This window comes from Aeromonas sp. FDAARGOS 1419, assembly GCF_019047045.1.
In the GTDB taxonomy this organism is placed as follows: Bacteria; Pseudomonadota; Gammaproteobacteria; order Enterobacterales; family Aeromonadaceae; genus Aeromonas; species Aeromonas veronii.
Genome location: NZ_CP077209.1, coordinates 864,518 through 1,095,203, shown reverse-complemented (window position 1 = coordinate 1,095,203; position 230,686 = coordinate 864,518). Strand labels below are relative to the sequence as shown.

Annotated in this window: 192 protein-coding genes, 1 tRNA gene, 1 other RNA gene and 4 pseudogenes (1 of these 198 only partly in view); 91 read left to right on the top strand and 107 right to left on the bottom strand. The window is 58.6% G+C overall.

All coding sequences use genetic code 11. The features are described 5' to 3' along the window. The 7 genes from I6L49_RS04745 to I6L49_RS04715 form a co-directional block, all read left to right on the top strand. Window positions 1-342, top strand: partial view of a MoxR family ATPase gene (locus I6L49_RS04745; protein ID WP_216950739.1) — the final stretch only. Its footprint begins 636 nt before the window's first position; 342 of the gene's 978 nt are visible here — the last part of the coding sequence; the start codon falls outside the window, past its left edge; it ends in the stop codon at window positions 340-342. Window positions 343-350: 8 nt separating this feature from the next. Next, window positions 351-1,334, top strand: a complete 984-nt coding sequence (locus tag I6L49_RS04740) for a DUF58 domain-containing protein (protein WP_216950738.1) — start codon at window positions 351-353, stop codon at window positions 1,332-1,334. Next, window positions 1,334-1,855, top strand: a complete 522-nt coding sequence (locus tag I6L49_RS04735; protein ID WP_216950737.1) for a DUF4381 domain-containing protein — start codon at window positions 1,334-1,336, stop codon at window positions 1,853-1,855. The genes I6L49_RS04740 and I6L49_RS04735 overlap by 1 nt, the downstream gene beginning before the upstream one ends. Further along, window positions 1,848-2,891: a VWA domain-containing protein gene (locus I6L49_RS04730; protein WP_216950736.1), complete on the top strand. Its 1,044-nt coding sequence runs from the start codon at window positions 1,848-1,850 to the stop codon at window positions 2,889-2,891. Before I6L49_RS04735 ends, I6L49_RS04730 begins: the two co-directional genes overlap by 8 nt. Further along, window positions 2,888-4,618, top strand: coding sequence for a VWA domain-containing protein (locus tag I6L49_RS04725; RefSeq protein ID WP_216950735.1), 1,731 nt, complete (start codon window positions 2,888-2,890; stop codon window positions 4,616-4,618). Before I6L49_RS04730 ends, I6L49_RS04725 begins: the two co-directional genes overlap by 4 nt. Window positions 4,619-4,643: 25 nt before the next feature. Then, window positions 4,644-5,981 (top strand): BatD family protein, encoded by a 1,338-nt coding sequence (locus I6L49_RS04720; RefSeq protein WP_254127542.1) that lies wholly within the window; start codon window positions 4,644-4,646, stop codon window positions 5,979-5,981. Window positions 5,982-6,168: 187 nt separating this feature from the next. Next, the gene (locus tag I6L49_RS04715; protein ID WP_216950733.1) at window positions 6,169-7,104 is read left to right on the top strand and encodes a LysR family transcriptional regulator; all 936 of its coding nucleotides are present in this window, start codon (window positions 6,169-6,171) and stop codon (window positions 7,102-7,104) included. Here the strand turns inward: I6L49_RS04715 and I6L49_RS04710 are convergent. The 3 genes from I6L49_RS04710 to I6L49_RS04700 are packed head-to-tail and all read right to left on the bottom strand — an operon-like array spanning window position 7,101 to window position 10,368. After that, window positions 7,101-7,901: an SUMF1/EgtB/PvdO family nonheme iron enzyme gene (locus I6L49_RS04710; protein ID WP_216950732.1), complete on the bottom strand. Its 801-nt coding sequence runs from the start codon at window positions 7,899-7,901 to the stop codon at window positions 7,101-7,103. The two genes, I6L49_RS04715 and I6L49_RS04710, sit on opposite strands and share 4 nt — an antisense overlap. Window positions 7,902-7,935: 34 nt before the next feature. Further along, the gene (locus tag I6L49_RS04705) at window positions 7,936-9,051 is read right to left on the bottom strand and encodes a tetratricopeptide repeat protein (RefSeq protein ID WP_216950731.1); all 1,116 of its coding nucleotides are present in this window, start codon (window positions 9,049-9,051) and stop codon (window positions 7,936-7,938) included. Between the two features lie 3 nt (window positions 9,052-9,054). Continuing rightward, the gene (locus I6L49_RS04700) at window positions 9,055-10,368 is read right to left on the bottom strand and encodes an anaerobic sulfatase maturase (RefSeq protein ID WP_216950730.1); all 1,314 of its coding nucleotides are present in this window, start codon (window positions 10,366-10,368) and stop codon (window positions 9,055-9,057) included. Window positions 10,369-10,708: 340 nt separating this feature from the next. Between I6L49_RS04700 and sbcB the strand changes: the two genes are divergently transcribed. Further along, complete coding sequence (sbcB, locus tag I6L49_RS04695) at window positions 10,709-12,136, top strand: exodeoxyribonuclease I (RefSeq protein WP_216950729.1); 1,428 nt, start codon at window positions 10,709-10,711, stop codon at window positions 12,134-12,136. A 155-nt stretch (window positions 12,137-12,291) separates the two neighbouring features. Beyond that, window positions 12,292-12,792, top strand: a complete 501-nt coding sequence (locus I6L49_RS04690; RefSeq protein ID WP_005360277.1) for a hypothetical protein — start codon at window positions 12,292-12,294, stop codon at window positions 12,790-12,792. A 65-nt stretch (window positions 12,793-12,857) separates the two neighbouring features. Here I6L49_RS04690 and I6L49_RS04685 read toward each other — a convergent pair whose 3' ends face one another. Beyond that, window positions 12,858-14,567 (bottom strand): glycoside hydrolase family 36 protein, encoded by a 1,710-nt coding sequence (locus tag I6L49_RS04685; protein ID WP_216950728.1) that lies wholly within the window; start codon window positions 14,565-14,567, stop codon window positions 12,858-12,860. Window positions 14,568-14,731: 164 nt separating this feature from the next. Here I6L49_RS04685 and I6L49_RS04680 point away from each other — a divergent pair, with 164 nt between their 5' ends. From I6L49_RS04680 to cdd, 3 genes are all read left to right on the top strand, one after another. After that, window positions 14,732-15,088 (top strand): CidA/LrgA family protein, encoded by a 357-nt coding sequence (locus I6L49_RS04680; protein ID WP_216950727.1) that lies wholly within the window; start codon window positions 14,732-14,734, stop codon window positions 15,086-15,088. Further along, window positions 15,085-15,771, top strand: coding sequence for an LrgB family protein (locus tag I6L49_RS04675; RefSeq protein WP_043850903.1), 687 nt, complete (start codon window positions 15,085-15,087; stop codon window positions 15,769-15,771). The genes I6L49_RS04680 and I6L49_RS04675 overlap by 4 nt, the downstream gene beginning before the upstream one ends. Window positions 15,772-15,956: 185 nt before the next feature. After that, on the top strand, window positions 15,957-16,841 hold the full coding sequence (gene cdd, locus I6L49_RS04670) for a cytidine deaminase (protein WP_005345271.1): 885 nt from the start codon (window positions 15,957-15,959) through the stop codon (window positions 16,839-16,841). A gap of 134 nt (window positions 16,842-16,975) precedes the next feature. Here the strand turns inward: cdd and I6L49_RS04665 are convergent, their stop codons facing one another. Then, window positions 16,976-18,361 (bottom strand): tryptophanase, encoded by a 1,386-nt coding sequence (locus I6L49_RS04665; protein ID WP_216950726.1) that lies wholly within the window; start codon window positions 18,359-18,361, stop codon window positions 16,976-16,978. Window positions 18,362-18,827: 466 nt separating this feature from the next. Between I6L49_RS04665 and I6L49_RS04660 the strand changes: the two genes are divergently transcribed. From I6L49_RS04660 to asd, 4 genes are all read left to right on the top strand, one after another. Beyond that, entirely contained in the window at window positions 18,828-18,992 is a 165-nt protein-coding gene (locus I6L49_RS04660; protein ID WP_005351594.1) for a DUF2256 domain-containing protein, read from the top strand. Then, window positions 18,992-20,512 (top strand): cryptochrome/photolyase family protein, encoded by a 1,521-nt coding sequence (locus I6L49_RS04655; RefSeq protein ID WP_216950725.1) that lies wholly within the window; start codon window positions 18,992-18,994, stop codon window positions 20,510-20,512. The genes I6L49_RS04660 and I6L49_RS04655 overlap by 1 nt, the downstream gene beginning before the upstream one ends. A 223-nt stretch (window positions 20,513-20,735) precedes the next feature. Then, complete coding sequence (locus I6L49_RS04650) at window positions 20,736-22,001, top strand: D-amino acid dehydrogenase (protein WP_216950724.1); 1,266 nt, start codon at window positions 20,736-20,738, stop codon at window positions 21,999-22,001. 352 nt (window positions 22,002-22,353) lie between these two features. Beyond that, a complete protein-coding gene (gene asd / locus I6L49_RS04645; RefSeq protein WP_040065702.1) occupies window positions 22,354-23,466 on the top strand; it encodes an aspartate-semialdehyde dehydrogenase in 1,113 nt (370 codons plus the stop codon). A gap of 105 nt (window positions 23,467-23,571) precedes the next feature. Here the strand turns inward: asd and fdhD are convergent, their stop codons facing one another. The 5 genes from fdhD to I6L49_RS04620 all read right to left on the bottom strand — a co-directional run bounded on the left by fdhD (window position 23,572) and on the right by I6L49_RS04620 (window position 30,269). Then, entirely contained in the window at window positions 23,572-24,438 is an 867-nt protein-coding gene (fdhD, locus tag I6L49_RS04640) for a formate dehydrogenase accessory sulfurtransferase FdhD (protein ID WP_254127540.1), read from the bottom strand. Beyond that, complete coding sequence (locus I6L49_RS04635) at window positions 24,435-26,567, bottom strand: sigma 54-interacting transcriptional regulator (RefSeq protein ID WP_216950723.1); 2,133 nt, start codon at window positions 26,565-26,567, stop codon at window positions 24,435-24,437. The genes fdhD and I6L49_RS04635 overlap by 4 nt, the downstream gene beginning before the upstream one ends. Window positions 26,568-26,983: 416 nt before the next feature. Next, entirely contained in the window at window positions 26,984-27,382 is a 399-nt protein-coding gene (locus tag I6L49_RS04630; protein ID WP_005351584.1) for a hypothetical protein, read from the bottom strand. Window positions 27,383-27,478: 96 nt separating this feature from the next. Continuing rightward, window positions 27,479-29,623, bottom strand: a complete 2,145-nt coding sequence (gene fdhF, locus I6L49_RS04625) for a formate dehydrogenase subunit alpha (protein WP_184233535.1) — start codon at window positions 29,621-29,623, stop codon at window positions 27,479-27,481. Window positions 29,624-29,669: 46 nt separating this feature from the next. Then, on the bottom strand, window positions 29,670-30,269 hold the full coding sequence (locus I6L49_RS04620; protein WP_043850912.1) for a 4Fe-4S dicluster domain-containing protein: 600 nt from the start codon (window positions 30,267-30,269) through the stop codon (window positions 29,670-29,672). 534 nt (window positions 30,270-30,803) lie between these two features. Between I6L49_RS04620 and I6L49_RS04615 the strand changes: the two genes are divergently transcribed. The 3 genes from I6L49_RS04615 to I6L49_RS04605 all read left to right on the top strand — a co-directional run bounded on the left by I6L49_RS04615 (window position 30,804) and on the right by I6L49_RS04605 (window position 33,442). Next, a complete protein-coding gene (locus tag I6L49_RS04615) occupies window positions 30,804-31,349 on the top strand; it encodes a toll/interleukin-1 receptor domain-containing protein (protein ID WP_216950722.1) in 546 nt (181 codons plus the stop codon). Between the two features lie 76 nt (window positions 31,350-31,425). After that, complete coding sequence (locus I6L49_RS04610) at window positions 31,426-32,868, top strand: SIR2 family protein (RefSeq protein ID WP_216950721.1); 1,443 nt, start codon at window positions 31,426-31,428, stop codon at window positions 32,866-32,868. A gap of 79 nt (window positions 32,869-32,947) precedes the next feature. Continuing rightward, on the top strand, window positions 32,948-33,442 hold the full coding sequence (locus tag I6L49_RS04605) for a TIR domain-containing protein (RefSeq protein ID WP_216950720.1): 495 nt from the start codon (window positions 32,948-32,950) through the stop codon (window positions 33,440-33,442). A gap of 68 nt (window positions 33,443-33,510) precedes the next feature. Here the strand turns inward: I6L49_RS04605 and I6L49_RS04600 are convergent, their stop codons facing one another. Further along, the gene (locus tag I6L49_RS04600) at window positions 33,511-34,182 is read right to left on the bottom strand and encodes a GIY-YIG nuclease family protein (RefSeq protein ID WP_216950719.1); all 672 of its coding nucleotides are present in this window, start codon (window positions 34,180-34,182) and stop codon (window positions 33,511-33,513) included. 607 nt (window positions 34,183-34,789) lie between these two features. Here I6L49_RS04600 and kup point away from each other — a divergent pair. The 17 genes from kup (at window position 34,790) to hypA (ending at window position 54,019) form a co-directional block, all read left to right on the top strand. Beyond that, the gene (gene kup, locus I6L49_RS04595; RefSeq protein WP_024944982.1) at window positions 34,790-36,658 is read left to right on the top strand and encodes a low affinity potassium transporter Kup; all 1,869 of its coding nucleotides are present in this window, start codon (window positions 34,790-34,792) and stop codon (window positions 36,656-36,658) included. 610 nt (window positions 36,659-37,268) lie between these two features. Continuing rightward, window positions 37,269-37,934, top strand: a complete 666-nt coding sequence (locus tag I6L49_RS04590; protein WP_108588287.1) for a 4Fe-4S dicluster domain-containing protein — start codon at window positions 37,269-37,271, stop codon at window positions 37,932-37,934. Continuing rightward, the gene (hyfB, locus tag I6L49_RS04585) at window positions 37,934-39,805 is read left to right on the top strand and encodes a hydrogenase 4 subunit B (protein ID WP_216950718.1); all 1,872 of its coding nucleotides are present in this window, start codon (window positions 37,934-37,936) and stop codon (window positions 39,803-39,805) included. The genes I6L49_RS04590 and hyfB overlap by 1 nt, the downstream gene beginning before the upstream one ends. 1 nt (window position 39,806) lies before the next feature. Next, window positions 39,807-40,760 carry a respiratory chain complex I subunit 1 family protein gene (locus tag I6L49_RS04580; protein ID WP_216950717.1) on the top strand — a complete coding sequence of 318 codons (954 nt, stop codon included), beginning with the start codon at window positions 39,807-39,809 and terminating at the stop codon, window positions 40,758-40,760. An 80-nt stretch (window positions 40,761-40,840) separates the two neighbouring features. Continuing rightward, the gene (locus tag I6L49_RS04575; protein WP_040065714.1) at window positions 40,841-42,559 is read left to right on the top strand and encodes an NADH-quinone oxidoreductase subunit C; all 1,719 of its coding nucleotides are present in this window, start codon (window positions 40,841-40,843) and stop codon (window positions 42,557-42,559) included. Between the two features lie 9 nt (window positions 42,560-42,568). Next, the gene (locus I6L49_RS04570; RefSeq protein ID WP_042053810.1) at window positions 42,569-43,126 is read left to right on the top strand and encodes a formate hydrogenlyase complex iron-sulfur subunit; all 558 of its coding nucleotides are present in this window, start codon (window positions 42,569-42,571) and stop codon (window positions 43,124-43,126) included. Continuing rightward, complete coding sequence (locus tag I6L49_RS04565) at window positions 43,126-43,941, top strand: NADH-quinone oxidoreductase subunit B family protein (protein ID WP_005333324.1); 816 nt, start codon at window positions 43,126-43,128, stop codon at window positions 43,939-43,941. Before I6L49_RS04570 ends, I6L49_RS04565 begins: the two co-directional genes overlap by 1 nt. Then, entirely contained in the window at window positions 43,934-44,347 is a 414-nt protein-coding gene (locus I6L49_RS04560) for a formate hydrogenlyase maturation HycH family protein (RefSeq protein WP_216950716.1), read from the top strand. Before I6L49_RS04565 ends, I6L49_RS04560 begins: the two co-directional genes overlap by 8 nt. Continuing rightward, a complete protein-coding gene (gene hycI / locus I6L49_RS04555) occupies window positions 44,347-44,838 on the top strand; it encodes a hydrogenase maturation peptidase HycI (protein WP_216950715.1) in 492 nt (163 codons plus the stop codon). Before I6L49_RS04560 ends, hycI begins: the two co-directional genes overlap by 1 nt. A gap of 213 nt (window positions 44,839-45,051) precedes the next feature. Further along, window positions 45,052-45,143: transfer RNA gene (locus I6L49_RS04550), tRNA-Sec, on the top strand. Between the two features lie 314 nt (window positions 45,144-45,457). Then, window positions 45,458-46,921: an L-seryl-tRNA(Sec) selenium transferase gene (gene selA, locus I6L49_RS04545; RefSeq protein ID WP_216950714.1), complete on the top strand. Its 1,464-nt coding sequence runs from the start codon at window positions 45,458-45,460 to the stop codon at window positions 46,919-46,921. A gap of 4 nt (window positions 46,922-46,925) precedes the next feature. Continuing rightward, window positions 46,926-48,809, top strand: coding sequence for a selenocysteine-specific translation elongation factor (gene selB / locus I6L49_RS04540; RefSeq protein ID WP_216950713.1), 1,884 nt, complete (start codon window positions 46,926-46,928; stop codon window positions 48,807-48,809). Further along, the gene (hypF, locus tag I6L49_RS04535; protein WP_216950712.1) at window positions 48,806-51,244 is read left to right on the top strand and encodes a carbamoyltransferase HypF; all 2,439 of its coding nucleotides are present in this window, start codon (window positions 48,806-48,808) and stop codon (window positions 51,242-51,244) included. The genes selB and hypF overlap by 4 nt, the downstream gene beginning before the upstream one ends. A 5-nt stretch (window positions 51,245-51,249) precedes the next feature. Beyond that, window positions 51,250-51,501, top strand: a complete 252-nt coding sequence (locus I6L49_RS04530) for a HypC/HybG/HupF family hydrogenase formation chaperone (protein ID WP_005333341.1) — start codon at window positions 51,250-51,252, stop codon at window positions 51,499-51,501. Then, entirely contained in the window at window positions 51,495-52,607 is a 1,113-nt protein-coding gene (hypD, locus tag I6L49_RS04525) for a hydrogenase formation protein HypD (RefSeq protein ID WP_216950711.1), read from the top strand. Before I6L49_RS04530 ends, hypD begins: the two co-directional genes overlap by 7 nt. Then, a complete protein-coding gene (hypE, locus tag I6L49_RS04520) occupies window positions 52,604-53,608 on the top strand; it encodes a hydrogenase expression/formation protein HypE (protein WP_216950710.1) in 1,005 nt (334 codons plus the stop codon). Before hypD ends, hypE begins: the two co-directional genes overlap by 4 nt. Before the next feature lie 69 nt (window positions 53,609-53,677). Further along, entirely contained in the window at window positions 53,678-54,019 is a 342-nt protein-coding gene (gene hypA / locus I6L49_RS04515) for a hydrogenase maturation nickel metallochaperone HypA (protein WP_216950709.1), read from the top strand. On the opposite strand, the gene I6L49_RS21015 is transcribed toward hypA, so the two are convergent. Further along, on the bottom strand, window positions 53,997-54,341 hold the full coding sequence (locus I6L49_RS21015) for a hypothetical protein (protein ID WP_254127538.1): 345 nt from the start codon (window positions 54,339-54,341) through the stop codon (window positions 53,997-53,999). The genes hypA and I6L49_RS21015 overlap by 23 nt on opposite strands. On the opposite strand from I6L49_RS21015, the gene hypB reads away from it, so the two are divergent. Beyond that, entirely contained in the window at window positions 54,222-55,076 is an 855-nt protein-coding gene (gene hypB / locus I6L49_RS04510; protein WP_216951581.1) for a hydrogenase nickel incorporation protein HypB, read from the top strand. The two genes, I6L49_RS21015 and hypB, sit on opposite strands and share 120 nt — an antisense overlap. A 411-nt stretch (window positions 55,077-55,487) precedes the next feature. On the opposite strand, the gene I6L49_RS04505 is transcribed toward hypB, so the two are convergent. From I6L49_RS04505 to I6L49_RS04445, 13 genes are all read right to left on the bottom strand, one after another. Continuing rightward, window positions 55,488-56,129: an ATP-binding cassette domain-containing protein gene (locus I6L49_RS04505; protein ID WP_216950708.1), complete on the bottom strand. Its 642-nt coding sequence runs from the start codon at window positions 56,127-56,129 to the stop codon at window positions 55,488-55,490. Beyond that, window positions 56,129-56,917, bottom strand: coding sequence for an ATP-binding cassette domain-containing protein (locus tag I6L49_RS04500; protein ID WP_216950707.1), 789 nt, complete (start codon window positions 56,915-56,917; stop codon window positions 56,129-56,131). The genes I6L49_RS04505 and I6L49_RS04500 overlap by 1 nt, the downstream gene beginning before the upstream one ends. Next, entirely contained in the window at window positions 56,911-57,726 is an 816-nt protein-coding gene (locus tag I6L49_RS04495) for an ABC transporter permease (protein ID WP_216950706.1), read from the bottom strand. Before I6L49_RS04495 ends, I6L49_RS04500 begins: the two co-directional genes overlap by 7 nt. After that, on the bottom strand, window positions 57,716-58,726 hold the full coding sequence (locus I6L49_RS04490) for an ABC transporter permease (RefSeq protein WP_216950705.1): 1,011 nt from the start codon (window positions 58,724-58,726) through the stop codon (window positions 57,716-57,718). The genes I6L49_RS04495 and I6L49_RS04490 overlap by 11 nt, the downstream gene beginning before the upstream one ends. Next, complete coding sequence (locus I6L49_RS04485) at window positions 58,711-60,321, bottom strand: ABC transporter substrate-binding protein (protein WP_216950704.1); 1,611 nt, start codon at window positions 60,319-60,321, stop codon at window positions 58,711-58,713. Before I6L49_RS04485 ends, I6L49_RS04490 begins: the two co-directional genes overlap by 16 nt. 131 nt (window positions 60,322-60,452) lie before the next feature. Then, window positions 60,453-60,992: a hydrogenase-2 assembly chaperone gene (hybE, locus tag I6L49_RS04480; RefSeq protein ID WP_216950703.1), complete on the bottom strand. Its 540-nt coding sequence runs from the start codon at window positions 60,990-60,992 to the stop codon at window positions 60,453-60,455. Beyond that, on the bottom strand, window positions 60,974-61,504 hold the full coding sequence (locus I6L49_RS04475; RefSeq protein WP_216950702.1) for a HyaD/HybD family hydrogenase maturation endopeptidase: 531 nt from the start codon (window positions 61,502-61,504) through the stop codon (window positions 60,974-60,976). The genes hybE and I6L49_RS04475 overlap by 19 nt, the downstream gene beginning before the upstream one ends. Continuing rightward, window positions 61,504-63,207: a hydrogenase 2 large subunit gene (gene hybC, locus I6L49_RS04470; protein ID WP_216950701.1), complete on the bottom strand. Its 1,704-nt coding sequence runs from the start codon at window positions 63,205-63,207 to the stop codon at window positions 61,504-61,506. Before hybC ends, I6L49_RS04475 begins: the two co-directional genes overlap by 1 nt. Continuing rightward, a complete protein-coding gene (gene hybB, locus I6L49_RS04465; protein WP_021230238.1) occupies window positions 63,204-64,391 on the bottom strand; it encodes a Ni/Fe-hydrogenase cytochrome b subunit in 1,188 nt (395 codons plus the stop codon). Before hybB ends, hybC begins: the two co-directional genes overlap by 4 nt. Beyond that, window positions 64,384-65,430, bottom strand: coding sequence for a hydrogenase 2 operon protein HybA (hybA, locus tag I6L49_RS04460; RefSeq protein ID WP_216950700.1), 1,047 nt, complete (start codon window positions 65,428-65,430; stop codon window positions 64,384-64,386). The genes hybB and hybA overlap by 8 nt, the downstream gene beginning before the upstream one ends. A 2-nt stretch (window positions 65,431-65,432) precedes the next feature. Beyond that, window positions 65,433-66,566 carry a hydrogenase 2 small subunit gene (gene hybO / locus I6L49_RS04455; protein WP_216950699.1) on the bottom strand — a complete coding sequence of 378 codons (1,134 nt, stop codon included), beginning with the start codon at window positions 66,564-66,566 and terminating at the stop codon, window positions 65,433-65,435. Window positions 66,567-67,521: 955 nt separating this feature from the next. Next, complete coding sequence (locus I6L49_RS04450; RefSeq protein WP_216950698.1) at window positions 67,522-71,538, bottom strand: ATP-binding protein; 4,017 nt, start codon at window positions 71,536-71,538, stop codon at window positions 67,522-67,524. Further along, window positions 71,535-71,711: a hypothetical protein gene (locus tag I6L49_RS04445; RefSeq protein ID WP_158113075.1), complete on the bottom strand. Its 177-nt coding sequence runs from the start codon at window positions 71,709-71,711 to the stop codon at window positions 71,535-71,537. The genes I6L49_RS04450 and I6L49_RS04445 overlap by 4 nt, the downstream gene beginning before the upstream one ends. Before the next feature lie 374 nt (window positions 71,712-72,085). On the opposite strand from I6L49_RS04445, the gene I6L49_RS04440 reads away from it, so the two are divergent. The 3 genes from I6L49_RS04440 to I6L49_RS04430 all read left to right on the top strand — a co-directional run bounded on the left by I6L49_RS04440 (window position 72,086) and on the right by I6L49_RS04430 (window position 78,203). Further along, entirely contained in the window at window positions 72,086-73,702 is a 1,617-nt protein-coding gene (locus I6L49_RS04440) for a response regulator (protein ID WP_216950697.1), read from the top strand. 239 nt (window positions 73,703-73,941) lie between these two features. Beyond that, window positions 73,942-76,854: an HD domain-containing phosphohydrolase gene (locus I6L49_RS04435; RefSeq protein WP_216950696.1), complete on the top strand. Its 2,913-nt coding sequence runs from the start codon at window positions 73,942-73,944 to the stop codon at window positions 76,852-76,854. Between the two features lie 302 nt (window positions 76,855-77,156). After that, window positions 77,157-78,203 carry a diguanylate cyclase gene (locus I6L49_RS04430; protein WP_216950695.1) on the top strand — a complete coding sequence of 349 codons (1,047 nt, stop codon included), beginning with the start codon at window positions 77,157-77,159 and terminating at the stop codon, window positions 78,201-78,203. Between the two features lie 44 nt (window positions 78,204-78,247). Here I6L49_RS04430 and I6L49_RS04425 read toward each other — a convergent pair whose 3' ends face one another. From I6L49_RS04425 to I6L49_RS04410, 4 genes are read right to left on the bottom strand one after another with little or no spacing between them, the layout of a single operon-like run. After that, window positions 78,248-79,384 carry a glycosyltransferase family 4 protein gene (locus I6L49_RS04425; protein WP_216950694.1) on the bottom strand — a complete coding sequence of 379 codons (1,137 nt, stop codon included), beginning with the start codon at window positions 79,382-79,384 and terminating at the stop codon, window positions 78,248-78,250. 12 nt (window positions 79,385-79,396) lie between these two features. Then, complete coding sequence (locus I6L49_RS04420; RefSeq protein ID WP_216950693.1) at window positions 79,397-80,668, bottom strand: glycosyltransferase family 4 protein; 1,272 nt, start codon at window positions 80,666-80,668, stop codon at window positions 79,397-79,399. Beyond that, complete coding sequence (locus tag I6L49_RS04415) at window positions 80,665-82,071, bottom strand: O-antigen ligase family protein (protein WP_216950692.1); 1,407 nt, start codon at window positions 82,069-82,071, stop codon at window positions 80,665-80,667. Before I6L49_RS04415 ends, I6L49_RS04420 begins: the two co-directional genes overlap by 4 nt. Continuing rightward, window positions 82,059-83,378, bottom strand: a complete 1,320-nt coding sequence (locus tag I6L49_RS04410) for a lipopolysaccharide biosynthesis protein (protein WP_216950691.1) — start codon at window positions 83,376-83,378, stop codon at window positions 82,059-82,061. Before I6L49_RS04410 ends, I6L49_RS04415 begins: the two co-directional genes overlap by 13 nt. Window positions 83,379-83,677: 299 nt before the next feature. On the opposite strand from I6L49_RS04410, the gene I6L49_RS04405 reads away from it, so the two are divergent. Genes I6L49_RS04405 through I6L49_RS04390 form a run of 4 tightly spaced genes read left to right on the top strand, consistent with a single transcriptional unit; the run spans window position 83,678 to window position 88,654 of the window. Continuing rightward, window positions 83,678-84,433 carry an acyltransferase gene (locus I6L49_RS04405; RefSeq protein WP_216950690.1) on the top strand — a complete coding sequence of 252 codons (756 nt, stop codon included), beginning with the start codon at window positions 83,678-83,680 and terminating at the stop codon, window positions 84,431-84,433. Beyond that, on the top strand, window positions 84,430-85,629 hold the full coding sequence (locus tag I6L49_RS04400; protein ID WP_157160896.1) for a glycosyltransferase: 1,200 nt from the start codon (window positions 84,430-84,432) through the stop codon (window positions 85,627-85,629). The genes I6L49_RS04405 and I6L49_RS04400 overlap by 4 nt, the downstream gene beginning before the upstream one ends. After that, window positions 85,626-88,166: a hypothetical protein gene (locus I6L49_RS04395; protein WP_216950689.1), complete on the top strand. Its 2,541-nt coding sequence runs from the start codon at window positions 85,626-85,628 to the stop codon at window positions 88,164-88,166. The genes I6L49_RS04400 and I6L49_RS04395 overlap by 4 nt, the downstream gene beginning before the upstream one ends. An 11-nt stretch (window positions 88,167-88,177) precedes the next feature. Continuing rightward, on the top strand, window positions 88,178-88,654 hold the full coding sequence (locus tag I6L49_RS04390) for a hypothetical protein (protein ID WP_216950688.1): 477 nt from the start codon (window positions 88,178-88,180) through the stop codon (window positions 88,652-88,654). Here the strand turns inward: I6L49_RS04390 and I6L49_RS04385 are convergent. Further along, the gene (locus I6L49_RS04385) at window positions 88,632-89,078 is read right to left on the bottom strand and encodes a hypothetical protein (protein WP_088869109.1); all 447 of its coding nucleotides are present in this window, start codon (window positions 89,076-89,078) and stop codon (window positions 88,632-88,634) included. The genes I6L49_RS04390 and I6L49_RS04385 overlap by 23 nt on opposite strands. Beyond that, window positions 89,065-89,832, bottom strand: a complete 768-nt coding sequence (locus I6L49_RS04380; protein ID WP_088869110.1) for a hypothetical protein — start codon at window positions 89,830-89,832, stop codon at window positions 89,065-89,067. Before I6L49_RS04380 ends, I6L49_RS04385 begins: the two co-directional genes overlap by 14 nt. A gap of 168 nt (window positions 89,833-90,000) precedes the next feature. On the opposite strand from I6L49_RS04380, the gene I6L49_RS04375 reads away from it, so the two are divergent. Next, window positions 90,001-90,846: a DUF1194 domain-containing protein gene (locus I6L49_RS04375; RefSeq protein ID WP_216950687.1), complete on the top strand. Its 846-nt coding sequence runs from the start codon at window positions 90,001-90,003 to the stop codon at window positions 90,844-90,846. Between the two features lie 458 nt (window positions 90,847-91,304). Here the strand turns inward: I6L49_RS04375 and I6L49_RS04370 are convergent, their stop codons facing one another. The 4 genes from I6L49_RS04370 to I6L49_RS04355 all read right to left on the bottom strand — a co-directional run bounded on the left by I6L49_RS04370 (window position 91,305) and on the right by I6L49_RS04355 (window position 95,654). Beyond that, on the bottom strand, window positions 91,305-92,153 hold the full coding sequence (locus I6L49_RS04370) for a hypothetical protein (RefSeq protein WP_216950686.1): 849 nt from the start codon (window positions 92,151-92,153) through the stop codon (window positions 91,305-91,307). 153 nt (window positions 92,154-92,306) lie between these two features. Next, window positions 92,307-93,035: a hypothetical protein gene (locus I6L49_RS04365; protein WP_216950685.1), complete on the bottom strand. Its 729-nt coding sequence runs from the start codon at window positions 93,033-93,035 to the stop codon at window positions 92,307-92,309. 61 nt (window positions 93,036-93,096) lie between these two features. Beyond that, window positions 93,097-93,899 (bottom strand): IS5 family transposase gene (locus I6L49_RS04360; RefSeq protein ID WP_216949514.1). Its coding sequence is split into 2 segments (ribosomal slippage): window positions 93,097-93,572 and window positions 93,572-93,899, totalling 804 coding nucleotides; the frame shifts between segments, so codons are not numbered across the junction. A 339-nt stretch (window positions 93,900-94,238) separates the two neighbouring features. Beyond that, a complete protein-coding gene (locus tag I6L49_RS04355) occupies window positions 94,239-95,654 on the bottom strand; it encodes a GNVR domain-containing protein (protein WP_021230256.1) in 1,416 nt (471 codons plus the stop codon). Between the two features lie 157 nt (window positions 95,655-95,811). Between I6L49_RS04355 and I6L49_RS04350 the strand changes: the two genes are divergently transcribed. Genes I6L49_RS04350 through I6L49_RS04340 form a run of 3 tightly spaced genes read left to right on the top strand, consistent with a single transcriptional unit; the run spans window position 95,812 to window position 98,784 of the window. After that, the gene (locus tag I6L49_RS04350; RefSeq protein WP_088869115.1) at window positions 95,812-96,927 is read left to right on the top strand and encodes a glycosyltransferase; all 1,116 of its coding nucleotides are present in this window, start codon (window positions 95,812-95,814) and stop codon (window positions 96,925-96,927) included. Between the two features lie 31 nt (window positions 96,928-96,958). After that, window positions 96,959-98,152: a glycosyltransferase family 2 protein gene (locus I6L49_RS04345; RefSeq protein ID WP_088869116.1), complete on the top strand. Its 1,194-nt coding sequence runs from the start codon at window positions 96,959-96,961 to the stop codon at window positions 98,150-98,152. Then, window positions 98,149-98,784, top strand: a complete 636-nt coding sequence (locus I6L49_RS04340; RefSeq protein ID WP_088869117.1) for a sugar transferase — start codon at window positions 98,149-98,151, stop codon at window positions 98,782-98,784. Before I6L49_RS04345 ends, I6L49_RS04340 begins: the two co-directional genes overlap by 4 nt. Window positions 98,785-99,079: 295 nt before the next feature. Here the strand turns inward: I6L49_RS04340 and I6L49_RS04335 are convergent, their stop codons facing one another. The 6 genes from I6L49_RS04335 to I6L49_RS04310 all read right to left on the bottom strand — a co-directional run bounded on the left by I6L49_RS04335 (window position 99,080) and on the right by I6L49_RS04310 (window position 105,233). Further along, complete coding sequence (locus tag I6L49_RS04335; protein WP_216950684.1) at window positions 99,080-100,081, bottom strand: glycosyltransferase family 4 protein; 1,002 nt, start codon at window positions 100,079-100,081, stop codon at window positions 99,080-99,082. 80 nt (window positions 100,082-100,161) lie between these two features. Continuing rightward, entirely contained in the window at window positions 100,162-101,652 is a 1,491-nt protein-coding gene (locus tag I6L49_RS04330) for a SpoIIE family protein phosphatase (protein WP_216950683.1), read from the bottom strand. A gap of 23 nt (window positions 101,653-101,675) precedes the next feature. Then, a complete protein-coding gene (locus tag I6L49_RS04325; RefSeq protein WP_005360129.1) occupies window positions 101,676-102,344 on the bottom strand; it encodes a tyrosine-protein kinase family protein in 669 nt (222 codons plus the stop codon). A 1-nt stretch (window position 102,345) separates the two neighbouring features. Continuing rightward, complete coding sequence (locus tag I6L49_RS04320; protein ID WP_005360128.1) at window positions 102,346-104,451, bottom strand: SLBB domain-containing protein; 2,106 nt, start codon at window positions 104,449-104,451, stop codon at window positions 102,346-102,348. Window positions 104,452-104,469: 18 nt separating this feature from the next. Then, the gene (locus tag I6L49_RS04315) at window positions 104,470-104,886 is read right to left on the bottom strand and encodes a hypothetical protein (protein WP_019445317.1); all 417 of its coding nucleotides are present in this window, start codon (window positions 104,884-104,886) and stop codon (window positions 104,470-104,472) included. Beyond that, window positions 104,883-105,233, bottom strand: a complete 351-nt coding sequence (locus I6L49_RS04310; protein WP_005333409.1) for an STAS domain-containing protein — start codon at window positions 105,231-105,233, stop codon at window positions 104,883-104,885. The genes I6L49_RS04315 and I6L49_RS04310 overlap by 4 nt, the downstream gene beginning before the upstream one ends. A gap of 338 nt (window positions 105,234-105,571) precedes the next feature. Here I6L49_RS04310 and I6L49_RS04305 point away from each other — a divergent pair, with 338 nt between their 5' ends. Together I6L49_RS04305 and I6L49_RS04300 are read left to right on the top strand one after the other, a co-directional pair. Beyond that, entirely contained in the window at window positions 105,572-106,063 is a 492-nt protein-coding gene (locus I6L49_RS04305; protein ID WP_005351410.1) for a molybdopterin-dependent oxidoreductase, read from the top strand. Between the two features lie 8 nt (window positions 106,064-106,071). Then, window positions 106,072-107,898, top strand: coding sequence for an ATP-binding protein (locus I6L49_RS04300; protein ID WP_216950682.1), 1,827 nt, complete (start codon window positions 106,072-106,074; stop codon window positions 107,896-107,898). A 322-nt stretch (window positions 107,899-108,220) separates the two neighbouring features. Here the strand turns inward: I6L49_RS04300 and ffs are convergent. The 8 genes from ffs to I6L49_RS04260 all read right to left on the bottom strand — a co-directional run bounded on the left by ffs (window position 108,221) and on the right by I6L49_RS04260 (window position 116,139). Next, an RNA gene (gene ffs, locus I6L49_RS04295) (signal recognition particle sRNA small type) lies at window positions 108,221-108,317 on the bottom strand. 102 nt (window positions 108,318-108,419) lie between these two features. Further along, window positions 108,420-109,208, bottom strand: coding sequence for a sulfite exporter TauE/SafE family protein (locus I6L49_RS04290; RefSeq protein ID WP_216950681.1), 789 nt, complete (start codon window positions 109,206-109,208; stop codon window positions 108,420-108,422). A 105-nt stretch (window positions 109,209-109,313) separates the two neighbouring features. Then, entirely contained in the window at window positions 109,314-110,750 is a 1,437-nt protein-coding gene (gene arcD / locus I6L49_RS04285) for an arginine-ornithine antiporter (protein ID WP_005336921.1), read from the bottom strand. A gap of 358 nt (window positions 110,751-111,108) precedes the next feature. After that, window positions 111,109-111,888: an SDR family oxidoreductase gene (locus I6L49_RS04280; protein ID WP_216950680.1), complete on the bottom strand. Its 780-nt coding sequence runs from the start codon at window positions 111,886-111,888 to the stop codon at window positions 111,109-111,111. A 52-nt stretch (window positions 111,889-111,940) separates the two neighbouring features. After that, complete coding sequence (mmsB, locus tag I6L49_RS04275) at window positions 111,941-112,861, bottom strand: 3-hydroxyisobutyrate dehydrogenase (protein ID WP_216950679.1); 921 nt, start codon at window positions 112,859-112,861, stop codon at window positions 111,941-111,943. A gap of 51 nt (window positions 112,862-112,912) precedes the next feature. Beyond that, entirely contained in the window at window positions 112,913-114,025 is a 1,113-nt protein-coding gene (locus tag I6L49_RS04270) for an enoyl-CoA hydratase/isomerase family protein (RefSeq protein WP_216950678.1), read from the bottom strand. Between the two features lie 18 nt (window positions 114,026-114,043). Then, window positions 114,044-114,826 (bottom strand): enoyl-CoA hydratase, encoded by a 783-nt coding sequence (locus I6L49_RS04265; protein WP_005336930.1) that lies wholly within the window; start codon window positions 114,824-114,826, stop codon window positions 114,044-114,046. Window positions 114,827-114,981: 155 nt separating this feature from the next. Beyond that, the gene (locus I6L49_RS04260) at window positions 114,982-116,139 is read right to left on the bottom strand and encodes an acyl-CoA dehydrogenase family protein (RefSeq protein WP_216950677.1); all 1,158 of its coding nucleotides are present in this window, start codon (window positions 116,137-116,139) and stop codon (window positions 114,982-114,984) included. Window positions 116,140-116,444: 305 nt separating this feature from the next. Here I6L49_RS04260 and I6L49_RS04255 point away from each other — a divergent pair, with 305 nt between their 5' ends. The 9 genes from I6L49_RS04255 (at window position 116,445) to I6L49_RS04215 (ending at window position 128,070) form a co-directional block, all read left to right on the top strand. Further along, on the top strand, window positions 116,445-117,587 hold the full coding sequence (locus tag I6L49_RS04255) for an isovaleryl-CoA dehydrogenase (protein WP_216950676.1): 1,143 nt from the start codon (window positions 116,445-116,447) through the stop codon (window positions 117,585-117,587). After that, on the top strand, window positions 117,584-119,185 hold the full coding sequence (locus I6L49_RS04250; protein ID WP_216950675.1) for a carboxyl transferase domain-containing protein: 1,602 nt from the start codon (window positions 117,584-117,586) through the stop codon (window positions 119,183-119,185). The genes I6L49_RS04255 and I6L49_RS04250 overlap by 4 nt, the downstream gene beginning before the upstream one ends. An 11-nt stretch (window positions 119,186-119,196) precedes the next feature. Beyond that, a complete protein-coding gene (locus I6L49_RS04245) occupies window positions 119,197-120,051 on the top strand; it encodes an enoyl-CoA hydratase-related protein (protein ID WP_216950674.1) in 855 nt (284 codons plus the stop codon). Further along, entirely contained in the window at window positions 120,048-122,018 is a 1,971-nt protein-coding gene (locus I6L49_RS04240) for a biotin carboxylase N-terminal domain-containing protein (protein ID WP_216950673.1), read from the top strand. The genes I6L49_RS04245 and I6L49_RS04240 overlap by 4 nt, the downstream gene beginning before the upstream one ends. After that, window positions 122,015-122,983 carry a hydroxymethylglutaryl-CoA lyase gene (locus I6L49_RS04235; RefSeq protein ID WP_216950672.1) on the top strand — a complete coding sequence of 323 codons (969 nt, stop codon included), beginning with the start codon at window positions 122,015-122,017 and terminating at the stop codon, window positions 122,981-122,983. The genes I6L49_RS04240 and I6L49_RS04235 overlap by 4 nt, the downstream gene beginning before the upstream one ends. A gap of 2 nt (window positions 122,984-122,985) precedes the next feature. Then, window positions 122,986-123,396: a MerR family DNA-binding transcriptional regulator gene (locus I6L49_RS04230; RefSeq protein WP_005351385.1), complete on the top strand. Its 411-nt coding sequence runs from the start codon at window positions 122,986-122,988 to the stop codon at window positions 123,394-123,396. A gap of 36 nt (window positions 123,397-123,432) precedes the next feature. Then, the gene (locus I6L49_RS04225; protein ID WP_216950671.1) at window positions 123,433-124,194 is read left to right on the top strand and encodes an ABC transporter substrate-binding protein; all 762 of its coding nucleotides are present in this window, start codon (window positions 123,433-123,435) and stop codon (window positions 124,192-124,194) included. A gap of 52 nt (window positions 124,195-124,246) precedes the next feature. After that, on the top strand, window positions 124,247-127,249 hold the full coding sequence (locus I6L49_RS04220; RefSeq protein WP_216950670.1) for a DUF748 domain-containing protein: 3,003 nt from the start codon (window positions 124,247-124,249) through the stop codon (window positions 127,247-127,249). 224 nt (window positions 127,250-127,473) lie between these two features. Further along, entirely contained in the window at window positions 127,474-128,070 is a 597-nt protein-coding gene (locus tag I6L49_RS04215; protein WP_206877713.1) for an acetate uptake transporter, read from the top strand. Between the two features lie 335 nt (window positions 128,071-128,405). Here the strand turns inward: I6L49_RS04215 and I6L49_RS04210 are convergent, their stop codons facing one another. From I6L49_RS04210 to sdhC, 9 genes are all read right to left on the bottom strand, one after another. Next, window positions 128,406-129,854 carry an autotransporter outer membrane beta-barrel domain-containing protein gene (locus tag I6L49_RS04210; protein ID WP_216950669.1) on the bottom strand — a complete coding sequence of 483 codons (1,449 nt, stop codon included), beginning with the start codon at window positions 129,852-129,854 and terminating at the stop codon, window positions 128,406-128,408. 277 nt (window positions 129,855-130,131) lie between these two features. Next, complete coding sequence (sucD, locus tag I6L49_RS04205) at window positions 130,132-131,004, bottom strand: succinate--CoA ligase subunit alpha (protein ID WP_005333542.1); 873 nt, start codon at window positions 131,002-131,004, stop codon at window positions 130,132-130,134. Further along, complete coding sequence (sucC, locus tag I6L49_RS04200) at window positions 131,004-132,170, bottom strand: ADP-forming succinate--CoA ligase subunit beta (RefSeq protein ID WP_005361097.1); 1,167 nt, start codon at window positions 132,168-132,170, stop codon at window positions 131,004-131,006. Before sucC ends, sucD begins: the two co-directional genes overlap by 1 nt. Before the next feature lie 171 nt (window positions 132,171-132,341). Beyond that, window positions 132,342-133,532: a 2-oxoglutarate dehydrogenase complex dihydrolipoyllysine-residue succinyltransferase gene (odhB, locus tag I6L49_RS04195; protein WP_005333546.1), complete on the bottom strand. Its 1,191-nt coding sequence runs from the start codon at window positions 133,530-133,532 to the stop codon at window positions 132,342-132,344. A 35-nt stretch (window positions 133,533-133,567) separates the two neighbouring features. Then, on the bottom strand, window positions 133,568-136,375 hold the full coding sequence (gene sucA, locus I6L49_RS04190) for a 2-oxoglutarate dehydrogenase E1 component (RefSeq protein ID WP_216950668.1): 2,808 nt from the start codon (window positions 136,373-136,375) through the stop codon (window positions 133,568-133,570). A 115-nt stretch (window positions 136,376-136,490) separates the two neighbouring features. Further along, window positions 136,491-137,207 (bottom strand): succinate dehydrogenase iron-sulfur subunit, encoded by a 717-nt coding sequence (locus I6L49_RS04185; protein ID WP_005333549.1) that lies wholly within the window; start codon window positions 137,205-137,207, stop codon window positions 136,491-136,493. 16 nt (window positions 137,208-137,223) lie between these two features. Next, a complete protein-coding gene (sdhA, locus tag I6L49_RS04180; protein ID WP_040066317.1) occupies window positions 137,224-138,990 on the bottom strand; it encodes a succinate dehydrogenase flavoprotein subunit in 1,767 nt (588 codons plus the stop codon). Window position 138,991: 1 nt separating this feature from the next. Next, on the bottom strand, window positions 138,992-139,336 hold the full coding sequence (sdhD, locus tag I6L49_RS04175; RefSeq protein ID WP_005333558.1) for a succinate dehydrogenase, hydrophobic membrane anchor protein: 345 nt from the start codon (window positions 139,334-139,336) through the stop codon (window positions 138,992-138,994). Beyond that, window positions 139,330-139,707 carry a succinate dehydrogenase cytochrome b556 subunit gene (sdhC, locus tag I6L49_RS04170; protein ID WP_021231296.1) on the bottom strand — a complete coding sequence of 126 codons (378 nt, stop codon included), beginning with the start codon at window positions 139,705-139,707 and terminating at the stop codon, window positions 139,330-139,332. The genes sdhD and sdhC overlap by 7 nt, the downstream gene beginning before the upstream one ends. A 442-nt stretch (window positions 139,708-140,149) precedes the next feature. On the opposite strand from sdhC, the gene I6L49_RS04165 reads away from it, so the two are divergent. Beyond that, window positions 140,150-141,436: a citrate synthase gene (locus tag I6L49_RS04165; RefSeq protein WP_005333572.1), complete on the top strand. Its 1,287-nt coding sequence runs from the start codon at window positions 140,150-140,152 to the stop codon at window positions 141,434-141,436. Between the two features lie 92 nt (window positions 141,437-141,528). Beyond that, window positions 141,529-141,849 carry a DUF4377 domain-containing protein gene (locus I6L49_RS04160; protein WP_019446103.1) on the top strand — a complete coding sequence of 107 codons (321 nt, stop codon included), beginning with the start codon at window positions 141,529-141,531 and terminating at the stop codon, window positions 141,847-141,849. Window positions 141,850-141,927: 78 nt separating this feature from the next. Here the strand turns inward: I6L49_RS04160 and I6L49_RS04155 are convergent, their stop codons facing one another. Continuing rightward, entirely contained in the window at window positions 141,928-142,368 is a 441-nt protein-coding gene (locus tag I6L49_RS04155; RefSeq protein WP_216950667.1) for an acetyltransferase, read from the bottom strand. 58 nt (window positions 142,369-142,426) lie between these two features. Further along, on the bottom strand, window positions 142,427-143,272 hold the full coding sequence (locus I6L49_RS04150) for a DUF5718 family protein (RefSeq protein WP_216950666.1): 846 nt from the start codon (window positions 143,270-143,272) through the stop codon (window positions 142,427-142,429). Window positions 143,273-143,571: 299 nt separating this feature from the next. Here I6L49_RS04150 and I6L49_RS04145 point away from each other — a divergent pair, with 299 nt between their 5' ends. From I6L49_RS04145 to I6L49_RS04130, 4 genes are all read left to right on the top strand, one after another. Then, on the top strand, window positions 143,572-144,159 hold the full coding sequence (locus tag I6L49_RS04145; RefSeq protein ID WP_216950665.1) for a class IV adenylate cyclase: 588 nt from the start codon (window positions 143,572-143,574) through the stop codon (window positions 144,157-144,159). Continuing rightward, on the top strand, window positions 144,156-144,548 hold the full coding sequence (locus I6L49_RS04140; protein WP_216950664.1) for an NUDIX domain-containing protein: 393 nt from the start codon (window positions 144,156-144,158) through the stop codon (window positions 144,546-144,548). Before I6L49_RS04145 ends, I6L49_RS04140 begins: the two co-directional genes overlap by 4 nt. Before the next feature lie 91 nt (window positions 144,549-144,639). Then, the gene (locus tag I6L49_RS04135; RefSeq protein WP_201953273.1) at window positions 144,640-145,146 is read left to right on the top strand and encodes a GNAT family N-acetyltransferase; all 507 of its coding nucleotides are present in this window, start codon (window positions 144,640-144,642) and stop codon (window positions 145,144-145,146) included. A 296-nt stretch (window positions 145,147-145,442) separates the two neighbouring features. Further along, window positions 145,443-146,561: a glycerol dehydrogenase gene (locus I6L49_RS04130; RefSeq protein WP_216950663.1), complete on the top strand. Its 1,119-nt coding sequence runs from the start codon at window positions 145,443-145,445 to the stop codon at window positions 146,559-146,561. 102 nt (window positions 146,562-146,663) lie between these two features. Here I6L49_RS04130 and pdxY read toward each other — a convergent pair whose 3' ends face one another. From pdxY to I6L49_RS04115, 3 genes are all read right to left on the bottom strand, one after another. Beyond that, window positions 146,664-147,527 (bottom strand): pyridoxal kinase PdxY, encoded by an 864-nt coding sequence (gene pdxY / locus I6L49_RS04125; RefSeq protein WP_043824274.1) that lies wholly within the window; start codon window positions 147,525-147,527, stop codon window positions 146,664-146,666. Between the two features lie 174 nt (window positions 147,528-147,701). Next, on the bottom strand, window positions 147,702-148,478 hold the full coding sequence (locus I6L49_RS04120; RefSeq protein WP_216950662.1) for a DUF429 domain-containing protein: 777 nt from the start codon (window positions 148,476-148,478) through the stop codon (window positions 147,702-147,704). An 83-nt stretch (window positions 148,479-148,561) separates the two neighbouring features. Further along, a complete protein-coding gene (locus tag I6L49_RS04115) occupies window positions 148,562-149,125 on the bottom strand; it encodes a phaC PHA synthase (protein WP_201953264.1) in 564 nt (187 codons plus the stop codon). A gap of 260 nt (window positions 149,126-149,385) precedes the next feature. Here I6L49_RS04115 and ybcJ point away from each other — a divergent pair, with 260 nt between their 5' ends. Continuing rightward, a complete protein-coding gene (gene ybcJ, locus I6L49_RS04110; protein ID WP_005361116.1) occupies window positions 149,386-149,619 on the top strand; it encodes a ribosome-associated protein YbcJ in 234 nt (77 codons plus the stop codon). A gap of 33 nt (window positions 149,620-149,652) precedes the next feature. Here the strand turns inward: ybcJ and I6L49_RS04105 are convergent, their stop codons facing one another. The 4 genes from I6L49_RS04105 to I6L49_RS04090 form a co-directional block, all read right to left on the bottom strand. Beyond that, the gene (locus I6L49_RS04105) at window positions 149,653-150,126 is read right to left on the bottom strand and encodes a DUF4442 domain-containing protein (protein ID WP_005333599.1); all 474 of its coding nucleotides are present in this window, start codon (window positions 150,124-150,126) and stop codon (window positions 149,653-149,655) included. 165 nt (window positions 150,127-150,291) lie between these two features. Then, window positions 150,292-152,043 (bottom strand): ABC transporter transmembrane domain-containing protein, encoded by a 1,752-nt coding sequence (locus I6L49_RS04100; RefSeq protein WP_216950661.1) that lies wholly within the window; start codon window positions 152,041-152,043, stop codon window positions 150,292-150,294. Further along, a complete protein-coding gene (locus tag I6L49_RS04095) occupies window positions 152,040-153,776 on the bottom strand; it encodes an ABC transporter transmembrane domain-containing protein (protein ID WP_216950660.1) in 1,737 nt (578 codons plus the stop codon). The genes I6L49_RS04100 and I6L49_RS04095 overlap by 4 nt, the downstream gene beginning before the upstream one ends. Before the next feature lie 166 nt (window positions 153,777-153,942). Next, entirely contained in the window at window positions 153,943-156,747 is a 2,805-nt protein-coding gene (locus I6L49_RS04090) for a response regulator (protein ID WP_216950659.1), read from the bottom strand. 187 nt (window positions 156,748-156,934) lie between these two features. Between I6L49_RS04090 and trxC the strand changes: the two genes are divergently transcribed. Both trxC and I6L49_RS04080 read left to right on the top strand, forming a co-directional pair. Further along, complete coding sequence (gene trxC, locus I6L49_RS04085; protein ID WP_005352560.1) at window positions 156,935-157,369, top strand: thioredoxin TrxC; 435 nt, start codon at window positions 156,935-156,937, stop codon at window positions 157,367-157,369. 161 nt (window positions 157,370-157,530) lie between these two features. Next, the gene (locus tag I6L49_RS04080) at window positions 157,531-158,913 is read left to right on the top strand and encodes a DASS family sodium-coupled anion symporter (RefSeq protein ID WP_005333606.1); all 1,383 of its coding nucleotides are present in this window, start codon (window positions 157,531-157,533) and stop codon (window positions 158,911-158,913) included. A gap of 63 nt (window positions 158,914-158,976) precedes the next feature. Here I6L49_RS04080 and I6L49_RS04075 read toward each other — a convergent pair whose 3' ends face one another. Together I6L49_RS04075 and I6L49_RS04070 are read right to left on the bottom strand one after the other, a co-directional pair. Continuing rightward, the gene (locus tag I6L49_RS04075) at window positions 158,977-161,451 is read right to left on the bottom strand and encodes a glycogen/starch/alpha-glucan phosphorylase (protein ID WP_216950658.1); all 2,475 of its coding nucleotides are present in this window, start codon (window positions 161,449-161,451) and stop codon (window positions 158,977-158,979) included. Window positions 161,452-161,826: 375 nt separating this feature from the next. Beyond that, window positions 161,827-162,024: a DUF4250 domain-containing protein gene (locus I6L49_RS04070; protein ID WP_005333612.1), complete on the bottom strand. Its 198-nt coding sequence runs from the start codon at window positions 162,022-162,024 to the stop codon at window positions 161,827-161,829. A 230-nt stretch (window positions 162,025-162,254) separates the two neighbouring features. Here I6L49_RS04070 and I6L49_RS04065 point away from each other — a divergent pair, with 230 nt between their 5' ends. Together I6L49_RS04065 and I6L49_RS04060 are read left to right on the top strand one after the other, a co-directional pair. Continuing rightward, on the top strand, window positions 162,255-162,740 hold the full coding sequence (locus I6L49_RS04065; protein ID WP_058058737.1) for a hypothetical protein: 486 nt from the start codon (window positions 162,255-162,257) through the stop codon (window positions 162,738-162,740). Window positions 162,741-163,150: 410 nt separating this feature from the next. Then, on the top strand, window positions 163,151-163,585 hold the full coding sequence (locus tag I6L49_RS04060) for a YcgN family cysteine cluster protein (protein ID WP_005352569.1): 435 nt from the start codon (window positions 163,151-163,153) through the stop codon (window positions 163,583-163,585). 623 nt (window positions 163,586-164,208) lie between these two features. Here I6L49_RS04060 and pflB read toward each other — a convergent pair. The 4 genes from pflB to I6L49_RS04040 form a co-directional block, all read right to left on the bottom strand. Then, window positions 164,209-166,491, bottom strand: a complete 2,283-nt coding sequence (gene pflB / locus I6L49_RS04055) for a formate C-acetyltransferase (RefSeq protein WP_005352571.1) — start codon at window positions 166,489-166,491, stop codon at window positions 164,209-164,211. Window positions 166,492-166,537: 46 nt separating this feature from the next. Beyond that, entirely contained in the window at window positions 166,538-167,386 is an 849-nt protein-coding gene (focA, locus tag I6L49_RS04050; protein ID WP_005333620.1) for a formate transporter FocA, read from the bottom strand. Between the two features lie 381 nt (window positions 167,387-167,767). Continuing rightward, window positions 167,768-169,528 carry a 30S ribosomal protein S12 methylthiotransferase accessory factor YcaO gene (ycaO, locus tag I6L49_RS04045; protein ID WP_064335887.1) on the bottom strand — a complete coding sequence of 587 codons (1,761 nt, stop codon included), beginning with the start codon at window positions 169,526-169,528 and terminating at the stop codon, window positions 167,768-167,770. A gap of 193 nt (window positions 169,529-169,721) precedes the next feature. Further along, complete coding sequence (locus tag I6L49_RS04040; protein WP_021231363.1) at window positions 169,722-171,155, bottom strand: glycoside hydrolase family 1 protein; 1,434 nt, start codon at window positions 171,153-171,155, stop codon at window positions 169,722-169,724. 166 nt (window positions 171,156-171,321) lie between these two features. On the opposite strand from I6L49_RS04040, the gene I6L49_RS04035 reads away from it, so the two are divergent. Continuing rightward, entirely contained in the window at window positions 171,322-172,185 is an 864-nt protein-coding gene (locus tag I6L49_RS04035; protein ID WP_216950657.1) for a LysR family transcriptional regulator, read from the top strand. Between the two features lie 36 nt (window positions 172,186-172,221). Here I6L49_RS04035 and I6L49_RS04030 read toward each other — a convergent pair whose 3' ends face one another. Then, on the bottom strand, window positions 172,222-172,971 hold the full coding sequence (locus I6L49_RS04030) for an ABC transporter substrate-binding protein (protein WP_216950656.1): 750 nt from the start codon (window positions 172,969-172,971) through the stop codon (window positions 172,222-172,224). A 176-nt stretch (window positions 172,972-173,147) separates the two neighbouring features. Next, window positions 173,148-175,412 carry a 5-methyltetrahydropteroyltriglutamate--homocysteine S-methyltransferase gene (gene metE / locus I6L49_RS04025; protein WP_216950655.1) on the bottom strand — a complete coding sequence of 755 codons (2,265 nt, stop codon included), beginning with the start codon at window positions 175,410-175,412 and terminating at the stop codon, window positions 173,148-173,150. A 277-nt stretch (window positions 175,413-175,689) separates the two neighbouring features. Between metE and I6L49_RS04020 the strand changes: the two genes are divergently transcribed. Beyond that, window positions 175,690-176,598, top strand: coding sequence for a LysR substrate-binding domain-containing protein (locus I6L49_RS04020; RefSeq protein WP_216950654.1), 909 nt, complete (start codon window positions 175,690-175,692; stop codon window positions 176,596-176,598). Window positions 176,599-176,604: 6 nt separating this feature from the next. Here I6L49_RS04020 and I6L49_RS04015 read toward each other — a convergent pair whose 3' ends face one another. Then, complete coding sequence (locus I6L49_RS04015; protein WP_216950653.1) at window positions 176,605-177,540, bottom strand: LysR substrate-binding domain-containing protein; 936 nt, start codon at window positions 177,538-177,540, stop codon at window positions 176,605-176,607. A 192-nt stretch (window positions 177,541-177,732) separates the two neighbouring features. Here I6L49_RS04015 and I6L49_RS04010 point away from each other — a divergent pair, with 192 nt between their 5' ends. From I6L49_RS04010 to I6L49_RS03995, 4 genes are all read left to right on the top strand, one after another. Further along, window positions 177,733-178,470 (top strand): isochorismatase family protein, encoded by a 738-nt coding sequence (locus tag I6L49_RS04010; RefSeq protein ID WP_216950652.1) that lies wholly within the window; start codon window positions 177,733-177,735, stop codon window positions 178,468-178,470. A gap of 59 nt (window positions 178,471-178,529) precedes the next feature. Continuing rightward, window positions 178,530-179,429: a pirin family protein gene (locus tag I6L49_RS04005; RefSeq protein ID WP_216950651.1), complete on the top strand. Its 900-nt coding sequence runs from the start codon at window positions 178,530-178,532 to the stop codon at window positions 179,427-179,429. Further along, the gene (locus I6L49_RS04000; RefSeq protein WP_216950650.1) at window positions 179,426-180,685 is read left to right on the top strand and encodes a CynX/NimT family MFS transporter; all 1,260 of its coding nucleotides are present in this window, start codon (window positions 179,426-179,428) and stop codon (window positions 180,683-180,685) included. The genes I6L49_RS04005 and I6L49_RS04000 overlap by 4 nt, the downstream gene beginning before the upstream one ends. A 100-nt stretch (window positions 180,686-180,785) precedes the next feature. Further along, complete coding sequence (locus I6L49_RS03995) at window positions 180,786-181,688, top strand: LysR family transcriptional regulator (protein ID WP_216950649.1); 903 nt, start codon at window positions 180,786-180,788, stop codon at window positions 181,686-181,688. Window positions 181,689-181,812: 124 nt separating this feature from the next. Here I6L49_RS03995 and I6L49_RS03990 read toward each other — a convergent pair whose 3' ends face one another. Then, entirely contained in the window at window positions 181,813-182,703 is an 891-nt protein-coding gene (locus I6L49_RS03990) for a LysR family transcriptional regulator (protein ID WP_216950648.1), read from the bottom strand. Window positions 182,704-182,804: 101 nt separating this feature from the next. Between I6L49_RS03990 and I6L49_RS03985 the strand changes: the two genes are divergently transcribed. The 3 genes from I6L49_RS03985 to I6L49_RS03975 all read left to right on the top strand — a co-directional run bounded on the left by I6L49_RS03985 (window position 182,805) and on the right by I6L49_RS03975 (window position 186,214). Next, window positions 182,805-183,443 (top strand): NAD(P)-dependent oxidoreductase, encoded by a 639-nt coding sequence (locus tag I6L49_RS03985; RefSeq protein ID WP_216950647.1) that lies wholly within the window; start codon window positions 182,805-182,807, stop codon window positions 183,441-183,443. A gap of 430 nt (window positions 183,444-183,873) precedes the next feature. Then, a complete protein-coding gene (locus I6L49_RS03980; RefSeq protein WP_216950646.1) occupies window positions 183,874-184,917 on the top strand; it encodes an isopenicillin N synthase family oxygenase in 1,044 nt (347 codons plus the stop codon). Between the two features lie 133 nt (window positions 184,918-185,050). After that, the gene (locus tag I6L49_RS03975; RefSeq protein ID WP_042052882.1) at window positions 185,051-186,214 is read left to right on the top strand and encodes a PLP-dependent aspartate aminotransferase family protein; all 1,164 of its coding nucleotides are present in this window, start codon (window positions 185,051-185,053) and stop codon (window positions 186,212-186,214) included. A gap of 109 nt (window positions 186,215-186,323) precedes the next feature. Here I6L49_RS03975 and I6L49_RS03970 read toward each other — a convergent pair whose 3' ends face one another. The 3 genes from I6L49_RS03970 to I6L49_RS03960 all read right to left on the bottom strand — a co-directional run bounded on the left by I6L49_RS03970 (window position 186,324) and on the right by I6L49_RS03960 (window position 189,580). Then, window positions 186,324-187,988, bottom strand: coding sequence for an AMP-binding protein (locus I6L49_RS03970; protein ID WP_216950645.1), 1,665 nt, complete (start codon window positions 187,986-187,988; stop codon window positions 186,324-186,326). A gap of 98 nt (window positions 187,989-188,086) precedes the next feature. Further along, window positions 188,087-188,365 carry a YfcL family protein gene (locus I6L49_RS03965; RefSeq protein WP_005333639.1) on the bottom strand — a complete coding sequence of 93 codons (279 nt, stop codon included), beginning with the start codon at window positions 188,363-188,365 and terminating at the stop codon, window positions 188,087-188,089. Window positions 188,366-188,464: 99 nt separating this feature from the next. Next, window positions 188,465-189,580: an ATP-NAD kinase family protein gene (locus tag I6L49_RS03960; RefSeq protein WP_216950644.1), complete on the bottom strand. Its 1,116-nt coding sequence runs from the start codon at window positions 189,578-189,580 to the stop codon at window positions 188,465-188,467. Between the two features lie 120 nt (window positions 189,581-189,700). Between I6L49_RS03960 and I6L49_RS03955 the strand changes: the two genes are divergently transcribed. Continuing rightward, window positions 189,701-190,438 carry a TerC family protein gene (locus I6L49_RS03955; protein WP_127006498.1) on the top strand — a complete coding sequence of 246 codons (738 nt, stop codon included), beginning with the start codon at window positions 189,701-189,703 and terminating at the stop codon, window positions 190,436-190,438. A 95-nt stretch (window positions 190,439-190,533) separates the two neighbouring features. Here I6L49_RS03955 and I6L49_RS03950 read toward each other — a convergent pair whose 3' ends face one another. The 18 genes and pseudogenes from I6L49_RS03950 to pspA all read right to left on the bottom strand — a co-directional run bounded on the left by I6L49_RS03950 (window position 190,534) and on the right by pspA (window position 207,072). Beyond that, window positions 190,534-191,022, bottom strand: a complete 489-nt coding sequence (locus I6L49_RS03950; RefSeq protein ID WP_005333642.1) for an OmpA family protein — start codon at window positions 191,020-191,022, stop codon at window positions 190,534-190,536. Between the two features lie 35 nt (window positions 191,023-191,057). Then, window positions 191,058-192,287 carry a diguanylate cyclase gene (locus I6L49_RS03945; RefSeq protein WP_216950643.1) on the bottom strand — a complete coding sequence of 410 codons (1,230 nt, stop codon included), beginning with the start codon at window positions 192,285-192,287 and terminating at the stop codon, window positions 191,058-191,060. Continuing rightward, window positions 192,284-192,841 (bottom strand): YfiR family protein, encoded by a 558-nt coding sequence (locus I6L49_RS03940; protein ID WP_005333646.1) that lies wholly within the window; start codon window positions 192,839-192,841, stop codon window positions 192,284-192,286. The genes I6L49_RS03945 and I6L49_RS03940 overlap by 4 nt, the downstream gene beginning before the upstream one ends. A gap of 189 nt (window positions 192,842-193,030) precedes the next feature. Further along, a complete protein-coding gene (gene tyrR, locus I6L49_RS03935) occupies window positions 193,031-194,578 on the bottom strand; it encodes a transcriptional regulator TyrR (protein WP_005333656.1) in 1,548 nt (515 codons plus the stop codon). 148 nt (window positions 194,579-194,726) lie between these two features. Then, window positions 194,727-194,816, bottom strand: a pseudogene (locus I6L49_RS03930) (4a-hydroxytetrahydrobiopterin dehydratase); the annotation flags it as partial. Window positions 194,817-194,845: 29 nt separating this feature from the next. Beyond that, window positions 194,846-195,184, bottom strand: coding sequence for a 4a-hydroxytetrahydrobiopterin dehydratase (locus I6L49_RS03925; RefSeq protein WP_019444917.1), 339 nt, complete (start codon window positions 195,182-195,184; stop codon window positions 194,846-194,848). Window positions 195,185-195,247: 63 nt separating this feature from the next. Beyond that, window positions 195,248-196,042 (bottom strand): phenylalanine 4-monooxygenase, encoded by a 795-nt coding sequence (gene phhA, locus I6L49_RS03920; protein ID WP_216950642.1) that lies wholly within the window; start codon window positions 196,040-196,042, stop codon window positions 195,248-195,250. Window positions 196,043-196,194: 152 nt separating this feature from the next. Then, window positions 196,195-197,625, bottom strand: coding sequence for a gamma-aminobutyraldehyde dehydrogenase (locus tag I6L49_RS03915; RefSeq protein WP_216950641.1), 1,431 nt, complete (start codon window positions 197,623-197,625; stop codon window positions 196,195-196,197). 29 nt (window positions 197,626-197,654) lie between these two features. Next, complete coding sequence (locus I6L49_RS03910; protein ID WP_005352644.1) at window positions 197,655-198,482, bottom strand: ABC transporter permease; 828 nt, start codon at window positions 198,480-198,482, stop codon at window positions 197,655-197,657. Window positions 198,483-198,517: 35 nt separating this feature from the next. After that, on the bottom strand, window positions 198,518-199,486 hold the full coding sequence (locus I6L49_RS03905) for an ABC transporter permease (protein WP_216950640.1): 969 nt from the start codon (window positions 199,484-199,486) through the stop codon (window positions 198,518-198,520). Beyond that, window positions 199,483-200,496: an ABC transporter ATP-binding protein gene (locus I6L49_RS03900; RefSeq protein ID WP_139407866.1), complete on the bottom strand. Its 1,014-nt coding sequence runs from the start codon at window positions 200,494-200,496 to the stop codon at window positions 199,483-199,485. Before I6L49_RS03900 ends, I6L49_RS03905 begins: the two co-directional genes overlap by 4 nt. Before the next feature lie 143 nt (window positions 200,497-200,639). Beyond that, a complete protein-coding gene (locus I6L49_RS03895; RefSeq protein WP_216951579.1) occupies window positions 200,640-201,785 on the bottom strand; it encodes an ABC transporter substrate-binding protein in 1,146 nt (381 codons plus the stop codon). A gap of 197 nt (window positions 201,786-201,982) precedes the next feature. Beyond that, a complete protein-coding gene (locus I6L49_RS03890; protein ID WP_005346246.1) occupies window positions 201,983-202,906 on the bottom strand; it encodes a LysR family transcriptional regulator in 924 nt (307 codons plus the stop codon). 189 nt (window positions 202,907-203,095) lie between these two features. Beyond that, complete coding sequence (locus I6L49_RS03885) at window positions 203,096-204,127, bottom strand: YcjF family protein (protein WP_139740384.1); 1,032 nt, start codon at window positions 204,125-204,127, stop codon at window positions 203,096-203,098. Between the two features lie 65 nt (window positions 204,128-204,192). Beyond that, window positions 204,193-205,599: a YcjX family protein gene (locus I6L49_RS03880; protein WP_216950639.1), complete on the bottom strand. Its 1,407-nt coding sequence runs from the start codon at window positions 205,597-205,599 to the stop codon at window positions 204,193-204,195. A 145-nt stretch (window positions 205,600-205,744) separates the two neighbouring features. Further along, window positions 205,745-206,149 (bottom strand): envelope stress response membrane protein PspC, encoded by a 405-nt coding sequence (pspC, locus tag I6L49_RS03875; protein WP_005333670.1) that lies wholly within the window; start codon window positions 206,147-206,149, stop codon window positions 205,745-205,747. After that, on the bottom strand, window positions 206,146-206,382 hold the full coding sequence (pspB, locus tag I6L49_RS03870) for an envelope stress response membrane protein PspB (RefSeq protein WP_216950638.1): 237 nt from the start codon (window positions 206,380-206,382) through the stop codon (window positions 206,146-206,148). The genes pspC and pspB overlap by 4 nt, the downstream gene beginning before the upstream one ends. A gap of 3 nt (window positions 206,383-206,385) precedes the next feature. After that, window positions 206,386-207,072 (bottom strand): phage shock protein PspA, encoded by a 687-nt coding sequence (pspA, locus tag I6L49_RS03865; RefSeq protein WP_005361184.1) that lies wholly within the window; start codon window positions 207,070-207,072, stop codon window positions 206,386-206,388. Between the two features lie 196 nt (window positions 207,073-207,268). Between pspA and pspF the strand changes: the two genes are divergently transcribed. From pspF to I6L49_RS03835, 6 genes are all read left to right on the top strand, one after another. Then, the gene (gene pspF, locus I6L49_RS03860; RefSeq protein WP_216950637.1) at window positions 207,269-208,297 is read left to right on the top strand and encodes a phage shock protein operon transcriptional activator; all 1,029 of its coding nucleotides are present in this window, start codon (window positions 207,269-207,271) and stop codon (window positions 208,295-208,297) included. 108 nt (window positions 208,298-208,405) lie between these two features. Continuing rightward, window positions 208,406-210,001, top strand: coding sequence for an ABC transporter substrate-binding protein SapA (gene sapA / locus I6L49_RS03855; RefSeq protein WP_041202111.1), 1,596 nt, complete (start codon window positions 208,406-208,408; stop codon window positions 209,999-210,001). Window positions 210,002-210,003: 2 nt separating this feature from the next. Continuing rightward, window positions 210,004-210,963 carry an ABC transporter permease subunit gene (locus I6L49_RS03850; RefSeq protein ID WP_005333676.1) on the top strand — a complete coding sequence of 320 codons (960 nt, stop codon included), beginning with the start codon at window positions 210,004-210,006 and terminating at the stop codon, window positions 210,961-210,963. Between the two features lie 35 nt (window positions 210,964-210,998). Then, complete coding sequence (locus tag I6L49_RS03845; protein WP_005333677.1) at window positions 210,999-211,892, top strand: ABC transporter permease subunit; 894 nt, start codon at window positions 210,999-211,001, stop codon at window positions 211,890-211,892. Further along, window positions 211,892-212,890 carry an oligopeptide/dipeptide ABC transporter ATP-binding protein gene (locus tag I6L49_RS03840; RefSeq protein WP_005333679.1) on the top strand — a complete coding sequence of 333 codons (999 nt, stop codon included), beginning with the start codon at window positions 211,892-211,894 and terminating at the stop codon, window positions 212,888-212,890. Before I6L49_RS03845 ends, I6L49_RS03840 begins: the two co-directional genes overlap by 1 nt. Window positions 212,891-212,924: 34 nt before the next feature. Further along, entirely contained in the window at window positions 212,925-213,710 is a 786-nt protein-coding gene (locus I6L49_RS03835) for an ABC transporter ATP-binding protein (protein WP_005333681.1), read from the top strand. A 105-nt stretch (window positions 213,711-213,815) separates the two neighbouring features. Here the strand turns inward: I6L49_RS03835 and htpG are convergent, their stop codons facing one another. Together htpG and recR are read right to left on the bottom strand one after the other, a co-directional pair. Beyond that, a complete protein-coding gene (gene htpG / locus I6L49_RS03830) occupies window positions 213,816-215,729 on the bottom strand; it encodes a molecular chaperone HtpG (protein ID WP_216950636.1) in 1,914 nt (637 codons plus the stop codon). A 165-nt stretch (window positions 215,730-215,894) separates the two neighbouring features. Then, window positions 215,895-216,497 carry a recombination mediator RecR gene (gene recR / locus I6L49_RS03825; RefSeq protein WP_005346280.1) on the bottom strand — a complete coding sequence of 201 codons (603 nt, stop codon included), beginning with the start codon at window positions 216,495-216,497 and terminating at the stop codon, window positions 215,895-215,897. A 492-nt stretch (window positions 216,498-216,989) separates the two neighbouring features. Between recR and I6L49_RS21135 the strand changes: the two are divergent. Further along, window positions 216,990-217,085 (top strand): annotated as a pseudogene (locus I6L49_RS21135) (hypothetical protein); the annotation flags it as partial. Between the two features lie 6 nt (window positions 217,086-217,091). Further along, window positions 217,092-217,364: a hypothetical protein gene (locus tag I6L49_RS03820; RefSeq protein ID WP_254127537.1), complete on the top strand. Its 273-nt coding sequence runs from the start codon at window positions 217,092-217,094 to the stop codon at window positions 217,362-217,364. On the opposite strand, the gene I6L49_RS03815 is transcribed toward I6L49_RS03820, so the two are convergent. Continuing rightward, window positions 217,338-218,140, bottom strand: a protein-coding gene (locus I6L49_RS03815) for an IS5 family transposase (protein WP_216949514.1) whose coding sequence is annotated in 2 segments (ribosomal slippage) — window positions 217,338-217,813 and window positions 217,813-218,140 — 804 coding nt in all. Because the reading frame shifts where the segments join, the coding sequence is not laid out codon by codon here. The two genes, I6L49_RS03820 and I6L49_RS03815, sit on opposite strands and share 27 nt — an antisense overlap. A gap of 240 nt (window positions 218,141-218,380) precedes the next feature. Between I6L49_RS03815 and I6L49_RS03810 the strand changes: the two genes are divergently transcribed. Further along, on the top strand, window positions 218,381-218,887 hold the full coding sequence (locus I6L49_RS03810; protein WP_254127536.1) for a tyrosine-type recombinase/integrase: 507 nt from the start codon (window positions 218,381-218,383) through the stop codon (window positions 218,885-218,887). A gap of 169 nt (window positions 218,888-219,056) precedes the next feature. On the opposite strand, the pseudogene I6L49_RS03805 reads toward I6L49_RS03810, so the two are convergent. Continuing rightward, window positions 219,057-219,317, bottom strand: a pseudogene (locus I6L49_RS03805) (transposase); the annotation flags it as partial. A 68-nt stretch (window positions 219,318-219,385) separates the two neighbouring features. Here I6L49_RS03805 and I6L49_RS03800 point away from each other — a divergent pair. Beyond that, window positions 219,386-219,683: pseudogene (locus I6L49_RS03800) on the top strand (IS630 family transposase); the annotation flags it as partial. 15 nt (window positions 219,684-219,698) lie between these two features. On the opposite strand, the gene I6L49_RS03795 reads toward I6L49_RS03800, so the two are convergent. After that, window positions 219,699-221,048, bottom strand: coding sequence for an ATP-binding protein (locus I6L49_RS03795; RefSeq protein WP_216950635.1), 1,350 nt, complete (start codon window positions 221,046-221,048; stop codon window positions 219,699-219,701). Continuing rightward, window positions 221,039-221,731, bottom strand: coding sequence for a winged helix-turn-helix domain-containing protein (locus tag I6L49_RS03790; RefSeq protein WP_216950634.1), 693 nt, complete (start codon window positions 221,729-221,731; stop codon window positions 221,039-221,041). Before I6L49_RS03790 ends, I6L49_RS03795 begins: the two co-directional genes overlap by 10 nt. Window positions 221,732-221,930: 199 nt before the next feature. On the opposite strand from I6L49_RS03790, the gene I6L49_RS03785 reads away from it, so the two are divergent. Continuing rightward, complete coding sequence (locus tag I6L49_RS03785; RefSeq protein WP_216950633.1) at window positions 221,931-222,971, top strand: IS481 family transposase; 1,041 nt, start codon at window positions 221,931-221,933, stop codon at window positions 222,969-222,971. 158 nt (window positions 222,972-223,129) lie between these two features. Here I6L49_RS03785 and I6L49_RS03780 read toward each other — a convergent pair whose 3' ends face one another. From I6L49_RS03780 to I6L49_RS03770, 3 genes are all read right to left on the bottom strand, one after another. Next, window positions 223,130-225,679 (bottom strand): hypothetical protein, encoded by a 2,550-nt coding sequence (locus tag I6L49_RS03780; RefSeq protein ID WP_216950632.1) that lies wholly within the window; start codon window positions 225,677-225,679, stop codon window positions 223,130-223,132. A 522-nt stretch (window positions 225,680-226,201) separates the two neighbouring features. Next, complete coding sequence (locus I6L49_RS03775; RefSeq protein WP_216950631.1) at window positions 226,202-229,726, bottom strand: transporter substrate-binding domain-containing protein; 3,525 nt, start codon at window positions 229,724-229,726, stop codon at window positions 226,202-226,204. Further along, a complete protein-coding gene (locus tag I6L49_RS03770; RefSeq protein WP_216950630.1) occupies window positions 229,727-230,356 on the bottom strand; it encodes a response regulator transcription factor in 630 nt (209 codons plus the stop codon). Window positions 230,357-230,686 lie beyond the last annotated feature (330 nt).

Here is a 230,686-nt window from a genome sequence, read left to right as displayed (position 1 = left end):
CAGGCCAGATCAGAGCTCTCGGCCATGACGGTCTCACCGCTGGTGGAGCACTACATCATTGCGCTGGTCATGGCAACCCGACACCCCGATCGCTACCCGGCTACCGGGCTGCCACAGTGGATTGCGGTCGGCGCCAGCCCCCGCGCATCCATTGCTCTGGACAAGTGCGCCCGCGCCTATGCCTGGCTGCAAGGGCGCAACCATGTGCTGCCCGACGATGTGCGCGCCATGGTGCCCAGCGTGCTTGGCCACCGCTTTACCCTCAGCTATGACGCGCTGGCAGATGGGGTGGATCCCCAGCAGGTGGTGATGACTCTGCTCGATCACATCGTCATCGGGTAAGCGATACCATGATACCTCGCTCCTTATCCCATGACAGGCTGACACAGGGCGGGCAACCGCCCAGTGGTGACCCCCGCATCCACTGCGACTACCTGACACTGGTCCGGCTACAGGGGCTGATCGGCCAGTTTTCACTGCTACCCAGGCTAAACAGCGGCAACCTGCTGTGCGGCCGCCACCCGTCACGCTTTCGCGGCCGTGGGCTCAACTTTGAAGAACTGCGCCACTATCAGCAAGGGGATGATATTCGCACCCTGGACTGGAAAGTGACCCTGCGCACCGGCCGCCCCCATGTGCGCAGTTATAGCGAAGAGAAAGATCGTCACGTGATCCTCTGCGTTGATCAGCGCAGCGGCATGTTCTTCTCCTCGGTGGAGGTGATGAAGTCGGTGGTGGCCGCCGAAGTCGCTGCCCTGCTCGGCTGGCAAGTACTCAAAGAGAGCGATCGGGTCGGGCTCGCCATTTTGCACTGCGATGGCGTGGCGTGGCTGCGCGGCCAGCGCTCCCGTGGTCACTGGTTGGCAGGACTGCGCCAGCTCTGTGCCGCCAATCATGCTCTCTCGGCCACCAGCCGCGACAGCGAGGCGACCGGTCTGGCCCCCCTGCTGGCGATGCTGGGCCGCCTCAAGTTGAAAAATACCACCCTGACCTTTCTCAGCGACTGGGCTGGAGTAACCGAGGCTGACCTGACCCGCCTCGGTTACTTGCAGCAGCACAACGATGTGCTGGCACTGCACATCGCCGATCCCCTCGAGTCGACCCTGTCGACCACAGCCGCTGACGCCAGCTGGGTAGTCGGCGATGGCCAGTACCAGCTCAATATTGCTCCCCACCAGACCCCTGTGCTGGATCAGGGGCTAGCCCGCCAGCAGCAGCTGAAAAAAGATCAACTGCTGCGACTGATGGCCCTCAAGGGATTGCCGCTTATCACCCTCGACACCGGTGGCCACCACCTCGCCCGCCTCATTACCGCATTGGGAGGAGCTCACTGATGAACCACAAGCTGCCCGGCACCTATATGCTGCGCGAATTGCAGGACGTGACCGTACCACCCGCCATCAGCTGGCAACCGCAAACCGCAGGCTGGCTGCTGCTGGCGCTGAGCCTGGGGGCACTGGCGCTGCTCTGGCTCTATCACCGGGCACAGCGCTGGTGGCAACAGCGTTACCGCCGTGAAGCGCAGGCGGCCCTGCGCACGATCAACTGGTCTGATGCCGGGGCCAGTCTGTCGCTGTTTCACCTGATCAAGCAGGTGTTGACCCACCTAGATCCCCGGCACGGCAAGCTGTTTGGCATGGCATTGCTACAGACCCTCGACAATGCCATGGCTGATAGGCAGCCCCGTTTCGCTACCGAACTGGGTGAGCGCTGGCTGGTATCGCTGGTCTGTGATCAGGTGGTGCTAAGCGTCAGTGATCAACTCTGCCTCGTTTCCCTCTGCAACGACTGGCTTGCCCACCATCAAACTCCAATACAAACAGCCTCGTTGGCGACGGAGGCCCGTCATGCTTGATGCCGGTCTCGAGTTTGCCCACCCCCACTGTTTCTGGCTGCTGCCCCTGCCGTTGCTGGTGTTTCGCCTTATTCCGGCCTATCGCACCCGGCAGAGTGCCATCAAAGTGCCCTTCTTCGACCTGCTGATCGACCTGCTGGATGAGTCGCCGCGTGAGGGGGCAACCCAGCTGACTGCCAGCTGGTGGCAACGGATCGCCCTGATCACCGTTTGGCTACTGGCGGTGCTGGCGCTGGCCAAGCCCACCATCTATGGCCCGCCTCAGGTACGCGAGCGGTTCGGGCGGGATGTGATGATAGTGCTGGATCTCTCCGGCTCCATGGCAGAGACCGACTTCTCCCCCGACCCCGGCAAGTCCCTCAGTCGGCTCGACGCCGCCAAAGAGGTGCTTAAACAATTTGCTGCAACGCGCGAAGGAGATCGGCTCGGGCTCATCCTGTTTGGGGATGCCGCCTTTCTCCAGGCGCCGTTTACCGCCGATCTCGACACCTGGCAAACCCTGCTGCAGGAGACCGATGTCGCCATGGCAGGCCAGAGTACCCATCTGGGGGATGCCATCGGTCTGGCAATCAAAGTGTTCAACAACAGTGATCGCCACGGGCAACTAGACCAGAACAGCGCCAAGCGGGAGAAAGTCGCCATCATCCTTACCGATGGCAACGACACCGGCAGTTTTGTCAGCCCGCGGGATGCGGCCCGGGTAGCCGCGGTCAACGGTGTGCGGCTGCATACTATCGCCATGGGGGATCCGGCCACCGTCGGCGAACAGGCACTCGATCTCGATACCCTGCAACAGTTGGCGACCCTGACCGGCGGCCAGTTGTTTCAGGCTCTTGATGAGGCGCAGCTGACGCGCGCCTATCAGGTGATCGGTGAGCTGGAGCCACAACGCTATGAAAGCACCCGCTTTCAGACCCGCGAAAGCCTGCACCATTACCTCATCGCCGTCAGCGTTGGCCTCTATCTCACCCTCTTTTCCCTGTTGACCCTCAGGCGCTACCGCCTGCGCACTGCTCTCTCAGGAGACACGCCATGATGGATCCTCTCTACTGGCAACAGCTCTGGCTGAATGCCCACTTTCTGCGCCCCTGGTGGCTGCTGGCCTTGCTCCCCCTTGTCGCCATCCTGCTGCTGCGCTGGCGCATGGATGAAGCAAACCGCTGGCAACAGCGGCTGCCGCCCCATCTGCGCGAGGCGTTGACGCTGGGGGATACCGGCTGGAAAAAGAACCTGCCCCTCAAGATGCTGGGGCTGTTGATGGGGCTCGCCATCCTGATCTGCGCAGGGCCGACCTGGAGCCGTGAACCATCCCCCTTTGGCGAAGATCAGGGCGCCCTGCTGATCCTGCTCGATAACAGCGACTCCATGCTGGAAACGGATATCGCCCCCAACCGGTTGACGCGGGCCAAACAGAAGATCAGCGATCTGCTGGCGACCCGCGATGGCGGGCGCAACGGGCTGGTGGTCTTTGCCGGCTCGGCCCACACCGCCATGCCGCTGACCCGTGACAATGCCGTCTATGACCCTATCCTCGCCGCCATCCGTCCCGAGATCATGCCTAAAGCGGGCAAGCGCACCGAACAGGTGATCCCGCTGCTCACCGAGCTTCTGGCCGATGAGACCGGCAGCACCGTTTTGCTGGTGAGTGATGGCATCAGCCCCGCCGCCATCGCCCCCTTGGCTGACTATTTCCGTGGTCAATCCCGTCAGCTGCTGATCCTGGCTGCTGGCGACCCGGCCCTGAGTGGGAAACGCCCGCTGGAGCTTGCCTCACTAAGGCGACTGGCCAGTGACAGCAATGGCACCCTGCTCACCATGACGGTGGATAATGGCGACGTAGAGCGCATCAACCGGGGGATTGAACGCAACTTTTTGATCCACAACGACTCCCTGATGCCCTGGCAGGACATGGGTTACTACCTGCTCTTTCCGGTCGTCGCCCTGCTGCTGCTCTGGTTTCGCAAAGGCTGGCTGGTGCAGTGGGGTCTGGTGGCAGCCATCGGTCTCTCCCTGTTACAGACGACGCCTGCGCAGGCCACCACCTTCTCGCTGGCGCCCGCAGAGCCGACAGAGCCTGCGATCAATCACTGGGCAAAGGAGCTGAAACAGCAGTGGTTCAACCTCTGGCTCACCCCGGATCAGCAGGGGCAGTGGTACTTCCAGCAGGGGGACTATCTGGAGGCGGCTAAACACTATGAAGATCCCTTCTACAAGGGGGTGGCCTACTACTATGGCGCCGAGTTTGCACTGGCCCAGTCAGCATTCCTGCAAGCCGACTCCGAACAGGCTCTGCTCTATGCCGGCAATGCCCTCGCCAGACAGCGTGAGTATCTGGCCGCCCGCCGGCTGTTCCGGAAACTGGCTGACGAGGCCAGCGACCCGAGCGTGCGCCAATCAGCCGCCCATAACTATCAGGTGATGAGCCGGATTGTTGACGAGATCAACCGCGCCAGTCAGAGCCAGACCGGCACGCCGGATGGACCTGATCACTCCAGTGAACTGCCCGATGATGAGCCACGCAGTGCCGACGGAGCGGAAGAGACCGTGGCTTCATCCCTGATAGCGCGCGAAACCCTGACCGCAGATCAGATCCTGGCCAATCCGGCGCAGGCCGAAAAGTGGCTGCGCCGGGTGGAGTCTGATCCCGGTGACTTCCTGCAAGCCAAATTCCGCCTCCAGCTACAAGCGCAGCAAACGGGCGCAACCGCCCGTCCTCGTTCTGCCACCCACAAGGAGCCTACCCATGTGCAACCGGCACAATAAACTCCGCCACTGGCTGTGCAGATATATGGCGACCGCTACCCTGCTCGGGGCCGTGCTGATCACGGTCGATACACAGGCTGCCGAGGCCGCTGATGCGACTGACGCCACTCAGGTGACCCTCAAGAGCTGGTTGAAAGATCAGGGGGAGGAGAAGCGCCCCTATGCCGTCAACCAACAGATCACCCTCTATCTGGAGCTGGCGACCAACCGCTGGTTTACCGCGGGTACCCGCATCGGCCAGTTCGAGCTGCCGGGGGTCATGATCAAGCAGCGCAGCGAGCTGGCGACCAACTTCGCCCAGCGCCGCGATGGCGAGACCTGGTCGCATCAGCGCTGGGAGCTGACGCTCTATCCTCAGCAATCCGGCCAGTTCGAGATCCCCGCCATCGTGGTGCGGGCCACCGTGGCGCGCCCTGAAGGGGGCTCCCGGCAGATCACCCTTACCACCCACCCTCAGCGTTTTGCCGCCGCTCTGCCCGACTCAGCCCTGACGGTCGGCGGGCGTTGGCTGAGCGCCAGCAATCTCACCCTGAGCCAGCGTTGGCAGCGCTCTGCAGATGACCATGCTGACGGCGAGCTACGGGTGGGGGATGCAATCACCCGCACCGTAACCGCCAGCGGGCAGGATACTCTCTCGGTACTGATCCCGCCGCTGATCACTCCGCTTGCAAGCGGTGGGCGGGTACAGGCCTATCCGGCGCAAGCCCGACTGAACGATACCCAGGAGCGGGGGGAGTACCTCTCGACACGGGAAGATCAGACTACCTATATCGTGCAGCGCGGTGGTGAGTTGACCCTGCCCGCGCTGGAGCTTGCCTGGTGGAACAGCCAAACTGGCCAGCTGCAGACCCTGACCCTCCCTGGGCAGACCCTGCAAGTGCGCCACACTCCCGCCTCCTGGCTGGCGGCCTACTGGCATCGGTTGCTTGGAGTAGCCAGTGGTGTAGCCCTGCTGGTGCTGGCGCTCCTGGCTATGGCCCGTTACTACCGTCACCACCCTCGCCCGCTCGGCTGGCAATATGGGGCCGCCATCTGGTGCAGGCAGTGGGGGGCGGTGCGGGTACTGGCCTATCGCTATCTGCGGGCCAAGAGGGGTTGGCTGGAACTTAGCCGTGTCAGTTCCGATCCGGCTTGGCAGCAACAACAGGCTGTATTCCAGCAAGATCCCCTTGATCGGGCTGATGCGCTCAGGATGGGCTGGCGCCTGCTGGTGCGCCTGCAAAAGCAACGGGGCGCCAGTCTTGGCAACATCCGTTCACGGTTGGGCCACATCATCGGCTGGCAAGCGGCCCTGCCAGGACTGGCCCCCCTGACTGGCAAACCGACCTCAGCGGATCAATCATCCTGCAACGCCAACAGATAAATAAAGTACGCCACGCAGCAACCAACCCCTGCACTGGTTGTCCCACTTTGCCCACTTCATTACACTGCCAAAGTGGGATACCCGCTGGCTGCCACGCCACCTGACTGGCGTGGCAGGTTCTCCCCTCCGGCTACCCGGCAGTGCCAAGGCAGTGTGATTTCTCCACGAACATGTAACGAGGCCTCTCTTGTTAGACATCCGAAGTACCGAGCTGAACCTGATCCCGATCTTTGTCGCCATCTATGAAGAGCGCAGCCTCTCCCGGGCGGCGACACGCATGGAGATCAGCCAACCCGCCGTCAGCAAGGCCCTCAAGCGACTGCGGGAGATCTACGGTGATCCTCTGTTTAATCGCAAGGTCGTGGGGATGGAGCCCACCTCGTTTGCCATCGACATCTATCCGGCGATGGCGGCCGCGCTGAAAAACTTCAGCTCGACCCTCTCGACCTCGCGCACGTTCAATCCACGTACTTCCCAGCGAGTCTTCTCCATCGCCTGTGTCAGACTGATCAGCGCCCAACTGGTCCCGGCGCTGCTGTGCAAGATCCGGGCACACGCCCCAGGTATTTCGCTCGAGGTGCATCCCCTCTTTACCGAGGATATGGAGAGTGACCTGCGGATGCAGCGTTATGATCTCATCATCGACATGACCCAGAGCGGGCGCAGCATGCTCAAGAGCGAGGTGCTCTATGGCGAGCAGGTGAAGGTGGTGTGTGCCAGCAACCACCCGCGACTGGGCAGCAACTTGACGGTAGAGGCCTATTTTACCGAGGAGCATGTGGCGTTGGCCCAGTGGCAGGTCAGAGGCAGCATGATCACCGCCGAGCACCTGCCGCAAATGGCCAACCGCAATATCGTGGTACGGGTGCCGACCGCCATGGAGATGCTGCCCATCATTGCATGCAGCGAGATCATCGGGGTTTTGCCCACCTCTATCATAAATACCTTTGCCGGCATGTATGATGTGCGGGTACTCCCCTTCCCCTTCGAGGAATCAGTATTCAGCCTGTCGGCCATCTGGCACCCCAGCCGGACCACCGAGGCGGGCCACCGTTGGCTGCGCCAGCAGTTGTTCGAAGTGGTCAGCGAGCTGGGGCTGACCACCTCCATCGATCAGACCTAACGGGCATCTCGCACCAGTCGCAATCCCATGTCAGCCATCATCACCGACTGGCTGGCAAAATCACGCCGGAAATTTTCAGACAATTCAGCCTCATAGGCGTAGCTGCCGCCTCGCACCGATTTATGGGCGAGGTGGCTCTTGCTCTCCTGGGCATTGTTCGGGTTCTCTTGAGGACTGTGGCGATAGAAGGTCTCTTCATAGGCATCAGCCACAAACTCCCCCACATTGCCGGTCATGTCGTATAGCCCTAGCTCGTTGGGCTTTTTCAACCCCACCGGATAGGCGCGATTCTTGGCGTTGCCGCTGTACCAGGCCACCTCGTCAATCTGATCGGAGCCGCTGTAACGATAACCTTTACTCAGCTTGCCCCCCTTGGCTGCATACTCCCACTCAGCTTCGGTGGGCAGGCGGTAGTGAGCGCCGGTCAGCTCATTGAGCCTTGTCACAAACAGATTGGCCTGTTGCCAGCTGAGGTTGTTGACCGGTACCTCCGGCGCCTGGAAATAGCTGATGGTGGGGCCCATCACCGCCTCGAACAGGGCCTGGGTCACCTCGAATTTTGCCATGTAGAAGCTGTTGAGCGAGACCGCATGCTGCGGCCCTTCGCTCGCTTTGGCGGCAGGGTCGTTGGAGCCCATCTCAAAACGGCCCCCTTCCACCAGCACCATGTCCGCTTCAATCTTCTGTCGCAGCGTATGGAGCGGCTGGTTGCCCTGTTTGACCGAGAGGGTGCAGCCGGCCACCAGCAGGGTGGTCGCCAGCAACGGAATTGCGAATTTGAACGGTATGATCGTCATAACCTGACCTGTGCAGTAAGAGAAGTGGCAGCCATCACTGGCCAGCGGAAACCGGCGGCGTGCTCGTCTTGCTCGCGCGCTTGCTATTGAGCTCGGCCAGCACCTCGGGGGGCGCTATCTTGCCAAGTTCACTCATGCAGGCGTCGCTCTTGGGGTGATCGTGGCGAAGGTAGATATCGCACACCGCATAGAGCTGCTCCGGCGCGCCGGAGATCCGGTAGGCAAGCTCGAACGAGCCGATGGCTTTCTCGAGATCCAGCGGCTCTTGCAGCACCCCGTTGAGATACCAGAAGTAGCTGTTATTGCCAGCGAGCTCCGCTGCCTGTGCCATGGTGACTGCCGCTTCGCTCTTCTGATCGAGGCGCACCTGGGTCAGCGCCTTGGCGTAATGGAGATTGGCATTCTGCGGCAACGCAAGAATCCCCTTGTTGAGCAAGGCCAGCGCCTCGGCATCCCGTTGCTGGGCCCGCAAGTTGTCAGAGAGGCCAAGCCAGAGCTGGGGATTATCGGGCTGATTGGCAAGCAGTTGTTCGTAGCTTGCCTGCGCCTTGTCCCACTGCCGGGTCCAGCGATAGAGATCTGCCTGCAACAGCTGCTGCGCAGGGTCCTGCTGCCGGGCGAGATACTCGCTCACCTCCGCTAGCGGCTGGCCAATGGCGCTCAGTTGCCCCTCATTCATGGCGCCATAATCGCGCGCCAGATTGAGGGTAGCGGCGCGGCGAACCTCGGCACTGCTGTCAGCCAGCAGCGGTGAGAGCAGTCGCCAGCGGTGCGCAAACTGATAAGGGTCAGCAGCCACGACCGCAGCTTCTCGCACCAGCGCACTCTCGTCGCGCAGAGTTCTGGCCACCGCCACCAGACTGTTCTGGTTCGGATAAGCCGCCAGCTGGCGCAGGGCATCGGCCCGCGCCACCACTGGCAGGGAGATATCCTGCGCACTGTAGGCCCACTGCTGGATCTGGGCGGCTGAGGGCGCACTGGCCGCCACGGATGCGGTGGGTGCCCCATTCGCTGATGTGGTGACCGGCGGCTCAGGGCTGGCTACCGCCAGCGCTGCGCCAGACAGGGTCATGCCAAGGGCCAGCCACAAGGCGCCCATGGTGCCGGAGCGGGTGTGACGGAACTCGCAGCGACTCAACATGCTCTGCATCGCTTATTTCCTCTGACCATGTGTCATGACGCCGTTATTCATCCCCGCATCACGATACTTGCCATGGGCCACCGGATAACCGGCACGGCGCAGGATATAGGCCATCGACTGATCGATATGGCTGAAAAACTTGTACCAACCGGCACAGAGGTAATTCAGACCTGCCTCCCCTTCGTGGGTGCGAATAAAGCGGTTCTTCGGGCACTCCCCATAGCAGGCAAACTGGTAGTCACACTGTTGGCACTGGCGGGCCAGGCTGCGCGATTTGGCAAAGCCGAACGCTTGCTGGGCGGGCGAATACGCCAGCTCACTGAGCGGCTGATGGTGGATATTGCCGATCTTGTACTTGGGATAGACATAGTGGTCACAGGCAAACACATCGCCGCTTGGCTCCATCGCCAGCCCCTTGCCGCAGATCTCCCCCAAGGTACAGAGGGGGTTCTTGCGTCCCATCCAGGTCTCGACACTCGCCTCGAAATATTGCACGAAGACCCGTCCCAGATCCCGCTGCACCCACTCATCGAAAATGGTAATGAGAAAATCCCCCCACCCCTCGGCCGAGACGCACCAGGGCTCGACCACCGAATTTTTGTGCCAGGGATTGAGGCGTTTGTCCCCCTGCTTGAGTTGCTCCTGCGGTTGCCAGGTCTGGGGCGCGGTGGTGCGAAAACTCTTCTGCTCGACGATGGGGATAAACTGCATCTGGGGCGACTTCACCTCGTCGCGCAGGAAGCGATAGACCTCCAGCGCATTCTTGCTGGTGAGGTTGTTGACGCAAGTCAGGGTGGCAAATTTCACTTTGTATTTATGCAGCAACGCCACCGCCGCCATCACCTGATTGAAGGTACCGCGCCCGGCTCGGTTGACCCGATAGGCGTTGTGCAGCAGCTCGGGGCCATCGATGCTCAGACCGATGAGAAAGTTGTTGGCGGCCAGAAATTCACACCACTCATCGTTGAGCAGGATGCCGTTGGTCTGCAGGTCGTTGGCAATCACCACCCCTTGCGGCTGGTATTTGCGCTGCAACTCGACCACTTTGCGAAAATAGTCGAGCCCGAGCAGGGTTGGCTCGCCACCCTGCCAGGAGAAGATGATCTCGGGGGTATTCTGCCCCTCGATATATTGGCGGATATAGGTTTCAAGGGTCTGCTCATCCATCTGGGGCGAACACCCCTTCTTGTATTCCAGCAGATCCTGCTTGCTGAGGTAGTAGCAGTAGGTACAGTCGATGTTACACACGGCCCCGATAGGTTTGGCCATCACATGCATCCGCTTGGATGCCTTGCCGTTGAACTGTGGACCCTGAGTAATCACCATAACTGCACCACCTGCAAAATTGCTGTTTTGAGGCCTGCAGTCTAAAGGCTCCCGCTGTCACACGCTGGTTATACCCCTTATAACCAGCGGATATGGGACCAGGCTAACATTCTGATGTCATAAAAAATCATCGCATCCTACGAGATAAATTGGTCGTATAGTCCCGGTGAGCAAGACAGAAGTGCATAAGATATCGGGAGCAACCGCCCAATAAACCACCACCTGCACGGCTCGCCCTTCGTTCTGCCTGCGCTATGGTTTACCATGCACACAATTGTGGTGCCTGGCACCGCCCACCCAGGCGCTAGCCGCCGTCATCGGATACCTCATCTCGAGCAACATGAGCAAAACAGCACACGCGGGCAACGAGCCAACATTCTACTTCCACGACTACGAGACCTTCGGCATCAGCCCCGCCAAGGACAGGCCGTCGCAGTTTGCCGGTATTCGCACCGATGCGGATTTCAACATCATTGGCGAGCCACTGGTGATTTATTGCAAACCGCCGGCTGATTATCTGCCAGATCCGGAGGCGTGCCTCATTACCGGTATCACGCCACAAAAAGCGATGAAGGATGGGCTGTGCGAGGCGGATTTCATTCGCCAGATCCACGAGCAGTTCGCCACGCCGAATACCTGTGTGCTGGGCTACAACAGCATCCGCTTCGATGATGAAGTGACCCGCAACACCCTCTATCGCAACTTCTATGACCCCTATGCCTACAGCTGGCAGAACGGCAACTCCCGCTGGGACATCCTCGACATGCTGCGGGCCTGCTATGCCCTGCGCCCGGAGGGGATCGAGTGGGCCTTTGACGATGAGGGGAAACCGAGTTTCAGACTTGAAAAGCTGACGGTCGCCAACGGCGTCGCCCACGCCAATGCTCACGATGCACTCTCCGACGTGCTGGCAACCATCGAGATGGCCAAGCTGGTGAAAAAAGCCCAACCCAAGCTGTTTGGTTATCTCTTTGATCTGCGTAACAAAAACAAGGTGAAGGCGCTGATTGACGTGGTGACCATGAAGCCGCTGGTGCACGTCTCCGGCATGTTCTCCCCCTGGCAGGGTTGTGCAAGCTGGGTCTCGCCACTTGCCTGGCACCCCACCAACCAGAACGCGGTGATCATGGTGGATCTGACCCGTGACCCCACCCCGCTCATTGAACTCTCCAGCGAAGAGATCCGCGAGCGCCTCTACACCAAGAAAGAGGAGCTGGGGGATCTGGCAAGCATTCCGGTGAAACTGGTACACATCAACAAGTGCCCGGTGCTGGCACCGGCCGCCACCCTGACCGCGGAGCGCGCCGACGAGCTCGGCATCAATCGGGAGCAGTGCCGCAAGAGCCTGGATCTGCTGCGCGCCCACCCCGAAGTGCGGGAAAAACTGGTGGAAGTGTTCAATCAGGAGTTTGCGGGCAGCAATGACGGCGATCCCGATACCCAGCTCTACGCCGGTTTCTTCGGTCACGGCGACAAGTCCACCATGGATCTGGTGCGTGCCACCCCTGCGGATCTGCTGGGTGAGCGAGAGTTCGCCTTTACCGACTCCCGGCTGCCGGAGATGCTGTTCCGCTACCGCGCCCGCAACTGGCCACACACCTTGAGCGAAGCAGAGCAGAAACGCTGGCGCCTGCACTGCAGCGACTACTTCAGCCGCCGTCTGCCGGACTACGTGCCCCGTCTCGAGGCGCTGGCCGAGCAGAACCAGAGTAACGAACGGAACTTCGCGATTCTAAAGAGTCTCTATCACTATCTGGAAGATTTATGAGTTGTGAGTAGTTTCACAATAAATCCTCTCCGCTCATCCCCTTCTTCAGGTCATAATGACGAAGGGGATTTCCCCAAAAACCAATATCTTGCAACATCCTGAGCGGATGTCTCCCAAGCAAGAGATCTCTTTGGCCGAACGGAAGCCATTTGCTGATGCCTCGTCACCACGCACTGCTCGGATTACTGGCCCTGCTGCCACTGGCAGCCAACGCCGCATACCGGTTCGATGTGCCGGATTATCTTGCTCGCCTGCCCGAGCAGACCTATCGCATCGTAGAACAGAACTTCAACACCCTTTATCAGCAGACTGATTTCACTCCCCTGATCACCAACAGCTACTTCAACGGCTCCCATCTCTACAAGTTTGTCGGGGTACCGCTGGCCATCAGCGCCCAGTCAGGTTTCCAGCTGGAGGTGTTTGGTCAGGTCTATAACCGCGCTTCGCAAGCCTATATGCACCTGAGCGAGGACATGTCCCTCTATCGGGTGATGCGGGTCGATCTGATGGGGAACCCCAATGATCAGTTGGCCATCGGTTTTGGTCTGGGGGTGCCCATCACCCCGTTGCTGACCCTCAAGGCGATCGCCTCCGGCAGTGACATCCCGGGCTATGGCTCTGCCAAATACGCCGTCGGTTTTGAGTGGCGTTACTGATAACCGCTGATTGAAACAATTCAGGCTCCGTGATGGAGCCTGAATTGTTTATGGTGACGCTGTGATCAGGTGTAGTGGATCACCCGCCCTTCGCCCCCTTGCAGGGTGACAGCCGTACCGACAGCCTGCTCCTGCCAAAAATCGGTTCCCCCTTCCGGCAGCAGAAACTCCTGTGGTTGCCCCTCCCAGTTGAACAGGCAGAGCAGAGTGCCACCCTCGGGCAGGCTTACTTCGCCGCAGGCAAAGTCCATCGACTCGAAACGGGCAGAGGGTGCCCGGGCGGCGCAGAGCGCCAGCAACTTGCACAGTTGCGCCGCTTGCTCCTCATCGAGATCTTGCAGTCGATCACCGGCCAGCATCATGCCGCTGCTCGCCACCAGCGCAGCCAGATGGAAACTGTAATCCGCCTTGCTTGCCTGCTGGCTTGGCAGATCCCTTAGGCAGATGCAGTCGGGGTCGAGGGCCCAGAGCTTGTCATTTTGCCAGGCGCGGCAGAAGGCCTCGCGGGCGATCTGGCGATAGCGGTGGCCGTTGCGCTCCACATCATCACTCACCCGCATGCCGTGCACCAGCCCAAGACTTGGCCAGATGGGCGCATTGCAACCGAGCAGGAAAGCACCTTCACCTGCACCACGCAGGATGGCGGCCATGCCGCGCCGATAGGCCTCAACTCGGGTAGCGGCCGGATCGTGGAAACGACCACCGTGGATGGCGCCCCAGAAGTTGGCATCGAGCTTGAAGTAGTGGATGCCCCACTGCTCGCGCAGGGTGCGGAACACCTGCTCAAGGTGCGCCTGCACCTCGGGGTGGGTGCCGTCCAGCACATACCAGGGGGTGCAGCGCCAGCCGCCAAAGGTGACCCGCTCGGAGGGGAGCGGCAGGCCGTCATCCCCCTTCACAAACCAGTCGGGGTGACCCTGAAACACCTGTGAACCGGGCTCTGCAATAAAGGGAGCGACCCAGAGGGCGGGCTCGCAGCCAGCCTGTTTGATCTCCGCAGCCAATGAAGCAACACCTTGCTCGAACTTGGCCGATGGTGTGAGCCAGTCGCCCATCTTGGCCTGATAGCCGTCGTCTATCTGCACATAGTGCAGGGCCGGGAAGCGCTCGGCACGCACCAGCAGGTTCTCGCGAATATCGGCAGCGCTCACCTCGGCGTAGTAGTGATACCAGGAGCACCAGCCGCTCGGGCGCTCACTCACCTTGCCGATCAGCGAGCCATGCTCAGCCTCGATCAGCCGTGCCAGCTCGGCCAGCAGATCCTCGCGCTCCGCCCCTTCGAGGCAGATCAGCGCCTCGCTCTGCCAGTGCTCACCGGCCGCAAGTTTTCGCCCTTCGCAATTCATCAGGATCTGCAGGCGACCATCAGGATAGAGGCGAAACTCCCCGCCAAAACGGTGGCAGCTGGCAAAGGCGAGCAGCAACCACCCCTTGCCATGCTCCACCAGCAACAGGTTGTGAATGGTGTGAAAGCCATTGTCATTGGTGATGCGATAGACGCTTGCATCGGGGCAACGGCCGACATGTTGCGGTGATTGCCAGCAACCCATGGTCTGGGCCAGCATCTGGAATCCTTCGCCATAGATGGCGCTCTCCACCGGCAGGCCAAGCTTGCCGTCAAACAGCACCCAGCGCTCAACCGGAGTGGCATCAGCGCCGGTGTTGTCGAGTCGCACCCGGCACAGGGGCCCTTCCCACTGACGGGTTTGCAGCAGATGGGGTGGCAACGCATTATCGTTCGCCAGCTGGCGAACTCGGGACAAGAGGGATGTCATCACTACTCCTTGTAGTTCGAAAAGGGTTCTATCAGACGATGTTCAACAGATAATCTGCATACAAATCAGCTTCAAACGAACTGATTTCAGTTGTTATTGTTTTAATGCCGCGACCCGGCCTCTCTGGTAAACTGCGATTTTTCTTCCCAGTCGATGAGGTTCACGTGATCGCGCAACGCGCCTTGCTGTACTTTCGTGACTTTATGGTCATCGTCGCCTGCCTGCTGGCAGGCAAATCCGTGGCAGCCATCCTGCCTTTCGCCTTTCCCGGCAGCATCATCGGCATGCTGCTGCTGTTTGTGCTGCTCTCCCTGCAACTGATCAAGCTGCACTGGATCGAGCTGGGGGCAGGCTTGCTGCTGCGCCACATGGGCGTGCTGTTCGTGCCGGTCGCGGTCGGACTGGTGGCCTGGCTTGAGCCCCTGCGCCAATCCTTCGGCGTCATCATGCTCTGCATCGTGCTCGGGATCGTGCTGATCCTCGCCACCGTCGGTCGGCTCTACCAGAGGATGAACAAATGATCTTCTGGCTCGCAATTCCCCTGACCCTGGCGCTCTATTTCGCCACCCGCGCCCTCTATCGACGCCTGCCCTGGCCCATCATCAATCCGGTGCTGGTGCCGACCGCGGTGATCATTGGCCTGCTGCTCTGGTTCGATCTGCCCCTTGAGCAGTACGAGCGCGGCAGCAGCCCCATCACCATGCTGCTGGAGCCCGCCGTGGTGGCGCTGGCGCTGCCGCTCTATCAGCAAGCGCGCCAGATCCAGGCCAAGCTCAAGCCCATCCTAATCTGTACCCTCGCCTCCGTCTTGATCTCGGTGTGCACAACCCTGCTGATCGGTCATTTTATGGGCACAGATCCGGCGCTGCTCGCCTCATTGGCGACCAAATCCATCACCACCCCGCTCGCAATGAGCGTCAGCCAGTCCATCGGCGGCATTCCCGCCATCGCGGCCGCCGTGGTGGTGGTGGTGGGAATTGTCGGCGCCCTGATCGGCTACCCGCTGCTCAAACTGTTCAAAGTGACCGACCCGGAAGCGCAAGGGCTCGCCATGGGGGCCTGTGCCCACGCCATCGGCACCGCCACCTCCGCCGAGAAGGGGATCACCCAGGGGGCCTTTGCATCGCTCGCCATGGTGGTGTGCGGGATCCTCACCGCGGCCGTCGCTCCCCTCCTTTTTGCCATCTATCACTGGCTCACCTGACCGATGATTAACCACCCCGACGGCTCTGCAGCGCTGTCGGGGTGCGACCTGCCGCACAATTTGCACAAGACAAACGTTTCCATTACCATCCCCCTCCGTTTGCCCATCAGGGCGTGAGCCTGCTCACACATTTACCCGAGCTTGCTCCCTACAATGGCCGCCCAATTGGCCTTTGAGGACACACTATGCATCCCCGTTTTGCCAAGCCATTCGATACCCTCTCTGCCCCGCTCAAAGCAGCCGTGCAGCCCATGCTGGATAGTGCCGACTTCAACGCCCGCTTCACGCCGGAGCAAGTCGCCACCCTGAAAGCCGCCACAGGTCTCGATGATCGCGCCCTGCGCCTCGCCCTGTTGCCGCTGGCCGCTGCCTGCTCGGTGGCGCCCATCTCCAAATTTTACGTAGGTGCCATCGCCTGTGGCCTGAGCGGCAGCTGGTACTTCGGTGCCAACATGGAGTTTGCTGGGCAAGGTCTGTTCCACTCGGTCCACGCCGAGCAGTCCGCCATTTCCAACGCTTGGCTGGGTGGCGAGACCGGGATCAGCGAAATCACCGTCAACTACACCCCCTGTGGCCACTGCCGTCAGTTCATGAACGAGCTGAGCACCGCCAAGATCCTGAAAGTCTCTCTGCCCGATGACTTGAGCGCCCTGCAATCCTTCCTGCCCCACTCGTTTGGCCCGGCGGATCTCGACATCACAGATGCGCTGATGAGCCCGCAGGATCACGCAGAGCTTGAGCTTCAAAGCGAAGACCCGCTGTGGCAGGCCGCGCTGGCCGCCGCCCGTCAAAGCTACGCCCCCTACAGTCAGGGCTATGCCGCGGTGGCGCTGCAGTTTGCCGATGGTCGCATCTTCTCTGGCCGCTACGCCGAGAACGCCGCCTTCAACCCCAGCCTGCCGCCGATGCAGATGGCCTGCGCCCATGCGGTGCTTAACGGCGAAGATCTCGCCACCATCCGCCGCGCCGTGCTGCTGGAGAACAAAAACGGCCAGATCAGCCAGCGTGACTCCGCCCAGTCCACCCTCAAGGCGCTGGGCTCCGTCGAGCTGGAGTATCAGGCGGTCTGACCCCGGCTTTGCGTCGATAAACGAAAGCCCCCGCACCTTGGTGCGGGGGCTTTTTTACTGGGCCGTTTAACCGGGAGCGACCGGTGATCTGCACAGTTTGGCGCGGTTGATCACCCCGTCTGACCGGTTGCTGATCAGACCGGTTTTAGCCGCGAAGTGAAGTGGCGCAGCAGCGGCGGCTCGTAGGCAAAGGTGAGACCGCGAATGTCGCTGGCCCGCGCTTTCAGCGCGATCAGGCAGTCGGCCACATAGTCCATGTGATCCCGGGTGTAGACCCGGCGCGGAATAGTGAGACGCAGCAACTCAAAATCCGCCGCCTCCTGCTTGCCAGTGGCAGGATCGCGCCCCAGCAACAAGGAGCCAATCTCCACCCCGCGCACGCCCCCTTCCAGATAGAGCTCGCAGGCGAGCGCATGGGCCGGAAACTGCTCGGCCGGAATATGGGGCAGCAGCTTTTTGGCATCCACAAACACCGCATGACCGCCGGTGGGGGTCTGGATCGGGATGCCCGCCTCGGCCAGCCGCTCACCCAGATAAGCCACCTGACTGATGCGATAGGTGAGATACTCCTCATCCATCCCCTCCCGCAGGCCGATGGCAAGCGCCGCCATGTCCCGCCCCGCAAGGCCGCCATAGGTGACAAACCCCTCCATCGCCACGCAGCGCACCTGCACGGCGCGAAACAAGTCGAGATCCTCTTTAAAGCAACAGAGCCCACCGATATTGACCAACCCGTCCTTTTTGGCCGACATGGTGAAGATGTCTCCCAGCGCGAACATCTGGCGCACTATCTCCTTGATGCTGCACTTGGCATAGGCCGGATCCCGCTCCTTGATAAACCAGGCGTTCTCGGCGAAGCGTGCGGCGTCGATCACCACCGGAATCTGGTGGCGACGAGCCAGCGCCGAGACCGCCTCCATATTGGCCATGGAGACCGGCTGACCACCGGCGCTGTTGCAGGTCACCGTGATGATGATGCCGGCCACGTTGGCGGCCCCCAGGGTCTCGATGGAGTCGGTCAGACGAGGAAGATCAAAATCCCCCTTCCAGGCATAAGGGGCCGTAGTATCGAGGGCTTTCGGGGTGAGCAGGTTGATGGCCCGCGCGCCAGCCAACTCCACGTGGGCCTTGGTGGTGTCGAAGTGGTAGTTGGAGATAAAGACAGGCGCCTTGCCCTTGCAGCGCTTGACCAGCTCGGGGAAGAGGATCTGCTCGGCCCCGCGCCCCTGGTGGGTGGGCATCACATGCTGGTAACCAAAAATCTCGCGCACCGTGCGCTCCAGCTCGACGAAGTTGCGGCTGCCCGCATAGGCCTCATCCCCCATCATGATGCCAGCCCACTGACGGTCGGACATGGCACCGGTCCCACTGTCGGTCAGCAGATCGATATAGACATCCTCGGCCAGCAGCAGGAAGGGGTTCCAGCCAGCGGCCTCGAGGGCGGCACGGCGCTCGGCGCCAGTGGTCTGTTTGATGGGCTCGACCATCTTGATACGAAACGGCTCGGGTATACGACGCATAAAAGACTCCCCACCGGCGCGGGGCCAGTGTGTTTGAAATTGGAATTAGAATTGGCAAAGAGGCCGGGGCGATCAGGGTCGTCCGGCTGACAAATTCAAACGGCGGGTGCCGCCAATCAGCGGTGAGGAAAGTCGAAGGTGAGAATGGGATCCCGGGTATACCAGTGGGCGAGCAGGCAAGCTGCCCGGGGCGTAGTTGTCATGATTGGCATCACTCCCCTCCATATCGGTTGTAGACAGTTGGTGGCCAACAAGATCCATTGATGGGTGCTGCCAACGGGCAGCCTCGCCACGTTAACGGCTGGTTAATTTGCAAACAAGGGGCGCACCGACGGGCTGTGCGCCCGCTCACAAAGTGCGCATCTGCGCGGCAAACTGGCAGTGAGGTTGATCCGCACGCGCCCGCGCTTCGTTATTCTCCCTACCCACACGCCACATCCCCCATCAGCCAGGGCCGGAAGCCATCATGCATCGCAAACCCCATCTGCCCGAGAAGATCTGCCCCGTCTGCCAGCGCCCCTTCAGTTGGCGGCGCAAGTGGGCGCGCAGCTGGGAGGAGATTCGCTACTGCAGCGAGCGCTGTCGCCACGCTCGTCACAGCAGCCAGCAACCTGAGGGGGAGCGAGTCTGATGGAGCTGCGCCTGATTCTCGGCGATCAGCTGAACGCCGGTCACAGCTGGTTTCGCACCCCGGATCCGGCAATCTGCTATCTGATGGCAGAGCTACGTCAGGAGACCGACTACTGCCACCACCATCGTCAGAAGGTGTTGGCCTTCTTTGCCGCCATGCGCGCCTTCGCGGCAGCCCTCACTCAAGCGGGCCACCGCGTCTGTTACCTGACCCTCGATGAGAGCGCCCGCTGTCCCGACTTGCCCAGCCTACTGGCAGCCCAAATCGCGGCGCATCAGGCCAGCAGCTTTGCCTGGCAGAGCCCGGATGAGTGGCGCCTCGCCAGCCAGTTGAAAAGCTGGGCGGCTGGCCTTGCCATCCCTGCCTCCGAGGTGGAGAGCGAGCATTTTCTCACTCCCCGCGATGGCTGGCAGCGCTATCCCCACAGCCGGATGGAGTTCTTCTACCGCGCCCTGCGAAAGCAATACCAAGTGCTGCTCGATGAGCGCGGCCAACCCCTTGGCGGGCGCTGGAATTTTGATGACGAGAACCGCGCCAAGCTGCCGGAGCGTCAGCCGATCCCGGAACCCCTCACCTTTGCCAACGAGGTGAGCGAGATTGATGCCATACTGACCCGCCACGGGGTCAGCACCATCGGCGAGGCAGATGCCAGCGCCCTACCGTGGCCCATCACAAGGCGCCAGAGTCGCGAGCTGCTCGCCCATTTTCTCACCCACTGCCTGCCTCACTTTGGCCGCTATCAGGATGCCCTGAGCGAGCGGGGCTGGAGTCTGTTTCACAGCCGCCTGTCGTTTTCCCTCAACAGCAAGATGCTTCATCCGCTTGAGGTGATCCGCGCCGCCGAATCCCACTGGCAGGCCAATCAGGCCACCATCACGTTGGCGCAGGTCGAGGGTTTTATCCGCCAGATCCTCGGCTGGCGCGAGTTTGTCCGCGCCCTCTACTGGGAGAAGATGCCCGACTACCAGCAGACCAATTTTCTCGGGGCCAACCGGCCGCTGCCCGGTTTCTTCTGGAGTGGCGAAACCAGGATGGCCTGCGTGCGACACGCCATTCGCCAGTCTCTTGAGCACGGTTACGCCCACCATATCCAGCGGCTGATGGTGACCGGCAACTTTGCCCTGCTGGCAGGGCTTGATCCTGACGAGGTGGATCAGTGGTATCTCGGTATCTATGTGGATGCCATCGAGTGGGTCGAGCTGCCCAACACCCGCGGCATGAGCCAGTTTGCCGATGGCGGCCTGATGGGCAGCAAGCCCTACGCCAGCAGCGGCGCCTATCTCGAGCGGATGGGCCACTACTGCAAGGGGTGCCACTATCAGGTCAAAGCCCGCCACGGCGACGGAAGTTGCCCCTTCAACAGCCTCTACTGGCACTTTCTCTGGCGCAATCGGGACAAACTGGGCGGCAATCCCCGCCTCGCCCTCCCCTATGCCAACTGGGATGGCCAAGCCGCCGAACAGCAGCAGGCCATTCTGGCGACGGCGGAGCAGTACCTAATCCAGCTGGAGCAGCTGTAAGCGGGCCATGCCCCCTGACACATACCCCTGACAACAGCGCAGCGATTTACGCTGGCAATCAGGCGCGTCATCGCACCAAACACCACTCCGTAACTGGCAGGCAGACGGAGATCCCAATCCTGCGCAGAGCGGTTGAATATCCTGTGGCGGCTGATTATGGTGGTGGCCACATCAAGGTTTCCATCAACCAAACATCAGAAAAACGAGTCTAAGGAAAGACGATATGGAGATAGTGGTTCTCGGTGGCGGCGTGATTGGGGTAACCAGCGCCTGGTATCTGGCCAAAGCGGGTCACAAGGTGACCCTGCTGGAGCGACAAGGGGGCGTCGCCCTTGAAACCAGCCATGCCAACGCCGGGCAGATATCCCCGGGCTATGCAGCCCCCTGGGCAGCTCCCGGCATCCCGCTCAAGGCGGCCAAATGGATGCTGCAAAAGCATGCCCCCTTCACGGTTCGCCCTACCGCCGACCCCTTCCAGCTGCGCTGGATGCTGAAGATGCTCGCCAACTGCACTCCGACCGCCTATGCCACCAACAAGGGGCGCATGGTGCGTCTGGCCGAATACAGCCGCGACTGCATGAAGCTGCTGCGCGACGAGCTCAACATCGATTACGAAGGGCGCCAGCTCGGCACCCTGCAACTGTTTAGAAGCCAGTCCCAGCTCGATGCCAGTCAGCGCGATATCGAGGTGCTGGAGGAATACGGCGTCCCCTACCAATCCCTTGATGCCAGCGGCTGCGAAGCGGCAGAGCCTGCTCTGGCGCGGGTGCGCGGCAAAATCGTCGGCGGCTTGCGTCTGCCCGGCGACGAGACCGGCGACTGCTTCCGCTTCACCAAGGCCCTTGCCCTTGAAGCCGAGAAGCTCGGGGTCAAGTTCGTCTTCAACTGCGATATCGACGAGATTGAGCAAGCCCGTGGCCGAGCCGTGGCGGTGCGGGCAGGCGAGCAGCGCTATCGCGCCGATGCCATCGTCTGTGCGCTCGGCAGCTATGCCACCGGCTTTTTGCGGCCGCTGCTGCGCCCGCTCGGGCTGGAGCTGCCTGTCTATCCGGTCAAGGGCTACTCCCTCACCCTGCCGATGATCAACGCCGAGGCCGCACCGCGCAGTACCGTGCTCGACGAGACCTACAAGGTGGCCATCACCCGTTTTGACGAGCGGATCCGGGTCGGCGGCATGGCGGAGTTGTCGGGCTACAACCTCGCTCTCAACCCCAGACGCCACGACACCCTGGCGATGGTGGTGGGCGATCTCTTTCCCGAAGGGGGCGATATCAGCCAAGCCGAGTTCTGGACCGGTCTGCGCCCCATGACTCCGGATGGCACCCCGCTGGTGGGGCCAAGCCCCATTCCCGGCCTCTGGCTCAATACCGGCCACGGCACCCTGGGCTGGACCATGGCGGCCGGCTCGGGTCAGCTTCTGTGCGATCTCATCAGCGGCAGCGAGCCCGCCATCAGCGATGAGGGGCTCACTCTGGCCCGTTACGGCTAAGCGCCTAAGCTGTCGGGCTGTTTCACTCGCCAACTACGCCCAGCAGAGGACGTTCTCAACCGCTTTATTGACAGGCCACCGCCAAAAACGGTGGCCTTTTCGTCTGATGTTGACCTTCTCCCTCCCCGTCTGCCTGAGCGGTAGTCTGGCTGCCGGTTAATGCAGCGAACGGCACAGAATATTGCGCAATTCGACTTGCACCCGCCGTCACAATCCGTAATGTGGATAGACGCATTTTTCGCAGCGCATATTTTTTAAATGGCTTGTAAACCGCTTGTAAACAGGCGTCGCCAGACAAGGGGTTACGGGTGTCACCGCGAGTTTCTTTAGCAGCAATCCAGGGTAGGACATTATGAAAAAAGTAGGTTTGGTCGGTTGGCGTGGCATGGTGGGATCGGTTCTGATGAGCCGGATGCAGGAAGAGCAGGATTTCGCCCATATTCAACCCACATTCTTCACCACCTCCCAGGCCGGTGAGGCCGCTCCCAACTTCGGCGTCGATGCCGGTACTCTGCAAGACGCCTTCGATATCGAGGCGCTGGCCAGGCAGGATATCATCATCACCGCCCAGGGCGGCGACTACACCAAGGATGTCTATCCGCGCCTGAAAGCCGCTGGCTGGCAGGGTTACTGGATTGACGCCGCCTCCTCCCTGCGGATGGAGAAAGATGCCGTCATCATTCTCGATCCGGTCAACGGCGACGTCATCGAGCAGGCCCTGAACGATGGCATCAAGACCTTCGTTGGCGGCAACTGCACCGTCAGCCTGATGCTGCTGGCCCTCGGTGGCCTGTTCAAGGCCGATCTGGTGGAGTGGGTGAGCGTGGCGACCTATCAGGCTGCCTCCGGTGGCGGTGCCCGCCATATGCGCGAGCTGGTCACCCAGATGGGGATGCTGCGTGACGAAGTGGCGGTCGAGCTGGCGGATCCCGCCTCCGCCATTCTCGACATCGAGCGCAAGATCACCGAGAAGACCCGCTCCGGCACCCTGCCGGTAGACAATTTCGGCGTGCCGCTGGCCGGTGGCCTTATCCCCTGGATCGACACCAAGCTCGACAACGGCCAGAGCCGTGAAGAGTGGAAGGGTCAGGCCGAAACCAACAAGATTTTGGGTATCGAGAATGCTGTCATTCCGGTGGATGGTCTCTGTGTGCGGATCGGCGCCCTGCGCTGCCACAGTCAGGCCTTTACCATCAAGCTGAAAAAGGATGTGCCGCTGGCGGAGATCGAAGCCCTGCTGGCTGCCCACAACGACTGGGTAAAAGTGATCCCCAATGATCGCGATATCACAGCCCGCGAGCTGACTCCGGCGGCCGTTACCGGCACCCTCAGCATTCCGGTGGGTCGTCTGCGCAAACTCAATATGGGCCCTGAGTATCTGGCCGCCTTCACCGTGGGTGACCAGCTGCTGTGGGGCGCCGCCGAGCCGCTGCGCCGCATGCTGCGTATCCTGCTGGCGCGCTAATCCGCCACAGAAGCAGATACAACAAGGGCGGGGAGTCACACTCCCCGCCCTTTTTTATTGCCAGTTTTTATAAGCCCTTTAGCAGGCTCTCACTCTTGCAGTCACTTAAAGCAGAATACGCTGACAGCCGCTGTAGATCTCGGCCCGCCCAGGGCGGCAAAAGCCCACCAGGGTGAGCCCCGTCTGCTCGGCCCGCTCGACCGCAAGCTCGGTGGCGGCGGAGATGGCGAGCAAGATCTCCACCCCGGCGCTGGCGCACTTTTGCACCATCTCGAAGCTGGCGCGGCTGGTCACCAGAATGGCGCCATCCCGCCGACCGCTGCGTTGCAGATGACCCACCAGCTTGTCCAGCGCAATATGGCGCCCCACATCCTCGCGAATGGCGAGAATGTTGCCTTCCCCGTCCAGATGCACCGCCGCATGGGTGGCGCCGGTGCGCTGGCCCAGCAGCTGGAGCGGGCGCAGCGCGCTCAGCACCTTGTCGATATGCCCTACCGCCAGACGCTGGCTGTCGGGCAAGCTTGGTTGGGTGCGGATCACCTGCTCCAGACTCTCGCTGCCACAGATGCCGCAACCGGTGCGCCCCGCCATGGTGCGCCGCTTCTCTTTGAGGCGATGGACGCAGCGATTGGCCAACGTGATATGCAGCTCAATCCCCTGACAGCCGTCGATCTGCTCGATATCGTGGATATCGAGCAGGCTGTCGATGATCCCCTCGGATAGCGAAAACCCGATGGCGAAATCCTCCAGATCGGAGGCCGAGCACATCATCACGCTGTGGGCGATGCCGTTGTAGACCAGCGCCACCGGCGTCTCGGAGGGGAGCGCCATTTCGCTGTCGCAGGTCAGCGCATCGGCGCGGTAGTGCACCACCTCGCGATGGATGGCGCAGCGGGCCAGTTCGTTCTGTTCGCTCTGTTCTCTCTGCTCGCTAAGCTCGCTCCGCGCCTCAAGCTCTATGGCCTCTCTCATGGTGCGACCCCGTCAATGATCTCGGGATCTCGGGCTGAAATACCGAGCCGCTTCATTTTCGAAAGCAAGGTGGTGCGCTTCATACCGAGGCGGTTGGCTGCCCCCCGCTCGCCAGCGACTATGCCGTTGCAGTCGCGCAGGGCCGCGATGATCGCCTCGCGCTCATCGGTCGGCCCCTCCTCGGCAAAGAGCGGCGTGGCGGGCTCGTCATACACCAGGGTCTCAATCTTGTGATAACCCTTGAGTGGCATCAGCTCATCGGGCGAGAGGTTGAGCACATGGCCGCGGGTCATCACCACGGCGCGCTCGATGACGTTCTCCAGCTCGCGGATATTGCCGTACCATGGGAGTGACACCAGCATTTTCATGGCATCGGCGGGGATCGAGGTGATGGTGCGGCGCATCCGCTTGGCAATCTTCTTGATGAAGAAGTTGACCAGCAGCGGAATATCCTCGCGCCGCTCGCGCAGCGGCGGCAGCTCGATGGGAAAGACATTGAGGCGGTAGTAGAGATCGCTTCGAAAGCGCTTGTTCTTGACCATGGAGAGCAGATCGCAGTTGGTGGCGGCCACCAGCCGCACATCCACCGCTATTGGGTTGCTGTTGCCGACCCGCTCCAGCTCGTGCTCCTGCAATACCCGCAAGAGTTTGGGCTGCAAGTCCAGCGGCATATCCCCCACTTCGTCGAGGAACAGGGTGCCCTTGTGGGCCCGCTCGAAGCGGCCGATACGCTGGGTCAGGGCACCGGTAAAGGCCCCCTTCTCGTGGCCAAACAGATCGCTCTCGATAAGGCCGGTGGGGATGGCGGCGCAGTTCACCTTTACCATCTCGTGGTCGTGGCGGGCACTCAGGGCGTGAATGGCCTGGGCGATCAGCTCCTTGCCGGTACCGGTCTCGCCGAGGATCAGCACCGTGCTGTCGCTCTCGGCCACCAGCCGCACCTTCTCCAGCACGCTCTCCATCACCGCGCTCTGGTAGATGATGTGGGGGAACTCCCCCTGCATCTGCGGCTCGTTGATGCGAATGGTCTTCTCGCGGGCCCCCGTGGTGTTGGAGATCTCCTGCTGGGCCTGCACGTTGTTCATGGCAATGGCGGTGCGTGCCGCCACCTGCTCCAGCAGAGAGATATCGATATCGGCAAAGAAGTCGGCGTTGGGGTGCGAGAGGATCAACACCCCCAGCAGGTTGCCCCGATAGCGCAGCGGCAAAATGCAGGAGCTGTCGGCCTCGGGCGGCAGGATCTGGGAGGTAAAGCGGCAGCGATTGCTGCAACCGTGACCATGTTCGCGATAGACAAAAAACGGCTCGCTGTGGCCAAGGGCCCCCTGCAGGCACTTCTTTTCGAAACAGGAGTGATCGATGATGCCCGGCTGCTCGCTCTGGTGCTGATTGACCAGATAGCTTTTGAAGCTGTCGGAGGTGGCGTTGTACTCCGCCAGACACAAGCTGCTGATGCCGAAGTGGTGGTGCAGGATGGCAAACAGACTCTTGGGCAGCTCGGCGATGCGCACCAGTTTGATCACCGCGTTGGTCACATCCACCAGAATTTTGCAGCTGTCGCGCTCAAGGCGCAGGGAGTTGGCCTGCTCCAGGGTGCGCTCCTTGTCGAGCACGTTCTCCAGCGCAATGGCGATAATGGCCGCCAGCTGGGTCAGTTTGGCAAGGGTCTCCATGGTGAAGCTGTCGAGCTGGGTGTTGATAAACTCGACTCCACCCAAGTGGCTGCGGGCGGTGGTGATGGGGAGCTGGCAGTAGGAGCGCAGCCCCCCGTAGACCCCTTCGTCGTCCAGAGCCGGGCAGCGATTCTCAAAGCGGGCGGCAGCGAGAATGATGGCCTGTTCCGAGGTCTCTTTGGTAGGACGGGGGGAGAGGTGCAGCTCTGCCTTGGGGCAGACCAGATGCTTTGGGCCGGAATGTCCCATGAAGTAGAAAATGGCCTCCTCGTCCGCACCCATGTTGAGGATCAGGTTGACCCGGGTCACGCCGCCGAAGCTGGCATCTATCTTGTTGAGTTTGTGGATAAAATCATCGAGCGTCACGGCCGACAGGAGGGATTTGGAGAGCAGGAGGAAACCGTCGTCCCAGATGGGAGAGATCTCGTCCAGGGGGATGGCACTCACATTTAGCATTGCGGCCTCACGTTATATCGATTTAGTCACCAGTCAGGCTGTCCATGCCATCGCATCACGACAAGTACCCGTCACCAAAATAAATAGCCGCAACCCGTAAAAGCGGCTGCCAATAAGAAAAGCGGTGACGAAAATTGTCGCATGTTGCAATTCCAGAGTTGTTATTAACGAACGACAACAAAAAGTAACATCGTTATCGGGGGATATATTGGAATGGCGACTCATCATAGATGAGCTCAAATTTCATTACAATCCGATTTAATATATCTGATGGCCATATTTAACCGGTTATTTCATCAGTTCTTGATCTCAATTAAGGCGCCCGAAAAGTGGGCCGCCGTCAACTGTCAGATCTGCCTCTCCTCTTCGCTGGCTGCGGGTTTCGAGATGGCGTTTGCTGCCCATCCATCGGCAATTTACGAGGTGATGATCCGGCTGTGGCAGCACTTCAGGCCACCGAAGATAAAGAGGGCCGACAGGCTCTGGAAGGCCATCAGCAGCCAGCTGGCGTTGTCGGCAAGCTCGGCGGTGACGCTCTGGTGCGTGAGGTAGACCAGCAGGGTGATCACCCCCAACAGCAAGCCGTTGATCAAGGTGGTGGAGATAAACCCGATCAGCCAGGCACTGGAAATACTCAAGGCAGAAAATACGCTGCTCATGGCGAGCCGCGCTGCCATAAAACAGCCGAAAAAACCGAAGCCGAGCAGAAATATCATCTCGTCACGCCAAATATAGCAACCTATTCCCAGCAATATCGCCGCCAGATAGGTGCCAATATAGAAAAGTCCGAATAAGCGACCAATTTCATGTTGCATCATTTACACCCCTTTCTTTGGGTAATAAAAGGGTGCCCGACTCGATAAATCCGAGTCGGGTTCCCTTATTTGTGCAGAACCTCTTTTTTAGGGCGATCAGCCTTTGGCTGCGCTGCGCAATTTCGCCTTGAGCGCGCTGTATTCAGTCTGGACGTACACTTCCGCCTCAGGCTGATTGTCGATGCGCTCGATCTTCACCGCGCAGTACTTGTACTCCGGCGTGTGGGAGACGGGATCGACGTGCTCGATGGTGAGCTCGTTGCAGGCCCCGATCCACCACTGGTAGGTCATGTAGACCACCCCGGCGTTGACCCGGTCGTTGTAGTTGGCCCGGGTGATCACCTTGCCACGGCGCGACGAGATCCAGACCAGCGCCTGATCCTTCACCCCAAGCTTTTTGGCATCGCTCGGGTGGATCTGCACATAGCCCGGCTCATCGGCCAGGGTCTGCAGCGCCGAACAGTTGCCGGTCATGGAGCGGCAGGAGTAGTGACCCACCTCGCGCACGGTGGAGAGCACCAGCGGGTACTCGGCACAGGGCTGCTCCAGCGGCGGCCGCCACTCGGAGGCAATCAGCTGACCCTTGCCGCTCGGGGTGGTGAACACATTCCCCTCGAACAGGGTGCTGGTGCCCGGGTGATCCTCGGTCGGACAGGGCCACTGCACGCTCTTGAGATCGGCCATCTTGTCGTAGCTGACCCCGGCGTAGAGCGGACAGAGCGCACGCATCTCGTCCCAGATCTCTTCGGTGTTGTGGTACTCCATGGGATAACCCATGGCGGTCGCCATCAACGAGAAAATGGCCCAGTCCGGCTTCACGTTCTCAGGGGGCGTCACCGCCTTGTAGAAGCGCTGGAAGCCGCGATCCGCCGAGCTGTAGACCCCTTCGTGCTCGCCCCAACTGGTGGCGGGCAGAATGACGTCGGCCATCTCGGCGGTCTGGGTCATGAAGATATCCTGCACGATCACCAGCTCCATCCCCGCCAGAGTGCGGCGGAACTGACCCAAGTCAGCCTCGGTCTGGGCCGGATCTTCACCGAAGATGTAGAAGGCCTTGCACTTGCCCTCCTCCACCTTGTGGCCAAGCTCGGTCAGGCGATAGCCGGGCTTTTGGGAGAGTGACTCCACGCCCCACGCCTTGGCGAACTTGGCGCTGATGGCGGGATCGGCCACCGACTGATAACCCGGGAACTGGTGGGGCAGCATCCCCATGTCACAGGTGCCCTGCACGTTGTTCTGACCGCGCACCGGCCCGCAACCGGTGCCACGGCGACCGAAGTTGCCGGTCAGCAGCGCCAGACCCGCCAGCCCCTTGACCACGTCCACTGCCTGACCGTACTGGGTCACCCCCATGCCCCACAGGATCATGGAAGCAGGCGACTCGGCATAGGTGCGAATGGCGGCGCGGATATCGGCGGCTTTCAGGCCGGTGATCCCCTCCACATATTCCGGGGTGTACTTGGCCACCGTCGCCTTGAAGGTCTCGAACCCTTCGGTGTAGTTGGCGACAAAGGCCTTGTTGTAGAGCCCTTCATTGATCAACACGTTGGCGAAGGCGTTAACCAGCGCCATGTTGGAACCGTTTTTGAGCGGCAGCCACTGATCGGCGATGCGGGCGGTCTCCACCATACGGGGATCACACACAATCACCTTGGCCCCGTTTGCCTTCGCCTTGAGGATATGGCGGGCGACGATGGGGTGAGAGTCAGCAGCGTTGTAACCAAACACCAGCAGGCACTTGGTCTCTTGAATTTCGGGAATGGCGTTGCTCATGGCGCCGTTGCCTACAGTTGTCTCCAGACCGGAGACTGAGGGTGCGTGTCACACCCTCGCGCAGTGGTCGACGTTGTTCGTCCCAATCACTGCACGGGCAAATTTCTGCATCACATAGTTGGCTTCATTGCCCGGGCCACGGGCAGAGCCGGTGGTCATGATGGCGTCCGGGCCATATTTCGCCTTGATGGCAGCCAGACGGCTGCTGGCGAACTCGATCGCTTCATCCCAGGAGACAGCCTCGAACTTGCCACCGCGCTCGCGGCGGATCATCGGGCTCTTGAGACGGGGGGTCAGCAGGTTGGTGTCGTTCAAAAAATCCCAACCGTAATAGCCCTTGAGGCAGAGCTGCCCCTCGTTGGTCCGGCCGTTGGCGCCTTCGGCCCCCACCACCTTGTCGTTTTCAACCAGCAGGTTGATTTTGCAACCGGTGCCGCAATAGGGGCACACGGTAATGACTTTTTTCATGACTCACACTCTTGTTTGTTAACGAAAAACGGCTCGGCAAGCCCGCTCACACCCGTGCCGGCATCGCCAGCAGTGCCTCGGCACTGGCCAGCTGCTTCTGCCGGTTCAGGTTTTCAAGATGCTCCGGCGTGACCAGCCGCAGCGCCTGGGTCGGACACACCTCGACACAGGCCGGGCCCGCCTCGCGGTGACGGCAGAGATCGCACTTGAGCGCCTGCGCCTTGGTCTGCGGACGCTTGAAGAGCGAATCGGCAGTCGGGGGCACCTCTTTGAGCACCACCGCCATGGCACCGTAAGGACAGGCCACCACGCAGGACTTGCAGCCGATGCAGCGCTCCTGCAACACCTTGACGCAGCCATCCTCGCTGACGATGGCATTGTTCGGGCAGGCCATGGCGCACGGCTTGTCTTCACACTGGCGGCAGAGCACCGGCGTGGTCACCTTGCTGCCCACGATCACCTTCAGGCGCGGCTGAAAGTAACTGTCCTTGGAGACCAGATGTCCATCCTCGATGGCAAGATGCAGGCCGCCCTCCCGCTCAAGGGTCCCGCTGCAAGACCCTGACTGGTGTGAAACGGCGCAGGCCACCTCACAGGTACGACACCCAATACAGAGACTGGGATCTGCAATCACGAAGCTGTTCATAGAGAGGGATCCTAAATGGTTCGTTACACCGGGCCGCCCGCCGACAGGCAAAGAGGCGGCCAGCCCCCCACAAAGCATTTATCAGACCAAAACAGGCCAAGGGTGCGATAAAAATTCACAACCAACTGAAAATAAAGAAGTAATTAGAAAGGATAACGTGCTAATTGCCACCTCTGACGAGGGTGACGACGGGGTGGGAAGTGTGATCGACACGACAAAAGTGACGAGCTCGACACCGGCTGACAAAGGCGTATCACCCTGCCCTTTCAGCTCAAGCGAACAAACAACAACCAATCAATGACTAATTTATTGATCTCGGACAGATTATGCGCCGATTGCCCTTTTTACCCCCTACCCGATTGGATAGCATGCTTCAGTTGGCAACTAATCCGTTTGAGGCGTTTCCAATTTGATAAGCGATACGACTGCGCAGGTTAAAAGCAGTAGACAGGGAGTCTGGAAATTGGGAAAAGTAGCTTAAATTTTTAAGTAACTAATTTAAACAGAGTTAATTCGTTATAGTTAAGGAATACAATGGTTAGTTTCACAACATTTAATGACCTAAAAAAATTTAATAGCAACCTAACATTAAATGAGCAAGCGCAACTAAGGTCTCGAGTTGCATCAAAAAATAGTAAAAATACTTTTTTATCTCACTCTTCTAAGGATGCAGAATATCTACCAGGAGTAATTAAGCTTTTAGAAAATCATGGAGCTTCAGTTTATTGTGATCTAGGAGATGACAGGCTTCCAGAAAATCCAAATCCAGAAACAGCATTCATAATTAAAGATCAAATTAAACGGTCTAAGAAATTTGTGCTCTTCGTGACAACAAATAGTAAAGACTCTAAGTGGGTTCCATGGGAGCTGGGTATTGGCGACTCCAGCCTATTAACCAGTAATGTTGCTCTACTTCCTGCGGCTGTAAGTGAACACGATCAATCTTGGGCTAGACAAGAATACTTAGGTCTCTATCGACATATAGTATGGGGAAACCTACAAGGAGAACATAAACCTTTGTGGATGGTTTACGATCATAGAAATAACACAGCAACAAAGTTATCTGATTGGTTAAAGTAATTTAAATATAAAAGCACTGAGAATGTTACATATCTAAATCATCAAAATTATTTGAAATTGAGATTAAGGGTTAGCTATGACATTTGAACGAGAAACGGAAATATTTATAAGAGATTATGTAAAAGATATAAATGAGGGAAATGCTGCAGTCTTTGCGGGAGCAGGATTATCAATTCCAGCTGGCTACGTCAATTGGGCTGAACTATTAAGTGAAATTGCGTACGACTTAGGCTTAGATATAGATAAAGAATCTGATTTAGTTTCATTGGCACAATTTCATGTAAACGAAAATAGAACTAAATCAAAGGTTTGCAGAAAAATACTGGAAGAATTTGTTGAATGTACTGAAGTCACAGAAAATCATAAAATTTTATCAAGACTTCCAATATCATCTGTATGGACAACAAATTATGATGATCTTCTTGAACGATCTTTTCTCTCCGAAGGAAAAAACCCAGATATAAAACACAACATTAAACAATTACTAACCAATAAACCTAAAAGAGATGTTGTTATATACAAAATGCATGGCGATGTATCTTGTCCTACTGATGCCATAATAACTAAAGAACAATATGAAAGATATCATCAAACACATGAACCATTTATAAATGCACTGACAGGTGAACTTACTACGAAGACATTTTTATTTCTTGGATTTAGCTTTACAGACCCTAATTTAGATTATGTTCTAAGCAGACTAAACTTTAGATACTCAGAGGATAAAAAACAACACTATTGCATCACTAAAAAGCCAATACTTGGAGATGCACAAAATCAAGATCAAGCATCACTAGATTATAATACTCGGAAGCAGGAACTGATCATCAATGACCTTAAAAGATATGGTATTAAAACCTTGCTTATTAATGATTATAGTGAGATAACTGCAATTTTAAAAGAAATTGAATTTCGATTCAAAAAGAAAACTATTTTTGTATCCGGCAGCGCTGAAGTATATTCTCCATATCAAAAACAAGATGCAATAGAGTTCATTCATAAACTATCAAGAACACTGATCGAAAATGATTATAGAATAATTAATGGTTTTGGATGGGGGGTCGGCAGCTCTATTATTAATGGTGCATTAGAAGCGATATACAATAAACCTTTGAGATATTCCGAATCACAACTTGTTTTAAGACCATTCCCTCAATTTAAAACTGGAAATAAAGATCTCCAAGTTTTGTGGAGTGAATATCGGGAGAACATGATCTCACTAGCAGGAATATCAATTTTTATCTTTGGAAATAAAATTAAAGACGACGTGGTTGTTTCTGCTGACGGAATGGTTAAAGAATTTGAAATCTCCCATTCCAATGGGAATATATGTATTCCAATAGCAGCAACAGAGCATGCATCAAGATTTATATATGACAAGATTATATCTTCAATAGATAACTACTATTCCAATCCAAATGAGGCAAAAGAGTATTTAGAAAAATTGGCTGATAGTAACACAAGTATAAATAGCAAAATTAGAATATTGATCGAGTTCATCAAAAAACTTACTCAGTGAGTTTTAATACAATATTATTGAAACCTCATATCATGAGACTTTTAATAATTCATCTCGCAATCAACAAGAGGTATATTATATGTCTAGACGAGTTTTTTTTAGTTTCCACTATACTGGTGACGTTAATAGAATTGGAATAGTACGAAACTCTTGGGTAACCAAAACTACAAGGAGTGATGCAGGTTTTTGGGATGCTGCAGAATGGGAACAGGTTCAAAAAGATACCGATTTAGCCATAAAAAGATGGATCAACAAACAACTGGAATACACTTCAGTTACTGTTGTTCTAATCGGAGAGAAGACATCTCAACGGCCATGGGTAAATTATGAGATTGAAAAGAGCATTGAACGCGGAAATGGTCTTTTAGGTGTCTATATACACAATATAAATGGTCTTGGCAAAGGAACTAGTTCGAAAGGGAAAAATCCTTTTGATAATCACTCTATAAAATGTACAGATGGAAATTATTATAATGCTTCCAGAATATATAAAACATATGACTGGGTATCTGATGATGGATATAACAATTTAGGCGCTTGGATTGAAGAGGCCGCAAAAATATCCGGGAAATGAAACAAAAATAAATGCCTAGTATCTAATTGCCGCCTTTGTTAGGCGGCAATTTATTTCATAAAGAATAACTATTGAACTGGTATAAATTTATCTGTGACGGGAGCAATTAATTGATTACCTGAAACATTCAACGTTGCACGAACATACACTTTCGCCCCAAGTTCATGAAGCTCTCTCTCATTTTTCGAACAACTAACAAACAAGCCTTTATACTTCCCTTCTATGCATTGAACTCTTTTGCGCTGCGGTGTTCCAACAATTTTACAGATCAATCTTTCTCTATCATTTGCAGTGTATTTATTCATCTGCGATTTATCTTTATTCTTTTTTGCAGTAAATTCAATTGACATATGTACTGATCTATTAAATGAGTATTTTTCATCTGTAATCTTATGGGTTTCTTTTCGATGATTAAGATTGCCTTTACTGTAAAATGAAATAGCTTGAGCTTCAAGATTTTGGCATTCTTTTTTCGTTTCCGCTACGCCAATTAGATAGACCTTTGGTACATTTGCCTTAAATGCTGACTTCACATTGCAGTTACAACCTCTATCACTACTGTTATATGCACCTCGATAATGTTCATCATACCTAGTAACCAAGTCGTTAGTCATTCCGACATAGAATTTTTCTTTATCAAAGAAATATCCATAAACAAAAAACTTAGCCTGTTTTACTTGTGCTTCCGTTATATTGTTTAAGATGTGAACCTTAACAACTGTTGCATTACCACGGCACATATGAATACCCAACCATCTATTACAAATAGATAAATAATAACATAATCACCTGTACGAAAGCTGAATTCAACCATTGGTTAAAAACCTATATTCAACAATAATAGTTAGCACATTGATACTCTTTTTGACATTGACTTTGGTGCAATTCACGTCGTTCATTGCACCCTACCTTCCCCCTACCAATAAAGACTCCATTGCTACCCATCGCCATCCCATTTGCCACCCTGAGCGCAATTAATTAGTCACTATTTTATCGTCTGTTTTTCACTCACCTCGGTAAAAAATAGTGGCCAAAGTGCTTCCCCAGATAAAACAAACGGTTGCCCGCAGAGCGGGGGAATATTTCAATCAACGGCCAATTAATAACCTTACTCAAAAGGGCGTTTTGATTATTTATACCTGAGCATGAACCCGCAGAGTGTGTGTCATTATAAGCTTAACGACAGATGAACAGACTGTGTCCCATGAAACGCATCTTTATATCCGATTAGCTCCCTTCCCATCGCAATCCTTTGATTTCCCCCGATGTTGTATCCACACATACCTGATGTGTTCGGGGCGATCTGCTGTGGCAAACGTGTAAACATCAAACTGACAAGATGAACTCATGAACTGTGATAAACAACAAGCCATGTCCGGCGTTATGCTGGCGGCGATTGGCGTAGTCTATGGCGATATCGGCACCAGCCCGCTCTATACCTTGCGCGAGTGCCTGTCAGGTCAATTCGGGTTCGGCGTCGAGCCGGCTTCCATTCTCGGCTTTCTCTCGCTGATCTTCTGGCTGCTGATCCTGGTGGTGTCGGTCAAGTACCTCTCCTTTGTGATGAGGGCCGACAACGCCGGTGAGGGTGGAATTCTCACCCTGATGTCGCTGGCGACCCGCAACGCCTCCACCCGCTGGACACCGCTGCTGATCATCCTCGGCCTGATTGGTGGCAGCTTCTTCTATGGCGAGGTGGTGATCACCCCGGCGATGTCGGTGATGTCGGCCATCGAGGGTCTGAGCATTCTCACCCCCGCCCTCGACCCCTATATCGTCACCCTCTCGGTGCTGGTGCTGACCCTGCTGTTTGCCATCCAGAAACATGGCACCGCCATGGTGGGCAAGCTGTTTGCCCCCATCATGCTGATCTGGTTTATGACGCTGGCGGTGCTGGGGCTGCGCGGCATCATCCATAACCCCGAGGTGCTGGGTGCGCTTAACCCCATCTGGGCGGTGCGTTTCTTTATCCAGTACCAGACCACCTCCTTCTTTGCCCTCGGCGCCGTGGTGCTGGCCATCACCGGGGTAGAGGCGCTCTACGCGGATATGGGCCACTTTGGCAAAAATCCAATTCGCCTCGCCTGGTTTATCGTGGTGCTGCCCTCGCTGGTGCTCAACTACTTCGGTCAGGGTGCGCTGCTGCTGAGCAACCCCGCAGCCATTGCCAACCCCTTCTTCCTGCTTGCGCCGAAATGGGCGCTGGTGCCGCTGCTGCTGCTGGCCACCATGGCGACGGTGATCGCCTCGCAGGCGGTGATCTCCGGGGTCTTTTCGCTGACCCGGCAGGCGGTGCGCCTCGGTTATCTCTCCCCCATTCGCATCGTTCACACCTCCGAGCAGGAGTCCGGCCAGATCTATATTCCGGTCATCAACTGGATGCTCTATATCTCGGTGGTGATCGTCATCATGAGCTTCGAGCACTCCAGCAATCTGGCGGCGGCCTACGGCATCGCCGTGACCGGCACCATGGTGCTCACCTCCATCCTCTCCTGCTCGGTAGCCAAGAACAGCTGGCACTGGAACAAGTATCTGGTGGCCATCCTGTTTGCCGCGCTGCTCTGTATCGACGTGCCGCTCTTTGCCGCCAACCTCGCCAAGATCTTCTCCGGCGGCTGGCTGCCGCTCACTCTGGGCGCGGTGATGTTCACCGTGATGACCAGCTGGAAGAGCGAGCGTTTCCAGCTTATTCGCCGCCTGAACGAGCACGGCAACTCGCTGGAGCCGATGATCGCCTCGCTTGAAAAATCCCCGCCGACCCGGGTGGCCGGTACTGCGGTCTATATGTCGCGGGTGGTCAATGTGATCCCCCATGCGCTCTTGCACAACCTCAAGCACAACAAGGTGCTGCACGAGCGGATCATCCTGCTCACCCTGCGGGTAGAGGATGTGCCCTACGTCCACAATGTGCGCCGCGTCTGCATCGAGCAGCTCTCCCCCACCTTCTGGCGGGTGGTAGCAAGCTACGGCTGGCGCGAAACTCCGAACGTGGAGGAGATCTTCCACCGCTGCAACGCCGAGGGGCTCAGCTGCCGGATGATGGAGACCTCGTTCTTTATGGCCCACGAGTCGCTCATCATGAAAGACCGTCCCTGGTATCTCTATCTGCGCGGCAAGCTCTTTATGCTGCTGCAGCGCAACGCCCTGCGGGCGCCGGATCAGTTCGAGATCCCGCCCAACCGGGTTATCGAGCTGGGATCGCAGGTGGATATCTGATGGCGGGTTGATGGCCTCTTAAAGGCATAGAAAACGTCAGCAAATAGAGAGGGAGGCATTGGCCTCCCTCTCTATTTTCCGTTAACCCCGATTACCGCCCCCTCATCCCCAGCCCTTCTCCCGCAAGGGGAGAAGGGGGCAAACCACGGCGACCGTATGTTGCCAACGGTGCTATTCACGTCGCTCATTACCCCCTACTCCCGGCATGCTGCCGATATATTTGCGTTCTCGTGCGTCCGATTACGCTTCGCTAATCGAACCTACGGTTTCCACACAGACGGGCTCTATGCGAACAGACAGACCTCCGTAGGGTGTAACAAGCGCAGCGCCATGCACCGCACACATATGTTGGAGAGCGGTGCAATTCACTTCGTTCTTTGCACCCTACTCATGCTGTGTTTTCCAGGGTGACGAACCCTCCCGATGGCTTCGTCACAAGTGACGAACGTCACAGTTCGACAGCCATGCCAGCCCTTTCACCCAACCACGACAAGATTTTTATTCATTTAAAAACAGCCACTTAAAACCAATTTCGCTGCAAAAACCAATCTGGCCCGTATCTTGCCAACCTGCCCCTACTTTCTCCGTTCGCGACACGACAAGGTAGGCTATGAACCGCTTCGTTATCGCTGACCCCAAGCTTTGTATCGGCTGTGGCACCTGTATGGCGGCCTGCAGCGAGGTACACAAGGCGCAAGGTTTGCAGCAAGCCCCCCGTTTAACCGTTATGCGACACGAGCAGGCGACCATGCCGGTTCAGTGCCGTCACTGTGACGATGCCCCCTGCATCAAGGTGTGCCCGGTCGAGGCAATTCGCCAGACCGGCGATTGCGTGCAACTCAACGAGTCGCTCTGCATCGGCTGCAATCTCTGCGCTGTGGCCTGCCCCTTTGGCGCCATCCAGAGCGGCGGCAGCCGTCCGGTGGCCGTGGCCACCAGTTACGACACCTATATCCCCTGCTCCATCCGCTCCAGCAACCCCTCCACCTCCGCCGGCCTGCGCTGCTTTGGCGAGGATCTGCTGAGCTGGGAGCCAGGGGTGCGCAGCATCGCCGTCAAGTGCGACCTGTGCGAGTTTCGCACCGATGGCCCGGCCTGTGTCGGTGCCTGCCCCTCCCAGGCGCTGAAGCTGGTCAATGACGGCGACACCGAACGCGCCGCCCGTATCCGTCGCCAGCAAGCGGCCGACACCAACCCGCAAGGGGCCTCTGCCTTCTCGGCGCCTGCCACGGCGCTCCCTGCATCCGATTTATCTACCACAGAGGGAGTTCGCTGATGTTGTCCCCCCTTGTAATGGCCACGCTCCTGCTCTTTTTGCTGGGCGCTGCCGCCGGTTTGCTCCTGCAAAAGCTGCCCGCACTAGCCAACCGTCTCAATAGCGGCTTTGCCCTGCTGGGCTCGCTCGCGGGTCTGGTCGCCGCCATCCAGATCTTTGCTCAAGGCACCCCCGTCGACGGCCAGCTCTGGCTGCTGGGCTCGGTGCACCTCGACATGCTGGCCGCGCTGATGCTGCTGGTGATTAGTACCGTCGGCGTCGCTGTCGCCCTCTACTCCTTTGCCTATATCCGCGAATATCAGGGCAAGGGCGATGTGGCCATCGGCGCGCTGATGAACCTCTTCCTCTTTGCCATGGTGGGTATGGTACTGGCCGACAATGCGCTCGGTTTCTTGCTCTGCTACGAGCTGGTGACCCTCACCACCTACTGGCTGGTCAAGACCAACCCGGAGGCCGCCAAACAGAGCCGGCTTTACTTGGTGATGAACCATATCGGCATGGCGCTGGTGCTGATCGCCTTCTGGCTGCTCTGCCGCGAAAGCGGTTCGCTGGAGTTCGCCGCGCTGCGTGAGCACCATCTGGCGGGCGGATTGGCCTCTCTGGTGTTCCTGCTCAGCTTCTGCGGTTTTGGCCTGCGCGCCGGTTTCGTGCCGCTGCACGGCTGGCTGCCGGTGGCCGAGCCCGTTGCCCCCTCCCATATCTCGGCGCTGATGTCCGGCGTGATGGTGAAGCTGGGCCTCTTTGGCATCTTGCGGGTCAGCATCGATTTTCTCGGCGCCAGCCAGCTCTGGTGGGGCTATGTGGTACTGATCTTCGGCGCCTGCTCGGCGGTGCTCGGGGTGCTGTTTGCGCTGGCCGAGCACGATCTCAAACGGCTGCTCGCCTACCACACGGTGGAGAACATCGGCATCATCCTGATGGGGATGGGGATCGGCATGATCGGCATCGCCAACCAGCAACCGGCACTGGTGGTGCTGGGGCTGCTCGGCGCCCTCTATCACCTGCTCAACCACGCCATCTTCAAGAGCCTGCTCTTTATGGGCACCGGCTCTGTGATGTTCCGCCTGCACACCCGTGACATGGACAAGATGGGGGGCTTGGCCAAGCTGATGCCCTGGACTGCGCTGGCGTTCCTCATCGGTGCCATGGCCATCTCGGCGCTGCCGCCGCTCAACGGCTTTGTCAGCGAGTGGTTTATCTATCAATCCCTGCTCTCCATGACCAAACTCGGCACCTCTGTCGTCGCGCCGCTCGCGGTAGTGATGCTGGCGGTGACCGGCGCCATGGCGGTGATGTGTTTCGTCAAGGTGTACGGCATCTGCTTCTGCGGTGCACCGCGCAGCGAGAAAGCGAGCCACACCCGCGAAGTGCCGGGGGCCATGGTGGCAGGCACCCTGCTGCTGGCCGCGGTCTGTCTGGTGCTGGGTCTGGGCGCCCCCTGGATTGCCCCCCATATCGCCAGCTATGGCCAAGCCTTGGTTGCCAGCCAAATGAGTGTCGCCACCGGCGCCACCCTGCTGCCACTCGATAGCAGCCAGGCGATCCTCTCCCCACCCGTTATCGCCATCACCTTGCTGGGTCTGTTCCTCATTCCGCTGCTGGTACTGGCCATCTTCAAGGGGCCCAAGCTGGGTCGTCGTCACGCTGGCACCCCGTGGGCCTGTGGTTACGCCTATGAGGAGCGCATGAGCCTTACCTCCGGCGGTGTCACCCACACCTTGCGCCAACTCTGCGCGCCGCTCTATCGCAAGCAGCCGCAGCTCGATCTGGCCAGCGCCCTGCACGGGGTGAGCGATACCAGCGGGACGACCGGCTGGCTGCTGCACGGCATTGTGCTGGCGCTCTTTATCCTGATGGCTGTAGGAGTCTGATATGCCTGTTCTTGAAATGCCGAGCTGGGGCATGGTTGCCCTCGCCCTGACCCAGGCCATCGCCATGCTGGCGCTGGCGCCGCTCGCCACCGGTTTCAACCGGGTGCTGCGGGCCAAGATGCACTCCCGTCAGGGGCCGGGCCTGCTGCAGGATTACCGGGATATCGCCAAGCTCCTGCGCCGTCAGGAGGTGACTCCCGAGCCTGCCGGCATCATCTTCAACCTGATGCCTGCACTACTGATCGCGGCCCTGTTGCTGGTCGCGATGGCGCTGCCAACCCTGACTCACGAGTCCCCCTTCCCCATCGCCGGGGATCTCATCACCGACATCTATCTGTTCGCCATCTTCCGCTTCTTCTTTTCGCTGGCGGGGCTCGACAGCGGCAGCATGTTTGCAGGGATCGGCGCCCGCCGCGAGCTGACCCTCGGCATTCTGGTGGAGCCCATTCTGGTGCTCGCCTGCTTCATCATGGCGATGATGGTGGGCAGCTCGGATCTGGGCAATATCAGCAGCTATGTGGCGACCCAGCCGCTGGCCGCGCCGGTTGCCACCCTGCTGGCTGGCGCAGCCTGTGCCTTCGCGGTGTTTGTCGAGATGGGCAAGCTGCCCTTTGACTGCGCCGAAGCCGAGCAAGAGCTGCAAGAAGGGCCGCTCACCGAGTACTCCGGTGCGGGGCTGGCCTTGCTCAAGCTCTCCATCGGCCTCAAGCAGCTGGTGGTGGTGCAGCTCTTTCTGGTGATTTTCCTCCCCTTCGGCAAGGCAGCCAACTGGAGTCTGCCTGCGCTCATCGGCGCGGCGCTGATCCTCGCCTGCAAGCTGCTGGTGGCCTTTTTACTGGCTGGCATCATCGAAAACGCCATGGCCCGTACCCAGTTCGTGCGCACCCACAAGCTCACCCGCTACGGGTTGGGGCTAGCCCTGCTGGCGCTGCTCGCCTATCTGGTCGGGATCTGAATCATGCCCGCCAGCACAGCAACTTTTTCCGATTTCATCATTTGTGAATGCTCATTCCCGAACATTAAAGTGAGAACTGCATGACCATCGCCATTTCGGATCGCATCGGCTGCGACTACATCCAGCAGGTGCGAGCACAACTGCCCCACGCCATCGTCGACGAGGAGTGGCAAACCGCCGATCAGGCCACCATTACCGTCAAGCCCACCAGTCTGGTCGAGACCGCCAGCCTGATCTTCCATCAGCTGGGGGGCTGGCTTCCGCTCTCCTTTGCCAATGACGAGCGCAGCCTCAACGGTCACTTCGCCGTCTACCACGTCTTCTCCATGGAGGGCGACACCAAGTGCTGGATCACCGTCAAGGTGCTGGTGGATGCCGATACCCAGGAGTACCCCTCCATCACCCCGACCATTCCGGCGGCGGTGTGGGGCGAGCGGGAGATCCGCGACATGTACGGCCTACGCGCCATCGGTCTGCCGGATGAACGCCGTCTGGTGCTGCCGGACGACTGGCCGGAGGATATCCATCCCCTGCGCAAGGACGCCATGGATTATCGCCAGCGCCCGATGCCCACCACCGACACAGAGACCTACCCCTTCGTCAATGAGCTCGGCAGTGATGCCAACCGCATCGTGCCGGTCGGCCCGCTGCACATCACCTCGGATGAACCGGGCCACTTTCGTCTGTTCGTCGATGGGGAAGACATCATCGATGCCGACTACCGCCTCTTCTATGTCCATCGCGGCATGGAGAAGCTGGCGGAAACCCGCATGGGCTACAACGAAGTGGCCTTCCTGACCGATCGGGTCTGCGGCATCTGCGGCTTTACCCACAGCGTCGCCTACACCACCTCGGTGGAGAACGCCATGGGTATTCCGGTGCCGGAGCGGGCCAAGATGATCCGCGCCGTGCTGCTGGAGGTGGAGCGCCTGCACAGCCATATCCTCAACATCGGCCTGTCGAGCCACTTCACCGGTTTCGACACCGGCTTCATGCAGTTCTTCCGGGTACGGGAAAAATCCATGACCCTGGCCGAGCTGCTGACCGGCGCCCGCAAGACCTATGGCCTCAACCTGATTGGCGGGGTGCGCCGCGACATCTTCAAGGAAGATCGCATCAAGGGTGCCCAGCTGGTACGCGAGCTGCGTGATGAGCTCAAACCCCTGGTGGCCATGCTGCTGGATACCGCCAACATCTCCTCCCGCCTCATCGGTATCGGCAAGCTCGAGCCGCAAATTGCCCGCGATTTCAGCTGCGTCGGCCCCATGGTGCGGGCGAGCGGCTTCAAGCGCGACGTGCGTCGGGTTCACGACTTTGCCGGCTACCGCGAGCTGCCGATGGAGATCCAGACCAAGGCGGGTTGCGACGTGCAATCCCGGGTGCTGGTGCGCATCCACGAGCTCTACGACTCCCTCGACATGATTGAGTTTGGTCTTGAGCACCTGCCGGAGGGGCCGCTTTTGACCGAAGGGTTCACCTACCAGCCGGGCAAGTTTGCGCTGGGCTTTACCGAGGCGCCCCGCGGCGAGAACGTCCACTGGAGCATGACCGGGGACAACCAGAAGCTGTTCCGCTGGCGCTGCCGCGCCGCCACCTACGCCAACTGGCCTGCCCTGCGTTACATGCTGCGCGGCAATACCGTGGCGGATGCGCCGCTCATCATCGGCAGTCTGGATCCCTGCTACTCCTGTACCGACCGGGTCACCCTGGTCGACCCCAAGAAGGGCAAATCCACCGTGGTCTCCTACAAGGAGATCGAGCGCTACGGCATCGATCGCAAAAACTCTCCGCTGAAATAAGGGGTCATCATGATCAAGCTGTTCAAGACCATCCTCAAGGCTGGCACCCCGACCGCCAAGTACCCCTTCGCCCCTTACGAGGTGAACCGGGATTTTCGCGGCAAACCGAAATATCAGGCGGATCAGTGCATCGCCTGCGCCGCCTGCACCAAGGCCTGCCCGGCCAACGCGCTGGTGATGGAAGTGGACATGGAGACCGGCGAACGGCGCTGGGAGATCTCCATGGCGCGCTGCATCTTCTGCGGCCGCTGCGAGGAGGTCTGCCCGACCCGCGCCATCGCCCTCTCCCCCGAGTTCGAGCTGGCGGTGACCAACAAGGCGGATCTCTATGAGGAGGCCCGCTTCGCGCTGGCCCCCTGCACCCTGTGCGGCACCTACTTTGCCCCGAGCAAGCTGGTGGCGCTGGTGGAGGATACCCTCAAGCAGGCGGGCACGCCGCTGACCACCCCGGAGCGACTGCACCACTGCCCCGACTGCAAACGAAAACAGAGCATGCTGAGCCAGCCTGACTCGGCCCTGATCACACCGATAGCCACACCGATGGCCGCACAAAAGGAGTGGATGTGATGAGCAAGATCAAAGGCATAGAACCGGTTGTCGGCCATGCCCATACCCGCGCCGTGCCGCTGGCACAGGATCCCGAGATCACCAAACTCAAGAAGACCCTGCTCAAGGACATTCGCCGCTCGGCCTATGTCTACCGGGTCGATTGCGGCGGCTGCAACGCCTGCGAAATCGAGATCTTCGCCACCATCACCCCGCTGTTTGATGCCGAGCGTTTCGGCATCAAGGTGGTCGCCTCCCCCCGCCACGCCGACATCCTGCTCTTTACCGGCGCGGTGACCCGGGCGATGCGGGTGCCAGCCCTGCGCGCCTACGAGGCGGCGCCCGATCCCAAGATCTGCATCGCCTACGGCGCCTGCGGCTGTGACGGCGGCATCTTCCACGACCTCTACTGCGTCTGGGGCGGCACCGACAAGATCGTGCCGGTGGATGTCTATATCCCCGGCTGCCCCCCCACTCCGGCAGCCACCATCTACGGCTTTGCCGTGGCGCTCGGTCTGCTTGAGCAGAAACTCAAAGCCACCAGCCACGAGGTGCAACCGGGTGAGCGGGTCGAACTGCGCCACACCGGCATCCCCAATGAAATCCGGGTGATGATCGAGCGCGAAGCGCGCCGCATGGCCGGTTACCGGCAGGGGCGGATCATCGCCGACGAGTTCATGGCCCTGCTCGAAGGGGCAACCCAGCAGGATGTGGATCTGCGTATCCAGAGCTACCTCGATCAGCACGACGATCCGCGCCTCTCGGAGATCGTCAACAACCTCGCAAACGCCTGCCTTAACCGGGCGGCCGGCAAGGGAGAGGCGGTGCATGGCTGACGAGGTTTTTTTCTACCGCCTCTCGCGCAAGTTCGTCGACGAGCAGTTCAACGTCCCCGAGGAAGCCAAAGAGGTGATGTACTACAGCCTCGCCATCGGCCACCACCTCGGCATCGTCGATTGCCTGCGAGCAGACCTGGTCTGCTCGCTGATCGGTTATCGCGACTGGGTGGCCAAACTGCCAGAGGGGAGCGAAGCGCGCCGCAAGATGGAGGGATTTCTCACCTTTGGCGAGATCACCATCTATCGCGAGCACTGCCATATGCTGGCCTGCGCCTTCGACCGGCTGCGCAAAGCCGACAATGTGCTGGATGAGCAGGAGCTGGGCTGGACCAATACCTTTATGGATCAGCTCACCGCCCTCTTTAACGACCCCCATATGTACCTGATGGTAAGGAGCCGCTGATGGGCTGCAATCTCGTGTTGACCGTGGGCAATGCCATGATGGGGGACGACGGTGCCGGCCCCTATCTCGCCGACAAGCTGCAGGCCGCCCCCCTGCCCGGCTGGATCCATATCGACGGCGGCATCGCACCGGAAAATGTGGTCTACAAGGTGCGGGAGCTGCAACCGGATCGGGTGGTGCTGGTGGATGCCGCCGAGATCGGCGAGAAGGCGGGAACCATGCTGGTGATCCCCCCCGAGACCATCGCCGAGATGTTTATCTTCTCGACCCACAATATGCCGCTCAATTTCCTGATCGACGAGCTCAAGACCTTTGTCCCCGAGGTGATCTTTGTCGGGGTACAACCGGCCATCGTGGCGTTCTCCTTCCCGATGACCGAGATGGTGAGCGAGGCGATGGATTATCTTTATCAGCATCTTGATGCCACCAGGGACTCCGGTCTGTTAATAGATAAACTGGATCAGTGGAATATTGCCAACGCCAAGCGGTGATTATTTAGCGAGTTGTTAACGACCGTTATTGACCGACGATTCCGGCAATGTGATCGAGGCCCGATGTTAAATTAAAAACATCGGGTTAATTGTGCTGAACTTGATATAAAACAAGGTTCTTTGATTTTTTCAAAAAATCGCTAACTCTCGCTTTTTTATGACAAAAAAAGCGTTGCCAGTCACAGAAATTTGCCACAAAATGGCGACCGTTACGGAAGTTGATGGGGTCTGGTGGCCTCCTCGGTCTTCAAAACCGATGTGAGCCGAGAAGGCTTTGGCAGGTTCGATTCCTGCCTCTTCCGCCAAATTTATCTATTGAACAAATACTCTCCCGCTGAATTTTTCGGCCTGAATTTTATTTCCATTGTTTGTTCAATATGTTTGAAGTAATACCTTAAAAAAGGTGCTTGCCGCTTGCCAATATAATCCGAACTCAGGTTATCTCGCTGGCCAAAAATTAATTTATCAGCATCGATGCAGCATTAATTTATACCCGCTCATTTATGCATCCAGTTTGCACTCATCCGCAAATCGCCAGCAGTGCCATAACCCGTCAGCTCGGCCTCTCTATCGGCAAACCGGTGCGCATCCCGAACCCACGCACAGCACTGGTAATCCCATGCCGAACTCGTCTCACGCGCCAGCCATCCCCCATCGCCAGCCCGCATCAGGTACGGCTGCCGACGATTCACAGCCAGATTCTCAGCAACAAACGCGCCGTCTGCCGCAAGTGGAACAGCTGCTGCAGCAACCCTTTCTCGCCGGTTTTATCGAAGCGCTGAGCCGCCCGCTGGTGACTCAGGCGGTGCGCGACACCCTGAGCGAGCTGCGCCAGAGCGAAGATTTTCGCCAGCATGGCGTTGCCCCCGAGCAGATCGAGGCGCTGATTGCCAAGCGCTGCCGACAGCAGTTGCGCCAGCGTCAAACCCGGGTGATCAACGCCACCGGCACCCTGGTGCATACCAATCTGGGGCGCTCGCCATTAAGTCACGAGCTGTGGGACGAGGTGCGTGACCTCAACACCGGGTACAACAATCTGGAGCTGGATCTCGCCACCGGCAAGCGCGGCGGGCGCAAGGGGCTGATCGCCCCCCTGCTCCGTTGCCTCACCCAGGCCGAGGATTCGCTGGTGGTCAACAACAACGCCGCTTCGCTCTTTTTGCTGCTGCAGGAGGTGGCCAAGGGGCGCGAGGTGATCGTCTCGCGCGGCGAGCAGATCCAGATTGGTGGCGGCTTTCGCATTCCCGATATTCTGGCGCTCTCCGGTGCCAAACTGGTGGAGGTGGGCACTACCAATATCACTACCGCCAAAGATTACCTCGATGCCATCACCGATCAGACCGCGCTGGTACTGATGGTGCACAGATCCAATTTCGCCATTCGCGGCTTTACTGAATCCCCCGATATCGGCGAGGTGGCCCGCGCCCTGCCCGAACATGTAGTGCTGGCGGTGGATCAGGGGTCGGGCTTGACCACCGAAGAGTTTGCACCGGATGAAACCTCGGTGCGCCAGTACATCAAGGCGGGGGCGGATCTGGTCTGCTACTCCGGTGACAAGCTCTTGGGGGGCCCGCAATCGGGCATCATCAGCGGCCGCAGCGACCTTATCAAGCGGCTGGCAAAACACCCCATGATGCGCACCTTCCGCCCGAGCCGCATCGTCTACTCCCTGCTCGAACGGCTGCTCATCCACAAGCTCAACAAGTCCCCCATCGGTGAAGGAATTGCCCAGCGCACCCTGAGCAACCCGGCCGCCATGCAGACGAGAGCCTCCCAGCTGATGGCCGCCCTGCCCGGCTGCTTTGTGCCGGTCCCCGCCCAGCTGGTGGTGGGCGGTGGCACCTTGCCGGACGAGTTCTATCCGGCCCCTGCGCTGGAGTGCACCGACCCGCGCCCGGCCCAGCAGCTGCTCGATGATTTGCGCGAACTGCCGGTGCCGGTCATCGCCACCGTGCGCCAGCAGAAGGTGCTGCTCAATATGGCCACCCTGCTGCCGACCGAGATGGAACTGCTGATCGCCCAACTCAGGGAATTGCTGCTGCCCGCCCCGTTCAATGCAACAAATGCGACCGAGGAGCCCTGATCCCATGACCCCCTATCGCGCCGTTATCGGCCTTGCAGGCCACGTGGATCACGGCAAGACCCTGCTGATCAAGGCCCTCACCGGCATCACCACCGCCCGTGCCCACGAGCAGGCCATTGGCATGACCCAGGATCTCGGCTTTGCCCACTTCGACGACGGTCAGGGCAACACCATAGGTGTCATCGACGTGCCCGGCCACGAGCGCTATATCCGCAATATGGTGGCGGGGCTCTGGAGTCTGGATCTGGTGCTGCTGGTGATTGCCGCCGACGAGGGGTGGATGCCGATGACCGGCGATCACCTGCGCCTGCTCAAGGCGATGGGGGTACCGCGCCTCCTGGTCTGCATCAACAAGTGCGATCTGGTCTCCCCCGACGAGCTTTTGCTGTTGGAAGAGAGCCTGCTGGAGCGGGTGATGGACGAGAGCGGCATGGTGCCCGATATCGTCAGCGTCAGCGCCAAAACCGGCACCAATATGGCTGCCCTGCACGCCGCTATCGTACGTCAACTTGCCGATCTGCCAGCCTCACAAGCTGCCCACGAGCAGGGCGCACCGCGCCTCTATGTTGATCGTGTCTTTACCGCCAACGGCACCGGTACCGTGCTTACCGGCACCTTGCAGCAGGGCAGCCTCAAGGTGGGGGACAAGCTGCGCCTCTACCCCGCCGATCGGGAGGTGCAGGTGCGCTCCCTGCAAGCCTATCACCAGAGCGTCGACGAGATTGGCGCCGTCTGCCGGGTGGCGGTGGGCCTTAAAAAAGTGCCTCACAAGGAGGTGGCCCGCGGTCACTGCCTTACCAGCGCCGCTGGCCAGTGCGAGGCGGCAACCCACCTTATCGTGCGGCTCTGCGAGGTCGGCGGCAGCATCCGGGAACAGCGCAACCGCGAGGTCGAAGTGGCCCTTGGCAGCTGGCATGGCCGGGCCCGTTTCGTGCCCATCAAGGATACCCGGCTGGCGCGGCTGATCTTTACCAGCCCCATCCCCTGCTTCTTCGGCCAGCCGCTCGCCATCATTCGCCACGGCAGCAGCGAACTGCTGCACGGCGCCCGCATCGTCTGGTGCGGCGACATCCATCCCGCCAGGCGCAAGGCGCTGCACGCCCTGCTGGGTGAGCTGCCTGATGACTTGGAGCGCTACAACCCCGCAGCCTTGCAGCTGGGGCTCAATGGCTATGTGCTGGCCAGCCGCTTTGACCAGCGGCCCGAGCTGGTCACTCCCCTCGGTGAGTGGCTGCTGGATAACTGCTGGCTGGCCCAAAGCCGCGACCAGCTGCTCGCTACGCTGGCCAGCGAACCGCTGAGTGCCGCAGAGCTGGCAACCCGCTTTGGCATCGCCCTGCCGGTCATTCAGGCCCTGCTCCAGCAGCTCAAGAGCGAGCAGATTGTTCGCCTGCACCATGAGAAGTGGCAGCAGGGCAGCGGCGAGTCGGAAGATGATCTGGGGGAAGAGGCGCAGCTGGTGCTCAAGGTGGTGCGAGATCAAGGCAAGGAGGGGTACGAGCCCGGTAAACTGGGCCCCGGCGGCGTAGAGCTGGATCCCTTTATCACCCGCAAGCTGCCCGCAGCCCTGCAGCAGGGCTTACAGCAAAAAGGCGCGTTGCAAAAGCAGCTGCGCAATCTGGCACGACTCAAGTATCTGGTGCAGCTCGATGGCCCCATCTACTACGACGCCGAGCTTTACAACCAGATGGTCGCCGCCGTGCTGGCGGGCCAGCAGGTGGGAGATCTGATCGACATGGCATCCCTCAAGGAGATCACCGGCTTGTCGCGTAAATACGCCATTCCGTTCTGCCTGCGCATGGAGATGGATGGCTGGGTGCGGCGCGAGGAGAACGAGCGCCGGGTGCTGCGTTTGCCGCAGACTCAAGATGAGATGGAGCCGGCATGAGAGCTGCCACAGCCCCCTCTGGCTCTGCCAATCCTGTGGCCAACCGGCTGCGCCGCGAATTTCATATCGACGGCATCGTGCAGGGGGTCGGCTTTCGCCCCTTCGTCTATGGGCTGGCGTTGCGCCACGGCCTTGCCGGCTATGTACTGAACGATGCCAACGGCGTCACCATCGGCGCCGAAGGATCGCCCGAGCAGCTCGCCAGCTTTGCCCGCGAACTGCGGGAACTGGCGCCGCCGCTGAGCCGCATCGATCATTTCAGCGAGAGGGAACTGCCCTTCGCTCATGATCCCGACTTCGATGGCCAATTTCATGGCCAGTTTCGAATTAAAGCGAGCCTGCAGCAGAGCTCTGCAACGGTCGCCATCTCGCCGGATCAGGGGATGTGCGAGGCGTGCGCCACGGACGTGGCCAATCCCAACGATCGCCACCACCACTACCCCTTTACCAACTGCACCCACTGCGGCCCGCGCTACACCATCATCCGCCGCCTCCCCTATGACAGACCCCACACCGCCATGGCAGGCTTTGCCATGTGCCCGCGCTGTGCGGCGGCCTATGAAAACCCGCTGGACAGACGCTACCACGCCCAGCCGGTGAGCTGCCCCGAGTGCGGGCCCCATCTCAGCTGGCGAAATGGCCGTGGCGATGCCTTGGCCGAGCGCGAGGATGCCCTGCAGGCCACTGCAAGCGCCCTGCAAGCGGGGGCGCTGATTGCGGTCAAGGGGATGGGGGGCTATCACCTGATGTGTGATGCCCGCAATGAACAGAGTGTGGCTAGATTGCGAACACTTAAGCGGCGCGCGCGCAAGCCGCTGGCGGTGATGATGGGCTCCCTTGCCGAGGCCAAATTGCATGTCACCGGCAGCGAAGACGAGTGGCAACTACTCGCCTCTCAGGCCAGACCCATCACCCTGCTGCGCAAGCGCAAAAACGATGATCGGCTCTCAGAATCCCTACTTACAACCGCGCCGCTGGCCGAGGGGATCGCCCCCGGCATCCCCTACCTTGGGGTCATGCTCCCCTACACCCCGCTCCATCAGCTGCTGCTGGATGCCTGCGCCATGCCGCTGGTGGCCACCAGCGCCAATGGTCGCGGCAGCCCGACCCTGATCGACTGTGAGGCAGTAGTAAGGGAACTCGGCAGCGAGATTGACGGCATCCTGGATCACAACCGCCCTATCCTGCACCCCTGCGACGACAGTCTGGTGCAGTGGGCGGGCGGGCGGCGCCAGACGTTGCGCCTCGCCCGGGGTTATGCCCCCTGCACTCCCAGCTTGCAAGAGGCGGTCAAGGCGCCGCTCTTGGCTGTCGGGGCGCAACAGAAGAACCAGCTGGCGCTCGCCTTCGGCCGCCAGCGCATCTACAGCCCCCATATCGGCGATCTGCACAGCCTGCCGATGCAGGAACACTTCGAGCAAACTCTGGCGACCTTTCGCGATCTCTACGATCTCAATCCCGAAGTGCTGGTGTCGGATCGCCACCCGGGCTATCTCAGCCATCAGTGGGCCAAAAGCTATTGCCAGAATCAGGGTGCCACCCATCTCGAGGTGCAGCATCATCACGCCCACCTGCTGGGGGTGATGGCCGAGCACAACATCACGGGCCCGGTGCTGGGGGTTGCCTTCGATGGCACCGGCCTTGGCGATGACGGCATCCTCTGGGGTGGCGAGCTGCTGCTGGCCGATGTGAAGGGCTTCGAGCGCGTTGCCCACCTCACCCCCTTCAAGCTGATCGGCGGCGAGGCGGCCATTCGCGAGCCGGTACGTCAGTTGCTGGGGCTGCTGTTTGAATCGCATAGCCCTGAGCAGATCAGCACCCTCGATATTCCGCTGATCAACAAGTTGCCAGCTGAACGGATCAGCAACCTGCACCAGCTCTGGCAGCTGGGTCGCAACGCCCCCTACACCAGTTCCATCGGGCGGCTGTTCGATGCGGTGGCTGCGCTCTTGGGGGTGATCGACACCCCGGATTACGAGGGCGAAGCGGGACCCTTGCTAGAGGCGGCTGCCTTGCAGCTGACCCCCGATGAACAGCCCTTCCCCCTCGCCTTTGATCTCAGCCAATCAGCAGAGGGGCCACTGCATATCGAGTGGGCCGAGCTCATCAATACCCTTGTCAGCGAGCGGCGCCAAGGCACCTCCACCGCCAGCCTGGCCGCCGGTTTTATCCGCGCCATCAGCGCTCTGGTCATCGCTCTGGCCGAGCGCTTCCCCGGCTATCCGGTGGCGCTCGGGGGCGGCGTCTTTCAAAACCGGGTGCTGATGGACCAGCTGGTGCCCGCTCTCGAAGCCGCCGGCCGGCAGGTATTGACCAGCGAAACCCTGCCACTCAATGACGGTGGCATCGCCGCCGGTCAGCTCTGGTTTGCCATCCACCATCTTGCCACGCACCAGCCTGTCACCACCGGCTGTGCCACCTTGTCGGAGTCCTGAAATTCATGTGTCTATCCATCCCCTCTCAGGTGGTGCAGCTGCACCCCGAAGATAACTGCGTCACCGTCGACACCCTGGGGGTGCAGCGGCGCGTCAGCTGCATGCTGCTCGAAGAGCCTCTCAACATTGGCGACTATGTGCTGCTCCATATCGGCTTTGTGATGAGCAAGATTGACCAAGAGGAGGCGCAGGCCAGCCTCGAGAGCTTCCGCCAGATGGTGGCCCTGATGCCCAAACAGGATATCTTGCCATGCTGACCTTGAATGACCTGTTCCAGGGCTTTCGCCAGCCCGAGGTGATCCGCGCCCTCGCAACCCAGATCACCGAACTGGCCAAAGATCTGCCCGAGCCGCTGCGGGTGATGGAGGTGTGTGGCGGCCATACCCACACCATCATGAAGTACGGCCTGCACCAGCTGCTGCCCGCCAGCATCGAGTTTGTCCACGGCCCCGGCTGCCCGGTCTGCATCATGCCCAAAGAGCGCATCGATCAGGCCATCGAGCTGGCGAGTCAACCGAATGTCATTCTGGTCACCCTGGGAGACATGATCCGGGTGCCGGGCTCCAAAGGCACGCTGGCACAGCAGCGGGCCAAGGGGAGCGATATCCGCCCGGTCTATGACCCCCTAGACGCCCTGCGTATCGCCAAAGAAAATCCGGAGAAAACCGTGGTCTTCTTCGCCATCGGTTTCGAGACCTCCACCCCCATGACGGCCGCCTTGCTGGCTGCCGCTGAAGAAGAAGGGGCCCTGAACCTGCTGTTTCATATCAACCATGTGCTGGTGCCCCCCGCCATTCATGCGGTGATGGCCGACGGCGTTGCCAAGGTAAACGCCTTTATCGGCCCCTCCCACGTCAGCGTCATCACCGGCGCCGATATCTACCTGCCCATCGTCGATCGCTATCAGGTGCCGGTGGTGGTGAGCGGCTTCGAGCCGGTGGATGTGATGGAGGCGCTCTTGATGATGGTGCGCCAGAAGGTGGAAGGTCGCTACGCGCTGGAAGTGCAGTACAGCCGCGCCGTTACCGCCAGCGGCAATAAAGCCGCCCAGCGGCTGGTCGAGCGCTTTTTCGAGACCCGCGAGCACTTTCGCTGGCGAGGTCTTGGCGATATCAACGCTTCCGCCCTGCGCCTGCGCGATGCGTTTGCCAAACGCGATGCAGAACGTCACTTCGCGCTCAACCAGACTCCCATCGATGACCACAAGGCGTGCCAGTGCGCCGATATCCTGCGCGGCCTGGCCAAACCGAACCAGTGCAAAGTCTTTGGCCGGGGCTGCACCCCGACCCAGCCCATGGGCAGCTGCATGGTCAGCTCCGAAGGGGCCTGCAATGCCTACTACCGATATATGGGGATCCAATGAGAGAAATTCAGTTAAGCCATGGCGGTGGCGGTGTAGAAATGAACCAGCTGATCAACCAGCTCTTCTTTCGCCACTTTGGCAACGAGATCCTGCTGCGCGGTGAAGATGCCGCCCTGTTGCCGGTAGAGGGTCCCGTCGCCTTCACCACCGACAGCTTTACCGTCTCGCCGCTCTTCTTCGAGGGGGGCGATATCGGCAAGCTGGCCATCGCCGGTACGGTCAACGATCTCGCCATGATGGGGGCCAAGCCCGAGTATCTGAGCTGCAGCTTTATCATCGAGGAGGGCTTCCCCTACGCCGATCTGGCCCGCATCGTCGAGTCGATGGCAGCAGAGCTTGCCAACAGCGGCGCCCGCATCGTCTGCGGCGACACCAAGGTGGTGCCCAAGGGAGCGGCAGACAAGATCTTTATCAACACCAGCGGGGTCGGTACCTTCCCGCAGCCTGAGCAGAGCCGGGGCATCTCGGTTCGCAATCTCAAGGCCGGTGACGCCATTCTGGTGTCGCGGGATATCGGCAGCCACGGCGCCTGCATCCTGATGGCCCGTGACGCCCTGCAACTGGGATCTGATCTCAAGAGCGACTGCACCACCCTCTGGCCGCAGGTAGAAGGGCTGCTAAAAGCGGGGATTACCCCTCACGCCCTGCGCGACGCCACCCGCGGTGGCCTTGCCGCCGTGCTCAACGAGTGGAGCAGCGCCTCCGGCGTTGCCATCGAGCTGGAGGAGTCCGCCATTCCGGTGTGCGATCCGGTGCGCGGCCTGTGCGAGCTCTACGGTTTCGAGCCCCATGATCTCGCCAACGAGGGGACCATGGTGCTGGCCCTGCCTGCCGAACAGGCGCAGGACGCACTGGGCATCTTGCGGCAATTCAACCCAGCAGCCAGCCAGATCGGCGTGGTTCAGGCGAGCGATCGCCACAAGGTGATCCTCAACAACCCTTGGGGTAGCCGCCGTTATCTGGAGCTGCCGCAAGGGGAGCTGCTGCCGCGGATCTGTTGAGCAGCCATGCCGTTTCGTCAATTACAGGGAGGAGTCACTGCTCCTCCCCATATCGGTTAAGGAGCCACCATGCACGAAATGTCTCTGGCCATGGCCGCCATCGATCTGGCGGCTGAACAGGCCACCCAGCGGGGCTTTACCAGGGTGACCGCCCTCTGGCTCGAGGTCGGCAGCTTCTCCTGCGTCGACCCGGACACCATTGCCTTCTGTTTCGAGGCGGCCGCCAAGGGCTCCGCCGTCGAGGGGGCCCAACTGCACTTTCAACACCAGGCGGCAGAGGCCTGGTGTTATGACTGCAACCAGACGGTCACCCTCACCGAACGCGGGCAGGCCTGTCCCGAGTGTGGCGGATACAAATTACGAGTCGCGCAGGGTGATAGCCTGCGCATCACCGACATCGAGGTAAGTTGATATGTGTAGCGTATGCGGATGCGGCCAGGCGCGGATCGCCGGCCATGAGCACGATCACGAGCATGAACATCACCATAAACATGGTCATGAACATGACCACCATCATGATCACGAGCAGAGTGCGCCGCGAACCCTGATCATTCACCACCACTATCACCATCAGGGGGATGTCCATCACCACTACCACGGGGTGCGAGCCCCCATAAGCCACGAGGGTCATGATCACCACCACGACCATCATCATGATCATGCCCAATCTCATGAGCACGGCCATTCCCACACGCATCCCCATGATCACTGCCATGACCATGACCATGACCATGACCATGACCATGACCATGACCATGACCATCAGCAGGGTGATCTGCACTATGGCAAAGGGGAAGCGGGATTGTCGGTCCCCGGTATGGGGCAGCGCCAGCTGATCGCCATCGAGATGGATGTGCTGGCCAAGAACAACGCGCTGGCCGCCCACAACCGCGAACACTTCACAGCTGCCGACCAGCTGGTGCTCAACTTGGTATCTAGCCCGGGTTCAGGCAAGACCACCCTGCTGTGTGAAACCCTGCGCCAGCTGGCCGACAAGCGCCCTTGCGCGGTGATCGAAGGGGATCAGCAGACCAGTGCCGATGCGGATCGCATTCGTGCCACCGGCGTCCCTGCTGTGCAGATCAACACCGGCAAGGGCTGCCATCTGGATGCCAAAATGGTCCACGACGCCTGCCACCAGCTGCCTGCCAATCAAGGGGGAATCCTCTTTATCGAGAACGTGGGCAATCTGGTCTGCCCCGCCAGCTTCGATCTCGGCGAGAAGTACAAGGTGGCGATCCTCTCTGTCACCGAGGGGGAAGAGAAGCCGCTGAAATACCCGGACATGTTTGCCGCCGCCCAGCTGATGGTGATCAACAAGATCGATCTGCTGCCCTACGTCAGCTTTGACATGGCCCGCTGCATCGAGAACGCCAAACGGGTCAACCCCTATATCCAGGTGATCCAGGTCAGCGCCACCACAGGCGAAGGGATGGATGCCTGGCTCAACTGGCTGGCCAGTGCTTGAAATCAACCGGTTAAACGCCACTGATAACGGTAGAAAACAAGAGAGGGAGGCTGATGCCTCCCTCTCTTGTATCTGCGCGCTTTGCCAACGATTCTCTCTGTACAGAATGGCTAGCGTTTCATACTCGCGCCCCCTCACCCTGGCCCTCTCCCCAGGGAGAGGGAACCGGTTCATGGATGCCGCATTCCGTTCCCGTCTCAACATGGAAAAGGGAACCTATTCGTGGATACAGGCAATATGCTGCAACAATACGACTCCCTCAACCCCCTCAGGGAGGCCTCGAGCATAACAACCAGCCATATTTTCAAACCCCGAATTTTTCCAAACCCTAACCCCGGGCGGGTGAGATGGCACCGTCTGCCCCCTTCTCCCCTTGCGGGAGAAGGGCTGGGGATGAGGGGGAACTAACCCTCAGGCCGCATTTTCAGCCAATACACCAGTCACGGGCTGCATCTCACCAAAGCGCAGCACCCGATGGCAGATCTGGCGCAGCAGCGCCTGCTGGTGACTAAAGATAACCATGCCAAGCCCGCGCTGCTCGCACTCCATCATCAACTCCCGCCAGAGCTGGCGCTGAATCTGCGGATCCAGCTGGGCGGTCACCTCATCGGCAATCAGCAGACGAGTACGGGGATCGAGGGCGCGCAGCAGCGCGATGCGGGCCAGCTCACCGCCGGAGAGCTGACCGGGTTTACGGCCAAGCCACGCAGGCTTGACCATAAAGCGGGCCAGCATGACCTCATCGGGGCGCCATACATCCCAAAGCGCCTGCCCGGTGGTGCGATAGGGATTGAAAGTGAGTTCCGGGTGCTGGGGCACCAGCTGGATGGGGTTATAACCATTTACCTGTTCAGGCACAGGCTGCCCATCCAGCAGGATCTGCCCCCCTGCCCGAACAGGCTGCCAACTCGCCAATACCCGCCCCAGCGTGGTCTTGCCATGGCCGCTCGGGGCGGAGATGCCGAGCCGTTCGCCCGCTTTCACCGTCAGCGATAAACCCTGCCAGAGGGGACGTTCACCCTGGGCGATAGTGAGATTTCGTACTTCCAACATCAGGAAACCTCCGGCACAGAGAAGAGCGCATTGAACTCGGGCAGCGCCTGCCAGTGGGCCCGGAGCATCTCGCTCCCCTGCCCCTGTCGCAGATGGTGGCAGCTCAAGGTATCGCTCACCTGCCCCTGATGCAGCGCCACAATGCGATCGGCAAAGCGGGCCGCCAGCGCCAGATCGTGGGTCACCCAGAGGATACCGCTGCCCTGATTGGCCAATTCACGCAACTGGCCGAGCAGCTGGCAGGCCAGCCCTTCGTCGAGCCAGGCGGTGATCTCGTCTGCCAGAATGTAGCGGGCACCGCCGAGCGCCGCGGTGCAGGCCAGAATGCGCTTGGCCATGCCGCCGGAGAGCTGGCGCGGGAATCTGTCCAGGGTGGTCGCGGGCAGCTGGTAGCGCAGCAGTTGCTCGCCGAGCCGCTCGCGAGAACCGCTCTGGCCGCAGAGACGTGCCGCACGCCCCAGCTGGCGCTCCACCGTCAGCAATGGATTGAGGGCGCTTACTCCCTGTGGCACATAGCAGAGAGTGTGACCGCGCAGACGGGCGCGGCTGGCATCGCACAGAGGTGTGCCATCGAGGGAGATGCTGCCGCGCATCCGCAGATTGTCCGGCAGCAATGTCAGAGCGCTTTGCAGCAACAGGCTCTTGCCCTCGCCGCTCCCCCCCACCAGCGCCACTATCTCTCCCGGCGCCAGTTGCAGGCTGATATCGGTCAGCAAAGGCTGCCAGCTGCGCCGCCCCAGCCAGGAGTAGTGGGCCGCCTCTATGGTCACCTGATCAAAACTCAGCATGGTTCACTCCTGTGCCACAGCAGCTGTTGCAAGGCGCGGGTAGCCTGATCAAACAGCAACACCAGCAGCAGCAACATCAGCCCCGGGAAGAGAGCCAGCCACCAACCGCCACCCGCCAGATAACGCAGGGCATCGGCCAGCAGCAAACCCAGCGAGGCCTCGTGGGCCGCCAGCCCAAAGCCGAGAAAGCTCAAGGCCGCGCTGTGCAGCACCGCATGGGGAAACATCAGCAGGGTGCCGATAAACCACTGGGGCAACAGGCCCGGTAGCAGGTGGGTGCGCCAGCGACGCAGCGCCCCCATCCCCTGACAACGGGCCAGCACCACATAGTCGCTGCAGGCGATCCGCCGTGCTTCTGCGCAGAGAATGAGCGCCAACTTGGGCCAGTGGGTGAGCGCTACCGCCAGGATCACCCCGCGCATGCCCCCCCCAACGGTAAAGCAGATCAGGATCAGCAGCAGCATATGGGGCAGCGCCAGCATGGCGTCGATCACCATTCGCACCGCCGCATCACATCTGGGGTGAATGAGCGACACGCTTGCCGCCACCATGGCCAGCAGGCCACTGCAGAGCGCCGTGCTGATGCCAAGCTCCAGACTGGTGAGGGTGCCCTGAAAGGCCCGCAACCAGAGATCCCGCCCCATCTGATCGGTGCCGAACCAGTGGGTCAGCGAGGGGGCTTGCTGGCGCGCCAGCAGATCCATCGGCACATCCTGATGAGAGAGGCTCCAGCCGTAAGTGGCCAGCAGCGCCAATCCGATCAGGGCAAAACCCAGCCGCAGTATCGAGGGAAACGGATTAAACAGCATGCTCGCCCTCCCAACCCCGATTGATGCGCGCCAGCAGCAAACTGGCCACCGTGTTGCCAATAAAGACCAGCAGGGTGCAAAAGAGCACGATTCCCATCAGCAGGGGAATATCCCCCCGCAGCCCCGCATCCACGGTGGCCTGGCCGAGCCCCGGGTAGGAGAAGACCTTCTCGGCCAAGAGCGATCCGCCAATCAGTTCGCCAAGGGAGGCAAACTGCAGGCAGAGCGCTGGGGTCAGGGCATGGCGCAGCACATGAAAACGCAGCATGGGCCAGCCGCCATCGCCCTGAGCGCGGGCGTAGCGGATAAAGTCGCTATCCAGCACCTCGGCCACCCGCGCCCGGGTATGCAGGGCAATGTTGCCCACCCCGAGCAGCGCCAGGGTCGTCACCGGCAGCAACAGATGGCGCGCTCGCATAGCCCAATCTGCCTCATCGGCGGAGAGACCCGGCGTCCAGGCGCAGCAGACCGGCAGTAGTGGCCAATGCACCGCAAACAGGGCGAGCAGCAACAGGCCGACCCAGAAGGTGGGCAGGGAGGCGAGCAGGTAGGCAAAACGGCAAATCAGTCGATCGGGCCAGCGATTGAGATAGCGACCGGCGCAGAGGCCCAGCACAATGCCGAAAAAACCGGAGAGCAGCCAGGCGCCCGCCAGCAGTAGGAAGGAGGCAGCAAAGCGCTGGCCAATGACCTCACCCACCGGTGCGTTGTAGAGCATGGAGTAGCCGAGATCCCCCCGCAGCACCTGGGTAAACCAGTGCCAGTAGCGCAGCCAGAGCGGCTGATCCAGCCCCCAACGGGCGGCGATGCGGGCGTACTGCTCCGGCGGCACATGGAGCAGGTCGTTGCCGATATAGGCCTTGATGGGGTCGATGGGGGAGTAACTCAGCAGCACAAAGGTGGCGACCGAGACCAGACATAACAGCCCTGCCAGACGCAGCAGGGCTTTTAGCAACAGATAACCTGAATGACTCAAGGGCGAACTTACCGGCACGTCCACCGCCAATCCTGCAGGTTGTTGAGCAGGGACCAGCTACCGTGGATTTCCGGCGCCCCCTTGCCAAGATCGATACAACGGTTGGCGAGATAGGTGTGCTGCACATTGAGCAGCCAGGCCCAGGCAGCATCCCCCTGTACCCCGGCGCCAGTTTTGCCATCCCACTCCACCTGCTGCCAGAACGGCACGGCCGCCTGCCAGTTGGGGGCATCCAGCGCCTGCTTGAGGTGGCCATCCACCACAGGGTTGCTGTAGTAGCCCGGGTTGTAGAACTCAACACCACCGGAGCCGCTCTGGTAGTGGTGATAGAGCTCCATGGGATCCAGACTCCCCCACCCCATTAGCACCGGGTTGGCGTGCATCTCCCGCTCCACCTGCTCCCAGCTGCCGGACTTGAGGCTCACCTTAAGGCCGATGGGCCCCAGCATGGCCCGCACCGCTTCCGCCAAATCCCGGCGGGTGCTGTCGCCACTGGTGTACCAGAGGGTAAAGGCGGCACGCAGATTGCCCTTGTGGCGAATGCCATCACTGCCCATCTTCCAACCCGCCTCGTCGAGCAGGGCATTGGCGTGGGCCACATCGCCATCCTTGAAGGCGGTGGCTTTGTTCAGCCAGGGCAAGCCTTCTACCGCGCTGTAGGCGGGGATGGCATGTCCTTCCAGCAGCTGGTCGGCCAGCAGCTTGCGGTCAATGGCGTAGTTGATGGCGCGGCGCACCGCCACGTCCGAGGTCACGTCGTTGCCGATGGGATAACCCTTGGCATCCTTGCCGCCCGCAGGCGGAATGGGGAAGACGATGCCGCGGTTTTCTACACTCGGCCGCACCCAGAGCTTGAGGGAGGCAGGCACGGTGGGCGCCAGTGACGGTGCGATGCGCACCACATCAAGCTGGCTGCTCTGGGCCGCGGCATAGGCGCTCTCTTCATCGATAAAGACAAACACCAGCCGTTTGAAGTCATTGTTGCCGCCAGCGTAATAGGGGTTCGCCTCCACCACCAGTTGCTGGCCGGGCAGGAAGCTCACCAGCCGGTAGGGGCCGGCACCGACCGGCTTTTGGGCATACGCTTTTGCGTCGTAATCCTTCTTCGACACTATCCCCAAAGATCCCAGCACGTTGACGAAGGTGCTCTGGGGAGCACCCAGGGTGATGGCCACCTCGGTGGGCGAGAGCACCTTGGCCGAGACAAAGTTGCCCATGTCAATCTTGCCGCCACCCTTGGCTGCGCTGTTGTAGGTAAAGGCCACATCCTCGGCGGTGAGTGGCGCGCCGTTGGAGAATTTCAGGTCAGGCTTGAGGGTAATGAGCCACCCCTTGCCATCCTTGCTCGGGGTCACCGATTGGGTGAGCACATTCTGCCAGCTGAGGTCGGCGTTCTGCTTGAGCAGCGGGCTGTGCAGCAGCAGGTAGCTGCCGTGACTCCAGCCAAGCAGAGGGTCAAACCCTTCGGTGGGCTCACTGCCGATGGCGAGCTTGAGCTCGGCAGGCACAGGTTGGGCAGCGGCTAGCGCCGTGTGAGAGGCAGTGCCCAGCAGCAGAGTCAACAGGGCGGCAGCACTGGTGCCACAGTAATGGCGAAGGGAATTGCGCGGAACAGTCATGGGGATCCTTTTTGTTTTGTACCACTCACGGATCATCACTCAAAAAAGAGGTGGAATGCGTGTCTGAACATGGGAGTGAGGGGCCAAAATGGCCCCCTATTCTAAACTTGATTTCGCGTGAAACCTAGCGACTATGCCGGTTGAGCACGCCGGGCACCGAATAGCCGTCTGCGACCCAGATCCACGCCGCCAGCCCCTTGCTGCACCGGCAAGGAGAGCAGCATCTTGAGGGTGCTGCCCACCAGTGCTCGCCCCTCCCCAGCACCGAGATGGGGATCGAGCGGCGACATCAGGGAGCAAGCCAGCAACTGTCCCGTCTCGGGCAATTCACCCACCATAAAGGTCATGTTGCCGCAGGGGAGCTGCAGGGCGAGCCGATCGCTGCTGCTGCGCACCGGCCAGAGTTGATCCGGCCCCGGCAGCACCAATACGCTCAACATCCAGGGGGTGAGCACGCAGCCGAGCCACTGACCTTCAAACAACGTGCACTCCGCCACAATGGGCATGGTGGCGTGATAGAAGGGCAGCACCTGCATCTCTTCGCGAGCGATCCGCTCGTACTGGGCTACCAGCAAGGGTGCTGGATTGGTGGCAAAACCGGCAAACTCCTGCGCTGTCTCCGGTACTATCTCCAGCACTCTCTCAGCCTCGCTTAAATGGGACTGCGCCATAGGCCCTCCCGTGCTTGTTCAGCTTTCTCCTGCTCAGAGAGCACAATGGCGGGCGCACCAACGGCAGCCAGCAGGGTCAAAATCCGATCCGTCGCCTCACCCATGGCAGCCGCAACCACAGGGGTGAGGCCGATGCGGGGCTCGAGGGATTCGGGCTCGACCCCGATCAGAGTGAGCCGCTTTGGCGACTCCCCCGTCATGTGCAGCGCCGAGAGCACGTCCGCCAGCCCCAGCTGGTGCGGGGAGATCTTGCGGCCAAACAGGGTCGGGATCTCCTCATCTTTCAGAGTCACCACTGTGCCCGGCGGATTACCGCTGCGCACCGCATCCACCAGAATGATGTGATCGCGACTGGCCATCGCTTCGAGCAGCTCCATACCGGCAGTACCGCCATCGAGCAGCTCGATGCCAGGGGCGAAACGGTAGTTGCGCCCCAACCCCTCAACGATGCGCACGCCGACGGCCTCGTCACTCAAGAGCAGGTTGCCCACGCCCAGGATCAGGATGTTCATCACAACACCTTCACCTGAGTTGTTTCGCCATTCTGGGTATCCACCACATGCACCGCACAGGACATGCAGGGGTCGAACGAATGGACGGTGCGAACCACCTCCAGCGGTTTGGCCGGATCGGCCACCGGGGTGCCTACCAGCGATTGTTCGTAGGGGCCGGGTTCATCGTTGAAGTTGCGCGGACCCGAGTTCCAGGTGGAGGGCACCACCGCCTGATAGTTCTCGATCTTGCCGCCCTTGATGACGATCCAGTGGGAGAGCATGCCGCGCGGCGCCTCTTCAAAGCCCACCCCGCGAAACTCTTTATCCGCCGGGATCTCGGCCTTGATATAGGCAGTGGTGTCCCCCTTGCCGATGTTGTCCACCAGCGCCTTCCACTGATGGGACAGGGTGTCTTTGAGCACGCAGCAGCGCACCGCGCGGCCGATGATGCGGCCCATGGTGGAGTGCAGCTGCTCGGTCTTGATGGCCGAGCCGGTGAGCGCCTTGTAGATGCCGTTCAGCTGATCGAAGTGCGCCACCGTCTCCGGGTGTTTGGCGGCCAGTTTCACCAGCAAGTCTGCAAGCGGACCCACCTCCACCACCTTGCCGTAGAAGGTGGGAGACTTGACCCAGGAGTATTTGCCATCATCCTGCCAGCCGGTGTAATCGGGCTCGGTCTTGCCCTCCCAGGGTTTGAGAGGGGCATCATCCTTGTACCAGGCGTGCTTGTTGCTCTCGGCGATACCGTCCATCAGCCAGCCATCCTGATGGCTCTCGATGGGGCGATATCCCGCCAGATTGCCATTCTCGATGTAGCCTCCCGGCATCAGGAAGCTGCCGCCGTTAGCATCGGTGGGCAGCTCCGGCACGCTCAGGTAGTGCTTGGCCCCCTGCCCCAGGTTCAGCCACTCGGGGTAGTGCGCGGCTATGATGGCTGCATCCACCTTGTAGACCTGCTCGATAAACTCGCCGAGCCGGTCGATAAAGCTCTTCACGTAGAGCAGTCGTTCCAGGTTGAGCACGCTCGGCGCATCCAGATTGATGGGGTTGGCCACGCCGCCCACCGCCAGATTCTGGATGTGCGGGCTCTTGCCCCCCAGAATGGCGACAATGCGGTTGGCATCGCGCTGGCACTCCAGCGCCTGCAGGTAGTGTGCCACGGCGATGAGGTTTACCTCCGGGCTCAGCTTCATCGCCTTGTGACCCCAGTAACCGTTGGCAAAGATGCCAAGCTGGCCGCTCGCCACCAGCGCACGGATTGTATCCTGCACCTTGGTCAGTTCATCGGCACTGTTGAGGGACCAGGTTGATACCCCCTTGAGCATGTCCGCCGCTTTTTGCGGATTGGCCTCAAGGGCCGCGGTGATGTCCACCCAGTCCAGCGCGGAAAGCTGGTAGAAGTGGACGATGTGATCGTGGATGTTATGGGCCGCGATGATGAGGTTGCGGATGTACTGGGCATTGACCGGCACCTTGGCGCCGATGGCGTTCTCCACCGCCCGCACCGAGGCGATTGCGTGAATGGAGGTACATACCCCGCAGATGCGCTGCACTATCATCCAGGCATCGCGCGGGTCGTTGCCCTTGACGATCTCCTCCATCCCGCGCCACATGGTGCCGGACGACCAGGCTTTGGTCACTTTACCGCCTTCGATTTCGCAGTCGATACGCAGGTGCCCCTCAATGCGGGTGATGGGGTCTATGGTGATACGTTGGCTCATACGTTGGCTTTCCCTCGGGCCTGATAATCTTGGTGAACACGTTCAAGTGATGGCAGTACCGGCAAGAGCCGGATCAACAGCAAATAGGCACACACCTCGATGGCAACAAAGCCCAGGGAGATCAGCACTTCCTCCGCAGAGGGGAAGTAGTGGTAGCCATTGCCGGGGTTGAAGGCGAGCAGGGAGTAATCCAGTCGCCAGAGGGCGGCGCCCAGCAGCATGCTGAGGGCCCCCAGGAACAACATGCGCGAATCCCGGCGGCTCTTGTCCCAGTGGAACACCAGCAGCGGGAAGATCATCAGCGCAATCTCGCTCCAGAACATGATGGAGAAGCGATTGAACTCGGAGAGATACTCCGACTTGTCGTGGATGACGATCTCGGCAAAACGCAGCGCCACAAACAGGATCAGGAAGATGTCGATCACCTGGGTCAGCTTGTAGAAGAGCGACTTCTCGTTGGGGCCCCGTCCCGCCAGTCCCGCCTGCACCAAGGAGCCCTCAAATACCACGATGGAGAAGCCCATGATAAAGGCGGTCAGCAGCGAAAAGACCGGCAGCAACTCGTAGCTTTGCCAGAGCGGATGGATCTTCTCTCCCGCGACGATCATCAACGAGCCCATCGAGGATTGGTGCATGGTGGGCAGCAACGCCCCCAGCGCCAGCACGAAGAACATGATCTTGTTGAGGCGAATGAGGGACGCCTTCCAGCCGAACTTCTCCAGCAACACGGGCGCAAACTCCAGCGCCATCACCCCGATATAGATGGTCATGCAGACCGCCGTCTCGAACAGCACGGAGGAGGTGTTGAAGTGACCGGGCAGGTAGAAGTACGGCAGGTTCCAGTAACGGCCCACGTCAATGGTGATGGAGAGGCCGCCCAGCGAGTAGCCAAACAGGCTCGCCAACAGCGCCGGTCGCACCAGCGGGTGGTACTCGCCCCGGTTGAACACATAAACCGCCCAGGCCAGCGCCCAGCCGCCACAGGCGAAACCGGTACCGATCAAGAGATCGAACGAGATCCAGAGCCCCCAGGGGTAGCCGCCATTCAGGTCGGTGACCGAGCCCAGCCCGAAGACGAGGCGTTTTAAAATCAACATGCCGCACAACACGGCAAAGGGGGCCAGCACCAGCACAGGCCAGCTGACCAGCTTGCCGCCGAGGGGATACGCCTTGTGATTACTCATGATCCTTGCCTCCCTTTGTGGTGCCCTGATCCTTGATCTGCGTACTCCCCTGATCATGGCCATCATCGTGATGGTGATCGTGACCATTCTTGGTGTTGCGGCGAATGAGCACCGAAAGGCCGGTCAGCACCACCATGGGCAACACCATCCCCTTGTAGAGGGTGTGCTGGATATGCTCGGAGCGGGCACCGGAGGAGAGCTCCGGCAGATCGGGCATGTCGAGCTTGGTATAGGGCACCCCGGCCAGCACCAGCACCTGGGTGCCGCCCCCCTCCTTCTCGCCATAGACGTAAGGCTGGTAGTTGGGCACTTCGTGCAGGTAGGGATCGTTGGCGCTGAAGGTCTGGCGCGGATAGGCGTACTCGCTGCCCGGGGTCGCCAGCAGGCGACGCCTGGCTTCGGCCATCAGCTCCTCGCGGGTGCCGAAGATGACGGCGCCGGTCGGGCACACCTCGACACAGCCGGGCAATTTCCCTTGATCGATCCGCTCAAGCCCCTTCTGGTTGCAGAGCTCGCACTTGTGGATCGCCCCGAACGGGTTGTCGTAGTCATATTTGGGCACGTCGAACGGGCAGCCCACCATGCAATAACGGCAACCGGTACAGACGCTCGGGTCGTATTGAACGATGCCGGTCTTGGGATCTTTTTTAAGGGCCTGCACCGGGCAGACGGAAACACAGTTGGGATCGACGCAGTGCATGCACTGCTTCTTGATGTAGGCGTAGCCATCCACCAGCTGATCCTTGTGCTCGCCCGCGCCACTCTTCCACACCTGAATGATGTTGTTGGTGTAGGGGCTCAGCTTGTCGTTGTTGGACCAGGTCTGCTCGCCCGCCGGATTGGCCGGGTTGCCGTTAAGGCGCTGGCACTCCGCCACGCAGGCCTGACAACCGACACAGAGGGTGGAGTCGTAGAGCATGCCAAGCGCACCGGGAATGGGTGGCTTGTTTTTGGCAGCCGCCAGCGCGGTACCGGGCACGGTGGCCCCGGCTGCCAGCGCGCCGACGGAGGCAAATTTGAGGAAGTTGCGTCTGTTCACGGTCACTCCTCCCGTGACGGATGCTGCCCGGCTTCATGGCGCTTCTGCTGGCGACCGAGTTCACGCACCGTCATCAGACTCACCCCGACCAGCACCCCGAGGGCACCGCCGATCAGCGCGGTGGAAGTGGGAGAGATATGACCCCCTTCCTGAATGGCTACATCGGGCTTATTGACCCGCGGGGTCGGATTCTCAACCTTGGCGAGCTGGAAGATCCCCTTGCTGAAGCCGACCCCCTGCTCGTTGCAGCCGTAGCAGGGATGACCGATACCAACGGGCCAGATGCCACCACCGATATCACAAAACTCCAGGGTCGAGCAGTTGCCGTAGGTCTCCGGCCCCTTGCAGCCCAGATGATAGAGACACCAGCCCTGACGGTGGCCTTCGTCACCGAACTCCTTGGCAAAGCGACCTGCGTCAAAGTGCGGACGGCGCTCGCAGTTTTCGTGGATGAGCCGCTCATAGGCAAACAGCGGGCGATTCTTGGCATCAAGCGCCGGCAGCTTGCCGTAGGTGATGTAGTAGGCAAGCGTGGTGAGGAAGTTGTGGGGATTGGGCGGGCAGCCCGGGATATTGATGATCGGGGTACCGATATTGCCCAGCGCCTCTTCCAGACTGACGGCACCGGTCGGGTTGCCGCCGCTGGCAGGCACACCGCCCCAGGCGGCGCAGGAGCCGATGGCGATCACCGCAGCCGCGTCGGCGGCGGCACGGCGAATATGGTCGACGATGGGCTCACCGGCCACCATGCAGTAGACGCCACCATCTTTGAGCGGAATGGAGCCATCCACTACCAGCACATACTTGCCTTTATAGCGCTTGATGGCGTTGTGCTTGTTCTCTTCCGCCTGATGACCAAAGGCCGCCGAGAGTACCTCGTGGTACTCCAGCGAAATGGTGTTGAGGATCAGGTTCTCGATGGTGGGGTGGGTGGCGCGCAGCAGCGATTCGGTACAACCGGTGCACTCCTGCGCCCCAATCCAGATCACCGGCGGCCGTTCGGGGCTGGTGAGCGCAGTGGCCATCTTGGCGACGGCATGCTGACTTAATCCCAGGGTTGCGGCCATCCCGGCACACAATTTCATAAAATCACGGCGATTAATCCCATGAGCCGATAAAAAATTATCCTCGACCATTCTACTTATTCCCGTAGTGAGCACTTGTTTGATAAATGCTTAATAGCGGAAATGCTAAGGACTCACCCACACTGCAGTATTGATCTCTATCAATTTCGACCGGCTTACCCCTATTTTCATAGCGAGCCACATCACAAATGAAATTAATTACCCCCAAAGAGATATTTGGCAACCCCGTAAATTTTATGAACTTAATTGGATATTAAATAATTAATCACCACATATCCTCTCTTTCACCGTGAGCCAAATTAACATGATTGAAATATTGGCTATACCGCTCATTTCACAATACTGATGCCCACCCATAAATGATCCATTGAATATATCTTTACTCATTCCATTGCATATTCCATACAGTCATCCACGGGACAACCTCCTGACTTGCCTCTCCACACCAAAACGGTCTCACGGCCAGCTACCACCGGTAGCAAGCACGGCCTGCACGGCAAGATTTACCTGCTGTCGCTTGGTTTCAGTTTGCATTTTACCTGCGCTTCAGTGCGACACGTTCTACTGCGAGCCCACACAGCACAACCCCGCTTGGCCTCCCTGCCGTTTAACACCGCTTAATGAAAAGATGCCGCAGATGTATGCATATCAATACGCTCCCCCCCACTCTTTATTGTCCTGGATGCTGGTGAGTAAAATATCGCACCCACGGATATGTTTACGCATCATCGTGAATCTGCATTCAAATTAATGGTAAGAGAAAAGGCAAGGTGGAAGGCTGCCTGCAACATAGTGTACATATTTAACTCGCGATGCATTCGCTCACCTAGTTACAGATGTTACCGCACGCATTCACACTATTTACCTTCACGTCACCCTGCGTAATTAACCAGAGCGTAAATATCCATCTCCACCGATATAGATGATAATTATTCTTGTTCAATGGCAACCCCAAAAAATGAGTTTGGATGACGATGAACATGACAAACGATAAGGGTGTTAACCATCACCCAAGCAGTGGTGCCAGCAACTGCAGCGCCTTATCGAACTCGAACTCGTTGACCGCCCGGCTCACCTCTTGAAATGCAGCACGCAGCGGCAATGCACTGCCAGCCAGATCAGCCTCAATCTGCTGACAAAGCGCCAACGCCTGGGCATCGCTCTGTGCCAGCAAGGCCCCCAACTGCTGGAGTTGCGCCGCCAGCATCCCGGCATCGATGCCTTGGGAAGCGCCCATCGTCACAGGGGACACTGCCAGCGCGGCTTCCAGCCCAGACAGCAGGGGCTTCAGCTCGGCCATCAGGGATGGCAAGCGGGTTGCGACCCCTGCATCATCCCCCTCTTCACAGGCTTGCTCGAGCAGCGCCGCCTGATCCGCCACACCTGTCGCCCCTATGGTGCTGGCACTGCCCTTGAGGGTGTGAGCCAGACGCCGGGCCGTGACGTTGTCATCCGAGGCCCACGCCGAGTGGAAACTGGCTTCAAACCCCTGTTGCCCGTTACAAAAGCGCTGCAACATATTGCGGTAGAGCGCACTGTCGCCCCCCATCACGGCCATGCCCCGCTGCACGTCAAGGCCGGGCACGCCTTGCCAAGGGGTCGCATCGTCAGTCACCTGCAACTTGCTGGCGGCAGCCAGAGGTCTGGCGGGTGTGATCCAGTGCGAGAGGGTCGCCAGCAACAGCGGCATATTCAAGGGTTTGGCGATGTGGTCATTCATGCCTGCCGCCAGCGCCTTCTCTTTATCCCCGACCATGGTGCTGGCTGTCATGGCGATAATGGGGATCCGGGCCAGCGCCGGATCGGCGCGGATCAACCGGGTCGCGGTGTACCCGTCCATCACCGGCATCTGGCAATCCATCAGGATACCGTCAAACCCGCGATCTTGCGCCAGCAGGGCGAGCGCCTGTGCCCCATCGCAAGCACAGACCAGGGAGATCTGCTCCTTGCCCAGCAGGGCCAGCGCCACCTCCCGGTTCATGTCGTTATCATCCACCAACAGCAGACGAGCCCCCGCCAGCCCATGAGCGGGCAGCGCAACCTGATGATGGGGGCTTGCATCCGATACCACGGCATCACCCCCCTGCGCCTTACACAATGCCTGACACAGTGCCTGCGGGGTAAACGGATGGGCCAGCACATCACACGGCGCCAACCCCAGCGCAGCAACATAGCTGGCAAGCGGTGCGGGATCGCCCGAGGTGATCAGCAAGATCGCGGGCGGCGCTGCCAGCGTGCTAACCTCCTGCAGCACCTCTGACAACCAGCTCTCCCCCTCCAGCCAGCCCAGCACAACTCGATCACAGGGCTTGCACGCCGCGATGCCTTGATGCAGCAGTGCCAGCACTGCGGCGGGCTCGTCCGCGCAGACAAGCTCAACAGGCAGCGCCGCCAGCTGGTGGAGAATGGCCGCTCGCGAAGCAGGACACGACTCCAGCAACAGCAGACGCTGCGGCGCCAGCGGCATGGCCACACGTTGCTCTTTCTCCTTACCCTGATCCGCCAGGGTGGCGAGACAGATACGGAAGTGGAACTCGCTGCCCTGCCCCGGGGCGCTCTCCACCCGGATCTCACCGTCCATCAGTTGCACCAGATTGTGCGTGATGGCCAAACCAAGACCGGTGCCACCATATTTGCGGGTGGTCGAGCTGTCAGCCTGTTCAAAGGAGTGGAAGAGACGCTGGCACTGCTCGGCTGTCATGCCGATACCGCTATCCTGCACACTGCCCTGCAGCCAGATCTTGCCATCTCGCTCGTTACTGCGTGCCAGCCGGACAATCACCTCTCCCTGCTCGGTGAACTTGATGGCATTGCTGGTCAGGTTGAGCAGGATCTGGCCAAGCCGCAGGGGATCGCCGCACAAACGGTCAGGCAGATCAGCGGCCAGATCGAACAGCAGCGCCAGCCCCTTTTCCCGCGCCCGAAACGCCGTAAGGTCCGCCAGCCACTCGAACACCTCGTTGAGCTGGAAATCCACCTTCTCCAGTTGCAGCTTGCCCGCCTCCATCTTGGAGAAGTCAAGGATGTCGTTGAGGATCCCGAGCAGGTTGTTCGCCGCTCTGTCTATCTTGCTCACATAGTTGTGCTGCTCGGGGGAGAGGTTGGTTTGCAGCACCAGATGGGCCATGCCGATGATGGCATTCATTGGCGTGCGGATCTCATGGCTCATGTTGGCCAAAAATTCGCTCTTGGTTCGGGTGGCATCTTCGGCGATCTGCCTAGCTTCTAGCATGGCGGCCTCAGCCTGCTTACGGTCGCTGAAATCGAAGATGATTCCGTCCAGATAGATGGCCTTACCCTCGGCATCATAGGTGGCGAGTCCGATGGAGTAGACCCAGCGGAGCTGACCCCAGCGATCGAAGATGCGATACTCGTTGATGTATTGCCGATGTTCGGCAATGGCATCGATGGTGTTGCGGTTGCTCAGTTCGAGGTCATCAGGATGGATCAAGTCACCAAAATCGCGGCTGTTATCGACAAAATCGCTGGCGGGATAGCCGGTTAATTTTTCCGCCTCGTCGCTGACGAACAACATGGTCCAGGGATGATGAGGCAAGCAGCGATAGACCATACCCGGTACGTTGCGCACCATGGACTGGATCCGCTGCTCGCTCTCGTGCAGCCGCTGGCGATCTGCCGCTATCCGGTCATGAGCCTCCCGCATGGCCTGCTCGGCGGCACGGATCGGGGTGATGTCGACCAAGCTGCCGACCGCACCGCTTCGCTCGCTCTCGGCAAGCTCGATCCCCGAGAGAAAATAGAGCATGTCCAGAGGACGGCCATCCGGCGAAAACAGGCGCACCTCATGCTGCGTTCTGGCCTGGCTGCCAGCCACCCTCAACAAGGTGTTGTCCTCATCCGCCGAGTCCAACCCGGCAAGTTGGGGCAACTCCGCCAACCGCTTGCCCTCGAGCGGGCGGGCACCACCAAATGAGCTGGTAAAGGCGCGATTTACCCCCAGCAGGCGACCCTGATTATCGGTATAGAAGAGAGGATGTGGCAGGGTATCGATCAATGCCTGCTGGAAGGCAAACTGCTCGTTGCGCTCGCGGATACTGCGGCGACGCAACATCCGCCCCTGCCAGAGCAGGGCCGAGCTCAGACATATCAACAGGGCGGTGCCGAACAAGGCCACTCGCCGCCATCCTGACACGGCCTGTTCCACATTGCCCAACAGCAGCAGCGTCCACTGCCCTTTGGCATCGTGCCACTCGATAGGCATGCGGCTCACCAGATAGCTATCTTTCCCTATCCGAACTTCACTGCCATCGAGTGCAGGCAGGATCACCGGTTTGCGATCCGGGGCAAAGTAGTGTCCATATAGGCGAGAGGCAAAGAGCTGCTGTTGCCTGGCGGCAGAGTTCGGTCCCACCACCGCCATTTGCCAGTCGCTCTTGTTGCTGGCCATCACCACTCCATCTGGCGAGACCAGCAAACCGATGGTATCGCCCCACCCGGCCAGAAAGGTATCGAGCAGCGCCATCTCGTAGCGCGCTACCACCACCCCGGTAATGTCGCTTCCTTGCGCCCGATCGTGAGAGACTGGCGCCGCCACATAGATCATCCGCTTGCCGGTATTGAGGCTAACCCCGGCATCTACTGTTTCCAGCCCCTTGAGCCCTTGCCTGAAGTAGGAGCGAAACGACACATCCTGCCCGACGACATGGCGGCCAAGCGCATCCCAATCACGGACAATCACCCCTGCTTTATTGGTAACAAAGGCATGATTGGCCTTCACCCCCTGCGCCAACACCTGCAGAGCTTCGCTCGGGCTCAGCTCCCCCCGCTCGAGCAGTGACGATTGCTGGATCTCGCGGTTGAGGCGGCCAGCCAGTTGCACCGCCCCCATCCCCTTGCTTGAGAGGGTCAGTTGCTGCAGATTGTCGCCCTCGCGCTGAATGCGGGTATCCAGCGACTGGCGATACTCCTGCCGCTCCAGCTCCAGATAGAAGGCGTCGACCAGCGTGGCCAACATCAGGGAGAGCAACAGCACGGCAGCAATGTGCCAGAGACGCGATTTCATGGTTGACAGCATGCTCCATCGTTCTGCCTGGCCATCATCAGCACCGCCTCACAGGAGAAGACGTGCAATAAAAGGCACTCACCGAGCAGCGCATTCATCAACTTGTGGCAGCCACTCTTATCATCAACCAGCAGCACCATAGGATGAGCCGCGCTCGGGGCAAGATGTTCCATATCTCGTGATTCTCCCTGCCAAGATGGAGGATGGCGACCCCTGCCAACCTTTCTCACACCATAACGGATCCCCCGACAGGCAGCCATGACAACCCGGTTGAAATGTGCGCACAACCCGACAGGAGCCAGCAACTCACAAGGGATAAATCGGATACAAGAAAAAAGTGGATATGGGGTAATGGCGGTTGTACACCATCAGAAGATGGGTCAGCACCAACGGTATGATGATATCGGATTGCTCTCTTTATCACGTTGGGTGATGAGCCAGCTTGCAGATTTATATTTCCAGCGCAAGGTTGCAGAGGTATCGGTTGACCGGGGTCATGCACCCTATATTATCATGCTCAAAATGAGCTGGCAGGATACAGCGACAGATGGGCACATCAGATAGCCATATGGACATAGCAAAAATAATTTCCGGGCCCACGCTGGTACTGGAAAAAGATAATGTGCACAGCGATGCGCTATGCAATCAGTTACGAGCCATTGGCATAAGCCAGATTACGGTGGTGGAGAGTGTCGAGGCGCTGGAACGTTGCGTGGCTGATGGCCCTGCCGCCATGATCATCTGCAATATCGATCTCGATTCGGCAAACTTGCTCACGCTGCTGAAAAATATTCGCAGTAGGGCACCTCATCACACACTGCCATTTTTGACCCTGACCTCAGGGACAGATCGCCCATTGATCGAACAATTTGTCCAGGCGAAAGTCTCTGACATTATCTTGACCCCGCTCAAGCCCGATACCCTTAAAACCAGGATCACTCGGCTGCTGTTGGCAACCAGCCAGTCGCAGCCCCCACTTTCACAATTTGAATTCGGTCGTTTGCACCGTTTTTCCAACAGCGATCTGGTCGCCAGCAATCAGGATAGTCCAACCATTCTGGTGGTTGACGATGTTCCAGATAATTTGATGCTGATCACCTCGGTATTTCGCAAAGAGTTTCATCTCAAGTTGGTCAAGGATGGCGAAAAAGCGATCAGGATCTGCCAATCGGATAATCCACCCGATCTGGTGCTGCTCGATATCATGATGCCCAACCTGAACGGATTCGATGTCGCCAGAATTTTGCGTGAACATCCCCACTCTGAGCACATCCCCATCGTCTTTATGACGGCACTGGATGATATCTATTCCCGTAAACGGGCGATGAAACTGGGGGCCGTCGATTTTATCACCAAGCCGATCGACATCGAGATGCTGCGTTTTCGCATTGCCAATCTGATGCGGCTGGTGCATGCCAGAAGAGATCTGCAAAAAGAGTTCGATCAGATGCTTGAGCTCAATGCGCTCAAAGAGAGCCTCGAGTTCAATATCCGCTATGAAATTCGGGAGCCCCTGCTCAACGCGCTACACCTGCTGGAAGAGCTAGCGGCCGACTCATCGCTCAACATGCTCCAAAAAACCCAGCTATCCATCACCAGAAAATCTGTAGGCGATGCACTGGCATTGACCCGGCTGGCCAGCGAGATTTACCAGATTGAAACCGGCACCTTTGTTTTGAAAGCGGGTAAAGTCCAGCTCTTTAATATTTTCAACCGGCTTTCGGTGCAATTCAAAAATCTCTATGCCGGGAAAAAGCTCGATATCAAGCTGACCAAACCCAAAAATTACCTCTATGACGAGCTATTCATCGCAGGTGACGAATTTCTCTGTTATTCCGCGTTTCAAATATTGACACGGCTCGCTTGTGAGCATGCGACGCCCTCCTCCTGCGTGGAAATTGTATGTCTGAAATTCCCCGATAGCATTATTTTAAATATTGATAGCTCGACCTTGCTGGATATCAACAATGTCCTCTCTCTGTTCGACAGATTCCCATCCTCTAATAACAACAAAGAAGCACACAGTCACAATGGCTATCATGGCAAAATCATGCTGGAAGCTCATGGCGCCACCGTTACTGTGTCGCTGGATGAAGAAACCAAGCTGCTGAATATCTCGGCGTCCTTCCCGCAAAAAGAGGGTTTCAATCCATCTCCAGAGTGAAAAGAATCACGATCACAGAACTCTGCGGTAACATCGCCGTGGATCATTTTTGGCTACTGCGATGGGTGAATAAACAAAAGGATTTATCACCCCTTTCCATTTATCGTCATCTGGTGGTTTACGCAACGGGGTCTCTTTAATGCAAGCAGCAAGGGCGAACACCATGAAGCTACCTATTATCCTGTTGGGCTATCTCATTTATACCCCACTCAACAAACCCATCCATTTACGGAGATAACATGAATCTCATTCGCCGCGTTATCCCCTTGTATGTTCATATTGCCCATCTGTTTCTGGGTTTATTGCTGGTGTTTGCCTTGATCACTCTTAGTCACCAATATCGGCAAACCAAAACCATGCTGATGAAAGAGGCTGAAGAGAGATTCACCCTGATTGGCCAAATCACCACTCAGGCTTTAGAAGGGCTGTTCAGCACCTCAGCTTTAAGCGTCAATCTGCTCGCCCAACAGCGCCTGACCGAAGCCAAGACCCTGTCAGAGCGAATGGCCAGCCTTCCCTACATGACAACCCTGCTCAAAGGACAACCTTCTGCCAACGCGGTGTATGCCGGTTACAACAACGGCGATCTATTCTGGCTCATGCGCTGGCCTGCCGATACCGAGGTACAACACCTAACGCCGCCCGCCAATACCCGCTGGATCGTGAAGAGCATCCGGCATCAAGAGGCAACCACTCTTACGGAGACCTTCGCGCTGGCCGACAATCTCACCATCATTGAACGGCAAGAGGAATCAGGACAATTTTTTGATCCAATAGAGCATCCATGGTTTATTCAGGCCAAGCAGAGTGGACAGCTGGTGCAATCCCCTCTCTATATCTCGCACGATACTCAGGAGATGTACCTGAGTTTTGCCGAACCAATGCAAAATGGGGCTGGCGTCATAGGGATGAGCCTGAACCTCCGAGCTATCGAGCGCCTGCTCAAATCCGCCAAGATAACCCCCAATATGCGTCTAGCCATCGTCAATGAGCAGGGCGAGCTAATGACAAGTCATAAAGGTGGGATGCTGATTCATGAACATGGCGCTTATCGACTTGCAAGAGTGACCGAAGCCGACCTGCCTATGATACAACACTTGATGAATGCCAGTCAGAATCAGAACGCAGATAGTCTTTCCTTTAAATCAGAGGGCAATGATTGGCAAGGAATGCGTATCACTTTACCGGAAGCCGATGGGTCAAAATTAACCCTCTGGATTGCAGCACCTGTCGATGAGTTGCTGGCCACCGCCTTCACCATCCGCAATCAGACCTTCCTTCTGTCGGGCATCTTCCTGATCTTTGCCCTGTTCGCGGCCATCAAGCTCGCCAGAACCGCCGCCAGGCCCCTTGATGACCTGACTCAAGAAGCAGGAAAAATCGCCCACTTCGACTTCAACGATCCGATCAGAGTCAACTCCTATATTGCTGAAATCATCGATCTCTCCCAGGCCATGGGCGACATGAAATCGACCATCCAGCGCTTTTTGCAGCTTTCCACCTCCCTCTCCAGCGAGACCAGTTTCCCCCGCTTGCTGGTGCGGCTGCTCACCGAAATGCAGCAACTGACCGGTGCAACAGGCTGCATGCTCTACCTCTCCGATAGCGGCAACAAGACGCTGGATCTGGCAGGGTTGTGCTGGAATGGCGAGGTGCAGGAGCAAACGCCGATCCACAGTATCGGAACCCTCAATCAGCCAAAACATCCACTGTTCCAGAGCTTGCAAGGAGTAGAACTGGAACCCGTTGCGTTGGTCACCAGCGAATTGCAGATCCTGTTTCCCTACATCGAGGAGAGCGACACACCACTGACCTTCTGGCCGATTGCCCTGAAAAACCGTGATTGCCAACTGCTCGGCACCCTGGTGTTTCTGATCGATGAACGGAAGAAGTCACTGACCCCGCAGCGGATGGCATTTGTCAACGCGCTCTCTTCCACCGCCGCCGTGGCACTCACCACCCAGCGACTGCTGGAGGAGCAGCGCAATCTGCTGGAAGCCTTTATCCAGCTCATCGCAGGGGCCATCGATGCCAAGAGCCCCTATACCGGTGGCCACTGTCAACGAGTCCCCGAACTGACCAAGATGCTGGCAGAAGCGGCATGTGAGGCCAAGGAGGGCCCCTTCCAACACTTCTCGCTCGATGAAAAACAGTGGGAAGCAATACATATCGCGGCTTGGCTGCACGACTGCGGCAAAGTCACCACTCCGGAGTTTGTGGTCGACAAGGCCACCAAGCTGGAAACCCTGTGCGATCGCATTCACGAGGTCAGGATGCGCTTTGAAGTGCTGAAACGGGATGCCGAGATTGCCTACTGGCAGGCACGTCTCCATGGGGGTGATGAGGCCACGTTACAGGCCACGCTGCAACAGCAATGGCAACAGCTGGATGAGGAGTTTACCTTTATCGCCCATTGCAACGAAGGGGGCGAATTTATGGCCACAGAGGATATTGCAAGGCTGCAGCAGATCGCGGGCCGCACCTGGCAGCGCACGCTCTCCGATCGGATTGGGATCTCTCAGGATGAACTGGCGCGCAAACAGCGGGCCGCGGAGTCACCGCTGCCAGTCACCGAACCCTTGTTGGCCGATCGCCCGGATCACCTCTTCACCCGCAGCAACCGCGACCGCCTTGCCCCTGACAACCCTTGGGGATTTCAGGTCAACACCCCTGAATACCTCTATAACCGCGGCGAGCTCTACAACCTCGCCATCCGCCGGGGCACCCTCACAGATGAGGAGCGCTACAAGATCAACGAGCACATGATCCAGACCATCATCATGCTCGAAAAACTCCCCTTCCCCGCCAACCTGAAACAGGTGCCGGAAATCGCAGGGGGACACCATGAGAAGATGGATGGCACTGGTTATCCCAAGCGGCTGAAACGGGACGAGATGAGCATCCCTGCCCGGATGATGGCCATCGCCGATATCTTCGAGGCGCTGACCGCCGGCGATCGCCCCTACAAGAAAGCCAAATCTCTTTCGGAGGCCATCCGCATCATGGGATTCATGCAACAGGATCACCATATCGACCCCGAGCTGTTTGCGCTCTTTCTCCGCTCTGGCGTCTACCTGCGCTATGCCAAGCGTTACATGAGCCCGGAGCTCATTGACGAGGTGGATATCAGCCCCTATCTCGCCAGCCATTGATCGCCGCGAGGCACTCTGGGTTACCTGATGCCTGCAGTCTGGGGATCTGCATGCAGACCCGCCGTCTTGTCACCGGTGGTCACCCCGATGCGTAATAGAGATGAGGAGGATATGCACCGGACAGCCATGCTAATCCTCTCCATGGTACCTTGTTCTGACTGACCTTACGGACACTTGCCAATAACGGTAATCGAACAAAAAAACGAGAAAAATCAAAATAGATAGCCAATTAAAATGACATAATTGACTATAGTTCAATCGAACGTTTGAAAAACGTGACCACTTCACATGGGCCCAGCGCAATGACCACTGAACGGGAACAGTTGATCCGCTCACTGTTTGATGAGTACATCGAGATGTATTCATCACGGGATGATCGGCTCACCACGCGGTTTAGCGACAATTTCAGCGGTTTTGCCGGCAGCAGTGATGTTCTGGTTACCGATAGGGATGAGTGGATCCGGATAACCCGCCGCGATTTTGCCCAGATCCCGGGAAGGATCCGCCTGGAAATACTCGATGTGACCCTGCAAGATCTGGCCGCTGATGTGGTGGCGGTCACCGCCTTCTTTCATATCCATCTACCGAAATCAGAACCTATCCTCTCCCGCAGAACCGCCAGACTGGTATTGATTTTTCGACACGAAGCCATGGCGTGGAAAATTGCTCACAGCAGTATCTCCATCCCTTACAGTGCGGCTCGGGAAAGCGAAATTTACCCGATGACCAGTCTGGAGGAGCGCCAACATGAGCTGGAGCTCATTATCGATGTCAGAACCAAGGAGCTGGCGGAAGCGAACCGGAAACTGGAAGCGCTCAGCAATACCGACGGGCTCACCAACATCGGCAACCGTCGTCTGTTCGACAACTCATTGAACCAGGCCTGGGAGCACTGTATTCAGACAGAGATGCCGATTGCGCTCATCATGCTCGACATCGATCATTTCAAGCAGTTCAACGACCTATATGGCCACGTTGCCGGTGACGAGTGCCTTCGATTGCTGGCCCATACCCTGGCGCAATCCGGGCGCCGCTCGGGGGAGTTGGTGGCCCGCTACGGCGGAGAGGAATTTGTCATCCTGTTGCCACATGTCGAGCGTCAATCCGCCTATGAAATTGCCCAACATATCCAACGGCTGATTTTTGCACTGGCGCAGCCACACGCACAAAATGCCACCGGTCTGGTGACAGTTAGCATGGGTGTTGCCTGCCTCAGACCATCGAGTCACTGGCAGCCATCTGAACTGGTCAAACTGGCTGATGCTGCGCTCTACACCGCCAAATCATCCGGCCGTAACTGCATCAGAGTGGCGGAGTCACCCAGCCTCCCGCAACCAGTCTGCCCATAAGTCCCTCATGCGCCCCCATCCTCCCCACGGGGAACCACTGCGCGCTAACCATGCACGGCAAGGCTCAACGCATCCCATCGCAACATACCTTCCCACTGATCCAGTGTGCTTTGATAGGTATCCGCCGCGTTGTAATGGACCATGGCATGCAGGCGGGCATGATGGCCAAGTCGCTTGACCACGTCGGGCATGGCATTGAGGCTGGCCAGCACCCGCGCCAGATCGCCGGGATCGTTTGGCTGATATTTGCAGCAATTCACGTCATCGGTGAGGTGTCGATCCCACCAGGCGCCATCGGCCGGGATCACTACGCATAATCCTGCCGCCATGGCCTCCAGAATGGAGAGACCAAACGGTTCCTGATGACTGGTGGAGACAAAAATGCCGCATCGAGATCGGATCTCGTCAAGATTGGCGGGGTTGGCATACCAGTGCGTGTCTGGCAGCTGTGGCTGAGGCTGGCTGCAGGGTTGCAGCGTGCCCTTGGGCTGCAGATAGCACACCATCAGCTCGGGGCGAGCGTCAGGGATCAGTTGATGGGCGGCCAGCATGGTCTCCAGCCCCTTCCAGCGCAACAACGAAGCCGCCCACAAAATACGAGGCCCCCCCAGAGTCGCTTTGGGCCAATCAATCTCGCTCAAACCATTGGTAAATGGCTGCCAGTGTGACGGGAACTCGGTCTCGCCAAGCCTGGCCAGCAATGCCGCCAGGGAGCTGCGGGTTGATTCGAGATAAAACACAAAACTCGCCCGTTGCAAGGCCCTGGCAGAGAGGCCCGAGCACCCCACAGGGCCATGGATCAGCTGAACCACCCGGCACCGCAACCAGCGGGCAGCCCAGTAACAGCAGAGATCCACCCCCGGCCCGGACGCCGCCACCAGGCACTTCACCTGCCCCAGACGCAACACCAGCCAGAGGATCAGCAGGGTCTGCCACCCCTGTTTAAGCAGATAACCGATGCCGGACTCCCGCCCCTTCAATATGTGGGGCAACCAAAGAGGATGATGCTGACAACGGGACCAGGAGTCGGGATCCTGGGTCAACACATGGCATGTGAGCCCGGGCATCCGTTTGGCCAACTCATCGAGCAGCACTTCGGTCGCAACCTTGGAGCCACCGCGAAACGGGATAGGATCCACAACGATGACCTTTCCGAACACCGGCTCAGTTTGCATGCTCATCTTGCTGCTCCCTTACTCTGGCACCTTGCGGCGGCCAAACCCCAGTTGCACTTTTTGCGCCACTTTGGCCATCCCACTCGCCAGCATATCGCGCCCTCTGGCAAGGAGTCGTTGCCCCGCCCAATGAATGAGTGGTCGGAAGGGTGTGGGGGCCGTTGAGTGCCAACGACCAGCCCGCGCGGCGTCCCACACCGCCGTGACGCCATCGATATAGCGCGCCACCGTGAACAACTGTGCGGCACGCAACTGAGCGGCCCGCCCCATTTCACATCGGCGCTGCGGATTGCTCAATTGCCGCCAGTGATCAGCCATCTCGGCCCAATCCCCCGGGGTTGCCAGCAAGCCGGTCACCCCCTCCTCCACCACTTCGGGGATGCCGCCCACCCGATAGGCACTGACCGGGAGCCCCAACATGCCCGCCTCCGCCAACGTCAGACCAAACACCTCCTCACGGGCTCCAGAGACCAGCAGATCCACCCCGCCCCGCAAGATAGCGGCACTGTCCGGCCGCTCACCGAGAAAGTGGACACGCTCGGCCACCCCGAGCTCGACAGCCAACGCCATCAGTGCTTCCCGCTCCGGGCCGCTGCCAATGATCAGCAACTGGGCCTCCTCCCCCGATGCCATCAGGGCAGCCAGCGAGCGGATCAGCAGATCAATCCCTTTGCGTTTGATCAGGGAGCCGACGGTTGCGATGATCATATCCCCCGGGGGCAAGCCCAGCATGCCGACGACCGGCCAGTGAGCACCGCCATTCAGGCGAGCGGCATCCACCCCGTTGGGTACCCGGATCAACCGCTCGGCCGCGCAGCCATCCTGGCGCCAACCGGTCAACACCGGCTCGCTCACCCCGATCAGCACGCTGGCCTGATGGACCCGCAGGCTGAACCTGTCTCTGGGCTGGTAACGGGCATGGAGGTGGCACACCAGCGGCACCTGCAACGCCCGACAGACCCCCGCCAGCCACTGACAAGGAGCCGCGCTGTTGGCGTGCACCAGCCCAATCTGCCGCTCGGTGATGAGCTCTCTGGCTCTCCAGGAGAGGCGCCGATGGGCAGCAAGATCAAAACGGGGCGCCTGCCATCCCAGCAGCAGGCTGAAGGGCTCGACCATGGTTTCTACCCCGAGGGTGGCCGCCTCTGCCGCCAGCGTTGGGCTATTGCACCAGAGCAACGGCGTAAACCGGCTGCGATCGAGGTGGGCCAGCAGATCCAGCAGGCAGCGTTCGCTGCCGCGGATCCAGTCCTCTCCGTAGTGAACCAGCAAAACAGGGGTTGCGTTCATCCTCTTGCTCCCTTTGGTGGCACTGCCGGCAACCGGGTTGCCTCCTGATGATCCTCAGAGGTGGCCTTCACCTCAGTGGCCGCCTGCTGCACGTACTTGATGGCGGCGACGGCCAGCGCCAATTCCAGATAGATGGGCCAGGTAAAGCCCTGGGTCAGGAAGGATCCCGAAATCACAAACCCCACCATGCTGGCCATCACCCCCTGCATCGCCGTGATCACTGCAGGAGGCATGCCAGCAAGCTGGCAACGCCAGCAACTGCGCAGGGTCACCGCCACCATGCCGATAAACAGCGCCAGCCCGACAAAGCCGGTTTCAGCCAGCACCCCGAACCAGGTGGAGTGCACCGCATGATTGAGTCCATCCCAATGGGGGCTGTAGAAGAAGTAGTTGTAATAGAAATTGGACAAGCCCACCCCCACCAGCGGATGGCCCAGAGCCATGCCCCAGGCCGCTTGCCAGGCGTAGATCCGCCCCATGGCCGAAGCATCGACACCGCTCTCGGCGGCGCCGCCAGATGCCCGGTCGCTGATCCCGGCAGCGGCAAACAGCACCACCAGCGCGACCATCCCCAGCGAGATCAACAGGGTTTTCGACTTCACCCGCTGCCAGGCAAACAGGCCACCAACGGCGCAGATACCCAGCAGACCACCGCGGCTCTGGGTGGCGATAATTGCGGCGGCGGTCAGCGCAAAGCCAAGCCCCCCCAGCAAACGCCCCCCCACCCCATTGCCCTGATTGAGCAGCAAGCTCAATGAAAAGCCGGCAGGAAAGAGCAGCACCAGCGCCAGATCGTTGGGATCCCCCAGCACAGAGCCCAGCTCGCGCCCTATGGTCACCCGGGTGCCCTCCACCAGCCCGATCCCGCTCGCCTTGTTGTAGAGGGCCACCAGCGCCACCAGACAGCCCGCTACCACGAAGGTACGTACCGCCAGCGCAAAATCCCCCGGAGTGCGCACCAGCCAGGCGGTGGCCAGGGTCATCAGATAGATCTTGCTGTAGCTGCCGGTCCAGGTGGCGATCGCCTCGCCCCGGTTGCTGGCAAACAGCACACCGATGGAGACCATCACAAAGAAGGCCGTCAGCCAGCTCAGGGCTGGACTCCAGTAGGGCTTGATCCGACCGGTCAGCAAAATGTGCCAGACCAGCGCACCGATGGCGGCCAGCGAGAAGAGCAGCGGGATCTTGAGGGGATAGAGCTGGGGGAACACCTCATGCAGCCGAAAGAAGGAGAAAGTGACAAACCCCAGCACCATCAAGAAGGGCCAGCGCAGGGCAAACCAGATGGCGGGAATGGCAAGGCCGAGCACCGGCAGCAGCAAGGGATGGGGCAGCCGCCACCAGAGCAGTGCCAGCACCAGACAGATGGCGCTTGCCCAGATGGCTGGCGTTAGACGAGCCATGATCCTGCCCACCATTGGCCGAGCCAGACCATCGCCAGCGCCCCGAGGGAACTGGCCCAGAGGGTCGAGAGGCGATACGGCAGCGGCAGCAACCGCTGGCTCACCAGATAAAAGGCCAGCGCCCGCACCAGATAGACCAGCAGTAGGGTCCAGATCACCCCGGCGACCCCGAAGGGGGGGATGGCGAGCAGAAAGCCTGCTACCCCAAGGGCGCTGCAGCCCAGATTGATCACCATCTGGGCATTGCTCTTCTCGCCGCTAAAGCAGCCGACATTGAGCAAGTCCGAAACATTGCGCACCGCCATACCCAGCACCAGCAGCGGAATATAGGCGATCGCTCCATGATAGCTCTCCGGAGTCAGCCAGCGAATAAGCAAGGGGGCGGTAAGCCCGACAATCCCCGCAGTAACAAACCCCAGTACCGACCCCATCACGCTGTAGTGGGCATTGAGCCGCAGTCCATCCGGCTCGCGCAGCAGCATGAAACGGCGGGGATACCACCAGAGAGCAAAGGGTTGCAGCAACAGCCCCACCGCCAGCGCCAGCTTGCCCGCCACCGCGTAGTAGGCAAGCAGCGCCTCCCCCACCACATCGGCCAGCAGCCAGCGATCCAGTCCGCTCAGGGCAAAACCTGCCAGCCCGCTCACCACCAGGGGCAATCCATAGCGCAGCAGCGGCCGATAGTGCTGCCAGTCAAAGCGGATCCCGCTATCTCGCCACTGCCAGAGGCTCAGCAGCAGCGCCAGTGCAACGCAGGTCAGAGTGCCGGAGGCCAGCACCCCGCTCACGCCCCAGCCGAGCCAGAGCCACCAGCCGGTCAGCACCGACTGGATCACCGCCTTGCCTGCGGTCGCCACGAAAAAGAGCCGCGCCTGATTGCGCATCCGCAGCCATGCCAGTGGCACGCCGATCACCCCTTCAAACGGCAGGGCGCAAAGCACCCAGCGCACATCCGCAAGGCGGGTTTCCACCGGCAGCCAGGCTTGCACCACAGGTGCCAGCAGCCAGAGCAGCACCAGACTGGCCAGGGCGATCAGCCAGACCAGACCAAACATGCGGGCCACTACCTGCTGGCGCTCCTGCTCATCTTTCGCCAATCCGGCAAAGCGGTAGAGGGCATCCACCAGCCCGAAGCCAAGGATCAGGGAGCCCAGATTGATGAGGGTCAACAGCACCTCCAGCTGGCCGTATTCACGAGGCAGCAGCTGATGGGTCAGCACCGGCAGCATCAGCAGGGAGATCCCCTTCATCAGGAGCAAGCCGCCGGCGTAGTAGAGCACGGCAATCTGGTTCACACCAAGTTTCATAGGGCCTCCCAGCCACCCGAAGCATCTCGCTTCGGGTCAGCTACCGCTTATGCAAAGCCCACGCCACTCACTCCCGCCCAGAGACGATAGCTTCTCTGTGCGGTTTAACCGGCCTAAGCAAGCCCAGAATGAGACTGGCATTTGCGTTTTGCACAACGCTGGCTGCAAATTGCACCGACCGGCGCAATTTGCCCCTCCTCTTAGCCCCATTTGGCCCGATCACACTGGGGTCGTCCTGTTGGCCCGATCCCTGCTTTCTGCATAGCGAGCAACGGACTGCACCAGAGGGAGAGGTCGCCATGAACACCATCAACCTGCACCGGATGAAAAGCTGGGCCAAACAGGGGGAAACGCCACTGGCTCGCCGGGTATGGCGACTGGCCAAAAGTGCCCGCCACTGGTCATTCCCCGTGATCCCTCCCCTGCACCGGCTGCTTTATCGGCTCTATCTGCTCGGCAGCAACGCGCTGGCGACCCTGACCCGCACTCTTTGGTGGACCCCCTTGTTTCAATCTCGCCTGACGGCCCCCGCTCCGCGCCTCTATCTCTATGGCGGCATCCCCTATATCAGCGGTCCAGTCACCATCGAAATTGGTGCCGACTGCCGCCTCAGCGCCGCCATGACCATCAGCGGCCGCGCATCGAGCCAGACACCAAGGCTGGTCATTGGCCGCAATGTCGGGATTGGCTGGCAAACCACCCTGGCGGTGGGCAGCAAGATAGTGCTGGGGGATAACGTCCGGATTGCAGGGCGTGCCTTTCTGGCGGGCTACCCGGGGCACCCGGTCAACGCCCGCGACCGCGCTCTTGGCAAACCGGATCGCGATGAACAGGTGGGGGCCATTGTGCTGGAGCAGGATGTCTGGCTCGGCACCGGGGTGATGGTGATGGCCGGTGTCACCATAGGCGCCGGTACCATTGTCGCCGCTGGCAGCGTCGTCACCCGGGATCTGCCCGCAGGTGTGCTGGCAGCGGGTGTACCGGCCAGCGTACTGCGCACCTTGCAGCCACAGGATCACAGCGACCCCGCACACGCTTCGGAGACCTTTGCATGAAACCACACTCACTGCCGCAACTGGTGGTATTGGGAGAGGATTGGGGCCAGCACCCCTCCAGCACCCAACACCTGATCAAGCGTCTGTTGCCCGATTATCAAGTGCTCTGGGTCAACTCCATCGGCATGCGCTGTCCCCGCTTTACCCTTCATGATCTCACCCGCATCGTCCGCAAACTGGGGGCCGTGCTGCGCGGCGCGCGCCATGCTGGCGGCCAGTCGGTTGCGCCATCAGAGGTCAGCAGCCCCCGGGTGCTGCCGCCGCTCGCCTTGCCACTGCCGGGCAGTCGTCTGGCGGGCAAGATCAATGGCCACTGGTTGGCGGCGCAGATCCGGCGTCAGCTGCCCGAGCTGGATCGCCCCCTGCTCTGGATCTCCCTGCCCAGCGCCGTCGATCTGATTGGCAAGCTCGAAGAGCGGGCGGTCATCTACTACTGCGGCGATGACTTCTCGGCGCTGGCGGGGGTGGATCATCAAGCCATTGCCCACTGCGAAGCCCGACTGGTGGAAAAAGCGGATCTCATTCTGGCCGCCAGCCCCGCGCTGGCCAGCCGCTTTCCCCCTCATAAAACCCGGCTCCTCAGCCACGGCGTGGATCTCGAGCTGTTTATGCCCCCCAGAGAGCGTCCGGCGGATCTCCCCTCCGGCCGCCCCATTGCCGGATTTTACGGCAGCCTGAGCGACTGGATTGATATCCCCCTGCTGGCAGAGACGGCGGCCGCCCTGCCCCATTGGGATCTGGTGCTGATTGGCCCGGTCCAGACCGATATCTCCCCCCTCAAGGGGCTCCCCAATATCCATCTGCTGGGGCCCCGTCCCCACCACACGCTGGCAGCCTATGCCCAGCACTGGCAGGTGAGCCTGCTGCCCTTTGTCGACAACGCCCAGATCCGTGCCTGCAATCCATTGAAATTGCGCGAATATCTGGCCGCAGGGCGCCCCATCGTCAGCACCGATTTTCCGGCCCTCGATGGCTATCGGGATCAGATCCAGCTCCCCCACGATGGGGAGAGCCTGGCCCAGGCCATCAACCGGGCCGCCTTTGATCAATCCAATCCAGGATGGTTTCAGGAGAGTGGCTGGGAGGGGCTCACCCGCAGCGAAGGGCGCCACACTCGCCAGCAGCAGGTGGCCCTGCAAAGCTGGGATCACAAGGCTGCCGAGCTGAACAACTGGCTAAAGGGGCTGGCCGGATGAGCAGAGGGCTCTGGCTGGTTATCCTGCTCTGCTGCCATGCAGCAATGGCCATCACCCGGCTGGAGCGGCTGACCCCGCTGCCCATGTCAGGTAACCAGACACCCCAGCGGCTCGATCTGAGCCCCCACAGCTGGCCAATAGGCAGCGATGATGAACTGGTGATCGAGGGCCATAACCCCAGCGCCCACCCGCAAACCCTGATCCTGCGTATCGACGACGAGGCCTCGGTCAACTACCGCAGCCGGGTCAATCTGGAGCGGATTGTCGCCCCCGGCCCCTTCACCCTGCGCTTTGCCTTGAGTGAGTGGCGCACCAGCCAGCCCAGAGCGCTGGCGCTGGACAAACTCACCAAGCTCTATCTCTTTATGGCCGATAACGCCCCCTCAATGACCATTCACCGCTGGTACTGGGAACCCGGTCTGACCCTGCCTGCGGGCACCATTGCGCTGGATCTGGGGGCGGCGGCTGCGCCCCGCTTTACCGGCTTTGAGCCCCTGAGCCCGGGGGATCCCCGGCTGATTGGCCACCCCACCCCCATCTTGCGTCCCTCCGGCGATGCCCTTGTGCGCGATGGGCTGCGCAATCTCGACGGGGTGCGGCTGGACCTGGCCAAAGGACGCTACCAGCTCACCCTCTGGCTGGATGACCCAGGTGAATGGGAGTACCTGCCCCACCCCTTCGAGCGCAGCGTGCTGGTCAATGGCGAGCCCATCTGGGCCGAGCAGTGGCAACCGCAGGAGTGGCTAACGCAGCGCTATCTGGCGGGGCAATCTCGCGAGGCACTGCCAAATCCGGATCCCTGGCAGCTGTTCGGGGCACGACAGGGCGGCCCGGTTCATGTCACCCTGAACCACCCCGGCGGCCCGCTCACTATCACATTGGTGGGTCACTCACCGGATGCCAAATACCTGGCGGGGCTGCTGCTTGCCCCCTATCCGGCCAGCACCCGCAAAGAGGCTCTCCCGAATAGTGGAAAAGATCTCGCCGTATTGGCCGACGCTACCGCAAGCGTGCTGACCAAGCAGCGCCAGCTGTTTTTGGAAAAGTGGACTCTGGCCCCCTATTCCCCAACCCCAGCCCCAGCTTCGCAGCAGCTCAGCCTCACGCCGATTACGGATGCCGCCCCAACCCTGCAGATCGCCCCGGCATCTGCGGCCGATGCATTGCAGCAGGCTGCACAACCGGTGCTGGCCGCCCGTGGCAGCCAGCTGCTGCTGGAATTTGCCATCCACACCGCCACCGACGATCCGACCCCCTTGCTGGTGATCCAGCCCCCCGAGCAGGCAGGATCGCCGCTGGCGCTGACCCCCTATTACGGCAAGTGGCATCTGGTTCGCCCGCAGGCGAGCGGCACCCTGCTGGCTCCCTCGGATCAGGAGCTGGTCGAGGGGATCGCCGGGCTCACCCTGCTGGCAGACGCACCTCGGCGTCTGGTGCTGCAAATGACCGTCCCCAGAGACGCCCCGGCGGGGCGCTATCTGGGCAATATTCAGCTGCTCAGCCAACAGCAACTGGTGCAGCTGCCACTGACTATCGAGGTGCTGCCGCTGACCCTGCCCGCGGCCAGCAAGCCGGTCGGCATCTATGTCGAAGCGCCCCCCTATCTCAACTGGCTGAGCCCCAACCCCGAGGCGTTAAAAGAGCAGATCGCCGCGGCCAGTCGCTGCGACCTGCAGCGGCTCGCCAAGCTCGGGATCAGCGGCCTCTCGCCCGCCCTGCCACAAGATGAAGCGGGGATGAAGGAGATCATGGGAGAGGCGGCCGGGCTCGGCTTTGTGCCGCCCCTGCTGGCCTATACCCCGCTCAAACGCTGGGGGGGAGACCCTGCCAGCCAGCTTGAACAGTGGCAGGCGCGGCAACAGGGGCTGACCGCCAGCGGCTTGCCGCCGCTTGCATGGAGCCTGTTTGATGAGCCGGATCTTGCCACCTTGCCCGCCATCACCACCTTGGCGCGGGAGATGAAACGGCGGGATCCGGCGGTGATCCGCGCAGGCCACTTCAACCACCCGGGTCAGGTTGGTCTGCTGGCAGAGGTGGAGATTGCCCTGATCAACGCAGGTTTTGGCGCCGACAAGGCCGATGTGGCGCGGGTGCGCCAGAACAAGGTCACCCCCTGGTTTTACAATCTGGGTACTCCGAGAGCCGCCGGTTTTTATCTGTGGCAGAGCGGCGCCGAGGGCTATTTGCAGTGGCATGGCCGCATGCCCACCGCCCTGCCCTACGACCCCACCGACGGGCGGGAGAGCGACTTTATGCTGCTCGGCCCGCAAGCCTGCGAGGCGCACCGCCTCTCCCACAATCTGTTGCTGTTGCAGCAAGCCATCGAGGATCTGCGCTGGCTCGCCTGGCTGGAGCAGGAGGCCCGCTATCAGGTGGAGGCCGCCCTGCTGCTGGAGCGCCTGCGCGATCAGCTGCCGACCCGCTGGCAGGTGGCAGAGCAACTGCCCTCTGCCGCCTGGATCCAGTGGCGCCGCGAGATTGAACAACTGGCCAAGGGATTGAAAACATTGCAAACTGGTGCCAACTCATCCTCCTGAAGTGACTGCGTATGGCCAACCAGACTCCCCGCTCCACAGCCAACGACAGCGCCCTGCGCCGCCTGTTGCCCCTGATGCTGCCGCTGCTGATCCTCACCGGTTGCGCCCGTCAGGAGCCGGTCAATGAGACCCTGCCGATCCTCAACCAATTGCGGGAACAGCAGCTGGCCGAACAGCCCCAGCTGCAACTGCAGTACCAGCAAGCGGAGACACAACTGCCAGCGGATCAGGAGCAGCAGCTGCATCAGTTTTTAGGCCTCAAGGATCCGGCACGGATTGCGCTGATAAGCGGCCCAGGGCTGCAAACTGACATGCTGGAGAGTGCGCGGATGGCGAGCGTGCGGCTGACGGCCCTCACCCGCTTGCTGGGCTCTCGCGCCATTGAGCTGGAGCCCCGCTATGACCCCATGCTGGCCCCCAATACCTTGCTGATCCGCATTCTGCCAAACGGTGAATCGGGGTCTGTCACCCCAGCGGCGGCGCAATAAGGTCAATGCAAGAAGTCGGCAAAGCCACCCGATAGAGGGGATAAGGGGCCAGCCCCCACAATTTGCGCCAACCCTGGGTCAGACGGTAAGAGAGCAGCGGCGGGCTCTGGTGCAGCTCGCCTAAAAACATCACCCCCTGACTCATCCCTTCACCCGCCAGCGTCACTGACATCGCCTCGCTATCCGGCGCCACCAGCATGGCCTGCAGCAGACCATCACAGCGGGGATGGGCCAGCTGATAGCTGACATAGGTGCCGCCCAATACCGGCGTAGCCACCCGCAAGCGCCAGCCCATCTGGACCAGCTCCAGCAGCATCGGCTTGGCTCCCTCGTTAACTGCCCGGTTCTGATAACGCCAGCCCATGGCGGCAGCACTGAGCAGCGCCACCAGCAACAGCAACAGATATCCCCTAGATAGATGCATCACGGCGTCCCCGGATAAAGAGGATGGTCATCACCAACAACATGATGGCCCACTGGTAGAGCTGGGCCAGCGAGCCGGTATGCAGCCAGCCGTACCAGCGCAGATCCAGACTCATCAGCACCAACCGCAGCTGATTGGCCCCGATATAGAGCAGGCAAACCAGCAGCAACATGGGCCACTGCCGGTAGAGGGGCCGATCCGGCGCCAGCCAGCAGCAGGAGACCAGCCAGGAGAGCACCACCAGATAGAGTTGAGAAAACGAGGAGCACCCCTTGAGCACAATCAGCGCATGGCCTCCCAGCCGCTCGATGCGATTGCCATCAAGGCGAGTCTCCCAGCCCAGCAGCTGCAACCACTGGCCCACCCCCCAGGCGTCGAGGGCCAGCACAGGGCCGGAGAGCAGGGCAAACACCTGCTGCCCCCACAACACCGCCACGGTAAAGGCGAGCACAATCTGCAACACCGCACGCTCATCGCCACTTTGATGACGGTGCCATAGCGAGGCCACCAGCAGCAGACAGGCCAGCGCCTTGCAACTGGCGCTGGGGATCAGGATCAGCAGGATAAAGAGGGCGAGCGCCAGTGGATGCGGGCGCCAGCTCGGTGCAACCCGCGATGCAATTTGCCACCAGATAGCAATCAGCAACACCACCAGCAGGTTGAAGTGACCCATATTGAGCCATACCATGCCCCACTGATTGGCCAAACCAAGTAGTAGCCAGTTGGGTGCCCACTGCCAGGGACGGATCTCCATCGCAACTCCTGCCGGTTATCAGCGCTTTTGACCGCTGACGCAAGTTCTCGCAAGTTCCATGCCTGCCCGACCTCACCCGGATCAAGCCAAGTCAGAGGATTCGCCAAAGCTGGCACGCTTTATTCATTCCACCCTGCTGGCACTAGCGCCAGGGAGAAGGAGTGAGCAATGAAACTCAAACCGTTGGCAGGGCTGCTGGGGATGTTGTTGGTAACCTCCCCCGCATACGCCTTGACCGAAGTCGATACCGAACTGCAACTGCTGATGGATGTGTCGGGCAGTGTCAGTTCATCGGAATTCAATCTGCAATTACAGGGCTATGTGGACGCCTTTTACAGTCAGGATGTACAAAGCGCCATCCTCGATACCAGCGGCGGCAAGCTGGGGTCAATTGCGGTACAGATGATCATGTGGAGCGGCTCGACCCAGCAGAGCGTGATGACCGACTGGTTCCACCTCTACGACATGACCTCCATCAACAACTTCGCCGCCACCCTGGATGCCCTGGTGCGCCCCTATGCGGGGATGACGGCCCCCGGTTCGGCCATGGCCTTTGGTGCCCAGCAGTTTGATACCAACAACTACACCGCCGCCCGCCAGGTGATGGATGTGTCAGGTGACGGTATCCAGAACAACGGGCTGGATACCTCTACCGTGCGGGATCAACTGCTCGCCTCCGGCATCGATACCATCAACGGCATCACCATAGGTCAGGACTATGCCGATGGGGTGCTGCAAGAGTGGTATGTGGAGAACGTGGCGGGCGGTCAGGATGCGTTTGTGATCAATGCCACCACCTTCGCCGACTTTGGCAATGCGCTGGAGCTCAAACTGGCGGCCGAAATTGAAGGGGGCATTATTCCGGAAGGGGCACTGGCCGCCCCCATCGAGGAGATCCCGCTGGCCGCCCAGCTGCTGCTCGGTATGCCGCTACTGCTGGCCTGGCGCTATCAACGCCGTAACCAAGAACGCCTGCAGCCCGCCAACGGGCAACTGGCGCCCGCCATCGGCTGATTTATCACCCCGTGTGTCGCGATTAGGGAGCTATGGCTCCCTGATTTTTTGCCGTAACCATGGCTTTCGGCAGAGGCTGCACAACTTTTGGTTTGAATACCACCCGTATTCTGTCAGCTAACTCAGCACCGTAGGTTCGATTAGCGAAGCGTAATCGGACGTTCGCGGCCTTTCTTTTAACTCGCCAAAACGCTCATATGGCCACTTCTGCGCACCGACATTCACTCTCTAGCTGACACCGGTCGGGACGTACTTGCCACATTGGCGGGGAGTGTCACCGCGATCGTCCGATTACGCCTACCGGCTAATCGAACCTACGAGCTGCATGATGAATCCGGCATTTTTAGAGCGGGTTTTATTGGCCGGACTTGCCTGAATGGCTAATTAATGAGCACTCATGCGGATACCCTGGGTACCAATGGATCGCAGCGTAATTGGCGTCCAACTTTAGCACCGTGTTATGCATCCTCATCTTGACCATATCTTACGTCGGTCCAAGAACTAGTATCTACGCAAAGCGAATCTTCAATGCATTCGATTTCTTCTGGCGCATCAACAGGACTTGTCAGTTCACACACAAATGGGAATGACTGGCGCAGCACTACCCCATCTCCACGCCTTAGATCAGAATTTGACCCCCACTGAAGTTCACATCCAATCGAGCCATATCCCCGAAACTTGATAGACTCATAATTTATTTCATATATTTCTACCCTGTCTGTGTAAACTTCGTCGATGAAGTGGTGGGTGGCCAGCTCATCTATAGCAACGATTGTTTGTCTGAGCGTTTCATCTATTACAGCTGTATCAATATGTTCCCACAAACTGTCTATGAGCATTTTTCGGCAATCTCTAATAGTTGCCAAAAAACTATAGACTGACTCACTCGTTTCGTTTACCAAAGCATCAATATCTGCTTCAGGCAAATCAAACACTTTCGGTTCAATATGTGTAAATTTGCTCAAGCTATTGATAGCCCCTACTAAACGACTGTGAATGTCATCGACTTCAAGACCAAGAGTGTTTTCTACATATGAATTGTCAAGGCCACCTTGGACTGCGTAATATGCTCTTTGTTTTCTTGTGACTCCTTTATCTTTATTCGTTTCATTCTTATACCAAGGGCAAGAAATAACGTAATCATCAGGCGCTAGCCTATACAATACATGCCTAGTAAGTTCACGCATTGCATAAGAATAATTATTCAAGCGCAATGGATTTAATTTTTCAGTGAGGTTTTTTTGCGCCGCCAAAAATAAATTTCTCTCGAAGCCTTCACATAGTTCTTTTTCAATCTCAGTTATCATCTGTGTCCTTAAGAGCATAAAGCCGCCATTGTATGAAAAAGGTTTGGCTAAAATTAGCGATGAAGGAAGGCGTAGGTTCGATCAAAGAAGCGTGATCGTTCGATTGCGCCTACCGGCCAATCAAACCTCCTAGCTGTCTTCCGCAATGCTTTGTTATAAACCATTTTGCAACTCATTTTTTAATGCTTTAAGCAGTCCTGGAGCAGATTCCCTGACGAAAGCTATTTGAGCTTGTGAGAGGGGTTCGCCATGAACCGCATAGTTACACACTGATATAACCTCCATTACACCATGAAGAACATTCTTGGATATTTGCTCATAGTTTCTTAGTTCATTCAATAGCTTACCAACGGAGTATCTACGTCGATACTTTTCATCTACATCTGAATATTCTCGCAACAGATTTTCAAAAGACAATCTGATCTTGAACATTTCGACATGGACTGGATCAACGTCGTAATCACATACATCATCTTCTGAGGCGGCTTTAATGCCCATTTTATCCAGAGTACGTTGTATCTGTTCCGAGAGATCTGGTATCTCAGAATCTTTCGGCGGAACAGTACCAGACTGAAAATATATTTGATTACTGTTAGCATTCGATACTTCGATTGAAGACTTAATTTCAGTTTTGAGTATGGAAAGTTGATAGTTTACATCTTTCTTTAAATCATCTATTTGCTGTTTTAGTTTTATACCAAATAAATCCATTTCTTGGAATATTGGCGCAAGGCAAACCCCAATCCATATTACGAAAACGACAACGTCAAAGTAAGAAGGACTCCCCTCGATAATCTTCGAGTATCGCCCATAAAAATAGAATCCTAAGACAACAACGAGGATTCCCCACCAGACAGTTTTGAAGTTTTCAGAGTTCTTCATCTATAACCTGACATCCTTAAGTCTTATAACAATAATTAAATGGAAGGTTCTATTAGAGCCGCTAACAAAACCGTTCAACAAAGCGTAGGCAGATAACGGCGCAAGCCAGCGTCAACAAGGCGAGATGGATATCCAACCGTCGCTCGAAACGTATTCGTAGCTTCCCAAAGCCTGCTAGCCAACCATGAGTGCGTTCTACAACCCAGCGATGACAACCCAATCGCTCATTGCTATCGATGCCTCGCCGGGCAATACGAACCTTGATACCCCGTCGCCTCAGATAATCTCGACAACGGCGAAAATCATACCCTTTGTCTGCGTGTAGCTTGTCAGGTCGACATCGTGGTCGCCCTCTCTTACCTGCTAACGCCGGAAGTGCATCCAACAAGGGCTCAAACATTATCGAGTCATGGCGATTGGCGCCTGATACAAGCACTGCGAGCGGTATGCCCTGACGGTCCACCACTATGTGTCGTTTACTGCCCAGCTTGCCTCTGTCTGTCGGGTTACGTCCTGTTTCCTGGCCCCCCGGGGGCTGGCTACGCTCGCGCCATCGAGGCTTGTTCTACTCCAGTCGATGTGGCCAGCTTGATGTAGCTGGCTCAGGAGCGCCACGTGAAGTCGCTGCCAGATGCCTTGAGCTTGCCAATCACGTAGGCGACGCCAGCACGTCATTCCGCTGCCAAAACCCAAAGACTGGGGTAAGTCCTCCCACGGGATCCCGGTAGTAAGGACAAACAGAATACCGTTGAGAACGGCATAGTCATCGAGGCGTGGACGGCCACCCCGTGGCGAAGGCTGGTGAGGTGGCAGAAGTGGCTGCAAGGACTTCCATAGCTGGTTACTGATGATTTTTCGTGTCATGCCGGCTATGTGGGGACTGGTATCGTTCGAATCAACTTAGTTTTGTTAGCGGCTATTAATGTGTTAACAACACCTTTCATCTAACTTCCCCTTCAAATCGTCATCAAAACCAATAAATTATTGTAAAATCAATGCATTATCAACGCCTTGTGCCGGCTCCACTTGTACCACTGGGTAAAACTACCGTCAAGAAACGTAAGCAGAAAATGAAGCCTATATCCTCTTTTATTGGCTTGCCGCGATGTTTACTCCGCCATCCGTACAATATAAAAAAGGCCTTATCACAAGGCCTTTTCAGAAATATCCAGGTTCAGACTGGCAGCCCGCGGGTTGCGCCAATCAACCCGGCTCCGGTGACAAGGGCAACACCTGCCCATCCAGCGCATGATCACTATTGGATGGATAGTCCGGCACCGGCTCGCAGTAGGGAATGCGGCTTAGCACCGGCGCCTTGACCAGAGCGGCCAGTTGATCGGAGCGGCGCAAGCTGGCATCCGCCAGTTCGGCCACCAGTGCCAGACCGCAGCCGAGCCCCAGCCCGCCAACAATGCCCGCTAGCAGAAATAGCCAGAGCGGGTAGTTGCTCGGCTTGCTGGGGGCAAAGGGTTTGTCGATCACTTTGATCCGCTCCCCCTGCTCGAAGTTGCCCAGATCGCCGGTCACCTTGGCCTTCTCATAACGCAGCAACAAATCCTGATAGAGGGTGCGCTTGACCGCCAGATCCCGCTCCAGCTCGGCGAGCTGGCGTTCGGTATCGCCCTGGGAGTCGACCACCTTGTCCAGCCCATCCAGCTGGCTCTTCAAGCCAGCGGCGTTTTGCTCCGCCTCCGTCAGCTGCGTCTGGGCCAGCTGCCACTCGGGCCCGCGGGCCATATCCGGCTGGGATTTGAGCTGCTCAAACTCCTGCTGCAACTGGTCAATCTGATAGCGCAGACTCTGCACCTTGCTGTGCTCGTCGCTGTAGCGGGCTCGCAGCAACACCAGCTCGGTGCGCATCAGTTGCAGCTTCTCATCCAACTGGCGGGCCAGCTGGCTCTCCTGCCCCAGCGATAGCTGATCGACCCGGGCCTTGGCCTGCTGCAAGGTGATCAGGCTCTCGGCATAGCGCTCCTGCAAACCATAAAGACGGGCGACGTTGGTACTCTGCTGCTGGGGCAAGGCGCTGGCATGCTCCCGTTTGAAGTCGGCGAGCAGCTGCTCGGCCGCTTGCAGTTCGCTACGGCGGCTGTCGAGCTGGCTTTGCAGGAAACGTTCGGACGATTCCGCCGACTGGCGCCCCTTGCTGAGCAGGTTGAAGAAAAAGCGCCGCGAAATGGCTTCGAGCAAACCGGCGCTGTTGGCCGCCGAATCCGCCTTGACCTTTATCTCGATCACCTCATCGCCGATCAGCCGCAGCGAGACGGCACTCGAGAGCCAGTCCATGATGGCATCGCGCTGGGCTGGGGGGGTCTCGTCATTGACCAGACCGCGATCCCGCGCTACCCCATCCAGTACATAACGGCTGCGCAGCAGGGCTTCGAGCACCGCAAAGCGATCCTTGAGACTCTCCTGAGTGATCAGATCCTTGAGGGTCGGGGTCTGGTTGGCATCTTGCGGCACCATAAAGGTGGTGCGGCTCTCATACTCCTTGGGGGTGAGCAGACCGACCGTCACGCCCACCAGCGGCATCACCAGTACCGGGATCACCAGCAGATAGCGACGGCGCCAGGCGGCAAAGAGAATGATGTAGAGGTTGTAATAGAACTGAACAGGCATGGCATCACTCCCTGAGAAAAGCCCTCCCCCCGTACGATGCAAAGGCAGTGCCACCAGAGGAGCTGATCGCCTCTGTGGGCAGATCGCAAGAGTGGTACAAGATTCGCATTCTCCCGCTATCTGGGGTGTCACCCCTTCCCTTGCCGGAGCGCGAACCATGTTGTCATCAACCCCGTCGCACAAACCCCATCCCCGCGGGAGCGCCATCGTTCAAATAGTGCAGCACCTGCAGCCGGGCGGGCTGGAGACCATGGTGCTCAACCTCACGCAGGCGAGCCCGGCCGAGCAACCGGTGCATATCATCTCTCTCGAAGGGTGCAAAGGGGATGTGCTAAGGGCATGGCCCGCCCTGCATCCCTTCGCAGGCAATATTCACTGTCTGGAAAAGCCCGCTGGCTGGTCGCTTGCGACCCTCTGGCGGCTCACCCGACTGCTGCGCCAACTCAAGCCCATCGCGGTACATACCCACCATCTTGGGCCCATGCTCTATGGCGGGCTGGCCAGTCGCCTGGCCCAGGTGCCCACCCTGATCCACACAGAGCACGATGCCTGGTATCTCGATGATCCCCATCAGCGCACGCTGGCCCTGTGGGGGCTGCGCGCCTTCAAACCCATTCTGGTGGCCGATGCCGCGCCGGTAGCCAACCAGCTGCTGGCCAAGCTGGGCCAGCTGTCGCCAACCGTGATCCCCAACGGCATTGATGAGCGGCGCTTTGCCCCGGGCGCTGCCGCCCTCGCCCGTCAGGATATGGGGCTGCCACAAGGGGTCAGGTTGATTGGCTGCGCCGCCCGCCTTGAGTCGGTCAAGGGTCACACCTTGCTGCTGGAGGCGATCCGCACCCTGCCGGAAGAGGTGCATCTTGCGTTGGCAGGGGTCGGCAGTTTGCAAAATGCGTTGCAACAACAGTGTCAGCAGCTGGGGATCGCCCATCGGGTCCATTTTTTGGGGCTGGTCGAAAACATGCCGCGCTTCTATCAGGGGCTGGATCTCTTCTGCCTCCCCTCGCTGGCAGAGGGGATGCCGCTTTGCGTGCTGGAAGCGCAGGCCTGCGGGGTGCCGGTGGTGATGAGCGACGTGGGGGCGGCCAGAGAGATCGTCTGTCAGGCCAGCGGCCATATCCTGTCGGAGCGGGATCCCGGCCGCCTTGCCCAGCTTCTGGCACAAGGGTTGCTGCAGTGCCATAGCCTGCGTGCCGTCACCCGAGAGTTTGTGTGCCAGCAAAGCAGCTTGAGCCGGATGGCTCAGGCCTATCAGCAGCTTTACAGCCGCTGATCAAGCGACCCGATGACCAGAGGAGCATCCCATGGAGTGGATCATGATCGTGTTCTGGCTGTGCGCTGTACTGGTGGTCTACCACCATGTCGGCTATCCCCTGCTACTCAAATTCGGTGGTCGGCAGGCGTGCAAGGTAGCCAATCCACCCCGCCCTCTTGATCGAGGGTTCAAAACAGACGCCACCGATGAGGCGCTGCCGACCATCACCCTGTTGATGCCGGTCTACAACGAGGCGGCGACCATCGCGGCCAAGCTGCAAAACCTCGCCAGCCTCGATTACCCCGCCGACAAGCTGTGGGTGCATGTGCATTTCGACGGTTGCAGCGACAACAGCTACCCCATTGCGCTAAGTCAGCTCGGTGATCCCGCCCTGCAGCAGTTGCAGATCAGGCTGTTTGATCACCCCCGCAATCGCGGCAAGGTCGCCGTCCTCAACGAGGCCATGACCCGGGTACACAGCGATCTAGTGGCCCTCACCGATGTCTCGGCCCTGCTGCCCATCGACAGCCTGCTGCTGGCGGTCGCCCATTTTGCCGATCCCAAGGTAGGGGTGGTCGGGGAGGCATACCGCTTCTGGCAACCGGGCTCACAGGGCGAGGAGAGTTACTGGCACTATCAAAGCCAGATCAAGCTCTGCGAGTCGGCCCTTGGCGGCATGCTGGGGGCCCACGGGGCCTTTTACATGATGCGCCGGGAGTGCCTCACCCCGCTGGCCGCCGATACCATCAACGACGATTTCATCCTGCCGATGCAGGCCATCGCCAAGGGGTATCGCGCTGTCTATGACAATCGCTGCGCCGCACTGGAGCTGGAAGTTTCCAATGCCGCGCTGGAGGCGACACGGCGCAAGCGGATCGGGGCCGGCAACACCCAGCAGCTGCTGCGGTTGCTGCCCCTGCTGCACCCCAAGTTCGGCTGGGTTGCCTTCAACTTTGCCAGTGGCAAGGGGCTGCGGGTGTTGATGCCGCTCTGCCTGACCCTGCTGTGGCTCTGCGCCATCCCGCTGGCCACCCAATCCCTGCTATTTCAGCTGTTGCTGGGGCTGCAACTGCTGGGGTATCTGCTGGTCATCTTGATCCAGCTGACCCCTGTGCACCCCTGGCCCAATCTGTTTCGCAAAATCCACTATCTGGTACTCGGACACTGGTACAACGGCATGGGCACCCTGCGCTACTGCCTGCGCGCCCCCATACGTTTCATGTCACAGGAGAAAGCCGTATGACACACCCCATTCCAAGATTGACCCTGGTGGTCAAACGCAGCATGGATCTGCTCGGTGCCACTCTTGGCCTGCTGCTGACGCTGCCGCTGTGGCCACTGATCATGCTGGCCATCCGGCTCGATAGCCCGGGGCCTGTGTTCTTTCGTCAGCTGCGGATCGGGCGCAGCCACGCCACCCATACCGAGCTCTTTTTCATGATCAAGTTTCGCACCATGCGCGCCGACGCCGAGGCGGCCACCGGGCCGATCTGGTGTGGCAAGGGGGACAGCCGGATCACCCGCAGCGGCGACTTTCTGCGCAAAACCCGGCTCGATGAGCTGCCGCAGTTTATCAATGTGCTCAAGGGGGAGATGTCGCTGATAGGCCCCCGCCCGGAGCGACCCGGTATCGCCAACCGGCTGGAAGATGCGGTGCCGTACTTTATCGAACGCACCTATGAAGTGGCCCCCGGCATTACCGGTCTGGCACAGGTCAATCAGGGTTACGACGAGTCGCTGGATGATGTGCGCAGCAAGCTGGCGTTCGATCTGGCCTACTCGGTCGCCCTGCTCCACCCCTGGCGCTGGCTGGTGCAGGATGTGCATATCATCGGCAAGACGATCGCCATCATGGTTGGCAAAAAGGGGCGCTAATCCCGCTGTGCCAACCTCAACCACACCCCAACCCCATCAGGCCATTGCCACTGCAATGGCCTTTTTTTATGGCGCATCCTTGTGGCACATCAACGTTGATCACCGAAAAGTCAGCGATCTGATCGCCATTATCTGGCCCCATCCATCCAAAGGCCTGATGCCAGTTTGACCAACAGCAGAAACCCAAGCGTTGCGTGATCACCGAAGCAATCCGCCCCCTGCAACCCCTAACACCGGCACATAAAAAAACGAGTAGCCAGCGGCCACTCGTTTTGGCAATTTTTCCCTTGGTGATTCAGGCGCCGTAGACGGCCAGAATATCGGTCACTCTGTTGCTCACGCTGTACCCGCGGGCGATGGTGTTGCGGGCCGCCTGACTCATTTTGCTGCGCACCACCCCATCGCTGCGCAGCCAGTAGTTGACCAGCTCCGCCATATCCCGCACATGGCCGGGCTCCACCAGCCAGCCATTGGATTTATGGTCGATCAGATTGACCAGCCCCCCCACCGCAAAGGTACAGACAGGTATGCCGTGAGCCATCGCCTCCAGGGCCACCAGCGGCAACCCTTCAAAGCGGGAGGTGATGCAGAGCAGGTCGATGTTGTGCCACTCATTGGCCATGTTCTGGAAACCATGAAGCTGGACGCGATCACCATACTGCTGCAACAAGGCACTTTTCATGGGGCCATCCCCGTAGAGATGAAACGCCCCATCCGGGCAGAAGGCGGCCAGCTGGCAAAACGCCTCCGGCCCCTTTTCCGGCGAGAGGCGGCCGACAAAGGCAATCCGGTTGCCAGATACCGTAGCCGGCGTCGCAGGCATGGGGACAAAGTTGCTGATCACCGTGCTTGGCACAGGCAATTTGCGAGCGATGGGCTCGCTCACTGCAATACACTTCGCAAAACGCGCTGTAGTGCGATCCAGCCAGCTGTAAAACTTCAGCAAGCCCTCCCCGTCATCCCCGCTGTGAAAGGTCGAGACCACCGATTTTCCGCTGAACCAGGCTGTCAGCCGCCCCAGCACCCCGGCCTTGTAGCCGTGGGTATGGATCAGCACAGAAGCCGGCTGGCGGGCCAGACGGCGCATAAAATCGCGGCTGTTTTGGCACACCTCGTAGGGCAAGCCCTGTTGTTTGAGCAGGGTCGTGAAGGGGGTCATACCGTGGTTGCTCACCAGCACTATGGTGGGGCGAAATCCCCTGGCCAGCAGATCGTTGGCGAGATGGATAATGTGAACTTCAATTCCACCGACCTGACGCGCATCGATGGCCAGCCAGATCTGTTGCATGGGTAACATAGGCACCTCCTCCCGTGGCTCCATGCCACCTGAAATAAGGCGCTGCATAGAGCGGGCCAGTCAGGCAAAGAGGGACAGGATCAGGCGCCGGGACAGGCGACCAGCAAGAGGGTCATGTCATCGAGGGCGGCATCATTGATGCGCTCATCAAACCAGCGGGCAATGCGATGAGCCAGTTGCTCAAGACCGGGCCCCGAGGTCAGGCAGATCGCCTTGAGCTGCGACTCCCAGCACTGGCGCTCTGCGGCATCACGGCTATCGAGCAGGCCGTCGGTCCAGAACAGCAGGATCTCGCCGGGCTTGAGCTGACGCTCATTGGTCACGAAGTGGGGATCCGGGCGCAAACCGGGCAAGGGGCCGGTCACACCGACCTGACGGATGGTGCCGGGCCCGACCAGCCAGGGCGCCGGGTGACCCGCGCTGGCCCACTGCACCCGCCCTTCGTTGCCGAGCTCAATACAGAGGGTGGTGAGCAGGGTAGCCCCGAGGAGCGGATCACTGTGAACCGCATTGGACAAGATGGTCAGCAAACGGGCGGGGGCGCGCTCCAGATCGTGCGCCGTCAGCAAGCCACGCAGATAACCGGCATAGGCATGGGCAAAAAACTTGGCTTCCGCATCGTGGCCCATCACATCCCCGAGCCACAACACCCGACCCTTGACCAGCAGAAAGTCCCCGCCCCCCACGGTGGCCGCGCGGGTTTGCAACGCCAGCTGGTATCCCCCTATGGAGGTGGCGGGCAATAACGGGCGCAGCGCCGAGGTCATGCGCTGATCCAGCTGCTCGCCCCATTGCGACTTGAGCTGCTCCGATCGTTGCAGCACCCGCGAAACCGCCAGCAACAAATCCTGCTTGGTGATGGGTTTGACCAGAAAGTCATCGATCCCCAGCGCCCCCGCCCGACTCTGGGTCCACTGATCCTGATGACCGGTCAGGAAGATAAAGGGCACCCCCTTCATCTTGGGATCCTTCATCAACTGCTGACGCAGCCCAAAGCCATCGATCCCCTCCATCTCGATATCGGAGAGCACCAGCGCGGGGGGCTGCTTCCCGAGCGCCAGCAGGGCGGCATGGGAGTCGGCATAACTTTCAACCCGGTAGTGCTCATGGAGATAGGCGGTGAGCAGGGCACGCATCACCTTGTCATCATCGATCACCGCGATCACCGGCAGTTGGTTGACCGGGCCCTGCTGGCGAAGGGTCACGCGATTGCGCTCACCGTCGCGAGAGAAGTGCACCTCGGCAAACAGCTGGTGCACCAGCGCCAGCCCGTATCCCCCCTCCTGCAGCTCATCGGGTAACGGCGCACTGGCAAGACCGGGTTGCGGGCCGCCATCATCCTCCAGTATCAGACTCAAGCCCGTTTCATCCTCTTTCAGCGTGAGCCAGAGCCGGGTCGCGGGAGGCGCTGTGTGTTTGACGCTATTGGTGGCCAGCTCACTGAAACAGAGCAGCCAGTTGGCTTGATCCTTTGGGGAGACCTGAAACAGGGAGAGTCCCTGCGCCAGCCGGTTGCGCAGTTCGCGCACCGCCTGCAGGGTTGACGGAGCAGATCGCAACCAGTCATCCATATCGGGCCTCCATCAGCGGGCGATCAGATCCGGAAATTGAGCAAGGCACTGCGCCGACACCAGCGCTTGAGCCATTCGGTCACCCGGTTGCTGGGCAGCCGGTTGAGCTCGCGCAGGATCTCGCTGGCCAGCCCCGGGTTGAGTTTGTCGTTATAGACAGCGCCAATAAGATTGGCCTCGGCACGGGTCAGTTTATCCACCGCACTTTGTACCACGGTCGTCGGCGTCACTCCCGCCAGCACCACCAGCAGCGCCCCTTCACAGGCCCCACACACCTGATCGGCCGGAATATTGCCCCGATTGAGGGCGGTGAGCGGCGAGGTATCGAAGATCACCACATCGTAATGTTCGAGCCAGCGAACCAGCAATTGGCGCAAGGTATCCTTGTTGCGAAAAGCCATCAGATCCTTGCCCGGCGCCGGGAGCAGGGACAACGACCGGCCAGTGGCCACCGGCTCGGGCACATCATTGGGCCCCCAGGCAACCGCCGTGGCGCGGCCGGGGTGATAGAGATTGAGATCCACCAGCAGGGTGCGCAGCCCATCCGCTTCCGAGCGCCTTGCCAGCGCATCGCAGATGGAGCTCACCCCCTCTCCCCCTTCCGACGAGGTGACCGCCAGCGAGCGGATCCCCCGGGCGACCGTCGCCGCGTAGAGGGATTCGAGCTCCAGATATTGAATGGGGATGCTCATATCAAAGCGTCCCGACCAGGGCCACCACCGAGATCGTGGTCAAAATGTCGCGCATGCCATCCATGAAGATGGCCCAGTTGCTGCTTTTGCTATCAGGGATAAAGACGGTGTCCCCTGCGCGCAGCACCGGCAACTGGCTAAAGTCGGGCTCTTTGGCAAAGCCGTCGAGATCGAAGCTGCGGGCCTGATCCCCCTGACCACTGGTAGCCATGTTGATCACCACAATCTTCTTGATATAGGCGCTGCTGGTCGGGCCTCCCGCCTCTGCCAGCAGATCCAGCAGGGTCATGGAGGAGTCAAAGCGGTAGCGACCGGGACGGGCAATCGCCCCCAACACCCGAATGGTGTTCTCCTTGGGCTCGTCGAGCCAGGGGCGATTCTTCTCCGGCAGGTAGATGGAGTCGCCGGGCAGCACCTTGGGCAGCAAGGTTTCATCGCCGGTTTCAAAGTAGAGGGCAAGATCGAGCTTGCTGACCCGCGCAGTGCTGCCACTGCGATGGGCGATGCGCACATTGCGCAGATCCGCCGCCGCAGTCGGGCCATCGGCAGCCGACAGGATGTCGATAAAGCCCATCTGCTCATTGAAGGCATAGCGACCGGGGGCCCCGACCTGACCGAAGATATAGATGGAACTGTCCGGTGACTGGCGCACCCACTGGGACTTGTTGTCACTGGGATCGGTGGGCAACTCGGGGATCATGATGGTGAATCCGGCCCGGATCTTCGGCAGGCTGGCTAGCGCCCCCCCCTGATGAAGGAACTTGTCGAGATCAAACAGGGTTGGCGTGGCCTGCCCCCCTTCGGCGGTCAGGATCTGCACCTTGGCGATATCGGCCCGCTCGTTGGGCCCTCCGGCGTGGGCGATCAGATCCAGCAGCGACATTTCGTCAGACCATTCATAGCGGCCTGGGATCCGCACCGCCCCCATCACCATCACCGCCCGCCCGGGGGCCACTTTCAACCAGGACTTCTCGTTGATATCGGTCTTTTCCGGCACAAAGATGGCGTCACCGGGTTTGACTTGGGGCAACGCCTTTTGCATCCCCTCGGTATAAGCCTGCAAGTCGATGGGTTCGATCGTGCCATCGGTGCGCAGCAAACGGATCTGGCGACTCTCGGCATAGCGGGTCGGGCCGCCGGCATTGGCCAGAATATCGAGGAAGGAGTCCCCTTCCCGCCCCTCATAGGCGCCGGGTTTGAACACCTCGCCCATGATGTAGATGGTGCGCGCCCCCCGTTTTATCTGCTCTTCATCCTTGGGCACGAAGATGGTGGCGCCCGGCGCCAGATTGGGCAGCAGCTTGTTGTTGCCGGAGTCGAGATAGGCTTTGAGATCGAACAGCTCGGGGGCATCACCATTGATCACCCGGATCCGCTCCACCCCGGCAAAACGGGTCACCCCACCGGCTCGCATCAACAGATCCACGATGGAGTTGCCACTCTTGAAACTGAAGGCGCCGGGGCTGTTGACCTCGCCAAACACCTTGATCGCCTTGCCGGTATCGCCATCCCCGCCTGCCGCCAGGGTTGCCGCATCAAAATCGATCTGCACGTTGCCGATCAGCGGAGAGGCGGGTACGAACACCACATCGAGGGATTGCAATGGCGGCAACACGCTGGCATCGCCGGTATCGAGATAACGCTTGTAGTCGAAGCTAGAGACCGTACTGCCACGCCGCACCTGCATATTGTTGAGCTGGGCACCGGGCACCAGACCGCCAGCGGCATCGAGGGCCATCTGCACGTTGCCATCGGGCGCCAGATCATAACTGCCGGGTTTTTTGACATAGCCCATCACGCTGATCAGCAGCCGCTTCTCCAGCAAGGTGACGGTCAATTGAGAGAGGTTGTTGTAAACAGGTTTGAGGGCAGTGCGGATCAGCTCATCCGCCTGTTGCAGGGTCTTTCCCCCCACCACGACGTTGCCGACCTCAGGCAGTGCAATCTCCCCCTGCTTGTTGATCTGGAAAGGCTGATCAAAAGCAGGCTCACCGGGTTGCACTATGGCCAACCGATCACCGGGAGCCAACAAGGTGGAGGCCAGTAACGGGCAGGTGAACAACAGCAAGAGAACACAGATCAATCCTTCGAGAGCGCCCCGTTTCATAGACATCCTTTTCGTCTGTTACGTCTGCCCCCATTGGCGTAAGGGGAGCCCTGACCAATCAGCACGACAGCCATCCGCTGTTGTCTGTTGCAGCCGCAAACGTACTTGTTGTAGTGATTGTGCCAACACGGTCTGACGCCAGGCTACATCCGACCAGAGCCGTCCGTGCATATCCCGTTCGATATCAATACGTTGAGATTGTAGTCGTTTCAACTCGGCAGGCATACACCCCTGCAGACTCGCTTGCTTTAATTCCGTCAGTTGCAAGTCGAGTTCCTTCTGACGCTCATCATAACGAGACCAGACCCGCCGTTCATCCTCATTGACCGGAATACGGGTGGGTCTTGCCTCTGCCATGCCGCCATACCCCTGCGGCGGCCACTGCGCACAACCCGACAGCAGAATGGACGAGAGCAGGATACCAAAGCGTTTCATGATGCAGCGGCCATCATGCCACGGGAACGCATATAGGCCTTGATGCTCTCATGGCAGGGGATCACCCGGTCGATATGCAGCATCTCCAGCAGGTCATGAGGTTGACCGGGTCCGCAGACAAGGGCCATCTGATGCCCGTTCATAATCAATCTTTTATAGAGAAATACCAAGGCTCCGATCCCCGACGAGTCGATAAAATGAACATCGCTGATATCGGCCAGGATATCTCCCGGGTGGGTCGAGAGGGTTTCAAACAACGGGCGGAGCTCACTGACGGCCATCGCGTCAAACTCGTTTTCCAGTACCACTACCTGGATATCATTAAGGGTGTAAGTCATGCTTTCCATCGCTAGCTCCTTGTCGATTCTCAGACTATTTGCTGTCACGGCATTCAGCACGTTGCAAATGTTATGCCGGGCAGTGCCACGGCACTTGTTCTCCAAATGATACTCTTTGCGCCTTATTCGCCAACACCCACTCCTCGTTTTGATTGCCAAATTGCAATTAACCTCCCCCGCACGTTGCAAACTGCAATTCACCTTGGCCGAGATCGCCCGATAACAGGCTAAATGGCTGATAATTCAAGCCCATTAGACTGGGCCCGATTATTGCTTGCCTTTGGACACACTTCACAAGCCACCTTTGGCTCGGCCCCCATGCCGCCATTTTCCAGGAAGGAGAGATCATGAAAGCAGGCCTTTACATCGCACCACTGTTGGCAGCCCTTTGCGGCACCGCATACGCAGCCCCCTCCCCTGACAGCGCCGTGTTGAAGGTTGAAGGCGCCATCAGCAGCCCCACTCATCAGGCTCTGGCCCTGTGGGACAGCGCCATGCTGGATCAACTGCCGGTACACGAAATCAAAACCCATACCCCATGGTATGACGAAGCCAAGACCTTTCGCGGCCCGCTACTGCAAGATGTATTGGCCAAGGTCGGGGCAACCGGCAAACAGCTCACCATTACCGCGCTCAATGACTACTCGGTACAGGTGCCGACCAGCGATGCCGAGCAGTATCGGGTCATCCTCGCCCGCACGATCAATGGCAAGCCACTGTCGGTGCGCGACAAAGGGCCGCTGTTCCTTGTCTATCCGTTTGATCAATATCCCGAACTGCAAAACAAGCTCTATTACGGTCGGGCTATCTGGCAGATTAGTGCGATAAAAGTGGAGTAGATCCCATCATGCGTTCCATGGCGGCCAGTCAACGTTTCTTGTTTGTGGTGCTCTGCGTGCTGCTCCTAGCCTTTGCCGGTATTGGTACCATTCAGTACCGGCAATTTCAGGATCTGCAGCGCAGTACCAGCCAAGGCGAAGACAACGTGATGTGGAACTATTTCCAGCTCTATAACGAAGCGCTGCGTTTTCAAAGCTCGCTGCTCCATGAGTCGCAACCGACTTTCCAGCTCAGATACGATATTCTGGTCAGCCGCATGGATCTGGTGCTGGAGAGCAAGGATCGCAGCCTGCTTCAGCAAACAGAGATCTACCAGCAGGCAAGCAAAGCCATTCGATCCTACATCTCTCTGGCGGATATCTGGCTCGGCCCGGAAGCCACCAAGCCGCTGGACAATCTTGCCCATCAGGAGCTGCGCCAACAGCTTGCCTCCCTGCTCCCCCTGCTCCATCAGCTGACTCTGGAGGTGAACCAGCAGGCGACCCTGTTTGATGTGGCGCGTCGCGACAGCGTGAGGGAGCAGATCATCACGACGACACTCATCGCAACCCTGCAATTTGCGCTGCTCTTTGTGCTCGCCCTGCTGATCTGGCGGCAAATGAATATCTCGTTTCTGCAGCACAAACTGATGCAGCAGCTCAATGACAAACTGCTGCGGGCAAATCAGGCGGCAGAGGCCGGCACAAGAGCCAAAAGCAGCTTTTTGGCCAACATGAGCCATGAAATTCGCACCCCCATGAATGGCATTCTCGGCATGCTCTCACTGCTGGCCGACCGGGATATGGATCCGAGGGAGCGAGACTATCTGGAGACGGCGCGCGAATCGGCAAACCATCTGCTCGGTCTGCTCAACGACATTCTGGATGTATCCAAGCTGGAAGAGGGCAAGATCGAGCTGCAACTGGCCCCCCATCACTTGCCCCAGCTGCTGGAGGATATCCGGGCCCTGATGCAGAGCAACTGCGATGCAAAAGGGATCAAGCTGACCCTGACAGTTGCCTCCGATACGCCGGAGTGGTTGATGATCGACCCGCTGAGGGTGCGCCAGATCCTCTTCAATCTGGTGAGCAATGCCATCAAGTTCACCCATCAGGGGGAAGTAAAGATCCATGTTGATAGCACCCTGTTGGAGCAGGATCGCCACTCGATACGCATCTCGATCCAGGACACCGGGATCGGCATGAGCAAAAGTCAGCTAAAGAACCTGTTTCAACGTTTCGCCCAGGCGGATGTCTCGATCACCCGCCAATATGGTGGATCGGGCTTGGGACTTGAAATATCCCGTAACCTCGCACGCCTGATGGGTGGCGATATCTCGGTAGAGAGCAGCGAGGGACATGGCAGTACTTTTACCTACATCTGGCCCGCCAGAGCCACGACCCCCTCGATTGTTTGCCTGCCGTCCAAGCCGCTGGATCAGGAGAGCTATCGCATCTTGCTGGTTGATGACAATGCCACCAACCGCAAGGTGATCGGCGCCATGCTCGACTCCGTGGGCCATCAGGTCACACTGGCCGTTCAGGGAGAAGAGGCGCTGGAGAAACTGGGTCACACCGAATTTGATCTGGTGTTGATGGATGTCCAGATGCCAGTGATGGATGGCCTGGTGGCCACCACCCGGATCCGCACCTCCCAGATGCCTTGGGCAGATATCCCCATCATCGCCCTGACGGCGGATGCGATGCCGGAATCCAAGCAATACTATCTTTCCCATGGCATGAATGGATATATCACCAAGCCCATCAATAAAGAGACGCTACTGAGCGAGATAAACAGACATATTTCCCATGGTCGGCTCAAATACAACGCCGCCCTGCGTGTCACCAAGCAATAACCCCCCCCCCCTGATTCCGGGCTACTGATTGCTCATGTGGGGCAACATTGACGTCTGCAGGCAACTGAATGGGCTTGGGTCTGGAACACACGCAGGCAAGCCGCTTCGCAACCGCTGCACGGGCCGTTGGCTTGTCTCGGGTATGCAGGGATTTTTTGATCTCTTTACGGCGACCACAGGGGAGCGTGGTGACTTTCCGGTAATACCAGATGCCGTGGGGACTGAGCCAGAGATTCATCGATGAGCTCCTTGTCGTCCACACAAAGTGGATGACCAAGGGCTTTAGGAAGCTAACTTATTGAATTGCAGAAACAAGTGGTGGCCCTACCAGCCACATCCCGGCACTCGAGTCCCCCGCCTTGGCTGCTACCTTCCGGTCCTGACCAGGTCGACGGGTTATCAATGCGAGAGGACCAATAGGACCACCGGCGAGGAGAATAGGCAAACTGGGCGTTCAATGCAACGGCTTTCTATCCTCCAACAGATCGTTTGCCTTATTTTTCAACAATCTGCCGAATGAATCAGCTAAACAGCATAAATTTCGCCCCCACCAACAGCATCAGCAGGGCAAAGGCCTGCTTGAGGCGTGTGGGTGACAATCGGTGTGCCAGCTTGGCACCAAGGCGGGCAAACTGGGTACTGGTCAGCACAATGCCCAGCAGGGCGGGCAGATAGATGTAGCCCACACTCCACTCGGGCAGATCGGCATGACCCCAACCCGCATAGAGGTAGCTGAGGCTCCCCGCCAGCGCGATGGGCATGCTGCAAGCTGCAGAGGCCGCTACCGCATTGCGCATCGGCACCGAGTTCCAGCTCAGATAAGGGACGGTCAGCGAGCCACCGCCAATACCAAACAGCGCTGACATCCAGCCAATGATGGTACCGGCGATGCCTGTGCCGAGCGGCCCCGGCATATGGCGCTCCGCTTTGGGTTTAAGGTTGAGCCCCATCTGTAGCGCCATACTCCAGGCGAAACAACCGATGATGATATTGAGGGTGCTGGTGCTGAGCAGATTGGCCGTCATACCACCGAGCCAGGCACCAACCAGCATGCCCGCCCCCAATCTGCGGATCATCACCCAGTCGACGGCACCCGCTTCCTGATGTGCTCTAAGCGAGCTGAATCCGGTAAAGATCATGGTGGGCAACGAGGTGCCAAGGGCCAGATGGGTAATGATTTCAGGGTCGATACCCTGAGCGCGAAAGGTCATGACCAGCACGGGGACAATGATCAATCCACCGCCAATCCCGAACAGCCCTGCCAGCATGCCGGCAAAGGCGCCCAGCAGGAGGTAACCCATAAACAGCATAAAAATTCCTGTTTTGAACGATAAACGGCCAACACGGCCGGGCAACAGTGGATATCAGCATGAAAAAAAAGAGATGGCGCGAGGGCCATCTCTTCATTGTGCCGGTTAGTGCAGCGGAATGGTACCGTCCATCACCTTGTAGAAGGCCAGCACGGCACAGCCGAGCAGAGCCGCCGTCATCCCCTGCTCCAGCCGGTTAAGGCCGCGCAGACCGTGATGCTGACGTGCCTTCCAGTAGATGAAGATGCCCGGACTATAGAGCAGCGCCACCAGCAGCAGGTACTCCACACCAGCAGCGTAGACCAGCCAGCAGCCGTAAACCGTCGCCACCAGGGCCAGCAGCAGGTCACGCTTGCGCTGATGAGGTTGACCCTGATAGGTCTCCCCTTTCAATGCCAGCTTCAGGCCATAAGCGCCCGAAAAGACGTAAGGCACCAGCGCCGCCGAGGTGGCGATGTTGACCAGCGCCAGATAGGTGCTGCTCTGGAAGTAGATGATGATCAGGAAGATCTGCACCAGACAGGTGGAGCACCAGAGGGACACCTGTGGCGAGCCGTTCTTGTTCTCCTTGGCAAACCAGCCCGGGAAGACGCCGGTCTTGCCTGCGATGTAGGGCACTTCAGCGGCCAGCACGGTCCAGCTGAGCAGAGCACCCATCACCGACACCACAAGACCGATGTTGATAAGCCAGGCGCCCCAGGGGCCGACCACGGCTTCAAGGATCATGGCGGTCGAAGGGTTCTTGAGCGCCGCCAGTTGCGGCTGGCTCATGACACCCAGCGAGAACAGGGTCACCATCACGTAAAGCGTCAGGGCGCCGAGCAGCGCCAGCACTGTCGCACGACCCACATCCTTGCGATGACGGGCACGGGCAGAGACCACCACGGCCCCTTCAATCCCGATAAAGACCCAGAGGGTCACCTTCATGGTGGACTTGACCTGATCCATCACGGAGCCCAGCTCCATGTTGTTCTGGCCCCAGATATCCAGAGTGAAGGTATCCATGTTGAAGGCCAGCAGGATCGCAACACAAAAGACGATGAGCGGCACCATCTTGGCGATGGTGGTGACGATATTCACCAGCGCAGCAACCTGTACCCCGCGCAGCACCAGCGCATGCACCGACCAGATCAGGATGGAGGCCAGCGTGATGGCCACCGGCGTATTGCCGTCACCGAAGATGACGTTGTCCGGCGTATCGAAGAAGTAGCTCAGGGCGCTGAACACCACGATGGCGTAGGAGACGTTGGCCAGCAGTTGGCAGAGCCAGTAGCCCCAGGCGGCGTTGAAACCGATGAAATCGCCGAAACCGGCCTTGGCATAGCTGAAGATACCGCCATCGAGATCGGGGCGGCGCATGGAGAGGTTCTGATAGACCAGCGCGAGACAGATCATGCCAAGACCGGTGATGGCCCAACCCAGGGCGACCGCCCCGGCACTGGCATGCGCAGCAATGTTTTGTGGCAGACTGAAGACCCCGGCGCCGACCATGGAGCCGATCACCAGCGAAATGAGGGCGCCCAGCCCTAGTTTCTTGTCCATTTCAATCCTGTTTATTTAGGCGGCGGCAGAGCGTCCGTATTCATACTGCGCGCAATATGGGAGGGGCTGGGAATCCTGACCCCGTGAAAAAGGCGGCAACTATATTGCATGACTATTCCGACCGCAATCCCTCGTCCCGTCAATCATGCACCGCCTTGACCGCGCGCAATTTTACAGCACTGACCCATATGGCCTGTGAGCTGGCTCAAATTAACCAAGACCCATTGATATTTCTCATTTTTCTGCCAACGCAATCTGACTCGCATGGTTCCTATGCATCGCCATTCAGGCACTCTCTGTATAAATAATCTGCATAAAAAAGCCCCGGTGGAAACACCGGGGCCCATTATGTAAATCCCTATAAACGCAAACCGCCATCCAGTTCTATCATCCTTCCCGACAGATAGTCGTTGGCAAAAATAAAGCTCACCGTCTCGGCCAGCTGCTGCGCCTCGCCAAGGGTGCCGACCGGAATGGCCTGCTGCATCCGCGCCATCGCCTCCGGCTTCATCGCCGCCGTCATGTCGGTGGCAAACACCCCGGGGGCAATCCCCATGACCCGAATGCCATGGCGCGCCAGCTCCCGCCCCCAGGTCACCACCAGCGAGGCAACTCCCGCCTTGCTGGCGGCATAGTTGCTCTGGCCGATATTGCCGGCGCGGGCAATGGAAGAGATGTTGATGATAACGCCCCCCTGCCCCCCTTGCGCCATCAGCGCCGCCCCCTCGCGCCCGCAGAGGAAGGTACCGGTGAGGTTGACGTCAATCACGCTCTGCCACTGGGCCAGCGTCATCTTCTCCACCAGCTCACCCTCTTTCACCTTGATCAGCATGCCATCGCGCAAAATGCCGGCGCAGTTGATAAGACCGTGCAGCACGCCAAAACGCCCCTTGATGGCAGCAAAAACCGACTCAACCTCGGCTTCGCTCGCCACATTGCAGACAAACAGCTCGCACTGGCTATCTTGATCGCACTGATCATTCTGGCTGCGCACCAGGGCTGCGGTCGCCTCCAGATCGGCGCGATTGATGTCGAGCAGTGCCAGCGTCGCCCCCTGTGCGCCCAGGGCCAGCGCAATGGCCCGTCCCAAGCCACGTCCGGCGCCGGTAATAACGATGACCTTATCTTTGATATCCATCAATGCTCCTTGTAGCTGGTCGAAGGGAGATGCCTTGAAGAGAGGTGGCCCGTCAGGCGGGATCCTGTTTATCCAGATAGAGTTCGACGATGCTGGAGAAATCGCGGCTCCCCTGCCCCTTAGCGGCATGCAGGTTGAACAGGTTACGCGCGAGCGCCCCCATGGGCACAGCGCTGTGGCCATGCTCGGCCAGCGCCATGGCCAATCCCAAATCTTTCACCATCAAACGGGTCATAAAGCCCCCCTGATAGTTGCGGGCGGCAGGGACATTCTCCATCACCCCGGGCCAGGGGTTGTAGCGCTCCAGACTCCAGTTGTTGCCGGAGCTCTTGCCCATGATGGTGGAGAGCACGGCGGGATCCAGTCCCTCCTTCATCCCGAGGGCCAGCGCCTCGGCGGTACCCGCCATATGGATCGCAAGCAGCATGTTGTTGCACATCTTGGCGATCTGCCCGGCACCCAGCGCCCCGGCGTGAAACAGGTTCTGCCCCATGCAGGCGAGCAAGGGTTTTGCCGCCTCGAAATCTGCCGCGTCGCCGCCAACGATAAAGGTGAGCGTCCCGGCGGCCGCACCGGCGACACCGCCCGAGACAGGGGCATCGATAAAGCGCAAACCACGCGCGCGGGCCGCCTCCCCGACCTGACGGGCAGAGTCGACATCGATAGTTGAGCAGTCGATCACCAGTGCGCCAACCGGCAGGGCTGCCAGCAGATCCTGCCCGCCCCGCTCACCGGCGCTCTCGCCCAACCAAAGGGCGCGCACATGTTCCCCCGCAGGTAGCATGCTGATCACCACCTCGCAGCCGGTCACCGCCTCACGGGCATCCCCCGCGGCTATGCAGCCAGCGGCGATAGCGCGCTCAATGTTTTGGGCAACCAGATCAAACACCTGCACCCTGTGCCCGGCCCTGGCCAGATTGGCCGCCATGGGCCCCCCCATGTTGCCGAGCCCGATAAACCCTATCCTTGTCATCCCGCTTGCTCCTTGCGTTGCTGATGGCGGCTTACGCCGGTTGCCAAGATGTTATTCCTGGCAGGCCAACGGATTGCTCCCCTGCGGCCAGCGATAGAACTCATCCAGCCACTCCCCCTCCGGTGGCAACTGTTGCCAGCGGGGATCTTTATCCTTGTCGATCAGCAGTGCCCGTACCCCTTCCACAAAATCCCCCTTGAGCACGCAGTTGACCGAGAGGGTCAGCTCCTCGGCAAATACCTCTGCCAGTGAGTTGCGGCGAGCCTGCCAATATTGACGCCACAAAATGGCGCGGCTGATGGGGCTGCCGGTGCGGCAGATCTGCTGCGCCTGCTGGAGTACCGCCTCCTGTTCATCGAAATGGGCGCTGAACAGCCGCGCCAATACCCCTTGCAACGTGCGTCCCACCAGCAAGGCATCGATTTTCTGTTGATGGGGTAGCAGCACTGGCGCTGGCAAGCGGGCCACCACCTCACGGTGCAACCCCCTGAACAACTGATCGATCTGCTCACGGGGATCACCACTGCCAGTCCAGTCGAGTACGGCGAGGTGTGACAGCAGCGCACTGCGCTCGCCACTGGCGATGGCGTGATCCGCCAGCCCAAGACCGATGGCATCACTCCCGTTGAAGCGGGCGCCAGTCAGACCGAGCCAGAGCCCGAGTCGCCCCGGCATCCGGCTTAAAAACCAGCTTGCCCCCACGTCGGGGTAGAGGCCTATGGTCACCTCCGGCATAGCGAACAGGCTTCTTTCGGTCACCACCCGAAAATCGGCTCCGGCAAACAGGCCAATGCCACCCCCCATGCAGATACCGTCCGCCACGCAGATCAGGGGCTTGCGGTAAGAGTGGATGTGGTGGTCGAGCCGGTACTCCTGCTCGAAAAAGTCGCGGGCATATTCGAACAGTTCCGCCTCGCTCGCCTCCTGCTTGCGGTAATAGAAGGAGCGGATATCGCCACCGGCACAAAATGCCTTCTCACCCACCCCCTGCAACAGCACACAGACGATGGCGGGATCCTGCTCCCAACGGGTCAGCGTCTGTTGCAAGATCTGGATCATCGGCAGGCTCAATGCGTTGAGAGACGCAGGGCTGTCGAGGGTCAACACCCCGACCTGATGGCCATCTTCGGTGGGATAACAGCTAACCTTGACCGGCTCACTCATAAACGGCTCCGTATGAATTTATTCTGTTGGGCCATATTGCCAGCGCGGTAAGCGTTTCTCCAGGAAGGCGGCCACCCCTTCACGCTGATTGGCATCGCTAAAGAGATCGAGAAACAGCGACCGCTCAAGGGGCAAGGCGGCATCCCGCGGGCCACTGCGGCCCTGATTGATCAGGGTTTTACAGGCGCGCAGGGCGCTCGGGCTCTGGCGCTCCACCAGATGGGCCATCTGGTGCGCGGCCTCCCACGCCTGACCGGTTTTCACCACCTCCTCCACCAGCCCCATCTCGTAGGCCAGCGAGGCACTCACCTTCTCACCGCAGAGGATCATCCGCTTGGCCCAGCCCGGCCCCACCAGCTCGGTCAGGCGCTGGGTGCCACCGGCACAGGGAAGCAAGCCCACCGAGGCTTCCGGCAGTCCCAGCAACGCCTGCTGCTCGGCGATGCGGATATCACAGGCCAGCGCCACTTCCAAGCCACCGCCCATGGCATAACCATTGATGGCGGCGATACTGACGCCGTGAAAACGGGCCAGCGCCTCGAAGGCCTTGCCAAAGGCCTCGGCTACTTCGCGGGCCAGCTCGACATTCCCCTCGACAAACATATTGAGGTCGGCACCGGCGCAGAAAAATTTGTCGCCCGCACCACGGATCACCAGCGCCACCACATCGGGACGACTGTCGAGCTCCACCATCATCTGCAAAAAGGCCTGCAGGCTGGCGAGAGTCCAGGTGTTGGCAGGGGGATGGTCGAGGGTGATATAGGCCACGTGGCCATGATATTCGAGTCTGATCCTTGTCATAACATTGTCCTTGTCGATGAAGTTGCCGCCATGATGACAGGCTTGAATGACACCAACCTGTGGCTGGCTCACAAAGCCGAAACCGGCATGGCATGGCATGGCATGGCATGGTGCAAATCGGGTAGCAGGCAACACACCCTTGATGCGACCACCTGTTAGCCCAGCGACAAACCGGGATCGGCCAGCAGGCGGCGCGCGATGATGAGTCGCATCACCTCGTTGGTGCCCTCCAGAATGCGGTGTACCCGGGTATCGCGCAGATAGCGCTCGAGCGGATACTCGCGGATATAACCATAGCCGCCAAAGAGTTGCAGAGCCTCATCACAGATTCGATAACCCACATCGGTAGCATAACGTTTGGCCATGGCACACCAGGCACTCTTGTCGGATGCCCCACGATCCAGCTTGTCGGCGGCCTGACGCACCAGCAAACGGGCGGCAGCCAGCTCGGTCGCCATATCGGCCAGGCGAAACTGCACGCTCTGGAATTCGCTGATCGGGTGACCAAATTGCTGGCGTTGCTGCACATAGGCCAGCGCATCGTCCAGCGCCTGCTGGGCGGTGCCCACCGAACAGGTGGCAATATTGATGCGCCCCCCATCGAGGGCCTGCATGGCGAACTTGAATCCTTCCCCCTCTTCGCCCAACCGATAACAGGCAGGAATGCGAACCCCGTTGAAAACAACCTCCCGGGTCGGCTGGCTGTTCCAGCCCATCTTCTCTTCTGCCTTGCCATAGCTCACGCCGGGGGCATTAGCCGGCACCATAAAGGCAGAGATCCCCTTCGCACCTTCACCACCGGTACGGGCCATCACCACCAGCACATTGCTGCAGCCTGCTCCCGAGATAAAGACCTTGGTTCCCTCGATGAGGTAGCTGTCACCCTCACGCACCGCCCGGGTCTTGAGTGCCGCAGCATCGGAACCCGCCCCCGGCTCGGTGAGGCAATAGGAGCCCAGCAATTCGCCGCTAGCCAGTTTGGGCACCCACTCCTTGGCAACCTCGGTGGGCAACCAACTACCCAGCATCCAGCTCACCATGTTGTGAATGGTCAGATACGCAGTAGTCGAGGTACAGCCCATGGCAAGACGCTCGAAGATGAGGCTCGCATCGAGGCGCGGCAGCCCCAATCCGCCAAACTGCTCCGGAGTATAGAGACCACAAAAACCTAGCTCGGCCGCCTGCTTGATGGTCGGGATCGGAAACTCATGCTCCTTGTCCCAGCGCGCGGCATGGGGTTTGAGCGCCTCATCGGCAAAGGCGGCGGCGGCCTCCACATACGCCTGTTGATCATCGGTCAGGGTAAAATCCATCTTGTCGTTCGCTCCCTTGTTGTCCCGCGCTTATTTTCCTGAGTTAGCGCTTTATGACGCGGCGCCCACACGCTGCGTCAGTCGAATCTGCCACTGTGGCGCTGTTGTCGTGGTAGCTGATGACTCTTTCACTACCACCGCTTTATCGACACACAACAGATTAACAATTGATTTACGTTTACGCTAACGTAAACTTGTGGCAGAAGTGAAGTACAAAATGGACCGACCACTGCCAGCCGTAACGCCGAGTCAGCCGGTCAAACCAACCTTCCTACCCGACTGTCATATCCGCAAGGAGAGCATGGATGCAGATGGATGAGACCCTGAATGCCCTGACCGAACAGGTTGCGGCCTTCTGCCAGAAAGTGATCGCCCCGCGCGCCAGCGAGATCGATCAGAGCAACGCCTTTCCCCGTGATCTCTGGCCCCGGATGGGTGAACTGGGGCTGCACGGCATCACGGTGGCGGAGGAGTATGACGGGGTGAACCTCGGCTATCTGGCCCACGTGCTGGTGATGGAACAGGTAAGCCGCGCCAGCGCCTCGGTCGGCCTCTCCTACGGCGCCCACTCCAATCTCTGTATCAATCAGATCCACCGCCACGGCACGGCGGAGCAAAAAGCACGCTACCTCCCCCCGCTGGTGAGCGGCGAGCATGTGGGGGCGCTGGCCATGAGCGAGCCGGGCGCCGGGTCCGATGTGGTCAGCATGCGCCTCACCGCGAAGCGCGAGGGCGATCACTTCGTGCTGAACGGCAACAAGATGTGGATCACCAACGGACCCGATGCCGACACCTTCGTCATCTATGCCAAGACAGATACCAGTGCGGGCCCCAAAGGAATTTCTGCCTTTATCGTTGAAGCCGGCACTCCCGGTTTTTCTACCGCCCAGAAGCTCGACAAGCTGGGGATGCGCGGCTCCAGCACCTGCGAGCTGGTGTTCGACTACTGCCGAGTGCCGCAGGAAAACCTGCTGGGCACCCTGCACGGCGGGGTCAAGGTGCTGATGAGCGGGCTCGATTACGAGCGGGTGGTACTGGCTGCGGGCCCCCTTGGCATCATGCAGGCCTGCATGGATGTAGTGCTGCCCTATGTGCGTGAGCGCAAGCAGTTTGGTCAAGCCATCGGCGAGTTCCAGTTGGTGCAGGGCAAGCTCGCCGACATGTATACCCGCCTCGCCAGCAGCCGGGCGCTGGTCTACTCGGTGGCGAGCGCCTGCGATCAGGGTCGCACCAGCCGTAAAGATTGCGCCGCCGCCATCCTGTTTGCCGCCGAAAACGCCACCCAGATGGCCCTCGACGCGATCCAGCTGCTCGGCGGCAACGGCTACATCAACGAATACCCCACTGGCCGCCTGCTGCGGGACGCCAAACTCTACGAGATCGGCGCCGGCACCTCGGAGATCCGCCGCTGGCTCATCGGCCGCGAGCTGATGGGAGAAAATTCATGAGTCGTATCCACTCCCGCCTCGACACGGCGAGCCCGGAATATGCGGCCAATCGGGCCGCCATGCAGGGGCTGGTCGATGATCTCCATGCCCGCATTGCCGAGATCGCGCAAGGGGGCGGCGCGGCCAACAACGCCCGCCATCAGGCCCGTGGCAAGCTGCTGCCCCGCGAGCGCATCAATCAGCTGCTGGACCCGGGCTCCCCGTTTCTCGAACTCTCGGCGCTGGCTGGCTGGCAGGTCTATGACGAGCCGGTGCCCGCCGCCGGTATCATCACCGGCATCGGCCGGGTCTCTGGGCGCCTGTGCATGCTGGTGGTGAACGACGCTACCGTGAAGGGTGGTACCTACTACCCGCTCACGGTAAAAAAACACCTGCGCGCCCAGGTCATCGCCGAGCGGCTGCGTCTCCCCTGCCTCTATCTGGTGGATTCCGGAGGCGCCTTCTTGCCGATGCAGGACGAGGTGTTCCCCGACCGGGATCACTTTGGCCGCATCTTCTACAACCAGGCCCGCATGTCGGCCCAAAACATCCCTCAACTGGCGGTGGTGATGGGGCTCTGCACCGCTGGCGGCGCCTACGTGCCCGCCATGGCTGATGAATCCATCATGGTCAGGGAGCAGGCCACCATCTTTCTGGCGGGTCCGCCGCTGGTCAAGGCCGCCACCGGCGAGGAGATCAGCGCCGAGGCCTTGGGCGGCGCCGAGGTACACTGCGCCCACTCGGGAGTTGCTGATCATATGGCCCGTGACGATGCCCATGCGCTGGCCATCGCCCGCACGCTGGTTACTCATCTGGGTAACGAGCCGATAGAGAGCAGCCCCGGCTACGAGCCCCCCTGCTACCCCATAGAGGAGCTCTACGGTCTGGTGGGCACCAGTCTCAAACGTCCTTACGACGCCCGCGAACTGATCGCCCGACTGGTGGATGGCTCTGATTTTGACGAATTCAAGGCGCTGTTCGGCACCACCCTGGTGACCGGCTTTGCCCGTATTTGCGGCATGGAAGTGGGGATCCTCGCCAACAACGGCGTGCTGCACAGCGACAGTGCCCAGAAGGGGGCCCACTTTATCCAACTCTGTAACCGGCGTGCCATCCCGCTGCTCTTTTTGCAGAACATCACCGGCTTTATGGTGGGGAGTAGCGCAGAAAAAGAGGGGATCGCCAAGCACGGCGCCAAGCTGGTGACCGCAGTGGCCTGCAGCCGGGTGCCCAAGATCACCCTAATCGTCGGCGGCAGCTTTGGTGCCGGCAACTACGGCATGTGTGGCCGCGCTTATGAGCCCGATTTTCTCTTTAGCTGGCCCAACAGCCGTATCTCTGTCATGGGGGGCGAGCAAGCTGCCGGGGTGCTGGTGCAGGTGCGTCGGGACAAGCTGGCTACCGAGGGCAAAGACTTGAGCGAACAGGAAGCAGCCACCATCCGCGCGCCCGTGATCGAGCAGTATGAGCGCCAGGGTCACCCCTACTACGCCAGCGCCCGCCTCTGGGATGATGGCGTCATTGACCCGGCCCAGAGCCGCACCGTGCTGGCGCTGGCGCTCGCCGCCTGTCAGGGTGCCCGCATTGAACCCGAGCAGTACGGCATCTTCCGGATGTAAGGAGCAAACCCATGTCAGATCCACTTACTTCCTCAGCACTTGGCTCTTCAACACAGGGCCCGTTTCGGCTGGAGCGGCACGGCCCGCTGGCCGAGCTGGTGCTGTCGCGCCCGGCCCGCCACAACGCCTTTGATGCCGACCTGATGCTGGGGCTGCTCGACTGTCTCGATGATCTGGCCCATCTTCATGGTCATGATCTCGCCGAACGTCCTCACGCCCTGCTGCTACGTGCCGAGGGCAAACACTTTTGCGCGGGCGCCGACCTCAACTGGATGCGCAATCTGGCCCACGCCGATTTCGAGCACAATCGCGAAGACGCCCGGGTACTGGCGCGGCTGATGCAGACCCTCGACGAGCTCCCCTTCCCCACGGTAGCGCTGGTGCAGGGGGCCGCCTACGGCGGGGCGCTGGGGCTGATCTGTGCCTGCGATCTGGTGCTGGCCAGCGATGATGCCCGCTTCTGTCTCTCCGAGGTGAGCCTGGGTCTGGTGCCTGCGGTGATCAGCCCCTACGTGGTACGTGCCATGGGAATGCGTCAGGCGCGCCGCTACATGCTCAGTGCCGAGCCTTTCGATGCCATCACCGCTTGTCGGCTCAATGTGGCACATCAACTCTGCAAGCCGGATCAACTGCTGGCGGAGGGACGGGCGCAGGCCCTTCGTCTATGCCGCAACGGGCCGGAAGCGATGAAAGAGACCAAACGACTGCTGGCGGCGATAGAGGCCCATCCTTCCCACCTGCACGAAGAGAAAACCGTCGAGACCATCGCCCGGGTTCGGGTGGGACTCGAAGCCCAGGAGGGGATGCAGGCCTTCTTCGACAAACGCCCTCCCGCCTGGCGTCCCCGTTTCAAGGATGAGACATGACCCATCACACTCAGATTAAACGCCTGCTGATTGCCAATCGTGGCGAAATCGCCGTGCGCATCATCAAGACGGCGAAACGCCTCGGCATTCACACCATCGCCCTCTACTCCGATGCCGACGCCCATGCCATGCACACCCGTCTGGCCGATGAGGCCTGGCATCTGGGGCCCGCACCGGCCAGAGAGAGCTATCTCGACACCGGCAAGGTGCTGAAGATTGCCAAAGAGGCGCGCGCCGATGCCATCCATCCCGGTTACGGCTTTCTGTCGGAAAACAGCGATTTTGCCACCGCCTGCGAACAGCGCGGCCTGCGCTTTGTCGGCCCAAGCGGCGCCGCCATTCTCGCCATGGGCGACAAATCGGGCGCCAAGGCGCTGATGCAGGCTGCCGGCGTACCTGTGCTGCCCGGCTATCACGGCACGGATCAACGACCGGACTTCTTGCGCGATCAGGCGAGCCAGATTGGCTTCCCGCTACTTATCAAGGCGGCCAGTGGCGGCGGTGGCAAGGGGATGCGCCGGGTCGATCAGCTGGCCGACTTTGACGAGTCGCTGGCGGCAGTCAAACGGGAAGCCAAGGCCGCCTTTGGCGACGATCTGGTGCTGCTGGAGCGCTATCTGCCCCAGGCTCGCCATGTTGAGGTGCAGGTCTTTGCCGATAGCCTCGGCAACGCCATCTATCTGGGGGACAGGGACTGCTCCTTGCAACGACGCCATCAGAAGGTGATCGAAGAGGCGCCCGCCCCCGACATCCCTCCGGCTCTGCGCAGCGCCATGGGGGAGGCAGCCGTGGCCGCAGCCAAAGCCATCCATTATCAGGGGGCTGGCACCATCGAGTTCCTGCTCTGCAAGGATGCGTTCTTCTTTATGGAGATGAACACCCGGCTGCAGGTGGAGCATCCGGTCACCGAAGCGGTGACCGGGCAGGATCTGGTGGCCTGGCAACTGGCCGTGGCAGAAGGCAAGCCGCTACCACTCACCCAGGAGGAAGTGGTGCTGCGCGGCCATGCAGTGGAGGCGCGCCTCTACGCCGAGGATGTGGCGGCCGGTTTTCTGCCCGCCAGCGGGCCTATCCACTGGCTCCACTGGCCCGTTGGCGTGCGCATCGACACCGGCGTTACCGCTGGCGATGAGGTGAGTCCCTATTACGATCCCATGATCGCCAAGCTGATCGCCCACGGCCAGAACCGCGCCGAGGCGTTCGCCAAACTGGCAGATGCGCTGGCGGCACTGGATCTCGGCCCGCTGGTGCACAACGGCCCGCTGCTGCGGCGCCTGTGTGAAGAGCCTGATGTCTTGGCCATGCGCCACCATACCCAGTGGCCCATCCCTACCACAGCACAACCCATTCCTGAACTTGCCTGGCCGCTGGCCACACTCTGGCTGGCGAGCTGCGCTGCGGGCCCCTCCCCCTGGCAGCAAGCCTGCGGATTTCGGCTGGGGCCGGATCGCTGCTGGACAGCGGCGGTACGCATTGGTGATGAGCGCCGGGTATTGACCCTTAACGATCATGACGGCCAGTTTGAGTGGCAAGGGGAGACACGTTGCTACCAGAGAGGTGACGATCATATCCGGCTGCGACAGGGTGGCTGCTGGCAGCAGATCCCCATTCAGACGGTCCCAGGCTCGGAGGCAACCTTCATCATGACCCTGGCGGGCCAGCGCATCCGCTTCGCGGCCGATGATCGGCAGCACAGCCACCACCATGATCAGGCAAATGAGAAGGCGCAGGGCGCCATCGCCCCCATGCACGGCATCGTAGTCGCGGTGTTGGTCGAGCAGGGGCAAGCTGTCAACAAGGGGCAACCTCTGCTGGTGCTGGAAGCGATGAAGATGGAACACCAGTTGCGTGCAGAGCGGGACGGGGTAATTGAAGCCCTGCAGTGCAAACAGGGCGAGCAGGTAAGCCAAGGGACCGTGCTGGTGCGCTTTGCCGAAGAGACTGCTTCACAGGAGGAACACCCATGAACCGATCACAGGACGTCCGTGACGACAGGGTCAGTCTGGTGGAGATGGGGCCGCGAGATGGTCTGCAAAATGAAGCTGCGCCCCTCTCCCTGGTACAGCGGCTGGAGCTGATCCAGCGCCTTACCGACAGCGGCCTGCAACGCATCGAGGTGGGTGCCTTTGTCTCTGCCAAAAAAGTGCCGCAGATGGCGGACTCCGCAGCGCTGTTCGAGGCACTGCCGCGCAAGGGCTCAACCCGTTACGGCGCTCTGGTGCCCAATCTGCAAGGCTTGCAGGCAGCCATTGCCGCCCGCGCCGATGAGATTGGCCTCTTCACCGCCTGCTCCGACGGTTTTACCCGCGCCAATATCGGCATCAGCGTGGAGGAGTCGCTGGTGCGCTTCGCCCCGCTGGTGCAGGAGGCACGCCGCCTCGGCATCAAGGTGCGCGGCTACCTCTCCACCGTCATCGCCTGCCCGTTTGATGGCCCGACCCGCCCGAAACGGGTCGCTGCCATGGCCGAGCAACTGCTGGATCTCGGCTGCCACGAAATTTCGCTGGGGGACACCATAGGCGTCGGCACTCCGGGCACCGTGGCCCCCATGCTGGATGCGGTGCTGCACGAGATCCCGGCGGGTCGACTCGCGGTCCATTTTCACGACACCTACGGCCAGGGGTTGGCCAACCTGCTACCCGCACTGGAGCGCGGCATTCGCACCATCGACTGCTCGGTGGCGGGGCTTGGCGGCTGCCCCTATGCGCCGGGCGCCTCCGGCAATGTGGCGTCAGAAGAGGTGGTCTACCTGCTACACGGCCTTGGCATGACGACCGGGGTGGATCTCGACAAACTGGCGGCCACCGGCCAGTGGGTGAGCGAGCAGCTCGCTCGCCCCAACGGCTCGCGGGTCGGTCAGGCCCTGCACGCCAATGCCGAGCGGCTCCGTACCCGCCTCTGCCAGCCACACGCCCAGCAACAGGAGTCATGACCATGTCCCGTTCCCTGCCCGGCAAGGAGATCACCTACAGCATTTCGGAGCTGGCCCACGAGTTCGATGTCACGCCGCGCACCATCCGCTACTACGAGGATGAGGGGCTGCTCACCCCCCAGCGGGAGGGGCAAACCCGCATCTACAGCCATCGGGACAAGATCCGGCTCAAGTTGACCCTGCGCGGCAAACGGCTGGGGTTTAGCCTGGCCGAGATCCGCGAGCTGTTCGATATGTACGACACCGACAAATCGAGCAAAACCCAGCTCCACTCCATGATCCAGCTGATCGAGGCAAAACGCGGCGCCCTGCGCCAGCAACTGGAGGATATCCAGATGGTGATGGCCGAGCTGGAAGCCGCCGAACAACGCTGTGTTAATTCCCTTAACAGCTTGAAAACTGGCGCAGATTAACCGAATCTGGGAGCAAGCTATTGCCCTGGGGATCCCATGAGATATTGGTGCTGGTTTTTGCTCTTGTTCAGCCTCTCTGGCTGGAGCCATCCCCTCATCAAGGTTGGTGGATACCCCTATGCCCCCTTTGTGATCAAACTCCCCGATTCCCGCTATGAAGGACTGACTCTGGAGCTTATCGACCAGCTCAATGCCGTACAGAAAGAGGTGACCTTCGTCTTTGTCCCCACCTCGGCCGCCAACCGTTACAAGGCGCTCGATCTGGGCCGTTTCTCGCTGATGCTGTTTGAAGACAGCAAGTGGGGCTGGGACACAGATAAATTCAAAATGACAGCCCCCTTCCTCGGTGGTGGCGAGGTCTATGTGGCCCTGAACAAAACGGGCCGAGATCAGCGCTTTTTCGATGACCCCTCTCGGCATCATCTTATCGGGGTGACCGGCTATCACTACGGCGTCGGCCAGTTCAATGCCGATCCTCTCTACCTGCAGCGCAAGCTCAATATCACCCTGGTCAAAGACAACGTCAGCGCCCTGCAAGCACTACTCAAAGGGCGCGGCGAGGTAGCCATTCTCAACGTTTCATACCTTAACCAGTATCTGCAGGCCAATCCCGACACAGCCGACCAGCTGCTGATCTCGCAAAAATGGGATCAACAGTATCAACACCGCGCCATCCTTCACCCTGAGGCCCCCATTACCCCTGCCCAGCTGGAACAGTGGCTGGCAGCGCTGCAAAAAAAGGGTGAACTGGATCGCCTTTGGACAAAGTACGGCGTACAACAGCACGCAACCCCATGATTACTATCCAGCTTTTCTGTACCATGGCGGGAACCAAATGGGAGTGCACCAAATGAACACCACCGAGCCCGCGTCCCCCAAGCTCCGCTTGCTGCGCTACCTTGCCTACGCTTTCCTGCTGTTTCTTATCCTGATCACTCTGCTGCTGTGGCAAACCCCCCGTCTGGTCCAGCGCTATCTGCCCGGCTGGCTGGCCGAGCACTATGGCCTGCAACTGACGCTGGGGGAGATTGACGTAGGGCTGCGCAACCCTTCTCTCACTCTCGGCGCGACTGCCTTGCTCGATGCCAAGCAGCAGCCCATCATCGGTTTTGAGCAGCTCTTTATCACCCCCGACCTGCAAGCCAGCTGGCAGCAGAAAGGGGTCGTGCTTTCCACCGTCACCCTGACCAAACCCGTGGTGCTGCTGCAACGGCTGGCAGACAAAAAGGGGGATGTTCGACTCAATCTGACCGATGCACTGGCGACCCTGCTCGCCCCTGCGCCCTCCCCCGAGCCCGAACCAGCCAGTGCCCCGCTGCTGATCGACATTGCCAGCGTCAATGTCACTGACGGGCATGTGCGCTATCAGGATCAGCGCAAGGCGAGCGAACCCGGCTGGTTGCCGCCTCTCAATCTGGAGAAAGTGACCCTCAAGCTCGATAACCTGCGCACCGAGGCAAATCACCCGACCGCCTATCAGCTGAGCGCCGCCATCAATGGCAAAAGCAGCCTCGCCGCTCATGGCAAACTCGATGTGATGAGCGGCATGGGTCAGGGTAAGGTGAGCCTCAAGCAGGTCGAGCTGAAACCCTTCGCCCCGCTCTGGGCACCCTATCTCAAGCTGGATCTGGCCAAGGGCCACGCCAATGCAGAGGTGGAGTACCAGCTTAAAGAGGGCAAGCAAGGAGTGCTGTGGCAATTGTCCAAAGGCAAGCTGACCCTGGACAACTGGCAGCTTAAAAAACACAAGGGCGACGAATTTGCCCGCTTCGGCCAGCTGGCCCTGAGCGATCTGGCTGTCGATGGCCAGAAACAGTCGCTCCAGATCGGCAAGGTGACCCTGCAACAGCCCCTGCTCAAGGCCACCCTCAACCCACAGCAGGAGCTGGATCTGGCTGACTTGCTGATTGAACAGGCCCCCGCTAAGCCCGTCAAAGGGGCCCACGCCGCAAACGAGGTGGCCAGCAATGCGGCGCCCAAATCGGCACCACAAGCAAAGACAGCCGGTAACGGCAAGCAACATACGCCAGACAAACCCTGGCAGTGGCAGATCAAGCAGATCCTTATCGACAAGGGTGATCTCACCCTCACCGAATCGAGCAGCGGCAAACCGCAGGCACGTCAGCTCTCCGGCCTCAAGCTGGCGTTGGGGCCACTGGGCAGCAAGGGGGAGCAACTGAGCAAACTGACTCTGGCCACCCAGTTCAACCAGAGCAGCCCCCTCGCCTTTGATGGCCAACTGACCCTGACTCCTTTCACCTTAAGCGGCGACATCAACCAGCAGGGGCTACCCCTGACGCTGGCACAGCCCTATCTGGCCGATCTGGTACGCATCAAGGTGCAAAACGGGCTGCTGAGCAGCAAGACCAGACTTGATCTCGCCACCACCGCCCAGGGAGATCTGAGCAAGCTGACCCTGCAAGGGGGGCTCGATATCAACGGGCTCAAGGTGGTCGATCGGGCAGACAATCAGCGGCTGCTGGAGTTCAACACCCTGGCACTCACCGGTCTGACGTATGACGGCATCAGCCAGCAGATGCGGATCAAGGACATTGCTCTGAACAAGCCCTTCGCCCGCATCGAGATCAACGAAGATGGCACCACCAACCTGCAACAACTGCTGTTACCGCAGCCGGCGGCAGCCAAAAGTACTCAAGCGGCGGCCGGCAGCAAGACTCCCGACTTTCGTTTCACCATCGACCAGCTGCGCACCGAGCAGGGCAACCTTCGCTTTGCTGATCGCAGTCTGAGTCAGGATTTTGTGGCCGATATCGCCTCACTGGGCGGCCAGAGTCGCCATATCAGCAATATTCCGGGGCAACATTCCGATCTTGCCTTCAACGGCAAGGTGGATCGCTATGCGCCGGTGACTATTCGCGGCGGTACCAACCTGCTGGTCGCCAACCCGATCCTCGACATCGCGGTCGCCTTCCACAATCTGGAGCTCACCACCTTCACCCCCTACTCGGGCACCTATGCCGGTTATGCCATCGACAAGGGGCAGCTCTCCATGAAACTGCACTATAAGCTGGAGGGCAACCGGCTGGAGGGGGATAACGACATCACCATCAAGAAGCTGCAACTGGGCGAGAAGATAAAGAGCGATCAGGCCAAGGATCTGCCGCTGGGGCTGGCCATCGCCCTGCTGAGCGATGCCAACGGGGTGATACAGATGAACCTCAAGGTGAAGGGCGATCTCGATCAACCGGACTTCAGCATCGGCAATATCTTCTGGGATGTGCTGGGCAACACCCTGAGCAAGGCGATCACCTCCCCCTTCTCCCTGCTCGCCTCGCTGGCCGATGGCACCGAAGATCTCGACGAACTTCCCTTCCTGCCGGGGGATCCCGATCTCCCCCCCACCCAGCAGGAGAAACTGGTCAAGCTGGCGCAGGCCCTCAAGGATAGACCCAAGCTCAGCATGAACATTCGCGGCAAGGTCAACTTCAACGAGGAGCGCCCCATCCTGCAACGGCAAAAACTGGAGCGGGTACTGGCCAAGCTCACCGGCAATCAGGCGGATCTCGACCTGCTGGAACAGGACTCAGCCCTGCAAGAGGCGCTGGCCCGGGCCTATGAAGAGCGCTTTGGCGAAGATCTGGATGACCTGGCCGCTCGGCTCCATCTGGATGAAGAGAGCGCGGCACTGCGGGCCCAGGCGGTGATCCTGCTGCGGGATCAGCAGCTCATCACCGCCAAATCCCTGCGCAATCTCGCCATGCGCCGGGCGCAAAATACCAAGGAGTTTCTGGTCGACAGCCAGGGGATCGCCCCGGAGCGGCTGTTCGTGCTCGACAGCCAGGTCAAGGAAGAGGACAAGGAAGCCAAAGTGATCCTGACACTGGATCAGTAAGGCCGCCGCACTGCACAAAAGCGTAATAAAAATACAACCCCTCAACTATTTTGACACCTTTTGCTCACCAAACAGCCTGTCCTGGTGAGCATTTGGCCTCTGATGCAAATAATCACGTAGTTTTTTTACGATTTATCCCCCTTGCCCCCTTGCGGGCGCGCCACAGCCTGCCTAAAATCGCGCGTCTTTTGTTAACCCCCACCTCTATTTTTGGAGAACGCCACGTGAGCGAAAAATTGGCCAACCCTGCCCCTCTGGGTCTGATGGGTTTCGGTATGACCACCATCCTGCTGAACATCCATAACGCAGGTTTCTTCCCCATCAGCGCCATGATCCTGGCCATGGGCCTGTGCTACGGCGGCATCGCCCAGATCATCGCTGGCATCATGGAGTACAAGCGTGGCAACACCTTCGGTGTGACCGCATTCACCTCCTACGGCCTGTTCTGGCTAAGCCTGGTGTTCCTGCTGATCATGCCGACCATGGGTCTGGCCGAAGCCACTCCGCACGCCTACATGGGTTGGTATCTGCTGATGTGGGGCATGTTCACCCTGTTCATGCTGGTTGGCACCATCAACTACCCGCGCGCCAAGCAGTTCGTGTTCGCCTCCCTGACCGTGCTGTTCTTCCTGCTGGCCGCCCGTGACTTCACCGGCAGCACCCTGATCGGCACCATCGCCGGTTTCGAAGGCATCATCTGTGGCGCCAGCGCTATCTACCTGGCCATGGCCACCGTGATCAACGAGCAGTTCGGCCGCACCGTGATGCCGATCGGCGATCACAAGAAAGCCGCCGCAGTACAGCTGAAAACCGCTGCCTGATAGGCAAGCCACTCAGATTGTGAAAAAGGCACCCTTGGGTGCCTTTTTTCTATCTCGCAAAGCTGACGTTCCTGCGCACACATCTCCCTTTTCAGCCCTACATCCGGATATCCGTCTCTAGCTATTCGGCACTCCTGACACCCCCATTTGTGGATATATCCATCAACTAAATAAGGCTCTCACGGGCCACCACAAGGGATACAGTTTGTTATTCGGTATGAAGCCGTATGACCACTCCCTTTTGTTGGCAACTGTCAGGTGAATACCATCTCCATACATGTGATTTAAATCAAAGTGCCGACCAAGTTATCGGTACTTTTATCTCCCTATGTAAGTTAAAAATTCACAGCGGCGTTAAATCTAATATCCCAGAGGTCAAGGTCCTGACGCCCGATACTGTAATAACCGGTGATAACTTCAAAACGCTGATGACGCTGAGGGGCTACCGCCAGTGCAATCCGTGCAGATCCACTCCACGGGGTCGTACTTTCCATTGTTAGATTTTCATTCAGGATCTGACCATCATTGGGACGCTCAATATCATAACGAACCCCAAGACGCAGGGCCGGTATAATTTGAACACCATCGGTTGTGGTGAAAATACGACTGATATCCCCTGATGCTTCACTGGTGGCATATTCAAAAGAGTTTTCATTAACCCGCAATGTCACGTTATAAATCTGGTTTGCATAAGGCAATGAGCCTGTGTAATCAAACGCATCGGATTTATTGTGACTGTAAAAGAGGGCAAGCTTGGGCCGCAGCAGATATTCACCAACGTCGTAGCCGCCGGTCAGGTTGGCTGAGATCAACCCGGTCGTTGTCTTGAAACTCCCTTTAAGTACATCGAGTTCGGTATCGTTATCAGTTCGTCCCCATGCAGCCCAGCCATCCAGCAGCCAGTGCGTATCTAGCCTATAGCCGCCATATGGCCCAACAAAGAAGCTGTCCCCCTCATTTCGTACCGAACTGCCAAACGTGCCAAGAGAGGTTTTGCTATTGGCAAATGCAATACCGCCCAGCCCGTCTTTACCAAGGGATCTGTGTATACCGATCAAAAAGCTGTTGGCATGTCCGGATGTGTCTATCTCGTTACGATCATCGGAGACTCCGGTATGGCGTACATCAGTCCATACCTGCCACAACCCCTTTTGACTGGCAATATCTTCAAATTGGTCAAGCCCGACAACGACACGATCTGAAATACTGAGGGAGCCGCTCAAATAGCCCATCAAGGCATCTGCACTGATACTGGTCACAATATTGCGGATCGGGTCACTCCCACCGCCGGATCCGCCACCAGTTCCACCATTGCCGCCCCCCCCACCGCCGGTTCCGCCACCACTTCCTCCATTGCTGCCGCCACCACCTCCGGTTCCGCCACCAGTGCCACCGTTACTCTCTCCCCCATCGATCGGGGGAATATTTGGAAATACCGGATTGGTCTGGTTTCTCGAATCGAGGAAGCAGTTGAAAGAACCATCCGCATTGAGGAGATCCAGTTTGTGAGTCCCGTTAAGGTCATCAAGTACTACAGGTGAGACACTCAAGTGCAACGACGCGCGGTTTGCATTCCAACTATCGATTTCAGATACCCCGGGAGCAGAGAGGCGAAAATTCCCCCCGGAACCGGGACTTGAAAGCCATAGTGATACCGAATTGTCAGCCGAACGCCCAAGAAACTCTAGATGCTGCCCCGGTTGCCTGTTCGGGCAATCCGCCGCCCATGCTGTTGGCAAGCAGATACTGGTAAGGCAGCCAATTCCCAAAATACGTGAAATCATTATGTCCTCCTGACACTACGTTATCTCACTGACATCCTTGCATGACTTTTAGCATTCCCCACAAACAGGTCACTCGATGCAATGGGTAAAGGAACAAATCAATCTGACAAGTTCAAATCGCAGACTATTTTAGTATCCACACTGTTTCTGGTCTCCTGTAATAAAATTCGTTTAGCGCCTGAATCGCGATGATTGATTAAATCAAACCACTTTAAAACCCATAAAAAATGCCGCCCATCGGGCGGCACTTTTATTAGAGATAACGGGCTAACAGGAATTACCAGCCGGTCACTTCGCGCAGGGCCTTGCCGATATCGGCCAGGGAGCGGACGGTTTTCACGCCAGCATCTTCCAGCGCGGCAAACTTCTCGGCGGCAGTACCCTTGCCACCGGAAATGATGGCGCCAGCGTGGCCCATCCGCTTGCCGGGAGGGGCAGTAACACCCGCGATATAGGAGACCACCGGCTTGGTGACGTGGGCCTTGATATAGGCGGCAGCATCTTCCTCGGCGTTGCCGCCGATCTCGCCGATCATCACGATCGCTTCGGTCTGCGGATCGTTCTGGAACATCTCCAGAATGTCGATAAAGTTGGAGCCCGGGATGGGGTCGCCACCGATACCAACGCAGGTGGACTGGCCAAAGCCCTCGTCAGTGGTCTGCTTGACCGCTTCGTAGGTCAGGGTGCCGGAGCGGGAGACGATACCCACCTTGCCCGGCTTGTGGATGTGGCCCGGCATGATGCCGATCTTGCACTCACCCGGGGTGATCACGCCCGGGCAGTTGGGGCCGATCATCCGCACGCCGGTCTCTTGCAGCTTCACTTTGACATCCAGCATATCCAGCGTCGGGATGCCTTCGGTGATGGTGACAATCAGCTTGATGCCCGCGTCAATCGCTTCCAGGATGGCATCCTTGCAAAACGGCGCCGGAACATAGATGACGGAGGCAGTAGCGCCGGTCGCTTCGACCGCGTCACGTACGGTGTTGAACACCGGCAGGCCCAGATGGGTGGTGCCGCCCTTACCGGGGGAGACGCCGCCCACCAGCTGGGTGCCGTAGGAGAGCGCCTGCTCGGAGTGGAAAGTACCCTGACCGCCGGTAAAGCCCTGGCAGATGACTCGGGTGTCCTTGTTGATCAGTACGCTCATCAGTTGGCCTCCGCTGCTTTGACGACTTGCTGCGCGGCATCGGTCAGACTCTTGGCCGCAATGATGTTGAGGCCGCTCTCGGCCAGCTTGATACCACCCAGCTCGGCGTTGTTGCCTTCCAGACGGACCACGACGGGCACCTTGACCCCCACTTCCTTGACCGCACCGATAATGCCTTCCGCGATCATGTCGCAGCGCACGATGCCGCCAAAGATGTTGACCAGCACCGCTTTGACGTTGCTGTCGGAGAGGATGATCTTGAACGCCTCGGTTACGCGCTCCTTGGTGGCGCCGCCGCCGACGTCAAGGAAGTTGGCCGGCTTGCCGCCGTGCAGGTTGACGATGTCCATGGTGCCCATGGCCAGACCCGCGCCGTTGACCATGCAGCCGATGTTGCCATCGAGGGCCACATAGTTCAGCTCCCACTGGGCGGCGTGCGCTTCGCGGGGGTCATCTTGTGACGGGTCGTGCATCTCGCGCAGCTTGGGCTGACGATACAGTGCGTTGGCGTCGATGTTGATCTTGCCATCCAGGCAGTGCAGGTTGCCCTGCGCGGTGATCACCAGCGGGTTGATCTCCAGCAGCGCGAAATCGCAATCCAGGAACATTTGGCCCAGACCCATGAAGATCTTGGTGAACTGTTTGATCTGATCGCCGACCAGACCCAGTTTGAAGGCCAGTTCGCGGGCCTGATAAGCCTGCGGACCCACCAGCGGATCGATAGCCGCCTTGTGGATCAGATGGGGGGTTTCGTGGGCAATCTTCTCGATATCCACGCCACCTTCGGTCGAGGCCATGAAGACCACGCGGCGCGAACCACGGTCAACTACGGCGCCCAGGTAGAGCTCTTTGGCGATGTCGGTGCAAGATTCCACCAGGATCTTGGTGACCGGCTGGCCGTTGGCGTCGGTCTGGTAGGTCACCAGATTTTTGCCAAGCCAGTTTTGGGCAAAAGCACGGATCTCGTCCTTGCTCTTGGCCACTTTCACGCCGCCCGCTTTACCGCGGCCACCGGCGTGTACCTGGCATTTGACGACCCAGGTATTGCCGCCAATCTTGTCGGCCGCTTCGGCCGCTTCTTGTGGGGTAGCACAGGCATAACCTTCGGAGACCGGCAGGCCATACTCGGCAAACAGCTGTTTTGCCTGATATTCATGCAGATTCATAGATGCTCTATCCGTGTTGTAGGTATTTCCGTCCGGGGCTGGTGTTTCTCAATCCCCTGTGAATGGGGGCCTGGGCGGCCCCTCGTTATCTTTCAATCGCTCGGGTATTACTCAAACGTCCAGCAGCACATCCGGCTCGGGGCGCAAACCCCTTGCCCGGGTGCCACAGGCTTAGACGTCCAGCAACAGACGGGTCGGGTCTTCCAGCAGCTCCTTGACGGAGACCAGGAAGCCTACCGATTCGCGTCCGTCGATGAGACGGTGATCGTAGGAGAGCGCCAGATACATCATCGGCAGGATCTCGACCTTGCCGTCAACGGCCATCGGGCGATCCTGGATCTTGTGCATCCCCAGAATGGCGCTCTGGGGCGGGTTGATGATCGGGGTGGACATCAGGGAGCCGAACACGCCACCGTTGGTGATGGTGAAGTTGCCGCCAGTCAGTTCATCCACGGTCAGCTTGCCATCACGGCCCTTGCCCGCCAGATCCTTGATGGCCTTCTCGATGTCCGCCAGGCTCATGTTGTCGCAGTCGCGCAGCACCGGCGTCACCAGACCTCGGGGGGTAGAGACGGCGATGCTGACGTCAAAGTAGTTGTGATAAACCACGTCATCACCATCGAGCGCCGCGTTCACTTCCGGATAGCGCTTGAGGGACTCCACTACCGCCTTCACGTAGAAGGACATAAAGCCGAGCTTGATGCCGTGCTTCTTCTCGAAGATCTCGCCGTACTGCTTGCGCAGATCCATGATGGGCTTCATGTTGACCTCGTTGAAGGTGGTCAGCATGGCGGTGGTGTTTTTCGCTTCCAGCAGACGCTCGGCAATGCGCTTGCGCAGACGGGTCATCGGTACCCGCTTGTCGGTACGACCACCCAGCGGGGCAACCTTGGCTGCCGGGGCTGCAGTTGCGACCGGTGCGGCTGCCGCAGGCTGGCTCTTGGCCTTGATGAAGGCTTCCACATCATCCTTGGTGATGCGACCACCCTTGCCGGTACCGGTCAGCTTGGTCACGTCGATATCGTGCTCACCAATCAGGCGGCGCACCGAGGGGCTCAAGCCATCGGCACCATCATCGGCCACCGCTTCAGCGGGTTTCTCTTTGGTCTCTTCACCGGCCACCGGGGCGGCGGTGAGGATGGCAATCAGTTGACGGGACAACACGGTCGCCCCTTCCCCTTGCAGAATATCCCCCAGCACACCGGCTTGCGGTGCCGGCACTTCCAGCACCACCTTGTCGGTCTCGATGTCGACCAGCACTTCGTCACGGGCGACCAGATCGCCAGGTTTTTTGTGCCAGGTGGCGATAGTGGCATCGGCCACTGATTCCGGCAGATCCGGTACCTTGATTTCGATAGTCATCCAATCAGTTCCTTTTTACTTCTATGCCAGAGGCTTTACAGGGTAAGGGCATCTTCCACCAAGGCTTTTTGCTGCTTGGCGTGGACAGACATGTAACCGACGGCCGGTGAGGCTGACGCGGGGCGACCGGCATAACGCAGGGTAGCTCCGGCTGGCAGCACGCCATCGTAGTGGTGACGGGTGCAGTACCAGGCGCCCTGGTTCTGCGGCTCTTCCTGACACCAGACAAAGTCGGTGACGTGGCTGTAATCGGCCAGAATGGCGCGCACTTCCTCTTCCGGGAAGGGGTAGAGCTGCTCAATTCGCACCAGTGCCACATCTTGCTGCTCGGCCTTGCGACGGGCTTCGAGCAGGTCGTAATAGACTTTGCCGGAGCAGAAGACCACGCGCTTGACCGCTTTCGGATCCAGCGCATCGATCTCGCCGATGGCGTTCTGGAAGGTACCTTCCGCCAGCTCTTCGAGCTTGCTCACCGCCAGCGGATGGCGCAGCAGGGATTTGGGGGTCATCACGATGAGCGGACGGCGCATCGGGCGCACAACCTGACGACGCAGCATATGGAACACCTGCGCCGGGGTAGAGGGCACGCACACCTGCATGTTGTGCTGGGCGCACATCTGCAGATAACGCTCCAGACGGGCGGAGGAGTGCTCCGGCCCCTGCCCCTCGTAACCGTGCGGCAGCAACATGGTCAGGCCGCACATCCGCCCCCACTTCTGCTCACCGGAGGAGAGGAACTGATCCACCACTACCTGGGCACAGTTGGCGAAATCGCCGAACTGGGCTTCCCAGATGGTGAGGCCAGCCGGCTCGGCGCTGGCGTAACCATATTCAAAGGCCAGTACCGCGTTCTCGGTCAGCACAGAGTCATACACCTCGAACGGGCCCTGCTCGTCGTGCAGGTTGCACAGCGGGGTGTAGGTGCTGGCATCGGTCTGGCTGTGCAGCACGGCGTGGCGGTGGAAGAAGGTGCCACGGCCGGAATCTTCACCGGTAAAGCGGATGCGGGACCCCTTGTCCACCAGAGTGGCGTAGGCCAGGGTCTCGGCAAAGCCCCAATCCACCAGCTTCTCGCCAGCGGCCATCAGACGGCGGTCTTCGTAAATCTTCTCGACCTGACGCTGCAGCACGTGGGTGGCCGGATACTGGCTCACCCGCTCGCCGAGGCTCTTGAGGTGATCCATTGGCACGGCACTCTCATAGGCCATGTTCCAGTCGTGGCCCAGATACGGCGTCCAGTCGACGGAGTGCAGCTCCATCGGCCGCCACTCTTTGCTTACGCGCTCGCCGCGATCCAGCGCTTCGCGATACTCGTTGACCAGTTCGGTCGCCCGCTCCTGAGCGAGGCTCCCCTCGGCCACCAGCTGATCGGCGTAGATCTTGCGCGGGGTCGGGTGCTGCTTGATCTTCTGGTACATCAGCGGCTGGGTTGCACTCGGCTCATCCGCTTCGTTGTGACCGTGACGACGGTAGCAGACCAGCTCGATCACCACGTCGCGTTTGAAGGTATTGCGGTAATCCAGTGCAATCTGGGTCACCAGCACCACGGCTTCCGGATCATCCCCGTTGACGTGCAGCACCGGCGCCTGCACCGCCTTGGCGATGTCGGTGCAATATTCGGTGGAGCGCAGGTCACGGATATAGGAGGTGGTGAAACCCACCTGGTTGTTGATGACGATGCGCACCGTCCCGCCGACACCATAGGCGCGGGTCTGGGACATGTTGAAGGTCTCGGCCACCACGCCCTGACCGGCCATGGCCGAGTCACCGTGAATGGTGATGGGCAACACGCTGGAGCCATCCTTGTCACCGCGACGATCCATACGGGCACGGACCGAGCCGATGACCACAGGGTTGACGATCTCGAGGTGAGAGGGGTTGAACGCCAGCGCAAGGTGGACGTTGCCACCCGGGGTGGCGAAGTCGGAGGAGAAGCCCATATGGTACTTCACATCACCGGTGCCCCAGGATTCGCCATGCTTGCCGGCAAACTCGTCGAACAGGTCCTGCGCACGTTTACCGAGCACGTTGATCAGCACGTTGAGGCGACCGCGGTGGGCCATACCGATAACGGCCTCTTTGCAGCCCTGCTCACCGGCGCGACGGATCAGCTCCTTGAGCATGGGGATCATGGCGTCGCCACCTTCCAGCGAGAAGCGCTTGGCTCCCGGGAACTTGGCGCCCAGATATTTCTCCAGCCCTTCGGCGGCGGTCAGGCTCTCGAGGAAACGGGTCTTCTCTTCGAGGGTGTAGCTCCCCTTCCCTTCTATGGATTCGAGACGCTGTTGCAGCCAGCGCTTCTCTTCCGTGGAGGTGAGGTGCATGTAGTCGGCGCCGATGGAGCCGCAATAGGTCTTCTTCAGCGAGGCGTAGAGGTCGGAGAGCACCATGGTCTCGCGACCGATGGCGTAGGAGCCCACATTGAAGGTGGCCTCCATATCTGCGCCCTGCAGGTTGTGGAACGCGGGATCCAGTTCGGCAACGGTTTCACGCTGCCACAGGCCCAGCGGGTCCAGATTGGCATTCTGGTGACCACGGAAACGGAAGGCGTTGATCAGCTGCAATACCCGCACCTGCTTGGCATCCACTTGCGGATCGGAGACGGGGGCACTGTAGCGAGAGGGATCCTTGGCCAGACGACGGAAATAATCGCGGACCTGGGAGTGGGGTTGTTCAACCGCATGGCCATTGACCTGGGGCAGCTCGCTAAACAGGCTGCGCCACTCGTCGGACACGGAGTCAGGATTTTCCAGGAAGGATTCGTACAAATCCTCGATATAGCTTGCATTCGCACCAGCCAGGTGAGATGACTCCAACCAGGCCTTCATCACGCCGTTATGCATTTCTATCCCTTGTACTTCTTGTTACTGCTGCGCAGCTTGTAGGGGTCAAATAGCCATCCTGCCACGGGTGGGATGGCTATCCAGAGGTCGGGCCAGCACCTGGCCGGCCCTGATACTAAACAGCCCGATTGAGCAACATCGACTTGATCTGGCCAATCGCCTTGGTCGGGTTCAAGCCTTTCGGACAGACGTTCACGCAGTTCATGATGCCATGGCAGCGGAACACGCTGAATGCGTCGTCCAGATTCCCCAGTCGTTCGGTGGTCGCGGTGTCGCGGCTGTCAGCCAGCCAGCGGTAGGCGGCGAGCAGCCCGGCCGGACCGATGAACTTGTCGGGATTCCACCAGAAGGAGGGGCACGAAGTGGAGCAGCAGGCACAGAGAATGCACTCGTACAGGCCGTCAAGCTTGGCGCGCTCTTCGGGGGATTGCAGGTGCTCACGCACCGGCGGCAACTTGTCATCATTGATGAGGAAGGGTTTGACCTTCTCCCACTGGGTGTAGAACTGGGTCATGTCGATCACCAGATCACGGATCACCGGCAGGCCGGGCAAGGGGCGGATAACGACGTTATTGCCCTTCTTCAGCAGGTCGGAGAGCGGGGTGATACAGGCAAGACCGTTCTTGCCATTCATGTTGAGACCATCTGATCCACAGACCCCTTCGCGGCAAGAGCGGCGGAAGGCGAGCGTGGGATCCAGCTCTTTCAACTGGATCAGTGCATCGAGCACCATCATGTCGGAACCTTCAGGAATATCAAGACGATATTCCTTCATATGGGGGACGTTATCAACATCCGGATTGTATCTGTAGACAGAGAATGTGACGTTCATAGGGCTGGCTCCGCAATCAGTAAGTCCGGACCTTGGGCGGGAACGCCTCACGGGTCTTGGGTGACATGTTGACAGCGCGACGGGTCATGGACTCGGTGTCCGGATGATAGAGGCTGTGGCACAGCCAGTTCTCATCGTCGCGATCCGGGAAGTCGAAGCGGCAGTGAGCACCGCGACTCTCGGTACGGAAGTTGGCGGCAACCGCCGTGGCAAACGCCGTCTCCATCAGGTTGTCCAGCTCCAGGCACTCGATGCGCTGGGTGTTGAACTCTTTGGAGGTGTCATCCAGACGGGCTGACTTGAGGCGCTCGCGGATAACCTTGAGCTCGGCCAACCCTTCTGCCATCGCCGCACCTTCGCGGAATACGGAGAAGTTGTTCTGCATGCAGCGCTGCAGGTCTTTGCGGATCTGCACCGGGTCTTCCCCGTCACGGCAATTTTCCCAGCGGTTGAAGCGGGCCAGTGCGGCATCCAGATCCGACTCGGAAGCATCGCGGCCGTGATCCATCTCGCCCAGGGTGTTGACCAGATGCATGCCGGCAGCGCGGCCGAACACCACCAGATCCAGCAGGGAGTTGCCACCCAGACGGTTGGCGCCGTGTACGGAGACGCAGGCAATCTCGCCCACCGCAAACAGACCGACCACCGGTACATCGTTGCCGTTCTTGTCCTGGGTCAGGCACTGGCCATTCACGTTGGTCGGCACGCCGCCCATCATGTAGTGGCAGGTCGGGATGATCGGGATCGGCTCTTTGACCGGATCCACGTGGGCGAAGGTGCGAGAGAGCTCGCAGATCCCCGGCAGACGGGATTCCAGCACCTCTTTGCCGAGGTGATCCAGCTTGAGCTTGATGTGCGGGCCCCAGGGACCGTCGCAACCACGGCCTTCGCGGATCTCGATCATGATGGAGCGGGCCACCACGTCGCGACCGGCCAAGTCCTTGGCGTTCGGGGCGTAACGCTCCATGAAGCGCTCGCCATCTTTATTGAGCAGATAGCCGCCTTCACCACGGCAGCCTTCAGTTACCAGCACCCCTGCCCCGGCGATGCCGGTCGGGTGGAACTGCCACATCTCCATGTCCTGCACGCCGACGCCGGCACGCAGCGCCATACCGACACCGTCACCTGTATTGATGTGGGCATTGGTGGTGGACTGGTAGATACGACCGGCACCGCCAGTCGCCAGCACAGTGGCCTTGGCCTTGAAGTAGACCACTTCACCGCTCTCCATATCGATGGCGGTACAACCCACCACGTGGCCATCCTGGTTTTTCACCAGATCCAGCGCATACCACTCGGAGAAGACGGTGGTCTTGTTCTTGACGTTTTGTTGGTAAAGGGTGTGCAGCAGGGCGTGACCGGTACGGTCGGCCGCAGCGGCAGTACGGGCAGCCTGCTCGCCACCGAAATTCTTGGACTGACCACCAAACGGACGCTGGTAGACAGACCCGTTGTCGAAACGGGAGAAGGGCAGCCCCATGTTCTCCAGCTCATAGATAGCCTCGGGGCCGGTTTTGCACATGTACTCGATGGCTTCCTGATCACCGATGTAATCGGAACCTTTTACCGTGTCATACATATGCCACTGCCAGTTGTCATCGTGGGCATTGCCCAGCGCAACCGTGATCCCGCCCTGGGCGGAGACAGTGTGAGAACGGGTTGGAAAAACCTTGGACAACAGAGCGCAGCTCTTGCCGGACTGGGCAATCTGCAGCGCGGCGCGCATACCGGCACCACCGGCACCAATCACCACCGCATCAAATTCACGAGTTGGAATAGTCACCTTACACACCCCACAGCACGACGAAACCCGTCATCAGATAGACAAACAGCACCACGACCAGGGCAAATTGCAGCGCCCCGCGCAGCCCTACCGGCTTGATATAGTCAGTCAGCACCTGCCACAGACCAATCCAGGCGTGGATCAGTACGCAGAGCAGGGTCAACAGGGTGAATACTTTGGTGAATGTTTTGGCGAAGAAGCCTGCCCACACCTCGTAGGTGATGTCGTTGAACGCGACAAAGCCCACCAGATAGAGGACATAACAGGTCATGATGAGGGCGGTGGCGCGGATCAGGATGTAATCGTGAACGCCGCTGCGCCCGAAGGTTGCAGAATTGGTTACCATACAAGCACTCCCGCCAATACAGCCAGGATCGCGGTGATCACGAAGGCCACGCGGGCGCTCTGATTGCCGGATTCCAGCTCTTCCCAATAGCCCATATCCATGACCAGATGACGCAAGCCGCCCACAATGTGGTATGCCAGCGCAGTCAGGATCCCCCACAGCACGAGTTTGACCAGGAAGTTGTCCATGATGGCAACCACGGTTGCAAACCCTTCGGGAGAGGCGAGTGAAGTACCAAGCATCCACAGCAAGATGCCCAGTGCAACAAAGGTAATGACCCCTGAAACACGGTGCAGGATGGATGCAATGGCAGTGACAGGAAAGCTGATCGTCTGTAGGTCGAGGTTGACCGGTCTCTGTTTGTTTTTCACGCTTGCCCACTCAGCTCCATTGAGCACGTTAGTTATTGTTTTAACTCACACTTGAGGGCACGGAATGGTGATTGTTGGTTTTTTGTTACCAAAACACTCTGAAAAAGCCAAAACGCGAGTTTTCGGTTTCACATCAGGCTTTGCCAAAGCGTTTCAAACACCCGCAGCCATGACCCACGTGGCGCAGTATATCGGCGGCCTTAACCGAAGACAATCAATTAGCTACAAAGAAAACACAAAACCGCAAACTCGATCGCATATTTAATTTAACATTTCATTAATGCCATTAATGGGGTTCCAGCAAAATTGACATTGATAAGGAACTCTGTTTCAAATAAGGCGCTCCAGCCACTTCGGTATGGGTAACAACCTTTGCCAGCGTCATAAAAGTCGTAATAGAGTAGGACTGGAACCAAATTATAAAGAGCAAAGGAGACGTGCTATGGCTGATAAGATAGCCACCCTACACCTGCCCGGAAAAGATCCGGTCGAACTGCCGATCCTCTCCGGCACCATCGGCCCGGATGTCATCGATGTCAGAAAATTGGGATCACAGGGGTATTTCACCTTTGACCCCGGTTTTATGGCGACCGGTTCTTGCAAATCTGCCATTACCTACATTGACGGGGATCAGGGTGTCTTGCTGCACCGTGGTTACCCCATCGCCCAGTTGGCCACCCAGGCCACCTATCTGGAAGTCTGCTATATCCTGTTGTACGGCGAAGCGCCGACCAAGGCCCAATATGCCGAATTCGAACGCCTGGTCACTCGCCACACCATGGTGCACGAGCAGATAGCCTTCTTCTTCCGCGGCTTCCGTCGTGACTCCCACCCCATGGCCATCATGTGCGGTGTGGTCAGCGCCCTCTCCGCCTTCTATCACGATGCCCTCGACATCAACAACGAGCAGCATCGCGAGATCTGTGCCTTCCGTCTGCTCTCCAAGATGCCGACTCTGGCAGCCATGTGTTACAAGTACTCCATCGGCCAGCCGTTCATGCAGCCGCGTAACGCCCTCTCCTATGCCGGTAACTTCCTGCACATGATGTTTGGCGTGCCGACCGAAGAGTACAAGGTCAACCCCATCGTTGAACGTGCCATGGATCGTATCTTTACCCTCCATGCGGATCACGAGCAGAACGCCTCCACCTCCACCGTTCGTCTGGCTGGATCCTCCGGTGCCAACCCGTTCGCCTGTATCGCCGCGGGGATCGCCTCCCTGTGGGGACCGGCCCACGGTGGTGCCAACGAAGCCTGCCTGCGCATGCTGGAAGAGATCGGCTCGGTGGATCGCATCCCCGAGTACATCGCCAAGGCCAAGGACAAGAATGATCCGTTCCGCCTGATGGGCTTCGGTCACCGCGTCTACAAGAACCACGACCCTCGTGCCACTGTGATGCGCGAAACCTGCCACGAAGTACTGACCGAGCTGCAAATCAAGGATCCGCTGCTGGACGTAGCCATGGAGCTGGAGCGTATTGCGCTCTCCGACCCCTACTTCGTCGAGAAGAAACTCTACCCGAACGTGGACTTCTACTCCGGCATCATCATGAAGGCGATCGGCATCCCGATGAGCATGTTCACCGTGATCTTCGCCATCTCCCGCACTATCGGCTGGATTGCGCACTGGAACGAGTTCCACTCAGACCCGGACAGCAAGATTGGTCGCCCACGCCAGCTCTACGTGGGCCACCCGCTGCGCGAGTTCACTCCACTCGAGCAGCGCTAACCACTGCGCTGATATGGTTTGTTACAAAGGCGGTCATTGACCGCCTTTTTGTTTGCCGCTCTAATGCCCCCTTTCGCGTTAAGGAGTCCATTATGAAACCACTGTTTATCAGCGCAGCCTTGCTGCTGACCGCCTGCCAGAGCGCCCCCGCATCGTCACAGGGGGAGACCCTCTATATCAACAGCCAGTTGGTCGATTGCGTCGGAGTTGGCCCAATGCAGTGCATGCAGGTTCGCAGTGATGAGCAGCAGCCCTGGACGCTGTTCTACCAGAATATTGAAGGTTTCCAGTTCGAGCCGGGTTACCGCTACCAGCTCACTGTCAGCAAGGAGCAGCTCACCGATGTGCCGGCCGATGCCCCCTCCGTGCGCTATCAGCTGATCAAGGTAGTGAACAAGGTCGCCAGCAAGTAACAAACACGATCAAAAAAACGGGGGATGGCTGATGCCATCCCCCGTTGGTTTATGGGTACTACGCCTCATCAGGCCCGATCAGGTCGGCGCCAGCGCCATATGCAGCAGCGGATAGGGCTTGCCCTGACCATCCAGCGGCGAACGACCCGTCACTGTGAACCCCATCTTCAGATAGAAGCCCACTGCCTGTTCGTTCTGCTCGTTGACGTCAACCTGCGTCGCGCCACCCTGTTCGATGGCATGCGCCACCAGCAAACGCCCCACGCCACTACCGCGCGCCTCGGGAGCCACAAACAGCATCTCCAGCTTGCCATCGCATAGCCCGCAAAAACCGGCAATGCGCCCCTCCTCCGTCCGGGCACAGTGCAGTGTCACCGCATCGAAGTAGTGCTCCAGAATAAGCGGTTTGAGTGCGAGGATCTCGGCCTCGGGCAGGAAGTGGTGGGTCGCCCGAACAGAGGCCTCCCACAGATCGATCAGGGCCGGATAATCGGCCCGCGTTGCAGTATCAATCTTCATCAATGACTCTTTGTTGCAGCCCGCAGGATGGCTGTGGCCTCCCCGCGAGCCAACCTGATTAGCGCGCCTGCACCGCCTGCAGCAGCACCGACATATCAGCACCAAAGTGGCGGCTGCGGATCGCCTCGCGGATCTCCGCTTCGCTATAACGGCTGCCCGGGTAGACCACTACGCAGGAGGTGTCGCCCGGTTTAAGGAAGTGGGTCTCGCCAAACGGGGTATAGCGGGTGGCACCGATACTGATGAGCGCATGGGGAGGATGTCCCGCCTGCGCCAGCAGTCCCTGAATGTGCTCCGCCGGCCCTTCATCCTGCTGATGATTGAACTTGTCGATGGCCCAGTCGAGCAGCTTGCCGTGGAAGTAGCTGTAGTCGATGGCGGCGCTGTCTACCCCGTAGGCGTGCAGCTCACCGTCCCGCTCCAGATAGCAGGCGATACGATAGTCATCGAGCTCGCAACCGGCGGCAAAACCGGAAAGCGGCAGCAGGTTGGCCGCCAACCCCTTGCTCTCTTCGCCCCAGTTCTTCTTCTCGCTGATCTTCTTGGCGTTGGGACGACGGATGGAGCAGTCGTTATAGGCGCCAAAGGCACGGGGATGGATCGCCACCACCTGCTTGTCGGCATACTCAAGCTCGCACCAGAGGGCCACTTCCGGCTCGATCTGCACCTTCTCGTCACCGCTGACCGCCGCTTCCGGCAGGAAGATCACCTTGTCGCTCAACGGGAATACCCCGAGCTGATCCGGATGGCCCGGCACGAAAAAGGGAAACAGCGCCTTGGGCGCCGTGGTATCGCGCACCACGACAGCCACGAAATCCGACGCTTCACCCGCCTGCTCCAGATGACCGGCGAAATTGCCCGCGACTCCGAGTCCGATAAATTTGCTCTCTGCTGCTATCTGCATCTTGCTCACCTGCATCTTGCCCACGCAAGGTAGCAGGCTCGTCGCCCACTACCGCTAAAGTGGCAAGATTAAACCACAAGGATCCCGCCTTCGCCCAGTCCGGCCCTGTCGTGATGTGCGCCAGTCCGCTTTTTTAGGGTCGAAAAGTCTGTGGCGAACCAGCCATTGCGCACTCATTCAGCTACGCGGTCACCGCGCTGGAAACAGTGCGTTTCCGGCATCTCCCCTCTTTCTCCTTGGGACTCAACTTCATCTTTGTTAGGCTGCCTGCCACACAGGCTCACAGAGGGATCTTCTTGATGTCACAGGCGCACTTTCAGGGCCGCTTCGAAGTCGAGTTCAAATATCAGCTGACGGATCGCCCCGCCTTCCTCAAGGCACTGCTCGCCCTCAATCCGGAGATCATGCTGGAGGATAATCTGGAGCAGGATCGCTACTTCGACACCCCGGATGATGCCCTTGCCCAGGCTGGCAAAAGTCTGGCTATCCGCACCATGCAGCCCTCCGGCATCCAGCTCTGGATCGTCAAGGGGCCCGAGAAGGATCGCTGCGAGGCGGTCAATATCAGCGATGCCGACAAGGCTGCCAACATGCTCCTCACCATGAACTACCGGCAGATACTCGTGATCACCAAAAGGCGCAGCATCTACTTCATTGGCCCGTTTCACGTCACCCTGGATCATCTGGCCGAGATCGGGGATTTTGCCGAGCTCGCCATCATGACCGATGACGAGGAACGCCTCCCGGCTTTTCGCCAGCAACTGCTCGCGCTGGCAGATCAATTGGGACTTTCTCCCGATGCGCAGGAGCCTCGCTCCTACCGCACCCTGTACACCCGGTACATGCAGGCAATACACACAACACAAACAGAGGATGCAACTCAATGATCGACAAACTCGCCTGGCTCACCTTTAAAGATCAGCAGCTGCTCTGCGCCCGCTCCCACGGCAAGGACATCTATTACATCCCGGGCGGCAAGCGGGAACCGGGCGAGAGCGACGAGGCGGCGCTGATCCGCGAGATTGAGGAGGAGCTGGCTGTCACCCTGCAGCCCGATACCCTGCGCTTTGTCTGCGAGTTCAGCGCTCAGGCCGATGGCAAACCGGCAGGAGTCGAGGTGCGACTGCGCTGTTACACCGGCGAAACAAGCGGCACCCCAATCGCCTCGGCAGAAATTGCCGAGCTGCGCTGGCTCGACAGCTCTCACCTCGATGAGCTCTCCCCCGTCTCCCGCTTGCTGTTTACCTGGCTGGTTGAGCAGGAGCTGATCCGCTGACAAGCCGTACTTGCGCCGAGCATAAGTACCTACCTCATATGAACCAACAGTGGCAATCAGCCACATAACAGAGCAACGACAAGGATGTCAGATGAACATTGTGGAAGTTAAGAGCGCAGCGACCTACCAAAGCGCGCTCATCGCCATGCTGCAAGATTGTGTCGATAGCGGCGCCTCGGTCGGTTTTTTACCGCCGCTGACCACGGAGGAATCTACCTGCTACTGGCAAGGAGTTGAAGCGGATCTAGCGGCAGGTCACCAAAAGCTGTGGCTGGCCCTTGAGCAGCAACAGATAGTAGGAGCGATTCAGCTCGCGCTCTGTGGCAAGGCCAACGGTCGCCACCGGGCCGAAGTGGAAAAATTGATGGTACTGCAAACGGCGAGAGGTAAAGGTGTCGGTCGTGCGCTGATGCAGGCAATGGAACAAGGCGCCCATGCCGCGGGCCGTTCGCTGCTGGTGCTGGATACTCGCGCCGGTGATGTGGCCTCCCACCTTTATCGTCAACTCGGCTATCTGGAGGCGGGCCAGATCCCGAGCTTTGCACGCAACGCCGATGGCACCCTTGCAGCAACCGCAATCTTCTACAAACTGCTCTGACTATCTCCTATCCCTTATCCAAATACAGCAGGGCCGCACCAAGCGGTCCTGCTTGTTGCTGCGTGACTGTTTGTTGCAGCAATATGGCTTGCAACAAATTGCCACGATAGAGCAATTGCTCCTGTATGCCTCAACACCGCCAATCGCCGCCCCAAAATACAGCCAAATAAATAGAAAGATTAATTAATGATTAAAACACCTCCCTTTTCTTCTTCATCTATTGCCTCATCAGGCGTATCGTGAGAGACCCATTTGATAATCTATTTTATGTTATTCACTGCCTTGAGGAATAATGGATGCCCACTTTGCCCCGTACAGTTACCTCCCCCAAAAAGTTCATCATCGGTCAACACCTTCTCCCGCAACTCCATGAGCACGTTAAAGATTTTGGTGACTATGCGTTGCTCATCAGCGATGAGTTCATTCTGGAGCGGGTACGGGAAGAAGCTTTGGCGGGGCTCCTGCAGGCAGGCCTCAGGGGAGTGGTCGACAAGTTTCGCTACGAATGCACCGAACAGGAGATCCACCGCCTGACCCACCTTGCAGAGCAATATGGTGCGAACGTGATTGTCGGGATCGGCGGCGGCAAGACGCTGGATGTCGCCAAGGCCGTGGCCTTCTATCTGCGCCGTCCGGTTGTGCTGTTCCCGACGATTGCCTCCACGGACGCCCCCTGCACGGCACTGGCGGTGATCTACAACCAGGCGGGGGAATTTGAGCGCTATCTCTTCCTGCCGCAAAATCCGGACGTGGTGCTGGCTGACACGGCCATCATTGCCGCCGCCCCTCCCCGCTTCTTTTCCGCAGGCGTTGGTGATGCCCTGGCCACCTATTTCGAGGCGCGCGCCTGCTATCGGGCGGACGGGCTCAATCTGGTCGGCAAGCGCCCTTCACGCACTGGCCTTGGTCTGGCAAAGCTCTGTTACGAGCTGCTTGGTGAGAACATCGAGCTGGCCATGGATGCGATACGCCACCATGTCTCGACCCCGGCGCTGGAGCAGGTTATCGAGGCCACCATCTACCTCAGCGGGGTCGGCGCCGAAGCCGGTGGACTGGCCGCCGCTCATGCAGTCAACAACGGCATGTCACTGATCCCGGAGCTCCATCGCGCCCAGCATGGCGAGAAGGTAGTCTTCGGCCTGCTGACCCAACTCGTGCTTGAGCGCGCCCCGCAACATGAACTTGATGAAGTGTTTCGCATCATCGACTGTGCAGGTCTGCCCATGACGCTACCAGAGCTAGGGCTCACCCACTTTGATGAAAGCGAGTGGCGCAAGGTGGCGCAGCTGGCCTGCGATCCCCTCGATACCATGGGCAACATGCCGATGACAGTGAGTGAACAGGATGTCTACGCCGCCATGGTAGCGGCCAATGCCATGGCTGAGCGTTATCGCCTCCGCCATCCCCGCATCTGATTGCTTGCCGCACTAAATAGGCAAACAGTAAAAAGGCTTGCCCATTGGCAAGCCTTTTTCATCTGCATCCCCTTGTCGGGATAGACGAAAGTCCGCGTTGACTCAGGGGAGTTTCACCGCTCGCACTTCAACCTCTGGCAGGGCGAAGGCATCTTGCGCGGTGATGAGTTGCAGCTCGTAAGCCTGCTGGCGCCAGGTCTCCTGCAGCACCGCATCCACCGAGGCGTTGGTGCGCTCGAACGCGCTAACCGCATCGTGACCGGCCAGCAAATTGGCCAGCATCAGGGCGCTGATAAGATCGCCAACCCCCACCGGCTGGCGGGCAAAGTCATAGAGCGGACGGGCAATCAGGTAATCCCCTTGCGGGGTCGCCAGCAGCATCTCGAAGCGGCTGGAGTCCTGCGCCGCACGACCGAGATGCTTGACCAGCACCAGCTTGACGCCGCGGGCCAGCAGCTGATGGGCAGCCGCGCGGGTCTGATCCAGATCAGCCAGATGGGTATCGCAGAGGGTCTCCAGCTCCAGCAGGTTGGGGGCCATCATGTCGGCCACCGGCAGCGCCTGCTCGGTCAGGAAACGGGTGACGCCGGGAGCGACGATACACCCCTTCTCCGGGTGCCCCATCACAGGGTCGCAGAAGTAGATGGCATCGGGGTTGGCCGCCTTGACGGCGTTGACCACGGTCAGGATCTCGTCTCCCTGTTCGGCGGAGCCAAGATAACCGCTCAGCACGGCGTCACACTGGCTCAACACCTCGATATTGCCCAATCCTTTCACCAGCGCACTGATATGACCCGCCGGCATCGCCATTCCCTGCCACCCCTGGGCATATTGGGTGTGGTTGGAAAACTGCACCGTGTTGATGGGCCATACATCCATACCAAGGCGACGCATGGGGAAGACGGCCGCGCTGTTGCCGGCACAACCAAAGACCACGTGGGACTGAATAGAGAGAACGGATTTCATCGGGAATACCACAGCAAAGGATCAGCAAGGTGGGCAATATATCGGATGAAGATAACGATGCGCCACCTTGGCGCGGGATGAACAGGCAATTTCCTGACTAAAGACAGGTTTTTTGCGCCATTTGGCCCGCATCGACAGGATGAGCGGCGCCATGATGCGCCGCGTCACCGTCCATCACATGCCGTTGTGCTCAACGCCATGACGGGCAAAGTGATAGACCCAGCCCTCATCACACGGCATGTCACTGGGTGGCGAAATCAGCTCAGGCAATACCGTCACCTTGCCACCAGCGGCATATTGCAGCGCCATCAGGGCGCAGAGCGCCGCATCATAGCGATCGGTGCCGACCTGCGCATCCGCAGGCAGCTGCGCCGCCAGCTCGGGCCGTGCCGGGGAGGCCTTGCCGCCCACTTTGGCCAATGCCGGATAGACCTCCAGCACGGCGCGACTGGCCTTCGGGGCAACGGTCGGCACCAGTTGCAGATCCGAGAGTCGCGGCAGCATGGAGAGCGCTAGAGTGGCGTTGTTGCCGAGCCGGTCGAAGGTGGCCGACAGCGGCTTCTTGCCATACTGCTGATACAACCAGCGCTCGCAGTCACGATAGGCGTAGGGGTTGTCTATCTCCCGTTCGGGCACGGCGCAGCTGTGTGGCTGGCCGTTGAGCAGATCCCGCAAGGCACGGGGAAAGGCGAGCGGCGCATCGATACCGAGCGCCAGTTGCGGGCAGGCTTCTATCTGCATCAGGGTCAGCTCGTTTTGCAGGGCCGGACGCAACAGGGCGGCCAGATCCGGCGCCACCCGCGAGCTCAAGCGAAACAGCGGCGACACCCCGAGCCAGTGCAGGCTGTTGGAGTCGGCCTGCCAGCCCACCACGGCCACCGCCTGGGCACTGCCCTGCCAGCCACGCACATCCCAGCCGATCCCGATTGCACTCATCTGCCCTGCCGTCATCAATCACCTCTGTTCGCCTGTCACAAGTTACAAGAGGCACAGGGTAATCAGCAGAGGCCCTTAACGCAAAGCGAACTGCCTTGTCAGAACGATTTCTGGAAGTTCACCAGTGGCAAAATGGGAAACACGCCGTTGGTGGCGTAGTTGGCCAGCCCGATCTGCAAGCCATCGAGGTGCTTGGTCGCATTGATAAAGCCAATCTGGAAGGTGGTACGCTCGGCATAGTTGACGAAGCCAACGTTGGCCAGCGCATTGCCCTTGGCGATATTGACCGCCCCCCAGTTAAGCCCCTGCACATTGTTGGTCAGGTTGACCAGCCCCAGATTGACGCCGGTATCCTGCCCTTCGTGCCAGTTGATGGCGTTGATGGCGACCCCGCCAAACTGGTGGCGCACCCGACCAGCACCCAAGAATACCCCGAGCTGCAGGCCGCTGAACTGATCCACATCTGAGAGGGCGAAGATCGGCAGATCAATGCCCTTCACCTGACCGGTCCGGCCATAGAGCAGCGAGGCGCGCGCCCCTTCCACCTGATGGGACGCGGGCAAATTGACCCCGGGCAGCGAGACCTGCACCGGAGTACTGGCCTGCGCGACACCGCACAGAGTCAGGGCGCTGCATGCCAGCAGCAGGCGGGAGAGTGTCATGGAAAGTTCCTTGGGCCATTGAGAGTGGCCCGATCCTAACAGTCAGGGGCGAGTGTGGGCACACCAGCAGGGACGAGGTGCGTCACGATACGTCACGGGTGGCCCTCTCTCCTCTCCATCAGGTCTTGCGAAAGCGCCACCTTAAGGACAATCGGCCACTTTTTCGCAGCGAGTGGCCCCTCTTCCTTTCTTTGCCTGAGCGAACTGCCTAAAATAGTCGCCCTGCTGTATCCGGCATTCATCCATCTAGAGGATTTCCCATGGAGACGTTTCTGCTCGAAGGTCACCCCTTCGTTGCCTTGTGTGACCTTATCAAACATCAGGGGTGGGCCGATTGTGGCGGCGCCGCCAAAGCCCTCGTTGCCGAAGGGCTGGTCGAGGTGGACGGTCAGGTGGAGACCCGCAAGCGCTGCAAGATCGTGGCCGAACAGGTGGTCAACTTCAACGGCATGAAGGTCGTGGTGAAAGAGGGCGTCAGCCCGGAGATTGGCTAAACCCGTTTCGGGGAGCCACTCTCCGGCAACCCGCTAGCTGACCTTGATCGACAGGGTCAGCACAAAACGCGCCATCGCCTCATCCCCGTTCAATGACGGACAGGTTGCCACCACCCGGATGGGGCGATTGATGCGCTGACCGCTTGCCAGCGATTCGTCGATCATGGCGTCAATCTCCTCCCCCGCTGCGCAGTCGAACTGCACATCCCCCTCCGGTCGTTTCAAAAACTCTCCCTGCACATCCTTGAAGGCAAAGTGCACCTTCTTGCGCCGCTGCCGCCCCTTCTCCATCACCAGCAGACCACCTACCAGATCGGCGCCGGTCGCCAGCGCACCAAAATACATGCTGCCCAGGTGGTTACGGGTACGCCAGCCAAGGGGAATGCGAATGCGCAGCGCCTTGGCGTTCATCTCTTCGATGATCGGGGCACAAAACCCGATGACGGGAATATAGCGCCAGGCAAACAGCCGGAGCGCCAGATTGGCTTTGAAGCGTTGCAAATCCATATGCGAACTGATCCGATGAGTTAATGTAAACAACATGTTGCCTGCATCCGCGTCATTCGACAAGCACAGGGATCACCGTTGCGACCATTTGACTGGCGCAAAAAAAGAGGGAACCGCACCGGTTCCCTCTTTTCGTTCATGTCGCTGTTACAGCAAATGTGCCGATCAGGCGCGCTTCTCTTCCAGCCAAGCACCCTGACTCTGCATCTCGAACAACTGGGCATAATGGCCGCCGAGGACCATCAGCTCGCTGTGGCTGCCCCGCTCGCTCACCTGACCGCGGGAGAGCAGCAGGATCTCGTCCGCATCGACGATGGTCGAGAGGCGGTGGGCGATGGCGATGGTAGTGCGACCACGACGGGCGACAGAGATCGCCTGCGACAGCGCCAACTCGGTCTGGGAGTCCACGCTGGCCGTCGCTTCATCCAGAATGAGGATACGCGGATCCCCCACCAGCGCCCGGGCAAAGGAGAGCAGTTGCCGCTGGCCGGCGGAGAGGTTCTTGCCCCCCTCCTCCATCAGGGTATTGATCCCCTGTGGCAGGCTGCGCACAAACTCGGCCAGCTGCACCTCGCTCAACGCCTGCCAGAGCCGCACTTCGTCTATTCCGGCGCGGCCGAGACGCAGGTTCTCCGCCAGGGTGCCGACGAAGATAAAGGGATCTTGCTGCACCAGCCCGATGCTGCGGCGCACAGCCGCCAGCGACAGAGAATCCAGTGCGTGATCATCGAAGCGGATCTGCCCCTGATCCAGCGGATAGAAGCCCATCAGCAAGCTGATGATGGTGGACTTGCCGCTGCCGGTATGACCCACCAGCGCCAGCATCTGGCCCGGTTTTGCGGAAAAACTGACCTCCCGCAGCACCTGTTGCTCACCATCGTAGGAAAAGCTCACCCGCTCGAAACTGACCCGCCCTTCCAGCGGGCGCAGCTCGCCCTCGGTGCTCTCGCGGGTTTCATCGAGCAGGGCAAAGACCCGCTCCCCCGCCACCATCGCCTGCTGCAACTGGTTAAGCTGGTTGGTCATCTCGATGAGCGGCTCGATCATCCGGCCCAGATAGCTGATAAAGGCATAGAGCACCCCCACCTGAATGGCACCCGCGTGGCTCCCCCCCTCATGGGCAAACAGCGCCAACAGGCCGATCAGCACCATCATGTAGAAGAGATCGATGAGCGGACGCAGCAAAATGCCGTTGATCTTGAGGCTCTTGATCCGTGCCGACCAGTGTTGCTGGTTCACCTCGGCAAAGGCGTTGGCAAAGTGGCGCTCCTGCACCATCGCCTGAATAACCGGCATCCCCTGCAGCGACTCGTTGAGGCGGCTGTTGATGTCGGAGAGCAGACTGCGGGTCGCTCGCACCACTGGCACGCTCAGTTTCTGGTAGAGCCACATCACCCCGCCCACGGCGGGCAGCAGCAGGGAGCAGACCAGCATCAGCCGCAGATCCAGTAGCGCCATGGAGATGAGGATGCCGCACAACAGCACCACCTTTTGCACCAGCAAGCCGATCACCTGCACATAGAGGTTCATGATCGCTTCGGTGTCGTTGGTGATGCGGGAAATCAGCGAGCCGGATCGATGCTTGTCAAAGTAGCGGGCCGGCAAGCGGATGGCGGTGGCAAACACCTGCTCGCGCAAGGTTTGCACCACCGCCTGGGCGATACGGTTAAAGCGCAGGGATTGCAAATAGAAGCCCGCCGCCGAGAGTACCTGCAAGCCCAGATAGCCCGCTGCAATCAGGGCTATGGTGGGCAGCACGATATTGCGAGGCGCCAGATAGTCATCGATAAAGAGCTTGATCAGCAGCGGCCCGGCAACTTCGGCGCCGGTGGCGAGCAGCAAACAGATCCCCGCCTGGATCAGCCAGCGAGGATACTGGGCGCAGTAAGCGAGCAGTCGTTTAATGGTCGGATTCACAGGCTCTCCTCCACCGCGTCTTCGAGACGCTGATAACGCACCATATCTGCATACCAGCCATTGTGCGCCATCAGGGCACCGTGATGACCCCGTTCGCTAACGGCCCCCTGCTCCAGCACCAGGATCTCGTCGGCCTGCTCCACCGCCGTCATGCGATGGCTGACCAGGATCAGGGTGCGACGATGGGCCTTGAGGGCATGCAGAATTTGCTGCTCGGTGTGGGCATCCACTGCCGAGAGGGCATCATCGAGCACCAGAATGGGCGCATCCAGCAGCAGGGCGCGGGCAATGGCCAGCCGCTGTTTCTGGCCGCCGGAGAGGGTCACCCCTTTCTCCCCCACCTCGGTCTCATAGCCCTTGGGGAAACGCACGATATCATCGTGGACACAGGCAATGCGCGCCACCCGTTCGACCTCCTCGCGGCTCGCATCGGGTTTGCCGAGGGCAATATTGGCTGCGATGGTGGTGGAAAACAGGAATGGCTCCTGCGGCACATAGGCAAACTGGCTGCGCAGTGTGGCGAGCGGCAGCTGGTCAATCGGAACGCCACCCATGACAATCGAACCGTGAGTCGGATTGGCAAGGCGCATCAACAGCTTGAGCAGGGAGCTCTTGCCTGCCCCGGTGCGCCCCACCACCCCGAGCATCCCCCCTTGCTTGAAGGTAAGGTCGATATCCGCAAGCAGGGTGCGCTGCTCAAGTTGATAGCTCACCCCTTTGATCTGCAAAGGAAAGGCAGAGGTAAACGCGGCCGGCTGGGCGGGCTCTTCGATATCGCTGCGCTCCCCCAGCAGGCTTTCGATACGGGAGTAGGCGGCGCTACCCCGCTCGATGATGTTGAACAGCCAGGCGATGGCAAACATCGGCCAGATCAGCTGGCCGAGGTACATGGTGAAGCTGGTGAGCTCACCCAGAGTCAGCTCATCGCGCAGCACCAGCACACTGCCCCCCGCCACCGCGAGGAAGTAGGAGCAACCGATACAGAGATAGATGACCGGATCGAATTTGGCATCGATGCGGGCCACCGCCATATTGCGCTCCCCCGCCTGTTTGGTCAGCTCGGCAAAGCCTTCATCTTCCAGCGATTCAACCGCATAGGATTTCAACACCCGCACGCCGGAAAGGGCCTCCTGGGTCTTGTTGTTGAGCTTGGAGAAGGCCCCTTGCGCAGCCTTGAACTGGGTGTAGATCTGGGTGCCAAAGCGGTTCATGAAATAGGCCATCACCGGTAGCGGCAGCAAGGAGACCAGCGTCAACTGCCAGGAGTACTGGCTGCACATGATGGAGAGCACCAATACCCCGACCATGATGGAGTCCACCAGAGTCAGCACCCCTTCGCCAGCGGTCATCTCCACAGCCTGAATGTCATTGGTGGCATGGGCCATCAAATCGCCAGTACGGTGGCGCTGATAAAAATCGGGGCTCATCCGGGTGAAATGGCTGAAAAGGCGATTGCGCAACACATAGGCCAGACGGTAAGAGGCACCAAACAGCATCACCCGCCAGACGTAGCGCAGCAGATAAATCAGCACACCCAGGCCAAACAGCCCCGCCAGATAGCGCATCAGGGTACCATTGTCGAGACCGCCCCTGGTGATGCCATCCACCACCCAGCCCACCACTTTGGGCGGAATAACGGTCAACAGGGCTACCATCAGTAGCAGGGAGATGGCAGCCAGATAACGGGGCCACTGCTCCTTGAAAAACCAGCTCAATCGTAGAAATACGCTCACACCACCAACCTTTAGCGCTCTCTGCCCGTGACCGCTCCAAGGAGCCGCCATCAGAGAAGCCACGCAGAAATAGAAGAATGAAAACAATCGCCTCCGGCTGGAGGCGATTCGAACGAAAGCTCATCATATCCCGAACCGGGATGGTTGAGAATAATTACTATTTAATTCACTGTGACATGCGATCATCCCCTGATGAATAGGGATTATACGAATTTTCATGCTGCTCACCGGTCAACAGGAAGTGTGACACCTCTTCCCGGGTCTGGCTGAACACCTGTTGCAACTGCTCCAGATCCGTCTCGCTTAGCACCTCGTTTTGCCGCAGGCGCCACTCCAGCTCGCCAGCCACCAATTGCAGACGGGCCGCCGAGATATTGGCAGACACCCCCTTGAGGGTGTGCAGCAGCTTGCTGGCCACCTCGGGCTGCTGACGGCGCAGGGCAGAGCGGATCTCCCACAGATCGTCCTTGTGCTCCGACATGAACAGCTTGAACAGGATCTGCAATGCCTCCTTGTCCTGCTCCAGCCGCTTGAGGGCATCCTGCAGATCGAGGATCCCGATCATATCCGGCGGTTTCACCTCCATGATCCCCGCCTGCTCCACCCCTTGCGGCTTTACCCACTGCAGCAGGTTGTTGTAGAGATCCAGCTTGCTCACCGGCTTGGTAACATAGCCATTCATCCCCACCCCCAGGCAACGCTCCTTGTCACCGGGCATAGCGCTGGCGGTGAGGGCAATGATGGGCACATCGTGTTTGTCGACCATCTTGCGGATCTGGCGGGTGGCATCGAGTCCGTCCAGCACCGGCATCTGCAAATCCATCAGGATCACGTCAAAAGGCTGCTCGGCGACCCGCTCCACCGCCTCCCGACCATTGCTGACCACACACACCACCGCATCGACGCGCCGCAGATACTCGATGATGAGCTGCTGATTGACCCGGTTGTCTTCCGCCAACAGCACTCGGGTACCCTGCAACAGGGATTTGAAGTGTTGCTGATCCCCCTGTGCCTCGGCCTTGCGCAGGTTGAGCTCGTAAGAGCTGCCGTTGAGCAGTTCGTCCACCTTGGCCAGCAGGGCATTTTCGGTCATCGGTTTGGGCAGAAAATGGGTCAGCCCCATGCTGTCCATCCGGGCGTGCAGCCCCTCTCTGGCCCAGGCGCTGATCATCAGGATGGGGATCCGCCGCCACTGGCTGTGCTGATACATCTCCAGCGCCAGATCGAGCCCATCCTCCTGACCCATGCGCCAGTCGAGGATCGCCAACCGCAGATTCGGTCCCTCTTCACGGAGCAGCTGACGGGCGCGGGAAAGGGAGTTAACCGGCAGCACTCGCACTCCCGCCCGAGTCAGAATGTCCCGGGCCAGATCCAGCACCAGTTCGTTGTCATCCATCACCATCACCAGCGGCTGGTTTTCGAAGAAGACTTTCCGTCCAGCCACGCCGTAGACCGCCTGCGCCATCGGAATATCGAACTTGAACAGAGAGCCGACGCCAGGCTTGCTCTCTACGGTGATCCGCCCCCCCATCAGCTCCACCAGCCGCTGGGAGATATTGAGCCCGAGTCCCGAGCCGCCATATTTTCGGGTATTGCCCGCCTCCAGCTGGGTAAACGCCTGAAACAGTTGGGTCTGCTTCTCTTCGGCAATACCGATGCCGGTATCGCGCACACTGAAGCGGATCCGCATTGGGTGAGGATTGGCCAGCTCGATGCAGACTTCGACTTCACCGCGTTCGGTAAACTTGATGGCGTTGTTCACCAGATTGACCAGCACTTGTCCCAATCGCAAGGGATCCCCACGCAAGAAGACCGGCACTTCCGGTGACTTGCGAATAACCACTTCCACGTGTTTGCGCTCCGCCAGATCGGCAAACATGCCCGCCAGCGAATCGAGCTGCTCGCTGAGATCGAAGTCGATCTCCTCCAACGTCAGCTTGCCTGACTCCACCTTGGTCAAATCAAGGATGTCGTTGATCAGCAGCAGCAGGGTATCGGATGAGGATTTGATCTTGCCCAAATAGTCCCGCTGTTGTTGATCCAGTTCAGTCTGCAGTGCCAGCGAGCTAAAACCTATGATGGCATTCATGGGGGTGCGGATCTCATGGCTCATGTTGGCCAGAAAATCGCTTTTGGCCTGAGCCAGCAAGCCGGTCTGGCGCGACAACTCGCTCAGCTTCTGGTTGCGGCGCCACAGGGTGAAGGCCACCAGCGCAAAGCAGATCAAAGCCCCGCACAGCACCATCAGATAGAAGCGGTTCATCAAAGAGGAGGCGTGCTCCAGCTTGTCGAGTTTCCAGCGCACCAGACTCTCGATCACATGCATGTCGATGAGCTGGTAACGCAAGGTGTGATAAGCAATCACCTGCTGGCTCATCTCCTTGCTCAGGCGGATCAGGGTGGCGATCTCCGGCAAGTTGCCATAACGGGATTGCAACTGCTGTTGCAGCTGGTCCAGCGTAGTCTGTTCACGTTTGTCCCAACTGCGCTGCAGATAGTTGCTCAGTTGCGCCAACTCCTCCAGGTCGCGATGGAGAGCACTGTCTGACGGGCTTATCCCCCGCACCTTTTTAATCTGGGCCTGCAGGGGCGCATTGAGGTACTCGATAGCCATCTCAATGGCATGAAGCCTGGCCAGCGCCATCAGATAGTTGTCCATGTCATCAAGCAGAGCCTGGGAAAGGTCGTCTTGCACCAGCTCGGGATCGCTTCTGACTTCCCGTACAAAACCGTCAAGGGTGATGGATAACTGGTTCAGGCGCTGCTGAACATTGCTGTCATTGGCCTGCTCCCGCCCAAGCAGATAGAGGGTATCGGCGTTGATCCTGTTCAGCACCACCTCGGCCGCTTCGTTCAGGTTGTGGGCCTGCTGCTGCTGACTGAGCGACTGCCAGCAGTAGCCCGAAAAGGCAAGCAGCAGGGCAACAATCAGCCCTGGCACAGCACGGTTTTTCCGTGATCCTTTATTCATCCCGTCTCGACTCTCATCTGGTGGTCGCTGAATTATCCGGTCAGGCAATGAACCCAGGGGGAATTATCCACTCCCGCTGGGCACTGTGTTACCGTTATTGCTCTGATATTTCGCTATTGTTTCGCGATTGCTTCATTCTGGCTTTTCATCATATCCCCGGCCAGAGCTGATTTAGAAGGAACCAATTATGTCATTTATCACTACTTATTGTAGCCACTGCTTTACCAGGAACCGCCTGCCCGTTACCCATATCGATACATCTGCCAAATGCGGGCGCTGCAAAGCCCTCCTGTTCAGCCAGACCCCTTGCCTCGGGAATGCGGATAACTTCGATACCCTGATCAACTCAGACATCCCGGTCGTGGTCGATTTCTGGGCCAGCTGGTGCGGCCCCTGCCAGCAGTTTGCTCCGGTATTTCATGAGGTTGCCCATGAACTCGAACCACGGATGCGCTTTGCCAAAGTCGATACCGAGCAACAGAGCACCATTGCCGCCCGTTACGCCATTCGCAGCATCCCCACCCTGATGGTCTTCCAACAGGGCAAACTGGTGAACCAGATAAATGGCTCCTTGCCCAAGAGCATGTTCAAGCAATGGCTGGAACAGTTCATGGATGTTTGATTTATATTTCGCACATGTTTTATTTATGTGTTCATTTCCTCATTTTTATCAATGAGTATGTGAGTAGAGGCTGATTTTCAACATGTGAGTCTGTTTCAAACAAGTGAATGGATGTAACCTCGGCAACACAAAAACAACCATAAATTAACCGAGAGAACATTATGCACACATCAGCTGTACCCTCTGCTCCATCTCGCTGGCTGGACATCAAATCAGGGATCGTCATCCTGGATGTCTTGCTACTTTGTGCCATGCTCGCCTGGCTCCCGTTTGACCCCATGGTCAACAAGGGGCTGGGCATTCTGGTCTTTATCGCCATCCTCTGGCTGACCGAAGCACTGCACGTCACCATCACCGCGCTGCTGGTACCCCTGCTGGCTACCGTGCTCGGGGTGTTTGACATGAGCAAATCCCTCACCGATTTTGCCAACCCGATCCTGTTCCTCTTTTTTGGCGGTTTCGCCCTCGCGGCAGCCCTCTCCAAACAGGGACTGGATACCCTGATGGCAGGCAAGGTGATGCACCTGGCCAATGGTCATCTGGGTTGGGGCGTCATCCTGCTCTTTACCATCACAGCCGCCATGTCGATGTGGATCAGCAACACCGCTACCACCGCCATGATGCTGCCACTGGCGATCGGTATGCTGGCACGCCTCGATAGCAAAAAAGAGCGCGCCACCTTCGTCTTCGTATTGCTGGGGATCGCCTACAGCGCCAGTATCGGTGGCATCGGTACCCTGGTGGGTAGCCCACCCAACGCCATCGCAGCAGCCCAGATGGGGATTGGCTTCACTGACTGGATGAAATTCGGTGTTCCAGTAGTGCTGATCCTGATGCCCTGCGGCATTGCCCTGCTCTATCTGGTAACCCGCCCGCGTCTCAGCCACCGCGTCGAGATCCAGGATGTCACCATCAACTGGACCCGCGAGCGGAAAGTGACGCTGGCAATCTTCCTGACCACCGTTGTGCTCTGGATCGGCTCACAACCCATCTCCAACGCCTTTGGCGGTATTCCGCAACTCGACACCCTGATTGCCATGGGCGCCATCGTAGCCATCGTGGTCAGCCGTGTCGCCAGCTGGGATGACGTCAACCAGAACACCGACTGGGGCGTGCTGATGCTGTTTGGCGGCGGTCTGACTCTGAGCGCCATTCTCAAGGCCACTGGTACCAGCGCATTCCTGGCCAGCCATTTGTCGGCCGTGCTCTCCAACGCCAACATTTTTGTCGTATTGCTTATGCTGGCCGCCTTCGTGGTGTTCCTGACCGAGCTGGTCTCCAACACCGCCACCGCCGCGCTGTTGGTTCCCCTGTTTGCCGGTGTCGCCGAGGCGCTGGGTGTATCACCTGTGGTGATGTCGGTGTTGATCGCTATCGGTGCCTCCTGTGCCTTTATGCTGCCGGTCGCCACGCCGCCCAATGCCATCGTCTTTGCCAGTGGCCACATCCGCCAGAGGGAGATGATGAAAGCCGGTATGGCTCTGAACGTGGTCTTTACCGTGTTGCTCGCCCTGCTGGCCTACTTCGTTGGCGATATCCTCTGAACCACCTCCCCCCAATAAACAAAAACCCCCGCATTGCGGGGGTTTTCTCATTTATGAATCCGATTAGCCGATGTTGCAGGCCTTCAGAGCCCAGATCCGATCCACATAGTCCTGGATGGAACGGTCTGAGTTGAACTTACCCATGGTGGCCGAGTTGATGATGGCCTTCTTAGCCCACAACGCCGGATCGCGATACCAGGTGTCGATCAGCTTGTGCGCATCGGAGTAGGACTGGAAGTCCGCCAGTGTCAGGTAAGGGTCACCCCCTTCCAGCAAGGAGCGCTTGATGGAAGCCAGCTCACCCGGACGCCCCGGAGTAAAGTAGTCGGTGTCAAACCAGTCCAGCACAGCTTTCAGCTCTGAGTTCGCATAGTAGAAGTCATACGGGTTGTAACCGCGGCCTTTCAGGGCCTTCACCTCGTCCACGTTCAGACCGAAGATGGCGCAGTTTTCAGCACCGGCCTCTTCTGCGATCTCGATGTTGGCGCCGTCCAGAGTACCGATGGTGATGGCACCGTTGAGGGCCATCTTCATGTTGCCGGTACCGGACGCTTCATAGCCAGCAGTAGAGATCTGCTCGGAGACATCAGCCGCCGGAATCAGCTTCTCGGCCAGGCTCACGCGGTAGTTCGGCATGAACACCACTTTCAACTTGCCCTGAATACGGGCGTCATTGTTGACCCGATCCGCCAACTTGTTGATGGCATAGATGATGTCTTTGGCCAGCTTGTAACCCGGTGCCGCTTTGGAGCCGAAAATGAACACGCGCGGATGCATGTCATAGTCCGGGTTGGCCAGCAGACGACGGTAGAGCGCCATGATGTGGATAAGGTTCAGCTGCTGACGTTTGTACTCGTGCAGACGCTTGATCTGGACATCGAAGATTGCCTCGGCGCTGACATCAATGCCGGTTTCCGCCTTGATGACTTTGACCAGCTTCTCTTTGTTGTGACGCTTGATGGTCATAAACTGCTTCTGGAACGCTTTGTCGTCGGCAAACTTCACGACACCACGCAGCTTGTCCAGCTGCAGCGGCCACTCCTTGCCCACCACCTCGTTATAGAGTGCAGCCAGTTCCGGGTTGCACGCCAGCAGCCAGCGACGCGGGGTCACCCCGTTGGTCACGTTGCACATTTTTTCCGGCCACAGCTCGGCATACTCGGGGAAGAGATCTTCCTTCACCAGCTTGGAGTGGATCTCGGCCACACCGTTCACTTTGGACGAACCGATCACGCACAGGTTGCCCATGCGAACCTTGCGCACATCTCCCTCTTCGATGATGGAGAGCTTGGCTTTGATAGCATCGTTGCCCGGCCACTTGGGCTCTACAAGCTCGTTCAGGAAGCGTGCGTTGATCTCGTAAATCACCTCCAGATGGCGAGGCAGTACTTTCTCGAACAGGCTGACCGACCACTTCTCCAGCGCTTCCGGCAGCAGAGTGTGGTTGGTATAAGAGAAGACCTGATAGCAGATAGCCCAAGCGGCATCCCAGTTCAGATCTTCCTCGTCAACCAGCACCCGCATCAGTTCCGGGATGGCGACAGTCGGGTGAGTATCGTTGAGCTGAATAGCAATTTGCGCGGCAAAGTTGCTGAAGTCACTGCCATGGACCCGCTTGTAGCGGCGCATGATGTCCTTGATGGAGCAAGCACAGAAGAAGTACTGCTGGATCAGACGCAGCTCTTTACCTGCATCGGTCTCATCGTTCGGATACAGCACCTTGGAGATGGTCTCGGCCTGGGCTTTCTCAGCCTGGGAGTCGATGTAACCACCGGCGTTGAACACGTCCCAGTCGAAAAACTCGGAGGCGCGGGATTCCCACAAACGCAGGATGTTGACGGTGTGACCGCCAAAACCGACCACCGGAATATCCCAAGGCACCCCTTTAATCTTGCGACCGGCGTGCCATACCTTCTTCAGGCTACCATTGTCACCAAACACGGTCTCGACGTAGCCATAGAGCGGCACTTCTTGCACCGACTCGGGGCGGCAGATCTCCCAGGGGTTGCCATATTCACGCCAGGAGTCCGGACGCTCGATCTGGCGGCCATCCTGGATTTCCTGACGGAACAGACCGTGTTCGTAGTGGATACCGTAACCAACAGCCGGATAGTTCAGAGTGGCCAGCGAGTCGATAAAGCAGGCAGCCAGACGACCCAGGCCGCCGTTGCCAAGTGCCATGTCCGGCTCTTGTTCGCACAGGTCGGTCAGTTCCAGACCGAGTTCGCCCAGCGCCTCTTCGCAAGTCTTGTAGAGGGAGAGGTTGTGCAGGTTGTTGGAAGTCAATCGTCCCATCAGGAATTCAGCAGAGAGATAGTGAATCGCACGAGTATCTTTCTTGAAATGAGTCTGCTGAGTGCGGGTCAGGCGCTCGTACACCTGTTCATTGACAGCCGCAGCAGTGGCTTTCCACCACGCTTCGGGAGAGGCTTTCTGTTCGCTTGTTCCCAAGGTAGAACGCAGGTGACGCACGATACTCGCCTTGAGCTGATCTTTATCCAGTTGGAGATCCTGGTCTGTCTTCTTCTTGGTAGCCATAAACCATATTCCTTCGTTACAAATAAAATTGTTATCCCGCTTGCGGGACCGGCGCTGTTGTTATCTCAAAATATGTACCGGCGTGAGAATACTAACTAAAGCGGCAGAATTAAAAGTTAACGCAAGTCACACTTTAACCGATAAAAACAGCCTGAAAAGCTTGAAAACCCTTTCCTTTAATTGATCGCACAAAAACAAATATTCCCTTTATTATCATAAACTTAATGAAACAATAAAAATATTCTGGCATGAATAGGTTTTCAGAGATTGCCAAGCCTTGAAAATCCCTGAAAATAGGCAGCAAGACGGCACATTGAAACCGGTTTCAATGTGCCTGAAAAATTACCGTATAAATATGAAGCAATCATTGCACCCTTAAAGATGTGCTTTGAACTGATTGCTCAATGGATCGTAATGGTACCCAATCTGATCCAGACGTCCTGCCAACTGCTCTTCACTCATATCGTAATAGGCCAGCAGCTCCTCCAACCCGTCACACTCAAGCCTTAGCTTCTCATTGATGATGCCCAGCAAGATGTTGGCATCAAGACGTTGCAAGGTACTGATATCCATGGCGGCACCTCCTGTAAATGACCTGTATAACCATGGGCGGTTACGCAAGGTTTGTCCATAGTACGAAAAACACCCAACCAGCTTTATATTAAATAGTGTTTAAAAACATAACCTTACTAACGACACATGCCAACACCATCACATTTTTCAGCAAAAACACCTTGTCACTGCCACAGGATAGAACTACTGTATACACATACAGCTTGGATATTCATACAGGAACCCCATATATGAACCAGCCCCTGCACTCACTGCCCTTTGCGATGAATCGTGTCATGAGCAAGCCCTGGCCAACCAGAACCGCCTGCAAAGCGGAGTTGGCTCATTATGGTGTGACTATCCAGTCTGATGATCAGTTTCTGAGCGAGCTGACCAAGCTTGGGGAGGCTCATACCGGCTGGATCTTGTTGATCGCCCCGCCGGGACGCCCCACAGTCAGCCGTCTGGAAGAGCGAGGTATAGATCCCAAGAGAGTGCTGGTGGTACATAGCCCCAAAATCAAGAACTGGCAGCAAACCCTGGAGCGCAGTCTGGGCAATGGTCACTGCGCCGCCGTATTTACCTGGCTACCCGAGCAGATCGAGCTGGATCACGTCAAGCTGCAGCGACTGGGACAGCAATCTGGCGTACTCACCCGCTTCTTTGGCACGAAACGGACTAACCTCGGCACACCTCTGCTGGCCTATGCAGAGCAAGATATCTATCTCAATCATTAAGACAAAAAACGAACGCCTACGCAGGCTCTCCCGCGGGTCGCAGTGACAGCAGGGCGCAAACAATATGTGACCAGCGGCTTTATTTGAAAGACAAGCTTGCAACAGCCTGACGGTAGGCATCGGAGATCATTTGACCCTGCTTGCTGCAAGCAGACAAACATCAAAAGATGTAACGGATAAAGAAGCAGAAAAAAACCTGAACTGGACAATCATGTAGCCCAAGTATTCAAACCTGCGGGACTTCCTGCCCACCAGCGAACCCGTTTGAGCAATATGATGAGGCTGAAAGTCATTGCATTCATTTGAGCTGATCACGACAATTTGCCCACCGGAGTGACCCTCTCCTTGAAATACCGGGTAACAAGGGGTATAACCACGCGTTTTATCAGGTGTAATAAGTGAGCGGTATGATGCAAGCCCCCTTTTGGCAGACCAAGAGTCTGCAGCAGATGACTGAATCCGAATGGGAATCCCTCTGCGATGGTTGCGGAAAATGCTGCCTCAACAAGCTGATCGATGAAGATACCGACGAACTGGTTTTCACCAATGTCGCCTGCAATTTGCTTAACACCAAGACCTGTCAGTGCTCTGATTACGCCAATCGTTTCAAAAAAGAGCCTGACTGTCTGCAGATCACCCATGACAAGATCGCCGAATATGACTGGCTCCCCTCAACCTGCGCATATCGCCTGCTGTCTGAAGGTGACGCTCTTCCAGAGTGGCATCCTCTGCTGACCGGCAGTCGTTCCGCGATGCATCAGGCTGGTCAATCCGTCCGTGGCAAAGTCATTCACGAGGATCAGGCGGGTGAATGGATCGATCACATCATCACCTGGGCCAGCTGACACGCTCAACCCGCTATTATCCAGAGGCAAGGGCTGCACAATGTGCAGCCCTTGTTGTTTCTGCAAGCAGGGTTTGTAGTTTGGTTGGCTTGAGCCACACACATATCTGGCTGGCTAAACCAGACACCTCCCAGCTGCGCATTGAGAGAGATAGAGGCAGAGGCAGAGGCAGAGGCAGAGGCAGAGGCAGAGGCAGAGGCAGAGGCAGAGGCAGAGGCAGAGGCAGAGGCAGAGGCAGAGGCAGAGGCAGAGGCAGAGAATAATTCCATAGTCACAGGCTTACGGGTATTGCTTTATACCCACGATGGAGTCTCTCTTCCCCCCTTAAACCTGATAAGCCTGTTCCACAGGCCATAGCAACATTGATGCAATGGCAGGCAAAGCAATCGCCCTATTCCCTTAGAGCGTGAATAACGCGTTATCGCATTACAGGCTGTGCCAAGTTCAACCCTGATGAACACCTGCGCCATAGCCCTGTTCAAATACCCCATGACAACTGTCAGGTGAATACCATCTCCATACATGTTGTGATTACGATGGAACTGGATGTAAGCCTACTCCCCTGAATCACACGCATAAAAAAACCGGCGCCTTGGCGCCGGTTTTTACTCACTACGTCTCGATTACAGAGAAGCGGTGAAGGTACGGGTGATGACGTCTTGCTGTTGCTCTTTGGTCAAAGAGTTGAAGCGAACGGCATAACCGGATACGCGGATGGTCAACTGCGGATATTTCTCCGGGTTTTCCATGGCGTCCAGCAGCATTTCACGGTTCATCACGTTAACGTTCAGGTGCTGACCACCCTCTACGTTGGATTCGTGGTGGAAGTAACCGTCCATCAGGCCAGCCAGGTTGGCTTTCTGGGCTTCCATATCTTTACCCAGTGCGTTCGGAACGATGGAGAAGGTATAGGAGATACCATCTTTAGCATAAGCGAACGGCAGCTTGGCTACGGAAGTCAGGGAAGCAACAGCACCTTTCTGGTCACGACCGTGCATCGGGTTTGCACCCGGGCCGAACGGAGCACCAGCACGACGGCCATCCGGGGTGTTACCGGTCTTCTTGCCATATACCACGTTGGAGGTGATGGTCAGAACAGACTGGGTAGCAACAGCACCACGGTAGGTGTTCAGCTTCTGAATCTTCTTCATGAAGCGCTCAACCAGGTCACAGGCGATATCATCGACGCGAGCGTCGTTGTTACCGAACTGCGGGTATTCGCCTTCGATTTCGAAGTCGATGGCAACGCCATCTTCGTCACGAATCGGCTTGACCTTGGCGTACTTGATGGCAGACAGGGAGTCAGCGGCTACGGACAGACCAGCGATACCACACGCCATGGTGCGATATACGTCACGGTCGTGCAGCGCCATCAGAGAGGCTTCGTAGCTGTACTTGTCGTGCATGTAGTGGATGATGTTCAGCGCAGCAACGTATTGCTTGGCCAGCCAATCCATGAAGTGGTCCAGACGATCCATTACGTCGTTGTAGTCGAGGTACTCGGACTTGACCATCTCGGTTTTCGGACCGACCTGGATCTTGAGCTTCTCGTCCATACCACCGTTGATTGCATACAGCATGGTCTTGGCCAGGTTGGCACGAGCACCGAAGAACTGCATCTGCTTACCAACGATCATCGGGGATACACAGCAAGCGATGGCGTAGTCATCGTTGTTGAAATCCGGACGCATCAGATCGTCGTTCTCGTACTGAACGGAAGAGGTCTCGATGGATACCTTGGCACAGTACTTTTTGAAACCGACCGGCAGCTTCTCGGACCACAGGATGGTCAGGTTCGGCTCAGGGGACGGGCCCATGGTGTACAGGGTGTTCAGCATACGGAAGCTGTTCTTGGTGACCAGAGTACGGCCGTCAACGCCCATACCAGCCAGGGTCTCGGTCGCCCACATCGGGTCGCCGGAGAACAGTGAATCGTATTCCGGAGTACGCAGGAAGCGAACCATACGCAGCTTCATGACCATGTGGTCCATCAGCTCCTGGGCTTCTTGCTCGGTGATCAGGCCTTTCTGCAGGTCACGCTCGATGTAGATATCCAGGAAGCTGGAGGTACGACCGAAGGACATGGCTGCACCGTTCTGGGACTTGACTGCCGCCAGGTAGGCGAAGTAGGTCCACTGTACGGCTTCTTTAGCGTTCTTGGCCGGTACGGAGATATCGCAACCGTACTTGGCAGCCATCACCTTCATCTGTGCCAGGGCACGGTGCTGCTCGGAGATCTCTTCGCGCAGACGGATGGTGGCTTCCAGGTTGACGCCGTTTTCCAGGTCAGCTTGCAGGGACTTGAACTGGGCCAGTTTGTCGGCCATCAGGAAGTCAACACCGTACAGAGCAACACGACGGTAGTCACCGATGATACGGCCACGGCCGTAGGCATCCGGCAGACCGGTGATAACACCAGACTTACGGCAGTTCAGGATGTCTTTGGTGTAAACGTCAAACACGCCCTGGTTGTGAGTCTTGCGGTATTCGGTGAAGATCTTCTCGACCATCGGATCCAGTTGACGGCCGTACACTTCGCAAGAAGTTTTAACCATCTTGATACCGCCGTTGGCGATGATGGCGCGCTTCAGCGGCTTGTCAGTCTGCAGACCAACGATCTGCTCCAGGCTCTGATCGATATAACCGGCATCGTGTGCGGTAATGGTGGAGGGCAGGTCAGTATCAAAATCGACCGGCGCATGAGTGCGGTTTTCGATTTTGATCCCTTCCATGACCTTGTCCCACAGCTTGGTGGTCGCTTCGGTCGCGCCAGCCAGGAAGGACTCGTCACCTTCATACGGGGTGTAGTTCTTCTGGATGAAGTCACGGGTGTTGACAGAGGTCTGCCATTCACCGGCCGCGAAGCCTTCCCATGCTTTTTGGAACTGTTCGTTAAGTTCTGCCATTTTTCATTACCTCACACGGTATTGATGTAGTATCCCGCAATCATCCTTAATGATGACGACGGAAGATAAACCAGTAAGTCAGACCAACCATCACGCCACCACCGATGATATTGCCGATGGTCACGGGGATGAGGTTGTGTAGGACGAAGTTGGATACGGTCAGGTCAGCAAAGGTTGCCGGATCCTGGCCGATGGCCTGCCAAAATTCCGGACTAGCCACGCTGTGGATAGCGATACCAACCGGAATCATAAACATGTTTGCGATGCTGTGCTCGAAACCTGATGCAACGAACATGGCAACCGGCAGCAGCATAACCACTACCTTGTCAGTCGCGCTGCGGGCACCAAAAGCCATCCAGGCAGCAAGACATACCATCAGGTTACAGAGGATACCCAGCGCCACCGCTTCGAAGAAGGTGTGGTGAATTTTGTGTTGGGCCACTTTGAGGGCATTGAGGCCCCACTGACCATCTGCGGCCGTGTACTCTGCAGAAACGATGATCAGCGCCACCATCAGCAGACCGCCAATCAGGTTACCGAAGTAGACCAGCCCCCAGTTCTTGAGCAGCTGAGCCCAGCTGATGCGATTGGCAGCCTTGGCCACCAGCGTCAGGGTAGTGGAGGTGAACAGCTCGGCACCGAGCAGCACACAGAGAATAAGTCCGAGAGAGAAGCAGAGACCGCCCACCAACTTGGCCATACCCCAAGGCATGGAGCCGGTTCCGGTCGTCACTGTGATGTAGAAGATAAATGCGATGGCGATGAAAGCGCCTGCGGTGATGGCCAGTGGAATGACCTTGTATGCCGGCTTGGTAGCCTTGGCATAGGTGATGTCTTCAGCCAGTGCAGCGATGGCTTCGGGCTTGAGACAATCGAATGGAGATTCAGCTTTCAATTATTTTCTACCTGAATGTTTTGCCTGTTGAAATCATAACAAAGGGCCAAATAGCCAAAATTGACATTGATCAAGTTTATCAGAGTGCGAATGTAATTTTACTACAAATATTTTAGTGCGATGGCTACGCCACTTTACACCAGGTATCAGCTGAAACAGAAATATCACATTTTTAATGCAATGATTTTAAAGAATTTATTCTAGAGCATGGAAATGTGGCATTGGCAAGATATCTTTGCAGATCGACAGCACATCCCCTGCCCTGCCATCAACCCCCTTAGGGGTATTTTTTGTTTTTTATTTCATCTTTGAATAACAATCCCGTGCCTTGTCGCACGATAAACAGAAGGGGCCACACGGCCCCTTCCTTTACAGCAACGATCACGCCCAGTGATGGGCTCGCTTGGCCTTCTGCAGCTTCTCGTAGGCCGCCAGCAGCTTCTGGTGCAGCGGGAACTGGGAGAGCGACAGATCGGCCGCCTCCAGCCCGTGGAAGCGTGCTTCGCCACTGGCGTTGGCCCATGCCTGTGCCAGCGTCTCTTCGCCATACATGCGAGTGAAGACGGCGCGATACTGCTCCGGATCCCGCTCCTCGTCGAGGAACAACTCGACGCAGGCACGCAGGGCGCGGTAGTAGCTGGCACGCTCGGCAGTAAACACCGACTGGTTGAACTCCATGGTCCAGTCGATGAGATCCAGTGCGGTCTCCAGCTCACCGGCGGCCAGCGCCAGCATGGCTTTCAGCTCGCCAACGCGCAGAGTGTGCAGCGCGGTCCCCTTGGCAGCGGCGATGCCCAGCAGCTCGCGTACACGGGTACGCTCGTCGTGCCCCTCTTCATCCAGTTGATCAAACAACGCCATGTACTGCTCGGCATCCCAATCCAGTGATGGCAGTGCCAGGATCACTTCGCGCAGGTTGGCGCCCATATTGTTGTTGGCCAGCAGCAGATCTTCGGCCGGATAGATGTCGGACATGCCCGGCACCAGAATGCGGCAGGCGTAGACACCCAGATGCTCGTAGTCGGCGATATAGACCGGCTGCTCCAACTCGTGGAAGATGCCGATCAGGTGATCGAACTCCTCCTGCGAGGTGCCACGGAAGTCCCAGTCGGCAAACTCGAAGTCCGCATCCTGCTTGAACAGGTCCCAGCTGATAAGGCCCGAGGAGTCGATGAAGTGGGTCTCGAGGTTGTGGTGATCCGCCACCTGCTCGTTGTCGAATGACGGCGGCACAAACACGTCGAGATCCTTGAGACCGCGGCCCTGCAGCAGCTCGGTGACGGTCCGCTCGAAGGCCACTTCGAAGCGCGGGTGGGCACCGAAGGAGGCAAAGCAGGTGCCATTGCTCGGGTTGAGCAGCACCACGCAGATGACCGGATAGCGGCCACCCAGAGAGGCATCGAAGCTGTAAATGGGGAAGCCTTCCGCTTCGAGGGCGGCGATGGAGGCGGCAATCCCCGGATAACGGGCAATCACCTCGTCCGGGATCAGCGGCAAGCTGATGGCCTCGGCGATGATCTTGTTCTTTACGTGGCGCTCGAACACCTCGGAGAGCGCCTGGGTGCGCGCTTCGGTCTTGGTGTTGCCAGCGCTCATGCCGTTGGAGACATAGAGGTTGCCGATGATGTTCATCGGGATGTAGACGGTCTCGTGATCGGACTGACGCTCGAACGGCAGGGCGACGATACCGCGCTCTTCGTTGTTTGACTGCAGATCCACCAGCATGTCGGCGGTCACTTCACCGTCCGGGTTGTAGAACTTGCGGGTGAAGCTGTCGAGCAGACCGGCCGGGAACTGGTCACCCTCGATGGGGAACCACTTTTCGTTCGGGTAGTGAACGAAATCGCCGTTGGCGACCTGCTCGCCCAGATAGAAGTCGGCGAAGAAGTAGTTGGTGGAGAGACGCTCGAAATATTCGCCAAGGGCAGACGCGAGGGCCGCCTTCTTGCTGGCACCCTTGCCGTTGGTGAAGCAGAGGGCGCACTCTTTGTCCCGAATATGCACCGACCAGACGTTCGGCACGGGGTTGAGCCAGGAGGCCTCTTCAATATCAAAGCCCAAGGCTTGCAGCTTGGTCTGGAAGCGTTCGATGGAGTCTTCCAGCGCCGCGTCCTTGCCGGGAATAAAAGTGTGGTCAGTCATCACGATATCCTGATTTTTATTGGCTCATGTTCGGCCGCAGATAATAGCAGGGGTCGGCGGCTTTGGCAGGACAAAAATCAGCAAACAGGGGTGAGTCGCACAGAGAGAAACCGGCTTGCCCCCTCTCCCCCGCCACAAACAGCGCGGGCCCGGGGATTGCCCGGGCCCGCTTGTTACGCGACGCGATAAACCGTCAGAGCTGCTTGCCCTGGCTCGCAATCACCTGGCTGTACCAGTGGAAGCTCGCCTTCTTGATCCGACGAAGGGAGCCCCCCTGCTCGTCACGCTCCACATAGACGAAGCCGTAACGCTTCTGGTAGCCGTTGAGCCAGCTCAGGATGTCGGTGAACGACCAGGCGCAGTAGCCGAGCAGTTCCACCCCATCCTGCATCGCCTCCTGGCAGGCCTTGACGTGGCTGCGCAGGTAATCGATGCGGTACTCATCGTTCACCTTGTCGCCCGCCTCCAGCTTGTCGAACTCGCCAAGACCGTTCTCGGTGATCATCAGCGGCAGGCCATAGCGGGAAGAGAGGCGACGCAGGGCGATGCGCATCCCGGTCGGGTCGATGGCCCAGTCCCAGTTGCTGGTCTCAAGGTGAGGATTGGGCGCCGTCTTGTAGAGGCCGGGGATGCCGCTCGATGGCGTAGTACCCTTCTTGCCCGTGGTGTTGATTCGCTGCAGGGTCTGACCGCCCAAGGGGTTATCTGTGTAGGTCAGGGTGTAGTAGTAGTTGACGCCGATGTAGTCGGGCGTCCCCTCGCGCAGCAACTCCATATCGCCCGGCAGGATCTCCGGCGCCTCGCCGTTTTCTCGCAAGTAAGCGAGCGCCGCCTGCGGATAGCGGCCAAAGCAGTAGGCATCCAGCCACCAGAGGTTGTTGAACTCCTCGGCGTTCTCATAGGCCAGCATATCTTTCGGATCGCACGACGCCGGATAGGCAGGGGAGTAGGCAAAGCTCGGGCCGATGAGGCCATTTGGCACATGCTGGCGAAACGCCTTGATCACCCGGGCATTGGCCAGAAACGCGATGTGGTTGGCGGCAAAGAAGCGCTTGCGATCCTGCACGGCAGGCGGATGGGTGCCGAGCTGATAGGCGTTGGTCAGGTTGTAGTTCTGCTCGTTAAGCGACACCCAGTACTTCACCTTGCCGGCAAAACGCTGATAGAGAGTCACGCAGTAGCGCTCGAAATCCTCGATAATGCGTCGATCTTCCCAGCCGCCGTACTCATCCTGCAGCGCCTGCGGCAGATCCCAGTGATAAAGGGTCAGTACCGGCTCGATCTGGTGGGCCAAGAGGGTGTCGATCAGCTTCTCGTAGAAGGCCAACCCCGCCTCGTTCACCTCCCCCCGACCGGTGGGATAGATGCGCGGCCAGCTCACCGAGAAGCGGTAGGCCTTGAGCCCCATCTCGGCCATCAGCGCCACGTCCTCTTCCATGCGGTGGTAGTGATCGACCGCCACATCGCCGTTGCTCCCCTCAAAGGTCTTGCCCGGCAGCTTGGTGAAGAGATCCCACACCGAGGGCCCCTTGCCATCGGCATTCCAGCCCCCCTCCACCTGATAGGCGGCGGAGGCGGCGCCCCACAGAAAATCGCTCGGGAAGTCGTTGAACTTGTGGTGATGCATCTGGTGTTGCTCCTTCTGCGCTGATGGTGTCAGCCATCTCTGATAACTCGGCGCCCCCTGTCGGGGCACCCGAAATGAATTGGCATAAGCATCCAACACTTCTAAAATTCCGTCCAATGACATATATGACCACTCAACATTCCCAACAGGAATGAAAGGAGCCCTGATGGAGCTACGGGATCTGAAAGCCTTCGTCACTCTGGGGGAGGTGCTGCACTTCGGCCAGGCGGCGGTACGTCAGCACGTTACCCAGTCGGCCCTGAGCAAACAGATCAGGCGGCTGGAGGAGGAGCTGGGCGGCGAGCTGTTCGAGCGCAACGCCAGTACCACTCGCCTCACCGGACTGGGCAGGGCGCTGTATGAGGATGCCCGCGCTGTGGTCATCCAGAGCGAGCAGCTCTCGCGCACCGCCCGCGACGTGCTGGCGGGCAATGTCGGCACCCTGCGCATCGGCTTTGGCGTGGCCACCAAGATCCTGGTGCCCGCCGCCATCGCCCGCTTTCGCGCCGAGCGGCCGCAGGTGACCATCGAGCTCAACGATCTCTCCACCCACCACCAGTTGCTGGCGCTGAGTGAAGGCAAGCTGGACCTCGGTTTTTGCCGCCTGCCCGCCCCCAAGGGGTGGCACGCCCTGCCGGTGGTCGAAGCCCACTTTGTCGCCGTGCTGCCCGCCAGCTACCGCGATGTGAGGGAGTTGGCGGATCTGGTGGACAAACCGCTGGCGATCCTGCGTCGGGACAAGGCGCCGTCGTTTTACGATCACCTGATGAACTATCTGGCCCAGAGCGGGCTGCGTTTTCGCGATATCCAGTACGTCAACGACTTCGCCGCCGGTGTTGCCACCGCGGCGGCAGAGATCGCCTGGACCCTGGTTCCCTCCTCCACCACCATCGAGCACCCAGATGTACTCACCCTGCCCCTTAGAGATGGGGAAGCCTGCTGGACCATTGGCCTTATCCGTCCGTCCCACAGCAAGGGGCCCTTGATCGATGCCTTCTGGGCAACCATCGCCGATATGACGCCAAGATAGACACGCCCTTGGCAAACCGCAGATGGCGGCTGCGCATCAACGATAGCGTTCGACGATACGCGCCAACTCGCCGCTTTGTCGCAGCTGTTGCAGGGCACGGTTGAACTCGGTTATCCGGGTATTGAAGCGGGAGTGCTTGCCGATGCAGAGATTGAACGGGGTAGAGGCAAGCTGCAGCGGCACCTCGACCACCTGCCCGGACAATCCCAGCTGGTTGAGTTTGAAACGTGCCACCAGTGGGTCGGTCACCATCAGGTCCCCCCGACCCGCCGCCAGCATTTTGAAAACATTATCGACATTGATGGTGTGATGAACGGTGAAGCCCGCCAGGTTCTCCTTGCCCCAGCCATTACCGAAATAGTCGAGAAAGGTAAGCGATTTGAAGTCGCTCAAGCGGCTGGCTCGCTGAAACTCCGCCATTCGGAGATGGGCACGCTGGGTAAAAATGGTTAGCACAGTGGTAGTGACCGGCTCTTCCACAACCAGGGTATAGCTGCGCCGTTCCTGAGTGGCGATGGTGACAAAGCCATCGGCCTGCGCCATCCGCACCAGTTTTTGCGCCCGTTGCCACGGATAGCCTTCGTGGCGCACCCGCAGCCCCATCTGCGCTGCCACCCGATCCATCACGTCGATCATCAGCCCGCGCATCTTGCCCTGTTCGTCACGCCACGAATATGGGGCAAAGTCGTCAAAGTAGACCATCTTCAACTCGGCCGCTGGCGCCGCCCATGCACTCTGCCACATCAGCAATCCCCACAGGATTGCGCTCCCCAGACTGACTCTCATGGCCGCGACTCCATCCACTTCTGCCAACTCTGAGCCTAGTGCAAAGCAGGCTGCGGCAAGGTTCAGGATCCAGTGGAAAAAGTGGCCAACGAAAAAAGAGAGAGGAAGCAGTGGCTTCCCCTCTCTCGTTCGTTTGTCAGCACACCACCTTATCGATGGCGGTCACGGCTTGCCGGTTACGCCAGCTCGGCCCGCAGCGCCTTGGTGGCATCAACCATCACCTTGAGGGCGGCCTCAGTCTCTTCCCAGCCGCGGGTCTTGAGGCCGCAGTCCGGGTTGACCCAGAGCCGCTCGGCCGGGATCTGTTTGGCCGCCTTGCGCAGCAACCCCTCAATCCAGCTCTGGCTTGGCACGTTCGGCGAGTGGATGTCGTAGACACCCGGGCCAATCTCGTTGGGGTAGTTGAAGCGTTCGAACGCTTCGAGCAGCTGCATCTGGCTGCGGCTCGTCTCGATGGTGATCACATCCGCATCCAGCGCCGCCACCGCCTCGATGATGAGGTTGAAATCGCTGTAACACATGTGGGTGTGGATCTGGGTGCGGTCCGCCACCGGGCTTGCGCTCAGACGGAAGGCCCGCACCGCCCAGTCGAGATAGGCCTGATGATCCTGCTTGCGCAGGGGCAAGCCTTCGCGGATCGCCGGTTCGTCGATCTGGATGATCTTGATGCCGGCGGCTTCCAGATCTGCCACCTCGTCGCGAATGGCCAGCCCGATTTGCAGGGCCGATTGCTCGCGGCTCACGTCTTCCCGCGGGAAGGACCAGCAGAGGATGGTCACAGGGCCAGTCAGCATCCCCTTCACCGGCTTGTCGGTCAGGCTCTGGGCAAACTTTGTCCACGCCAAGGTCATGGGAGTCGGGCGGTCAATATCGCGGGTGATCACCGGCGGTTTGACGCAGCGTGAGCCATAGCTCTGTACCCAGCCGAAGCGGGTGATGGCAAAGCCATCCAGCAGCTCACCGAAATACTCCACCATGTCGTTGCGCTCGGCCTCACCATGAACCAGCACGTCCAGCCCGATGGCCTCCTGACGCGCGATGGCATCGCGGATCTCGGCCTTAATGCCCGCCTCGTAGGCGCTGTCATCGATGCGACCGGCGCGCCAATCCTGCCGCAACACCCGGATCTGCGAGGTCTGCGGGAAGGAGCCGATGGTGGTGGTGGGCAGCAGCGGCAGCTTGAGACCCGAGCGCTGCAGCTCGGCCCTGACCGGATAGGGGCTGTGGCGATCAAAATCGCTGTTGGTGAGGCTGGCGAGCCGTGACTGCACCGCTTTTTTGTGCACCCGGCTGTCGGACTCCCGATCGACGATGGGCTGGCTGTAGGCGGTGATTTTGTCGAGCTCGCCCCCATCCAGATACTCTCTGAGCAGTCCCAGCTCGAAACATTTTTGCAAGGCGAAGGCGAACCAGCTGCGGGTCTGGGGATCCAGCTCCTGCTCCAGAGTCAAATCCACCGGGCTATGCAGCAATGAGCAGGATGAGGCCACCCAGAGCCGCTCGCCGAGTTTGGCTTTCAGTGCCTTCAGAGTCGGCGCCAGCTTGGCCAAATTGGCACGCCAGACGTTGCGGCCGTTGATCACCCCGGCGGAGATGACCCACTGGGCGGGCAGATGCGGCACCAGGGTCTCCAGTTGCTCGGGGGCGGCCACCAGATCCAGATGTAGGCCATCCACTTTCAGGCTGGTGATGATGTCGCGCTGATGAGCCACCGAGCCGAAATAGGTGGTGAGCAGCAGCTTGCAGGGGCCCGCGAGGCGCTCGTAGGCGTTGAGGTAGGCCAGCCGCCACTCGTCCGGCAGGTCCAGCGTTAGCGCAGGTTCATCGATCTGTACCCACTCCACTCCCTGGGCGGCCAACTTGGCCAGGATCTCCTGATAGACGATGAGCAGGCGATCGAGCAGTTCAAGGCGGGAGAAGCCGCTCTCTTTCTCCTTGCCGAGCCACAGATAAGAGACCGGCCCCAGCAGCACCGCCTTGACCGGCAGCCCCAGCGCCTTGGCCTCTTCCACCTCGTCAAACAGCTGGCTCCAGCCCAGCTTGAAGCGCTGATCACGGCTGAACTCCGGCACCAGATAGTGATAGTTGGTGTTGAACCATTTGGTCATCTCGGCGGCGGCCGCCGCCGGGCCGGTCGGCGCACGGCCGCGGGCCACCCGGAACAGGGTGTCGAGATCGGTCTCGCCATGACGGTGGCGGGCAGGCACCGCATCCACCAGCAGGCTGGTACCGAGCACCTGATCGTACCAGGCGAAGTCGCCCACCGGCAGCAGATTGACCCCGGCGCCGTGCTGGGCCTGCCAGTGGCGCTCACGCAGCGTCTTGCCCACGGCAACGAGTTCGGCCTGAGTGGTCTCGCCACGCCAGTAGGATTCGAGGGCAAATTTCAGCTCGCGCTTGGCGCCGATACGGGGGAAGCCCAGGGTGTGTGCACGTGTCATAGGTTCATTTCCTTATGCTCATTCATCTGATGGGAAACTGGATGATTTAGCCATCCAGATGTTTACACATCCAAAATGACAAGATAAGGTGACGCTGGCTATTGAATCCTCTTCAAGTGGCTCTCAAATAATCCTCAACTGACCGCCGAACAGGTTCACCGCGAGGATACAGAGGCCGATTTTTAGCGGTGCAAGAGGTGCCGGAGTCAAGAAGCGCAGCAGGGTAACCGCCGACCGCAACCTCAGCGCCATACGCAATCTCACAAGGAGCCATCTTATGGCAGTGCCAAGCAATGCAGGGATAGAGATCAAACACTTGAAAACATTGACCGCGCTGGCCGAGCAGGGCTCGCTGGCCGGTGCGGCGCTGACCCTCAACCTCACCCAGTCTGCCCTCTCCCACCAGCTCAAAGAGCTGGAGACCCGCCTCAATCTGGAGCTTTACCTGCGCAAAAGCCGCCCGCTGGTGCTGACCGCGGCAGGCAGCCAGTTGCTCGCCCTCGCCCGTCAGGTTCTGCCCGCCCTGACCCAGACCGAGAAGCAGCTGCAGGCCCTGCAGAGCGGCGATGCGGGCAGGCTGCATCTGGCGCTCGATTGCCACAGTTGCATCCAGTGGCTGCTGCCGCTGTTGCCGGAATTTCGCCGCCAGTGGCCAGGGGTGGATCTGGAAGTGGAGTCGGTGCCGGGCTTTGATGCCATCAATGCCCTGCTCGGCGGTCAGCTCGACCTGCTGCTCACCTCGGACGTGCAGGCCCGCGGCGATCTCCACTTCGAGCCGCTGTTCGCCTTCGATCTGACTCTGGTGATGGCGCAGGATCACCCCCTCTGCCACCAGAGCCGCATCGAGCCGGGCGATCTGGGGGCGGAGGTGCTGCTGGTCTATCCGGTGGAGCGCAGCCGCATGGATATCTTCAGCCGCTTTTTGCAGCCCGCCGGGGTGGAGCCCGCCCGCTGCAAGCCGGTGGACAACACCTCGGTGATGCTGCAGATGGCCGCAGCCGGCCTCGGGGTTGCCGCCCTGCCGCGCTGGGCTAGCGACGAGTTTGTCAGACAGGGGATGCTCTGCTCCCGCCCCCTCGGCAGCGGTATTCGCCGCCATATGTACGGCGCGGTACGGGCCGCCGATCGGGATCAAGCCTGCCTGCAGAGCCTGTTCGAGCGCATTCGCACCAAGATGGAGGGATAACCCTCCTCAGCGGGGCTGGCCGACCTCTGCCAGCAGTGCAGGCAACTTTGCCTTGATAAAATCGATGAGGGCCCTGACCGCGGGTGACAGACCGCGCCGCGCGGGATAGAGCATCACCAGCTTGCCATCTTTGGGACGCCACTCGGGCAACAGTTGTTGCAGCCGCCCATCCGCCAGCTCATTCACGCAGGCGTAAAGTGGCAAGCCCACCATTCCTAGCCCCGCCAGCGCCGCCTGTTTGAGGGTTTGCACATTGTCGCTGCGCAACAGCACATTGACCGCCACCTCCTCACTCTCCCCACTGTCGTGCCGCAGCCGCAACAGATCGACCTGACGCTCCAGCGAGCTGAAAAGCAGGGCATCTTCTCCCTCCAGCTGGCGCGGATGCGCCAGCGCATTGTGGCGCGAGAGCCACGCCGAGGTCGCCAGCACGCCCCACTGCACCGTGCAGAGCGGTACCTGCACCAGACTGGAGGGGGGCTGCTCGAAGGCCACCCCGCGGATCACCACATCCAGCCCCTCCTCCAGCAGATCCACCTGCCGATTGCTGGCTTGCACGGCGAGCCTCACCTTGGGGTATTGCGCCATAAACACGGGCAGCAAGCGGGCAAGCAGCGCATCGGCAATGGTAATGGGCACGCTGATCCGCACCAGACCGCTCGGCTCCTGCTGCCGTTGCCGCACTGCCGCCTCTCCGGCCTGCGCCTCGGCCAGCATCGCCTGACAGTGGCGATAGAGCACCTCACCGGCATCGGTCAGGCTGAGCTGACGCGAGGTACGTTGCAGCAACCGGGTATCCAGCCGCTCCTCCAGCAGCCGGATCCGGCGCGAGATCCGCGACTTGGGTACGCCAAGTGCCCGCGCGGCGGCGGTGAATCCCTGCCGCTGCACCACATGGGTGAAGAGATAGAGATCATTCAAATCAAGTTCCAGTAGTGTCATCGGGCTGCCTTGGTCAGGGTGAGGTGCATTTACATCGTTCCATTGATAGAACGATAAGAACCTATTTCACCAGATTGTCGCCATTTTTGCAGCCATCATAATGGCCCTGTCCCCATCAGACGGTTGCTGCGCGGGCAATCCGCCCCACCAGCAAGGACCGTTTGACTGTTCCGATATCACAAGGAGTTCACCATGAAACTGCGACAAATCTGCTCTGCCACCCTGCTCGGTCTGGCGACCCTGACCGCCACGCTGGCCACCACAGCAACACCGGCCATGGCTGCCGAGGCAACCAGCCATCCGACAGTATCACCCAACCGCTATCTGGAGATGCTCTCCCGAGACAATGCGGTACTGCTGCTGGTCGACCATCAGGTCGGCTTGCTGAGCGGCGTGCGCGACACCACGGTGGGCGAGCTCAAGCACAACGTGGTGGCGCTGGCCAACGCCGCCCGCGCCCTCGGCGTGCCGGTGATCGTGACCGCTACCATGCCCGATAGCATGTGGGGCCCCACCATGCCCGAACTGACCAGTGCCCTGCCGGATGTGAAGGTGATCAACCGCACCGTCATCAACGCCTGGGACGATCCCGCCGTGCGCGCCGCCATTGAGAAGACCGGCCGCAAACAGCTGATCATCGCCGGGGTATCGCTCGAGATCTGCGCCAGCTTCCCGGCCCTCTCTGCCAAGGCTGCCGGCTATGATGCCCGGGTGGTACTCGACGCCTCCGGCACCTTCAACGAAGCCAAGCGCACCACAGGTCTACAACGCTTGCTGGGGGCCGGTATCCCGGTCACCGACTACGCCTCTGCCGCGGTCGAGATGCTGCGCAGCAACGTCGATCCCAAGGCGCACGATGTCTACAGCGCCCTCGACATGCCTTTCGCCACCCTGGTGTGGCAGATGCAAGAGGGTGCCAAGAAGTCGTAACTCGCCTCGCCTTCGGTCAGATGACCGAAGGCATCTTTTATCTTCTTGAGGATCCATTGATGACCAGACGTCTGACTCTCTCCGCCCCCGTCAAGGGCCAACCGCTGCGCATTGGCAGCGGCTTTGAAGCCAGCCATTTTGGCGAACACTTTTTCAACGGTCTGATAGACCCCGTGGTGATGGTGGATCACTTCCAGATGACCGCCCCCACCTTCGAGCCCCATCCCCACGCCGGGATCTCTGCCGTCACCTATCTGTTCGAGGATTCGACGAGCCCCCACGTCAACTACGACTCCCTCGGCAATCAGGGCCCCATCGAACCGGGCGCGCTCCACTGGCTGGCGGCCGGGCGCGGGGCCGTACATACCGAGCAGCCGGAGGGGGCATCGCCCTATGTCCACGCCCTGCAGATCTTCGTCAACCTGCCTGCCCGTCAAAAGATGATGTCGCCTTTTGCCGTCCACGCAGCCGCAGCCACCATCCCCGAATTTCATGGCAAAGGGGTGCGAGTACGGGTGGTCGCAGGCCACAGCAACGGGATAACGGCACCACACTCGGCAGAGCTGCCCCAACCCTTTACCCTGCTCGATGGCCATTGCGCGCCCGGCAGCCGCTTCACCCATCTGCTGGCGGCAGGCTGGAATGCCATGATCTATCCCCTGACCGGATCGCTGACCCTGCAGGCGGAGGGAGAGCGGCACCTCATCCCGGCAGGTCACGGGATGGGGGTCAGCCTCTCTGCCGATGGCGGCGAGGCGGTGGCTCTGCAGTTTGAGGCCACCGAGCCATGCCACTTCGTGCTGCTCTCAGGCCAGGCACTCAATGAACCCCTGGTCAAACATGGCCCCTTCGTCATGAACAGCCACGATGCCATTGCAGATCGGCTGCATGCCTATCAGCGCGGCGAATTTGGTCAGCTCAACGATGAGTGGCTGCGCAACGGCCAATATCGGCCATGAGCACGCTCGCTGGCCACCAGCCACAAAGCACCCGCTGGCCTCTGGTCTTCCTCGCCATTTTTGCCGGTGCCAGCGGCGCCCTCTGCCTTGGCAAAGTGCCCGCCGTACTCGGCATACTGCGCAGCGAGCTGGGGCTGACACTGGTCGAAGCCAGCTATCTCGCCTCAGCTTTCAATACGCTGGCGATCCTCTTCAGCCTCTTTCTCGGCCTGTTGCTGACCCGCTGGAGTGGGCGGCAAACCGGGGTTGTGGGGCTTTTGGTTATCGTCACAGGCGGGGCGTTGGCACTACCCGCCACCGGGCTGGCCATGATGCTGCTGTCGCGCATTGTCGAGGGGATTGGCTTTTTGCTGGTCTCGGTGGCCATGCCCGCCTTTATCGTGGCGGTGAGCCGGGAGGAGGATAAGCGACTGGCCTTGAGCCTGTGGGCGGTCAACCTGCCTCTCGGGGCGGCGGCGGGTATGCTGCTCACCCCCTGGCTCACGGCGCAAGGTGGCTGGCGACTGGCCTGGCTGATCCTGATGTTCCCGCAACTCTCTGCCCTGCTGCTTCTGCTCGCCAGTCGCTCGGCAGATAAACTGCGGGTCTGGGCACCCCAAAACTCGATCAACTCGGGCCACCCGCTGCGCCAACTCACGGTGCTCCGGCAGAAGGCACTCTGGCGCTACGGGTTGGCGTTCACGCTCTACAGCCTGATGCTCTGGGCGCTCTTTGTCTGGCTGCCAACCATGTTGCAAGGCAGCCCCGGGATTGGCCAAAGCCAGATCGCCCTGCTCTCGGCGCTGGCGGTGGTCGCCAATATTCCCGGCAACCTGATGGGGGCATGGCTGCTGCGCCGGGGTGTGGCACGAGATCGGCTCATCAGCTGGGCACTGGGCCTGATGGCGCTGTGCGGCATGCTCGCCTTCTGGCCCGGCCTGTCGCCGTGGTGGGCCTATGGGCTCTGCCTCGCCCTCTCCCTGGCGGGCGGTATGGCGCCGCCGGCGATCCTCTCGTCTGCGCAGGGAGTGAGTCAGGGGCCGGTACAACTAGCCATCGTGCAGGGCTTTTTTGTCCAGCTCGCCAACCTTGGTCAGCTGCTGGGGCCCTTGTTGCTGGCGGCCCTGATGACGGACAGCGGCCATTGGGGGAGCGCTCGCTGGCTCTTTCTGGGCGGCTTGATGCTGGTCGCGCTACTCTATGCCGCAGGCCACCTGCCGGGCTCAAGCATGGCTGCAAAACAGGCTCGATCGCATTCGCGGCAAGATGAAAGGTGACGAATAGAGAGGGAAACATCACAGTTATCGCAGGGAATGCTGGCCGGACAAGAGGCTGTTCAGTATGTTAACTGTTTAATCTTGCTTAACGGTAGCCACCATGTCTCAAGTCGATCTCAATCTCTTTCGCGTCCTCGATGCGGTGATCCGCTATGGTGGTGTCACCACGGCCGCCGAGATGATGGAGATGACCCCCTCGGCCATCAGCCAGGCCATCAGCCGCCTGACCAGCCTGGTGGGCGAGCCGCTGTTTGTCCGCCAAGGACGCGGCATCACCCCCACGGCGCGAGCGCTTAGTCTGCACCACGAGATCATGGTGCCGCTGCACGACATGGAGCGCAGCCTGCAGCGCACCGATCTCTTTGATCCCCAGACCAGTCGGCGCACTTTTCGCATCGCGGGGGTGCCCGATATCGATATCTTCTTCCTGCCGGAGCTCAACAACCTGCTGCAGACCCAAGCCCCCAACTGTCAGCTGGAGTGGAACACCCAGGTGCAGGACGAAGCCCTGCGCCAGAACAGCCTCTATCTGCACAGCGTGGATCTGGTGCTGGCCACCAAGCCGATGGCGGAGCAGGGGATCGAAAACGAGCAGATCATGTCCCAGGCCCTGCGCATCGCCTGCCGCAAGGATCACCCCAGGATCCGCCAGGCCCCCGACATGGCCACCTTCTTCAACGAAAAGCACGTGGTATTGCAAACCAGGCGGCTCGACAGCTTGCTGCTCAACACCCTGACCAAGGCGCCGCTGCCGCCGCGCCAGATTGCCTACGAGAGCGACTCCCTGCTCACCGCCCTTCATCTGGTGAGTCGTACCGACTGGCTCTGCGTCGCCAGCCAGTGGCATATGGAGAAGCTGGGGCAAACGCTGGATCTGGCCAGCTATCCCCTCCCCTGGCTCTCGGAGGATTGCCCCGTCTACATGAGTTGGCACAAGAGCTCCGGTCAGGATACCGGGCTTAATTGGCTCAAAGATCAGGTGCGGGCCGTCAGCTCGTTTTAAGTATGCTTAACAGTCAAGCATGCCCATCTCCTCATCCGGGCTATCGCTCTTCTGGACAAACCGCCTTATGGATAATTCCCCTTCAGGATAATCGGGCGCCTTTTCTCAACCATTAAGGCACAGCTCATGACGACATCGTTGTGCCGAAATAGCTGCGCAGCGCCTCCACCACCCGTCGCACCTTCTCCGGGATCTCCCGCTGCGGTGTGATGGCGTGGATCTCCATCGGCGCCACCCGAAAACCGGGCAGCAGTTCGAGCAGACGCCCTTGCGCCAGATCCTCGCCAATTTCTCCCTCCGGTTGCAGCGAGATACCCTGCCCTGCCAGCGCAAACTGGCGCAGGGGCAGCACGTTATTGCAGAGCACCTTGGCCTTGAACCTCACCCTGTGCTCGCCCCCCTTTTCATCCTGCAGCAGCAAACCGTTGCCCAGCATGTCGCCGCAGAGCCAGTCGTGGGTGGCCAGATCGGCGGGCGTGCGCGGCGTCCCCTTGCGCGCCAGATAGGCGGGGGCGGCGCAGAGCAGCATCCGGGTTTGCCCCAGTTTGCGGGCTACCAGAGTCGAGTCGGGCAAGGTGCCGACCCGCAGTGCTACGTCGATCCGCTCGGCAATCAGATCTCGTTTCTCGTCGTCGGCGATGATCTGGATAGTGAGGCCGGGGTGGGCCTGCAACAGCGGGGACAATGCCAGTGCGAGTGGCTGGCCCGCCATCCCCACCGGGGCGGTGATCCGCACTTCACCGAGCAGGGCGTCGCGCACCTCGGAGAGGCGCAGTTCGGTCTCGCTCAGGGTCTGCTGCAACGCCCGGCACCCTTGCCACACCACCTCTCCCGCCTCGGTCAGACTGAGGCGACGGGTGGAGCGATGGAGCAGGGGCAGCCCGAGCAGGCTCTCCAGCTGGCTGATATGCTGACTGACGGCAGAGGGGGTCATGCCGAGGGATTTGGCCGCCCCTGTCATGCTGCCCGCTTCCACCACGGCGGCGAAGATGGCGTAACGTCTGAGCAGTTCCATTATTAAATCCAACTTACAAGTGAATGCATTTTTGAGGTGATTATTAAATCATAAATGGCGGCGTAGGATAGCCCCATTCCAACAGTGAAGGAGAGTTCCCCATGAAGATTGCCCTGATCGGTGCCAGCGGTTTTGTCGGTTCAGCCATCCTGAACGAGGCCATCAGCCGTGGCCATCACGTCACCGCCATCGTCCGCGATGTCAGCAAGGTGGCCGCCCAACCACAGGTCTCCGCCGTGGCGGTGGATGCCCAAAACCCGCAGGCATTGGCCGAGGTGCTCCAGGGGCACGATCGGGTGATCAGCGCCTACAACCCGGGCTGGACCACACCGGATATCTACGACCAGTACCTCAAGGGCGCCAACGCGATTGTCGCAGCAGCCAAAGCGGCCAATAGCTGGCTGCTGGTTGTGGGTGGTGCCGGCAGTCTGGAGGTCGCTCCCGGCGTGCAACTGGTGGATACCCCGGAGTTTCCGGCCGAGTGGAAACAGGGGGCACTGGCGGCCCGCGACGGTCTCACCGCCCTGCGCCGTGAAACCGCTCTCGACTGGCGCTTTGTCTCTCCCCCGGTGTTCCTGAAGCCGGGCGAGAAGCGCGGCGGCTATCGGATTGGTGGCGATCAGGTGCTCTTTAGCGGCGAACAGCCTGCCGGGATCACCGCCGGTGATCTGGCCGATGGCGTGCTGAACGAGGTAGAAAAACCGGCTCACCAGCGCCAGCGCTTTACCCTGGGTTACTGAGAGCCAGCAGGCGGTTAAGGCCAGAATACGCGGTCACTCGCCTGTGCTTTCGGTCAGGTGAAAAACCGCTCAACCAGAAGGGAGGCATCCGCCTCCCTTCTGTTTTGGTCATTTTTGCCACTGGCAGCTTGCCTCTGGTTATCACTCTCCCCCTCATCATTGCCCCTTTACCCCGCAATGGCTGCGCAAAAACCCGTCAACCCATCAGGCGCCGAATTCCATTTCGAATTTTGTATATAACTAAGAATAATTTGTTGTTTCCGTCTTATAACACCGAACAGTAGCATCCCGTTCATTCCAGATGGCGCCACACCGCAAGCGCATACCGCCACGTTGTCGCGCCATCCCGTTTGCCGCTCATCAGGCCAGCCCGCACCAGAGGCAGCAGAAGAGATGGCGCCAGAGATAACGAAAGAGTGAGGAGGTGCACATGGAACATTCACCACTGCCGATCATCGATCTGGCTGCCCTCATCGGGGCACCCGAGGTGCGTCGCCCTATGCTGGCCAGGCTGGCCGCGGCCGCCCGTGATGTGGGCTTTTTCTATCTGACAGGACATGGCCTGAGTGACGCCGAGCAGCGAGAGACCCTGGCGCTGGCAGAGCGCTTCTTTGCTCTGCCGGAGCAGGAGAAACTGGCGGTGCTGATGGTCAACAGCCCCCACTTTCGCGGCTACAACCGGGTCGGTGCCGAGCTGACCCGAGCGCGGCCGGATCTGCGAGAGCAGTTCGATATCATGAACGAGGCGCAAGCCCTGCCTGCGGCCCTGATCCGTGAACCCTGGCAGCGGCTGATCGGCCCCAACCAGTGGCCGACCGCCCTGCCCGAGATGAAAGCCCATTTGCTGGCGTGGCAGGATCGGCTGAGCGACATCACCCTCACCCTGCTGGCCGCTTTTGCCGAGGTGCTGGAGCAACCGGCCAACGTGTTTGACGACAGCATCCGCGGCGCCCCCTATCAGCACATGAAGCTCATTCACTACCCGGGGCAAGAGGCGGGCGGCAGCAGTCAGGGGGTCGGCGCCCACAAGGATCCCGGCTACCTGACGCTGGTGATGCAGGACAATCATTCGGGGCTTGAGGTCGAGACGGCCGATGGCTGGATCTCCGCGCCTCCCCTGCCGGGCGCGCTGGTGGTCAATATCGGCGAGCTGCTGGAGCTGGCCTCCAACGGCTATCTCAAGGCGACCCTGCATCGGGTGGTGAGCCCGCAGCCCGGCGTCTCGCGCCTCTCCTGCGCCTTCTTTATGGCGGCGCGGCTCGATGCCACCGTGCCACTGCTCAGCCTCTCCCCCGCGCTGGCAGCGCAGGCGCAAGGGCCGGAGAGTGACCCGAACAACCCGCTCTTCTATCAGGTTGGGGAGAACGTGCTCAAGGGGCGGCTGCGCTCCCACCCGGATGTGGCGGCGCGGCACTATGGGCCGGTGGAACCAACTCGCCTCCCGCGCACTGAAAGCGAAGCGATAACGGCCTAAGCAGCGTAAAGATCCCTAGGCGGGTATATGCATAAGCTATAAGCCGCATGCACATACCCGCGCTGACAAAAACAACAAGCAACGAACAACAAAACAAGTCATGGCCAGAGCCTGGTCATCACGGAGCAACACGATGAAATTCAAGACCATGAGCGTACACAGCGGCCAGCGGATCGACCCACAGACCGGCGCCCTCACCACCCCGCTCTACCAGAGCAGCACCTTCAGCTACTTCAACGCCCAGGCGGGCAAGGAGCGCTTTGCAGGTCAAGCCCCCGGCTTTATCTACAGCCGCTTTGGCAACCCCACCACCGCCGAGCTGGAGCAGAAGCTGGCAGCCCTCGAAGGTGCCGATGAAGCGCTGGTGGTGGCGAGCGGCATGGCGGCGGTGAGCGCCATCATGTATGCGCTGGCCGACAGCGGCGATGAGGTGGCCTATATCGGCCCGCTCTACGGCGGCACCGATGCGTTCCTCAAGCAGACCTTCAGCCGCGCCGGCATCAAGGTCACCGCTTACGAGAGCGATCGGGATCTGCTGGCCAACATCCGCCCTGCTACCAAGGTGGTACTGTTCGAAACCCTGACCAACCCCACCCTCAAGGTGGTGGATCCGCGGTTGGTGGTGGAAGCGGCCCGCAAGGTGGGCGCCATCACAGTGTGTGACAACACCTTCCTCACCCCCTACCTGCTGCGTCCGCTGGAACTCGGTGTCGACGTGGTGATGCACAGCGGTACCAAATATCTGGGTGGCCACGGCGACATCATCGCCGGGGTGGTGGCGGGCTCTCACGCCCTGATGAAGTCCATCCGCACCGTGGCCCTCAAACATATCGGCTCCCCCATCGGCCCGCAGGAGGCTTACCTGCTGCAGCGTGGGGTCAAGACCCTGCCGCTGCGGATGGATGCCCACCTGCACAATGCGCAGAAAGTGGCCGAGTTTCTGGCGGCCCATCCGGCGGTGAAGAAGGTGATCTACCCGGGGCTTGCCAATCATCCGGGCCACGATGCCCTCGGCGCCTTCGCCAGCGGCTTTGGCGGCATGGTGAGTATTGAACTTGAAGGCGGGTTTGAGCGCTGTGCCACCCTGCTCGATAACCTGCAGCTGTTCGTGCAGGCGGTGAGTCTGGGGGATCTCGAGAGTCTCGCTTGCCATCCAGCCAGTACCACCCACGCCGCCATGGACGAGGCGAGCCGCCTCGCCGCCGGGGTCAACGACGACCTCATCCGCTTCAGCATCGGGGTGGAAGATGCGGACGATCTGATCGCCGATCTGGCCGCCGCGCTAGCGCAGATCTAACCGGGCGCGCTTTTACTCGCCGACAAAACAGCGGCGAGTGAGATGCCTCAAACACAACAACGGCCCATCAAGGGCCGTTGTTGTTTGTTGCGCTATGGAAAGACGGGATTTACTCCTCCCACACCACCACCTGGGATGAGGGCCAGCGATCCCCGACCTGGGCGTACTTTTGCTCCAGCAGGTGACGCTTGATCTTCATGGTGGGAGTCAGCACACCGTTCTCGATATTCCAGGGAGTTTTCACTACCAGAATGCCGCGAATTTTGGCATGAGATTCCAGCTGATCGTTGACCCGTACCCGCGCCGCTTCCAGTCTGGCGTTGACCTCCTCCCGATTGCCCTTCATGGCACTCTCAGCCAGCTGCACCAGCGCAATGGGCTGGGGCATGCCGTAACCAATCACGCAGAGCTGTTCGATAATGGGCTCCTGCCCCAGCAGTCCCTCGATGGGCACCGGCGCCACATACTTGCCCTTGGCGGTCTTGAACACATCCTTCATCCGGCCGGTGATGGTGAGATAACCCTCCTTGTCCAGCTTGCCCATGTCGCCGGTATGGAGCCACCCCTCGGCATCGATGGCCTCGGCGCTGTGCTCGGGATCCTTGTAGTAACCCAGCATCATCCCTTCGCAGCGGCAGAGGATCTCACCCTCGTCGGAGATCTTGATGGTCACCCCAATCCCCGCCTTGCCGACGGTGCCGATCTTGTCAGCGCGGAACGGGTAGTTAATGGTGGAGTAGGCGTGGTTCTCGGTCATGCCCCAGGCTTCAGTCACCTTGAGGCCGATGCTCAGATACCACTCAAGCAGCGCAGGGGAGACAGGCGCGGAGCCGCAGCCGAGTACCCGGGCCTGATCCAGTCCCAACCCCTTTTGCAGCTTGCGTTTGATAAGGCCGGAGATAAGCGGGATCTTGAGCAGCAACTCCAGTTTGTTCTGGGGCAGCTTCTCGTGGATCTTGATGCGGAACATGGCCCACAGCCGCGGCACCGAGATAAAGACGGTGGGACGGCAGCGTTTGACATCTTCGATAAAGGTGTCGAGGGATTCAGGGAACGCGATGGTAGCGCCGCCATAGAGACTACCGCCGTAGATGTAGACCCGCTCGGTAATATGGGCCAGCGGCAGGTAGGAGAAGCCCCGATCGGCCTGGCTCAGGCTCACCGTCTCCACCAGCTTCTCGCACGACCAGGCGTAACGCTCAACGCTCAGCATGGCCCCTTTCGGTTTGCCGGTACTGCCAGAGGTGTAGACCAGACTCAGCAGGGAGTCAGGGGCCTGTACCGGGCAGTCAGGGATCGGCTCATGCGCCTCCAGCAGATCGTCCCACTGGTGGCTGGCCGGCATGGTGTCGTAGGGGAAGGCGATGCGCAGCAGATCGGCGGGGACGCCCGCCTCCTGACTCTTCCAGTCATCCAGCTTGCCGACGAAGATCGCCTTGGCTTCGCTGTGGCGCAGAACATATTCGATGGTGTCGACGTTGGCAGTCGGGTAGATGGGCACGCTCACATACTGCCCCATCTGCATCGCCAGATCGGCGATAAACCACTGGGCACAGTTCTTGGAGAGCAGCGCCACCTTGTCACCGGCCACCAGACCGAGGTGACGCAAGGCCGTCACCATCCGCCGCGCTTCATCGGCCACTTCACCCCAGGTGAAATCGACATATTCGCGGTTGATGGTTTGACGCAGGTAGGTTCGATCAGGACACTGCCGCTCCCAGTGATAGAGCATCTCGAGCGGCAGTTTATTGGCAATGCGTGAGGAGGAGGCCATAGTTTAATCCCTGAAACAAAAGGCGAAACTTATTATTAACCTTTCACTAACTTCAGGGGAAGGATAAACTCAAACTTCAGTTTGAATTGTGTATCCGATCAAGCTTCTGCGTCTTGTTGCAAACGACTCCACATCGCCTGCACCAGTTTTTCATCCTCTTCAGAAAGCTCACCTTGCAAGATCGCCTCGTTGAGGCTGCGCAGCACATAGCTCTTGACGTCCCGCACCAGGGTCTTGCCTTCCAGCTCGGCCCGGGCAACGGCCAATGAGATATGACCTCGCAGGTAACCCCCCGCAAACAGCTCATCGTCGGTCGCGGTAGCAACCATGCTGTCGATCAGTCCCAACAACTTGTGCTCAAAATCGTGAATCGTCATGTAACGCAGCCTCATTTGCGGCAAAAAATTCGGGGGTATGGAACCGCAATCCGGTTGATTGCAGCTCTCTGGCGCCAGGCCAGCAGCGTCCTTGGCGTCCTATTCCGGGTTGGCCACCGGGTAGATGACCTGATCCTTGTATCCCGTGGTTATTCGCAGATAACCACGCAACGCCCGGTTTAATTGCGGATCATCGGTGTCCACCAGCAGCGGCCTGCCCGCAAGGGCGGCAAGCTTGGCTTTGGTTGCCAGCACCTGGATATTGTCCAGCCCGACACACCGAATCACCTCAGGACTCAATTGCTGATTTCCGCGCCCGAACAGATGTCCCTGTCCGCCGATCAGGGTAATGATCAGTCGGCAGCGACGGCCGCGGATCCGGGTCAGGATCTCGGCGGCGCTGAGATCCTGCCCGATAAGTCGGCCATTTTCCACCAGATCCACACCGAGCAAAGTATTTTCCAGACCGAGCTCAGCCATACAGGCTGCCACCGTGCTGCCGGAGCCCATCAGATAGAGGGTATCGGGCTCCATCTGCTCCACCACACCGGCGGCGAGATCCGCCAACACCAGCTCTTCGGACTCCTTGCCCCCCTGTTTTACCGCCTGTACGTAACGCAGATCGCCGGGCACCTTCAGCTGGCCGTAGTGGCGGGCCCGCACCTTGCCCGCGCGAAACGCCTCCTCGTCGATGTCGCGCACCTCGGCATCGATCAGGCTGAGCAGTTCCCCTGCGATCATCCGCGCTACCACCCGCCCGCTGGCAGCGGGCGTCACCCCGTAGACGCCGGAGTGGATCTTGCACCCCGCGGGAATGCCGAGCACATGGCAAGACTCCCCCACCGCGGCGCAAATATCCCGCGCCGTGCCATCGCCACCGGCAAACAGCAGCAGATCGACCCCGGCTTCGCACATCAGCTCGGCTGCGTGGCGGGTATCGTCAGCAGAGGTGCTATCCCCGGCCGGTTGATAGATGACCCGACAGGATAGTCCCAGAGATCGGGCTACCGTCTCCCCCATCTCTCCCGCCACCGTCAGCAGCTCAAACGGGACGCTCAGCTCGCACAGTGGCAACAAGGCTTGCCGCGCCCGCTCCTGCGCCTTGGGCACGGCACCACGAGCAAGCGCCTCATCCACCACGCCGTCACTGCCCTTGAGCCCCACTGCGCCGCCAATCCCGGCGACCGGATTAATAATGAATCCTAATCGAAACATGCCTGCCTCCCTTGCGATGGCCACCATTTTTATCTTTTCCCCCCTCCGGGACAAGCAGTGGCGCCCCTGCTAGAATGCGCTGCTTCAATTTTCCAACCAATTTTCAACCAAGGTTCAATCATGCTGGAATGGGTTCTTGATCCCTCTGCCTGGGTCGCACTCGCCACCCTTACCCTGCTCGAAATCGTGCTGGGCATCGACAACATCATCTTTATCTCCATCCTGGTCGGTCGCCTGCCGGAGGCGCAGCGGCAAAAAGCGCGCATTCTGGGTCTGGGGCTCGCCATGGGTACCCGGATCCTGCTGCTGCTCTCGCTGGCCTGGGTGATGCGCCTCACCGATCCGCTCTTCACCGTGCTGGGTGAAGCCATCTCCGGCCGTGACCTGATCCTGCTGCTGGGGGGCCTGTTCCTCATCGGCAAGAGTGCTCACGAGATCCACGTCACTCTGGAAGGGGCGGCCGAGCCGGAGAGCGTCAGCAAAGCGGCCTCGGGCTTTATCAGCACCCTGATCCAGATCGCCATCCTCGATATCGTCTTCAGCCTCGACTCGGTGATCACCGCGGTCGGCATGGCCGATCACGTGCCGGTGATGGTGCTGGCCATCATGATCGCCGTCTTCATCATGATGTTTGCCGCCAAATCCATCGGTGATTTCGTCGACAGCCACCCCACCATCAAGATGCTGGCCCTCTCCTTCCTCACCCTGGTGGGTTTCGCCCTGATGGCCGAGGGGATGGATCTGCATATTCCGAAGGGCTACATCTACTTCGCCATGGCCTTCTCGCTGGTGGTGGAGATGATCAACATCCGCCTGCGCAGCCATCACGACAATAGCGGGCAAAATAGCGCGCAGTAACCCTGCCCCACATGCCCCCGCGACCCCAGCTGTCGCGATCAAAAAGAGCGCCGGTCGGGCGCTCTTTTTTTATGGGTAACGAAACGATGAAAGGGTTATTGATCGCTGATGACGATGGCAACCCGGCGGTTGGCGGCCCGGCCCTCTCTGGTCTTGTTATCCGCCAGCGGCATGGTCTCGCCACGGCCATGGATCTCCAGATTGGCTGGCTTCATGCCGACCGAGACCAGCACATCGGCCACCGACTGAGCCCGCTTCAGGGAGAGCTGCTGGTTGTAGCTGCTCTCGCCGGTATTATCGGTGTGGCCATCCACCCGCGCCTTGTCCAACCCTACGCCAAGCAGTGTTTTACCGAGTTTTTCAACGGATTGGCGAGTCTGGGGATTGAGCGCCCCCACGTTGTTGGCAAACAGCACCCGGTTGGCCAGATCCAGCGTCCACCCCTCATCGGTCAGATAAAAGCCCTGCTCCTTGAGCACGGCGATTTGCTCCGGGGTCAACCCCTTGGGCGCGCTCTGGCAACCGGCCAGCAGCGACAACATCAACCCCAGCAGGGTCACTTTCAACAGGTGGGTGATCTTCATGGTTTGCTCCTTGTTTATGTTGTTATTCTTGCCAGTCAGGCGATGGTTTGCTGTTCACTGCGGCGCGCCCGTTTCGCCAGATACATGGCTGCATCGGCCTGATCACACAGCACGCTGGCACTCATGCCCGCCTGATAGACGGCGAAGCCGACACTCACCCCGGCCACCAGCTGACGACCGTCACGCAGCGCCACCGGTTCGCTCATCGCCTGCTGGATGCGGCCAATCACCTCTTCCACCTCATGCTGTCGCTGGAGTGGGCCAACCAGCACCGCAAACTCGTCACCACCGAGGCGAAACACCAGATCATCCGGACGCAGCTGATGCTGCACCCGTCTTGAGAGCGCGATCAGCACATCGTCACCGGCGTTATGCCCCAGCGTGTCATTAATTTGCTTGAAGCGATCGCAGTCGAGATAGAGCAGCGCAAACCCCTCTTGCTCGCCGAGGGAGATGGCCTGCGCGAGCCGCGCTTCAAACAGGGCGCGATTGGGTAGACCGGTGAGGGCATCGTGGGTCGCCTGATGGAGCAAGCTCGCATTCTCGCGGGCTTGCTGGGCCTGCCAGGCTTGCAATTCATCCAGCAGGGAGTTGAAGTCATCCCCCAGCTCGTTTAGCTCAACGATATCGGCCGGTGGCGCCCGCATCCCCAGGGTGCGTTGTCGGCGTACCGAGTGGGCGACAAGTGCCAGTTTGCGCAGCGGTGCGGTGATGGAGACCTGCATCCGGTCAGCCACATAGAGTGCCACCATGGCGCTCAGCATCAGACAAACCACCATCACCAGCAGCGCCGAGAGCAAAAACAGCAACAGGTATTCACCGTGGCCGCGCAGCTCGATGGTGGCGATCTGCTCACCACCCCGCAGCATGGGGAGTTTGACAGGCCCCGGCATCAGCAGTTGGGCCAGATAGTCTTCGAGCGTCACCAGCGGGTTGCTTCTGGGGCGCTCCCAACTGGCGAGCAGCTGGCCATTGGTCAGCACGATAGTGGCTTCAGCCACCTCTTCCTTGGCAACGATGCCACTGAGCGCCTCGCTCGCCGCCTCCTCATCGTGGAACACCACCGCAGCCTCGGCGCTGTAGCTGATGGCGCGTGCTACCAGCTCCAGATTGTGGTCGGCGTAAAAACGCACTACCAGCAGGGCCACCAGTGTAAAAAAGAGTCCCGCCACGCTGACGGCTGTGATGGCGGCCACCAGATGGGTTCGCCCCAGGCTCTGACGCAGGGTCAGACGGCGGGGAGCCGCGCTCACCTGTCGTCTCATGGAACCCCCTTGTCGGCATGGGCCAGCTTGAGCACGGCGGGATGCACCCGCACGCCGCTCAGGGCCAGGGCATCGAGGTTCACTTTAAACCGCACTCGCACGCTGTCCGGCGAGGTCTGCAGGCAGAACACCGAGCTGGTGGAACAGTCGTGGTTGTATTCGCTGATGCTGAGCACTGGGTGTCCCTGCAGGCGGGCAAACAGCGCAATCCGGGTCGGCTCGTCGAGCACTCCCAGATAGAGCACATCGCAGTGATCGCTGATGGCCGGATCGCTCGCCTCGTAACGATGGACCTGCACGGTGCGCCCATTGGCCTGACGATCGATGGTAAAGAGAGCGCCGGCATATTCGGTCGGCGCCGCCACGCACATGCGCAGCACCGCAGGCTCGGTGGGCCAGCGGGTGTAACTCATGATATCGAGCACCAGCTCCCTGACCGCCGTCGCCCGGCTCTCTGCGGCCGTTTCCGCCAGCGCGCGGGGCAACAGCAGGCCAAACGCAACCAACAGGAGCGCCAGACGGGCAGTTAAACGGGGGGAAAAGAGTAACAGCATGATCGGGAGGTGGTCGCCTTGACAATACCGCTGCTATGGCATTGCGGTTCGGGTACATGAACCCAGATAGTAAGTTGGCTGACACTGGCCTGACAAGTCTCACCCCGCCATCAACTACGGAGTTCGTGTAAAGAAAACGGAGAGCCCGTCTGGTAACGGGCTCTCTGGTGGCAGGCAACAAGACGGAAATCACTTCTTGCTGATGCCGTATTCCCGCAGCTTGTTGGCGATGGCGGTATGCGACACGCCCAGGCGTTTGGCCAGCTGGCGCGTTGACGGGAAGGCGGGATAGAGCCGGGCCAGCAGCTGGCTCTCGAAGCGCTTCACCGCATCGTCGAGATTCCCCTCAAACCACTCGTCGATCAGCGGCATGGTATCGGCCGCCACCGGCAGGTCGATCTGCTCGGGCCCCAGTTCATCCCCTTCCAGCAGGGTCATGGCACGGTAGAGACAGTTGCGCAGCTGACGCACGTTGCCCGGCCAGCGGTAGGCGGTCAGGTAGTCGGCCATGTTGCGGGTAAAGCGCGGACGGGGTCGCTGCAACTCGCTGGCAAAGCGGGAGACAAACTGCTGGGCCAGCACCATGATGTCTGCCTTGCGCTCGCGCAGGGGTGGCAGCGCCAGACTGAGTACGTTGAGGCGATAGTAGAGATCCTCGCGGAAGGTTCCTTCGTGCACCAGATCCAGCAACTGCTTCTGGGTAGTGCAGATGAAACGCACGTTGACCTTCACCTCTTGCTCGTCACCGACTCGGCGGAATACCCCATCCTGCAACACCCGCAAAAACTTGGTCTGCAGATGGGGAGACATGTCGCCGATCTCGTCCAGCATCAGGGTGCCGCCACTCGCCAGCTCCAGCACACCGCGCTTGCCCTCGGTGTTGTTGCCAAAGGCGCCGGGGGCATAACCAAACAGCTCGCTCTCGGCCACGTTATCGGGCATGGCGGCGCAGTTGAGGGCCATAAAGGGGTGGCTGGAGCGCAGGCTGGCCCCGTGACAGGCACGGGCCAGCAGCTCCTTGCCGGTACCGGTCTCACCGACAATCAGCAGCGGCGCGTCCTGCATCGCCAGTTTGCGCGCTTGCGACAGCACCTCTTTCATCTTGGGGCTCTCGGCCTGCAGATGCTCGAAGCCCCCCACTTCCACCGCATGAAGCGCGCTGAAGTGCAGGCCGACCCGACGGGCAGATTTGAGCACCACCACGGCACCGGCCAGCGCCTGCTTGCCGCGGGCTTCCGCCACGAACAGCGGCATCAGATCCGCCAGATACTCTTCGCCATTGAAACTGAGCTTGCAGGTCTGCGGCTTGATCTCACTCGCCTCCAGCCAGCGGGTGAAAGAGAAACCCTTGACCAGCGAACCGAGCGCCACCCCGCGCACCTCCTCCACCGGCAAGCCGAGGGTGGTGAGGGCAGACTGGTTGGCCTGGGTCACCTTGCCCTTGCTGTCGAGGGAGAAGACCAGATCCGGCAGCGCCTTGAGCAGCGCCTCGATCTCGTGATGCTCTCGCTCGGAAGGCATGTAGGGGATGGTCTTGACGTCGTAGACGCCGGGAATACGGCGGATCTCCGGCATCAGGTGCTGAAAATCACTGAACTCCAGCTCGGGAAAGTTGAGATAGATGATGCCTGAGGTATCGATTTCGATGCCGCGCAGATCGATATTGTGCTCCACCAGGCGGTCGAGCAGTTCCCGGGTCAGGCCCAGGCGGTCTTCACAGCTGACTTCAAGACGCATTCGGGACACACTTCCTAGCTAACTCTATGAATGAGCGGATAATACAGTCTCGATCCCCCCAGTGCGAGCGCCAGCCCATAAAAATGCGGGCCCGCCCCGCTTTCGCAGGCAGGCCCGGGTCAATCGATGACGCTGCTGTGGGGCGCGATTACCGGAGCAACTGATCAGTGCGCGCCGCCATGATGAAGTCGTTGCGATGCAAACCGCCGATCTTATGCATCCACCAGCTGACGATCACCATATCGCTCACTGGATGAGTGGTGGCGTTCACTTCAGCAGCTCATCCGTGCGTGCAGCCATGATGAAGTCGTTGCGGTGCAAGCCGCCGATCTTGTGGGTCCACCAGCTGACGGTCACCTTACCCCACTCGGTCAGAATGGCCGGATGGTGGAACTCCGCCTCCGCCAGCTCGCCCAAGCGGTTGGTAAAGGCCAGCGCCTCCTTGAAGTTGCGAAACGTAAATTCCCGTCGCAGTTGCAGCGCCCCTTCCTCCACCAGCGGCTGCCAGTCGGGAATAAGCTGCATCAGCTCGCGCAGCTCCTCATCGCTCACCTTGGGGGCATCGGCGCGACACGCTTCACACTGTTGGCTGGCCAGTTCGGACATGGGTTACTCCTGCTTGAATTAATGAAAAATTAATGAAAATGAAATAGGGTTGTTTGCTTTTGGTCAGCTCGCCTGTTTGCCAGCGGCAACCTCAAAACGTGGCGGATAGAGGCCAAGCCGACTGGCCTCCGCCAGAGCAGCCATGATCTCCTCCCCGGTCAGCTGGTAGAGATGATCGAGACTCGGCAGCACAAAATAGGTGGGCTGCATGATGTCAATGCGATACGGGGTGCGCAGCACAGTCAGTAGATCGAAGGGTTGCAGCAGCGGCTGGCCGGAGAGGGCATAGGCGGTCTCGCCGATGGAGGAGAGAATGCCGCCACCGTAGATACGCAGCCCGTCAGGCGTGGCCAGTAGGCCAAACTCCACGGTGAACCAGTAGAGCCGCGCCAGAAAAACCCGCTGCTCCTTGCTCGCCTGCTGCCCCAACTGACCGTATAGGTGGGTGAAGTGGGCAAAGGCCGGATTAGTCAGCATGGCGCAGTGGCCAAAGATCTCGTGAAAGATATCGGGCTCTTGCAGGTAGTCGAGCTCGTCCCGGCGCCGGATAAAGGTCGCTACCGGAAACTGGCGGGTGGCCAGCAGGGCGAAGAAGCGATCGAACGAGATAAGCGCAGGCACCGCCGCCACCGACCAGCCGGTCGCAGGCTGCAAGACGGCGTTGATCTCGGCCAGCTGGGGGATGCGCTCACGGGGCAGCCCCAGTCTGTCGAGACCGGCCAGATACTCGTCACACCCCTTGCCAGCAAGAGCGGCGAACTGACGTTCGATCAGGACCTGCCAGGTACCATGCTCCTCGTTGCTGTAGTGGATCACCCCGTCAGCATCCGGCTGGTGGGCGGTGTAAAAGGTTGCCATAGCGGTTCCATCCTCTGGCGCCACATCAGGCGCCTTGCCGTTTCATCACTGTTTCACTGTAACGAAATGGCAACAAAAAAAGCAGCCGACCCATGAGCCGGCTGCCGGAAACAGTTGTAAATAAATTGTGACAACCCGCTAACCAGTCCCCACTACAGCTTGACCATGATATGGCGCGGCACCGTGTAATCCTCCAGCGCATAGAGGGAGAGATCCTTGCCGTAGCCCGACATCTTCATGCCGCCGTGGGGCATCTCGGAGGTGAGCATGAAGTGGGTGTTGATCCAGGTGCAGCCATATTGCAGGTGGCTGGCCACCTTGCTGGCGAGGCTCAGATCCTTGGTCCAGACCGACGAGGCGAGGCCATAGTCCGAGTCGTTGGCCCACTGCACCACCTGCTCGGCATCGTTGAAACGGGTCACCGACACCACAGGGCCAAACACCTCGCGGCGCACGATCTCATCCTCCTGACGGGCCCCGACAATCAGGGTCGGCTCGAAGAAGAAGCCGTTGCCTGGGCGGATCTTGCCCCCCGCCGTCACCTCCACATGACCGCTGCTCTGGGCACGCTCGACAAAGCTGGCGACCCGGTTGCGCTGTCTGTCCGAAATAAGCGGCCCCATCTCCACCCTCTCCTCGTACTGGCTTCCCACCTTGATGGAGGCCACCGCATCGGTCATGGCGGCGACGAACTTGTCGTAGATCTTGCCCTGGGCATAGATACGGCAGGCGGCGGTGCAATCCTGGCCTGCGTTGTAGAAACCGAAGGTGCGAATGCCCGCCACCACCGCCTCCAGATCAGCATCGTCGAAAATGATGACCGGCGCCTTGCCTCCCAGCTCAAGGTGGGTGCGCTTCATGGTGCGGGCAGCGCTTTGCAGGATCTTCTGGCCGGTGGCGATATCGCCGGTGAGCGACACCATCCGCACCAGCGGGTGCTCCACCAGCGGCGCCCCCACGCTTTCCCCCCGCCCGCAGATGACGTTGATGACGCCGCGGGGGAAGATCTCGCTGGCCAGTTCGGCAAGCCGCAAAGCGGTGAGCGGGGTCTGCTCGGAGGGTTTGAGCACCACCGTATTGCCCGCCGCCAGCACCGGCGCCATCTTCCAGGCCGCCATCATCAGCGGGTAGTTCCAGGGGGCGATACTGCCCACAACACCAATGGGGTCGCGGCGGATCATGCTGGTGTGCCCCTCGAGATACTCCCCCGCCAGCGGCCCTTGCAGGCAGCGGGCCGCCCCGGCAAAGAAGCGGAAGCAGTCCACCACCGCGGGCAGCTCGTCGTTGAGCACCGCCAGATAAGGTTTGCCGCAGTTGAGGGATTCCAGCGCCGCAAACTCCTCGGCGTGGCGCTCGACGAGATCCGCCAGACGCAGCAGCAGGTTGCTGCGGCTTGCCGGGGTGGTGCGGCGCCACTGGGCGAAGGCGCGCTGGGCACCGTTCACCGCCCGGTTCACCTGTTCGAACGAGGCTTCGGGCACGGCGGCGATCTGTTCGCCGTTGGCCGGGTTGAGAATGGGTTCGGCCTGCCCCTCGCCGGTCACAAACTGGCCATCAATCAAGAGTTGGGTAGAGAGTTTCATGGTTGCATCCTTGCGCACGCGTTGAGTCATCATTTGCCACTGCCAGCGACATCATGGGTGTCGCGAGTGAGGTAGTAGGCAAGCAAAATAGGGATAGTGGTGAAGGCCACTATGATGAGGGCCACCACGTTGGTGACCGGCCTGTCACGGGGACGGATCAGCTCCTGATACATCCAGATGGGCAGGGTGGTCTGCTGGCCCGCAGTGAAGGTAGTAACGATCACTTCGTCAAAACTCAGGGCAAAGGCCAGCATGCCCCCCGCCAGCAGCGCCGTGGCCAGATTGGGCAGGATCACGTAGCGCAGGGTCTGGAAGCCGTCGGCCCCGAGATCCATCGACGCCTCGATGAGGCTCTGGTTGGTGCGGCGAAAACGGGCCAGCGCATTGTTGTAGACCACCACCACACAGAAGGTGGCGTGGCCGATAACGATGGTCCAGAAGCTGAACGGGATCTCCATCAAGCCGTAGGCCGAGCGCAGCGCGATACCGGTGACGATACCGGGCAGCGCGATGGGCAACACCAGCAACAGCGACACCACCTCCTGACCGAAGAAGCGGCTGCGGGCAATGGCCCCTGCCGCCAAGGTGCCGAGGATCATGGCTGCCAACGTCGCCAGCCCCGCGACCTCCAGCGACAGCTGGATGGCACGCCACACATCGGGGCGATTGAGGGTCACCTCGAACCACTTGAGGGTGAGCCCGGGGGGCGGAAACTGGTAACTCTTGCTCTCGCTGGTGAAGGCGTAGAGGAAGATAAACAGAATGGGAAAGTGCAGGAACAAGAGTCCACCGATGGCGGCGTACTTGAGCAGGCCCGAAGGGCGCTCTCCCTGACGGCTCACTGAGCTAGCTGACATGACGGCCTCCTTGCTGCCGGTTCAAAGCGATAGAGTCAAAGCGCATCAAAGGCTCCTAACCGTTTCGCAATCGCCAGATAGATGGCGATGATAAGGATCGGCACCAGCGAGAAGGCGGCGGCAAAGGGCAGATTGCCCGCCGTTCCCTGCTGCATGTAGACCACCTGACCGATATACATGGTCGAGTTGCCGATGATGCCGGGGATGATGTAATCACCGAGGGTCAGCGAGAAGGTGAAAATGGAGCCCGCCACCACACCGGGCAACGCCAGCGGCAGGATCAGGTTGCGAAAGGTCTGGGCGGGTGTCGCCCCCAGATCGCTGCTCGCCTCCAGCAGGGATCGCGGTATACGCTCCACCGCTGCCTGAATGGGCAGGATCATGAAGGGCAGCCAGACATAGACGAACACGATAAAGGTGCCGAGCCGCGAAAAAGAGAGCGACGGGCCACCTATCACCGGCAGGGAGAGGATGGCATTGAGCAGCCACTCCAGCCCCATGCTGTCGGCCAGCCAGCTCACTACCCCCTCCTTGGCCAAAATCAGCTTCCAGGCATAGACCCGCACCAGATAGCTGGACCAGAGCGGCAGCATGATCCCCACATAGAACAGCGCCCGGGTCTTGCCACTGGTGTAGCGTGCCATGTAGTAGGCAACCGGAAAACCGAGCAGGGCGCAGGCCAGGGTCACCAGCAACGACATGCCGACGGTGCGGCCGATCACATCCAGATTCTCCGGCCGCAGCAGGGCGACGAAGTTTTGCAGCCCCAGCTCGTGGCGCACCTGACCGCTGAACTCGTCCAGCCCGAACAGAGAGTTGGAGAGCAGCATCAGCAAGGAGCCGACATAGATGATGCCGAGCCACAGCAGCGGCGGCCCCAGCAGGATCGCCAGCAGCAGGCCGGGCCGACCATAGAGCAGGGTCGAGAGGCGCCGCAGCGGCCTGAAACGGGCAGGTTCGGGCTGATGGTTCATGGCAAGACTCGCACTGTGAGGGGCACTCATGGCTGCGCCCCCTGATGGGCGCCGCTCAGGCGATGGATAGCCTGCTCCGGCCAGCTGAGGCTGACCCTGCTGCCACGCGCCAGACGGGCCTGCCCCTCATTGGGGTGGTTGACGATGATCTCGAGCTGCTCCCCGAGATCAACCCGATAACGGACGAAGGGACCCAGATACTCCACTTCACGGATCTCCCCCGACCAGCCCGGCGTGCCCGCCTCAGCGAGCCGGATCCGCTCCGGGCGCACCATCATCTGGCTGCCGTCGCCGCACAGCCGTCTGGCCTGCTCCCCTTCGAACAGATTGACGGTACCGACGAAGCGGGCCACAAACGGCGTCGCCGGAGCGTCGTAGATGGTATCGGGGGCGGCGATCTGCTCAATCTTGCCCTGACTGAAGATGCAGATCCGGTCGCTCATTGAGAGCGCCTCCTGCTGATCGTGGGTGACGAAGATAAAGGTGATGCCCAGCTGGCGTTGCAACGCCTTGAGCTCAAGCTGCATCTGCTCGCGCAGCTTGAGATCGAGGGCCCCCAGCGGCTCATCCAGCAGCAGGATGCGTGGCTGGTTGATAAGCGCCCGGGCGATGGCGATGCGCTGGCGCTGGCCGCCGGAGAGCTGGCTCGGGCGGCGCTTGCCGACCCCGGGTAGTCGCACCAGCTCCAGCATCTCGTCCACCTTGCGGTAGCGCTGTGCCTTGGCCACCCCCTTGAGCATCAGGCCATAGCCGATGTTGTCGCGCACATCCATGTTGGGAAACAGGGCATAGTCCTGAAACACGGTGTTCAGGTTGCGATCGTAGGGGGGCACGGTGGAGCAGGGCTCGCCGAACAGGCGGATCTCCCCGTCGCTCGGGTACTCGAAGCCCGCGATCATCCGCAGGCAAGTGGTCTTGCCGGAACCGCTCGGCCCCAGCAGGGTAAAGAATTCCCCGGAGGGGATCTGGAAAGAGATGTCATCGACCGCCTTCACCTCGCCATAGTGGCGGCTGACCCGGTCAAATTGTACGGCGTTCATGGGGCGTCCTTGTCTGTGCTGGGATGGGCCGGACTCCTGTCCGGCCCGCTTGATTATCCGCTCTCGGCAGTCGTGCAGAGGAGACGCAGCGCCCCTGCCGTTGGCAAGGTGGCAGCGGTTCCGACCACCTTGCTCACCCCGCCTTAGCGGCCGCCCAGAATGGCGATATAGTCGGAAACCCAGCGGTAATAGGGCACGCAAGTTCCCTGGCTCTTGCACTGGGAGACCGGAGTGCGCCAGAAGCGAACCCGATCGAAGTTGTCGATACCGTTGGTTTTGCACCCGGTCGGGCCCAGCAGGGCATTGCCCTCACAGGCGGCAGGTACCACAGGCACCGAGCCAAACCAGGCGGCGAGATCCCCCTGCAGCTTGTTGCTCAGGGAGTGCTCCAACCACTTGTAAGCGCAGGTGAGGTTCTTGGCATCGCTGTGCACCATGCTGGTATCGGCCCAACCGGTCACTCCCTCTTTCGGCACAGTGGTGGCGATGGTCTGCTTGTCGGCAATCAGGGCATTGGCCTGGAACGGCCAGGAGCCTGACGCGACCACCCCTTCGTTCTTGAAGTCATCGATCTGGACGAAAGCATCATGCCAGTAGCGTCCCACCAGCTGGCGCTGTTTGCGCAGCAGATCGAGGGAGGCCTTGTACTGATCCTCGTTCAGCTCGTAAGGATCCTTGATACCCAAGGCAGGCTGATGGGTCATCAGATAGAGGGCGGCATCGGCGATGTGGATCGGGCCGTCAAAGGCCTGCACCCGCCCCTTGTTGGACTTGCCATCCGCCAGGGTCTGTTCCTCGAATACCACGTTCCAGGAGTCCGGTGCCTTGGGGAACACCTTGGTGTTGTACATCAGGATATTGCCGCCCCACTGGTAAGGCACGCCGTAGTGCTTGCCATCCACAGTGTGCCAGGGGGCATTTTGCAGCCGGGGATCAATCTTGCTGTAGCTCGGAATGAGCGCCAGATTGAGCGCCTGCACCTTGCCACCGGCAATCAGACGCAAGCTGGCATCGCCGGAGGCGGTCACCAGATCGAAGCCCCCCTCGTTCATCAGCGCCACCATCTCGTCCGAGGTGGCCGCCGTCTTGACGCTCACCTTGCAGCCGGTCTCTTTTTCGAAGCCGGTCACCCAATCGTAGTTCTTGTCGGTCTCGCCACGCTCAACGTAGCCAGCCCAGGCCACGATATTGAGCTGGCCTTCACCCTTGCCGAGCTCGGTCGGGGCAGCCTGGGTCTGGCCTGCCAGCAGCGCCGGCACAAGAGCCAGCATCAGAGGGGTCAATTTCATCATGCACTCCTTGCATTGTGTTGACTTGCATCAGGTGAAGGAACGCCGCCATTGGCGTTAACATCCTGTTAACCAGCAATGAGCTTAGGGGAGTGGCAATACGATGAATATTTCAATTTTTGGTGGCTCAGGTATCAGCTAAATCGATATCGAGTGCAGATGAATCTGATTTTTGGTGGCCACCCCGCAAGAGATGGCTAGCGAGGGAGCGCCTGACGGGCCCGCAACCGGCTCTGATCCCGCGCAATATCGATAAATTCCCGCGCCGTCCAATCCAGCCGAGAACCACGGCGCCACACCAGCCCGATATCGATGGCGGGAATAGGCTCCTTGATGGGGCGCGCCTCGACCCGCTCCTGCTCCAGCGACCAGGGGCGATAGGCAAAATCGGGCAACAGGGCGACCCCGAGCTGGCTGGCGACCAAACTGCGCACCGCCTCCACCGATGCGGTGCGCAGCACGATACGGGGGGAGATGCCGTAGCGGCGCAGGCCGCCACCGATGATCTGATCGAGCTGATCGGCGGTCAGCGAGATCATCGGCTCCTCCCCCAGCGCGGTGAGCGAGAGGGTCGACTCGGCGCAGAGCGGGTGGTTGGCGGCCAGCCAGAGCCGCAGCGGCGAACGGGTCAGCAATTCGGTATCAAACGCCTCTTGCCGGATGGTGCGGTTGGTCATCAGGATCCCCACATCCACCTCGCCGTTGACGATCTGGTGCTCCAGAAAAGGCTGTTCATCCTCCTTCACCTCGATCTGTACCGCCGGAAAGGCGCGGCGAAAACGGCCGAGCGCCTCTGAGAGGTAGTAACCCGCCACCAGAGTGGTCACGCCGATGGTGAGTCGTCCCTGATCCTGCTGGGCCACCGCTTTGAGGGAGTGGCTCGCCTCGGTCATGGCGCCGAGAATGCGGCGGGCGTGGAGCAAAAACTGGTGCCCCTGAGTGGTGAGGGTGACGCCGCGCGGATTGCGCTCGAATAGCGGGGCGCCGAGCTCGGTCTCCAGCTCGCGAATGGCGCTGGTGACCGCCGACTGGGAGATATGCAACTCGGCGGCGGCGCGACTCACTGAGAAGCTGTCGGCCACGGCCACAAAATAACGGATCTGGCGAAAGGTAAAGTTCATCGGGCATCCTTGCCGATTGGTACTATTGGTGTGATTGGTAAGATTGACTGCCAGCTTAACCGTAAACGGGCGTCTCGCCAAAACCGGACACTGCTGCCAACTCAATGATCTGCCGATTAAAACCATGCCCCTGCGGCTTGGCGAGCACAACAGAGGCATGGGTCATCGCAGCAAGGTGCAGACAGGGCATCAGGATTTGTTGAGATACCCCGCCAGCTGGCCGATCAGCCGCTTGCGCAGCTCGCCGAGTTTGGGTTTCTCGTCCGCACACCAGGGCAGCGGGCGGCACGCCTCTATGGTGCGCAGGCCAAGGCGAGCGGTGAGCAGCCCGGCCCCCACCCCTTGTGCGGCGCGGGCAGAGAGCTTGGCGGCAAACTCGGCGCCCAGCAAGTCCATCCCCACCTCGGTCACCAGCTCGGTGGCACCGGCGTAGAGCATGTTGCGAAACACCTGACGGATGAGGCGTATGCGGCTCCAGTAGCCAAGTTCGATGGCGTAGACATCGGCGATATCCTCGATCATCCGCAGGTTGCGCCACAGCATCAGCATCATGTCGACGGTGGCGAGCGGGCTTAACGCCACCAGCACCGCAGCCTCCCCCGACCATTTGGCCACCCGCGCCTGCGCCAGCTTGTCGCGTTCGCTCAATACCAGCTGACTGTAGAGGGTCAGCACCTCCCGATCGCTGTGGCTCTCATCGAGCTGAGCCAGCCAGGTTTGATACCCCTCGCGCCCCTTGTCGCCACTTTTGACCGCCAACCCTTCGCAAAAGGCCTGCCCCTGCCCGACTCCCTGATGAGCAAGCAGATCTTCTGCTCGCGAGCGCACATCTTGACGCCGCTTGAGGGTGCGCAGCCGCAGCCACTCGCGCCCCACCACGCTGGCGGTGCCCGCCGCCACCAGCGCCGAGGCCGCCAGCCAGGCGCTGCCCCAGAGCGGGGTGGTGAGGAATTGATCGTAAAGAAAGGCGCCATACTGGCCCAACGAGAGCAGACCGACTGCCCCCAGCCCCCACGCCAGCAGCCGATGGCGGCGGCGCGGTTTGCTGACGAGGGCGCTCTCCACCTCGGTGAACTCGTCCAGCTCATCTAGACGCTCGAAACTCGCCTCCTCCAGCCGCTGGGCCGGTGCGGGCGGGCGCTCGTCACTGGCCACCGTCAAGGCAGGCTCAAGGATCACCTTGCCCTGCAACGGTGGCCGCTCTTTTATCTGATCGTTCATCGCCTTATTCTCCTGAAAACAGTCTCCTGCGGGCGGCGCAGGAAACAAACCCGAGCCGCACACCGTTATTCGAGGTGATCCCCGAGCAGAAACTCCAGCGCCGCATCGAGCCGGATATGGGGCAGCGCCTGATGGGCGCTCATGGGCATCGGGCGAAACGTCTGAAAATCAAAGCCCTGACTGTTCCACCACTGCGCGGGCGGAATATGAGGCGGCACTTCACCCGGGAACAGCAGCAGCGGCTCACCCTCAAGGCTTGTGCCACGGATGGCGGGAAACTCGCGGCCATTGGCCACCCCCTTGCCCACCTCGGTCGCCTTGATGGCGGCGAGCGCCAGACACTCGGTGGTGATCCCCTCAAAACGGGCCTGACCGCGACCGCTGCGTACCAGATGCTGGAGCAGGGAGACCATGGGGGCATGCTGTTCGGGGGTGACGTGATCGGCCTTGCTCGCCACAAACAGCAGCTTGTCGATACGGGGCGAGAAGAGTCGCCGCCACCAGTTGCTCTTGCCGTAGGCAAAGCTCTCCATGATGCGGGCGATGGCCTGCTGCATGTCGCCAAAGCTGGCCGCCCCGGCATTAAGCGGCTGCAGGCAATCCACCAGCACGATCTGGCGATCAAAGCCGGCAAAGTGCTGCTCATAAAAACCCTGCACCAGATGCTGCTTGTACTGCTCGAAGCGCTGCTTGAGAGTGGCGTAAAGAGTGCCATCGGCGGGCTCTCCGACAGGCATCTCCCACACCCAGGGGACAAATTGCAGCATGGGGGCACCGGCATACTCGCCCGGCAAGACGAAGCGGCCGGGCTGAATAAGGTGCAATCCCAGCTCCTGTTTGCAAGCATGCAAGTAGGCGGTGTAACGCTCGGCTAGCTCAGCCACCGGCCGCTCTTCGAAGCGCTGATCGACCTGCCACCCGGGTGTCAGCCAGCTGGCGGCAAGTGCCTGCAGCTCTGGGCGACGAAGCTGCTCGCACACCTGTTCGCTCCACTGCTCGTAGCTCATCTCAAGGAGCGGCAAGTCGAGCAGCCACTCCCCGGGGTAGTCCACCAGATCCACGTAGAGGGTGGAGATCTCCCCCAGATGTTTGCGCAGGGGATGACGGGTGCGATAACGGATTTCGAGGCGCACTTCGGCCACCCCGCGGGTCGGCTCGGGCCAGACAGGTGGATCGCTAAACAGGGAGTCGAGGCCACGCTCGTAGGCAAAGGTGGGGATGTGGGCATTGAGCTGCGGCACCCGGCGAGCACCGAGGATGCGCCCCTGACGCAGGGCATCCCACAACGGCAAACGGCCGTCGATGGCCGCGTGTTCCAGCTGGTTGACCAGCGCCGTGATAAAGGCGGTTTTGCCGCTGCGAGAGAGGCCGGTCACCGCCAGCCGGATATGGCGATCCCGCACCCGGTTCACCACGTCGTTCGCCTTGTGTTGCAGGCGAGTCAACTTCTGTTCCAGTTTGTTGAGTATCAAGGCTTGATCCGTTCTCCCTTGGTGGTTGCATCCGGCGTGCTCAGCCGTGCGAGAGGTCGACCGCTTATCCACGTCTGGATAGTTGTCGTCGATAGTGGATCATCACAGAAGATTCCAACATCGACATTGAGTGCTTTAGCAAGCACTACAGCTTGCGAAATTCCCGCTGCAGGGTGAACTCCCTGGAGGTCACCAGTTTCTCGATCCGCTGAACTCTGGGCTCCAGCGCGTCAAGTTCCTGCGCGATGCGGCCCAGCGCCTGATGCGGGGTGATCCCCGCCTGCCAGCTGCGGGCCTTCATCCGCACCTCGGCAAAGTCGGCGTCCTCTTGCGAATAGAGGGTGACCGGCTTTTTGTCGAGCAAGAACCAGGCGGCGATATAGGCGGTGAAGGTGATGAAACCGGCGAAGATAAGACCACTGATGGCGAGCAGCCGCACGATCCAGGTCTCCACCCCGAAATACTCAGCCAAACCGGCACAGATCCCGGCTATCTTGCCACGCTGGGGATCACGATAGAGGTTACGCCCTTCACGACTGACACTGCTCATACCTTGTTCCTCCAACCGGGTACTTCCGCATCCAGAATCGATTCCAGCGCGCCCACTCGCTCCTGCATCTTCTCGGTGCGAGCCAGCAGCCCTTGCAGCTGTTCCCGCTCGCTATCGGCAAGACCGGCGCCAATGCGCCCCTTGGCACGATAGTGCAGCACCAGCCAGATGGGAGCCACCACCACCATGAAGACCACTATGGGAACCATCAATACGCCCAGCAGATCTTCCATCTGTTACTCCCCCTGTTTGCCTTCGCTTTTGCTGTCGCCCTGACCCAGCTTCTGGCGCATGGCTTCCAGCTCGCGGCTTATCTGATCGTCCACTTCCAGCTCGGCAAACTGCTGCGCCAGCGCCTTGTCGGACTGCCCCAGATCGGCGCGCGCTTCCATTTCGTCGATGCGACGCTCCATCCGCTCAAACTTGCTCACCACCGCCTGGCTCTCGCCACGGGCTACCTGGCTCTGCACATTGAGACGGCTGCTGGCAGCTTCGGTGCGAATGGCCATCGCCTTTTGACGGGCGCGGGCATCTTCCAGCTTGGCTTCGAGCTGACGGATCTCTTCACCCAGCTTCTCGATGCCGCTGTCGACCGCCTGCTGCTCGCGGTAGAGGGTCTCTGACAACTCGGTCTGCTTTTTCTTCTCGATAAGGGCCGCGCGGGCCAGATCTTCACGCCCTTTGGTCAGGGCCAGCTCGGCCTTGGCTTGCCACTCGTCGACCCGCTCCTGATGACGGGCGACCTGACGGCCAATCTCTTTCTGGCTGGCGAGGAAGCGGGCCAGATTGGAACGTTCCTTGACCAGCTCGTCCTCCATCTCCTGGATGATCAGGCGCACCATCTTCTGGGGATCTTCTGCCTTGTCGAGCAGGGCCGTCAGGTTGGAATTGATGATGTCGGCCAGACGGGAAAAAATACTCATGATTGCACTCCTGTTATTGGCATGGCGTTGTTTCTCCATTGACAATGGCAACTTGTGTGCCAATCTGGAACAAAATTTAACTTGTTGATTTATATGGGGCAGAATAGCCGGATTGCAAGATGCCTCGCGCAAGTGATGATTAAAATCACCAACTTTTGGTAAGATTGACCAGCTTTTACAACTGACAGGGATCACTATGACCACGGCCACGGAAAGCCTGCTGGGGGAATCCAACGCATTTCTCGAGATCATTGAGCAGGCCTCACGGCTCGCCCCGCTGCGCAAACCCGTGCTGATCATCGGTGAGCGGGGGACGGGCAAGGAGCTGATCGCCCACCGCCTACATTATCTCTCGGCGCGCTGGGATCAAAGCTTTGTCACCATCAACTGCGCCACCCTGAGCGAGAGCCTGCTGGAGACCGAGCTGTTCGGTCACGAAGCGGGATCGTTTACCGGCGCGGCCAAGCGCCATCAGGGCCGCTTCGAGCGGGCCGATGGCGGCACCCTCTTCCTTGACGAGCTGGCCACCACCAGCGCCCGGGTGCAGGAGAAGCTGCTGCGAGTCATCGAGTATGGCGAGTTCGAGCGGGTGGGTGGGGCCAAGCCCCTCAAGGTGGATGTGCGGCTGGTCTGCGCCACCAACGAGGATCTCCCTGCGCTGGCCGACAAGGGGCAGTTTCGTCACGATCTGCTCGACCGGCTCGCGTTTGATGTGATCACCCTCCCCCCCTTGCGGGAACGGCGGGAAGATATCCTGATGCTGGCGGAGCACTTCGCCCACAGCATGACCCGGGAGCTGGGCTATCCGCTGTTTGCCGGTTTCTCGCGCAAGGCAACCCAGCTGCTGCTGGATTACCACTGGCCGGGCAATGTGAGAGAGCTGAAGAACGTGGTGGAGCGCAGTCTCTATCGTCAGGGCAATCCCCAGCTGCCGCTCTCGACCCTGGTGCTCAACCCGTTTGATTCCCCCTGGCGACCACAGGTCACGCAACCTGCGCAAGAGGCCCGAAGCGAGGTACAATCTGCATCCCCCCTCGCCTTGCCGCTCGATCTCAAGCAGGCGGTGGCGGAGTACGAGATTAATTTACTCAAGCAAGCGATGCAGCAATCCCAGTATAATCAGCGCAAAGCCGCTCAACTGCTGGCCTTAAGCTATCACCAGTTCCGTGGCATGCTACGCAAATATCAGCTGCTGGATGGCGATAACGATGCAGAACAAGAGTGAAGGAGCGCGGTTGATGCCGACTCCAGCAACACGCCAGCCTTCGCGCTGGCACATTTGTATCAAAACGTGCGTACAAAACCCCTATAAGAACATGGTTCAACAATGAGAATGCTCACACCCTTGCTGCTGGGTCTGCTGGTGCTGGTCACCGGCTGCCAGAAGCAACCCGAGGCCTCCAAAACCGGACTCATCTATTGTGCTGAGGGATCCCCCCTCTCCTTCAATCCCCATGTTTCCAACTCCGGGGTGACACTGGATGCCAGTGCCCGTCCGCTCTACGACCGCCTGCTGGAGGTGAACCCCAACACCCTGGCGCTGGAGCCGGCGCTCGCCACCAACTGGCATGTCAGCGAGGATGGCCTCACCTATACCCTGACCCTGCGCAAGGGGGTGACGTTTCACCATACCCCCTGGTTCAAGCCCACCCGCACTTTCAATGCCGATGACGTGGTCTTCACCTATGCCCGCCAGCTTGACGAGCAGCACCCCTATCACAATGTCTCCGGCGGCGATTACCCCTACTTCTACAGCCTGGGGCAAGATCTGCTGATCAAGCGGGTGAGCAAGAAGGGGCCGCAGACGGTAGTGTTCGAGCTGAACCAGCCGAACGCCTCCTTCCTCGCCACTCTGGCCAGCGACTATGCGGTGATCCTCTCCGCCGAATACGCCGAGCAGATGTTGCAGGCGGGCACCCCAGCCCTGCTCGATAGCCGCCCCATCGGCACCGGACCGTTCAGCTTCAAGGAGTATCGCCACAACGAGTTCATTCGCTATCTGCGCCATCCCGGCTACTGGGGCGGTGATGCCAAGATTGAACAGCTGGTCTACGACATTACCCCCAAATCCGCCAAACGGCTGGCCAAGCTGCTGACCGGCGAGTGCGACGTGATGAGCACCCCTTCCGCCAGTCAGCTCTCGGTGATCAAGCAAAATCCGGCGCTGAGCCTCTCGGTCCAGTCGGGGATGAACGTCGCCTTTTTGGCCCTAAATACCCGCAAGCCGCCATTCAACAACGTCAAGGTGCGGCAGGCCATTGCCAGCGCCATCAATATCGACAACCTGCTGCAGGCGGTCTATTTCGATACCGGCCTGCCCGCCAACAGCCTGTTGCCGACCCTCTCATGGGGGTACAACCCCAGCCTGCCCGAGCGCAAACCCGACCTGAAACGGGCGCGCCAGCTGCTCAAGGAGGCGGGACTGGAGAAAGGGTTCGAGATGCAGGTGCTGGTACAACCGGACGCCCGCCCCTACAACCCGGATGCGGTCAAGACCGCCCAGCTGATCCGCAGCGATCTGGCCAAGGTCGGGATCAAGCTCAAGATCGTGCAACGGGAGTGGCCGGTGATCGAAGGCCGCCTCACCAAGGGGCAGTACGACAGTCTGCTCTCCGGCTGGATTGCCGACAACGCCGACCCGGACAACTTCTTCCGCCAGCTGCTGAGCTGCTCGGCAGTGGAGCGCGGCAACAACTACAGCCGCTGGTGCAGCCCGGCCTTCGATCAGTTGCTGGATGATGCGGTCACCACGCCCCAGCTCTCGTTCCGGCTGCGCAACTACTACTATGCCCAGACCCTGCTTAACGAACAGCTGCCGCTGATCCCGCTGGCGCACGCCTTGCGTACCCAGGTCAGCCGCAGCGACATCGAGGGGCTGACGCTGATGCCCTTTGGCGGCACCTCCTTCAACCAGGCTCACAGGGAGTAAGCATGCTTCTATACACCTTGCGCCGCATAAACCTGCTGCTTATCACTCTGCTGGCGCTGACCTTTGTCGCCTATCTGCTGGACTATCGGCTGATCGGCCATCAGCTCAGCTTCTGGAGCGGTTATCCCGATTTCCTGCGCCGCATTTTCGCAGGTGACCTGGGGCTCTCCAGCGTCTCCGGGCTGCCGGTGCTGGACGAGATCCGTCACTACTTCCCGGCGACCCTGATCCTCTGTCTGGCAGCGTTCGCCATCTCGCTGCTGGTGGGGATCCCTCTCGGCACCCTGGCGGCCCTGTCACAAGGCAAGACGCTGGATCTCTCCATCATGACTGCTGGTCTTATCGGCTATGCGGTGCCGGTGTTCTGGCTGGCGCTGCTGGTGGTGATGCTCTTTTCGCTGGATCTCGGCTGGCTGCCGGCGTCGGGCCAGATCAGCCTGCTCTACGATGTGCCCCCCATTACCGGCATCGCGGTGATCGATGTGCTGCTCAGCAACGAGCCCTGGCGGCAAGCGGCGCTGCACGATGCCCTGCGCCACCTGATCCTTCCGTCACTGGTGCTGGCGGTGGTGCCCACCACCGAGGTGATCCGCCATGTGCGCAGCTCCCTCATCGACGTGATGAAGCAGAACTACATCAAGGCGGCAGCGAGCCGGGGCCTTTCCAAGGCGCAGATCGTCTGGCGCCATGGTCTGAAGAACGCCTTGCCGCCGGTACTGCCGCTGCTGGGTCTGCAACTGGGTAGCGTGCTCACCTCCGCCATGATCACCGAGGTGGTGTTCGAGTGGCACGGGATCGGCCGCTGGCTTATCAGCAGCATCGCCCTGCAGGATTACGCCGCCATTCGCGGCGCGACCCTGGTAGTGGCCAGTTTCGTGATCCTGACCAGCGTCAGCACCGAGCTGCTCACCACCCTTATCTATCCGGCACGGCGCAAAGAGTTGTATGCCAAACAAGATTGAACGCGCTCATGGCGTGACCAGGAGCCAGGTATCCTATGCAAGATAAATCGAACATCTATCCCGAGCTCAAGATCCTCTCGCCCCTTGAGCAGACGTGGGCCTCCTACAGCCGCAATCCGTTGGCAATGGCGGGGCTATGGTGCTTTTTGCTATTGCTGCTCATCACGCTGGTGGGGCCGCTGGTCGTTCCCTACGGCATCGATGAACAGCACACCGACAAGCTGCTGCTCGCCCCCTCCTGGGCGGCGACCGGCAACATCGACTACTTCCTCGGCACCGACGATCTGGGGCGCGACATGCTCTCCCGGCTGGTGGTGGGGGCGCGTCTCACTTTCGGCTATGCGCTGGTCGTGGTGGTGATCGCCATGGTGGTGGGCTCCGCCATCGGTATCCTCGGCGGGATGAGCAAGGGACTTAAATCGAGCGTGCTGCACCACCTGCTCGATACCCTGCTCTCCATCCCCTCCCTGCTGATGGCCATCATCATGGTCGCCATCATGGGGCCGGGTTTTGGCAATACCCTGATAGCCATTACCCTGGCGTTGATCCCGCCTTTTATCCGGGCCACCTACAACGCAGTACATGCCGAGATGCAGAAGGAGTACATCACCGCCAGCCGCCTCGATGGCTCGCCCCCCTTCCGGATCATGCGTCTGGCTATTTTGCCCAACATTGTCGAAACCCTGGTGGCTCAGACCACCCGCACCTTGTCGGCGGCCATTCTCGATATCTCGGCGGTCGGTTTTCTTGGCCTAGGCGCCCAATCTCCCCAACCGGAGTGGGGCACCATGCTGGCCGATTCGAGCGACCTTATCTATCTCGCCCCCTGGACTGTCACCCTGCCCGGCATCGCCATCCTGTTCAGCGTGCTGGTGACCAATTTAGTTGGTGAAGGCATTCGTGAAGCACTTAAAGAGGGGAATGACTGATGCCGCTACTCGACATACGCAATCTCACCATCGAGATCGACACCCCGCAAGGCAAGGTCAAGGCGGTGGACAAGGTGAGCCTGACCCTGACCGAGGGGGAGATCCGCGGTCTGGTGGGTGAATCCGGCTCAGGTAAAAGTCTGATCGCCAAAGTGATCGTCGGCATCGAGAAGGACAACTGGACGGTACGTGCCGACCGGATGCGCTTCAACGACATGGATCTGCTGACCATGGCCCCCAAGGAGCGCCGTCGCATCATGGGCCGCGAGATCGCCATGATCTTCCAGGACCCCATCAGCTGTCTCGACCCCTCCGAGGAGATCGGCACCCAGCTGGAAGAGGCGATCCCGACCGATTCGTTCGAAGGACAATTCTGGCAGCGCTTCCAGTGGCGCAAGAAGAAGGCCATCGCCCTGCTGCACCGGGTAGGCGTCAAGGATCACCGCAAGGTGATGCGCGCCTATCCCCACGAGCTGTCGGATGGCATGTGCCAGAAGGTGATGATCGCCATGGCGATTGCCAACCAGCCGCGTCTGCTGGTAGCCGACGAGCCCACCAGCGCCATGGAGTCCACCACCCACTCCCAGATCCTGCGACTGCTGGACAAGATGAACAAGCTGGGCAATACCACCATCCTGATCATCAGTAACGATATCGCCGCCATTGCCAATCTGACTGATACCATCAACGTGATGTATTGCGGCCAGATGGTGGAGGTAGGCACCCGGGAGCAGATCCTCGAGACCCCGCATCACCCCTATACCGATGCCCTGCTCAAATCGATCCCCGACTTTGACAAGCTGGTGCGCCACAAGTCGCGCCTCGAGACCCTGCCCGGCGTCATCCCGCCGCTGCAACACCTGCCCATCGGCTGCCGTCTGGGGCCGCGCTGCCCCTACGCCCAGAAGCAGTGCGTGCAGACTCCATTGATGAACAAGATCAAGGGCCATCAGTTCAGCTGCCACTTCCCGCTGAACATGGAGGAGCCAAAAAAATGATGACCGTTAATGCCCCCATGAAGGAGCCCCGCTTGTGATCGAGCCATCCCTGTTGCAGGTCAGAGGCCTTAGCAAAACCTACCAGAACCGCACCGGTCTGTTCCGTCGTCAGGCGGTGGAGGCGATCAAGCCCCTCTCGTTCGATCTCGAAGTGGGTCAGACCCTCGCCATCGTCGGCGAGGCAGGCTCCGGCAAGAGCACCCTCGCCCGCATTCTGGCCGGGATGATCGAACCCACCAGCGGTGACATCGCCATCGACGGCCAGCTGATGGTGCATGGCGATTACCAGACTCGCTGCAAACTGCTGCGGATGATTTTTCAGGATCCCAACACCTCGCTGAACCGCAAGATCCGGGTCGGCCAGATCCTGGAAACCCCACTGCGCCTCAACACCGAGATGACTGAAGAGGAGCGCCGCGAGAAGGTGGTGCAGACCCTACGTATGGTGGGGATGCTGCCGGATCACGCCCTGTTCTATCCGCAGATGCTCTCCTCCGGTCAGCAGCAGCGGGTGGCTCTGGCGCGCGCACTGATCCTCAACCCCAAGATCGTGGTGGCCGATGAGGCGCTCTCCACCCTGGATATCTCGGTGCGCTCCCAGATCATCAATCTGCTGCTGGAGATGCAGGAGACCATGGGACTGAGTTATGTGCTGGTAGCCAACGACCTGGGTATCGTCAGCCATATCAGCGACGAGGTGCTGGTGATGCACGAAGGTCGGGTGGTGGAGCGCGGCAAGACTCTCAAGGTGTTTGCCGATCCCCAGCATGAGGTGACTCGCCGTCTCATCCAGAACTACAACAACGAATACCGCAAATAGAGAGGCGCTGGCCACCTCCCTCACCGCTGTGTTTCGCCGAGCTCACACAGCGGGATCAAAAAAGCCCACTGCATGCAGTGGGCTTTCTGTTACCGGCGTTGCTGCTTAGGCTTGCAGCAACAGGCGGTTGATGCGGGAGACGAAGCTCGCCGGATCGTTCAGCCCGCCCTGCTCGGCCAGCTGGGCCTGTTCATGCAGCAGGGTGACCCACTCACCGAACAGTGCCTCGTCTTCAATGGTGTCGAGTTTCTTCACCAGCGCATGGTCAGGGTTGAGCTCCAGAATGTACTTCTGCTCCGGTACCGGCTGGCCGGCCGCGCGCATCAGCTTGATCATCTGGGTGCTCATGCCGTAGGCGTCGGTGACGATGCAAGAAGGTGAGTCGGTCAGACGGTGGGTGACACGCACCTCTTTCACTGCATCGCCCAGGCTCTTCTTGACCCGCTCCACCAGACCGGCGTTGGCCTTCTCGGCCTCTTCCTGCGCCTGCTTGGAGGCTTCGTCTTCCAGATCGCCGAGATCCAGTTCGCCACGGGTGACGGAGATAAGCTGCTTGCCGCCGAACTCGGTCAGGTGGCTCATCAGCCACTCGTCCACGCGCTCCCACATCAGCAGCACTTCGACACCCTTCTTGCGGAAGATCTCGAGGTGCGGGCTGTTCTTGGCTGCGGCATAAGAGTCGGCGGTGATGTAGTAGATCTTCTGCTGGCCTTCCTTCATGCGGCCAACATAATCCTCGAGAGAGACGGTCTGGGCTTCGCCCTCGCCAGCGGTGCTGGCAAAGCGCAGGAGCTTGGCGATCTCTTCGCGGTTGGCGTAATCCTCGGCAGGACCCTCTTTGAGCACGTTACCGAACTCTTTCCAGAATTTGGCGTACTTCTCGGCATCATCTTTCGCCAGCTTGGAGAGCATGGTCAGCACGCGCTTGGAGCAAGCCTTGCGCAGGGAGGCGGTCACCTTGTTGTCCTGCAGGATTTCACGGCTGACGTTGAGCGGCAGATCGTTGGAGTCCAGCACCCCTTTGACGAAGCGCAGGTAGGTCGGCATAAACTGCTCGGCGTCGTCCATGATGAAGACGCGCTGTACGTAGAGCTTCAGACCGTGCTTCTGCTCGCGGTTGTAGAGGTCGAACGGTGCGCGGGCCGGTACGTAGAGCAGGCTGGTGTACTCCTGCGCCCCTTCCACCCGGTTGTGACCCCAGAGCAGCGGATCTTCAAAGTCGTGAGCAACGTGCTTGTAGAACTCCTGATACTCCTCCTCCTTGATATCTTTCGGGTTGCGGGTCCACAGTGCAGTCGCGCGGTTGACCTGCTCCCACTCGCCCGGGGTGCCGACGATGGTCTCGCCATCCTCTTCACGATCCGGGGTACCCTCTTTGAACATCTCGACCGGTACGCTGATGTGATCGGAATATTTACCCACCACGGAGCGCAGACGCCAGTCGTCGAGGAACTCGTCCTCTTCGGCACGCAGGTGCAGGATGACATCGGTACCGCGACCCTCTTTGGTCACATCAGCGACGGTGAAGGAGCCTTCCCCTTCCGATTCCCACTGTACGCCCTGCTCCGGGGCAGTACCGGCGGCACGGGACACCACGGTCACCTTGTCGGCCACGATAAAGGCGGAGTAGAAACCGACCCCGAACTGACCGATCAGCTGGGAATCCTTACCCTGATCGCCGGAGAGGTTTTTGAAAAATTCGGCGGTACCGGACTTGGCGATGGTACCCAGGTGCTCAATCACCTGATCGCGGGTCATACCGATCCCGTTATCGGAGATGGTCAGGGTACGTTTCTCTTTGTCCACAACCAGGCGCACACGCAACTGGCCGTCGTTTTCGAACAAAGAGGCATCGGAAAGCGCCTTGAAGCGCAGCTTGTCCGCCGCATCGGATGCGTTGGAGATCAGCTCGCGCAGGAATACTTCTTTGTTGGAGTAGAGGCTGTGAGCCATCAGGCTCAGCAGTTGTTTGACTTCAGTTTGAAAGCCGTGGGTTTCGGCATGAACACTTTGGGTCATGGACCAATCCTCAGAAACATCGGGTTGAACATACGCCCAACCTAGATGGGGACAGCGATCCAAATATCAAGGGGGCGAATGTGCAATCCTGCTCATTCGCCCCCTTTTTCCATTCAACTGCCGATTTTCTGATCAAGCCGCAATGATACAGCCCTATCCCGCCCCTTATTTGAGGCGCTGGCGCCCCATCAGGGAGTGGGAGAGCGTGGTGCCATCCACCAGCTCCAGCTCGCCCCCCACCGGCACGCCATGGGCGATGCGGCTTACCTCCACCCCGGCAGCACGGGCCATATCGGCGATATACCAGGCGGTGGCATCCCCCTCGATGGTGGGGTTGGTGGCGAGGATCAGTTCGCTGATCGCCTCATCCTTCAGGCGGCGCTCCAGAATATCGAGCCCCAGCTCCTCGGGGCCGATACCATCGAGCGGCGACAGATGGCCCATCAGCACAAAGTAACGACCGGAAAACTGGCCGGTCTGCTCGATGGCAGCCACGTCCGCCGGGCTCTCCACCACACAGAGCAGACCATTCTCTTCCCGCTTGGGATTGGCGCAAATATCGCAGCGATCGTTCTCGGTAAAGGTGCGGCAGTGGCTGCAGTGGCCAATCTCGGTCAGGGCGCGGGAGAGCAGCTGGGCCAGCCGCAAACCACCGCTGCGCTCGCGCTCGAGCAGGGTAAAGGCCATCCGCTGTGCCGATTTGGGCCCCACCCCCGGCAGCACCTGCAGGGCTTTCATCATCTCGTCGAGCAGGGGACTGAATTTCATAACACACCTCACACTGGCCAACCCGCACCACTCTCTGGATAACCGCGGGTCAGCTGAACTGGATAACGCAACTGGCGCAGGACTATACCCGAGCACGCCGCCCATCGCCATCGGCTTGCCCACAGCGCTCGCAAAAACACGGATAGCAAAAAGCCCTGATGTTTCCATCAGGGCTTTGCAAGTTGGCGGTGAGGGAGACCGCCTGAATCAAGTCCAGACAAAATCAGTCACATCCTACATATGCAATTACAATCAATAACTTACTTAAAAAATCGTCCAGCAGCATCCGACTGTAAATGACTCTATCCCGCACTAAATGGCACAATGGATGGCATAGTCCATAGCATGCCACATTCTCAAGTAATCTTCCCTATGGCACTTCTTACCGATACCAAAGCACGTAATCTCAAGCCGGGTGACAAAGCAATTGCACATGGTGGTGTAACAGCCCTTGTACTTCATCCGTCAACAGCGAAAGGTCGTGGCAACTAGGTGCTTCGTTATGTCAGCCCAGTGACCGGCAAACGCAGAAATGCGGGGCTTGGTTCTTACCCAGAGATATCCATCGCGGATGCCACCAAGCAAGGACAGAAGATGCGAGAGCAACTCGCCAATGGCCTTGACCCTCTGGAACTCAAACGTGCTGAAGAGAGCAAACCCTCTATCCCAACTTTTGAGGCTGCGGCTCGAGAAGTTCACTCCAAACTGTTGCCTGGATGGAAAAATCCTAAACACGGCAAACAGTGGATCTCGACGCTCGAGCAGTATGCATTCCCCATGATTGGCCAGTACTCAATCTCCGCTATCACTCCTGCACAGATCGCTGAGGTCTTAGAGCCGCTAACAAAACCGTTCAACAAAGCGTAGGCAGATAACGGCGCAAGCCAGCGTCAACAAGGCGAGATGGATATCCAACCGTCGCTCGAAACGTATTCGTAGCTTCCCAAAGCCTGCTAGCCAACCATGAGTGCGTTCTACAACCCAGCGATGACAACCCAATCGCTCATTGCTATCGATGCCTCGCCGGGCAATACGAACCTTGATACCCCGTCGCCTCAGATAATCTCGACAACGGCGAAAATCATACCCTTTGTCTGCGTGTAGCTTGTCAGGTCGACATCGTGGTCGCCCTCTCTTACCTGCTAACGCCGGAAGTGCATCCAACAAGGGCTCAAACATTATCGAGTCATGGCGATTGGCGCCTGATACAAGCACTGCGAGCGGTATGCCCTGACGGTCCACCACTATGTGTCGTTTACTGCCCAGCTTGCCTCTGTCTGTCGGGTTACGTCCTGTTTCCTGGCCCCCCGGGGGCTGGCTACGCTCGCGCCATCGAGGCTTGTTCTACTCCAGTCGATGTGGCCAGCTTGATGTAGCTGGCTCAGGAGCGCCACGTGAAGTCGCTGCCAGATGCCTTGAGCTTGCCAATCACGTAGGCGACGCCAGCACGTCATTCCGCTGCCAAAACCCAAAGACTGGGGTAAGTCCTCCCACGGGATCCCGGTAGTAAGGACAAACAGAATACCGTTGAGAACGGCATAGTCATCGAGGCGTGGACGGCCACCCCGTGGCGAAGGCTGGTGAGGTGGCAGAAGTGGCTGCAAGGACTTCCATAGCTGGTTACTGATGATTTTTCGTGTCATGCCGGCTATGTGGGGACTGGTATCGTTCGAATCAACTTAGTTTTGTTAGCGGCTATTAATGCCGATCTGGTTGGAGATCCCTGAAACTGCCAGCCGTGTGAAACAACGACTGCATGCCGTGATGGCTTGGGCCTGGGCACATGGTCACATGGTCACTGCCAAGCAAACCCGGTCGATGTGGTAAATCACTTACTCCCACTACAACCCAGTAAAGCCGTTCGTACCGAACATCAACCTGCCATGCCCTGGCGTGATATTCCTGCCTTTGTTCAGCAGCATCTGAGGACAATACAACGTTATGATATTACTCGCTTAATGCTGGAGTTCTTGATCCTGACGGCTTGCCGTTCAGGTGAAGTCAGGGCAATCAAATGGTCAGAGGTCGATCTGGAAGCAAAGATCTGGACCTTGCCAGCGGAGCGAATGAAGGCCAAACAAATGCATCGCGTCCCGTTATCTCTTCGCGCTGTTGAGATCCTGATGGGATTGCAGGGGTTGCATGATGAATTGGTCTTCCCTTCACCACGCGATCAAGTTCCCCTATCAGATATGGTACTAACGACGTTCTTACGGCGGGTAAAAGCACCGAGCTCTACTCCTGGCCGTCTAGCAACGGCACATGGCTTTCGTTCCAGCTTTCGAGACTGGTGCAGCGAGCAGGGCTTCAGCCGTTTAACTGATAGAACTCATACCCGGTTTTGCGAGCCAAAAACAGATGACAGAAGCGTTTACCCCACGACGTTGTAGCCTGGCTAAAAAAGCAGTCTCTCGTGACTGGTAGCTTTATTAGGACGATGACGTGCGGATCCCATCAAGGCCAGAGCCGGAAAACGGCTCACAGACAGGCCGGATACATTGACGCAAACGACTTCTGGAAATCAGTTCACGCTTGCAGATAAGGAGCAGACCATACATTTTTTAGTATGTCCTTTTCACGTTCGAGCCGGTTGATACGGGCTTCCAGCTCCTGGATTTTCTACTGCTCCGGAGTCAGCGCTTTGCTGATTGGGGTAGTGCCACAGCGTTCGGATTGAAGCTGCTGAACCCAGCGGCGAAGTACGGTTTCACCAACATCCAGTGAACGGCTGGCTTCGGGGACTGAATATCCCTGGTCGAGCACTAGGGAGGCGGCGTCGAGTTTGAATTCGGCAGTAAATGAGCGATGTAATCTTGTCATTGAACACCTCAGGTCACGGTGGCGACTGTACCACCTAAAATGGTGTCCGGGATGATTAGACCACTACAGACTGGATGTTCAGAGCGCAGCAAAAGCGAGCTGTCACACCGGGACAGAACGCGAAACATTACCTAGCAGGCGTTCTCCATCCAGGCAATGGAAGAGTGCTTTACGTCAGTTGAATAAAGAAAGACTCATCCCTGTTTATCGCCATGCTGGAAAAGCTGCGTAGCCACTACCGACGAGCCAAAACCATCACGCGCAATCATCAATATAGAGGAATGGCCAGCCCGCTGGCCCGAGTGAAACACTACATGGATACCGTGTTTCCTTTCCCGGAATGGCTATGGCACAGCGAAGATGTAGCACTATTGGGATCAGTTATTTTGTAAGGGGCCAGAAAAGCACAAAACGAGCTCCTCCCAAAGCAGAATCACTAATGTTGATATTACCTCCATGGAGGCCGATGATCCGACTGGCAATGGTTAGTCCCAAGCCAAATCCAGCATTGCTACGCGCCTGTTTACGCAAAAAACGAGTGTAAGGTTGAAAAATTTGTGCGCGCTCCTCCAAGGGGATACCAGGCCCATCATCATCAACGATAAGATTGACCATACCCTGTTCGAGAAGAATAGTGACAACTACACGTGATATGGCATATTTGCAGGCATTGCGAACTATGTTACTAACAGCATATTTCATCAACTTTGCATCAAAGTATGCGCTACATCCTGCCGGTATGTCCCCGACTTCAATTTGCACGCCATTCGCCAAACTTTCCTGATTTTCTATAACCTCATACAACCAAGGTGCAAGTACATGCACCTCGGGACGGAAGGCAACGTCATCACGGTCAAAACGGCCAAATACTAATGCAGCCTGAACCAGTTCATCCAGCTCAGTCAAATCATTCTCTATGCGCTCTAAATAACCACGCATGGCTTCCGGATCATCAAGTTCCTGCAAGATACCGACCGTAAAACGAATGCGAGCCAGTGGCGTACGTAACTCGTGAGAAATCATGCTGGACATTTCCTTGTGCGCAGCAATCAGATACTGAATCCGCTCAGCCATACTGTTCATCGTAGCGACCAACGGTGAAAATAACTCGGAGCGCGCAGGCGCAACTCGGAAGCCAAGCTTGCCCTCCCCCAGTAATTTTGCAGTAGTGCGCAAGCTGCGCGCATCAATCTGTAAAGGACGCAGCCACCACCAAGCTGCTCCACCAAGTAACAGTGCTGCGAGCCCCCATATTGCCATTTTGGTCAGAATTTCCTGACGGAATGACGCAGCATACTCAGGATTCACTGAATGACTAAGAGGGCCTATTGCAGCCAGTGTCAGTTTGTCGGGGAGCAGACGATAAAGAACATCGCCTTCATCGGTAATGACACTTTGCCCGGTCAAGAGCGCTTGATATTCATCGGGGCGAAATATCGCCTGTTTCTGTACAAGCGGCAACAGTCGAAGATTATAGTGAAAATGACGATCCAACTCCGCCACAAGCCTAGGCCAATGGCTAGCGGGAGCAGGAGAGAGTCGCTCTTCAATTAGCAACTCAGTTCCACGCAGCAACCCCTGCATGTATGCGTGCTGATTATCTCGCAGAGTCTTCTCTATCAATACCTGTGCAAGCGCAACCAGAACAACCACCGAAATCAACCAGAAAACATAAAATCGCAGGTATTGCCGCAAGTGCACTTGATGAAAAAAAAGCATCTCTAATCCCACCCCCGCCTGCTGAACAAATAACCTTTGCCTCGCACAGTCTTGATGCGCTGAGGTTGCTCCGGATTATCATCCAGTTTTTTACGCAAACGAGCTATTCGCACATTCATTGAGCGATCGATACCATCGTAATCGATGCCACGTAACTTGCTCATCAGCTCATCCCGGCCAAGTACTTCACCAGCATGGCTGGCCAAGAGCCAAAGCAGATCAAATTCAGCCGTAGTCAGCAGGATTTCTCGCCCATTCAGTAAAATAGTACGAGCTGCAAGCATGATCTCCAGTTTGCCAAAACGTAACGTTGTCTCTGGCTCTGCAGTTACGGCTGGTAACGTTCGACGAGTGAGAGCCCGCAAGCGGGCCAGCAACACGCGCGGCTGGACGGGCTTGGCTATATAATCATCAGCCCCTATTTCAAGCCCGAGGACCTGATCAGCATCTTCATTCACGGCAGTCAGCATTACAACAATACCGGTAAAATAGGGGCGAATTTGTCGGCAGACTTCCAATCCATCCATACCCGGAAGAAGCAAATCAAGAATCACCACATCTGGATTTTCCGCAAGGATGCGTCTAGCGGCAACATCACCACGCAGCTCAATATCAACCGAAAAACCGAATCGGTCGAGATATTCGGCAGTAACATCTGCCAGCCTCTTATCATCCTCTACGAGAAGAACACGCATACTTGTCGGCTCATATTCAATCACTGGAGAACAGTGTCCAACCTCAACCAAGCAAACACAACACTTATAATTAAGTGTAGAATAAGTGCACAGTGAAGGCTGATGTATGGAGATGGTATTCACCTGACAGTTGCCCACAAAAGGGAGTGGTCAAACGGCTTCAAACCGGTACCCCTACCGTGTTATCCGGAGTCACCGTATGACCACCAACGAGAAAGTAGCACGTCGCAAACTCAGCCTGCTAGCGCTCGCCAAAGAGCTCAATAACGTCAGCAAAGCCTGCAAGCTCATCGGCTACAGCCGTCAGCAGTTCTACGAAATTCGCCGTAATTACCAGACCTATGGCGCAGAGGGCTTGCTTGACAAATTGCCTGGCTGTAAAGGGGCTCATCCCAACCGGGTTGCGCCCGAGATTGAACAGGCCATCCTCGATTACTCCCTCACCAGACCAACTCATGGCCCGCTGCGGGTCGCGCAAGAACTGGCTCTGCAAGGCATCAATGTCAGTGCGGGCGGTGTGCGTGGCGTGTGGCAACGGCACGACTTGCTCTCCAAACATGACCGTTTGTTGCGCCTCGAGAAAACCCATAGGGAGCAGACCATTGAGCTCAATGACCAGCCAATTCGCCTGTTAGAGCGCTTCAGCCCCGAGTTTCGCGAACGTCAGATTGAGGTCCACTACACCGGGGAACTGATGGCGGTCGACATCTTCTTCGTCGGCGCGCTCAAGGGGGTTGGCAAGGTGTATCTGCAAACAGTGCTGGACTGCTACAGTCGCCACGCCTGGGGACGGCTCTACACCAGAAAGCTGCCGGTGACCTCAGGTCATGTGCTCAATGAAACGGTGCTGCCGTTTTTCGAAGCCCACGAGGCGCGGGTCTATACCATCCTGTCGGACAACGGGCGCAAGTTCTGTGGGCGCCCTGACCACTATCCCTACGAGCTGTTCCTGCAACTAGAGGGGATTGAGCACCGAACCACCAAGGTGCGCAGACCGCAGAGCAACGGCTTTATCGAGCGGCTGCATCAAACCTTGCTGGATGAACACTTCCGCATCAAAGGAAGGACGACCAGGTATGAGTCGGTAGAGCAGATGCAGACAGACCTAGATAGCTATCTGGTGCACTACAACACCCAGCTGCCACATCAAGGCAGAATGATGGTGGGGCAGACACCTTACAGTATGTTCAAGAAGGGTCTGAAATTGATACCGAAGGAAGTACGCTCTAAAGTAGCGTAAACAAGACACCGGTTTGAGGCCGGTGTCAGGTGATAACTAGAACTGTACAGTCTATTAATTTGACAAGCGACACCTATGTCTAAAAAGTATACGGGTATTAACCATGGTTAATACCCGTATGCTTTAACTATACTATAGACTTAGTATAGAATTACATATCATCTTAATATCGTGAATTTCCCATCTGCGCCCCACAATCTATAAGATAGCGTGGACACAGCGTTAACCTTCATTGCTGCATCCTCTATTGAATTATACGCTCTGAGTGTATCACGTCCACCAACTGACCCACCATCTGCACGCCAATAGAGCTTCAGATGTGGATCATAGGTAAATGCACCATAACCAGAAATGAGAGGAAACTCTTTAACATGATTTTTAGCAGTTATTAAATCATCCATTCTATTGTATGCATATACATACCCCTTAGCAAAGTCCGCAAACCAGTAAAATTCACTATCAAAAACTATTGGATAGTAATCAGCATAACCATATCCCGTACGTCTAAATTGATATCTACCAACCAATACTGGTGTTGTTATAATTTGAGGGTTAGCTGCCGCACTTAAAGAAACAACCTTATATAAATACCCCCAACCTTGCCTATATGCATATAAATCATCAACAAAAAAACTATCTGAGACATATCCATTGTAGTTAACTGGCGATTTTATAGTAGCATAATTACAATCACCTTCCGCCATTAGCTCTATTGTATCATAATAACATAGCTGTGAGCTTGCCCCTACCCTTACATATTTAGGTATCTGTAAAAAATTAAGTAACCCTTGTTTTGTATCAAAACCGGAATGCACCTCAATCACTGATGTTCCAACCCTTCGGGAACTAATCCTAAGCGATGCAATACCTTGAGCATTTGTTACGCCATTATTAACTAGAGTAATGAACGTATCTTGGTCACTAACCCCATAAACCAATGCTCCACTAACAGGGTTACCTTCATTATCGACAATTTTAACATCTAGTTGACCAAATGTTTTATCTGAAAAAGGTAACACCAGTTGATTATTTATAGAAGCAGACACAGACTCAATTCTACCTCTTGATATGCAGGTGACCGCATATCTTTCACTAGCCCCCACTGTTGAAACGCTATCAACTGTAGAATAATCACTGAGACTCACAATAGTTGCTGCGCCTGCAGTCGCCGACTTAGACCAATAATAACTAGTTGCAGGCCATGAAACATTCTTATTTCTATCTCCAATCACCGGAGAGAATTTATTTTTCGATAAATAAAGCCCTTGAGGAAAATCATTTTTCAACGAAGTAAAATCAGCCACAGTAGGTAAATCCAACCCATAAGATGAGCAGAAAGCGCTAGCCTGACTGTAACTAAATAATGCCGTATTAAATCCCAACGGACCATCAAAACCATCCTCACGCGAGACACCAGAATGAGGGATTGATGAGCTTTTAACTTCATTATATTCTAGTGGAGACAAATACGTAGATTTAGATGAGGTTAATCTAGAAGCCCATGGCTTTTTACTACCAACAAGTATTTCAATAATACCTGTTGCATAACCACCATCATGATCACTCAAAACATAAGTAACATAATGCAGCCCCTCTTTTGAGCTCTTAAAACGAAACGATGTTGAATTGAAGTCATTATTATCTACTGGAGAAACAAAAGAATTATATGCAAACACATCGGTGAGCTGAACATGTTGCTTATCAGGATCGATGAGAAAAAAGCTCTCTTCAAACCTTGGGCTTGTAACACCAGTCTGGGGATCTAAGTAAAAAAACACCTTGTTGTTATTTTCATCATAAAAATAACTACCATCATGTTTCTTCATTTCTATGAGTTTATTTTTCGCATCTACATAACCTTCATTGAAGTATCGAGAGATGTCAATAATAACCTCCTCATCAGCAAGTACAGGCTGATAATCAAGCTGACTACCTGGTACAAAGCTAGATGGGTCACCATGTCTAAAGTTGAATGCGATAGGGCTGTGATTTTCATCAATTTTAGATATAGACACATCAATGGTTGCCAATATTATCGATGCATTTTCTTTATTTATGAAATTAAAATGAATCCTAGTAATTCCGCTATCAGATATATTTTCGCCAGCCAAATAAAATAGCTTGTTTTCACCAAGCAAGCTGGTTTCAACATTACCTGAACCAAGAACTATTATGCTGCTCTCATCAACAACATACCCCGCAGGTACCCCTGCATTTACATCAATTTCTACTTTTTTCCCAAGGGCAGTGGTCGCAGAATATTTCAAAACATTACTACTCTCTCCCCCTTCACTGATGCCTACTCTGATTAAAGATTTTTTAGAATCGATGCCATCTGCAGTAACTATATATTCATAGGTGCATACACCACTCTCAACCACAGGGGAAACGACAAGGTCCATGCCGTCAATGGAATAATTATCACAATAGTTTGAAGAAGTCTCACTATCAAGCACTCCAAATTTCGATATGTTTATGCTTTTATAGCCTCTGGATGTCTCTATGTGCTCAAGAAATGAGATCGATACAGGCTTATTAGGGGAAGCCATTTTTAATATGTCCTGAGATAGAACAGATATAGGGAGAGACGATTCACTCTCATTACTACCATCCTCTTTGGGCCCTTCTTTTCCCTCTTCGCCCCCCCCACCACAAGCGCCCAAAATTGAAAGCGCCATCATAATAAAAAAAAGTTTATATAATTTCATTCATACCTCAAATGGTCGAAAAAACTCAAAGAACCCTAAAGATTAAAAATTAAAGATTTAGAATCCTTATCTAAGGTTATACACTTCAATTAATGAAGTCATACCGCCCCTAAAAACAATAAAAAACTTAACACAACATACCCCCTAAACAACCCAAAACGTCATAAATACAAAGGCATATCAGAGGTGCTATTAAGAGCACTAATCATATTGTGACTTTTTACATGCATTTCCCTCGCGAACAAAGATACAGATACTCTGAAGAGGTTACACTGCTTAATAAGCAATCAGCTATAGGATTTGACGCAACGTCATGTAGGATTATTCCTCACACCAAGACCTTAAGTGGGGGAAGGAATATCTTCATAGACTTTAATGAGATAGTTACCTCCCCCCAATAAAAGGTCTGTACAGGCAATGAACAGTGATGGATGCAATGAAGAGCTGAGCCTCAAAAACACCCATCATACCAATTCAACCGTTCTAAGGAATCACCGGTGTAACACTATTGGGATCAGTTATTTAGTTGCGTTTAACTTTTATTTCTATTTCCTTCATCAAGTCAGTTCTGAATATAAAACTATCTCTATATTCGCACTCTATCATTCTGCATAATGCCACAATATCATCCGCACCGATCATTTGGCAGGACCCTTTCAAACGGTGAATGTAGTGCAGGGCACCATCATAGTCACCATCAACAATACAATAATTTATGCATGCCACATCGTCTTTATTACACTGTACAAACTCATCATACAATGTAACCTTCCAATCTGACAAACTCTCACTAACACTTTCAGCATTTGCCAAAGAAAGCTCACTAAAATATTTATTGATCATCTCTGCCATCACAGTCAGCTTGAATGGTTTAAATAAGCAATCATTCATTCCAGCTGCAATACATCTATCAAAATCTTCCTGCATAGCGCTTGCTGTTAAGCCATATATCCCGATAGGCCTTTTATTTAGCTCCATTTCTTGTTGTCTAATTGCACGCGATAGAGAATATCCATCCATATTTGGCATTTGGCAATCTGTAATAATAAAGTCCACCCTCTCATTATTATAAATAGCTAATGCTTCGGCACCATCACTTGCAGTTAATACCTTGAAACCCATGTAGTCTAATTGCTTTTTAAGCAAAGTACGATTTGCGACATGATCATCAACAACCAATATATGCCGTTCCGAATTTTCAACTATATTTACATCATGAGAAATATGAGATAATGCAACATGAGGTAGTTCTTTTTTACATGGATTGAAGGGAAGTGTGATGACAACACGTGTTCCAATACCTTCTTTGCTATTCAGCTCTACCTCACCTCCCATTATTTGACATATTTGTTTAACTACGCTCAGACCTAATCCACTACCACCATATCCAGAGTGGTAATTATTATGAGCTTGACTAAATGGTTTAAACACGTCATCCAACTTGTGCTGTGGAATACCAATGCCATTGTCAGCCACGGTTACAATAAACATATTGTCGGCTTGTCGTAAATTAACATCAACAATGCCGTCTTTCGTGAACTTTAATGCGTTACCAACAACATTATATATCACCTGTCTGAGCCTGACTGGGTCAGTATGAATGAAGATCGCATCACTAACGTTTGAGGAATATATAAGCTGGTTATTATTTTTTGAAGCAATTCCCTGTAACAATTCAACCGTTGAGTTCACTAACTTATTCAAACAAATACTCTTATTGTCTATGGTGAAAGTCATTGCCTCAATGCTTGAGATATCAAGAATCCCACCTATAAGATCTAACAAAGCATCCGCAGCATCTGATGCGCATCGTAATGAATCTATATCAATCTGACCATCGTGTGATTTCTGTAATGACAACTCAATAAATCCTATAATGGCATTCATCGGAGTTCGAAGTTCATGACTCATTACAGCTAAAAAGTTACTTTTTGCTAAACTTGCTTGCTCAGCTTTTTCTTTCTCTACTTCCAATTGAAGTTGTAACATTTTCCTTTCTGTTACATCTATCGAACCACAAACTACGCCTTTTATTTTGTCATTTACATCTTTCAGTGGAATCATCCATTGATATACCTCGATAGTTTGGCCATCAAACGTCATAGATAAATCGCCAACAAACTGAATGCCAGACGAAATAACATTATTATATATTGCATGTATGTGCTCTGCAGAATCTATTCTGCTAGAGTATGATTCATAGATACTCTTGCCATACACATCTTCCTTTTGGACACGCAAAGATGAAAGATAAACGTCATTACAAAAAATAAGTTTACCTTCATAATCTCGCACGCAAATCGGCATAGGAAGCCCATCTAATAAAACCTTGTTAAAATACAACTCACTGAGTAATTTCTCCTCTATATCTTTTTTGTGTAGCAACTGTTTATGTAAATAATAATTACGAACAAGGTAAACAATTAATGCCAACATCAATAAAAAAAGCAAGCCACTAAACTCAAATGAGTACCTCTCCCACAGGGAAAGTTTAGGCAACGGATTATTTCTCCAGTTATAAGATATCCGAGATAAATCACTAGGTGGTATGGCTTCAATTACCTTATTTATTATATTAAATAGCTGTACATCCGATGCTCGCAATGCAAAGGAAAATTCTAGTGGTTCTTCACTAACACGCTCCAAAAATAGGTACTTTTCAACATCACTATTTGATGACAGGAAATACTTTGCTTGATATAGCGAGGTTATAGCACCACTTACCTTACCTTCAGATAGTAATTTAAGTGCATCAATACCATTAGATACATATATTATTTCCGCATTTGGATAACGAAGTGTTAAGCTACTATATTTAGCAATTCCCCGAGGGACAGCAATTTTAGTGCCAATAAATCGCCCACCATTATCTATGGAGGTTCGATCAGAAGTAAGAGATATTATGTCATCTCGATTATAGTTTATAGTAGATGTGAGCGATGTCTCCATCAATTTTGGTTGATATACCGCCATTAAATCAGCATCACCGGAGCGTACTGCATGATTTACTTCATCGTCAGAGTTATACACCTTAATCTTAAAATTAATACCTGTAACATCCTCAATAAAATCGATTACATCTATTGCAATACCAACTGCTTTTCCCTCATGCCCAATGAATGAGTAGGGGACATTATTTTTATTAATCCCAACGGTTACCGATTTTCTTTCGCGGATCCAATTTAGATCTGATTGTGATAATATATCATTGACTGACAAGAGCTCTGTAATTGCGCCTCGCCATCTGGATACTATTGTGCTACGACCATAATCATGTAGATTTAAAATGCTCTTATTGACTAATGACAGTAACTGGGGCTCTCGCTTTGAGATAAAAAAGCCAAAGTCCCTTGGCTCGTGTCTGGCTGGTCCAATAAATATAAAATCACCAAAACGCTCTCCACTTAGATAATGAGTGGAATAGACATCGCTCAGCAGTATATCAGTATGACCAAAATAAACTGAATCGATAGCAGCAAGTGGGGATGAGTATTCAACAAGAACAGCATTTGGATATATTAGGTTAAAATAATTTACGTCAACAATTCCTTTTGGAGCAGCAACCCTTGTCCCATCTGGGATTAGTTTGTATTTACCCACACGCTCCTTCAGCGTGGAAAACGCCAGCTTGCTCTTTAAAAACGGTTCACTGAAAGTGCCAATCAAGTTACTATTTTCAATGTTAAACCAACTACCGACGCTTAGCATGTCAATATCACCTGATTGCATTGCTTTTCTAGCACTTATGTTATTGCTATATCCCTTAATAACTATTCTTGTTTTTAATTCGTCACCAATATACTTTAATATATCAGCAGAAATCCCCTCAAAATGGCCCGCTGTTGATACTACTTCGAATGGCTCATATGAAGGAAAGATGACACCTACGTTTAACACTCTATTCTTGGATAACCACTCTCTTTCAGATTGAGTAATAAAGACAGATTCTTTTATAGCTATTGCTCGTCCAACTAACTCCAACTGCTCCATAGCAATAACACTCATGGAGTTAAACAATAAAAAAATCTTTAAGAATCGCATCATCATTTACCTTTCAACGTCTCTAGATATATCTATAAGTTCAGCTATATTTGAAACGCCCAGCTTTTTAAATATTCTGGTTTTGTAAGTGCTAACCGTCTTATTACTCAAAAAAAGTTCATTAGCTATTTCTAGATTTGTTTTACCTATCACTAATCTGTTAAATACGGCTAACTCACGATCGCTCAGACAAGACACAGCACTATCGTCAGCATTTGACCGAAAGTCACTGAATTTATCATCAAGCATAGCAGGAAAATATGAAAAACCTTTCATAAGATTAGCCACAACTGATGGCAGACTTTCAATATCTTCATTTTTCTCCATAAATCCATTCACACCAGCTGTATAACAGCGCATAATGTAAACATCAGTAATCAACGCGGACAATATTAATATTCGCACTGTGCGATTTTTCTTCCTAATTCTTTTTGCAACTTCTAAACCATTAACATGTGGTAAATCCAAATCCAAGATGATCACATCAAAGTTTATATTATGAGTTTGATTAATCGCCTCAACCCCACTAGATGCTTGTGTTATGTCCCTATAACCAGCTGTATTCAATACATATTTCACTGCTAACCTAACTGCAGGGTGATCATCTACAATTAGAATTTTCAAATTATTTTCCATTCCACTTCCTTAACGCTTAACGAATATAAAGCAAGAGCAATACTACACATAAAGCACCACACCAAGGGTAGTACGCAGCCGCAGTTAAAGTAGGAAAAATCCTAAACAATGGCATCTATTAATAAGAATTGTTCCATTTATAATGAAAGGCTTTTCTTGCTGTGATTCATAGAACACATATTGGCTCAATGCTTTTAAATAAATATGGAGGCATATGCCCCCTCAACTATATTCAATTTATTCAAAACAACCTTAGCAACTACTTATAATGCGGAAAGAGAATACCCGCGCCAGTTACTTTGTTGGCCGAATGAATACATGCGATACAGA

What these genes read in the sequence shown, in the direction of transcription:
- I6L49_RS04165 (WP_005333572.1), top strand. Translation starts at nt 140,150, where the DNA reads ATGGCTGATAAGATAGCCACCCTACACCTGCCCGGAAAAGATCCGGTC.
- I6L49_RS03790 (WP_216950634.1), bottom strand. Translation starts at nt 221,731, where the DNA reads ATGCGTGTTCTTCTCGTAGAGGATGATAAGAGGCTGGCAGATGTTACT.
- I6L49_RS04010 (WP_216950652.1), top strand. Translation starts at nt 177,733, where the DNA reads ATGAAACTGCGACAAATCTGCTCTGCCACCCTGCTCGGTCTGGCGACC.
- I6L49_RS03960 (WP_216950644.1), bottom strand. Translation starts at nt 189,580, where the DNA reads ATGTTTCGATTAGGATTCATTATTAATCCGGTCGCCGGGATTGGCGGC.
- I6L49_RS04580 (WP_216950717.1), top strand. Translation starts at nt 39,807, where the DNA reads ATGCCTGTTCTTGAAATGCCGAGCTGGGGCATGGTTGCCCTCGCCCTG.
- I6L49_RS04030 (WP_216950656.1), bottom strand. Translation starts at nt 172,971, where the DNA reads ATGAGAGTCAGTCTGGGGAGCGCAATCCTGTGGGGATTGCTGATGTGG.
- I6L49_RS03905 (WP_216950640.1), bottom strand. Translation starts at nt 199,486, where the DNA reads ATGAGTGCCCCTCACAGTGCGAGTCTTGCCATGAACCATCAGCCCGAA.
- I6L49_RS04430 (WP_216950695.1), top strand. Translation starts at nt 77,157, where the DNA reads ATGACCACTGAACGGGAACAGTTGATCCGCTCACTGTTTGATGAGTAC.
- I6L49_RS03840 (WP_005333679.1), top strand. Translation starts at nt 211,892, where the DNA reads ATGCCGCTACTCGACATACGCAATCTCACCATCGAGATCGACACCCCG.
- I6L49_RS04115 (WP_201953264.1), bottom strand. Translation starts at nt 149,125, where the DNA reads ATGACACTCTCCCGCCTGCTGCTGGCATGCAGCGCCCTGACTCTGTGC.
- I6L49_RS04720 (WP_254127542.1), top strand. Translation starts at nt 4,644, where the DNA reads ATGGCGACCGCTACCCTGCTCGGGGCCGTGCTGATCACGGTCGATACA.
- pspB (WP_216950638.1), bottom strand. Translation starts at nt 206,382, where the DNA reads ATGGAAGATCTGCTGGGCGTATTGATGGTTCCCATAGTGGTCTTCATG.
- selB (WP_216950713.1), top strand. Translation starts at nt 46,926, where the DNA reads ATGACCCCCTATCGCGCCGTTATCGGCCTTGCAGGCCACGTGGATCAC.
- I6L49_RS04475 (WP_216950702.1), bottom strand. Translation starts at nt 61,504, where the DNA reads ATGAACATCCTGATCCTGGGCGTGGGCAACCTGCTCTTGAGTGACGAG.
- I6L49_RS04685 (WP_216950728.1), bottom strand. Translation starts at nt 14,567, where the DNA reads ATGACATCCCTCTTGTCCCGAGTTCGCCAGCTGGCGAACGATAATGCG.
- sapA (WP_041202111.1), top strand. Translation starts at nt 208,406, where the DNA reads ATGCTCACACCCTTGCTGCTGGGTCTGCTGGTGCTGGTCACCGGCTGC.
- I6L49_RS04305 (WP_005351410.1), top strand. Translation starts at nt 105,572, where the DNA reads ATGAAAGCAGGCCTTTACATCGCACCACTGTTGGCAGCCCTTTGCGGC.
- I6L49_RS04090 (WP_216950659.1), bottom strand. Translation starts at nt 156,747, where the DNA reads ATGAATAAAGGATCACGGAAAAACCGTGCTGTGCCAGGGCTGATTGTT.
- pspF (WP_216950637.1), top strand. Translation starts at nt 207,269, where the DNA reads ATGACCACGGCCACGGAAAGCCTGCTGGGGGAATCCAACGCATTTCTC.
- trxC (WP_005352560.1), top strand. Translation starts at nt 156,935, where the DNA reads ATGTCATTTATCACTACTTATTGTAGCCACTGCTTTACCAGGAACCGC.
- I6L49_RS04075 (WP_216950658.1), bottom strand. Translation starts at nt 161,451, where the DNA reads ATGGCTACCAAGAAGAAGACAGACCAGGATCTCCAACTGGATAAAGAT.
- I6L49_RS04570 (WP_042053810.1), top strand. Translation starts at nt 42,569, where the DNA reads ATGATCAAGCTGTTCAAGACCATCCTCAAGGCTGGCACCCCGACCGCC.
- I6L49_RS04410 (WP_216950691.1), bottom strand. Translation starts at nt 83,378, where the DNA reads ATGAAACTTGGTGTGAACCAGATTGCCGTGCTCTACTACGCCGGCGGC.
- hypD (WP_216950711.1), top strand. Translation starts at nt 51,495, where the DNA reads ATGCTGACCTTGAATGACCTGTTCCAGGGCTTTCGCCAGCCCGAGGTG.
- I6L49_RS04250 (WP_216950675.1), top strand. Translation starts at nt 117,584, where the DNA reads ATGAGTCGTATCCACTCCCGCCTCGACACGGCGAGCCCGGAATATGCG.
- I6L49_RS04220 (WP_216950670.1), top strand. Translation starts at nt 124,247, where the DNA reads ATGAACACCACCGAGCCCGCGTCCCCCAAGCTCCGCTTGCTGCGCTAC.
- I6L49_RS03945 (WP_216950643.1), bottom strand. Translation starts at nt 192,287, where the DNA reads ATGAGACGACAGGTGAGCGCGGCTCCCCGCCGTCTGACCCTGCGTCAG.
- I6L49_RS03900 (WP_139407866.1), bottom strand. Translation starts at nt 200,496, where the DNA reads ATGAACGCCGTACAATTTGACCGGGTCAGCCGCCACTATGGCGAGGTG.
- I6L49_RS04040 (WP_021231363.1), bottom strand. Translation starts at nt 171,155, where the DNA reads ATGCATCACCACAAGTTCAACGACTTCCCGAGCGATTTTCTGTGGGGC.
- hycI (WP_216950715.1), top strand. Translation starts at nt 44,347, where the DNA reads ATGGGCTGCAATCTCGTGTTGACCGTGGGCAATGCCATGATGGGGGAC.
- I6L49_RS04235 (WP_216950672.1), top strand. Translation starts at nt 122,015, where the DNA reads ATGAACCGATCACAGGACGTCCGTGACGACAGGGTCAGTCTGGTGGAG.
- ybcJ (WP_005361116.1), top strand. Translation starts at nt 149,386, where the DNA reads ATGGAGACGTTTCTGCTCGAAGGTCACCCCTTCGTTGCCTTGTGTGAC.
- pspA (WP_005361184.1), bottom strand. Translation starts at nt 207,072, where the DNA reads ATGAGTATTTTTTCCCGTCTGGCCGACATCATCAATTCCAACCTGACG.
- I6L49_RS04565 (WP_005333324.1), top strand. Translation starts at nt 43,126, where the DNA reads ATGAGCAAGATCAAAGGCATAGAACCGGTTGTCGGCCATGCCCATACC.
- I6L49_RS03950 (WP_005333642.1), bottom strand. Translation starts at nt 191,022, where the DNA reads ATGAAGATCACCCACCTGTTGAAAGTGACCCTGCTGGGGTTGATGTTG.
- I6L49_RS03820 (WP_254127537.1), top strand. Translation starts at nt 217,092, where the DNA reads ATGCGAGAGCAACTCGCCAATGGCCTTGACCCTCTGGAACTCAAACGT.
- hyfB (WP_216950718.1), top strand. Translation starts at nt 37,934, where the DNA reads ATGTTGTCCCCCCTTGTAATGGCCACGCTCCTGCTCTTTTTGCTGGGC.
- hypA (WP_216950709.1), top strand. Translation starts at nt 53,678, where the DNA reads ATGCACGAAATGTCTCTGGCCATGGCCGCCATCGATCTGGCGGCTGAA.
- mmsB (WP_216950679.1), bottom strand. Translation starts at nt 112,861, where the DNA reads ATGACAAGGATAGGGTTTATCGGGCTCGGCAACATGGGGGGGCCCATG.
- I6L49_RS04380 (WP_088869110.1), bottom strand. Translation starts at nt 89,832, where the DNA reads ATGGAGATCCGTCCCTGGCAGTGGGCACCCAACTGGCTACTACTTGGT.
- I6L49_RS04655 (WP_216950725.1), top strand. Translation starts at nt 18,992, where the DNA reads ATGGAGCTGCGCCTGATTCTCGGCGATCAGCTGAACGCCGGTCACAGC.
- I6L49_RS03810 (WP_254127536.1), top strand. Translation starts at nt 218,381, where the DNA reads ATGCCCTGGCGTGATATTCCTGCCTTTGTTCAGCAGCATCTGAGGACA.
- I6L49_RS04185 (WP_005333549.1), bottom strand. Translation starts at nt 137,207, where the DNA reads ATGAACGTCACATTCTCTGTCTACAGATACAATCCGGATGTTGATAAC.
- I6L49_RS04620 (WP_043850912.1), bottom strand. Translation starts at nt 30,269, where the DNA reads ATGAACAGCTTCGTGATTGCAGATCCCAGTCTCTGTATTGGGTGTCGT.
- I6L49_RS04320 (WP_005360128.1), bottom strand. Translation starts at nt 104,451, where the DNA reads ATGAAACGGGGCGCTCTCGAAGGATTGATCTGTGTTCTCTTGCTGTTG.
- I6L49_RS04730 (WP_216950736.1), top strand. Translation starts at nt 1,848, where the DNA reads ATGCTTGATGCCGGTCTCGAGTTTGCCCACCCCCACTGTTTCTGGCTG.
- I6L49_RS04500 (WP_216950707.1), bottom strand. Translation starts at nt 56,917, where the DNA reads ATGCTGAGTTTTGATCAGGTGACCATAGAGGCGGCCCACTACTCCTGG.
- I6L49_RS04270 (WP_216950678.1), bottom strand. Translation starts at nt 114,025, where the DNA reads ATGAGTGAGCCGGTCAAGGTTAGCTGTTATCCCACCGAAGATGGCCAT.
- I6L49_RS04445 (WP_158113075.1), bottom strand. Translation starts at nt 71,711, where the DNA reads ATGGAACATCTTGCCCCGAGCGCGGCTCATCCTATGGTGCTGCTGGTT.
- I6L49_RS04140 (WP_216950664.1), top strand. Translation starts at nt 144,156, where the DNA reads ATGATCGACAAACTCGCCTGGCTCACCTTTAAAGATCAGCAGCTGCTC.
- I6L49_RS04015 (WP_216950653.1), bottom strand. Translation starts at nt 177,540, where the DNA reads ATGACACTACTGGAACTTGATTTGAATGATCTCTATCTCTTCACCCAT.
- I6L49_RS04000 (WP_216950650.1), top strand. Translation starts at nt 179,426, where the DNA reads ATGAGCACGCTCGCTGGCCACCAGCCACAAAGCACCCGCTGGCCTCTG.
- I6L49_RS03925 (WP_019444917.1), bottom strand. Translation starts at nt 195,184, where the DNA reads ATGTCCGAACTGGCCAGCCAACAGTGTGAAGCGTGTCGCGCCGATGCC.
- I6L49_RS03890 (WP_005346246.1), bottom strand. Translation starts at nt 202,906, where the DNA reads ATGAACTTTACCTTTCGCCAGATCCGTTATTTTGTGGCCGTGGCCGAC.
- I6L49_RS04005 (WP_216950651.1), top strand. Translation starts at nt 178,530, where the DNA reads ATGACCAGACGTCTGACTCTCTCCGCCCCCGTCAAGGGCCAACCGCTG.
- I6L49_RS04635 (WP_216950723.1), bottom strand. Translation starts at nt 26,567, where the DNA reads ATGCTAAATGTGAGTGCCATCCCCCTGGACGAGATCTCTCCCATCTGG.
- I6L49_RS04080 (WP_005333606.1), top strand. Translation starts at nt 157,531, where the DNA reads ATGCACACATCAGCTGTACCCTCTGCTCCATCTCGCTGGCTGGACATC.
- I6L49_RS04035 (WP_216950657.1), top strand. Translation starts at nt 171,322, where the DNA reads ATGGAGCTACGGGATCTGAAAGCCTTCGTCACTCTGGGGGAGGTGCTG.
- I6L49_RS04350 (WP_088869115.1), top strand. Translation starts at nt 95,812, where the DNA reads ATGTTGTCATCAACCCCGTCGCACAAACCCCATCCCCGCGGGAGCGCC.
- I6L49_RS04240 (WP_216950673.1), top strand. Translation starts at nt 120,048, where the DNA reads ATGACCCATCACACTCAGATTAAACGCCTGCTGATTGCCAATCGTGGC.
- I6L49_RS04675 (WP_043850903.1), top strand. Translation starts at nt 15,085, where the DNA reads ATGATCTTCTGGCTCGCAATTCCCCTGACCCTGGCGCTCTATTTCGCC.
- I6L49_RS03910 (WP_005352644.1), bottom strand. Translation starts at nt 198,482, where the DNA reads ATGTCAGCTAGCTCAGTGAGCCGTCAGGGAGAGCGCCCTTCGGGCCTG.
- I6L49_RS03845 (WP_005333677.1), top strand. Translation starts at nt 210,999, where the DNA reads ATGCAAGATAAATCGAACATCTATCCCGAGCTCAAGATCCTCTCGCCC.
- I6L49_RS04560 (WP_216950716.1), top strand. Translation starts at nt 43,934, where the DNA reads ATGGCTGACGAGGTTTTTTTCTACCGCCTCTCGCGCAAGTTCGTCGAC.
- I6L49_RS04155 (WP_216950667.1), bottom strand. Translation starts at nt 142,368, where the DNA reads ATGAAGATTGATACTGCAACGCGGGCCGATTATCCGGCCCTGATCGAT.
- I6L49_RS04605 (WP_216950720.1), top strand. Translation starts at nt 32,948, where the DNA reads ATGTCTAGACGAGTTTTTTTTAGTTTCCACTATACTGGTGACGTTAAT.
- sucC (WP_005361097.1), bottom strand. Translation starts at nt 132,170, where the DNA reads ATGAATCTGCATGAATATCAGGCAAAACAGCTGTTTGCCGAGTATGGC.
- I6L49_RS04440 (WP_216950697.1), top strand. Translation starts at nt 72,086, where the DNA reads ATGGGCACATCAGATAGCCATATGGACATAGCAAAAATAATTTCCGGG.
- I6L49_RS04290 (WP_216950681.1), bottom strand. Translation starts at nt 109,208, where the DNA reads ATGCTGTTTATGGGTTACCTCCTGCTGGGCGCCTTTGCCGGCATGCTG.
- sucD (WP_005333542.1), bottom strand. Translation starts at nt 131,004, where the DNA reads ATGAGCGTACTGATCAACAAGGACACCCGAGTCATCTGCCAGGGCTTT.
- I6L49_RS03770 (WP_216950630.1), bottom strand. Translation starts at nt 230,356, where the DNA reads ATGGAAAATAATTTGAAAATTCTAATTGTAGATGATCACCCTGCAGTT.
- I6L49_RS04700 (WP_216950730.1), bottom strand. Translation starts at nt 10,368, where the DNA reads ATGGTGATTACTCAGGGTCCACAGTTCAACGGCAAGGCATCCAAGCGG.
- odhB (WP_005333546.1), bottom strand. Translation starts at nt 133,532, where the DNA reads ATGACTATCGAAATCAAGGTACCGGATCTGCCGGAATCAGTGGCCGAT.
- arcD (WP_005336921.1), bottom strand. Translation starts at nt 110,750, where the DNA reads ATGGACAAGAAACTAGGGCTGGGCGCCCTCATTTCGCTGGTGATCGGC.
- I6L49_RS04065 (WP_058058737.1), top strand. Translation starts at nt 162,255, where the DNA reads ATGAACCAGCCCCTGCACTCACTGCCCTTTGCGATGAATCGTGTCATG.
- I6L49_RS04575 (WP_040065714.1), top strand. Translation starts at nt 40,841, where the DNA reads ATGACCATCGCCATTTCGGATCGCATCGGCTGCGACTACATCCAGCAG.
- I6L49_RS04225 (WP_216950671.1), top strand. Translation starts at nt 123,433, where the DNA reads ATGAGATATTGGTGCTGGTTTTTGCTCTTGTTCAGCCTCTCTGGCTGG.
- I6L49_RS04425 (WP_216950694.1), bottom strand. Translation starts at nt 79,384, where the DNA reads ATGAGCATGCAAACTGAGCCGGTGTTCGGAAAGGTCATCGTTGTGGAT.
- I6L49_RS04610 (WP_216950721.1), top strand. Translation starts at nt 31,426, where the DNA reads ATGACATTTGAACGAGAAACGGAAATATTTATAAGAGATTATGTAAAA.
- I6L49_RS04135 (WP_201953273.1), top strand. Translation starts at nt 144,640, where the DNA reads ATGAACATTGTGGAAGTTAAGAGCGCAGCGACCTACCAAAGCGCGCTC.
- cdd (WP_005345271.1), top strand. Translation starts at nt 15,957, where the DNA reads ATGCATCCCCGTTTTGCCAAGCCATTCGATACCCTCTCTGCCCCGCTC.
- I6L49_RS04630 (WP_005351584.1), bottom strand. Translation starts at nt 27,382, where the DNA reads ATGCAACATGAAATTGGTCGCTTATTCGGACTTTTCTATATTGGCACC.
- I6L49_RS04300 (WP_216950682.1), top strand. Translation starts at nt 106,072, where the DNA reads ATGCGTTCCATGGCGGCCAGTCAACGTTTCTTGTTTGTGGTGCTCTGC.
- I6L49_RS03915 (WP_216950641.1), bottom strand. Translation starts at nt 197,625, where the DNA reads ATGAAACTCTCTACCCAACTCTTGATTGATGGCCAGTTTGTGACCGGC.
- htpG (WP_216950636.1), bottom strand. Translation starts at nt 215,729, where the DNA reads ATGACCCAAAGTGTTCATGCCGAAACCCACGGCTTTCAAACTGAAGTC.
- I6L49_RS04405 (WP_216950690.1), top strand. Translation starts at nt 83,678, where the DNA reads ATGAACACCATCAACCTGCACCGGATGAAAAGCTGGGCCAAACAGGGG.
- I6L49_RS03780 (WP_216950632.1), bottom strand. Translation starts at nt 225,679, where the DNA reads ATGAAATTATATAAACTTTTTTTTATTATGATGGCGCTTTCAATTTTG.
- asd (WP_040065702.1), top strand. Translation starts at nt 22,354, where the DNA reads ATGAAAAAAGTAGGTTTGGTCGGTTGGCGTGGCATGGTGGGATCGGTT.
- hypE (WP_216950710.1), top strand. Translation starts at nt 52,604, where the DNA reads ATGAGAGAAATTCAGTTAAGCCATGGCGGTGGCGGTGTAGAAATGAAC.
- I6L49_RS04230 (WP_005351385.1), top strand. Translation starts at nt 122,986, where the DNA reads ATGTCCCGTTCCCTGCCCGGCAAGGAGATCACCTACAGCATTTCGGAG.
- phhA (WP_216950642.1), bottom strand. Translation starts at nt 196,042, where the DNA reads ATGGCAACCTTTTACACCGCCCACCAGCCGGATGCTGACGGGGTGATC.
- pdxY (WP_043824274.1), bottom strand. Translation starts at nt 147,527, where the DNA reads ATGAAATCCGTTCTCTCTATTCAGTCCCACGTGGTCTTTGGTTGTGCC.
- I6L49_RS03965 (WP_005333639.1), bottom strand. Translation starts at nt 188,365, where the DNA reads ATGACGATTCACGATTTTGAGCACAAGTTGTTGGGACTGATCGACAGC.
- I6L49_RS04600 (WP_216950719.1), bottom strand. Translation starts at nt 34,182, where the DNA reads ATGTGCCGTGGTAATGCAACAGTTGTTAAGGTTCACATCTTAAACAAT.
- I6L49_RS03895 (WP_216951579.1), bottom strand. Translation starts at nt 201,785, where the DNA reads ATGAAATTGACCCCTCTGATGCTGGCTCTTGTGCCGGCGCTGCTGGCA.
- I6L49_RS04365 (WP_216950685.1), bottom strand. Translation starts at nt 93,035, where the DNA reads ATGAAGAACTCTGAAAACTTCAAAACTGTCTGGTGGGGAATCCTCGTT.
- I6L49_RS03940 (WP_005333646.1), bottom strand. Translation starts at nt 192,841, where the DNA reads ATGCTGTTACTCTTTTCCCCCCGTTTAACTGCCCGTCTGGCGCTCCTG.
- I6L49_RS04255 (WP_216950676.1), top strand. Translation starts at nt 116,445, where the DNA reads ATGCAGATGGATGAGACCCTGAATGCCCTGACCGAACAGGTTGCGGCC.
- I6L49_RS21015 (WP_254127538.1), bottom strand. Translation starts at nt 54,341, where the DNA reads ATGGTCATGGTCATGGTCATGGCAGTGATCATGGGGATGCGTGTGGGA.
- I6L49_RS04415 (WP_216950692.1), bottom strand. Translation starts at nt 82,071, where the DNA reads ATGGCTCGTCTAACGCCAGCCATCTGGGCAAGCGCCATCTGTCTGGTG.
- I6L49_RS04665 (WP_216950726.1), bottom strand. Translation starts at nt 18,361, where the DNA reads ATGCGTCGTATACCCGAGCCGTTTCGTATCAAGATGGTCGAGCCCATC.
- I6L49_RS04105 (WP_005333599.1), bottom strand. Translation starts at nt 150,126, where the DNA reads ATGGATTTGCAACGCTTCAAAGCCAATCTGGCGCTCCGGCTGTTTGCC.
- I6L49_RS04495 (WP_216950706.1), bottom strand. Translation starts at nt 57,726, where the DNA reads ATGCTGTTTAATCCGTTTCCCTCGATACTGCGGCTGGGTTTTGCCCTG.
- I6L49_RS04740 (WP_216950738.1), top strand. Translation starts at nt 351, where the DNA reads ATGATACCTCGCTCCTTATCCCATGACAGGCTGACACAGGGCGGGCAA.
- I6L49_RS03885 (WP_139740384.1), bottom strand. Translation starts at nt 204,127, where the DNA reads ATGAACGATCAGATAAAAGAGCGGCCACCGTTGCAGGGCAAGGTGATC.
- I6L49_RS03985 (WP_216950647.1), top strand. Translation starts at nt 182,805, where the DNA reads ATGAAGATTGCCCTGATCGGTGCCAGCGGTTTTGTCGGTTCAGCCATC.
- fdhD (WP_254127540.1), bottom strand. Translation starts at nt 24,438, where the DNA reads ATGAGAGAGGCCATAGAGCTTGAGGCGCGGAGCGAGCTTAGCGAGCAG.
- I6L49_RS04160 (WP_019446103.1), top strand. Translation starts at nt 141,529, where the DNA reads ATGAAACCACTGTTTATCAGCGCAGCCTTGCTGCTGACCGCCTGCCAG.
- I6L49_RS03975 (WP_042052882.1), top strand. Translation starts at nt 185,051, where the DNA reads ATGAAATTCAAGACCATGAGCGTACACAGCGGCCAGCGGATCGACCCA.
- hypF (WP_216950712.1), top strand. Translation starts at nt 48,806, where the DNA reads ATGAGAGCTGCCACAGCCCCCTCTGGCTCTGCCAATCCTGTGGCCAAC.
- I6L49_RS03970 (WP_216950645.1), bottom strand. Translation starts at nt 187,988, where the DNA reads ATGGCCTCCTCCTCACGCATTGCCAATAAACTGCCGCTCGAGATGCTC.
- I6L49_RS04390 (WP_216950688.1), top strand. Translation starts at nt 88,178, where the DNA reads ATGGCCAACCAGACTCCCCGCTCCACAGCCAACGACAGCGCCCTGCGC.
- I6L49_RS04330 (WP_216950683.1), bottom strand. Translation starts at nt 101,652, where the DNA reads ATGGATGACTGGTTGCGATCTGCTCCGTCAACCCTGCAGGCGGTGCGC.
- selA (WP_216950714.1), top strand. Translation starts at nt 45,458, where the DNA reads ATGCCGAACTCGTCTCACGCGCCAGCCATCCCCCATCGCCAGCCCGCA.
- I6L49_RS03850 (WP_005333676.1), top strand. Translation starts at nt 210,004, where the DNA reads ATGCTTCTATACACCTTGCGCCGCATAAACCTGCTGCTTATCACTCTG.
- I6L49_RS04070 (WP_005333612.1), bottom strand. Translation starts at nt 162,024, where the DNA reads ATGGATATCAGTACCTTGCAACGTCTTGATGCCAACATCTTGCTGGGC.
- I6L49_RS04660 (WP_005351594.1), top strand. Translation starts at nt 18,828, where the DNA reads ATGCATCGCAAACCCCATCTGCCCGAGAAGATCTGCCCCGTCTGCCAG.
- I6L49_RS04340 (WP_088869117.1), top strand. Translation starts at nt 98,149, where the DNA reads ATGACACACCCCATTCCAAGATTGACCCTGGTGGTCAAACGCAGCATG.
- hybB (WP_021230238.1), bottom strand. Translation starts at nt 64,391, where the DNA reads ATGAGTAATCACAAGGCGTATCCCCTCGGCGGCAAGCTGGTCAGCTGG.
- I6L49_RS04260 (WP_216950677.1), bottom strand. Translation starts at nt 116,139, where the DNA reads ATGGATTTTACCCTGACCGATGATCAACAGGCGTATGTGGAGGCCGCC.
- sdhD (WP_005333558.1), bottom strand. Translation starts at nt 139,336, where the DNA reads ATGGTAACCAATTCTGCAACCTTCGGGCGCAGCGGCGTTCACGATTAC.
- I6L49_RS04355 (WP_021230256.1), bottom strand. Translation starts at nt 95,654, where the DNA reads ATGCCTGTTCAGTTCTATTACAACCTCTACATCATTCTCTTTGCCGCC.
- I6L49_RS04120 (WP_216950662.1), bottom strand. Translation starts at nt 148,478, where the DNA reads ATGACGGCAGGGCAGATGAGTGCAATCGGGATCGGCTGGGATGTGCGT.
- I6L49_RS04690 (WP_005360277.1), top strand. Translation starts at nt 12,292, where the DNA reads ATGCCTCGTCACCACGCACTGCTCGGATTACTGGCCCTGCTGCCACTG.
- metE (WP_216950655.1), bottom strand. Translation starts at nt 175,412, where the DNA reads ATGACACGTGCACACACCCTGGGCTTCCCCCGTATCGGCGCCAAGCGC.
- kup (WP_024944982.1), top strand. Translation starts at nt 34,790, where the DNA reads ATGAACTGTGATAAACAACAAGCCATGTCCGGCGTTATGCTGGCGGCG.
- I6L49_RS03980 (WP_216950646.1), top strand. Translation starts at nt 183,874, where the DNA reads ATGGAACATTCACCACTGCCGATCATCGATCTGGCTGCCCTCATCGGG.
- I6L49_RS04345 (WP_088869116.1), top strand. Translation starts at nt 96,959, where the DNA reads ATGGAGTGGATCATGATCGTGTTCTGGCTGTGCGCTGTACTGGTGGTC.
- hybO (WP_216950699.1), bottom strand. Translation starts at nt 66,566, where the DNA reads ATGGTCGAGGATAATTTTTTATCGGCTCATGGGATTAATCGCCGTGAT.
- I6L49_RS04435 (WP_216950696.1), top strand. Translation starts at nt 73,942, where the DNA reads ATGAATCTCATTCGCCGCGTTATCCCCTTGTATGTTCATATTGCCCAT.
- I6L49_RS04280 (WP_216950680.1), bottom strand. Translation starts at nt 111,888, where the DNA reads ATGGATATCAAAGATAAGGTCATCGTTATTACCGGCGCCGGACGTGGC.
- I6L49_RS04400 (WP_157160896.1), top strand. Translation starts at nt 84,430, where the DNA reads ATGAAACCACACTCACTGCCGCAACTGGTGGTATTGGGAGAGGATTGG.
- recR (WP_005346280.1), bottom strand. Translation starts at nt 216,497, where the DNA reads ATGAAATTCAGTCCCCTGCTCGACGAGATGATGAAAGCCCTGCAGGTG.
- pspC (WP_005333670.1), bottom strand. Translation starts at nt 206,149, where the DNA reads ATGAGCAGTGTCAGTCGTGAAGGGCGTAACCTCTATCGTGATCCCCAG.
- I6L49_RS04485 (WP_216950704.1), bottom strand. Translation starts at nt 60,321, where the DNA reads ATGACTGTTCCGCGCAATTCCCTTCGCCATTACTGTGGCACCAGTGCT.
- I6L49_RS03775 (WP_216950631.1), bottom strand. Translation starts at nt 229,726, where the DNA reads ATGATGATGCGATTCTTAAAGATTTTTTTATTGTTTAACTCCATGAGT.
- sbcB (WP_216950729.1), top strand. Translation starts at nt 10,709, where the DNA reads ATGAGCAAAACAGCACACGCGGGCAACGAGCCAACATTCTACTTCCAC.
- I6L49_RS04710 (WP_216950732.1), bottom strand. Translation starts at nt 7,901, where the DNA reads ATGACGATCATACCGTTCAAATTCGCAATTCCGTTGCTGGCGACCACC.
- sucA (WP_216950668.1), bottom strand. Translation starts at nt 136,375, where the DNA reads ATGCATAACGGCGTGATGAAGGCCTGGTTGGAGTCATCTCACCTGGCT.
- I6L49_RS04650 (WP_216950724.1), top strand. Translation starts at nt 20,736, where the DNA reads ATGGAGATAGTGGTTCTCGGTGGCGGCGTGATTGGGGTAACCAGCGCC.
- tyrR (WP_005333656.1), bottom strand. Translation starts at nt 194,578, where the DNA reads ATGCGTCTTGAAGTCAGCTGTGAAGACCGCCTGGGCCTGACCCGGGAA.
- ycaO (WP_064335887.1), bottom strand. Translation starts at nt 169,528, where the DNA reads ATGACTGACCACACTTTTATTCCCGGCAAGGACGCGGCGCTGGAAGAC.
- hybE (WP_216950703.1), bottom strand. Translation starts at nt 60,992, where the DNA reads ATGGCGCAGTCCCATTTAAGCGAGGCTGAGAGAGTGCTGGAGATAGTA.
- I6L49_RS03990 (WP_216950648.1), bottom strand. Translation starts at nt 182,703, where the DNA reads ATGGAACTGCTCAGACGTTACGCCATCTTCGCCGCCGTGGTGGAAGCG.
- I6L49_RS03785 (WP_216950633.1), top strand. Translation starts at nt 221,931, where the DNA reads ATGACCACCAACGAGAAAGTAGCACGTCGCAAACTCAGCCTGCTAGCG.
- I6L49_RS04210 (WP_216950669.1), bottom strand. Translation starts at nt 129,854, where the DNA reads ATGATTTCACGTATTTTGGGAATTGGCTGCCTTACCAGTATCTGCTTG.
- I6L49_RS04725 (WP_216950735.1), top strand. Translation starts at nt 2,888, where the DNA reads ATGATGGATCCTCTCTACTGGCAACAGCTCTGGCTGAATGCCCACTTT.
- I6L49_RS04060 (WP_005352569.1), top strand. Translation starts at nt 163,151, where the DNA reads ATGCAAGCCCCCTTTTGGCAGACCAAGAGTCTGCAGCAGATGACTGAA.
- I6L49_RS04450 (WP_216950698.1), bottom strand. Translation starts at nt 71,538, where the DNA reads ATGAAATCGCGTCTCTGGCACATTGCTGCCGTGCTGTTGCTCTCCCTG.
- hybC (WP_216950701.1), bottom strand. Translation starts at nt 63,207, where the DNA reads ATGAGCCAACGTATCACCATAGACCCCATCACCCGCATTGAGGGGCAC.
- I6L49_RS03995 (WP_216950649.1), top strand. Translation starts at nt 180,786, where the DNA reads ATGTCTCAAGTCGATCTCAATCTCTTTCGCGTCCTCGATGCGGTGATC.
- I6L49_RS04020 (WP_216950654.1), top strand. Translation starts at nt 175,690, where the DNA reads ATGGCAGTGCCAAGCAATGCAGGGATAGAGATCAAACACTTGAAAACA.
- I6L49_RS04530 (WP_005333341.1), top strand. Translation starts at nt 51,250, where the DNA reads ATGTGTCTATCCATCCCCTCTCAGGTGGTGCAGCTGCACCCCGAAGAT.
- I6L49_RS03955 (WP_127006498.1), top strand. Translation starts at nt 189,701, where the DNA reads ATGCTGGAATGGGTTCTTGATCCCTCTGCCTGGGTCGCACTCGCCACC.
- I6L49_RS04705 (WP_216950731.1), bottom strand. Translation starts at nt 9,051, where the DNA reads ATGCAGAGCATGTTGAGTCGCTGCGAGTTCCGTCACACCCGCTCCGGC.
- I6L49_RS04420 (WP_216950693.1), bottom strand. Translation starts at nt 80,668, where the DNA reads ATGAACGCAACCCCTGTTTTGCTGGTTCACTACGGAGAGGACTGGATC.
- I6L49_RS04505 (WP_216950708.1), bottom strand. Translation starts at nt 56,129, where the DNA reads ATGTTGGAAGTACGAAATCTCACTATCGCCCAGGGTGAACGTCCCCTC.
- I6L49_RS04315 (WP_019445317.1), bottom strand. Translation starts at nt 104,886, where the DNA reads ATGAAACGCTTTGGTATCCTGCTCTCGTCCATTCTGCTGTCGGGTTGT.
- I6L49_RS04145 (WP_216950665.1), top strand. Translation starts at nt 143,572, where the DNA reads ATGTCACAGGCGCACTTTCAGGGCCGCTTCGAAGTCGAGTTCAAATAT.
- I6L49_RS04265 (WP_005336930.1), bottom strand. Translation starts at nt 114,826, where the DNA reads ATGACAAGGATCAGACTCGAATATCATGGCCACGTGGCCTATATCACC.
- I6L49_RS04335 (WP_216950684.1), bottom strand. Translation starts at nt 100,081, where the DNA reads ATGTTACCCATGCAACAGATCTGGCTGGCCATCGATGCGCGTCAGGTC.
- I6L49_RS04735 (WP_216950737.1), top strand. Translation starts at nt 1,334, where the DNA reads ATGAACCACAAGCTGCCCGGCACCTATATGCTGCGCGAATTGCAGGAC.
- I6L49_RS04370 (WP_216950686.1), bottom strand. Translation starts at nt 92,153, where the DNA reads ATGATAACTGAGATTGAAAAAGAACTATGTGAAGGCTTCGAGAGAAAT.
- I6L49_RS04325 (WP_005360129.1), bottom strand. Translation starts at nt 102,344, where the DNA reads ATGAGCATCCCCATTCAATATCTGGAGCTCGAATCCCTCTACGCGGCG.
- pflB (WP_005352571.1), bottom strand. Translation starts at nt 166,491, where the DNA reads ATGGCAGAACTTAACGAACAGTTCCAAAAAGCATGGGAAGGCTTCGCG.
- I6L49_RS04590 (WP_108588287.1), top strand. Translation starts at nt 37,269, where the DNA reads ATGAACCGCTTCGTTATCGCTGACCCCAAGCTTTGTATCGGCTGTGGC.
- I6L49_RS04130 (WP_216950663.1), top strand. Translation starts at nt 145,443, where the DNA reads ATGCCCACTTTGCCCCGTACAGTTACCTCCCCCAAAAAGTTCATCATC.
- I6L49_RS04310 (WP_005333409.1), bottom strand. Translation starts at nt 105,233, where the DNA reads ATGGAAAGCATGACTTACACCCTTAATGATATCCAGGTAGTGGTACTG.
- I6L49_RS04615 (WP_216950722.1), top strand. Translation starts at nt 30,804, where the DNA reads ATGGTTAGTTTCACAACATTTAATGACCTAAAAAAATTTAATAGCAAC.
- I6L49_RS04245 (WP_216950674.1), top strand. Translation starts at nt 119,197, where the DNA reads ATGTCAGATCCACTTACTTCCTCAGCACTTGGCTCTTCAACACAGGGC.
- I6L49_RS04150 (WP_216950666.1), bottom strand. Translation starts at nt 143,272, where the DNA reads ATGCAGATAGCAGCAGAGAGCAAATTTATCGGACTCGGAGTCGCGGGC.
- I6L49_RS04375 (WP_216950687.1), top strand. Translation starts at nt 90,001, where the DNA reads ATGAAACTCAAACCGTTGGCAGGGCTGCTGGGGATGTTGTTGGTAACC.
- I6L49_RS04385 (WP_088869109.1), bottom strand. Translation starts at nt 89,078, where the DNA reads ATGCATCTATCTAGGGGATATCTGTTGCTGTTGCTGGTGGCGCTGCTC.
- I6L49_RS04395 (WP_216950689.1), top strand. Translation starts at nt 85,626, where the DNA reads ATGAGCAGAGGGCTCTGGCTGGTTATCCTGCTCTGCTGCCATGCAGCA.